221 protein-coding genes, 6 tRNA genes, 1 other RNA gene, 2 pseudogenes and 1 riboswitch are annotated in these 222,285 nt (G+C 70.1%); of the genes and pseudogenes, 86 read left to right on the forward strand and 144 right to left on the reverse strand.

What is annotated here, in order from left to right:
* Positions 1–768: 768 nt before the first annotated feature.
* Together ACIBZJ_RS18035 and ACIBZJ_RS18040 are read left to right on the forward strand one after the other, a co-directional pair.
* The gene (locus ACIBZJ_RS18035; RefSeq protein WP_395930801.1) at positions 769–1,803 is read left to right on the forward strand and encodes a hypothetical protein; all 1,035 of its coding nucleotides are present in this window, start codon (positions 769–771) and stop codon (positions 1,801–1,803) included.
* A 117-nt stretch (positions 1,804–1,920) separates the two neighbouring features.
* A complete protein-coding gene (locus tag ACIBZJ_RS18040; RefSeq protein WP_395930803.1) occupies positions 1,921–2,937 on the forward strand; it encodes a nuclease-related domain-containing protein in 1,017 nt (338 codons plus the stop codon).
* 168 nt (positions 2,938–3,105) lie between these two features.
* Here ACIBZJ_RS18040 and ACIBZJ_RS18045 read toward each other — a convergent pair whose 3' ends face one another.
* A complete protein-coding gene (locus ACIBZJ_RS18045) occupies positions 3,106–3,828 on the reverse strand; it encodes an alpha/beta fold hydrolase (RefSeq protein ID WP_395930805.1) in 723 nt (240 codons plus the stop codon).
* 18 nt (positions 3,829–3,846) lie between these two features.
* On the opposite strand from ACIBZJ_RS18045, the gene ACIBZJ_RS18050 reads away from it, so the two are divergent.
* Complete coding sequence (locus ACIBZJ_RS18050) at positions 3,847–4,479, forward strand: TetR/AcrR family transcriptional regulator (protein ID WP_395930807.1); 633 nt, start codon at positions 3,847–3,849, stop codon at positions 4,477–4,479.
* Here the strand turns inward: ACIBZJ_RS18050 and ACIBZJ_RS18055 are convergent.
* Positions 4,468–5,412: a LysR family transcriptional regulator gene (locus tag ACIBZJ_RS18055; protein WP_395930809.1), complete on the reverse strand. Its 945-nt coding sequence runs from the start codon at positions 5,410–5,412 to the stop codon at positions 4,468–4,470. The two genes, ACIBZJ_RS18050 and ACIBZJ_RS18055, sit on opposite strands and share 12 nt — an antisense overlap.
* A 113-nt stretch (positions 5,413–5,525) precedes the next feature.
* On the opposite strand from ACIBZJ_RS18055, the gene ACIBZJ_RS18060 reads away from it, so the two are divergent.
* From ACIBZJ_RS18060 to ACIBZJ_RS18085, 6 genes are all read left to right on the forward strand, one after another.
* The gene (locus tag ACIBZJ_RS18060; RefSeq protein WP_395930811.1) at positions 5,526–6,518 is read left to right on the forward strand and encodes an alpha/beta hydrolase; all 993 of its coding nucleotides are present in this window, start codon (positions 5,526–5,528) and stop codon (positions 6,516–6,518) included.
* 18 nt (positions 6,519–6,536) lie between these two features.
* Positions 6,537–6,698, forward strand: a complete 162-nt coding sequence (locus ACIBZJ_RS18065) for a hypothetical protein (protein WP_395930813.1) — start codon at positions 6,537–6,539, stop codon at positions 6,696–6,698.
* Positions 6,699–6,759: 61 nt separating this feature from the next.
* Complete coding sequence (locus tag ACIBZJ_RS18070) at positions 6,760–7,092, forward strand: PadR family transcriptional regulator (protein ID WP_395930815.1); 333 nt, start codon at positions 6,760–6,762, stop codon at positions 7,090–7,092.
* Positions 7,089–7,862, forward strand: coding sequence for a hypothetical protein (locus ACIBZJ_RS18075; protein WP_395930817.1), 774 nt, complete (start codon positions 7,089–7,091; stop codon positions 7,860–7,862). The genes ACIBZJ_RS18070 and ACIBZJ_RS18075 overlap by 4 nt, the downstream gene beginning before the upstream one ends.
* Positions 7,863–7,874: 12 nt before the next feature.
* A complete protein-coding gene (locus tag ACIBZJ_RS18080; RefSeq protein ID WP_395930819.1) occupies positions 7,875–8,060 on the forward strand; it encodes a hypothetical protein in 186 nt (61 codons plus the stop codon).
* Positions 8,057–8,569 carry a hypothetical protein gene (locus tag ACIBZJ_RS18085; RefSeq protein ID WP_395930821.1) on the forward strand — a complete coding sequence of 171 codons (513 nt, stop codon included), beginning with the start codon at positions 8,057–8,059 and terminating at the stop codon, positions 8,567–8,569. The genes ACIBZJ_RS18080 and ACIBZJ_RS18085 overlap by 4 nt, the downstream gene beginning before the upstream one ends.
* Here ACIBZJ_RS18085 and ACIBZJ_RS18090 read toward each other — a convergent pair.
* Together ACIBZJ_RS18090 and ACIBZJ_RS18095 are read right to left on the reverse strand one after the other, a co-directional pair.
* Positions 8,560–9,297: a sulfite exporter TauE/SafE family protein gene (locus ACIBZJ_RS18090; RefSeq protein ID WP_395930823.1), complete on the reverse strand. Its 738-nt coding sequence runs from the start codon at positions 9,295–9,297 to the stop codon at positions 8,560–8,562. The genes ACIBZJ_RS18085 and ACIBZJ_RS18090 overlap by 10 nt on opposite strands.
* Positions 9,294–9,914, reverse strand: coding sequence for a helix-turn-helix domain-containing protein (locus ACIBZJ_RS18095; RefSeq protein WP_395930825.1), 621 nt, complete (start codon positions 9,912–9,914; stop codon positions 9,294–9,296). The genes ACIBZJ_RS18090 and ACIBZJ_RS18095 overlap by 4 nt, the downstream gene beginning before the upstream one ends.
* Before the next feature lie 11 nt (positions 9,915–9,925).
* Between ACIBZJ_RS18095 and ACIBZJ_RS18100 the strand changes: the two genes are divergently transcribed.
* The 3 genes from ACIBZJ_RS18100 to ACIBZJ_RS18110 all read left to right on the forward strand — a co-directional run bounded on the left by ACIBZJ_RS18100 (position 9,926) and on the right by ACIBZJ_RS18110 (position 11,641).
* Positions 9,926–10,714: an AzlC family ABC transporter permease gene (locus ACIBZJ_RS18100; RefSeq protein WP_395930827.1), complete on the forward strand. Its 789-nt coding sequence runs from the start codon at positions 9,926–9,928 to the stop codon at positions 10,712–10,714.
* Complete coding sequence (locus ACIBZJ_RS18105) at positions 10,711–11,019, forward strand: AzlD domain-containing protein (protein ID WP_395930829.1); 309 nt, start codon at positions 10,711–10,713, stop codon at positions 11,017–11,019. Before ACIBZJ_RS18100 ends, ACIBZJ_RS18105 begins: the two co-directional genes overlap by 4 nt.
* 439 nt (positions 11,020–11,458) lie before the next feature.
* Entirely contained in the window at positions 11,459–11,641 is a 183-nt protein-coding gene (locus ACIBZJ_RS18110) for a hypothetical protein (RefSeq protein ID WP_395930831.1), read from the forward strand.
* Here the strand turns inward: ACIBZJ_RS18110 and ACIBZJ_RS18115 are convergent.
* Entirely contained in the window at positions 11,631–12,866 is a 1,236-nt protein-coding gene (locus tag ACIBZJ_RS18115; RefSeq protein WP_395930833.1) for a trypsin-like serine protease, read from the reverse strand. The two genes, ACIBZJ_RS18110 and ACIBZJ_RS18115, sit on opposite strands and share 11 nt — an antisense overlap.
* A gap of 203 nt (positions 12,867–13,069) precedes the next feature.
* Positions 13,070–14,347, reverse strand: coding sequence for a hypothetical protein (locus tag ACIBZJ_RS18120; protein WP_395930835.1), 1,278 nt, complete (start codon positions 14,345–14,347; stop codon positions 13,070–13,072).
* A gap of 562 nt (positions 14,348–14,909) precedes the next feature.
* On the opposite strand from ACIBZJ_RS18120, the gene ACIBZJ_RS18125 reads away from it, so the two are divergent.
* Entirely contained in the window at positions 14,910–15,500 is a 591-nt protein-coding gene (locus ACIBZJ_RS18125; RefSeq protein ID WP_395930837.1) for a hypothetical protein, read from the forward strand.
* 586 nt (positions 15,501–16,086) lie between these two features.
* Positions 16,087–16,464, forward strand: coding sequence for a hypothetical protein (locus tag ACIBZJ_RS18130; protein ID WP_395930839.1), 378 nt, complete (start codon positions 16,087–16,089; stop codon positions 16,462–16,464).
* 273 nt (positions 16,465–16,737) lie between these two features.
* Here the strand turns inward: ACIBZJ_RS18130 and ACIBZJ_RS18135 are convergent, their stop codons facing one another.
* The 4 genes from ACIBZJ_RS18135 to ACIBZJ_RS18150 all read right to left on the reverse strand — a co-directional run bounded on the left by ACIBZJ_RS18135 (position 16,738) and on the right by ACIBZJ_RS18150 (position 20,039).
* A complete protein-coding gene (locus ACIBZJ_RS18135; protein ID WP_395930841.1) occupies positions 16,738–16,911 on the reverse strand; it encodes a hypothetical protein in 174 nt (57 codons plus the stop codon).
* Between the two features lie 156 nt (positions 16,912–17,067).
* Positions 17,068–17,607, reverse strand: a complete 540-nt coding sequence (locus ACIBZJ_RS18140; protein ID WP_395930843.1) for a cysteine hydrolase family protein — start codon at positions 17,605–17,607, stop codon at positions 17,068–17,070.
* A gap of 108 nt (positions 17,608–17,715) precedes the next feature.
* Positions 17,716–18,777 carry an aspartate-semialdehyde dehydrogenase gene (locus ACIBZJ_RS18145; RefSeq protein WP_395930845.1) on the reverse strand — a complete coding sequence of 354 codons (1,062 nt, stop codon included), beginning with the start codon at positions 18,775–18,777 and terminating at the stop codon, positions 17,716–17,718.
* A complete protein-coding gene (locus ACIBZJ_RS18150) occupies positions 18,774–20,039 on the reverse strand; it encodes an aspartate kinase (RefSeq protein ID WP_395930847.1) in 1,266 nt (421 codons plus the stop codon). The genes ACIBZJ_RS18145 and ACIBZJ_RS18150 overlap by 4 nt, the downstream gene beginning before the upstream one ends.
* Positions 20,040–20,676: 637 nt before the next feature.
* Here ACIBZJ_RS18150 and ACIBZJ_RS18155 point away from each other — a divergent pair.
* From ACIBZJ_RS18155 to leuA, 5 genes are all read left to right on the forward strand, one after another.
* Positions 20,677–24,378, forward strand: a complete 3,702-nt coding sequence (locus ACIBZJ_RS18155; RefSeq protein ID WP_395930849.1) for a nitrate- and nitrite sensing domain-containing protein — start codon at positions 20,677–20,679, stop codon at positions 24,376–24,378.
* A complete protein-coding gene (locus tag ACIBZJ_RS18160) occupies positions 24,375–24,797 on the forward strand; it encodes a roadblock/LC7 domain-containing protein (RefSeq protein ID WP_395930851.1) in 423 nt (140 codons plus the stop codon). The genes ACIBZJ_RS18155 and ACIBZJ_RS18160 overlap by 4 nt, the downstream gene beginning before the upstream one ends.
* Positions 24,798–24,820: 23 nt before the next feature.
* A complete protein-coding gene (locus ACIBZJ_RS18165; protein WP_395930853.1) occupies positions 24,821–25,180 on the forward strand; it encodes a DUF742 domain-containing protein in 360 nt (119 codons plus the stop codon).
* On the forward strand, positions 25,161–25,781 hold the full coding sequence (locus ACIBZJ_RS18170) for a GTP-binding protein (protein ID WP_395930855.1): 621 nt from the start codon (positions 25,161–25,163) through the stop codon (positions 25,779–25,781). The genes ACIBZJ_RS18165 and ACIBZJ_RS18170 overlap by 20 nt, the downstream gene beginning before the upstream one ends.
* A 185-nt stretch (positions 25,782–25,966) precedes the next feature.
* On the forward strand, positions 25,967–27,682 hold the full coding sequence (gene leuA, locus ACIBZJ_RS18175; RefSeq protein WP_395930857.1) for a 2-isopropylmalate synthase: 1,716 nt from the start codon (positions 25,967–25,969) through the stop codon (positions 27,680–27,682).
* Positions 27,683–27,749: 67 nt separating this feature from the next.
* On the opposite strand, the gene ACIBZJ_RS18180 is transcribed toward leuA, so the two are convergent.
* Entirely contained in the window at positions 27,750–28,385 is a 636-nt protein-coding gene (locus ACIBZJ_RS18180; protein WP_395930859.1) for a class II aldolase/adducin family protein, read from the reverse strand.
* A 13-nt stretch (positions 28,386–28,398) separates the two neighbouring features.
* The gene (locus tag ACIBZJ_RS18185) at positions 28,399–30,381 is read right to left on the reverse strand and encodes an acyl-CoA dehydrogenase (RefSeq protein WP_395930861.1); all 1,983 of its coding nucleotides are present in this window, start codon (positions 30,379–30,381) and stop codon (positions 28,399–28,401) included.
* Between the two features lie 83 nt (positions 30,382–30,464).
* Here ACIBZJ_RS18185 and ACIBZJ_RS18190 point away from each other — a divergent pair, with 83 nt between their 5' ends.
* Genes ACIBZJ_RS18190 through ACIBZJ_RS18210 form a run of 5 tightly spaced genes read left to right on the forward strand, consistent with a single transcriptional unit; the run spans position 30,465 to position 34,333 of the window.
* Positions 30,465–31,010, forward strand: a complete 546-nt coding sequence (locus ACIBZJ_RS18190; RefSeq protein ID WP_395930863.1) for an RNA polymerase sigma factor — start codon at positions 30,465–30,467, stop codon at positions 31,008–31,010.
* Positions 31,007–31,939 carry a zf-HC2 domain-containing protein gene (locus tag ACIBZJ_RS18195; RefSeq protein ID WP_395930865.1) on the forward strand — a complete coding sequence of 311 codons (933 nt, stop codon included), beginning with the start codon at positions 31,007–31,009 and terminating at the stop codon, positions 31,937–31,939. Before ACIBZJ_RS18190 ends, ACIBZJ_RS18195 begins: the two co-directional genes overlap by 4 nt.
* Positions 31,936–32,631, forward strand: a complete 696-nt coding sequence (locus ACIBZJ_RS18200) for a hypothetical protein (protein ID WP_395930867.1) — start codon at positions 31,936–31,938, stop codon at positions 32,629–32,631. Before ACIBZJ_RS18195 ends, ACIBZJ_RS18200 begins: the two co-directional genes overlap by 4 nt.
* Complete coding sequence (locus ACIBZJ_RS18205; RefSeq protein WP_395930869.1) at positions 32,628–33,434, forward strand: ABC transporter permease; 807 nt, start codon at positions 32,628–32,630, stop codon at positions 33,432–33,434. Before ACIBZJ_RS18200 ends, ACIBZJ_RS18205 begins: the two co-directional genes overlap by 4 nt.
* Before the next feature lie 11 nt (positions 33,435–33,445).
* On the forward strand, positions 33,446–34,333 hold the full coding sequence (locus ACIBZJ_RS18210) for an ABC transporter ATP-binding protein (protein ID WP_395930871.1): 888 nt from the start codon (positions 33,446–33,448) through the stop codon (positions 34,331–34,333).
* On the opposite strand, the gene ACIBZJ_RS18215 is transcribed toward ACIBZJ_RS18210, so the two are convergent.
* The 10 genes from ACIBZJ_RS18215 to ACIBZJ_RS18260 form a co-directional block, all read right to left on the reverse strand.
* Positions 34,293–35,456, reverse strand: a complete 1,164-nt coding sequence (locus ACIBZJ_RS18215) for an ABC transporter ATP-binding protein (RefSeq protein ID WP_395930873.1) — start codon at positions 35,454–35,456, stop codon at positions 34,293–34,295. The genes ACIBZJ_RS18210 and ACIBZJ_RS18215 overlap by 41 nt on opposite strands.
* The gene (locus tag ACIBZJ_RS18220; RefSeq protein WP_395930875.1) at positions 35,453–36,454 is read right to left on the reverse strand and encodes an ABC transporter ATP-binding protein; all 1,002 of its coding nucleotides are present in this window, start codon (positions 36,452–36,454) and stop codon (positions 35,453–35,455) included. Before ACIBZJ_RS18220 ends, ACIBZJ_RS18215 begins: the two co-directional genes overlap by 4 nt.
* 4 nt (positions 36,455–36,458) lie before the next feature.
* Entirely contained in the window at positions 36,459–37,373 is a 915-nt protein-coding gene (locus ACIBZJ_RS18225; protein ID WP_395930877.1) for an ABC transporter permease, read from the reverse strand.
* Complete coding sequence (locus ACIBZJ_RS18230; protein ID WP_395930879.1) at positions 37,370–38,374, reverse strand: ABC transporter permease; 1,005 nt, start codon at positions 38,372–38,374, stop codon at positions 37,370–37,372. The genes ACIBZJ_RS18225 and ACIBZJ_RS18230 overlap by 4 nt, the downstream gene beginning before the upstream one ends.
* A gap of 73 nt (positions 38,375–38,447) precedes the next feature.
* A complete protein-coding gene (locus ACIBZJ_RS18235) occupies positions 38,448–40,049 on the reverse strand; it encodes an ABC transporter substrate-binding protein (RefSeq protein WP_395931256.1) in 1,602 nt (533 codons plus the stop codon).
* Positions 40,050–40,406: 357 nt separating this feature from the next.
* Positions 40,407–41,006 (reverse strand): recombination mediator RecR, encoded by a 600-nt coding sequence (gene recR, locus ACIBZJ_RS18240; protein WP_395930881.1) that lies wholly within the window; start codon positions 41,004–41,006, stop codon positions 40,407–40,409.
* Positions 41,007–41,013: 7 nt separating this feature from the next.
* Entirely contained in the window at positions 41,014–41,346 is a 333-nt protein-coding gene (locus ACIBZJ_RS18245; RefSeq protein WP_395930883.1) for a YbaB/EbfC family nucleoid-associated protein, read from the reverse strand.
* A gap of 46 nt (positions 41,347–41,392) precedes the next feature.
* Positions 41,393–44,272, reverse strand: a complete 2,880-nt coding sequence (locus ACIBZJ_RS18250) for a DNA polymerase III subunit gamma and tau (protein WP_395930885.1) — start codon at positions 44,270–44,272, stop codon at positions 41,393–41,395.
* A 77-nt stretch (positions 44,273–44,349) separates the two neighbouring features.
* An RNA gene (gene ffs / locus ACIBZJ_RS18255) (signal recognition particle sRNA small type) lies at positions 44,350–44,446 on the reverse strand.
* Positions 44,447–44,477: 31 nt separating this feature from the next.
* Positions 44,478–45,497 (reverse strand): hypothetical protein, encoded by a 1,020-nt coding sequence (locus tag ACIBZJ_RS18260; protein WP_395930887.1) that lies wholly within the window; start codon positions 45,495–45,497, stop codon positions 44,478–44,480.
* Between the two features lie 359 nt (positions 45,498–45,856).
* Here ACIBZJ_RS18260 and ACIBZJ_RS18265 point away from each other — a divergent pair.
* Positions 45,857–45,944: transfer RNA gene (locus ACIBZJ_RS18265), tRNA-Ser, on the forward strand.
* Positions 45,945–46,037: 93 nt separating this feature from the next.
* On the opposite strand, the pseudogene ACIBZJ_RS18270 reads toward ACIBZJ_RS18265, so the two are convergent.
* The 5 genes and pseudogenes from ACIBZJ_RS18270 to ACIBZJ_RS18290 all read right to left on the reverse strand — a co-directional run.
* Positions 46,038–46,973: pseudogene (locus ACIBZJ_RS18270) on the reverse strand (tyrosine-type recombinase/integrase); the annotation flags it as partial.
* Between the two features lie 127 nt (positions 46,974–47,100).
* A complete protein-coding gene (locus tag ACIBZJ_RS18275; protein WP_395930889.1) occupies positions 47,101–48,174 on the reverse strand; it encodes a macro domain-containing protein in 1,074 nt (357 codons plus the stop codon).
* Between the two features lie 37 nt (positions 48,175–48,211).
* On the reverse strand, positions 48,212–48,844 hold the full coding sequence (locus ACIBZJ_RS18280) for a DUF4433 domain-containing protein (RefSeq protein ID WP_395930891.1): 633 nt from the start codon (positions 48,842–48,844) through the stop codon (positions 48,212–48,214).
* Positions 48,845–49,317: 473 nt separating this feature from the next.
* Complete coding sequence (locus ACIBZJ_RS18285; RefSeq protein WP_395930893.1) at positions 49,318–49,848, reverse strand: DUF6036 family nucleotidyltransferase; 531 nt, start codon at positions 49,846–49,848, stop codon at positions 49,318–49,320.
* Entirely contained in the window at positions 49,845–50,252 is a 408-nt protein-coding gene (locus ACIBZJ_RS18290; RefSeq protein WP_395930895.1) for a hypothetical protein, read from the reverse strand. The genes ACIBZJ_RS18285 and ACIBZJ_RS18290 overlap by 4 nt, the downstream gene beginning before the upstream one ends.
* 843 nt (positions 50,253–51,095) lie before the next feature.
* Here ACIBZJ_RS18290 and ACIBZJ_RS18295 point away from each other — a divergent pair.
* Positions 51,096–51,254, forward strand: coding sequence for a hypothetical protein (locus tag ACIBZJ_RS18295; protein WP_395930897.1), 159 nt, complete (start codon positions 51,096–51,098; stop codon positions 51,252–51,254).
* A gap of 123 nt (positions 51,255–51,377) precedes the next feature.
* Here ACIBZJ_RS18295 and ACIBZJ_RS18300 read toward each other — a convergent pair whose 3' ends face one another.
* The 4 genes from ACIBZJ_RS18300 to ACIBZJ_RS18315 all read right to left on the reverse strand — a co-directional run bounded on the left by ACIBZJ_RS18300 (position 51,378) and on the right by ACIBZJ_RS18315 (position 54,584).
* Positions 51,378–51,833 (reverse strand): Rrf2 family transcriptional regulator, encoded by a 456-nt coding sequence (locus ACIBZJ_RS18300; protein WP_142705636.1) that lies wholly within the window; start codon positions 51,831–51,833, stop codon positions 51,378–51,380.
* Positions 51,834–51,923: 90 nt separating this feature from the next.
* Entirely contained in the window at positions 51,924–52,814 is an 891-nt protein-coding gene (locus ACIBZJ_RS18305; RefSeq protein WP_395930899.1) for an ABC transporter permease, read from the reverse strand.
* Positions 52,804–53,544, reverse strand: a complete 741-nt coding sequence (locus tag ACIBZJ_RS18310) for an ABC transporter ATP-binding protein (protein WP_395930901.1) — start codon at positions 53,542–53,544, stop codon at positions 52,804–52,806. The genes ACIBZJ_RS18305 and ACIBZJ_RS18310 overlap by 11 nt, the downstream gene beginning before the upstream one ends.
* The gene (locus tag ACIBZJ_RS18315) at positions 53,541–54,584 is read right to left on the reverse strand and encodes an ABC transporter substrate-binding protein (RefSeq protein WP_395930903.1); all 1,044 of its coding nucleotides are present in this window, start codon (positions 54,582–54,584) and stop codon (positions 53,541–53,543) included. The genes ACIBZJ_RS18310 and ACIBZJ_RS18315 overlap by 4 nt, the downstream gene beginning before the upstream one ends.
* 160 nt (positions 54,585–54,744) lie before the next feature.
* On the opposite strand from ACIBZJ_RS18315, the gene ACIBZJ_RS18320 reads away from it, so the two are divergent.
* Complete coding sequence (locus ACIBZJ_RS18320; protein ID WP_395930905.1) at positions 54,745–55,818, forward strand: hypothetical protein; 1,074 nt, start codon at positions 54,745–54,747, stop codon at positions 55,816–55,818.
* A gap of 14 nt (positions 55,819–55,832) precedes the next feature.
* Here ACIBZJ_RS18320 and ACIBZJ_RS18325 read toward each other — a convergent pair whose 3' ends face one another.
* The 3 genes from ACIBZJ_RS18325 to ACIBZJ_RS18335 form a co-directional block, all read right to left on the reverse strand.
* Positions 55,833–56,204: a VOC family protein gene (locus ACIBZJ_RS18325; protein WP_395930907.1), complete on the reverse strand. Its 372-nt coding sequence runs from the start codon at positions 56,202–56,204 to the stop codon at positions 55,833–55,835.
* Between the two features lie 68 nt (positions 56,205–56,272).
* Positions 56,273–57,880, reverse strand: coding sequence for an alpha/beta hydrolase (locus tag ACIBZJ_RS18330; protein ID WP_395930909.1), 1,608 nt, complete (start codon positions 57,878–57,880; stop codon positions 56,273–56,275).
* Between the two features lie 180 nt (positions 57,881–58,060).
* Entirely contained in the window at positions 58,061–58,852 is a 792-nt protein-coding gene (locus ACIBZJ_RS18335) for a GntR family transcriptional regulator (RefSeq protein WP_395930911.1), read from the reverse strand.
* 1,104 nt (positions 58,853–59,956) lie between these two features.
* On the opposite strand from ACIBZJ_RS18335, the gene ACIBZJ_RS18340 reads away from it, so the two are divergent.
* Both ACIBZJ_RS18340 and ACIBZJ_RS18345 read left to right on the forward strand, forming a co-directional pair.
* The gene (locus ACIBZJ_RS18340) at positions 59,957–61,171 is read left to right on the forward strand and encodes a chitinase (protein ID WP_395930913.1); all 1,215 of its coding nucleotides are present in this window, start codon (positions 59,957–59,959) and stop codon (positions 61,169–61,171) included.
* Entirely contained in the window at positions 61,168–62,181 is a 1,014-nt protein-coding gene (locus tag ACIBZJ_RS18345) for a carbohydrate kinase family protein (RefSeq protein WP_395930915.1), read from the forward strand. Before ACIBZJ_RS18340 ends, ACIBZJ_RS18345 begins: the two co-directional genes overlap by 4 nt.
* Here the strand turns inward: ACIBZJ_RS18345 and ACIBZJ_RS18350 are convergent.
* On the reverse strand, positions 62,172–62,435 hold the full coding sequence (locus ACIBZJ_RS18350) for a hypothetical protein (RefSeq protein WP_395930917.1): 264 nt from the start codon (positions 62,433–62,435) through the stop codon (positions 62,172–62,174). The genes ACIBZJ_RS18345 and ACIBZJ_RS18350 overlap by 10 nt on opposite strands.
* A gap of 40 nt (positions 62,436–62,475) precedes the next feature.
* Entirely contained in the window at positions 62,476–63,807 is a 1,332-nt protein-coding gene (locus tag ACIBZJ_RS18355; RefSeq protein ID WP_395930919.1) for a hypothetical protein, read from the reverse strand.
* Between the two features lie 121 nt (positions 63,808–63,928).
* Between ACIBZJ_RS18355 and ACIBZJ_RS18360 the strand changes: the two genes are divergently transcribed.
* Positions 63,929–64,807, forward strand: a complete 879-nt coding sequence (locus ACIBZJ_RS18360; protein WP_395930921.1) for a phosphotransferase — start codon at positions 63,929–63,931, stop codon at positions 64,805–64,807.
* Between the two features lie 55 nt (positions 64,808–64,862).
* On the opposite strand, the gene ACIBZJ_RS18365 is transcribed toward ACIBZJ_RS18360, so the two are convergent.
* Positions 64,863–64,964 (reverse strand) — tRNA-Arg (locus ACIBZJ_RS18365).
* Positions 64,965–65,090: 126 nt separating this feature from the next.
* Between ACIBZJ_RS18365 and ACIBZJ_RS18370 the strand changes: the two genes are divergently transcribed.
* Both ACIBZJ_RS18370 and ACIBZJ_RS18375 read left to right on the forward strand, forming a co-directional pair.
* A complete protein-coding gene (locus tag ACIBZJ_RS18370; RefSeq protein ID WP_395930923.1) occupies positions 65,091–65,420 on the forward strand; it encodes a type II toxin-antitoxin system RelE/ParE family toxin in 330 nt (109 codons plus the stop codon).
* Positions 65,420–65,731, forward strand: coding sequence for a helix-turn-helix domain-containing protein (locus ACIBZJ_RS18375; protein WP_395930925.1), 312 nt, complete (start codon positions 65,420–65,422; stop codon positions 65,729–65,731). Before ACIBZJ_RS18370 ends, ACIBZJ_RS18375 begins: the two co-directional genes overlap by 1 nt.
* A gap of 70 nt (positions 65,732–65,801) precedes the next feature.
* On the opposite strand, the gene ACIBZJ_RS18380 is transcribed toward ACIBZJ_RS18375, so the two are convergent.
* From ACIBZJ_RS18380 to ACIBZJ_RS18390, 3 genes are all read right to left on the reverse strand, one after another.
* Positions 65,802–65,891: transfer RNA gene (locus ACIBZJ_RS18380), tRNA-Ser, on the reverse strand.
* A gap of 44 nt (positions 65,892–65,935) precedes the next feature.
* On the reverse strand, positions 65,936–66,367 hold the full coding sequence (locus tag ACIBZJ_RS18385; protein WP_395931258.1) for a nucleoside deaminase: 432 nt from the start codon (positions 66,365–66,367) through the stop codon (positions 65,936–65,938).
* Between the two features lie 17 nt (positions 66,368–66,384).
* The gene (locus tag ACIBZJ_RS18390) at positions 66,385–66,888 is read right to left on the reverse strand and encodes a tRNA adenosine deaminase-associated protein (RefSeq protein WP_395930927.1); all 504 of its coding nucleotides are present in this window, start codon (positions 66,886–66,888) and stop codon (positions 66,385–66,387) included.
* A gap of 433 nt (positions 66,889–67,321) precedes the next feature.
* Between ACIBZJ_RS18390 and gndA the strand changes: the two genes are divergently transcribed.
* The gene (gndA, locus tag ACIBZJ_RS18395) at positions 67,322–68,767 is read left to right on the forward strand and encodes an NADP-dependent phosphogluconate dehydrogenase (RefSeq protein WP_395930929.1); all 1,446 of its coding nucleotides are present in this window, start codon (positions 67,322–67,324) and stop codon (positions 68,765–68,767) included.
* On the opposite strand, the gene ACIBZJ_RS18400 is transcribed toward gndA, so the two are convergent.
* Positions 68,764–69,129 carry a hypothetical protein gene (locus ACIBZJ_RS18400; RefSeq protein WP_395930931.1) on the reverse strand — a complete coding sequence of 122 codons (366 nt, stop codon included), beginning with the start codon at positions 69,127–69,129 and terminating at the stop codon, positions 68,764–68,766. The genes gndA and ACIBZJ_RS18400 overlap by 4 nt on opposite strands.
* Positions 69,130–69,291: 162 nt before the next feature.
* Between ACIBZJ_RS18400 and ACIBZJ_RS18405 the strand changes: the two genes are divergently transcribed.
* On the forward strand, positions 69,292–69,741 hold the full coding sequence (locus tag ACIBZJ_RS18405) for a hypothetical protein (RefSeq protein ID WP_395930933.1): 450 nt from the start codon (positions 69,292–69,294) through the stop codon (positions 69,739–69,741).
* Here the strand turns inward: ACIBZJ_RS18405 and ACIBZJ_RS18410 are convergent.
* Positions 69,652–70,944, reverse strand: coding sequence for a hypothetical protein (locus ACIBZJ_RS18410; RefSeq protein ID WP_395930935.1), 1,293 nt, complete (start codon positions 70,942–70,944; stop codon positions 69,652–69,654). The two genes, ACIBZJ_RS18405 and ACIBZJ_RS18410, sit on opposite strands and share 90 nt — an antisense overlap.
* Positions 70,945–71,108: 164 nt before the next feature.
* On the opposite strand from ACIBZJ_RS18410, the gene ACIBZJ_RS18415 reads away from it, so the two are divergent.
* Positions 71,109–72,059 (forward strand): prephenate dehydrogenase, encoded by a 951-nt coding sequence (locus tag ACIBZJ_RS18415; protein ID WP_395930937.1) that lies wholly within the window; start codon positions 71,109–71,111, stop codon positions 72,057–72,059.
* On the opposite strand, the gene ACIBZJ_RS18420 is transcribed toward ACIBZJ_RS18415, so the two are convergent.
* From ACIBZJ_RS18420 to ACIBZJ_RS18435, 4 genes are all read right to left on the reverse strand, one after another.
* Complete coding sequence (locus ACIBZJ_RS18420) at positions 72,056–73,075, reverse strand: thiamine pyrophosphate-dependent dehydrogenase E1 component subunit alpha (RefSeq protein ID WP_395931260.1); 1,020 nt, start codon at positions 73,073–73,075, stop codon at positions 72,056–72,058. The two genes, ACIBZJ_RS18415 and ACIBZJ_RS18420, sit on opposite strands and share 4 nt — an antisense overlap.
* Positions 73,033–73,980 carry an S-methyl-5-thioribose-1-phosphate isomerase gene (gene mtnA / locus ACIBZJ_RS18425; protein WP_395931262.1) on the reverse strand — a complete coding sequence of 316 codons (948 nt, stop codon included), beginning with the start codon at positions 73,978–73,980 and terminating at the stop codon, positions 73,033–73,035. Before mtnA ends, ACIBZJ_RS18420 begins: the two co-directional genes overlap by 43 nt.
* 215 nt (positions 73,981–74,195) lie before the next feature.
* Positions 74,196–74,489 carry a hypothetical protein gene (locus tag ACIBZJ_RS18430; RefSeq protein ID WP_395930939.1) on the reverse strand — a complete coding sequence of 98 codons (294 nt, stop codon included), beginning with the start codon at positions 74,487–74,489 and terminating at the stop codon, positions 74,196–74,198.
* A 698-nt stretch (positions 74,490–75,187) separates the two neighbouring features.
* Positions 75,188–75,457, reverse strand: a complete 270-nt coding sequence (locus ACIBZJ_RS18435) for a hypothetical protein (protein WP_395931273.1) — start codon at positions 75,455–75,457, stop codon at positions 75,188–75,190.
* On the opposite strand from ACIBZJ_RS18435, the gene ACIBZJ_RS18440 reads away from it, so the two are divergent.
* Both ACIBZJ_RS18440 and ACIBZJ_RS18445 read left to right on the forward strand, forming a co-directional pair.
* Positions 75,338–76,573: a helix-turn-helix domain-containing protein gene (locus ACIBZJ_RS18440; protein WP_395931263.1), complete on the forward strand. Its 1,236-nt coding sequence runs from the start codon at positions 75,338–75,340 to the stop codon at positions 76,571–76,573. The two genes, ACIBZJ_RS18435 and ACIBZJ_RS18440, sit on opposite strands and share 120 nt — an antisense overlap.
* Before the next feature lie 145 nt (positions 76,574–76,718).
* Positions 76,719–77,294 (forward strand): GNAT family N-acetyltransferase, encoded by a 576-nt coding sequence (locus ACIBZJ_RS18445; protein WP_395930941.1) that lies wholly within the window; start codon positions 76,719–76,721, stop codon positions 77,292–77,294.
* Positions 77,295–77,560: 266 nt separating this feature from the next.
* Here ACIBZJ_RS18445 and ACIBZJ_RS18450 read toward each other — a convergent pair whose 3' ends face one another.
* Together ACIBZJ_RS18450 and ACIBZJ_RS18455 are read right to left on the reverse strand one after the other, a co-directional pair.
* Entirely contained in the window at positions 77,561–78,559 is a 999-nt protein-coding gene (locus ACIBZJ_RS18450) for a B12-binding domain-containing protein (protein ID WP_395930943.1), read from the reverse strand.
* A gap of 6 nt (positions 78,560–78,565) precedes the next feature.
* Entirely contained in the window at positions 78,566–79,915 is a 1,350-nt protein-coding gene (locus ACIBZJ_RS18455) for a PP2C family protein-serine/threonine phosphatase (protein ID WP_395930945.1), read from the reverse strand.
* Positions 79,916–80,121: 206 nt separating this feature from the next.
* On the opposite strand from ACIBZJ_RS18455, the gene ACIBZJ_RS18460 reads away from it, so the two are divergent.
* The 4 genes from ACIBZJ_RS18460 (at position 80,122) to ACIBZJ_RS18475 (ending at position 84,968) form a co-directional block, all read left to right on the forward strand.
* Positions 80,122–80,490: an STAS domain-containing protein gene (locus ACIBZJ_RS18460; RefSeq protein WP_395930947.1), complete on the forward strand. Its 369-nt coding sequence runs from the start codon at positions 80,122–80,124 to the stop codon at positions 80,488–80,490.
* Positions 80,491–80,720: 230 nt separating this feature from the next.
* Positions 80,721–81,218, forward strand: coding sequence for an adenylyltransferase/cytidyltransferase family protein (locus tag ACIBZJ_RS18465; protein ID WP_395930949.1), 498 nt, complete (start codon positions 80,721–80,723; stop codon positions 81,216–81,218).
* Between the two features lie 505 nt (positions 81,219–81,723).
* Positions 81,724–83,640 carry a DUF1800 domain-containing protein gene (locus tag ACIBZJ_RS18470; RefSeq protein WP_395930951.1) on the forward strand — a complete coding sequence of 639 codons (1,917 nt, stop codon included), beginning with the start codon at positions 81,724–81,726 and terminating at the stop codon, positions 83,638–83,640.
* Between the two features lie 8 nt (positions 83,641–83,648).
* The gene (locus tag ACIBZJ_RS18475) at positions 83,649–84,968 is read left to right on the forward strand and encodes a DUF1501 domain-containing protein (RefSeq protein ID WP_395930953.1); all 1,320 of its coding nucleotides are present in this window, start codon (positions 83,649–83,651) and stop codon (positions 84,966–84,968) included.
* Between the two features lie 175 nt (positions 84,969–85,143).
* Here the strand turns inward: ACIBZJ_RS18475 and ACIBZJ_RS18480 are convergent, their stop codons facing one another.
* The 4 genes from ACIBZJ_RS18480 to ACIBZJ_RS18495 form a co-directional block, all read right to left on the reverse strand.
* Positions 85,144–88,089 carry a globin domain-containing protein gene (locus tag ACIBZJ_RS18480; RefSeq protein ID WP_395930955.1) on the reverse strand — a complete coding sequence of 982 codons (2,946 nt, stop codon included), beginning with the start codon at positions 88,087–88,089 and terminating at the stop codon, positions 85,144–85,146.
* A complete protein-coding gene (locus ACIBZJ_RS18485) occupies positions 87,990–88,631 on the reverse strand; it encodes a bifunctional DNA primase/polymerase (RefSeq protein ID WP_395930957.1) in 642 nt (213 codons plus the stop codon). Before ACIBZJ_RS18485 ends, ACIBZJ_RS18480 begins: the two co-directional genes overlap by 100 nt.
* Positions 88,628–88,846 carry a hypothetical protein gene (locus tag ACIBZJ_RS18490; protein ID WP_395930959.1) on the reverse strand — a complete coding sequence of 73 codons (219 nt, stop codon included), beginning with the start codon at positions 88,844–88,846 and terminating at the stop codon, positions 88,628–88,630. The genes ACIBZJ_RS18485 and ACIBZJ_RS18490 overlap by 4 nt, the downstream gene beginning before the upstream one ends.
* A 1,855-nt stretch (positions 88,847–90,701) precedes the next feature.
* Entirely contained in the window at positions 90,702–91,352 is a 651-nt protein-coding gene (locus tag ACIBZJ_RS18495) for a hypothetical protein (RefSeq protein WP_395930961.1), read from the reverse strand.
* Between the two features lie 579 nt (positions 91,353–91,931).
* On the opposite strand from ACIBZJ_RS18495, the pseudogene ACIBZJ_RS18500 reads away from it, so the two are divergent.
* The 3 genes and pseudogenes from ACIBZJ_RS18500 to ACIBZJ_RS18510 form a co-directional block, all read left to right on the forward strand.
* A pseudogene (locus ACIBZJ_RS18500) lies at positions 91,932–92,141 on the forward strand (helix-turn-helix domain-containing protein); the annotation flags it as partial.
* Between the two features lie 15 nt (positions 92,142–92,156).
* Positions 92,157–92,795, forward strand: a complete 639-nt coding sequence (locus tag ACIBZJ_RS18505) for a DUF5753 domain-containing protein (RefSeq protein WP_395931265.1) — start codon at positions 92,157–92,159, stop codon at positions 92,793–92,795.
* Positions 92,796–92,849: 54 nt separating this feature from the next.
* Positions 92,850–93,053 carry a DUF397 domain-containing protein gene (locus ACIBZJ_RS18510; protein ID WP_395930963.1) on the forward strand — a complete coding sequence of 68 codons (204 nt, stop codon included), beginning with the start codon at positions 92,850–92,852 and terminating at the stop codon, positions 93,051–93,053.
* 73 nt (positions 93,054–93,126) lie between these two features.
* On the opposite strand, the gene trxA is transcribed toward ACIBZJ_RS18510, so the two are convergent.
* Genes trxA through hrpA form a run of 3 tightly spaced genes read right to left on the reverse strand, consistent with a single transcriptional unit; the run spans position 93,127 to position 98,186 of the window.
* Entirely contained in the window at positions 93,127–93,456 is a 330-nt protein-coding gene (trxA, locus tag ACIBZJ_RS18515; protein WP_395930965.1) for a thioredoxin, read from the reverse strand.
* A 29-nt stretch (positions 93,457–93,485) separates the two neighbouring features.
* A complete protein-coding gene (locus tag ACIBZJ_RS18520; RefSeq protein ID WP_395930967.1) occupies positions 93,486–93,881 on the reverse strand; it encodes a MerR family transcriptional regulator in 396 nt (131 codons plus the stop codon).
* Positions 93,882–93,938: 57 nt separating this feature from the next.
* Positions 93,939–98,186, reverse strand: coding sequence for an ATP-dependent RNA helicase HrpA (gene hrpA / locus ACIBZJ_RS18525; protein WP_395930969.1), 4,248 nt, complete (start codon positions 98,184–98,186; stop codon positions 93,939–93,941).
* Between the two features lie 240 nt (positions 98,187–98,426).
* Between hrpA and ACIBZJ_RS18530 the strand changes: the two genes are divergently transcribed.
* Positions 98,427–99,782 carry a serine hydrolase gene (locus tag ACIBZJ_RS18530; protein WP_395930971.1) on the forward strand — a complete coding sequence of 452 codons (1,356 nt, stop codon included), beginning with the start codon at positions 98,427–98,429 and terminating at the stop codon, positions 99,780–99,782.
* A 126-nt stretch (positions 99,783–99,908) separates the two neighbouring features.
* A complete protein-coding gene (locus tag ACIBZJ_RS18535; RefSeq protein ID WP_395930973.1) occupies positions 99,909–100,841 on the forward strand; it encodes an NADP-dependent oxidoreductase in 933 nt (310 codons plus the stop codon).
* On the opposite strand, the gene ACIBZJ_RS18540 is transcribed toward ACIBZJ_RS18535, so the two are convergent.
* From ACIBZJ_RS18540 to ACIBZJ_RS18550, 3 genes are all read right to left on the reverse strand, one after another.
* A complete protein-coding gene (locus tag ACIBZJ_RS18540; RefSeq protein WP_395930975.1) occupies positions 100,838–101,032 on the reverse strand; it encodes a hypothetical protein in 195 nt (64 codons plus the stop codon). The two genes, ACIBZJ_RS18535 and ACIBZJ_RS18540, sit on opposite strands and share 4 nt — an antisense overlap.
* Positions 101,033–101,104: 72 nt before the next feature.
* Positions 101,105–101,773 carry a G/U mismatch-specific DNA glycosylase gene (gene mug / locus ACIBZJ_RS18545; RefSeq protein WP_395930977.1) on the reverse strand — a complete coding sequence of 223 codons (669 nt, stop codon included), beginning with the start codon at positions 101,771–101,773 and terminating at the stop codon, positions 101,105–101,107.
* Positions 101,770–102,726, reverse strand: a complete 957-nt coding sequence (locus ACIBZJ_RS18550) for an NAD(P)-dependent oxidoreductase (protein ID WP_395930979.1) — start codon at positions 102,724–102,726, stop codon at positions 101,770–101,772. Before ACIBZJ_RS18550 ends, mug begins: the two co-directional genes overlap by 4 nt.
* A 603-nt stretch (positions 102,727–103,329) precedes the next feature.
* Between ACIBZJ_RS18550 and ACIBZJ_RS18555 the strand changes: the two genes are divergently transcribed.
* Positions 103,330–103,761, forward strand: coding sequence for a tyrosine-type recombinase/integrase (locus ACIBZJ_RS18555; RefSeq protein ID WP_395930981.1), 432 nt, complete (start codon positions 103,330–103,332; stop codon positions 103,759–103,761).
* Positions 103,762–103,836: 75 nt separating this feature from the next.
* On the opposite strand, the gene ACIBZJ_RS18560 is transcribed toward ACIBZJ_RS18555, so the two are convergent.
* Positions 103,837–103,927, reverse strand: a tRNA-Ser gene (locus ACIBZJ_RS18560).
* Positions 103,928–105,020: 1,093 nt separating this feature from the next.
* Between ACIBZJ_RS18560 and ACIBZJ_RS18565 the strand changes: the two genes are divergently transcribed.
* Entirely contained in the window at positions 105,021–105,770 is a 750-nt protein-coding gene (locus tag ACIBZJ_RS18565; RefSeq protein WP_395930983.1) for an EcsC family protein, read from the forward strand.
* 4 nt (positions 105,771–105,774) lie between these two features.
* On the opposite strand, the gene ACIBZJ_RS18570 is transcribed toward ACIBZJ_RS18565, so the two are convergent.
* Positions 105,775–107,454: a Na+/H+ antiporter gene (locus tag ACIBZJ_RS18570; protein WP_395930985.1), complete on the reverse strand. Its 1,680-nt coding sequence runs from the start codon at positions 107,452–107,454 to the stop codon at positions 105,775–105,777.
* An 81-nt stretch (positions 107,455–107,535) separates the two neighbouring features.
* Here ACIBZJ_RS18570 and ACIBZJ_RS18575 point away from each other — a divergent pair, with 81 nt between their 5' ends.
* Positions 107,536–107,793 (forward strand): UBP-type zinc finger domain-containing protein, encoded by a 258-nt coding sequence (locus ACIBZJ_RS18575; RefSeq protein ID WP_395931267.1) that lies wholly within the window; start codon positions 107,536–107,538, stop codon positions 107,791–107,793.
* A gap of 212 nt (positions 107,794–108,005) precedes the next feature.
* A complete protein-coding gene (locus ACIBZJ_RS18580; RefSeq protein WP_395930987.1) occupies positions 108,006–109,688 on the forward strand; it encodes an enoyl-CoA hydratase-related protein in 1,683 nt (560 codons plus the stop codon).
* A gap of 15 nt (positions 109,689–109,703) precedes the next feature.
* Here ACIBZJ_RS18580 and ACIBZJ_RS18585 read toward each other — a convergent pair whose 3' ends face one another.
* The 4 genes from ACIBZJ_RS18585 to ACIBZJ_RS18600 are packed head-to-tail and all read right to left on the reverse strand — an operon-like array spanning position 109,704 to position 113,722.
* Positions 109,704–110,057 (reverse strand): hypothetical protein, encoded by a 354-nt coding sequence (locus ACIBZJ_RS18585; RefSeq protein WP_395930989.1) that lies wholly within the window; start codon positions 110,055–110,057, stop codon positions 109,704–109,706.
* Positions 110,058–110,112: 55 nt separating this feature from the next.
* Complete coding sequence (locus tag ACIBZJ_RS18590) at positions 110,113–111,108, reverse strand: ABC transporter ATP-binding protein (protein WP_395930991.1); 996 nt, start codon at positions 111,106–111,108, stop codon at positions 110,113–110,115.
* Positions 111,105–112,700 (reverse strand): ABC transporter permease, encoded by a 1,596-nt coding sequence (locus ACIBZJ_RS18595; RefSeq protein ID WP_395930993.1) that lies wholly within the window; start codon positions 112,698–112,700, stop codon positions 111,105–111,107. The genes ACIBZJ_RS18590 and ACIBZJ_RS18595 overlap by 4 nt, the downstream gene beginning before the upstream one ends.
* Positions 112,676–113,722 carry a thiamine ABC transporter substrate binding subunit gene (locus ACIBZJ_RS18600; protein ID WP_395930995.1) on the reverse strand — a complete coding sequence of 349 codons (1,047 nt, stop codon included), beginning with the start codon at positions 113,720–113,722 and terminating at the stop codon, positions 112,676–112,678. The genes ACIBZJ_RS18595 and ACIBZJ_RS18600 overlap by 25 nt, the downstream gene beginning before the upstream one ends.
* 71 nt (positions 113,723–113,793) lie before the next feature.
* Positions 113,794–113,880: riboswitch (TPP riboswitch) on the reverse strand.
* 74 nt (positions 113,881–113,954) lie between these two features.
* Between ACIBZJ_RS18600 and ACIBZJ_RS18605 the strand changes: the two genes are divergently transcribed.
* The gene (locus ACIBZJ_RS18605; RefSeq protein WP_395930997.1) at positions 113,955–115,655 is read left to right on the forward strand and encodes a GTPase; all 1,701 of its coding nucleotides are present in this window, start codon (positions 113,955–113,957) and stop codon (positions 115,653–115,655) included.
* A complete protein-coding gene (locus tag ACIBZJ_RS18610; RefSeq protein ID WP_395930999.1) occupies positions 115,652–117,391 on the forward strand; it encodes a GTPase in 1,740 nt (579 codons plus the stop codon). The genes ACIBZJ_RS18605 and ACIBZJ_RS18610 overlap by 4 nt, the downstream gene beginning before the upstream one ends.
* Before the next feature lie 50 nt (positions 117,392–117,441).
* Here the strand turns inward: ACIBZJ_RS18610 and ACIBZJ_RS18615 are convergent, their stop codons facing one another.
* The 3 genes from ACIBZJ_RS18615 to ACIBZJ_RS18625 form a co-directional block, all read right to left on the reverse strand.
* On the reverse strand, positions 117,442–120,846 hold the full coding sequence (locus tag ACIBZJ_RS18615) for a hypothetical protein (RefSeq protein WP_395931001.1): 3,405 nt from the start codon (positions 120,844–120,846) through the stop codon (positions 117,442–117,444).
* A gap of 1 nt (position 120,847) precedes the next feature.
* The gene (locus ACIBZJ_RS18620) at positions 120,848–121,312 is read right to left on the reverse strand and encodes a hypothetical protein (protein WP_395931003.1); all 465 of its coding nucleotides are present in this window, start codon (positions 121,310–121,312) and stop codon (positions 120,848–120,850) included.
* Positions 121,313–121,740: 428 nt separating this feature from the next.
* On the reverse strand, positions 121,741–122,967 hold the full coding sequence (locus tag ACIBZJ_RS18625; protein WP_395931005.1) for an MFS transporter: 1,227 nt from the start codon (positions 122,965–122,967) through the stop codon (positions 121,741–121,743).
* A gap of 39 nt (positions 122,968–123,006) precedes the next feature.
* Between ACIBZJ_RS18625 and ACIBZJ_RS18630 the strand changes: the two genes are divergently transcribed.
* Positions 123,007–123,645, forward strand: coding sequence for a CGNR zinc finger domain-containing protein (locus ACIBZJ_RS18630; protein WP_395931007.1), 639 nt, complete (start codon positions 123,007–123,009; stop codon positions 123,643–123,645).
* Positions 123,646–123,661: 16 nt separating this feature from the next.
* Here ACIBZJ_RS18630 and ACIBZJ_RS18635 read toward each other — a convergent pair whose 3' ends face one another.
* Positions 123,662–124,294, reverse strand: coding sequence for a LysE family translocator (locus tag ACIBZJ_RS18635; protein ID WP_395931009.1), 633 nt, complete (start codon positions 124,292–124,294; stop codon positions 123,662–123,664).
* Positions 124,295–124,430: 136 nt separating this feature from the next.
* Here ACIBZJ_RS18635 and ACIBZJ_RS18640 point away from each other — a divergent pair.
* Positions 124,431–124,503 (forward strand) — tRNA-Arg (locus ACIBZJ_RS18640).
* Between the two features lie 97 nt (positions 124,504–124,600).
* Here the strand turns inward: ACIBZJ_RS18640 and ACIBZJ_RS18645 are convergent.
* The 3 genes from ACIBZJ_RS18645 to ACIBZJ_RS18655 form a co-directional block, all read right to left on the reverse strand.
* Entirely contained in the window at positions 124,601–127,396 is a 2,796-nt protein-coding gene (locus ACIBZJ_RS18645) for a S8 family serine peptidase (protein ID WP_395931011.1), read from the reverse strand.
* Positions 127,397–127,499: 103 nt separating this feature from the next.
* Positions 127,500–128,282 (reverse strand): DeoR/GlpR family DNA-binding transcription regulator, encoded by a 783-nt coding sequence (locus ACIBZJ_RS18650; protein WP_395931013.1) that lies wholly within the window; start codon positions 128,280–128,282, stop codon positions 127,500–127,502.
* A gap of 161 nt (positions 128,283–128,443) precedes the next feature.
* Positions 128,444–128,980: a YbhB/YbcL family Raf kinase inhibitor-like protein gene (locus ACIBZJ_RS18655; protein ID WP_395931015.1), complete on the reverse strand. Its 537-nt coding sequence runs from the start codon at positions 128,978–128,980 to the stop codon at positions 128,444–128,446.
* Between the two features lie 153 nt (positions 128,981–129,133).
* Between ACIBZJ_RS18655 and ACIBZJ_RS18660 the strand changes: the two genes are divergently transcribed.
* Together ACIBZJ_RS18660 and ACIBZJ_RS18665 are read left to right on the forward strand one after the other, a co-directional pair.
* Entirely contained in the window at positions 129,134–129,703 is a 570-nt protein-coding gene (locus ACIBZJ_RS18660; RefSeq protein ID WP_395931017.1) for a hypothetical protein, read from the forward strand.
* Between the two features lie 49 nt (positions 129,704–129,752).
* Positions 129,753–131,015: an ATP-binding protein gene (locus ACIBZJ_RS18665; RefSeq protein WP_395931019.1), complete on the forward strand. Its 1,263-nt coding sequence runs from the start codon at positions 129,753–129,755 to the stop codon at positions 131,013–131,015.
* A gap of 60 nt (positions 131,016–131,075) precedes the next feature.
* Here the strand turns inward: ACIBZJ_RS18665 and ACIBZJ_RS18670 are convergent, their stop codons facing one another.
* Together ACIBZJ_RS18670 and ACIBZJ_RS18675 are read right to left on the reverse strand one after the other, a co-directional pair.
* The gene (locus tag ACIBZJ_RS18670) at positions 131,076–131,714 is read right to left on the reverse strand and encodes an RloB family protein (protein ID WP_395931021.1); all 639 of its coding nucleotides are present in this window, start codon (positions 131,712–131,714) and stop codon (positions 131,076–131,078) included.
* The gene (locus ACIBZJ_RS18675; RefSeq protein WP_395931023.1) at positions 131,711–132,949 is read right to left on the reverse strand and encodes an ATP/GTP-binding protein; all 1,239 of its coding nucleotides are present in this window, start codon (positions 132,947–132,949) and stop codon (positions 131,711–131,713) included. The genes ACIBZJ_RS18670 and ACIBZJ_RS18675 overlap by 4 nt, the downstream gene beginning before the upstream one ends.
* A 310-nt stretch (positions 132,950–133,259) precedes the next feature.
* Here ACIBZJ_RS18675 and ACIBZJ_RS18680 point away from each other — a divergent pair, with 310 nt between their 5' ends.
* Both ACIBZJ_RS18680 and ACIBZJ_RS18685 read left to right on the forward strand, forming a co-directional pair.
* Positions 133,260–133,430: a hypothetical protein gene (locus tag ACIBZJ_RS18680; RefSeq protein ID WP_395931025.1), complete on the forward strand. Its 171-nt coding sequence runs from the start codon at positions 133,260–133,262 to the stop codon at positions 133,428–133,430.
* A gap of 206 nt (positions 133,431–133,636) precedes the next feature.
* On the forward strand, positions 133,637–133,885 hold the full coding sequence (locus ACIBZJ_RS18685; RefSeq protein WP_395931027.1) for a hypothetical protein: 249 nt from the start codon (positions 133,637–133,639) through the stop codon (positions 133,883–133,885).
* On the opposite strand, the gene ACIBZJ_RS18690 is transcribed toward ACIBZJ_RS18685, so the two are convergent.
* From ACIBZJ_RS18690 to ACIBZJ_RS18710, 5 genes are all read right to left on the reverse strand, one after another.
* Positions 133,882–134,676: a MerR family transcriptional regulator gene (locus ACIBZJ_RS18690; RefSeq protein ID WP_395931029.1), complete on the reverse strand. Its 795-nt coding sequence runs from the start codon at positions 134,674–134,676 to the stop codon at positions 133,882–133,884. The two genes, ACIBZJ_RS18685 and ACIBZJ_RS18690, sit on opposite strands and share 4 nt — an antisense overlap.
* Positions 134,677–134,772: 96 nt before the next feature.
* The gene (locus tag ACIBZJ_RS18695; RefSeq protein ID WP_395931031.1) at positions 134,773–136,746 is read right to left on the reverse strand and encodes a putative bifunctional diguanylate cyclase/phosphodiesterase; all 1,974 of its coding nucleotides are present in this window, start codon (positions 136,744–136,746) and stop codon (positions 134,773–134,775) included.
* A 38-nt stretch (positions 136,747–136,784) separates the two neighbouring features.
* The gene (locus ACIBZJ_RS18700; RefSeq protein WP_395931033.1) at positions 136,785–137,948 is read right to left on the reverse strand and encodes an acyl-CoA dehydrogenase family protein; all 1,164 of its coding nucleotides are present in this window, start codon (positions 137,946–137,948) and stop codon (positions 136,785–136,787) included.
* A 243-nt stretch (positions 137,949–138,191) separates the two neighbouring features.
* Positions 138,192–139,241, reverse strand: coding sequence for a Gfo/Idh/MocA family oxidoreductase (locus ACIBZJ_RS18705; RefSeq protein ID WP_395931035.1), 1,050 nt, complete (start codon positions 139,239–139,241; stop codon positions 138,192–138,194).
* Entirely contained in the window at positions 139,241–139,873 is a 633-nt protein-coding gene (locus ACIBZJ_RS18710; RefSeq protein WP_395931037.1) for an MBL fold metallo-hydrolase, read from the reverse strand. Before ACIBZJ_RS18710 ends, ACIBZJ_RS18705 begins: the two co-directional genes overlap by 1 nt.
* Before the next feature lie 96 nt (positions 139,874–139,969).
* On the opposite strand from ACIBZJ_RS18710, the gene ACIBZJ_RS18715 reads away from it, so the two are divergent.
* The gene (locus ACIBZJ_RS18715; RefSeq protein ID WP_395931039.1) at positions 139,970–140,518 is read left to right on the forward strand and encodes a CGNR zinc finger domain-containing protein; all 549 of its coding nucleotides are present in this window, start codon (positions 139,970–139,972) and stop codon (positions 140,516–140,518) included.
* Here ACIBZJ_RS18715 and ACIBZJ_RS18720 read toward each other — a convergent pair.
* Positions 140,496–141,116, reverse strand: coding sequence for a hypothetical protein (locus ACIBZJ_RS18720; RefSeq protein WP_395931041.1), 621 nt, complete (start codon positions 141,114–141,116; stop codon positions 140,496–140,498). The genes ACIBZJ_RS18715 and ACIBZJ_RS18720 overlap by 23 nt on opposite strands.
* A 495-nt stretch (positions 141,117–141,611) precedes the next feature.
* On the opposite strand from ACIBZJ_RS18720, the gene ACIBZJ_RS18725 reads away from it, so the two are divergent.
* Together ACIBZJ_RS18725 and ACIBZJ_RS18730 are read left to right on the forward strand one after the other, a co-directional pair.
* A complete protein-coding gene (locus ACIBZJ_RS18725; protein WP_395931043.1) occupies positions 141,612–141,875 on the forward strand; it encodes a hypothetical protein in 264 nt (87 codons plus the stop codon).
* Positions 141,876–141,995: 120 nt separating this feature from the next.
* Positions 141,996–142,466: an NUDIX domain-containing protein gene (locus tag ACIBZJ_RS18730; protein ID WP_395931045.1), complete on the forward strand. Its 471-nt coding sequence runs from the start codon at positions 141,996–141,998 to the stop codon at positions 142,464–142,466.
* A gap of 615 nt (positions 142,467–143,081) precedes the next feature.
* Here the strand turns inward: ACIBZJ_RS18730 and ACIBZJ_RS18735 are convergent.
* Positions 143,082–143,282, reverse strand: coding sequence for a DUF397 domain-containing protein (locus tag ACIBZJ_RS18735; protein ID WP_395931047.1), 201 nt, complete (start codon positions 143,280–143,282; stop codon positions 143,082–143,084).
* 8 nt (positions 143,283–143,290) lie between these two features.
* Positions 143,291–144,217, reverse strand: a complete 927-nt coding sequence (locus ACIBZJ_RS18740; RefSeq protein ID WP_395931049.1) for a helix-turn-helix domain-containing protein — start codon at positions 144,215–144,217, stop codon at positions 143,291–143,293.
* 432 nt (positions 144,218–144,649) lie between these two features.
* Between ACIBZJ_RS18740 and ACIBZJ_RS18745 the strand changes: the two genes are divergently transcribed.
* The 6 genes from ACIBZJ_RS18745 (at position 144,650) to ACIBZJ_RS18770 (ending at position 148,768) form a co-directional block, all read left to right on the forward strand.
* Complete coding sequence (locus ACIBZJ_RS18745; RefSeq protein ID WP_395931051.1) at positions 144,650–145,057, forward strand: hypothetical protein; 408 nt, start codon at positions 144,650–144,652, stop codon at positions 145,055–145,057.
* 204 nt (positions 145,058–145,261) lie between these two features.
* On the forward strand, positions 145,262–146,494 hold the full coding sequence (locus tag ACIBZJ_RS18750; protein WP_395931053.1) for a helix-turn-helix domain-containing protein: 1,233 nt from the start codon (positions 145,262–145,264) through the stop codon (positions 146,492–146,494).
* Positions 146,495–146,613: 119 nt separating this feature from the next.
* Positions 146,614–147,186, forward strand: coding sequence for a hypothetical protein (locus tag ACIBZJ_RS18755; RefSeq protein WP_395931055.1), 573 nt, complete (start codon positions 146,614–146,616; stop codon positions 147,184–147,186).
* A 241-nt stretch (positions 147,187–147,427) separates the two neighbouring features.
* Positions 147,428–147,910: a DUF6879 family protein gene (locus ACIBZJ_RS18760; protein ID WP_395931057.1), complete on the forward strand. Its 483-nt coding sequence runs from the start codon at positions 147,428–147,430 to the stop codon at positions 147,908–147,910.
* A gap of 78 nt (positions 147,911–147,988) precedes the next feature.
* Positions 147,989–148,114: a hypothetical protein gene (locus tag ACIBZJ_RS18765; protein ID WP_395931059.1), complete on the forward strand. Its 126-nt coding sequence runs from the start codon at positions 147,989–147,991 to the stop codon at positions 148,112–148,114.
* A gap of 72 nt (positions 148,115–148,186) precedes the next feature.
* Positions 148,187–148,768 carry a hypothetical protein gene (locus ACIBZJ_RS18770; RefSeq protein ID WP_395931061.1) on the forward strand — a complete coding sequence of 194 codons (582 nt, stop codon included), beginning with the start codon at positions 148,187–148,189 and terminating at the stop codon, positions 148,766–148,768.
* A 238-nt stretch (positions 148,769–149,006) separates the two neighbouring features.
* Here ACIBZJ_RS18770 and ACIBZJ_RS18775 read toward each other — a convergent pair whose 3' ends face one another.
* The 23 genes from ACIBZJ_RS18775 to ACIBZJ_RS18885 form a co-directional block, all read right to left on the reverse strand.
* Complete coding sequence (locus ACIBZJ_RS18775; RefSeq protein ID WP_395931063.1) at positions 149,007–149,297, reverse strand: hypothetical protein; 291 nt, start codon at positions 149,295–149,297, stop codon at positions 149,007–149,009.
* Between the two features lie 9 nt (positions 149,298–149,306).
* Positions 149,307–149,639 (reverse strand): hypothetical protein, encoded by a 333-nt coding sequence (locus tag ACIBZJ_RS18780; protein WP_395931064.1) that lies wholly within the window; start codon positions 149,637–149,639, stop codon positions 149,307–149,309.
* Positions 149,636–149,875: a hypothetical protein gene (locus ACIBZJ_RS18785; RefSeq protein WP_395931066.1), complete on the reverse strand. Its 240-nt coding sequence runs from the start codon at positions 149,873–149,875 to the stop codon at positions 149,636–149,638. Before ACIBZJ_RS18785 ends, ACIBZJ_RS18780 begins: the two co-directional genes overlap by 4 nt.
* Positions 149,876–149,881: 6 nt before the next feature.
* On the reverse strand, positions 149,882–150,658 hold the full coding sequence (locus ACIBZJ_RS18790) for a hypothetical protein (RefSeq protein ID WP_395931068.1): 777 nt from the start codon (positions 150,656–150,658) through the stop codon (positions 149,882–149,884).
* 43 nt (positions 150,659–150,701) lie between these two features.
* Positions 150,702–153,080, reverse strand: a complete 2,379-nt coding sequence (locus tag ACIBZJ_RS18795) for a hypothetical protein (protein ID WP_395931070.1) — start codon at positions 153,078–153,080, stop codon at positions 150,702–150,704.
* A 10-nt stretch (positions 153,081–153,090) separates the two neighbouring features.
* Entirely contained in the window at positions 153,091–153,801 is a 711-nt protein-coding gene (locus tag ACIBZJ_RS18800; protein ID WP_395931072.1) for a hypothetical protein, read from the reverse strand.
* Positions 153,802–153,813: 12 nt separating this feature from the next.
* Positions 153,814–154,287 carry a hypothetical protein gene (locus ACIBZJ_RS18805; RefSeq protein ID WP_395931074.1) on the reverse strand — a complete coding sequence of 158 codons (474 nt, stop codon included), beginning with the start codon at positions 154,285–154,287 and terminating at the stop codon, positions 153,814–153,816.
* 10 nt (positions 154,288–154,297) lie between these two features.
* Positions 154,298–155,698, reverse strand: coding sequence for a hypothetical protein (locus ACIBZJ_RS18810; RefSeq protein WP_395931076.1), 1,401 nt, complete (start codon positions 155,696–155,698; stop codon positions 154,298–154,300).
* Positions 155,699–157,594 carry a hypothetical protein gene (locus tag ACIBZJ_RS18815; protein ID WP_395931078.1) on the reverse strand — a complete coding sequence of 632 codons (1,896 nt, stop codon included), beginning with the start codon at positions 157,592–157,594 and terminating at the stop codon, positions 155,699–155,701.
* A 135-nt stretch (positions 157,595–157,729) separates the two neighbouring features.
* Positions 157,730–158,098, reverse strand: a complete 369-nt coding sequence (locus ACIBZJ_RS18820; protein WP_395931080.1) for a hypothetical protein — start codon at positions 158,096–158,098, stop codon at positions 157,730–157,732.
* Between the two features lie 10 nt (positions 158,099–158,108).
* Entirely contained in the window at positions 158,109–158,609 is a 501-nt protein-coding gene (locus tag ACIBZJ_RS18825) for a hypothetical protein (protein ID WP_395931082.1), read from the reverse strand.
* Positions 158,570–158,983, reverse strand: coding sequence for a hypothetical protein (locus ACIBZJ_RS18830; RefSeq protein ID WP_395931084.1), 414 nt, complete (start codon positions 158,981–158,983; stop codon positions 158,570–158,572). Before ACIBZJ_RS18830 ends, ACIBZJ_RS18825 begins: the two co-directional genes overlap by 40 nt.
* Positions 158,984–158,998: 15 nt before the next feature.
* Positions 158,999–159,742 (reverse strand): hypothetical protein, encoded by a 744-nt coding sequence (locus ACIBZJ_RS18835; RefSeq protein WP_395931086.1) that lies wholly within the window; start codon positions 159,740–159,742, stop codon positions 158,999–159,001.
* Position 159,743: 1 nt separating this feature from the next.
* Positions 159,744–159,950, reverse strand: coding sequence for a hypothetical protein (locus tag ACIBZJ_RS18840; protein ID WP_395931088.1), 207 nt, complete (start codon positions 159,948–159,950; stop codon positions 159,744–159,746).
* A complete protein-coding gene (locus ACIBZJ_RS18845; protein WP_395931090.1) occupies positions 159,950–160,372 on the reverse strand; it encodes a hypothetical protein in 423 nt (140 codons plus the stop codon). Before ACIBZJ_RS18845 ends, ACIBZJ_RS18840 begins: the two co-directional genes overlap by 1 nt.
* Position 160,373: 1 nt before the next feature.
* Complete coding sequence (locus tag ACIBZJ_RS18850; protein WP_395931092.1) at positions 160,374–160,967, reverse strand: phage gp6-like head-tail connector protein; 594 nt, start codon at positions 160,965–160,967, stop codon at positions 160,374–160,376.
* Between the two features lie 69 nt (positions 160,968–161,036).
* Complete coding sequence (locus tag ACIBZJ_RS18855; RefSeq protein ID WP_395931094.1) at positions 161,037–161,384, reverse strand: hypothetical protein; 348 nt, start codon at positions 161,382–161,384, stop codon at positions 161,037–161,039.
* 2 nt (positions 161,385–161,386) lie between these two features.
* Positions 161,387–161,647 carry a hypothetical protein gene (locus ACIBZJ_RS18860; protein WP_395931095.1) on the reverse strand — a complete coding sequence of 87 codons (261 nt, stop codon included), beginning with the start codon at positions 161,645–161,647 and terminating at the stop codon, positions 161,387–161,389.
* 13 nt (positions 161,648–161,660) lie between these two features.
* Entirely contained in the window at positions 161,661–163,043 is a 1,383-nt protein-coding gene (locus tag ACIBZJ_RS18865; protein WP_395931097.1) for a phage major capsid protein, read from the reverse strand.
* A 130-nt stretch (positions 163,044–163,173) separates the two neighbouring features.
* Complete coding sequence (locus ACIBZJ_RS18870) at positions 163,174–163,848, reverse strand: HK97 family phage prohead protease (protein ID WP_395931099.1); 675 nt, start codon at positions 163,846–163,848, stop codon at positions 163,174–163,176.
* 2 nt (positions 163,849–163,850) lie between these two features.
* A complete protein-coding gene (locus ACIBZJ_RS18875) occupies positions 163,851–165,038 on the reverse strand; it encodes a phage portal protein (protein WP_395931101.1) in 1,188 nt (395 codons plus the stop codon).
* Positions 165,035–165,220 (reverse strand): hypothetical protein, encoded by a 186-nt coding sequence (locus tag ACIBZJ_RS18880; protein WP_395931103.1) that lies wholly within the window; start codon positions 165,218–165,220, stop codon positions 165,035–165,037. The genes ACIBZJ_RS18875 and ACIBZJ_RS18880 overlap by 4 nt, the downstream gene beginning before the upstream one ends.
* An 11-nt stretch (positions 165,221–165,231) precedes the next feature.
* A complete protein-coding gene (locus tag ACIBZJ_RS18885) occupies positions 165,232–166,569 on the reverse strand; it encodes a terminase large subunit domain-containing protein (RefSeq protein ID WP_395931105.1) in 1,338 nt (445 codons plus the stop codon).
* Positions 166,570–166,751: 182 nt separating this feature from the next.
* Here ACIBZJ_RS18885 and ACIBZJ_RS18890 point away from each other — a divergent pair, with 182 nt between their 5' ends.
* Positions 166,752–166,937: a hypothetical protein gene (locus ACIBZJ_RS18890; protein ID WP_395931107.1), complete on the forward strand. Its 186-nt coding sequence runs from the start codon at positions 166,752–166,754 to the stop codon at positions 166,935–166,937.
* Between the two features lie 158 nt (positions 166,938–167,095).
* Here ACIBZJ_RS18890 and ACIBZJ_RS18895 read toward each other — a convergent pair whose 3' ends face one another.
* The 20 genes from ACIBZJ_RS18895 to ACIBZJ_RS18990 all read right to left on the reverse strand — a co-directional run bounded on the left by ACIBZJ_RS18895 (position 167,096) and on the right by ACIBZJ_RS18990 (position 178,824).
* Positions 167,096–167,359: an HNH endonuclease gene (locus ACIBZJ_RS18895; protein ID WP_395931109.1), complete on the reverse strand. Its 264-nt coding sequence runs from the start codon at positions 167,357–167,359 to the stop codon at positions 167,096–167,098.
* Between the two features lie 3 nt (positions 167,360–167,362).
* Positions 167,363–167,587 carry a hypothetical protein gene (locus ACIBZJ_RS18900; RefSeq protein WP_395931111.1) on the reverse strand — a complete coding sequence of 75 codons (225 nt, stop codon included), beginning with the start codon at positions 167,585–167,587 and terminating at the stop codon, positions 167,363–167,365.
* An 82-nt stretch (positions 167,588–167,669) separates the two neighbouring features.
* Entirely contained in the window at positions 167,670–168,197 is a 528-nt protein-coding gene (locus tag ACIBZJ_RS18905; protein WP_395931113.1) for a hypothetical protein, read from the reverse strand.
* 970 nt (positions 168,198–169,167) lie between these two features.
* Positions 169,168–169,875, reverse strand: coding sequence for a hypothetical protein (locus tag ACIBZJ_RS18910; RefSeq protein ID WP_395931115.1), 708 nt, complete (start codon positions 169,873–169,875; stop codon positions 169,168–169,170).
* A complete protein-coding gene (locus ACIBZJ_RS18915) occupies positions 169,872–170,324 on the reverse strand; it encodes a DUF6221 family protein (protein WP_395931117.1) in 453 nt (150 codons plus the stop codon). Before ACIBZJ_RS18915 ends, ACIBZJ_RS18910 begins: the two co-directional genes overlap by 4 nt.
* Positions 170,321–170,689, reverse strand: a complete 369-nt coding sequence (locus ACIBZJ_RS18920; protein WP_395931119.1) for a hypothetical protein — start codon at positions 170,687–170,689, stop codon at positions 170,321–170,323. The genes ACIBZJ_RS18915 and ACIBZJ_RS18920 overlap by 4 nt, the downstream gene beginning before the upstream one ends.
* Before the next feature lie 130 nt (positions 170,690–170,819).
* The gene (locus tag ACIBZJ_RS18925) at positions 170,820–171,893 is read right to left on the reverse strand and encodes a hypothetical protein (RefSeq protein ID WP_395931121.1); all 1,074 of its coding nucleotides are present in this window, start codon (positions 171,891–171,893) and stop codon (positions 170,820–170,822) included.
* Positions 171,868–172,104 carry a hypothetical protein gene (locus tag ACIBZJ_RS18930; protein WP_395931123.1) on the reverse strand — a complete coding sequence of 79 codons (237 nt, stop codon included), beginning with the start codon at positions 172,102–172,104 and terminating at the stop codon, positions 171,868–171,870. Before ACIBZJ_RS18930 ends, ACIBZJ_RS18925 begins: the two co-directional genes overlap by 26 nt.
* Entirely contained in the window at positions 172,101–172,358 is a 258-nt protein-coding gene (locus ACIBZJ_RS18935) for a hypothetical protein (protein WP_395931125.1), read from the reverse strand. Before ACIBZJ_RS18935 ends, ACIBZJ_RS18930 begins: the two co-directional genes overlap by 4 nt.
* Before the next feature lies 1 nt (position 172,359).
* Complete coding sequence (locus ACIBZJ_RS18940; protein ID WP_395931127.1) at positions 172,360–173,247, reverse strand: hypothetical protein; 888 nt, start codon at positions 173,245–173,247, stop codon at positions 172,360–172,362.
* A complete protein-coding gene (locus tag ACIBZJ_RS18945; RefSeq protein WP_395931129.1) occupies positions 173,244–174,146 on the reverse strand; it encodes a hypothetical protein in 903 nt (300 codons plus the stop codon). Before ACIBZJ_RS18945 ends, ACIBZJ_RS18940 begins: the two co-directional genes overlap by 4 nt.
* Positions 174,143–175,147 carry a hypothetical protein gene (locus ACIBZJ_RS18950; protein WP_395931131.1) on the reverse strand — a complete coding sequence of 335 codons (1,005 nt, stop codon included), beginning with the start codon at positions 175,145–175,147 and terminating at the stop codon, positions 174,143–174,145. Before ACIBZJ_RS18950 ends, ACIBZJ_RS18945 begins: the two co-directional genes overlap by 4 nt.
* Before the next feature lie 172 nt (positions 175,148–175,319).
* Positions 175,320–175,496 (reverse strand): hypothetical protein, encoded by a 177-nt coding sequence (locus ACIBZJ_RS18955; protein WP_395931133.1) that lies wholly within the window; start codon positions 175,494–175,496, stop codon positions 175,320–175,322.
* Between the two features lie 45 nt (positions 175,497–175,541).
* On the reverse strand, positions 175,542–175,835 hold the full coding sequence (locus tag ACIBZJ_RS18960) for a hypothetical protein (protein ID WP_395931135.1): 294 nt from the start codon (positions 175,833–175,835) through the stop codon (positions 175,542–175,544).
* A gap of 75 nt (positions 175,836–175,910) precedes the next feature.
* Positions 175,911–176,531, reverse strand: coding sequence for a hypothetical protein (locus ACIBZJ_RS18965; protein WP_395931137.1), 621 nt, complete (start codon positions 176,529–176,531; stop codon positions 175,911–175,913).
* Positions 176,528–176,893, reverse strand: a complete 366-nt coding sequence (locus ACIBZJ_RS18970) for a hypothetical protein (protein WP_395931139.1) — start codon at positions 176,891–176,893, stop codon at positions 176,528–176,530. Before ACIBZJ_RS18970 ends, ACIBZJ_RS18965 begins: the two co-directional genes overlap by 4 nt.
* On the reverse strand, positions 176,890–177,432 hold the full coding sequence (locus ACIBZJ_RS18975; RefSeq protein ID WP_395931141.1) for a hypothetical protein: 543 nt from the start codon (positions 177,430–177,432) through the stop codon (positions 176,890–176,892). Before ACIBZJ_RS18975 ends, ACIBZJ_RS18970 begins: the two co-directional genes overlap by 4 nt.
* On the reverse strand, positions 177,432–178,304 hold the full coding sequence (locus tag ACIBZJ_RS18980) for a hypothetical protein (protein ID WP_395931143.1): 873 nt from the start codon (positions 178,302–178,304) through the stop codon (positions 177,432–177,434). Before ACIBZJ_RS18980 ends, ACIBZJ_RS18975 begins: the two co-directional genes overlap by 1 nt.
* Positions 178,305–178,390: 86 nt before the next feature.
* Positions 178,391–178,558: a hypothetical protein gene (locus tag ACIBZJ_RS18985; RefSeq protein ID WP_395931145.1), complete on the reverse strand. Its 168-nt coding sequence runs from the start codon at positions 178,556–178,558 to the stop codon at positions 178,391–178,393.
* A complete protein-coding gene (locus tag ACIBZJ_RS18990; protein WP_395931147.1) occupies positions 178,555–178,824 on the reverse strand; it encodes a hypothetical protein in 270 nt (89 codons plus the stop codon). Before ACIBZJ_RS18990 ends, ACIBZJ_RS18985 begins: the two co-directional genes overlap by 4 nt.
* 304 nt (positions 178,825–179,128) lie before the next feature.
* Between ACIBZJ_RS18990 and ACIBZJ_RS18995 the strand changes: the two genes are divergently transcribed.
* The 3 genes from ACIBZJ_RS18995 (at position 179,129) to ACIBZJ_RS19005 (ending at position 181,201) form a co-directional block, all read left to right on the forward strand.
* The gene (locus ACIBZJ_RS18995; RefSeq protein ID WP_395931149.1) at positions 179,129–179,515 is read left to right on the forward strand and encodes a hypothetical protein; all 387 of its coding nucleotides are present in this window, start codon (positions 179,129–179,131) and stop codon (positions 179,513–179,515) included.
* A 154-nt stretch (positions 179,516–179,669) separates the two neighbouring features.
* Positions 179,670–179,939, forward strand: coding sequence for a hypothetical protein (locus ACIBZJ_RS19000; protein WP_395931151.1), 270 nt, complete (start codon positions 179,670–179,672; stop codon positions 179,937–179,939).
* A complete protein-coding gene (locus ACIBZJ_RS19005; protein ID WP_395931153.1) occupies positions 179,936–181,201 on the forward strand; it encodes a tyrosine-type recombinase/integrase in 1,266 nt (421 codons plus the stop codon). Before ACIBZJ_RS19000 ends, ACIBZJ_RS19005 begins: the two co-directional genes overlap by 4 nt.
* A 92-nt stretch (positions 181,202–181,293) precedes the next feature.
* Here ACIBZJ_RS19005 and ACIBZJ_RS19010 read toward each other — a convergent pair.
* Positions 181,294–181,382: transfer RNA gene (locus tag ACIBZJ_RS19010), tRNA-Ser, on the reverse strand.
* Positions 181,383–181,510: 128 nt separating this feature from the next.
* Between ACIBZJ_RS19010 and ACIBZJ_RS19015 the strand changes: the two genes are divergently transcribed.
* On the forward strand, positions 181,511–182,029 hold the full coding sequence (locus ACIBZJ_RS19015; RefSeq protein WP_395931155.1) for a VOC family protein: 519 nt from the start codon (positions 181,511–181,513) through the stop codon (positions 182,027–182,029).
* Here ACIBZJ_RS19015 and ACIBZJ_RS19020 read toward each other — a convergent pair.
* Both ACIBZJ_RS19020 and ACIBZJ_RS19025 read right to left on the reverse strand, forming a co-directional pair.
* Complete coding sequence (locus ACIBZJ_RS19020; protein WP_395931157.1) at positions 181,961–184,258, reverse strand: putative bifunctional diguanylate cyclase/phosphodiesterase; 2,298 nt, start codon at positions 184,256–184,258, stop codon at positions 181,961–181,963. The two genes, ACIBZJ_RS19015 and ACIBZJ_RS19020, sit on opposite strands and share 69 nt — an antisense overlap.
* Before the next feature lie 5 nt (positions 184,259–184,263).
* The gene (locus tag ACIBZJ_RS19025; RefSeq protein ID WP_395931159.1) at positions 184,264–185,466 is read right to left on the reverse strand and encodes an FIST signal transduction protein; all 1,203 of its coding nucleotides are present in this window, start codon (positions 185,464–185,466) and stop codon (positions 184,264–184,266) included.
* A gap of 162 nt (positions 185,467–185,628) precedes the next feature.
* Between ACIBZJ_RS19025 and ACIBZJ_RS19030 the strand changes: the two genes are divergently transcribed.
* Positions 185,629–186,246 carry a hypothetical protein gene (locus ACIBZJ_RS19030; RefSeq protein ID WP_395931161.1) on the forward strand — a complete coding sequence of 206 codons (618 nt, stop codon included), beginning with the start codon at positions 185,629–185,631 and terminating at the stop codon, positions 186,244–186,246.
* Here the strand turns inward: ACIBZJ_RS19030 and ACIBZJ_RS19035 are convergent.
* The gene (locus tag ACIBZJ_RS19035) at positions 186,243–187,010 is read right to left on the reverse strand and encodes an SGNH/GDSL hydrolase family protein (protein WP_395931163.1); all 768 of its coding nucleotides are present in this window, start codon (positions 187,008–187,010) and stop codon (positions 186,243–186,245) included. The two genes, ACIBZJ_RS19030 and ACIBZJ_RS19035, sit on opposite strands and share 4 nt — an antisense overlap.
* Positions 187,011–187,125: 115 nt before the next feature.
* Positions 187,126–190,008: an FAD-binding and (Fe-S)-binding domain-containing protein gene (locus ACIBZJ_RS19040; protein ID WP_395931269.1), complete on the reverse strand. Its 2,883-nt coding sequence runs from the start codon at positions 190,006–190,008 to the stop codon at positions 187,126–187,128.
* A 124-nt stretch (positions 190,009–190,132) separates the two neighbouring features.
* Between ACIBZJ_RS19040 and ACIBZJ_RS19045 the strand changes: the two genes are divergently transcribed.
* Both ACIBZJ_RS19045 and ACIBZJ_RS19050 read left to right on the forward strand, forming a co-directional pair.
* Positions 190,133–191,800, forward strand: coding sequence for a serine/threonine-protein kinase (locus tag ACIBZJ_RS19045; protein WP_395931165.1), 1,668 nt, complete (start codon positions 190,133–190,135; stop codon positions 191,798–191,800).
* 130 nt (positions 191,801–191,930) lie between these two features.
* Positions 191,931–194,060 carry a protein kinase gene (locus ACIBZJ_RS19050; RefSeq protein ID WP_395931167.1) on the forward strand — a complete coding sequence of 710 codons (2,130 nt, stop codon included), beginning with the start codon at positions 191,931–191,933 and terminating at the stop codon, positions 194,058–194,060.
* Between the two features lie 45 nt (positions 194,061–194,105).
* Here the strand turns inward: ACIBZJ_RS19050 and ACIBZJ_RS19055 are convergent, their stop codons facing one another.
* Positions 194,106–195,104 carry an alpha/beta fold hydrolase gene (locus tag ACIBZJ_RS19055; RefSeq protein ID WP_395931169.1) on the reverse strand — a complete coding sequence of 333 codons (999 nt, stop codon included), beginning with the start codon at positions 195,102–195,104 and terminating at the stop codon, positions 194,106–194,108.
* An 89-nt stretch (positions 195,105–195,193) separates the two neighbouring features.
* The gene (locus ACIBZJ_RS19060; protein ID WP_395931171.1) at positions 195,194–195,379 is read right to left on the reverse strand and encodes a hypothetical protein; all 186 of its coding nucleotides are present in this window, start codon (positions 195,377–195,379) and stop codon (positions 195,194–195,196) included.
* A gap of 197 nt (positions 195,380–195,576) precedes the next feature.
* On the opposite strand from ACIBZJ_RS19060, the gene ACIBZJ_RS19065 reads away from it, so the two are divergent.
* Together ACIBZJ_RS19065 and ACIBZJ_RS19070 are read left to right on the forward strand one after the other, a co-directional pair.
* Positions 195,577–196,596 (forward strand): permease, encoded by a 1,020-nt coding sequence (locus tag ACIBZJ_RS19065; RefSeq protein ID WP_395931173.1) that lies wholly within the window; start codon positions 195,577–195,579, stop codon positions 196,594–196,596.
* Positions 196,596–197,429, forward strand: a complete 834-nt coding sequence (locus ACIBZJ_RS19070; protein ID WP_395931175.1) for a TIGR03943 family putative permease subunit — start codon at positions 196,596–196,598, stop codon at positions 197,427–197,429. Before ACIBZJ_RS19065 ends, ACIBZJ_RS19070 begins: the two co-directional genes overlap by 1 nt.
* 229 nt (positions 197,430–197,658) lie before the next feature.
* Here the strand turns inward: ACIBZJ_RS19070 and ACIBZJ_RS19075 are convergent, their stop codons facing one another.
* Positions 197,659–200,643 (reverse strand): protein kinase, encoded by a 2,985-nt coding sequence (locus ACIBZJ_RS19075; protein ID WP_395931177.1) that lies wholly within the window; start codon positions 200,641–200,643, stop codon positions 197,659–197,661.
* An 89-nt stretch (positions 200,644–200,732) separates the two neighbouring features.
* A complete protein-coding gene (locus tag ACIBZJ_RS19080) occupies positions 200,733–201,209 on the reverse strand; it encodes a PPOX class F420-dependent oxidoreductase (RefSeq protein ID WP_395931179.1) in 477 nt (158 codons plus the stop codon).
* 82 nt (positions 201,210–201,291) lie between these two features.
* Here ACIBZJ_RS19080 and ACIBZJ_RS19085 point away from each other — a divergent pair, with 82 nt between their 5' ends.
* Positions 201,292–202,110 (forward strand): HAD family hydrolase, encoded by an 819-nt coding sequence (locus ACIBZJ_RS19085; RefSeq protein WP_395931181.1) that lies wholly within the window; start codon positions 201,292–201,294, stop codon positions 202,108–202,110.
* 1 nt (position 202,111) lies between these two features.
* On the opposite strand, the gene ACIBZJ_RS19090 is transcribed toward ACIBZJ_RS19085, so the two are convergent.
* Entirely contained in the window at positions 202,112–202,675 is a 564-nt protein-coding gene (locus ACIBZJ_RS19090; protein WP_395931183.1) for a bacterial proteasome activator family protein, read from the reverse strand.
* 73 nt (positions 202,676–202,748) lie between these two features.
* Between ACIBZJ_RS19090 and ACIBZJ_RS19095 the strand changes: the two genes are divergently transcribed.
* Positions 202,749–203,696: a GNAT family N-acetyltransferase gene (locus ACIBZJ_RS19095; protein ID WP_395931185.1), complete on the forward strand. Its 948-nt coding sequence runs from the start codon at positions 202,749–202,751 to the stop codon at positions 203,694–203,696.
* On the opposite strand, the gene ACIBZJ_RS19100 is transcribed toward ACIBZJ_RS19095, so the two are convergent.
* Positions 203,693–204,667, reverse strand: a complete 975-nt coding sequence (locus tag ACIBZJ_RS19100) for an NAD(P)H-quinone oxidoreductase (protein WP_395931187.1) — start codon at positions 204,665–204,667, stop codon at positions 203,693–203,695. The two genes, ACIBZJ_RS19095 and ACIBZJ_RS19100, sit on opposite strands and share 4 nt — an antisense overlap.
* Positions 204,668–205,391: 724 nt before the next feature.
* Here ACIBZJ_RS19100 and ACIBZJ_RS19105 point away from each other — a divergent pair.
* The 3 genes from ACIBZJ_RS19105 to ACIBZJ_RS19115 all read left to right on the forward strand — a co-directional run bounded on the left by ACIBZJ_RS19105 (position 205,392) and on the right by ACIBZJ_RS19115 (position 209,389).
* Positions 205,392–207,020 (forward strand): DEAD/DEAH box helicase, encoded by a 1,629-nt coding sequence (locus ACIBZJ_RS19105; protein WP_395931189.1) that lies wholly within the window; start codon positions 205,392–205,394, stop codon positions 207,018–207,020.
* 99 nt (positions 207,021–207,119) lie between these two features.
* The gene (locus ACIBZJ_RS19110) at positions 207,120–208,454 is read left to right on the forward strand and encodes a hypothetical protein (RefSeq protein WP_395931191.1); all 1,335 of its coding nucleotides are present in this window, start codon (positions 207,120–207,122) and stop codon (positions 208,452–208,454) included.
* Between the two features lie 14 nt (positions 208,455–208,468).
* Positions 208,469–209,389: an AEC family transporter gene (locus tag ACIBZJ_RS19115; protein WP_395931193.1), complete on the forward strand. Its 921-nt coding sequence runs from the start codon at positions 208,469–208,471 to the stop codon at positions 209,387–209,389.
* On the opposite strand, the gene ACIBZJ_RS19120 is transcribed toward ACIBZJ_RS19115, so the two are convergent.
* From ACIBZJ_RS19120 to ACIBZJ_RS19135, 4 genes are read right to left on the reverse strand one after another with little or no spacing between them, the layout of a single operon-like run.
* Positions 209,369–210,184, reverse strand: a complete 816-nt coding sequence (locus tag ACIBZJ_RS19120; protein WP_395931195.1) for an HAD family hydrolase — start codon at positions 210,182–210,184, stop codon at positions 209,369–209,371. The genes ACIBZJ_RS19115 and ACIBZJ_RS19120 overlap by 21 nt on opposite strands.
* A gap of 20 nt (positions 210,185–210,204) precedes the next feature.
* Positions 210,205–211,017 (reverse strand): HAD-IIB family hydrolase, encoded by an 813-nt coding sequence (locus ACIBZJ_RS19125; RefSeq protein WP_395931197.1) that lies wholly within the window; start codon positions 211,015–211,017, stop codon positions 210,205–210,207.
* Positions 211,014–212,285, reverse strand: coding sequence for a serine--tRNA ligase (gene serS, locus ACIBZJ_RS19130; RefSeq protein ID WP_395931199.1), 1,272 nt, complete (start codon positions 212,283–212,285; stop codon positions 211,014–211,016). The genes ACIBZJ_RS19125 and serS overlap by 4 nt, the downstream gene beginning before the upstream one ends.
* A 9-nt stretch (positions 212,286–212,294) precedes the next feature.
* Positions 212,295–213,347 (reverse strand): GNAT family N-acetyltransferase, encoded by a 1,053-nt coding sequence (locus ACIBZJ_RS19135; RefSeq protein WP_395931201.1) that lies wholly within the window; start codon positions 213,345–213,347, stop codon positions 212,295–212,297.
* Between the two features lie 94 nt (positions 213,348–213,441).
* Here ACIBZJ_RS19135 and ACIBZJ_RS19140 point away from each other — a divergent pair, with 94 nt between their 5' ends.
* On the forward strand, positions 213,442–214,914 hold the full coding sequence (locus tag ACIBZJ_RS19140) for a GuaB1 family IMP dehydrogenase-related protein (RefSeq protein ID WP_395931203.1): 1,473 nt from the start codon (positions 213,442–213,444) through the stop codon (positions 214,912–214,914).
* Here ACIBZJ_RS19140 and ACIBZJ_RS19145 read toward each other — a convergent pair.
* Positions 214,878–215,642, reverse strand: a complete 765-nt coding sequence (locus ACIBZJ_RS19145) for an SDR family NAD(P)-dependent oxidoreductase (RefSeq protein WP_395931205.1) — start codon at positions 215,640–215,642, stop codon at positions 214,878–214,880. The two genes, ACIBZJ_RS19140 and ACIBZJ_RS19145, sit on opposite strands and share 37 nt — an antisense overlap.
* An 11-nt stretch (positions 215,643–215,653) precedes the next feature.
* Here ACIBZJ_RS19145 and ACIBZJ_RS19150 point away from each other — a divergent pair, with 11 nt between their 5' ends.
* From ACIBZJ_RS19150 to ACIBZJ_RS19160, 3 genes are all read left to right on the forward strand, one after another.
* On the forward strand, positions 215,654–216,340 hold the full coding sequence (locus tag ACIBZJ_RS19150) for a DNA alkylation repair protein (RefSeq protein ID WP_395931207.1): 687 nt from the start codon (positions 215,654–215,656) through the stop codon (positions 216,338–216,340).
* Between the two features lie 11 nt (positions 216,341–216,351).
* The gene (locus tag ACIBZJ_RS19155; RefSeq protein WP_395931271.1) at positions 216,352–216,687 is read left to right on the forward strand and encodes a metallopeptidase family protein; all 336 of its coding nucleotides are present in this window, start codon (positions 216,352–216,354) and stop codon (positions 216,685–216,687) included.
* 78 nt (positions 216,688–216,765) lie between these two features.
* A complete protein-coding gene (locus ACIBZJ_RS19160; protein WP_395931209.1) occupies positions 216,766–217,503 on the forward strand; it encodes an AIM24 family protein in 738 nt (245 codons plus the stop codon).
* Between the two features lie 47 nt (positions 217,504–217,550).
* Here ACIBZJ_RS19160 and ACIBZJ_RS19165 read toward each other — a convergent pair whose 3' ends face one another.
* The 4 genes from ACIBZJ_RS19165 to ACIBZJ_RS19180 form a co-directional block, all read right to left on the reverse strand.
* On the reverse strand, positions 217,551–218,345 hold the full coding sequence (locus ACIBZJ_RS19165; RefSeq protein WP_395931211.1) for a hypothetical protein: 795 nt from the start codon (positions 218,343–218,345) through the stop codon (positions 217,551–217,553).
* 151 nt (positions 218,346–218,496) lie between these two features.
* Entirely contained in the window at positions 218,497–219,111 is a 615-nt protein-coding gene (locus tag ACIBZJ_RS19170) for a histidine phosphatase family protein (protein ID WP_395931213.1), read from the reverse strand.
* Positions 219,111–220,046 (reverse strand): prephenate dehydratase, encoded by a 936-nt coding sequence (gene pheA, locus ACIBZJ_RS19175; RefSeq protein ID WP_395931215.1) that lies wholly within the window; start codon positions 220,044–220,046, stop codon positions 219,111–219,113. The genes ACIBZJ_RS19170 and pheA overlap by 1 nt, the downstream gene beginning before the upstream one ends.
* Before the next feature lie 27 nt (positions 220,047–220,073).
* Complete coding sequence (locus tag ACIBZJ_RS19180; protein WP_395931216.1) at positions 220,074–220,376, reverse strand: hypothetical protein; 303 nt, start codon at positions 220,374–220,376, stop codon at positions 220,074–220,076.
* Positions 220,377–222,285: the final 1,909 nt, after the last annotated feature.

The following is a 222,285-nucleotide window of genomic DNA, read 5'->3' on the forward strand; positions in this document are numbered from 1 at the left end:
GCGACGCAGCCTCGCGAGGTCGAGGACGGACGAACGAGTGATTCCGCGACGCAGGATCGAAGAGATCTCCTCGACCCGAGCGGCCAACTGAGCCGACTTCGTCTCGGCTTCCTGCTTCCGATCAGCGATGTACCTGGCCTTTGCCTCCCTCTCCGCGACCTTCCGGGCAGCCTCCTTCGCCCGCCGGGCCGCTTCAGCCTCCCGCGCTAACTGACGTCGGAACCGTTCCGGATCGGAAGAACTCCCCCTGCTACGAGTTGCCATCCACATCTCCCCGCCGAGACCGAAAAGACAACACTAAGAAGCCATATACATTCTCTCGGTTATCTCCCCTGGGCGCAGCAAACTTCGAAGGGCGCCATCGATCGAACAAAAGATCTATCTAACCCGGCCGGCAATCCTTCGCGAAGCCGGCGGACCCTCAGAGAGCTACAGCGTCCGCTCCGCAACTTCGCGCAGGTCTACGACCACTCAGCAACCAACGGACCGGCCACCCGAGTGTCCTGTCCGGACAGCCGAGAAGCGGACGACCACTCAACCTGAAGACAGGTCACGGATGCGAGTAGTGGTAATCGTCTGGTGACAGCCCCGCATGGGATGACAGAGGATGACACCTGCCCACGCCGCTCACCCCGAACGATTCGCCCGACGGCCACAACCACCCAAACCACCCACCGTCGCGTGGATCAACCAACCCCTCGAACCCGCTACCGCGACCTCACGGGCACCAACCGTCTCAATTTGACTTGACAACTACCGACCAGCACGGTGGAACAGTTCCGCGCCGCGTTAGCACTGTTAGACGAGGTGCATGCCGACGAACCGTGGAATCCGTGGGTGACGGAGGAGCGTGCGGACGAGTACGCGGCCGCGCTCATAGTCCATGAACAATGGGCGCGCGCCGAGCCAGACTTCCAGCCGATGACCACCGAGGATGTTGAGCTGCGCATGGCGGAGATCGCCGCTGACGTTGCCAGCAAGGTGGCCGCGGTCAAGGCCGAACAGAGTGCGCGCCTGCCCTCGCACGATCCGGAACTCGTCAAAGCTCGACTGGCGCTGCTGGAGGACACCTCGTACCTCGAACACTGCATCCGGCAACGGGACGAGTTGCTCGCAGCAGGCCGAGGCGCTCCTTCCCAGATCGAAGAGCTCGAGCAGAAGATCGCGGTGCTGACCCGTCGGGTTTCTGAACTCCAGAATCGAGTGCCTGATCCGGAGGCAGTCGTTGACGCGGCGGGTCGCCTTCCGCGCGACCGACGGGCCATCATGCTCGACCTGTTTCGGACCGACCGGATTGCGCAGGTCCGCCGGCTTCGCGACAGCCTCGCGCATGAACGTAAGGAGATGGCTGAGCCAACGGATCAGCAGGACCGCGCTTCTCTCCGCTCGCGGAGACACCTGGACGAGCTGACACTCAACGCGCTTCTGGCGGTGAAGCCGATCGCTGCCGCCGAGATGTGCGCTGACTGCCCTCGCCCGATGGCATGGCACCTATGGCAGGTGAGTGGTTCCCTGATGCTGCTCGGCGCCTGGCCGTGTCCAGCGGGGCCGCGTATGGCTGCTCAACGTGCCCGTGTCATGAAGATGCTGGAGGCCTCGCAGATCGCGACCGCGACACCCAAAGCCGCTAAGGAGCAGCCGCTCGCCATTGTGCGTTCTGGCCTCTCGATTGGGGACGTCATCGAGCAACTGACAAAAATCCGGGCCGACCATCCGGACGCCATCGTCCGGCGCGGCAACCGCAATCGTTGGGAGATCTGGCCAGCGCGGGCGTTTGCAGATCCGACACCGCAACCGAGATAGAAACTCGCAGCAGACGTCATTCGGCAGGGAACACGGACGTATCGACGAATGTCCTACTCGGACAGTGGGCCGCCAGTAACCTTCGGTCATTCTGTCTCTACCGGAGGTGACCGAAGCGTGGTCGCGGAGCTGACGGTTCGTCGCTGGACCCGCGGTCAGCACGATCGCCTGTACGTCAATACGGCCGCCGGCGTACAGGTCGGTTGGCGTGACCTGCGCACGGGCCAGGACCATGTCGTGCTGTCCGACCTGCGCGCGGAGTTCGCCGTCGCCGTCGACGCGTGGCAAGGCACCCATCCGCCGCGAGTTCCGAGACCGCGCCCACCGGCAGACGACAGCGTCGGCCGCCCCGATGTGCCACCAGCCTCGGCGAGCAATGCTCCTCTGGAGCGCGAACCGGCGTCTCGTAGGCCGCCCGCCCGACCCCGAACGGCGCCACGCGATCTCGCCGAGCACCAGGCCGGCGCCAACCTCGCCGCCCGCGCCGAACGGTTACAGATCCAGAACCCCGCTTTGCGCCGACTGGCCCGCGTACTCGGCGTCCGCAGCCGCGACCAGCCCTGGCGGCAGGGAGCGCTCGGCGAGATCGCCGTCGGCAAACGCCTCGACCGACTACGCCGACGTGGCGCCCGCGTGTTGCACTCGATCGTTCTCGGCGCCGGTGGCGACGTTGATCACCTGGTGATCTGCCGCCACGGCGTCTTCAGCATCAACACCAAGCATCACCGGCGCGCGATCGTGACCGTCACCTCGAAAGGCATCCGCGTCCAGCGGCGCAACCGCGCGTACCCGGAGGCGGCCCGGAGGGAAGCCCAACGCGTCACGGCCGCCCTGTCCACCGCGCTCGGGCACCCCTCGCCCGCGCATCCCGCGCCCGGGCACTCCGCCCCCGAGCACCCCACTCCCGGGCACCCCGCCCCCGGGCTTCCCGTGCACGTCACGCCGCTGGTCGTGGTGCACGGGCAGGCCCGGCTGAACGGATGGATCCGGCACCGCCCGCTCGGGGTGCAGGTGCTCCCGTCCTGGGTCGTGACGTGGTGGTTCCGCTCACCCGGCCGCACGGTGCTCTCCCCTGAGGACATCGACCGGGTGTACGCGGCGGCCCGTCGACCCGAGGTGTGGCGCCACGTCTGACGCGCCCACCCGCCCCGGATGACGGAGGCGGCGGTCTACGCCGGCCCGCTCCGGCCCGCTCCGGCCCGGCCCAACCCGGCCCGCTCTAGCCCGGCCCGCTCTAGCCCAGCCCGCTCCGGCCCAACCTCCTCGACCCGACCGTATCGATAGGCGCCCGCCCCGACCCGACTACCACGCCCACTGGCCCAGCAGGGCGCTCGCCACCTCGTCGGGGTGGGTCAGCAGGGCCTCGTGGCTGCCCGGCACCAGGACCGGCTCGACGCCCACCCGCGCGGCCAACTCCGCCCCCGGCGCGGCCAGTCCCTGGTCTTCCCGGGCCAGGACGTACGTGATCGGCAGCCCGAGAACGTCGACGCCGTCGACGTCCGGAGCATCCAGCATGTATCCACCCGGCTGCGGCAGGAGTTGATCGAACACCAGACGCTGCAGCGGCTCCGGCGCGTCGGGCAGCAGCATCGCACGGAACTGCTCGAAGTCGACGCTGATCGTGCCCTGCGGCGACGCCTCGATCGTGCCGCGGAGGTAACCGGCCAGCTCCGGCCCCATCGCGTCGGCCATGGACTCGCCCCGGCGCGGGATGAACGCACTGAAGAACGCGAATCCGGCCAACCGTCCGGCGAGCCGGGGCGTGGCCCCGGTGATCGGGATGCCGGCGTAGCTGTGGCCCACCAGCACGACGTTCTTCAGGTCGCGGCGCTCGACCTCGGCCACGACGTGGTCGACCGCGTCCGCCAGCCGCAGACCGGTCGGGTCGTCGCCCATCGTGAGGCCGGGGAGCGTCAGCGCGAACGTGTTGTGCCCGGCGGCCCGGAGACGTTGGCCGACCGGGTGCCAGGCCCATCCGCCGTGCCACGCGCCCGGGACCAGCACATAATTCAGAGCTTCATTCATTCGTCAGAGCATACTCTGATGAGTAAAGATACCTGGATGAGCACCCGCCGGGCCGAATACGCGCAGGCCACCCGCGACGCGATCCTCGACGCGGCGCGCTCGCTGTTCGAGTCCCAGGGCTACTTCGGGACGCGTGTGGAAGACATCGCCCGTGCCGCCCGGGTCGCCCCGGCCACCGTGTACGCGGTGGGCGGGGGCAAGAGCGGGCTGATCCGCGAGATGATCGGGACGGCCACCACGTCGGACGAGAACCGCGAGATCGTCGCCCGGATCGACACGTTCGAGGAGCCGCGGGAACTGATCCGGTTCATGGTGGACCGCACCGCCGCGAAGTTCGAAGACTGGTCGCCGCTGATGCGCCAGGTGGTGGCGGCCGCGCCGCAGGAGCCGACGGTCCGGGATGCGCTCCACACCGCGCAGGCCAGCTTGCGTACCGGCCTGAACCGCGTGGCCCGACGGCTGGCCGAGCTCGGCGCGGTGCAGGACGCCGACGCCGCCGCTGACGTCCTCTGGTTCTTCCTCTGCAACTCGTCGTACTTCACGCTGATCGACGAGCTGAACTGGCCGCTCTCCCGGGCCCGCGATTGGCTCGCCGCCACACTCGAGACCACGCTGATCGGCCGGGTCCCGGGCCCGACGTCAGGCGGGTGACCGCGAGATCCGCCAGAGGGCGACGGTCGTCGCGGCTCGTGCGTACCCGCCGGGGCTCAGCAGCGTGTACCCGAGCTGGGACTCCAGCCAGGAAATGCGCTGGTGCAGCGTCGAATGGTGCAGGCTCAGCCGCCGAGCCGCGTCGCGGATGCTGCGATGGCTCAGCACCACGTCGATCACCCCGGTCACCCAGGGCCGCTCGGCCCTGAGCTCCTCCACCCGCCGCACGTCCGGTACGGCGGCCGCGCTCGTGGCGTCGAACTGGTCGGCGAGCGCGGCGAGGCTCCCCAGCTGCTCGAACTCCACCTGCAGAGGGCCTCCGGTCACCGGATCGACGGCGAGCCGCAGCGCGGTCATCGCGTGTTTCCAGCCGACCGGAAGATCGTCGGCGGAGCAGGTCGTGAGCCCGGCCGCGACGGCGGCCGGGACGGCAGCACCCGGTCGGAGCAGCTGGATCCGCCGCCCGCCGAGCGGCACACCCTCGGCCGACGCGGTCGCGACGACCAGAACGGACGCGCCCAGCCCGAGCTGACGCGCGGCCGCCCTGCGCTCGGCCAGACCGGACTCCGGGTCGCAGACGATCCGGGTCGCCGCCAGGGACGGGTGCGCCTCCTCGGCCACGGCCTCGATGCTCCTGGTGCACCGCTCGACGATCAGCTGATCGAGCGGGCCCGGCTCACCCGCGCGATCGAGCCAGACGCCGGCCCGGCCCGGCCGGTCCGGTACCGGGATCCGCCGCCCCTGCTGGTCGAAGCACACGTTCAGCCCCCGCGCGTGCAGCCCGGCCGGACAGCCGGCCAGCGCGGCCGCCGCCCGCAGCATCGCCGGGGTCGACGCCCGCTGGTCGACCAACGCCTCGAAATGGGAGATCACGCGCAACGCGCTGGCCGCATCGTCGGAGACCACGCTGAGTTTGCTGATCAACTCGCGCATGCCGCACCGCCATATGTCGGGTAGCGACCGTAACACCGCGGCCTTTGGCGGCTGCCCGGTTGCCCCGACAACTACGAGACTCGGCGGTAGTCCGCAACAAAGGAGTTGTCGCCATGACGACGTCACCGCAGACCGACAAGCGCATCGGCCCTCCGACCCCGTACGACCCCGAGCTGGCCGCCTCCCTGGATCAGGTCGTCTCGCTGCTGGAGGCGTTCATGAGCGGTGAAATACCTCCTCACGACGTCCCCGGGATCGTGGTGGCGCCGACCGACGAGGAGCTGAGCCGCGACGGCCGGTTCAGCGTGGAGGAGCGTGCGGTTCCCGGCCCCGACGGCAGTCCCGAGATCTCGCTGCTGATCGTCCGCCCGGTCGGCAGTGAGGCCCCGACGCCGGTCATCTACCACACGCACGGCGGCGGGATGATCGCCGGCGACAACCGGCTCGGCATCGACTCGGTCATGGCCTGGGCCGAGGAGTTCGGCGCCGCTGTGGTCTCGGTGGAGTACCGGCTGGCTCCCGGGACGCCGCACCCCGGGCCGATCGAGGACGTCTACGCCGGACTGCGCTGGACGGCGGAGAACGCGGCCGAGCTCGGCATCGATCCGTCCCGGATCATCGTCGCCGGAGCCAGCGCCGGCGGAGGGCTCACCGCCGCGCTCGCGCTGCTCGCCCGCGATCGCGGTGGCCCGGCGATCGCGGCGCAGGTGCTCATGTGCCCGATGCTGGACGACCGGAACGACACCGTCTCGGCGATCCAGATGACCGGGCTCGGCGTCTGGGACAGCGAGGCCAACGCGGCGGGCTGGGGTGCGCTGCTCGGCGAGGCGCGGGCGACCGCCGACGTGTCCCCGTACGCGGCGCCGGCCAGGGCCACCGACCTCAGCGGCCTGCCGCCGACCTTGATCGACGTCGGATCCGCGGAGACGTTCCGCGACGAAGCCGTCGCCTACGCGGGTGAGATCTGGCGGGCCGGCGGGCAATGCGAGCTGCACGTCTGGACGGGTGGCTTCCACGGGTACGACGGGTTGGTTCCGCACGCGGCGATCTCCGAGGACACCCGGGAGGCGCGCCTTCGCTGGCTGCGGCGAATTCTCGGAGCCTGATCCGGGTAGAGAGAACGCGTGACTCTCGGCGAAGCGATCCAAGCGGTCTGCTGGTTCCTGTTGCTCCTCGGTTCGGTCGGCTGGCTGGCGGTCGGCGTCACTCGCGAGTGGCGCCGACGCCACCACCGCCGCCGCTTCCCGGCCCTACGCGCCTTCCGTGCTTTCAGCCTGCGCCGTTAGCGCCGATCACCGACGCGTGTCGCGGGCTTGCTCGTTCTCGATATAGCCTAATTTGCGGTGTATGAGGAAACTGCCTCGCCTCACCGCCGCCACCCTCGCCGTCCTCGATGTCCTGTCCCGGGCGCGCGCCGACGACCCGGTCTGGGGCCTTCGCATCTGCCGGGAGACCGACCTCGGTCCGGGCACGGTGTACCCGGTGCTCGAACGCCTGGCGACGCTCGGCTGGCTGACGTCCACGTGGGAGCCCCAGGACACCGCCGCCGACCGGCCGCGCCGCCGCTTCTACGAGCTCAACGGGCACGGCCGCACCGAGTTGGCCACCGCACTGGCCGCCCGGGCCGGCCGTCGCCGCTGGAACCCGGCGGCCCGGCACCTCGCCGGCGGCTTGACGTGACCGAGCTGACCCGAGCCCGTCCCCTCCCCCGACGCCTGGCCGCGACCGGTCTCGCGGGAAGCGTCGTCGGCGCCGCGGCCGCTCTCCGCGCCGGGCCGTCGGTCGCGGTCGTGCTGGGGCTCTGCGCCGCCGTCGTGATCTATCTGGACAGCTCGGTCGCCCGCCTGGCCGCGGCCCGCCTGCGGACCGGCGTCCTCATCGGTCTGGGCATCGGGCTGGTCAACGGGGTCGGCGCGGCACTCTCCCTGGGCCCCGCGGCGGGCGCGGCGCTCGGCGCGGAGACCGTCATCGGCACCGGCCTCAGCGTCGGCGCGGCGTGGGGCCTCGCCGGCCTGGTCCTGCGCATCGGTCCGGGCAGCCGCACGATCGGCCTCGCGCTCACGCTCGCCGGGCCCTGCGAGGCACTGACCCGCGAGGGATGCGACGGCGAACTCCACGGTCTGACCGGCCGTCGTGAGCGGTTCGGCTACGCGCTCGGCGTCCTCTGCGGCGCGCTGGTCATTCGGACGCGGCGGATCGGCGCGTCCGTGGGCCGGACTCTCGACTGGTTCCTGGCCGCCGACCTCCGGCTGCTCGGCGTGGCCGCCACCCCCGTGCTCGTCGGCGCGGTCGTCGTCTACCTGCAGGAGAGCAGCTTCCGCGCGGTTTTCGACAGTGCCCAGAACCTCGCGACGGTCGGCGGTGTCGTGCTGTTCGCCGGTGAGTGCCTCCGCGAACTGCGCCACGTCCGGCCGAGGCGACTGGGCCGCAAGACGCCGTCCAAGCACTAGAGGGAGACCGCTGTGTACAGAGCCGCCGCACTCGTCCTGCTGGTCGCCGCCGGGACGCTCACGATCCCGGCTCCGGCGACCGCCGCGCCCGCCGCGCCCGCCGCCAGAGTCACGTCGGCGCCGGCCATCTGCCCGGGCATCCTCTGCGAGCCGTTCTGGAAGACGAAGAAGGCCGTCATCCTGCGGAAGGTGCCGTGACCGCTCCCACGCTTGCGCCGCCGCGGAGTCGTCGCCACTCGCACGACACGGCGGTGATCACCGGTTTCTTCGTCGCCGACGTGTTGATCTCGTTCGACCGCTACTACCTCGGCCGACTGTTCGCGCTCGATTCCCACGCGTTCGCCGCACTCGCGCTCGGTGCTGCCGGTTTCGCCTGCCTCGCGGCCCGCCACCGCTACCCGCTGGCGGTCTACTGGCTGACGCTCGTGCACGCCCTGGCGTTGTCGGTGCTGACGAATCACCTCTACACGTCGGTGGTCAGCGTCTGGCTGGCGCTGCACGCCGTGGCCAGGTACCGCACCGGGCCGGTCGGTTACCTCGCGCTGATCACCGCACTGGCGCCGTCGGCGGTCATGGCCGGCTACCTCTACGCGGTCACGGCCGATCCGAGCGACTACACCGCGCCGATCCTCGTCGCGAGCTACGTCGTCGTGACGTTCGGCTTCTGGCAGGACGGGCACCGCCGCCGCCAGGCCGTTCAACGGTAGGCCTCGAGTCCGAGATAGATCGCCAGACCGACGCCGGCGACTGCGATGACCACTCGCAACGCGTCCGCGGGAGAGTGGCGGACCACCACCGGACCGATGCGTCCCCCGATCAGGAAGCCGATCGCGAGCGGCAGCGCCGCCGACCAGACCACCGGGCCGAACGCGATGAAGCCGACCGCGGCGATGCCGTTCGCGGTCCCGAGCAGGAGGCTCCGGTAGGCACCGGCCCGGGCCAGCGTCCCGGTGCCGATCGCGAACAGCACCGCGAGCATCAGCACCCCGGCGGCCGCACCGAAGTACCCGCCGTAGATCCCGATCGCGAAGATCGCCGCCATCGTCGGCAACCCCGGCCGCTGTTCCAGCGAACGGACCTCACCCGGGCGCCGGAACAGGATCGCCACCGAGGCGCCACCGATCAGAACCGGGACGATCTTCTCGAACGCGTCGGAGGGCGTCCACAGCAGCAGCGCGCCCCCCAGCGCACCCCCGAGCATGCTGACCGCGGCCATCTCCCAGGCCCGCCGCCAGTGCCCCTCGAGCTCCGGCCGCGAACCCCACACCGCCCCGACGCTGTTCATGATCAGCGCGACCGTGTTCGTGACGTTCGCGGTCACCGGCGGCAGACCCACCGCGAGCAGGGCCGGATAGCTCACCAGCGAGGCGAGACCGGCGATCGTGCCGGTCAGACCGGCCGCCAGCCCCGCGACCACGAGCAGCAGAAACGTCATACGTTCTCGGACAGCAGGACCGCCCGCGTCCCCGCCTCCAGCGCCTCGAACACGTGCGGCAGATCGCCCGGGTACTTCACGTAGTCTCCCGGGCCGAGCTCGACCGGCTCATCGGCGAGGCCGACCAGAGCACGGCCGGCACTGAGGATCACGTGCTCCACCGTGCCCGGCAGATGCGGATCCGACGCGCGCGCCCGGCCGGGTTCGGCGGCGATGCGGTAAACGTCCCTGCGCGCGTTCGGCGGGCAGGACGCGAGCAGCGTCGCGACGTACTCGGCGTGCTCGGACGAGATCGTCGGGCCTTCGTTCGACCGGATCACCTGCACCTTGGGCAGTGCAGGCTCGACCAGCCGCGAGAACGGCACGTCCAGCGCGACACTGAGCGCCCAGAGCGTCTCCACGCTGGGATTTCCCGTCCCGGACTCCAGCTGGGAGAGCGTCGACTTCGCGATTCCGGCCTGCTTCGCGACCTCGCTGAGCGAGAGCCGCGCCCTGGCCCGCTCCCGTCGCAGTGACGCCGCGATGACATCCAACGGGGCGCCCCGTCGTGCGTTCTCGGTCACGTTCGCTCCACCGGTCCGATCGTTCGCCTTGACGAACGACGATAGCGCGTTCATCGTAACTAGCTATGCGTTCGTTATACCGAACACTCGGTCCGGAACTGACCCGAAGTATCGCCCTCGTCTGTCTGGCTGATGCCTTGGTGGGCCTTTCCTTCGGCGCGATCGCGGTGAGCGCCGGGTTCCCGCTCTGGCTGCCGATGCTGCTGTCGGTCGTCGTCTTCGCCGGCGCCTCGCAGTTCCTCTTCATCGGGTTGCTCGCCGCCGGCGGCAATCCGTTCGCCGCTGTCGCGGCCGGTCTGCTGGTCAACGCCCGGCATCTCCCGTTCGGCTTCGCGGTCGCCGACGTTTTTTCTTTACGCCGCCCGGCGAACCGCCGTGGGCGGTGGGAAGGGGGCCCGGCCCCGGAAGCGCCGACACCGCGCGATCGGCTGCGGCGTCTGGCCGGCGCACATCTCCTCACCGACGAAGCGACCGCATTCGCACTGGCCCAGCCCGACCCGGCACGGCGCCGGGCGGCGTTCTGGGCCAGCGGCGTGACCTTGTTCGTCGCCTGGAACATCTCGGTGCTGCTCGGCGGGCTGGCCGGCGCGGTGATCAAAGACACCGACGCGCTCGGCCTCGATGCCGCGTTCCCGGCCGTCCTGCTCGCGCTCGTGCTGCCGTCGCTGAAAGACCCGGCCACCCGGTGGGCCGCACTGATCGGCGTGGTCGTCGCCCTCGCCACCACACCCGTCCTGCCCGCGGGCGCGCCGGTCCTGCTCGCGCTGGTGGGCGTCGTCGTCGTGGCCCTCGTCCGGAAGGCCCGCCCGGCGAAGGAGCAACCAGTGCACACCGCCCGGGGTGAAGCCGCATGATGATCCTCGCGAGCGCCGTCCTCGGGCTCGGCACGTTCGGGTTCCGGGTCGCCGGCCCGCTGCTCCGTGACCGCTTCACGCTCTCGCCCCGCGTCGAGGCCCTGATGACGCAACTCGCGGTCGTGCTCCTGGCCGCGCTGGTCGCGACGTCGGCGACCCTGGAAGGCGGGGGCTTCGCCGGGGTCGCCCGCCCGGCCGGCGTCCTGGTCGGCGGGGTCCTGGCCTGGCGCAAGGCCCCGTTCGTCCTCGTCGTCCTGGCCGCCGCCGTGACCGCCGCCGGTCTGCGCCTGCTCGGCGTCCCCTGAGGGCCTGCGCCTTGCCGACAACGGCGGTGCGCGGGCCGCGCCGCGGGCCGGACGAGCCCCGGGGAGATGATCGCAGCGCGGCGAGAGGAGCACCCATGTCTACGAACCGCTGGCGGACGATCGTCCTCGGCGTCGCCATCGCCCTGGTGGCGGCCAACCTCCGACCGGCGCTCGCGAGCGTCGCCCGGTGCTCTCCGACATCCGGACCGACCTCGGTCTCTCCGGGGCGGGAGCGTCGCTGCTGACGTCGCTGCCGGTGGTGTTCCTCGGCCTGATGGCGGCGGCCGCGCCGGCGCTGTAGCGACGCTGGGCGTTCGGCGTCGCGCTGCTGCTGTTCGCGCTGCGCACCCGCACCGCGGCGGCCACCGACCGCCTTTCCGCCCAGGCGCAGACCGTCGGCTACCTCCTCGCGGCCGCCGGACCGCTGCTGGTCGGCGCCGTGCACGACGCCACCCACGCGTGGACCGCTCCGATCGTGCTGTTGCTCGTGCTCGCCGTGCCGCAGATCGTGTTCGGGCTGCTGGCCGGCGCTCGCCGTGTCGTCGGCGCCCCGGGGCCGGACGACAACGGGCGGGCCGCATCCGCGCGGCCCGCCCGTGGTGCGGGAGGAGTTACCGGGTGATCAGCTGGAGCCCGGTGTCTTGCAGCACCTCGTCGATCGGCTGGAAGAACGACACGAAACCAGGCGTGTCGCACTCGCCGTTCGTGCCGCCGGACACCAGGCCCTGCGCCTGGTCACCGGCGAACAGCGCACCCCCGCTGTCGCCGGGCTGGGTGCAGACGTCGGTCTGGGTCAGGCCCCGGACCTGGCCTTCGGGGTAGACGACCGTGGTGTCGTAGGCCTCGACCGTGCCGCACGTCGTGCCGGTGGTCGAGCCGGTCTTGCAGACCGTGGAACCGACCGGAACGAGCGTGTCGCCGGTGATCGGCTGCGCCTGGTTCCCGTTGATGACCGCGGGCTGGGGGTCGAGCGACTCGGGGTCGTCGACGGCGATCGTGCCGTAGTCGTTGCCGGGGAACTCGACCGTGTCGGACCGGCCGATGACCTGCTGGCCGTCGGTCCAGGTCTGCACGGCGTCGGTGCAGTGCCCCGCGGTGATGACGAACGCGTTCTGGCCGTCGGTGGCGTTGAACGCCGAGCTGCAGCGCCCGCTGCCGGCCGCGTTCAGGATCGCTTGGCCGCCGAAGAACTGCTGGGTGGAGAATTCCGTCGTCGTGCGCGTGACCCGCACCGCGTCGCCGTAGCCGGCGAGTTTGCGCAGCCAGGCGTCCGCACGCGGGTCGGCGGAAGCGCGGTCGGAGACCTGCACCGTGACCGAGTTGCTGGCCGGGTCGATGGCCCAGCTGGTGCCGGGGATCGAGCTGGTCCGGTCGAGCTGGGTCTGGACCTGCTGGAGGTCGTTCATGCTCCGGCTGACGATCTTCGGCGTGCCACCGGCGGCCTCGACGGCGTCCGCCGCCTGCTCATCGGTGACGCCGACCATGACCGCGCCGTCCGACTTGCTGATCCACGTGCCGGCGGTCCGGCCGCCGAGTGCGCTCTGGACCGCGGCCGCGGTCCGCGTCTGGCCGTCCAGCCGGGAAAGCCGGGCCTGCGCTTCGGCCTCGGAGACGCCCAGGCGCCGCGCGATCGCTTGGACCGCCTTCTCCCTGATCGCGGGTGCGTACGCCGACGGTCCGGTATCGGCACCCGCCGCCGACGGCTGCGCGCGATCCGACGCGCCCGCTGTCGGTGCCGTCACCAGGAACGCGGTCAACACGGTGGCGACAGCTCCGGCTAAAACGGACGAGATCGTCACCGTCCGTTGTTTCCTGGACAGTCCGCGACGGTGGCGGGGAGTAGGCATCCATGCTCCTCGGTGTTGACGTCCGACCGAGGCTGCGAGTCCATTTCGTTCGTTATCGCAGCATCGGAGGCGATACGACCAACACGGTTCACCGTCGCGATTGGTTCAGCACGGTTTCCCCGCGATTCCCCTGTGTCACTTTCCACACCAACGGGCTGACCTGGAAACTCTCTGATCCGACAATCGACGCAGATCCGACGCGGTCAGCCGGCCTTGGCGATCGCGCTGTCGACGCTGACAGCCAGTGATGCCGGGCTCGCGAGCCCGAACACCGGCATCCCGGAGGCGTTGGCCAGCGGGGCGGGGAGCAGCCGGGTCTGCCGGCTGCGATCGACCGTCACGGTGGCGAGCCGGTCGGCCGATCCGTACAGGGGCAGACCGAGGCGGTCGAGTACCTCGCCCAACGAGGACGGGGTCGAGAAGAGCGGGAGGTCCCGCGCCCAGCGCACCCGGTCGGCCTGCCACGCGCGCACGTAATCGGCGCAGACCCGGGCGGTGAATTCCCGATGGGCGCCGGTGGCAGCCGAGAGAGCGGCGATCATTCGCCGGGCGGTCTCCGGATCCAGCCTCTCGGTTCGGGCCCGGACGTCGTCGACGAAGAACCGGCGCCGCTCGATCGCCTTCGCCCAGAACTTCTCGGTGAGGTGCTCCAGCGGGCTTCCTTGGTCGAGTTGCCAGAACAGGCTTTCCGCAAGGACGTCCCCGAACTCCTCACGACGCGCGCGGCTCGGCGTCGAGAGCGGGTCGTAGGGGCGCTGGAACGCCGTACCGGTCGTGACCACCGCGCGCTCGGCCGCGCAGTCGAGCAGAAAGAACCAGTCCTCGTTGTAGACGTTGGGGAAGAACCCGTTCACCCGCTGCGGGTTCACCATCAGGGCGCCCGCACCGACGAACGTCTCCTGGTGGCCGCCGGTCTCGCGGTTGATGTGGCAGACGACGGAGTTGTCGGGATAGCCGAGGATGTTCATCCCGGCGGCCCAGCGGTGCTTGCCGAGCGCACTCGCGGCCCGGAACACGTCCACCCAGTCCGGCACCACGATGTCGTCGTCCACGAAGAACAACCGCCGGACGCCGAGCGCGCGGGCCACGATCAGACCGACGTTGCGCTTGACGCTGATGTCGCTCGGACGGGTGCTGGCGCCGGCCGCGACGTCGTCCGCCTCGAAGCGGAACATCGAGGTGTAGCGGGCGTAGCCGGTCGGGACGTCGACGACGATCAGGCGGCCGTCGAGCAGGTGGCCGTAGCGGCGCTCGATCTCGGGTACCGAGCATTTGCCGCTGGCCAGCACCAGCAGCATGCAGCCGAGGTTCCCGGCCAGCCGTACGGCCTCGGCCAGGTACGAGGCCGGTCGGCTGGTGGGTACCGCGATCATCTCCAGCCGGGTCTCGGTCGGCACGGAAACCGGCACCGGGCGCAGGAGGCCCCGGTGTGACCCGTGGTGGTGATCGGACGCCCACCGGGTGGGTTGGGTTGCGGTCATCGATCCGATTTCTTGAGGCCGCGCGACCACTCGAAGAGCCGGTTGGCCGGCAGCGTCCAGTCGGGGGCGTCACACTGTTCCCGGCGAACACTGGGACGCGTACCAGGAGAAGGAACTCCTCCGCCTCGCCAAATCTCTCTTCCAGGTAGTCCTCGTTCCGATCCCGGAACCACGCATCGGTGAGCGCCCGGACCGCGCCGAGGGTGCCGCGCCCGTACATCGCGTTGCAGATCGTCACGGTTCGGCGCCGGTTGAGGGGGCTCGGGCCCCGGTAGAACAGCGCGACGTCCTCCCGGAGCTCTTCCTTGCCGTCGACGATCGCGACATCGGGAGCGAAACGTCGGGAACGGTCCTCGTCGTTCGCCTCGAAGTAGGCGCCCTCGCCCCGCTCCTCGGCCGAGACCTGACTAACCGGCAACTTGAGCCGGTCGAGCAACTCGCGGGTGATCGGGTTCCAGTCGACACCGCCCAACAGCACGAGGTGACCGGCGAAGTCATCGGGCGTCAACGCCTGGGGGGCACGGAACCGGACCCGGGTGTTCTCCGGGTTCGTCGCCCGGATGTGCCCGTAGACCTCGACCATCGCGTCCAGATCCGCGAAGCGGTACATCTCGACGAAGTCGGGGCTCGACGGATCGGCGTACTCAGGACGGTCCGCGATCGGCAGTTCGCTAGCCACGATCACGACCGGCCGATCGTCCTCGAACCGCCAGGTGCTGTTGCCGAGCTTCTTCGCGACCGGCTCTTCGACGATCATCCCGGAGGAGTGCTCGGTGGTCGGGCGGGGAGCAATCGCCTGCCGCCGGAGGTCCAGCAACTCCTTCTCCAGTTCCACGACCTGCTCCCGCTCGGCCGCGGTGAGCTCGCCCTCGTCGAGCAGACCGTCGGTCAGCGAGCGTTCGGACGCGAAGACTCTGGCGTAGGCCCGGAGGCGCTGCTGCGGCGGCGTGATCGGATCGCGATCGCGCTCGTAGGACGAGATGAGCGGAGCGCTCAGCGGTTCGTCGCCCCCGAGGAGCTGGGCGAGCCGCTCCTGCGTGAGGCCGCGACTGAGACCCGATCGACGAAGCTCACGAAGCCGCCGGGCGAGGCGCCGCCCGGGCGTGACCGACTCCAGACTGGTGACTGTCATGACTTCAGCCCTCTGAGCTGAAGTGGGTACCGAGACGGCGACACCCGTCAATACTCCCATGTGTTTGGGCTCATCAGGTGGTGTGGGCCAGACCTCATCACTCGACTAAATGCGCAAGACTGCCGTCTCGTAACATCAGTCTCGGCTTCAGGCGTAAGTCCTGTCGTCAGCCGGTCCGATGAAGCCACGACGGGACAGCCATTCCCCGGCGACCGCCCAAGTTGTCGCGATTGGACGGTACAGAACTTCATTGAATAGTGCCTTATCTCACGCCTGACGTTCTAGCGCTGAATATTTTAGCCAGCCGTCAGTCCATTTCGGGCTTATGGCCTCGAGCAGCAGAAACGCCGTATCCTCGGGACATTCGAATTGCTCTTGAAAAATCTTCTCGACATCGACACCCAGGAGGTCCGAACGAAACGGTCCCTGTCGCGAATCGACAGCGGCCTGCTGTCTTCCTAGAAGTCGGTCGATGCCGCTGGGCGGCTCGGCGCCACAAGACGAACACCCCTGGCGATCCGTTGGCGCGAAGTGCCAGGGGCGTTCGCATCCCTGCTGGCGGAGTGACCTCCACCAGCACTTGAGTGCCGTTGGGGGGTAATCCGCTATGTACAAGGTAACTGTTCTCGCAGACGCAGGGCCGAAAGCACGAAGGATTGTCGAGGTTGGCACCGCCGCCACGATCGCGATCGTTCACGACGTCACCGGTTGGCTGCTGATCGCATTCGCGATCTTGATCATCGCCGTCGCCGGTCCGCGTAAGCGATCCCTCGTCTTCGCTGTTCTTTTCGCGGCCGCGATCGTGCTCGTTGTCACAACAAGTTGGTCGAACCGGGCCGCGGATTCGGCACTCCCGTCGACGACGACAGGGAATAGCGCCCACATCGTCCCGTGGCTCGCCTCGGAGGCCGTCGTCACATTCGCCGCATCGGTCGCCGACAATACGTCGCGAGCGCACACCTTCCTGGTGAGGCCGCGGCGATGATGCACGGCTTCTTCCTCGCCATCGCTACTGAATACTCCTCAGCCCGAGTATCACCGTCCTGGCTGGGCGGCTAAGGCGGCGTCGGCCGTCCCGTCGGAGGGGGCAGGACGGCCGGCGCTCGTATCCCGGCGCCGCCACCGCGATCACGTGTGGCCCTCGGCGCCGCCGTCCTGCTCGGACTCGCCGTAGCCGTTCTGTCCCGGACGGTCCGAGAACGGCGTCGGCCGTCCTGCCGGAGGGGTCAGGACGGCCGACGCTTCTCACTGCGGATACTCAGCCGCGGCGACGCACCGCGTAGCGGCTGCGGTCGTGGACGACGTTGCGTCCACGTCCCGGCACCGGCGTGGTGCGGGGCGATTCCGCGACCCGGCGGCCCCGGGCCGCGGCCCGGCGCTCAGCCCGGTTCGTCTCGACGACCGGTTCGGTGAATGAGGCAGATAGGCGCACGAGGGAACCTCCAGCAAGGGAGAGGCCCAGCTCCGAACACAACGATCAGCTGAGCCCTGCGGACGACGACAGGACGTCTGGGCTCGACCCGTTCCGGGGAGCCCCGCCAGAAGGCGTTTTCAGCTGATCACGTGCCGGACGCTAATCCGCCGCGCGTCACAGCGCCAGTGAATTACCCTCCGCGCAGATCCGAGCGCCCATGTTGAGCTCCATCATCTTCAGCGCCGCGTCGGCCAGGTCCGAGTGGATGCAGGCGACCGCGTCCCGGGGCACCACCACCTCGTGATGGCGGATGTGCGCGTCCAGCGCCGAGTACAGCACGCACTGCTCGGTCACCTGCCCGGTCAGGATCAGCCGCGACGCCCCGAGCTGCCCGAGCAGGTATTCCAGCGGCGTCTGGAAGAAGATCGAATGCCGGGCTTTGATGACGAACATCGTCTCGTCGTCCGGACGCAACGGCTCGACCAGATGGGGCGCCTTGCCCTGGACCGCCAGCGAGTAGATCGAGTCCCGGTTCGACGTCCACGAGCCGAAGTTGTCGTTGACGTAAATGACCGGCACGCCCGCGTCGGTCGCCTGTTCGACCAGACGCACGATCGAAGGCACGACCTTCTCGGCCGACGACAACAACTGGTCGGCGTCCGGATGGTCATACGGCGTAATCATGTCGATCACTACCAAAGCGGTCTCAGTCACCGCGCAGAATTATCCCCAAATGCGGCAACTATGCATCCCTGGCGTTAACCGGCGGGAGAACCGCGCGCTGGTGGGCACCGCCCGCGAAGGCGGCGCCCACCAGCGGCGTCAGCTGAGCTCGGCGGCGATCAGTTCGGCGATCTGTGCGGTGTTGAGCGCCGCACCCTTGCGCAGATTGTCGCCGCAGACGAACAGGTCGAGCGTGTTCGGGAAGTCCAGCGCCTGCCGGACGCGCCCGACGAACGTCGGATCGGCCCCGACGGTGTCGGCCGGCGTCGGGAACTCGCCGTTCGCCGGGTCGTCGAGCACGACCACGTTCGGCGCCGACGCCAGCGCCTCGTGCGCCTCCGCGACCGTCACCGAAGACGCGAACGTCGCGTGCACGGCCAGCGAGTGCGTAGTCACGACCGGCACCCGGACACAGGTTGCGGAAACCCGGAGGTCAGGGATGTCGAGGATCTTCCGCGACTCGTTACGGACCTTCAGCTCCTCGCTGCTCCAGCCGTCGGCCTTGGCCGAACCGGCCCACGGAACGACGTTGAGCGCGAGTGGCGCCGGGAACGGCGACGGCTGGTCACCGAGCTTCTCGGCCAACGCCGCGCGGACGTCACCGGCCCGCACGCCGAGGTCGCGACGACCCCCGACGACCCCGAGCTCGTCGTAGAGCCGGTCCACACCGGGCTGCCCGGCGCCGGAGGCGGCCTGGTACGACGCGACGACCAGCTCGGTCAGCTGCCACCTGCGGTGCAGCGCGCCGAGCGCGTCCATCATCGTCAGCGTCGTGCAGTTGGGGTTCGCGATGATGCCCTTCGGCCGCGAGGCGGCCGCCGCACCGTTGACCTCCGGCACGACCAGCGGGACGTCGGGATCCATTCGGAAAGCACCCGAGTTGTCGACCGCGACCGCGCCGCGCGACACGGCGATCGGCGCCCACTGCGCCGACACCTCGTCCGGCACGTCGAACATCGCGACGTCGACGCCGTCGAAGACCGACGGCTCGAGCAGCCGGACCTCTACTTCCTCACCGCGGACGACGAGCCGCTTGCCGGCCGAGCGCTTGGACGCGACCAGCCGGATCTCGCCCCAGACGTCGGCCCGCTCGGACAGGATCGACAGCATCACGGTGCCGACGGCGCCGGTGGCACCGACCACAGCAAGAGTCGGCTTCATCGTCCACTCCCGGCGTAAACAGTGGCTTCCTCGTCGGTGCCGAGCTCGAACGCCTCGTGCACGGCGCGGACGGCGGCGTCCAGATCGGTGTCACGGCACACGGCCGAGATCCGGATCTCCGACGTCGAAATGATCTCGATGTTGACGCCGACCTTGGCCAGCGCCTCACAGAACGAAGCGATGACGCCCGGGTGCGACCGCATGCCCGCACCGACGACCGAGACCTTGCCGATGTGCTCGTCGAAGATGAGCCGGTCGAAGCCGATCGTGGGCTGCGCCTTCTGCAGCGCGGCCATCGCGGCCGGGCCGTCGGACTTCGGCAGCGTGAACGAGATGTCGGTGCGCGCGGTCGCGGCGGCCGAGATGTTCTGCACCACCATGTCGATGTTGATCTCGGCGTCGGCGACCGTGCGCAGGATCGACGCGGCCACACCGGGCTTGTCGGGCACGCCGACGACGGTGATCTTCGCTTCGCTCCGGTCGTGCGCGACGCCGGAGATGATCGCCTGCTCCACGGAAGAGTCCTCCATCGACCCGGCCACGATCGTGCCGGGCTTGTTCGAATACGACGAGCGGACGTGGATCGGGATGTCGTAACGCCTGGCGTACTCGACCGACCGGAGGTGCAGGATCTTCGCGCCGCAGGCGGCGAGCTCCAGCATCTCCTCGTACACGACGGTCTCGAGCTTCTTGGCGTTCTTCACGATCCGCGGGTCGGCGGTGTAGACGCCGTCCACGTCGGTGTAGATCTCACAGACGTCGGCTTTCAGCGCCGCGGCCAGCGCGACCGCCGTGGTGTCGGAACCACCGCGGCCCAGCGTCGTGATGTCTTTGGTGTCCTGGGCAACGCCCTGGAACCCGGCGACGATGGCGATCGCGCCTTCGTCGACCGCGCCCTGGATGCGCCCGGGTGTCACGTCGATGATGCGCGCGGCGCCGTGCCGCGCGGTGGTGAGCACACCGGCCTGCGAGCCGGTGAACGAGCGGGCCTCGTAGCCGAGCGAGTGGATCGCCATCGCGAGCAGCGCCATCGAGATGCGCTCGCCCGCGGTCAGCAGCATGTCGAGCTCACGACCGGGAGGGACCGGTGCCACCTGTCCGGCCAGGTCGAGCAACTCGTCGGTGGTGTCGCCCATGGCCGAGACCACGACGACGACCTCGCTGCCGGCTTTCCGGGTGGCGACGATTCGTTCCGCGACCCGCTTGATCCGCTCGGCGTCGGCGACCGAGGAGCCGCCGTACTTCTGTACGACGAGTCCCACGTCGCTCCTTCCGTACGGCCCGGGCTGGAGCACACCGGGCAAGTTCCGGGCCCCAGGGTACCGGCGCGTCCAGCCGAATTACTGCGCCGGTCAGCCCCCGGGTGGTATCCGATTGACCACTCATGGGAGACTCGTCACGTCGCGCCGCCCTCACGTCGCCTTCCGTTGAGACAATCCGTAATGGCACGGTTTAGGGCTGACCCGGCAACCACATGAGTTTCACCTCCCACGTTCGGAGGATCCCGCAACACCGGGTAGACGAGATTCTCACCCGGTATCAGGTCATTGCGGGACAAGTGGCCCCACTGTGCACCGCCGCGCTTTCCAGGCAGTCTGGATCGTGGTGCAATGCCACAGCGAACACCGCCGGTGGGTGAGATTTACTCACCGGCCGCGGGGGCGCGTTTCGCCAAGCAGCGACACAGACGGAGGAGTCGTGCCCACGTCCCTCAAGGGCTTACGTCCGGCCGCAACCTCAGAGGGGCCGGCCAGGCGGGTCCCGAACGCCGGAACGCCCTCCGAGGACCGGAACGGCTCCGGGCATGAGCAGGTCGGACGGCCACTCACCCGGAGTCAACGCTTCCTCGGAAATGCCCCGATTCGGGTCAAAGTTGTTCTGATCACACTCGTCCCGCTGATGGCGATGTTCCTTTTCGCCGGCGTACTCACGTACATCGTGACGGACGAGGCCCAGTCTGCGCAGCAGGTGCAACAGCTGGCGCGTCTCGGGGCCGAATCCTCGAAGCTGGTGAACGATCTCCAGCTCGAGCGCCAGGCCGCGGCCGAGTACGCCGCGAACCCGGGCAAGGACAAGAACCACCCGCAGCTGCGCCGGTTCATCCAGCGAGGCACCGCGACCGAGGCCACGCTCCGCGAGTTCATCGCCGAGGCCAACCGACTGGACGCCGACACCAAGGCGCCGATCCAGAACGAGTTGCAGAGCGTCACGCGTGGGTCCCAGACGCTGGTCAACGGCCGCACCAACCTGATGGACGGTGCCCGCGACCAGGGCGTCAGCGTCACCGCGGCGGCGAACAAGTACGAGGGTCTGATCACCGACCTCCTGCACATGGGCGACAGCCTGGCTGCGGCCGCCAACGACCGCGACCTGTCCGACCAGCTCTCCGCGGCGGCCTCGTACTCCCACTACAAGGAGTCGGTCGGCGACGAGCAGATCATCGTGCTGGCGGTGCTGGTCAACGGCCAGAAGCGGTTCACCAACGACACGCTCCGCAGCGACTTGCGCGCGGTGTCCGACCAGGACAGCTTCCTCGAGCAGTTCCGCAACACCGCGACGCCCGACCAGCTGGCCCTCCGCAACGAGACCGTCAGCAAGGAACAGCAGTACCGGACGCTGAGCAACCGGGTCGGTAAGACGACGCTCGGCCAGCAGGTCAACGTCACCGACACCGCCTGGATCAGCACCAGCAACCAGGCCGACACGGTGCTGCGCGGCGTCGAAGAGAAGCTGAACGCGGCCGCGGTCCAGTCCGCCGCCGACTTCCGCGACGACGCGATCCGCAAGACGATCATCGTCATCACGGTCGCGCTCGCGGCCCTCGTCGTCGCCCTCCTGGTCTCGCTGGCCGTCGCCCGCTCGATGGTCCGCCCGCTGGTCCGCCTGCGGTCCTCCGCTCTCGAAGTCGCCTACCAGTCGCTGCCCGAGGTCGTCCGCAAGCTCCAGGACGCCGACCAGCAGACGGCGGCCCAGGCCGCGGTGGAAACCAGGGCCCGCACGCTCGACATCCGCTCCGGCGACGAGATCGGCCAGGTCGCCCAGGCGTTCAACGCGGTCCACCTCGAGGCGGTCCGGGTCGCGTCCGAGCAGGCCCAGCTGCGGCAGAGCGTCTCGACGATGTTCGTCAACCTCTCCCGCCGCTCCCAGCTCCTGGTCGACCGGCTGATCCGCCTGATCGACGGCCTGGAGCAGGGCGAGCGCGACCCCGACCGGCTGTCGGAGCTGTTCAAGCTCGACCACCTGGCCACCCGGATGCGGCGGAACGACGAGAACCTCCTGGTCCTCGCCGGTGCCGACGCCGGCCGCCGGTGGACCCGCCCCGCCCCGCTGGTCGACGTCCTCCGGGCCGCCACCGCCGAGGTGGAGCAGTACACCCGGGTCAAGCTCGGCTCGATCGACGACACCGTGGAGATCTCCGCGGCGGCCGTGAACGACCTCGTCCACCTGGTCGCGGAGATCCTGGAGAACGCCACCTCGTTCTCCTCGCCGCGGACGGACGTCGTCGTCGACTCCCGCCGGGTCGGCGACCACGTGATCATCGAGATCGAGGACCAGGGCATCGGCATGAGCCGCGAGCAGCTCGCGGAGTTCAACGAGCGCCTGGCCAAGCCGCCGGTCTTCGACATCGCGGTCTCCCGCATGATGGGCCTGTTCGTGGTCGGCCGGCTGGCCTCCCGGCACGGCGTCAAGGTCATGCTCCGCGACGCCTCCGGTGGCGGTGTGCTGGCGATCGTGACGCTGCCCACGGGCATCCTGCACGGCGACCAGCCGATCGTCAGCGCGCTTCCTCCGGCGTCGGCCGACGGCGAGGAGCACGACGGCGACCGTCCGCTCGAGCGGGTGGCGTCCGAGCGGGTCGACCAGCCCGGCTACCCGGAGTACCCGGACCAGCCCGCGCTTCCGGCCGCGAACGCTCCGTACGCCCCGACCGGCGCGTTCGGCGCCCCGGCACCGGGCCAGCCCGGCGCGCCGGGCCAGCCGGGTCAGTCGCCGTACGGCGGCGCGCCCACCGCACCGATCCCTGGCCTCCCCGGCCCCGGCGCCCCCGGGCAGCAGCCGTGGGGCCGGCCCGAGGCACCGCAGCCGTGGGGTCAGCCCGAGGCACCGCAGCCGTTCGCACCGGCCGCGTCCAACGAGCAGCCCGCGGCCCCCGGCGACCAGTGGCGTCCGCTGAACCCGCTGCCGTTCGGCGGCGTCCGCCAGAACACCGGCGAGTTCGAGTTCCCGCGCGACACGACCGGCGGCCACCAGCAGCCGAGCGCCCGCGACCTGTTCGGTCCGGTGAACCCGGAGCCGCTGCCGCGCCGCGACGAGCGGGAAGACAGCGGGGCGTTCCCGTTCGCCCAGACGACGCCGACGCCGGCCCAGCCGCCGTTCACCGCACCGGGCACCCAGCCGGAGTTCGGAACCGACCAGCCCGACCCGAGTTGGTCGGAGCCGACCCGGCCGGTGCCGATCATCCGCGACCCGGCCGCCGCGGCGGCGACCGGAACGCACAGCATCCTCGGCGACCTGCGGCCCGAGTCCGCGCCGGTCGACGCACGCGAGCCCGACCTGACGTGGAGCACCGGTGGCATCCCCACCAACCTCCCGCGCCAGCAGGACGAGCAGCAGGGGCCCGGCCAGGCGGTTCCGCTCCCGGTCCGCGACCCGTTCTCGAACGCCCGCGAGCAGATACCGCAGCAGAACCGGCCGGAGTCGCCCGCGGCCCAGACGCCGCCTGCTCAGCCCCCGGCCCCGGCCGCCGCCGAGGCACCGCAGCAGGCCGCACCCGGCGGCCGCAGCGGATCGGCCGCGGACGCGATGGCCGCACTGCGCCGGGAAGCCAGTGCGGAGCGCTCGAGCACGACCGGCGCGCAGAAGATCTTCCGCGCCGGCCCGTCGGACCCGCCGAACTCGGACCCGACGATCGAGATGCCGCTCCCGATCTTCGACGCGATCGAGTCGGAGTGGTTCCGCACCCGCACCGCGGCGGCACCGCAGCGCAACGGCAGCAACGGTTCGTGGTCTCCGCCGCGGGTGCCGGAAGCGCCGGGCGCACCGCGCCGCGCCGAGGAAGACGAGACGCCCGACGACGACGCCAGCCGGCTCACCGGTGGCTCGCTCGCGGACGCTCCGGTCTCCCCGGCGGTCGGTGGCGGCGACACAGCCTTCCCGCAGAACGCGACCGCGGCGTGGAGCCGCTCGCGTCCGGTCGGAAGTAACGGAAGTACCTCGGACGAGACGAGCGCCGACGAGGCGCCCGACCTCGGCCAGGGAGAGCCGGTCGGAGTCGGTGCCTCGCGGCAGCCGGCGACGGCCGCATGGGAGTCGCCGGCGGACGCCGGATGGCGCGCCGCGCAGGCGGCAGCCGAATCTGCTCCCAGCAGCACCACCAAGTCGGGCCTACCGAAGCGTGTTCCGATGGCACACTTCGTTCCAGGCCGTGTGGAGACGGCGGCGAAGAAGGCTTCTCGCCCGGCGTCCCACCGGTCTCCCGAGGCGGTGCGGGGCGTTCTGTCCAGCTACCGCAGCGGTCTCGAGCAAGGGCGGAACGCCGGGCGCCCGTCCCGGACCGGTACGACCCTTGCCGGCTCACCTGAAACGCAGGAGGAGATGTGAGCTCGCTGAGCCACGATGCCCAGAACCTCAACTGGCTGGTGGCGAACTTCGCCAACCGAGTCCCCGGCATCGCACACGCCGTGGCGGTGTCTGCCGACGGACTGCTGTTGGCGGTCTCCGACGGACTCCCGCGTGACCGGGCCGACCAGCTCGCCGCGATCGCGTCGGGTCTGGTGAGCCTCACCCAAGGTGCTGCTCTCTGCTTCGAGGGCGGGAACGTCAGTCAGACGGTTGTCGAGATGGACACGGGCTTCCTGCTGGTCATGTCCATCAGCGACGGTTCGTCGCTGGCCGTGCTCGCGTCGCGGGCGTGTGACATCGGCCAGGTCGGGTACGAGATGGCTCTGCTGGTGGAGCGGGTCGGACAGGTGCTCACACCGGCGCTCCGTACCGAGCTCCACTCCAGCCTTCCGCGCTGAGGGACGACAGGAGACGTCGCGCGATGAGTACCGAGTACGTCGATCAAAGCGGGCCGCTGGTGCGCCCGTACGCGATGACGGGTGGTCGAACGAGACCACGCGTCGACATCGCGATGGAAGCACTGGTCACGGCCACCGCCCGCGGTGACCGTGAGGCCGGCGCGGCCCGGCACGAGTGGCAGAAGATCGTCGACCTCTGTCAACAAGTGCAGTCGCTGGCAGAAATCGCGGCGTATCTGGGCACTCCTCTCGGGGTTGCCCGAGTGATCGTCGGCGACATGGCCGAGGCTGGAATGCTGGACGTGCACGAGCCCGGCAGGCTCGACGACCAGCTCGGAACCTACCTGCTGGAAAGGGTGCTCAGTGGACTTCGGAAGCTCTAGCCCCGGCCGCCCGGCGCCGCGGGTGACGGCGAGCCGCGCCACCTCCGCCAAGATCGTCATCGCCGGCGGATTCGGTGTGGGCAAGACCACGCTGGTCGGCTCGGTCTCGGAGATCCGTCCGCTCACCACCGAGGCGGTGATGACTGCCGCCGCGATCGACGTCGACGACGCCTCGAAGATCCCCGGCAAGAACACCACCACGGTGGCGATGGACTTCGGCCGTATCACGCTCGATGAAGACCTGATCCTGTATCTGTTCGGTACCCCCGGACAGACGCGGTTCTGGTTCATGTGGGACGAGCTGGTGCGCGGCGCGATCGGTGCGGTCGTTCTCGTCGACACCCGGCGGCTCGCCGACTGCTTCGCGGCCGTCGACTTCTTCGAGCAGCGCGGGCTGCCCTACGTCGTCGGTCTGAACTGCTTCGACGGCATCCAGCCGTACACGACGCAGGACGTGCGGGACGCGCTGACGATCGGCCAGGAAGTGCCGATCATCAACTGCGACGCCCGTGGCCGCGACTCGACCAAGGCGTTGCTGATCTCGCTGGTCGAATACGTTTTACGCCTGCGTGGCGCGGCTCCGGCCGGCGTCGGCAGCTGATCTACGTTCACGGAAGGCCGCGGCAGGAAGCCGCGGCCTTCCGTGCTGCTATGGTGATTGACGTGCGGATGGTCGGACTCCTCCTTCTCTGCCGCGGCGAGGCCTCTTAACAAGCCGGCTTCCTCGTCGCGGCGCTTGGCGTGCTTGCCGGCTTGCACCCGCCAAGACCCCAGGAGCACCCGGCAATGAGCTTCATCCGCAATCCGCAGCGTCCCAGCGGTATGCCGATCCACCGCTACACGCCGTTCACCCCGATCGACCTGGCCGACCGCACCTGGCCGGCGAAGCAGACCACCGAGGCGCCGCTGTGGTGCGCGGTCGACCTGCGTGACGGCAACCAGGCCCTGATCGATCCGATGAGCCCGGCCCGCAAGCGCAAGATGTTCGACCTGCTGGTCACGATGGGCTACAAGGAGATCGAGGTCGGCTTCCCGGCGGCCAGCCAGACCGACTTCGACTTCGTCCGGCAGATCATCGAGGAAGACCTGATCCCGGACGACGTCACGATCCAGGTGCTGACGCAGGCCCGCGACGAGCTGATCCAGCGCACGTTCGACTCGGTACGCGGCGCCAAGCAGGCCATCGTCCACCTCTACAACTCGACCTCGACCCTGCAGCGGCGGGTCGTGTTCGGCCTGGACCGTGAGGGCATCACCGGCATCGCCACGAACGGCGCCCGGCTGTGCCAGAAGCTGGCCGAGTCGATGGGCGACACGTACATCCGCTTCGAGTACTCCCCCGAGTCCTACACCGGCACCGAGCTGGAGTACGCGGCCGAGATCTGCAACGCGGTCAGCGACATCTGGGAGCCGTCCGACGACCGGCCGGTGATCCTGAACCTGCCGGCCACCGTGGAGATGGCCACGCCGAACGTCTACGCCGACTCGATCGAGTGGATGAACCGGCACCTGGCCCACCGGGAGAACATCATCCTGTCGCTGCACCCGCACAACGACCGCGGCACCGCCGTGGGCGCGGCCGAACTGGGCGTCCTGGCCGGGGCCGACCGGGTCGAGGGCTGCCTGTTCGGCAACGGCGAGCGCACCGGCAACGTCTGCCTGGTGACGCTGGGCATGAACCTGTTCAGCCAGGGCATCGACCCGATGATCAACTTCAGCAACATCGACGAGATCCGCCGCACGGTCGAGTACTGCAACCAGCTGCCGGTCAACGAGCGGCACCCGTACGGCGGTGACCTGGTCTACACGGCCTTCTCCGGATCGCACCAGGACGCGATCAAGAAGGGCTTCGACTGGATGGACCGGGACGCGGCGGCGGCCGGCGTGGCCGTCGACGACTTCCGCTGGGCGGTTCCGTACCTGCCGATCGACCCCAAGGACGTCGGTCGCACCTACGAGGCCGTGATCCGGGTGAACTCGCAGTCCGGCAAGGGCGGCGTCGCCTACGTGATGAAGACCGAGCACCAGTTCGATCTGCCGCGCCGGCTGCAGATCGAGTTCTCGCAGATCGTCCAGAAGATCACCGACAACGAGGGCGGCGAGGTCAGCCCCGAGGCGATGTGGTCGGTGTTCCGCGACGAGTACCTGCCGAACGCCGACAACCCCTGGGGCCGGCTGGTCCTGCGCGGCTACCGCAACGTCAACGACCAGGTGAGTTTCGACGTCGCCCTGGACGGCGAGCAGAAGACGATCACGGCGGGCGGTAACGGTCCGATCAACGCGTTCGTCACCGCGCTGGGCGACTCCGGCATCCCGGTCCGCCTGCTGGACTACACCGAGCACACGATGTCGGCCGACAGTGGCGCCAAGGCCGCGGCCTACATCGAGTGCGCGATCGGCGAAGACCAGGTGCGCTGGGGCGTCGGCGTCGACACGAACATCGTCACGTCGTCGCTGAAGGCCGTCGTCAGCGCCGTGAACCGCGCCTACCGCACGGCCTGAGAAGCGACACGACCAGGGGCCTTTGCCGACGTGTGCAGCCAGACCGGTACACGTCGGCGGAGGCCGCTCAGCGGGCGCTTTGCCCGTACGTCGCCAGCCGGGCGGTCGCGTCGTCCAGTTCGACGCCGTCGAGCAGCCGCGGGATCACCCCGGAAGACAGCACCCGCAACGCGACCTCGCACACCCACTCCAGGTACACCGCCCGCTCGTAGGCCTCCGCGAGCGTCGCACCCACGGCCACCGCGCCGTGGTTGCCCAGCAGGCAGGCGGTGCGTCCGTCCAGCGCGGCGACCGTGCCGGCCGCCAGCGTGACGGTGCCGTACTCCACGTACGGCGCGACCCGGGGCGCACCGCCGAACAACCCGAGGTAGTAGTGCACGGCCGGGATCTGCGGCACCAGGCAAGACAGGGCGGTCGCGGCGACCGAATGCGTGTGCACGATCGCGCCGACGTCGGCCCTGGCCGCGTAGATCGCTAGGTGCAGCGGTAGTTCGCTGGTCGGGTCGAGCGGCGCGTCGATCGGCGTCCCGTCGAGCGCGTGGACCCCGATGTCTTCGGCCCGCATCGACAGGTACGGCACGCCGGTCGGCGTCACCGCCACCTGCCGGCCGGTCCGGGCCGACACGTTTCCCGAGGTTCCGACGACCAGACGGTCGGCGACCATCCGTTTGCACACTTCGGCGATGGCGCCCCGATCCGTCACGGACGGGATCTTCTCACCCGGCCGCGATCGCGTCGTCGTGCGCCTGCTGCTCGTCCTGGCGTGTGGCTTCGGCGCCCTGGGCGATCGGCGCGTCCAGCCAGTCCTCCGGGATGCCGAAACCGTCCACCAGCAGGGCGGCGTCCGGGCGGAGCTCCCGGCAGAGCGCGTTCACCTCGCCGGTGACCCGCTTCGCGCGCCCGGCCGTCATCCGGCCGTGGCCGAGGAACCAGGCCAGGTCCGCCTCGATCGTCGAGAGCGCGTACAGCGTGCAGACCCGGTCGAGCAGCGCGCGCACGTCCGCGTCCTCGCAGCCCTCCACGGCGGCCGTGAACGCCTCCAGGAGGATCCGCTCGACGTGCACCCGGGCCAGCCGGAGAACGTGGTCCTGTGCCCCGTTGAAGACCGCGAACGCGTCCGCGCCGGGCTCGCCCGCGGCGCGCAGCCGCTTGGCCAGCCCCTCCAGGACGTGCTTCTCCCGATCCTCCAGCAGCGCCAGCTGCCATTCGCGGTTCCGCAGGTCGGCCTCACCCAGCCGGCGCAGCCGATCCACGAGGTTGCGCGCCGACGTGCGCTCGGCCACCACCTCCCAGACCTGGTCGGCGTAGAACTTGACCATCCCGAACGCGTCCAGGTCGCCGAGCTGGTCCCGGTAGCCGGTCAGCAGACCTTTCGCGACCAGCTGCAACAGCACCCGGTTGTCGCCCTCGAACGTGGTGAACACGTCGGTGTCGGCCCGCAGCTGGGGTAGGCGGTTCTCGGTCAGGTAGCCCGCGCCTCCGCAAGCCTCCCGGCACGCCTGGATGGTCGCCGACGCGTGCCAGGTCGCGACCGCCTTCAAGCCCGCCGCGCGCGCCTCCAGCTCCCGCTGCGCCCGCTCGCCTTCGTCGTCCGGAAGGCTTTTTTCTACGCCGTGCGGCGGAACACCGTCGGCCGGCTGCAGTTCGTCCAACGTGCGGACCAGGCCCTCCTGCGCGAAGCGCAAGGCGTAGGTCTTGGCCAGCGCGGGCAGCAGAGCGCGCTGGTGGGTCAGGTAGTCGAGCAGCGTGACCTCGCGCTCCTGGCCCGGCGCGGAGAACTGGCGGCGCACCTGGCCGTAGCGGATCGCGATCGACAGCGCGGTCTGGGTCGCGGACCCGGCACCGCCTGCGACGCTGACCCGGCCGCGGACCAGCGTGCCGAGCATCGTGAAGAACCGGCGCCCGGCGTTCTCGATCGGGCTGGAGTAGGTGCCGTCCGCGGCGACGTCGCCGTAGCGGTTCAGCAGGTTCTCGCGCGGGATCCGCACGCCGGAGAACCAGAGCCGCCCGTTGTCGACGCCGGACAGCCCGGCTTTCCCGCCGCAGTCCTCGATCCGGACGCCCGGGCACGGCTGACCGTCGTGGTCGCGGACCGGCACCAGGAACGCGTGGACGCCATGGGTCTCGTCACCGGTGACGAGCTGGGCGAACACCACCGCGAGCCGGGCATCGCGGGCCGCGCCGCCGATGTAGTCCTTGCGCGCGGACTCGTGCGGCGTCTCCACCACGAACTCCTGCGCGTGCGGGTCGTAGGTCGCGGTCGTCCGCAGGTGCTGGACGTCGGACCCGTGGCCGGTCTCGGTCATCGCGAAGCAGCCGGGCAGGTCGAGGCTCATGATCGCGGGCAGGTAGCGCTCGTGGTGCCGCTCGGTGCCCAGCGCCTGGACCGCGCCTCCGAACAGGCCCCACTGCACGCCGGACTTCACCATCAGCGAGAGGTCGCCGTACCCGAGCATCTCGAACGAGACGACCGAGGCCCCGGTGTCTCCGGCGCCGCCGTAGCGGGTGGGGAAACCGAGCCGGGAGTGCCCGACCTTGGCCAGTTGCTGGAGCTGCTCCCGGACGTGCTGCCGGTGCTCGTCCGGCCCGAGGACGCCGGCCAGCCCGAACTCGGGACGGCGCAGGGCCTCCCGGGCCTCGTCCCGGACCCATCCCCAGTGCCCGTCGAACACCCGCCGAAGCTGCGCGAGGTCTGCCATGTCTCCCATGTTACTGGCGAGTACCCCTCAATTCGCTGAACCATTCCGGCATGTGACCGCTACCCACTTCGGGAGCCGCGGAGGTGGAGTTGGGCAGCGACGACGAGTTACTGCGGGCGATCGCCGCCGGAGACGCGGCCGCGCTGTCCCGGCTCTACGAGCGCTACGCCGGTGCACTGTTCGGCTATCTGCACCGGCTCGCCGGTGACCGGATGATCGCCGAGGAGATCCTCCAGGACACGATGCTCGCGGTCTGGCGGTCGGCGGACACGTTCGAGGGGCGCGCCCGGGTGACGACCTGGCTGTTCGGGATCGCCCGGCGCCAGGCCCACAACCGGCTGCGGGGCCGGTTCGCCCCCGAGCCCGCCGACCTCCCCGACCGGCCCGACGAGGGCGCGGGCCCGGACGAACTCGCGATCGCCGCGGCCGGTGGCACACCGGTGGCCGCGGCCATCGACCGGCTGCCCGCCCACCATCGGGACGTGATCGCGCTGGTGTTCGTGGCCGGACTGCCCCTCGCGGACGTCGCCGACGTGCTCGCGATCCCGGTCGGCACGGTGAAGAGCCGGCTGTTCCACGCCCGAGCCGCCGTCGCGGCGGCGCTCACGGCCCAGGAGGTGCCGGAATGAAGGACAGGCTTCCCGCGTACGCCGCCGGTTCGCTGAGCGACGCGGAGCGCCGACGGGTTCGCGCGCACCTCGCGGACTGCCCGCACTGCCGAGCCGACCTGGCCGCCTGGCAGGCGATCGCGGATGCCGCCCCACCGGCCGGGACGGCGCCGGATCCGGCGCGGATGGTGCGCTCGGTCCTCACCCGAAGTGCGATCGAGACACCGGCCGAGGTGAGGCCGACCCGGCGGTTCCGGGGGCTCGCCGCGCTGCTGGTGGCGGAGGCCCGGCTGATCCGGCCGGGCGTGCCCCTCGCGTCGGCGCTGGTCATAGCGCTCGGCGTCGGACTCGCGCTGCTCCGGACCACGACCGGTGACGCCACCGTCGCGGCCCGGGCCGTCGGTGCCGGCCTCGACGCCGGCGGCAGCGCCGGGCTGGTGCTCGCGCTGATCGCCCCGATCGTCGCCGCGGCCGGAATCGCGGGCACGTACCGCTCCCGGAGTGACCCGGCCGCTGAGCTGATCGCCGCCGCTCCGACGTCCACCCGGCTGTTGCTGCTCGTCCGCCTCATGCTCGTGTTCGGGTGCGACCTCGTGCTCGCGGTCGCGGCGTCGGCCGTGCTGGCCGGCACCGGCGCCGCCGAAACCGCCGGAGTGAACGTGCTGGTCGGCGCCTGGCTCGGGCCGATGGTGCTGTTGTCCTCGCTCAGCCTGCTGATCGCCGTCCGGTTCGGACCCGACGTCGCGCTCGGGGCGGCGGTCGGGCTGTGGGCCGTCCGGGTGCTGTCGGGCACCGTGCTGACGCGGGACGGCTGGCCGGCCCGGTTCATCGTGGAGGTCTGGTCGACGAACGTCCCGGTGCTGGCGGCCGGCGTGATCGTCGCCGTCGCGGCCATGGCTCTCGCGGCCGGTGAACCCTACGGCAGCCGGCGCGCTACCCACTTCCCGTGAAACCACTGACCCTCTGGCAGTACGAGGCCCGCCGGGCGGGCTGGGCGGCGCTGCTCGGGCCTCCGATCGCGATCGCGCTGGGCCTCGCGGCCGCGGCCGCCAACCCGCTGCCCGGCGACGCGAGCACGGCCCGCATCCTGCTCGGCACCCTGGAGATGGCCGTCCCGCTCGCGGCCGGCGTCGCCTGCGCGTCGCTGGTCGGCCGGGATCCGGCCGTGGAACTACAGCTCACCTCGCCCACCCGGTACCGGCTCACGCTGCTGCGGCGGATGGCCGTGACGCTCGGCTGGACCGCGGTGTTCGCCGGGCCTGCGGCGATCGTGCTGGTCGCGACCGGCTGGTGGGCACGCTGGCCGGAAAACCACGGTGCATTCGTCGGCCAGCTCACCTGGGTGGCCCCGACGCTCGGCCTGAGCGGCGCGGGCTTCGCCGCGGCGGCCCTGTTCCGCAGTCCGGGTGCGGCCGGAGCACTGGTGACCACGCTCTGGGCGATCCAGCAGTTCTTCGCCGGTCTCGCCCAGGAGAGCCGACCGGGCCGGCTGCTCTACCTGTTCGCGACGACCCGGGGCACGGCACCGGACGACTGGACCGCGAACCGGCTCACGCTGCTCGGCGCCGCGGGCGCGCTCACCGCGCTCGCGGTGGTCGTGCTGGGCCGCTCGGAACGGCTTCTTCGCGAGGAGGACGAATGATCGCCAGCCTGCGTTACGAGTTCCGCATGCAGGTCCGCAAACGGTCGGTGTGGATCGTGCCCGCACTGACCCTCGTGCTGTTCGTGCTGATCGGCGGCAGCCTGCTGCGTGATCTGTTCGACCCGGCCCAGCGTCCGCCCGAGGCGAAGACCGCCGTCGTCGGCCTGGCGGTCCAGATCCACGCGCTGCTGGCGATCGGGTTCGGGTGCCTGCTCGCCGATCGGCTGATCCGCGACGACCGCCTGCGGGTGGCCCCGATCCTGGACGCCACCCCGGCGTCGCCGCGCGCCCGGCTGCTCGGCAAGTACCTGGGTGCGGGCGCCGCGACGGCCGTCCCGGTCTTCGTGGCGTACTTCGGTTTCGCGCTCGCCTACGCCGTGCACAGCAGCGCTCCGGACGCACTGGGCTGGGCCCTCGTCGCCAGCGCGGTGATGATCCTGCCGGGGCTGCTGTTCGTGGCCGCATTCGCGCTGACCGTGCCGCTGGTCGTGCCGGCACCGCTGTTCCGGGTGTTGTTCGTCGCCTACTGGCTCTGGGGCAACCTGGTTCCGCCGGAGACGATGCCCACGCTGACCGGGACGCTCGTCCACCCGCTCGGTGGCTACCCGCTCACCGCGCTGCTCGACTTCCGCGGCATCGACAACGACGGCGCCCTGGCCGGTCCGGTGGCCGACGCGACGCTGAACTTCCTCCGGCCGGTACCGACGACGGCAACCGCGCTGCTCTCGATCGCGCTGCTGCTGGCGCTCGCGGCCGCCGCGCTCGCGGGCGGTTCCGTACTGCGCTCCCGCCGGACTTCCTGAGAGGAACGACCATGCAGATCCAGATCGAAGGCCTGACGAAGACGTTCCGGGGCGGGGTAGCCGCGCTCGACGGCCTCGACCTGACCGTCCCCACCGGCATGTTCGGCCTGCTCGGCGCGAACGGCGCCGGGAAGACCACGCTGATGCGCATCCTCGCGGGCATCGTGCGTCCGACGTCCGGCCGGGTCACCGTCGGCGGCCACGACCTCACCACCGGCGCGGGCCGCCTCGCGGTGCAATCCGAGCTCGGCTACCTCCCGCAGGACCTCGGCGTTTATCCCGACCTCACGGCCAGGCAGTTCCTGGACTACGTGGCGCTGCTCAAGGGGATGGACGACCGCACCACCCGGCGCCGTCGCGTCGGCGAACTGCTCGAGGTGGTCGCGCTGACCCCGCACGCCGACCGCCGGTTGCGCGGCTTCTCCGGCGGCATGCGCCAGCGCGTCGGCATCGCCCAGGCGTTGCTCGCCGACCCCCGGCTGCTGATCGTCGACGAGCCGACGGCGGGCCTCGACCCGGAGGAGCGGATCCGCTTCCGCACGCTGCTCTCGCAGTTCGCTGGTCGGCGCACGGTGTTGCTGAGCACGCACATCGTCGACGACATCGCTCAGACCTGCCGCGAGGTGGCGGTGCTGGCCCGGGGCCGGCTCATCTTCCGCGGCACGGCCGACGAACTGGTGCACCGGGCCGACGGCCAGGTCTGGTCGGTCGTCACCGACGGACCACCGCCGGGCGAGGGGACGGTGGTCTCCGCGCTGCCGCACGAGAACGGCATGCGCTACCGGGTCGTGGCGCCGACCGTCCCGGCCCCGCAGGCCCGGCCGCTGGAGCCGGGCCTGGAGGACGGGTACCTGACCGTCAATGCCCCGGAGGGAGCGTTCCCGCGATCTCCGCGGTGACGGTCTGAACGGACGCGGCGCCGAGGGCCTCGGATGCTTCCACCAGCTCCGGACGCACCTCGTGGGGCTGGATCTTGCCGTCCCGGATGTCCTCGGCGAAGTGGCACGCGACCCGGTGCCCCGGGGCCAGGTCCCGCATCAGCGGACGCTCGGTGTCGCAGCGGGTCTCCTGCCGCCACGGGCACCGGGTGTGGAACCGGCAGCCGGCCGGCGGGTTCGCCGGCGACGGGAGGTCACCGGAGAGCAGGATCCGCTGGCGGTCGTCCTCGACCAGCGGGTCCGGCACCGGCACGGCCGAGAGCAGCGTCCGGGTGTACGGGTGCTGCGGCTGCTCGTAGAGGTCCTCGCTGGAGGCCTCCTCGACCAGCCCGCCCAGGTACATCACCCCGACCCGGTCGGCGCTGTGCCGGACCACCGCGAGGTCGTGCGCGATCAGCAGGTACGTGAGCCCGTACTGCTCCTGCAAGTCCTCGAGCAGGTTGAGTACCTGCGCCTGAACCGAGACGTCGAGTGCGGAGACCGGCTCGTCGGCGACGATCAGGTCGGGCCTGAGGACGAGTGCCCTGGCGATGCCGATGCGCTGGCGCTGACCGCCGGAGAACTCGTGCGGGTACCGGCGGAGCGCGGTGCCCGGGAGGCCCACGGCGTCCAGGATCTCGGTCAGCGTACGGTGGCCGTCCTTGTCCCACAGTCCGTGCGCCTTGAGGCCCTCGGACAGCGTCGACTCGACGTTCTGGCGCGGGTCCAGGCTGGACAGCGGGTCCTGGAACACCATCTGCATCCGGCGTCGAGCCGTCCGCAGCGCTTCGCCCTTCAGCTCACGCAGGTCGGTGCCCTCGAACAGGGCCTGGCCTCCGGTCGGCTCGACCAGCCGGAGCAGGCCCCGGCCGAACGTCGTCTTTCCGCAGCCGGACTCGCCGACCAGACCGTAGGTCTCGCCGCGCAGGATCGTCAGCGAAACTCCGTCGACGGCGTGCACCTGGCCGATCGTGCGGTCGAAGAGCACGCCCCGGCGGATCGGGAAGTGCACCTCCAGATCCGTCACCTCGACCAGCGGCTCTCCGAACCCTTCCGGTTTCTCGACCGGCTTCGCCGGCACTCCGTCCGGTGTCGGGTCAGTCATCGAGCTACCTCCTCGACGGCGGCCGAGGACTCGACCGGGTTGAAGCAACGCAGCAGCCGCCGATCCTCGGTGTCGGGCTCGAGCTGCGGCGACTCCGACGTGCACCGGTCGATCCGGTTGTCGCACCGTGGGGCGAACGCACAGCCGGACGCCCACGGAATCGCGTCCGCGACCGACCCGCGGATCGGCGTCAGCGCCTGGCCGCGCGGCGCGTCCAGGCGGGGCACCGAGCCGAGCAGCCCGGACGTGTACGGGTGCCGCGGCTGGGCGAACAACCGGTAGCGGTCGGTCTTCTCGACCACTTTCCCGGCGTACAGCACGTTGACCGTGTCACACAGTCCGGCGACCACTCCGAGGTCGTGCGTGATGAGCACCAGCGCGCTGCCCACCTCGTCCACCAGGCGTTCCAGCAGGGCCAGGATCTGGGCCTGCACCGTCACGTCCAGAGCCGTGGTGGGCTCGTCGGCGATGAGCAGACGCGGTCGGCAGGCGAGGGCGATCGCGATCAACGCACGCTGACGCATGCCGCCGGAGAGGTGGTGCGGGTAGTCCTTCAGCCGCCGCTCCGGGTCGGGGATGCCGACCGCGGTGAGCAACTCGGTCGCCTCCGCACGGGCCTCGCCGCGGTGCATCCCGCGGTGGCGCTCGAGAACCTCGGTGACCTGCTTGCCGATCGGGATGACCGGGTTCAGCGAGCTCAGCGGGTCCTGGAAGACCATGCCGATGTCCTTACCGCGGCGGTCGCGCATCTGCTTGGCCGGCAGCTTCAGCAGGTCGACGTCCTCGAACGTCGCCGTACCCCCCACTTCGACGCCGCGCTTGGGCAGCAGGCCCATGATCGCCAGCGACGTCACCGACTTGCCGCAGCCGGACTCGCCGACCAGCCCGACGGTCTGGCCGGGCTCGACGCTGAAACTGACCCCGTCGACGGCGCGCACCGGCTTCTCACCGCGGCGGCCGAACGTGACGGTCAAATCCTTGACCTCGAGAAGTGCCATCGAGTTACCGCCGGTTCTTGGGATCGAGAGCCTCACGGAGCGACTCACCGAACAGGGTGAAGCCCAGCGCCACCACGATGATGCAGAGCGCGGGCCAGACCGCCAACGACGGCTGGATGTCGAAGTACGTCTGGGCGTCGCCCAGCATCGCGCCCCACTCGGCGCGGTTGGGGTCGGCATCGCCGAGGCCCAGGAACGAGAGCGCGGCCGCGTCGATGATCGAGGTGGCCAGCGTCAGCGTGGCCTGCACGATCACCGCGGACAGCGAGTTCGGCAGCATGTGCCGCAGCACGATCGAGCGTTCCTTGACGCCGAGCGCGCGGGCGGCGAGCACGTGGTCGGCATGTCGCTGGGCCAGCATCGCGCCGCGCAACAACCGGGCGAAAATCGGTACCGAGACGACCGAGACCGCGGCGATGACCGTCCACTGGCTCGCGCTCTTGAAGACCGCGGCGATCGAGATCGCCAGCAGCAGGCTCGGCACCGACAGCAGGATGTCGACGAAACGCATCAGCAGCGTGTCGATCCAACCGCCGACCGCACCGGCGACGCCGCCGATGATCATGCCGACGATCAGCCCGGCGGTCGTCGCCAGCACGCCGACCAGCAGCGACTGACGGGAGCCGACGATCAGCCGGCTGAGCACGTCACGGCCGTTCTGGTCGGCACCCAGCGGGAATCCGTCGCGTGCCGGGAGCGGCGAGTTCTGCCGCACCTCGTCGATCAGGTACCGGAAGTACGGGTCTTTCGGCGCGAGCAGCGGCGCGAAGATCGCGACCAGGACGAACAGCAGCACGATGATCGCGCCGAGGATCGCGACCGGGTTGCGGGAGAGCCGCTGGATCGCGCTTCGCGTGAGGCTCTGGCCTCGGGCGACGTCGTCGATCCGGTCGCGCTTGCGAGTCAGGAGACTGGTCACCGGACACGCACCCGGGGGTCGATGAGGGCGTAGGAGAGGTCGACCAGGAGGTTGACCAGGACGTAGGTGAGGGCGGCGACCAGGATCAGGGCCTGCAGCCTCGGGTAGTCCCGTTTCTCGATGCCCTCGGCGAGCAGCGATCCGATCCCGCCCCAGACGAACACCTTCTCGGTGAGGACGGCGCCCGCCAGCAGCAGACCGGCCTGCAGGCCGATCGTCGTCGACACCGGCAGCAGCGCGTTGCGCAGCACGTGCCGGGAGCGGATGGTGCGGGCCCGGAGACCCTTGGCCTCGGCCGTCCGGACGTAGTCCTCGTTGAGGACGTCGAGCACCGACGCACGCGTGATCCGGACGATGACCGCGAGCGGAATCGTGCCGAGCGCGATCGCCGGCAGGATCAGGTGCTTGATCGCGTCCCAGACGACGTCCCACTCACGGGTCAAGATGCCGTCGAGGATCAGGAAGCCGGTGACCTTGGTCTGGTCCATGCCCGCGGTGATCCGCCCGGAGGGCGGCAACCAGCCGAGGTCGACCGCGAACCACTGCTTGAGCACGTAGCCGAGGAAGAACACCGGCACGGCCACGCCGATCAGCGTCGCGATGACCGTGCTGTTGTCGAAGAAGCCCCCGCGGCGCTTGGCCGACAGGTACCCGAGCGGAATCCCCAGCGCGATCGCGAACAGCAGCGCGGCCGCCGACAGCTCGATCGTGGCCGGCAGCGCGTTCGCGAGCTCGCTCGTCACCGGACGCGAACTGGCCAGCGAGGACCCGAAGTCACCGGTGAAGATGCGGCCGACGAACTTGCCGTACTGCACCCAGATCGGTTGATCGAGGCCGAGCGTTTTGTTGAGCGACGCGATTCGCTCGGGGGTGGCCTTATCGCCGAGCAGTGCTGTCGCCGGCCCGCCCGGCAGCGACCGCAGCCAGACATAGAGCAGGAACGACAGCACGAACAGCGTCGGGATCACGCCGATCAACCGGCGCACGACGTACCGAAGCATTGAAGTCCTTAGACGGAAGCGTCCCCCGAGTCGGGCTGTTGGTCAGCCCGCCCGACCCGGGGGACGGTGGAACTCAGCTCTTCGAAACCGTGGCGAACCGCTCGTCGGTCAGCGGGCTGGCGATCAGCCCGTCGATGTTTCCGGCGGTCGCGATGGCCGGCGGCGAGTGCGAGATCGGGACGGCCGGCAGGTACTTGCCCACCAGGTCCTTGTTCACCTGCTCGTAGTCGGCCTTGCGCTTGCCGGCGTCCGGCTCGGCGTCCGCAGCGGCGATCTGGGCGAACGCCGCCTTGTCGGTGAAGCCGAACTCCGGCTTCTCCCGCCCGAAGAACGTGCCGACGAAGTTGTAGGCGTCGTTGTAGTCACCGGTCCAGCCGAGCAGGTGCAGGTCCTGCTTGCCCGCCTGCTGGATGTCGTCCTTGTAACCACCGTTCCACGGACGGGCGACCGGCGTGATCTTGATGCCCACCGCGGTGAGGTCGGCGGCGATCGAGGTGAAGATCGCCTTGGGGTCCGGCATGTACGGCCGGGTGACCTCGGTCGGGTAGTAGAACTTCAGCGTCAGGTTCGACGCACCGGCGGCGGCGAGCAGCGACTTGGCCTTGGCCGGGTCGTAGTTGTACTGCGTGACGTCGTCGCTGTAGCCGGACAGCGTCGACGGCATGAACTCCTTGGCCACCTCGGCGCCCTCGGGGAACTTCGTCTTGACGAGCTGGTCCCGGTTGATCGCGTAGGCGATCGCCTGGCGGACGCGGAGGTCCTTGAGCTTCGGGTTCTTCTCGTTCATGCCGAGGTACAGGATGTTGAAGGCGGGGCGGACCTCGACCTTCATGCCCTTGCTCTCCAGGCCTTTCCAGTCCTGGGCGGCCGGGTAGTCGATGATGTCGACGGAGCCGGCTTCGAGCTCCTGCTTACGCGCGGTCTCGGTCTCGATCGTGCGGATGACCAGCTTCGCGGTCTTGGCCTTCTCGCCCCAGTAGTCCTCGTTGCGGACGAGCGTCGTGGTCCCGCTGGCCGGGTCGTACTTCTCGAACTTGTACGGGCCGGTGCCGGTGGGGTGCTCGGTCGCGTAGGAGGCGTATGTGAAGCTGTCACCGGACTGCGTGACCTTGTCGGCGTCGTACTTCTTCAGCGCATCCGGGCTGGAGATCGAGAACGCGGTCAGGGTGAGCGCTGCGGGCAGCGCGCCCCGGAACTTGTTCAGCGAGATGACCGCGGTCTTGTCGTCCTTGGCCGCACAGCTCTTGTAGATCGGGTCGCCGGCCGAGTCGGTCTCGTTCTTCGCGAAACCGCTGAAAGTGTCGGCGTAGTAGATCATCTGGCTCTGGGCGGCGGCGCCCTTCATGTTGAACCAGCGGTCGAAGTTGAAGCAGACGGCCGCGGCGTTGAACGCGGTCCCGTCCTGGAACTTCACGCCCTCACGAAGAGTGAACGTGATTTCCTTGCCGTCCGGGCTGACGTCCCACTTCGTGGCCAGAGCCGGCTCCAGGTCGGCCGTTCCGGCCTTGTTCTGGATCAGCGTGTCGTAGATCTGGCGGGCGGGCCGGAAGCTCTCACCGTCGTCGTTGAAGATCGGGTCGAAGTTCTTCGGCTTGCCGGTGCCGGCGATCGTCAGGGTGGCGTCGCTCTTGCCGTCACCGTTGTCGCCGCGTTCGCTCTTCGCACAGGCCGCCATCGAGACGGCCAAACCTACGCTCACGGCGGCGGCCAGCGCGCGTCGGACTCGGTACACGTAGCCCCCAGGCTGTTCCATGGACAGGGGTTTCCCATCCGTTGACGTGCGGGGACGCTACCGCCGAAACAGGTCAGGATGGCCCGTTGTGCTGCCCTCGTAATGTCACGTGTTGGCAACGCTGGCGGGTATCAGCCGCGCGACGCCAGCAAATCCGCAGGTCGCAATTGCCGGGGGAACAGGCGTTCGACGGTAAAGGCTCCCGGCCGGTCGCTTTGGTCACGGCCCGGTAGCCGTCACCGTCCAGTTCGGAGAGCGTGACGGTGGGCCCACGAGCACGAAACCCGGGACGACGGCCGATCAGATGTCGAGGGTCCGGCGGCCGCTGAACGCTCGGCCCAGGGTCACCTCGTCGGCGTACTCCAGGTCGCCACCCACCGGGAGGCCGCTGGCCAGGCGGGTCACCCGGAGCCCCATCGGCTTCACGAGGAGCGCCAGGTAGGTCGCGGTGGCCTCGCCCTCGGTGTTCGGGTCGGTCGCGAGGATCAGTTCCTTGATCAGGCCGCTCTGCAGCCGGGTCATCAGCTCCCGGATACGCAGCTGATCGGGCCCGACGCCCTCCAGCGGATTGATCGCCCCGCCGAGCACGTGGTACTTGCCCCGGAACTCGCGCGTGCGCTCGACCGCGACGACGTCCTTCGGCTCCTCGACCACGCAGATCACGTCGTCGCCGCGCCGGGCGTCACGGCACACCCGGCACTCGTCGGACTCGGCGATGTTGAAGCAGATCCGGCAGAACCGGACCTCGACCTTCACCCGCCCGAGCACGTCGGCCAGCCGTTTCACGTCCGCCGGGTCGGAGTTGAGGATGTGGAACGCGATCCGCTGGGCGCTCTTCGGGCCGACGCCGGGAAGCCGGCCCAACTCGTCGATGAGGTCCTGAACGGCCCCTTCGTACACGGAACCCCTACATCCCCAGGCCGGGCAGGCCGGGCAACCCGCCGGCCAACGGCCCCATCGTGTCGGCGGCGGCCTTCTGCGCTTCCGCGTTGGCGGTGCGGACCGCAGCGACCACCAGGTCGGCGAGCGTCTCGGTGTCGTCCGGATCGGCGGCGGCCGGCTGGATCACCAGGCCGACGAGCTCACCGGTGCCGGAGACGGTCGCGGTGACCAGCCCGCCGCCGGCCGCGCCGGTGAACTCGGCTTCGGCCAGCTGCGCCTGAGCGTCCATGATGTGCTGCTGCATCTGCTGTGCCTGGGCGAGGATCGCCTGCATGTCGAACTGACCACCGGGCTGCATGGCTCCAGCCTACTGTCCGGGTGCGGCAACGGCCGGGCGCGGCTCGTCAGTCGATCTGCGAGGCGCCCAGGTGCTGCTGGAGCAGCGCGATCGCGTCCGCCTCGGAGTCGGTGGGTTTCGCGGTGCCGGCCTCGTCCTCGTCGGCCAGCGGCTCGTCACCCGGGTCGAACCCGTCGTACATCGGGTCGGCCGGTTCCGGCGGCAACGGAACGTCGTCGTCGTACGGCACGCTCGGCGCCGCATAGGCCGGCCCGGCCGACGCCGGGCCGCCCGGCGAAGCTCCGCCTCCGTTCGGGCCTCCGTTGTGGCCTCCGTTCGGGCCGGCTCCGTTCGGGCCGAGTCCGTTCGGGCCGAGTCCGTTCGGGCCGAGTCCGTTCGGGCCGAGTCCGTTCGGGCCGAGTCCGTTCGGGCCGAGTCCGTTCGGGCCTGCTGACGTGAAGCCGCCGGGCGCTTGACCGGGGAGTGCCGGGCCGCCGGGCGCGTAGCCGGGCAGCGCGGAGCCGCCGGGCGCTTGACCGGGCGCTCGGCCGGGCGCTTGGCCGGGCAGCGCGGAGCCGGGTGCGAGGCTGCCCGGCGCGGAGCCGGGCGACCCCGGGGCGTAGGACGCCGGAGCGTACGACCCCGGGGCGTACGACGCCGGGGCAGACGGCACGGGGCCACCGGCGGCGGGGCTCACCGGCGGTGCGGACGGTTGCGCCGGGGGTTGGCCACCCAGCGGAGCGATCGTCGGCCAGTCGCCGGAGCCACTCCGAGTACCGCTGTCGGGGACGCCGCCGTTGGGGGCGCCGCCGTGGGAGGCGTTGCTGTGGGGGCTGCTGCCGGGCGCGGATCCCGGCATCGGCGGGAGCGGGGCCGCAGCCGCCGGCGGGGCCGGGCCCCGGCGTCCGCCTCCCGCCCGTCCGCCGCCGGCCGCCCCGTCGGCCTCGGCGCGGATCTTCCAGCGGACGCCGAGCACGGACTGGAGCACTTCCTGGATCACCGAGGCGACCTTCTCGTCCGAGAGGCGCCGTACCTCGCCCTGGTGCTTCACCGCCAGCACGAGCTCGTTGTTGTTCACCTCGCGCGGGGTCGCGTTCTGCACCAGCGCCCAGACCATGCGGCTGCGCTGCTTCGTCTGCTCCACGATCTGCGGCCACACCTGCCGTACCGCGGCCGCGTCCATCCCACCCGCGGCCGCGGGTGCAGCCGGAGGTGCGGCCGCCGCCGGAGGGGCCTGCGGTGCCGACGCGACGGGCGCGGGCCGCGACACCGGAGCCGGGGTCTGGGCGGGGACCACGGGCGGCTCACCGGCGTCGTGCACCGGGCGCGACGGCGCCGGGCCGGCGGCCGGGCGTGGTGGCGTCACCGGAGCGGGCGTGGGCCGCGGCGGCTCCACGCCGACCCCGCTCCCACCCGCCGACGCGTAGTCCTGCGACCCGCCCGAGGCGTGTACCTGCTGCGGTGCTGAGCCGGCGGGTGCCTGGGCCTCGGCGGGTGCCTGGGCCTCGGCGGGCGACGCCTCCGTCGGCGCCCCGGCATGCGCCGAACCAGCCTGCGCGGGCACCGAGCCGGCCTGCGCCGGCACTGAGCCTGCCTGCGCGGATGCCGAGCCTGCCTGCACGGATGCCGAGCCGGCCTGCGCCGAACCGGCCCGCGCGGGGGCGGCGGCCTGCGCCGGGGCGGCGGCCTGCGCGGGGGCGGGCGGTGATGCCGGTGTCGGCGTCGGGCCGCCGGGCGTAGGCATGGGGATTGAAGGCGCAGACGACTGACCGCCGTCACCGGCGATCGCCAGACGGCGCTCCAGCCGTTCCAGGCGCTGCAGGAGCGCGGCCTGGCTCTCGTCGGCCGCCGGGAGCAGCATCCGCGCGCAGACGAGCTCGAGCAGCAACCGTGGCGACGTGGTGCCGCGCATCTCGACCAGGCCGTTGTGCACGACATCAGCCATCCGCGACGCGGTCGCGATGCCGAGCTGGTTGGCGACCAGTGTCATCCGCTCGAGTTCGTCGGCGGGCGCGTCGACCAGACCCTTCGGACCGGCGTCGGGCACGGTGGCCAGCACGACCAGGTCTCGCAGGCGTTCCAGCAGGTCGGACGCGAAACGGCGCGGGTCGTGCCCGGCCTCGACCACCCGATCGACCACCCCGTACAGCGCGGCGCCGTCGGCGGCGGCGAGCGCGCCGGTGGCCTCGTCGAGCAGCCCGGTGTCGGTGACGCCGAGCAGCGTGACCGCGTTCTGGTAGGTCACGCCCTCTTCGCCGGCCCCAGCGAGCAGCTGGTCGAGGATGCTGAGCGAGTCGCGGGCGGAGCCCCCACCGGCCCGGACGACGAGCGGCAGGACGCTCTTCTCGATCGTCACGCTCTCGTCGGTGCAGATCCGGTCGAGCAGGCCGACCATCGTGCTCGGCGCAATCAGCCGGAACGGATAGTGATGGGTACGCGACCGGATGGTCTGCAAAACCTTGTCGGGCTCGGTCGTCGCGAACACGAACTTGACGAAGTCGGGCGGCTCTTCGACCAGCTTGAGCAGCGCGTTGAAGCCCTGCGACGAGACCATGTGCGCCTCGTCGATGACGTACACCTTGAAGCGGCTGTTGACCGGCGCGAAGAACGCGCGTTCGCGCAGGTCTCGAGCGTCGTCGACGCCACCGTGGCTGGCCGCGTCGATCTCGACGACGTCGAGCGAGCCGGGACCGTCGGGAGCCAGCGCCACACACGAGTCGCAGACGCCGCACGGCTCGGGCGTCGGGCCGTTCACGCAGTTGAGCGACCGGGCGAGGATGCGGGCGCTGGACGTCTTACCGCAGCCCCGCGGCCCGGAGAACAGGTAAGCGTGGTTCAGCTTGCCGTTCTTCAGCGCCTGGATCAGCGGCGTCGTGACGTGTTCCTGACCGATGACCTCGGCAAAAGTGCGAGGCCGGTACTTCCGGTAGAGAGCGCGGTTGGCCACGCCGGCAAGCCTCCCACGCACGTCCGACAACTGACACCCGCCGGACGGGGCAGTGGGGCCTGATCGCTGAAAAACAACGTAAGGACCCCCCGTGCACCCGCCAGAGCCCGCTTATCCTTGCTGCCTTCCGGCCCTGGGGAGGTTCACAGGTTACGCGCCGCACGAGGGGCTGATCATGAGTCTAACCACAGCGGGTCAGCGGCCTCTAACCGAGGACGGTCTTGAAGACCGACGCGTACGCGTACGTGTCCTGGTCGACGCCGCTGCAGTTGGCGACCGGCTGCTTGGCGACGTCGGGCCCGCACTGCGTGTCGCGCCCCGCCGCCCAATAACTGAGCATGCCGACGCGGTTCTTCGTGACGAATTGCGTGACGGTCTTCGCGTTGTCCAGCGAGAACGTCTCGCCCTTGGTGTCGTTGACGCCGATCATCGGCGTGATGCCGATCATGCTCCAGGCCTCGGCCGACTCGATGCCCTGAATCGTCTGGACCTGCTGGTGCAGACCGTTCGCGGCCGCGGTCGTGGCCGCTCCCATGTCGTTCGCCGCGACGTCGCCGCCGAAGTTCATCGTCATCAGGTTGATCCGGTCGATCGTCACGCCGGCGTCGACCGCCGCGACCCACGGCGCGGTGTTGACCGCCCCGTCGGCCTTGTCGGCCGCGGTCGGCGTGGCCGCCCGGAGCGTGAACGAGACCTTGAGGTCGCTGTACTTCTTCTGCAGCGCGGCGATCGCCTCGGCCCGGACGGTGTTCGCGTCCGCGTCGGCCTCCCGCTCGTCACCCTCGACGTCGAAATCCAGGTAGCGGACGCCGAGGTCGAGCAGTTTCTGCAGCTGGGCCTGCGTGGTCGCCGCGTCGCCGCAGGTCTGGGCCACGTCGCCGCCCGCCGCGCCGCCAGTGGAGGCGATCACGTCGATGCCCTTGTCGAGCGCGGCCTTGACCTCGGCCTGGTAGGTGTTGATCGCGGTCGTGCCGTCCCACGCCAGCGAGCACGTGTCGCCCTGGGTGACCGCGAACGCGAGATGCACGGCGTTGGCACCGGTCTTGTCGGCGAGCTGGAGAAGCGTCGGCCGCTTCGCGAGCGTCATGTAGACGTACGGCGCGTATTCGGTCGTGGAGGCGGTGTTCGCGGTGCCCGAATCGCCTTTGTCGGTGTCGTTCCCGCGCAGCAGGGTGAAGGCCGCAGCTCCGACCGCGATGACGACGACGACCGCGACCGCTGCCATGGCGGCCAAACGACCCGGCCCTGCCTGGCGCCTTCTCCGACCCCTTGCCACTTGGTCCTCCTGCTACGGGGCTGTCCGCCCCAACGGCGTCATCGTGTCATCGTTCGCGGCGGGCGGAGACCGGGGGGTCCGCGTCCGGTAACCGATCGTGGCGGGCGAAGGCAAGAGCGGGCTGTGCCACCCGCGGCCGGCCCGTCGGCAAAGCCCGGCGCGGCCGTCGGCAAAGCCTGGCGCGGCCGTCGGCAAAGCCCGCCGTGGGCCGGCGTGGGCCGTCGGCAAAGCCCGGCGTGGCCCGGCGTGGGCCTGGCGGCGAAGCCCGGCGTACGGGGCACCTGTCTGCGTCCGGTAGCCTGTCCGGCGGAGGATTCGCCTAGAGGCCTAGGGCGCACGCTTGGAAAGCGTGTTGGGGGCAACCCCTCACGAGTTCGAATCTCGTATCCTCCGCCAGCCTGGCTGACCAGGCAAAACGACGGCCCGGACCCACGGATGGGTACCGGGCCTTCGTCGGTCCCTACAGGGCCTGTGGTCTCAGTCGTGGTCTCAGTTGGCCTTCTCCTCCTCCTCGTCGGCCTGCCAGATCAGGCCACCGACCTGCTTCGCGATGTCATGCCGGACCTTGGCCGTGAGGTGCTGGTAGCGCGCGGCCATCGCCGAGTTCGATCACCCCATGAGGCCCATGACGGTCCGGTCGGGAACCCCGAGCAGGAGCAGCACTGTGGCCGCGGTGTGCCGGGCGTCGTGCAGCCGGGCGTCGTGCAGCCGGCCGTCCCGGATACCGGCGTCTTTCAGCAGGTCCTTCCAGTCGTGGTAGTCGGTGTTCGTGCTGAGCACTCCCCCGGTCGGCGTGGCGAATAGCCAGCCCTCCTCCTGCCAGAGCTGAGCGGCCTTGACCCGTTCGGCCTCCTGAGCCTCTTTGTGCTTGCGGAGCAGCGCCACCAACTCGGTGGGTAGTCCGATAGGCCGCTTCCCGGCACGAGACTTCGTGTCGGCCGTCTCGGACCGGAGGTTCTTGCGCTGCTTGCAGTAGCCGGCCTCACGACCGCAGGTGCCGCCGCACCCGTGCTCGTACTTCGGCCGCTGGCGTCCGCGGCGTACTCGAAGCGTGCCCGCGTCGAGATCGGCGTCCGACCACTTCAACCCGAGTACTTCCCCTTGCCGCATTCCGAGTGCAAGCGCCATGGCCCACCGGGCGCTATTCCGCGGGCGTTTTCCGGCCTCGGCCAGCAGCCGGCGCACCTCTTCCACGGTGTACGGCTCGATCTCCTCTTCTTCGACCCGAGGCGGCTTGACCATTCCCTTAGCCGCCGGATTCCCCCGCGGCAGGTACCCGCGCCGATCGGCGACCCCCAGCGCGGTTCGGACGGTTCGGTGCGCCTGATGCGCCGTACCCGCGCTACTGCCGTTGGCCACCATTCGCGAGTAAAGCGAGTCGAGGTGTTCGGACGTCAGTCGATCAAGTCGGTGCGCGCCGATCCCAATCGGCGGTCAAAGGTCGAGAGATTCCGGGCGGCCTTGCCAGACGCACTCATAACAAGCATCGGCAACGCCGCAGACGCATTTTGATAATTGCTTTAGTATGACTAGCCCTATCCGACCTTCCCCCTTAGCTAGAGCAGGGCAGAAGGCCGGCCGAAGTTAGCTTGTCGTACGCGGTTTTCGCCTGATGTTGCTTAAACAACGCAGCTTTGCGTGGCGACCATTCATTGATGGCCTGAACCACATCGGGTAGTGAATCACCGCTCTCAGTAAGTCGACATGCAGCGAAATGCACCGTGCTGAGCAGTTCTACACCATAGGGAAATTCAAACCCGGTCAGCGTATCGAGAAGGGTTCGCAGCGTGGCCTGGTACTCGTCATCACGGGCGAGGAGCTCCTCGGCCTCCTGCACCGCTCCAGCGTCCAGGGTCAGCGCGGCCTCACTTCCCGAGGTGCCGTCGCCGTATCCACTAATGAAGTGACCCTCAACGCTGGAGATATAGTGATTGAGCGCATCGGAATACGGACCGTAGCGGCCTTTCGTGAAGCGAAGCCTTAGCGGCCACCCTGACTCCTGCAAGAAGTAGGCGACCTTATGCGCCTCGATTAGTGCAAGTTTGGGCTCAACTGAAAGTCCCGCTTCGAGGCTTCGTTCGATGTAGCGACTGTAGGCCACGAGCACCGCTGCACCGAACCGAGACAGGCGAGGCTTTTGGGTGCGAACCGGCATTTCTTCTGCGGACGGGGCGCCTGATGGAACAAAGACGAGAATCTCAACCTCGCGCAGGTCGCCAAGTATCTCATCAATTAGAGGGCGCACATCGGACCAGTTAAGTCCGCCATTCCCGCAGCCTAGCGGCGGCAGAGCGAGCGACTTCAAGTCGAGTTCCCCGATAACACGACGAAGATCGACCAGTCCAGCCTCGATATCCTTCAGCCGCGACTTACTCCGCCAATCGGACTTGGTCGGAAAGTTAATTACGTAGCGAGGCGGCTCCAGTTGTTCTAGGGGAAACACGAACATTTCGCCTAGACGCACCTCGTGCTTCCTGCATGCACTAGCGTACGCTCGGAAGTTCGCCGGAAATGCACGCTTAAATTGAAGCGCGATCCCCTTGCCCATTACACCGACCGTATTGACCGTGTTGACTAGGGCGTCAACCCGCGCAGTTAGCAGGTTACCCTCGGTATCCTTCAGCATCGCGTCCGAGACCACCTTTCTCTGTGCAGGTACGGCGCTAATAATACCAGTCCGGAATTGCCTTGACTATAGGTGTGGATGAACCTAGAAAAGTTCTTATCTGATTGGCCAGATTCTCGTTCCGCGTAACGATCCCCTGAATGCAGCTAAATGGCACAGTTCCATGGACGAGTAATTCCGCGGCCCTACGACGCATCCTGTCGCCATCGTCCTGAACGTTCTTCCAGATGCGCGTTTTCATCAGGGGCCAGTCGACGGCCGCCTCAAGCTCGTCAATGTTATTGAAGTGGGATGTCAGAGAAGCCGCACAGTTGCCGTCGCTGCCGACCCACTGGAGCCCGGCTTCTTCCACCGCCCGAATCGTGGTCACCAGGTATATCAGCGGGTCGAGACCTTCTGTGTAGCCGGCCACCGATCCGCGTGATATCACATACATCATGGGGGATCGTTGCGCAAAGTAGAACGGAACGTAATCCGCAACAACACCGCCCGGGGTGACCGTGATCGGAATGTCGCGCCTAGATGCTTTGATGCCCTGATCGGCGCACTGCACTACCGCGCGCCCATCGGCGATCACTTGGTTATCCGCTTGCAAGCCGAATTCGACCACGCCGCGCAGATTCTTGACATGCGTGAAGTGCATGATCCGCCGGTCGAGTCCCGTACCCACGGCGGCAGTCTTCCAGGTTGACAGCGCCGACGGAGGCCAGACGCGCCCCGAACCCCTACCCCAGTCTCCACCCCGACAGCCACGGACGACGCCAGCCTCTGCCCCATGGGGGATGGGCACCGCGTCCAAAGGACGTTGGCCCGGAGGGTGATGCCCCCTGTCCGTTGGCGAAGCCCTGGTCTCAGTTGTGGTCTCGTTCATCGGCGTACGGCACCGTTCAGCGCCGTACGCCGCACGGCCGGACCGCAGGTCACGGACTATGACGAACGTCGGTGAACGGGTGGGCTCCGAGTTGGAAAGCGTGTTGGGGGCAACCCCTCACGAGTTCGAATCTCGTATCCTCCGCCAGCCTGGCTGACCAGGCAAAACGATGGCCCGGACCCACGGATGGGTGCCGGGCCTTCGTCGTTTCCGGAGGTGTCTCCGTCTCAGTTTTGGTCTCGCTCGCCGCGAGGCCGCAGCGCAACTCGCTGTCAGCCGTTCAGCGATTCGACGATTTCCTCGAGCAGGAACTGCACCTTCGGCTCCACCGGCCGCCCTGGATACGCTCGCTCGACCAAGTCGAGTCCTTCATCGACTGTGGTGAAGCCGACGGCACGATAGAGAAGAGCAATATCGTCCGCATCCGCCTCGACCCGGGACGAAAAGAGCTTCATCGCCAGCAGATACTCGGCTGACGCGACATCGACCAACAGACTGGGCGACTCGTAGAACCGGACCGCGTTGGGATCCGGACCATGGAGGTATCCCTTCACGGCATCGTTCAGCCAGCCCGGGTCCAAACCTTCGCGGTCCGCGACAGCCGCCGCTGCACTCCGCACTTCACTTGTCGGTGCGAAGGCGGCGTCCAGGTCCCGCGTGGCGCGACGCCCGTCAAAACACAGCGCAATAGCCGCACCTCCGACGAGGAACAGCTCAGCGCGGGTGCCTCGCGCATCGAGTTCCGCCGAGAGCTCGTCGAACAGCCGACGGATATCCTCGGCTGAAAGCGGGCCCGTACTCACACGCGGCTCAGCGCATCGGCCGTAATGAAGACGCCTCTCGTCCGGAACGATGGCGGCGACTGCTGCAACGCCGTTGCGTGCATGCCCCGCAGCGGAGTCACGAACCACCACTTATTCGTGTACCGGCCCGGCTTGCGCGCCCACTGCGGCGTCGGCCAGCCGTCCCGACGCGCGAGATGCTCCGCGAGAGCGGCCAGCCCGGCGTCCACCTCGGCCGACCCCGTCGGCGCGGGCTCCGGATCGAACCGATGGCTCGCTTGTAGCGAGCCGACCCGGCTCGCCTCACCGTTGTAGTCGTCCAGGAGCTGGATCAGGCAATATCGCCACACCGACAGCAGTGGGTCGTCCTCCGAGAGCATCTGCCGAGCCAGAAGGGCTGCGCCGGCCGCAGTGAACCCGGTCATACGCTCGCCTCCCCGCAAGCCACGCCGCCGCCAGATCGGCGGTCGAACTCTCGCTACTCAAAGACTAGCGAGCCCGAGAGGTATCCCGCCTAGCTAGCAAGCAAGCGAGCCGTGGTTCAAACGGTTCTGCGGCTCATCTCTCGCCCAGCACCGCTGGTCTCAGTTGCGGTCTCATTCGCTGCGGTTCAGCGTCGGCCGCCAACTTGCCGCGGCCGACCTCGGCCCTACTCACGGACGCCGGTGATCTCCGGCGAATCGGGTACGCGGAGTTGGAAAGCGTGTTGGGGGCAACCCCTCACGAGTTCGAATCTCGTATCCTCCGCCAGCCTGGCTGACCAGGCGAACCCACGGCCCGGACCCACGGATGGGTACCGGGCCTTCGTCGTCGACACAAGGCCTGTCGTCTCGTTTTGCCACCCCGCGGCTTCGTCAGAGCCCCCTCCGACGCGGGAGGGCTTCCCCTCGCGACGGACGAACGAGGGCGAAATCCCAGCCAGCCGCTCGGCAAATCCTCCGCCAGCCAGCCAAATGAGCGCCCGAACCTCACGGATGGGTGCCGGTCCGGCCGGTCCCACCGGCCCGTGCGGCGTCAGACCGACAGGATCTGCGTCGGTGACGGCCTGGCCACCCGCATCCCATCGAACAGCCGTCGCTGCTCGCCGACATCCCCACGGACGGGTGACGGGCCCGCTTCGAGCACTCCGCGGCACCCGCGCACGCCCGGCCGGTATACCGGCCGGGCGTCCGCTACCGGCCTGCACCCGGACTGAACCGGGGAACGCACTCTTCCGGTCGTTAAGTGTGATGCAGACGACGACCGGACGGACCCCATCGGAGGACCTCATGTACGGCAGCGCGACCAACACCCTCTACGACGTCGACCGTTACCTGGAGCTGGCCGCCCGCATCGAGTGGGACGAGCAGGGCTCGCTGGAGCGTCCGCGCCCGGTGGACGCCGCCGCCGCCTTCGCGGCCACCGCCGCCGAGCCCATCCACAGCTGAGCCCCGAACACAACGGCTCAGCCCCGAACACAACGGCTCAGCCCCGAACCGACCGACGAGCCCGCATCCGACAGCGCGGAGCCCACCGCACGACGGCTGAGCTCGCCCCCGACGACACGGCGGCTACTTCGAAGCCCAAGCCCCCGGCGCTGCCACCATCTCACTGACGTGAGCCGGGAAATTCCCCGACAACACATCTGCGAGCGTCACCTCGTCCAGCACGTTCCGAACCGCGGCGCGCACCGCCACCCACACGGTCTGCAGGTTCTGCGCCGCCCCCGTATAGATCGCGGCCTCCGGCCGCTCACCCCGTACCCCGGCCAGCGGACCGTCGACGACCCGGAGCACCTCGCCGATCGCGATCGAATCCGCCGGACGCGCGAGCCGGTACCCGCCCTCCGCGCCCCGCTGGCTGCGCACCAGCCCACCGCGGCGGAGGTCGGACAGAATTGCCTCGAGAAACTTGCGTGGAAGCCCCTGCTCGTCAGCGAGCGCCTGGGCCGTGGACGTCGTGGGATCGTTCGCGGCGAGCGCCAACAGTGCTCTTACCGCGTACTCCGCCCGAGCCGATATCTGCACCACTCCATCATGCCGCTCATTCGCTCGTCGGTCACACTCACCCCCGACCGAATGCATCGGAATTGACGGGAAGCGTCCGGTATACCGAGGTCAGGATCGGTCGGCGGTGAGGCCCCAGCGGCGGCGCAGCGCGTTGTTGGCCCACCCGAACACGGCGTCGGCGAGGATACCGATCGTCAGGATGACGATCATGACCCCGAGCATCTGAGCGTATTCCGAGAGCTCACGGGTGTAGGTCAGCAGCGCGCCCAGCGACCCGGACTCGCCGATCACGACGATCAGCTCGCCGGCCATCAGGCTCCGCCAGGAGAACGCCCAGCCCTGTTTCAGACCGGCCAGGATCGCTGGGAACGACGCCGGCCCGATCACGGTCCGGTAGAGGCTGAACCCGCTCGCGCCCATGTTCCGCCCGGCCCGCACGAGCAACGGCGGTACGAAGTCGACGCCGGCCAGCACGCCGTTCGCCACCGACGGCGCCGCGCCCAGCACGATCACGAAGAAGATCGCCGCCTCGCCGCCCTGGAACAGCACGATCGCCAGCGGGAACCACGCGATCGAGGGCATCGTCTGCAGACCGGTGATCAGCGAACCCACCGCGGCACGCAGCACCGAGAACCGCGCCACCGCGAACCCGATCACCAGCCCGATCGCGACCGCGACCGCGAACCCGATGATCGCCCGCTGCATGGTCGTGGCCACCGCGGTCCAGAACGAGCCGGTGACCAGCATGTCCCAGAGCTGCGGGAACACCTCGGTGGGCGGCGGCAGGATGGCGCGCGATCGCCATCCGGACTCCACCACGAGCTGCCAGGCCGCGACCGCGATGACGATCGCCAGCAGCTTCGGCCAGGCGCTGCGCCAGATCCGGCGCCCGAGACCGCGCTTCTCCGGCTCGACCTCGAGCGCGTCCAGGCCGGCCAGCTCGGCCATTTCCTGGGCCGACGAGAAGTCCGGTTTTCCGGGAATGATGTCAGCTGACATGGCGCCGCACTTCTTCCTTCAACCGCTCGGTGATACGGCCGGCCAACGTGGCCACGGAGGGGTCCTCCAACCGCCGCGGGCGCGGCAGATCGACCCGGAACTCCTCGAGCACCCGGCCCGGCCGGCTGGCCAGCAGGATGATCCGGTCGCCGAGGCGCACGGCCTCCCGGACGTTGTGGGTGACGAACAGGACGCTCAGCCGCCGCTCCAGCCAGACGCGCTCGAGCTCGTCGTGCAGCGCGTCCCTGGTCATCGCATCCAGCGCGGCGAACGGCTCGTCCATCAGCAGCACCGAGGAGTCCTGAGCCAGCGTCCGGGCCAGGGCCACCCGCTGGCGCATTCCGCCCGACAGCTCGTGCGGCCTTTTATCGGCCACGTCCCGGAGTCGTACGGTCTGCAGTAACTCCAGCGCCTGTTCGCGGCGTGCGGCCCGCCCGACTCCCCGGAGCCTCAGCGGCACCTCGACGTTCTGCCCGACCTTCAGCCACGGGAACAGCGCCGGCTCCTGGAACATGAACGCGGCCCGCCCGCCGTCCACGTCGATCTCGCCCGCCGTCGGCGCGTCCAGACCCGCCACCAGGTTCAGCAGCGTGCTCTTTCCGCACCCGGAAGCACCCACCAGGCAGACGAACTCCCCCGGCTCCACGGAGAGATCGACTCTGTCGAGCGCCAGCGTCCCGCCGGGGTAGCGCTTGGACACCCCGCCGAGCCGAACGGCGGTCGCGGTCATGGCTGAGTCACCGAGGTCTCCCCCTTCTCCTTGAGCACCTCGTTGAGAAGCTTCAAGTCGTAGAGGCCCTTCAGATCGACCTTGTCGAGCAGCCCGACCTCTTCGGCGTGCTGGGCGCCGGCGGTGAGGGAGGACGCGATCGGGTCGTTGAGGAACTCCAGCGTCGGCCAGGCCTTCTTGATCAGGTCGAGCTTGAGCGGCTTACCGGTGAGCTTGCCGATCTGGTCGGAGACCGCCTGCTGGGAACCCGCCGCATCGCTCTTGATCGCGTCGTTCGCGGCGACGTGGCCCTGCAGCAGCGCCTTCACGGTCTTCGGGTACTTCTCGAGGAACTCGGTGCGCACGATCAGGTTCGTGATCACGAATCGCTTGTTCGGCCACAGGTCGCGCTCGTCGATCAGCACCTCGCCTCCGGCGGCGAGCAGACGACTCACCCAGGGCTCGGGCACCCAGGCGCCGTCGAGCTGACCGGCCGTGAACTTCTCCAGGATCTGCGCGTTCTCCTGGGGCTGGATCTTGACGTCGCCGCCACCCTCCTTGGTCGCGGTGAGGCCCTTTTCCTTGAGCCAGTACCGCAACGCGACGTCCTGGGTGTTGCCCAACTGCGGCGTCCCGATCCTCTTGCCCTTGAGCGTCGCTTCCGTAATGCCCTTTTTGACGACGAACGCGACGCCGCCGGAGGCCGCGCCGGCGATGACCCGGACGATCTTGCCCTTGCTCTTGACGAACGCGTTGACGGTCGGGTTCGGACCGACGTAGGTGGCGTCGAGCGCCTCGGCGAAGATCTGCTCGACGGCGGCCGGGCCGGCGTTGAACTGCTGGGTGGTCAGCTTCGTCTGGCTGCCGAGCGACTTGGTGAACAAGCCCTCCTTGACGCCGACCAGCGCGGTCGCGTGCGTCAGGTTCGGGAAGAAGCCCAGCCGCAGTTCCTTCGCGATCCCGTCGGTACCGCTGTCCGAGTCGTCGCCCCCACACGCCGCGAGCGCGCCCAGCAGGCCGAGCGAGGCAGAGCCTGCAAAAAGTTGGCGGCGCGTGATCACGGCGTCTCCTTTACTAGGGATCCTGTGGCGTAGGTAAGGCCTAGCTGCTCGCTAGAGATTGCAGGTCCGATCGGTAAAGAGTCAAGGTGAGCTAGGCGACGTGTGGCCGTTCGGTTGACTGTGCCCACACGGCACGCGAGGCTCGTGGGAAAGTAGTGGCGTGGCCCGGTCGACACTGCTCGTTACATCGCGGCAGTCATCGACGTTGCTGGTACAACAATTCCTCGCCAATTACCTGGGGTCCTGGCTCCGAGCTGCGACCAAAGGCCGGGTCACCGCGTCCCCGGTAGTGATCGGCGAACCGGCGGGCTCTCTGGCGTCAGCATTGGAAAGCGGAGCCCGCGACGCGCCGGAAGCCCGGCTGATCCACTTCGACGAGAGCCCGGCCGCGTTACGGCCGTTGGCCGGAACCGACGCCCGGCGCGGAACCGTCGCCGAGGCCCTCCCGGAACTTCTGACCGAGGCCGAACAGGCCGCACTGTTGATCGTGCTCGACGTCACGGCCGGCAGTCTGTCGCTCGAGACCCTCACCGAATTACTGAGCGGTCCGCGCGCCGGCCGGTGGCCGAGCACCGACGTCATCGCGTTCGTCCGCGCCGATGCGATCAAGCGGATAGCGGTGAACCTGATCGGCGGCCGGCGATCGGAGACCGCGCTCACGAAGCTCGACCGCGCGGTCGGCGAGGAGTGGCGCACCGAGTTCCACTCCGGTGGCGCCGGAGCGGTGGTCCGCGGTTACCTCCGCCGCCTCGAGGCGGCCCTCCCGGGCCGGGCCTGGCCGGCCGCGATCCGGGTGAACCCGAACGACGAGCCGGTGTTCTGGCTGATCCTGATCACTCGGCAACCCCACGGTGCCTGGGCTTTTGCGGACGCCGTGGCAAGAGCGCGCCGGGGCTGGCGCCGCACGTTACGTCAGTCGGGCACCCCGGATCCGGGTGACCAGCTCGCGGTCGAGGGGATGCAGAGCGCGCAGAACCTGGCCGTCGGAGCCGAGCGGCACGAGGAGCGCGCGGTCGTCGAGAGCCTGAAGCAGAACCTGCTGGCCACCCGGCGACGGGTCGGCGAGTTCCGGATCTCCGATCGACCCCGGGAAGTGCTCGACGGGTTGTTCGGTACCGCCGACACCGCTCAGATCAGGGCCGCGGTCCGGGAGCTGCACGCGGCCGGCAAGACGCTCTCGACCGGTGTCGGCGGCGACATCCGCGACCACGTGCTGAGGCTGCCCCGCCGCTGACGGCGGTCCGCGTCTCAGTCGTGGTTTTCGCCGACCACGTAGATGTAGCCGTCCGGGTCGGTGACCGTGAGGTACGTGGCCCACGACTCGACCACCGGCTCGGTCACCTCGACGCCCCGGCCCTTGAGGTCGTGGAACGTCGCCTGGGCGTCCTCGGTGGTCAGTGTGCAGGGTGCCGCCGCGCTCGGCGGGAAGACGTACCCGTCCTTGGGCGCGAGCAGCGCGACCCGGGTGCGGGCCCGAGGCGGCGCGACGTCGATCCAGCGCGTGCCGTCGGACGTCAACGCGTCCGTACGGAGGTCCCAGCCGAGCGTGTCGACGTAGAACTCCAGCGACCGTTGCTGGTCGCGGACGTAGAGGATCACGCAGTTGACATGAGAGATCATGGCCGGACCTCCTGGGCACGGGCGACTGCATTGTCACCCGTGCCCAGAATGCCCGAAAAAGCGAATTTCTACTCTACTGGACGAGGCGCCACGTACTCGTGAATCGTGCCGCGCCCGGCCTTGAGCGCCTGCTTCGCCGTCGTTCCGGCGTCGGCGGCCGGAGCCAGCGGCACCGGATCCGGCACCTTGGCGCACGTCGCGTCAACCGTGCCGGGCCGGTCCGGTCGGGCACCGGTCGACAGGTAGTCGGCCAGGTACTTGTCGAGACAGGCGTTGCCACCCAGCGTGATGCCGTGGTTGCCACCGCCGACCTCGACCACGAGCCGCGAGTTCTTGATCTTCCGCCGCACGACCTCGGCACCCGGGTACGGCGTGGCCGCGTCGAGCGTCGCCTGGAAGATCAGCACCGACTGCACCTTCGAGTTCGAGACGTCGATCGGCTGCAGGCTCTTCGTCGGCCAGAACGCGCAGGCGGCGTTGTACCAGGCGTTGTTCCAGGCCATGAACGGCGCCTTCTTGTACACCCGCCAGGTGTCGTCGACCCAGGTGGACCAGTTCTTCGGCCAGTGCGCGTCCCGGCACTGCACCGCGGAGTAGATCGTGAAGCCGTTCTCGCCGCTCGCGTCGATCGCGGCGAACGCCTGGAAGACGTCGACGAGCGCCTGCTCGTCCTTCTGGTTCACATAGGCGGCGAGAGCATCGGCCAGGTACGGCCAGTAGCCGTTGTAGTAGCCGCCGGGGATGTAGGTGTCCTCGAACTCCGAGGGACCGACCACCCCGCCGGCCGGCTTGGCCTTCAGCGCCGCGCGGGTCGCGTACCACTTGCCGAGCACGACTTTCTGCGTCGTGCCGAGGTGATACGTCCCGTCGTACTTCGCCACCCAGGCCGCGAACGCCTTCTGCCTGGCGTCGAACGCGTAGTCCTGCGCGATGTTGTCCTCGTACCAGATCCCGGTCGGGTCGACGACGCTGTCGAGCACCATCCGGCGCACGTTCTGCGGGAACAGTTTCGCGTAGACCGCACCGAGGTAGGTGCCGTACGAGTAGCCGAAGTAGTTGATGGTCTTGACGCTCAGCGCTTGCCGGATCGAGTCCATGTCCTTGACGGCGCTGATCGTGTCCATGTATTTCAGCGTGCTGCCGTACTTCGCTCCGCAGGCCTTGGCGAAACTCTTGACGCGCTGGAGATTCGCGTCCATGTCGGCCTTGGTCTTCGGCACCGAGTCCGGCCGGGGCGGGTTGAACAGGCCTTCGGCGCAGTTCAGCGCCGGTTCACTGTCTCCGACCCCCCGCGGGTCGAAACCGATGACGTCGTACTGGGCCGCGACCGCGGCCGGAAGGTTCGTGGCGACGAACCCGGCCAGCGTCAGCCCGGATCCACCCGGACCGCCCGGGTTCACCAGCAGCACGCCCTGCGACTTGGCTGCGGTATGCGGAACGCGGGACACCGCAAGGGTGATCTTCTGCCCGCCGGGATTGCTGTAGTCGAGCGGAACCTGGACTTTGCCGCACTGGAGAGTGGGGTAATTCTCCGTGCCGCAGGCGGTCCAGGCGATCGGCGCGGGTGCGGCCGCGGGTGTGGCTCGTGGCGCCGCTACGGCCGGTGACACCAGCGCCGGCGAGATCAGCCCGGCTAAGGCGATCCCGGCGGCGGCCAGTGCTGCGCGTCTTCCCATCTGTGCCTCCGTCGTCAGCGAGGGGTAACTGCTGAGAACTGCACCGATCCTGGCGGACGCATGGGTGGCTCACAGCCAGAAAGCGATAAACGCCTTCGTGCGAGGTTGCGGCACGGCGTGTCGCCGCGGCCATCCGGTGGGTGATTCAACGACATCGGGGGACGTCAGGGAACCCGGCGGTCAGTCGTCGCCGTCCGGATCTTCTCCGGCACCGAACACGTCCCAGTCGTAGTGCAGTCGCCAGAGGTGGGCCGGCATCACGTGGAGCGCGACCTCGACCGCGCGGTCCTCGGCGTCCCAGGCCACGTGCTTGATGTGGATGACGGCCTGACCGTCCTCGAGGTCGAGCGCCCGCGCCTCTTCGTCGGACGCGATCCGCACCGTGACGTCCTCGGCGAAGCGGACCGGCCCGTGCCCGTGGTCGGCGAGGTCGGAGTAGATGGCGCCGCTCCCGACGTCCGAATCGAGTAGTTCGGTGTCGTCGGCGACGTCCCACGGGAGGTAGGAATCGGCGAGGCGGGTCGGCTCCTCGTCGGCGAACAGCCGACGACGGCGGACGACGACCGAATCGCCCTGGCCGATGCCGAGGGCAGCGGCGACGTCCGGCGGCGCGGCGACCTCACCGACCTCGGTGCACTCGGCGCGGGGGGTCAGCCCGAGCGCACGGCCCTCGAGTTCGCTGGCGTGGGAGCCGCCGGGGACGACCGCGTAGCGGTAGCGGGCGTCGCGGGTGATGCGCGGGGTCGTGCGGACGTAGGTGCCGGCGCCGCGGCGGACGCGGACGAGACCCTCGATGCGGAGCAGGCTGATCGCCTTGTTGATCGTGACGCGCGAGACGCCGAGCTCGCCGGCAAGTTCTGGCTCGCTCGGAAGAGGGTCGTCGCGGTGGTAGTAACCGGTCTCGACGCGTTCGCGGAGGAGGTCGGCGATTTGGCGGTATTGCGACTTGGGGATCGAGAGCGGTTCGGCCACTCCCACCCCCCTGTCGCTTACCTGCCGTTTTCTACACTAAACAGGCATTCGGTACGGTTAGCAAGACGTCGTACGTCTTCGGGACGCGAGGTGCGTGGCGGTCGTACGCTTTTAAAGTTGTAGACGAAAACTTCTTGGAGTCGGTTAACCGTGCGACCACCTAGGCGTGCCGACGGACCGGAGCCCACCGGCACCGGCCGCGCCCCGGCCGCGGGTGCCGCACGGGTGCACAGAGCCACCCCGGCCGCGGGTGCCGCACCGGTCCCGGGGGCAGCGCCCACGCACGGAGGGCGACCGGTCTCGGGAGCCGCGCCCGTTTCTGGAGCCGCGCCCGTCTCGGGGGCCGCACCCGCCTACGGGGGACGGCCGATCTCCGGAGCAGCACCCGTGTACGGAGCAGCACCCGTCTCGGGAGGCCCGCCCGCGTACGGGGAGCGGCCGGTCTCGGGAGCCGCGCCCGCGTACGGAGCCGCACCCGTCTCGGGGGCCGCGCCCGTCTCGGGGGCCGCGCCCGCTTATGGAGGACGGCCGGTCCCCGGAGCAGCAACCGTCTCGGGAGGCGCGCCTGTACATGGGGGCCGGCCGGTCTCCGGAGCGGCCCCGGTCTATGGAGCAGCACCCGTTTCCGGAACCGCACCCGTCTACGGCGAGCGACCGACTTCCGGAGCAGCGCCCGCGCACAGCGCGCGATCGGTCTCCGGAGCAGCACCCGTGTACGGAGCCGCACCCGTCTCCGGGGCCGCCCCCGTGTTCCGAGCCGAACCCGTCTCCGGGGCCGCGCCCGTGTACGGAGCCGCATCCGTCTCGGGCGGCGCGCCCGTGCACGGGCGGCGGCCGGTCTCCGGGGCGGCGCCTGCCTACGGAGCCGCCCCGGTCTCCGGAGCTCCGCCCGAGTACGGAGCCACACCCGTCTCCGGGGCCGCCCCTGTGTACGGGGCTCGACCCGTATCGGGGGCGGCCACCGTCTACGGCGCCGCACCCGTGTCCGGCGCGGCCACCGTCTATGGCGCAGCACCCATGTCCGGCGCAGCGCCCGTGTCCGGCGCGGCACCCGTCTCCGGGGCGGCGCCGGTTTCGGGGGCTCCGGGCTCCGCCGCAGGGGGCGTGCCGACGCCGCTGGGCTGGAACGCCGACGGGCCGCAGGGCCGCCGCGACACCTCCGGCCAGCACCAAGGCCCCCCACCGGGCTTCGCAACCCAGCGCGCCGGCCGCCACCGCCGCTCCAGCACCCCACTCCGCGTGGCCGCGGTGGCAGCCGTCCTCGTCGTGCTGGCCGCCGGCTCCGCGTTCGCCTATCACGCGCTGACCCCGGCCCCTCAAACCCACCCCCAAGCCGCGCCCCCACCAAAGCCTTCGCCCAAACCGAAGCCCCCGGTCATCCCCCAAACCGGCTTCGCCCCCTACGTCGACATGGGCTACTACCCCTTGTTCGACCTGGCGAAATCCGTCAAAACCACCGGCGTCAACCAGTACATCCTCGGCTTCATCATCGCTGGCACCGGCTGCACCCCCACCTGGAGCGGCGACACCCCGATCAACGACCCGGACACCCTCGACCGAGTCGAGAAGTTCCGCGCGGCCGGCGGCGAGATCCGCATCTCGTTCGGCGGCGCGGCCGGCACCGAACTGGCGTCCGCCTGCGACAACGTCACCGATCTGACCCGCGCCTACCAACTCGCGATCGACACCTACGGCGCCACGATGATCGACTTCGACATCGAAGGCGCCGAACTCGCGGACCGCGACGCGGACGTCCTCCGCGGCCAAGCGATCGCCCTCCTCGAGAAGAACGCCGAGGCCGCCGGAAAGAAGCTGAACGTCTCGCTCACGCTCCCGGTCAACCCGAGCGGCTTCACCGCCAGCCCGGGCTGGATGCTCACCGCGGCCGCGGACGCCCACGCGACGATCCACGTTGTCAACATCATGGCGATGGACTACGGACGCTGGGCCGCCCCGGACCCCGAGGGCAACATGGGCAACTACGCGATCCAGGCGATGACGAACGCCAAGGCGAAGATCCAGAGCGCGTTCGGGCTGACCAGCGAAGAAGCCTGGCGTCGCATCGCGGTGACGCCGCTGATCGGCATCAACTCCCCCACCACCGAGGTGTTCTCGATCGCCGACGCCGTCAAGGTTGCCGCGTTCGCCAAGGAGAAGCACATCGCGTTCGTCTCGATGTGGGCGATCACCCGCGACCAGCCGTGCCCGCCCGGCGTCGAGGCCGACGCCGACACCGATGCCTGCGCGGGCAACGCCACCAGCCCCTTCGTGTTCACGAAGGCCTTCACGAGCGCTTCCGCGACGTCCGCAGGCGATTGAACGGCTTCGCGTTCGACGTCATCGGCGTCGGGGCGCTGAATCTGGACCACCGGATCAGTGGACTGACCACCGCAACCCTCGCGGCCCTCCTCGGCCGGCCGATCGAGTGGGGGACCGAAACCCCGGTCGACGCGGCCACCGTCGAAACGGTCCTGCGCCGTTTTCCGGCGCGTGCCACCCCCGGCGGCTCGGCCTACAACGCGATCGCCACCGTCGCTGCCGAGGCGCCCGGCCTGCGGCTCGGCTACGTCGGCGTCGGCGGTCGCACCTTCGATCATTTCGACGGTGTCGACCACCGCCACGTCCTTCGTGCGGACGCCGCTCTCAGCGGCACCTGCATCGCGTACACCGAGTCCGGCGAACGGACCCTGCTGACGCACGCCGGTGCGAACACCCTGATGGCTGAGCATCTCCGGCAGTCGTTCGAGCCGATCGTGAGCTACCTGGCCTCGGCCCGGTTCGTGCACGTCACCTCGTTCCTCGACCCGCGGACGCCGCCGAGGCTGGCCGAGCTGCTCCGGGCCGTCCGGGCTCGCGGCACCGGCACGCGGATCTCGTTCGACCCCGGCCACACCTGGGCGACGACCGGCCCGCCCGTTCTCGGGACGATCCGCGCCGCCGCCGACTATCTCTTCGTCAACGAGGTGGAGTTCCGCGCTCTGGGTGCTCGACGGCACGACGGTGCAACGATCGTGCTCAAGCGTCCGGACGGCATCCGGATGTACGGTCCCGACGGTTTCCGGCACATGGCGCAGACGCCCCTGCCGGAAGACGCGATCCGGGACGCCACGGGCGCCGGCGACGCGTTCGCCGGCGGATTCCTCGCGGCCCTGTCGTCCGCACCGGAAGAAACCCCGGCCACGGGCTCGGCTCAAGACTCAGCCGCGGTCCGAGGCTTGGCCGCGGCGCGGAGGAGGTTGCTGGCGGCCGGGCCGGATACCGCTCCCGAGCGACCACCGGGTTCTCGGATCGTTCGGCCGCGGGGTCCGCGTCCAGGCGGTCACCAGTAGTGGTCGCCACTGAACTCGGTAACCCGATTCATGTCCACCGCCCCGGGGTCCATCGTCACCACGTCACCCGGCAACGTCCGGTCGGTGTTCGCGTCGTTGAGCACCGCGCCGGCGTCGAACCCCGAGACCGACGGAGCCGGCTCCCGCGGGCTCCCTCCGTCGTCCGGCCCTCCGAGCGCCGCCACCACCACCAAACCGCAGGCCAGCACGCCACCCGAAACCCCGACCGCCGCCGCCAAGCCCAGTGCTTTCATCGCCCGCCCCCGTTACACCAATCCGGGCGAAACCTAGCATCTAAGACTTAACGGCAACACTGGATCGCTGCCACGCACCACGGACGTTGTCGATGTCCGGGGTGAAGCCGTTCCACTTCCAGTCCTTGAGCTCCTCCAGCTCGGAGGCGGCCGGCGTGTCGATCGCCTTCCGCTCACAGATCTCGAAGTCGAGCACCCGAACGACGGCCGGCTCCCCGTCGGCCGACAGCCGCTCGGCGATGACCCGGGCCGCCGCCAGACGGTGGTTGCCGTCGAGGACGACGCGGCGCCGCACCCCATCGGCGCAGATCAGCTCGTACGTCAGCACGCATACCGTCACCGGGAGGGAGCTCTCCAGCACGTCGACGTGGCTCTGGATCGCCGCCGTGCGGAATCCCGCCGGCAGAATCGAATGGAACAACGGACGCGGAAACAGATTGACGCGGGCACTTGCGTCGAACGAGCCGGTCAGCGCCACATCGCGGTTACCCAACGGCTGGTGCAGGACGTTGACCGCCTCGAGGTGCCCGTTCTCCTCCACGACGTACCAGGGCGAGAGCCACGTGTCGGAATCGGCGATGTCGCGGAGTACCGCGCCGCAGACCACGGCGTCCGGCTCGCGTTCGAGCACGCTCCAGTCCGCGACCACGGTCAGCTCGCGCCGGTACAACCGGCGGAGGTGCATCAGCCGCTCGGCGGGCGAATACCTGCCGTTCCCGCCGGGCTTCTGCCAGATCTCGGTGAGCGGCCGGGGTCCGGCCGTGGTCCTCTGCAGGGCGCCGTTCTCCCGTACGGCGGCACCGAGATTCCGCACGAAACAGATGTGGTCGAGCATCTGCTCCAACTCGGCCCGGGCCGGGTGCTTGCCGGGATAACGCTCGACGAGTTTCTCGACGTCGTCGAGGACGTCGCCGGCGCCGACGTACAGCCCGTCCCAGATCGACCGGGGCAGGCCCTGCGCGCGCGTGAACGTACCGAACGTCAGATCGCTGTAGGCGTCGGTGATGCTGGCCAGGAGCCGCTGTTGTTCGCGCCAGTCCGCGCGGGGGTAGTGCTGCAGCGCGGCACGGGCGTCGGCGGCGATCCGCAGCGCTTGCGCGTCGTGGCCGGCGTAGCTTCGCGCGCTGCTCATCGATAACGCTCCGATCGACGTGATCAGCTCGGCATTCGCCGAGACGAGCGAGCGGTTCTCGCTGCTCCTTCCCACGAACCAGGCCAGGCCGAAGAAGATCAGGCCGGTGACGATCTGGGACACCTGAGCGACCCAGTCGTTCCAGTGCCACTCGTCGGGCTCGCGCACGATCCCGAGCCAGGCCAGTAGGAGGGGCGGCCCGACCGAGATGATTGCCGCGGCCACAGTGAGCCAAACCATCCTGATCCGCCGCCCGAACCGTCTCGGCAGTTCGGCCCTGATCTCGGCCATCACGTCCCCTTCGCCCCTCGCCTCCTTCCAACGTGTCAGACCAATCCAAGGCGGTGGCACTGTTGACGGGATGCAGTTGTCCGCCGCGTTGGCCGCCCAGGTGGATCGAGTGCGGCGACTCGACCCCGACCAGCTGGCGACGATCGAGCACGCAGCATCCCTTGTGCCGGGAATCGTCGCCGAGCTGGACCTCGCCGGGTTCGTGAGCCCGCTGGTCGAGGACGACAAACCCCGCTTCCTCCTGCGCTTCAGTTCGCCGGCCGACAGCGTCCTCAAGATCTACGGAGATGCTCCGCGCGGCGAGGGTCCACTGCTCACCGAGTGGCGTCGGAGCGGAATTCCGACGCCCCGGCTGATCCACGGCGAGCTGGGCGGCTGCAGTTGGCTTCTGCTGGAGTACGTCCGGATGGCACCGGTCACCCCCGACCTCCGGCTCACCGATCAGCTGGCGTCGTGGGGCGCCGTGATGCACCGCCGCTCGCCTGCCGTCGCCGCCACTCTGAGGCCCCTGGCGGCGACGATGCTCCCGCGCTGGCAGCTGGCTGCCCATCGGCTCCGCAGTCTCGGTCACCGGGTGCCCGCGCACTGGGCTGAACTGGCCGAGCAGGCCTACACCGCGGGCGACGCCGTCCCGCTGCACGGAGACCTGGCCGCGGCCAACCTGGGCCTGACGAGCGACGGCGTCGTCCTCTTCGACGCCTCGGCCCTGGCCGGTCCCCGCGAATTCGACGCCGCCCGCTGGTGCGCCCGGCTGGCCCGACACGGCCCGGATCCCGAGCGGGCCCTCCGGCGAATGGCGGCTCTGGAGCCAGAATTCGACCTCGGAATCGGCGTTGACCTGCTGGCCGTCGAATCCGTCCTCGAGGCGGGCTCACTGGCCACCGCAGCCGACCCGCGCCCGGACGTGATGGCCCAGCTCCTCACCCTGGCAAACCGAATCCTGCCCTGAGTCCGACGAAGGGCCGGTTCCCGACGGAACCGGCCCTCGCGTTTGTGCAGCTAACTGGCGGTGGCGGTGGGATTTGAACCCACGGAGGAATTGCCCCCTCACACGCTTTCGAGAACTGCACCCGCCCGTCCGACCGCGTCCGCTGGCGTCCGCCACCAGGCACGACGCCGCGCCACGAACACCCTCGGACGACGCCGGACGTGCACGAACGAGACGACAACTGAGACGACCAGCGCCAATGTATAGCTCACGCGCTATATCGCGTGTACGCTATGTTCATGGCATGTGGGACGTTGAACTCTCCGACGAGGTCACCGATTGGTATCTCGGGCTACCGACCCGTGACCAGGCTTTCGCTGACCGTGCCTTCGACCGGCTTGCCGAACTCGGGCCGTCCATAGGTATGCCGCACAGCAAACTGCTCGGAGACGGGTTACGTGAGCTTCGGTTCACCTGCGAGAACGTTGCGCGACGGGTGACCTACTACATCGACGTAGAGCGGAAGGTCATCACGTTGACCACCTTCCGCAAGCAGCGGAACAGCGAACGACGCGAAGTTCAGCGAGCCCACAGAGCGATGGACGACGATCGAGCCGGGAAAGGAATGCGCTAATGCCGTCACTGGAGGAAGTTCGACGCCAGAAGCCCATCGAGAATCCCGAAACGTACCGGCAGGCCTACGCCGAGGCCGACCTCGCCTCACGCCTCGCCGAGATCGTCTACCGCCTCCGGACCAATGCGGGTCTCACCCAGACCGAACTCGCCCGGCGCATGGGCACCACTCAATCCGCCATCGCACGCGTCGAGGCCGGCGGATCGACACCCACTCTCGATCTTCTCGACCGCGTCGGACGGGCGATCGATGCTCAGATCACTCTCACCGTCAACGGCGAAACTCTGCACTTCGGCGCGTCCGCCGCATAGCAAAACTGAGACTGACACGACACCGGGCCGGTTCCTCAAGGGAACCGGCCCAAGTGTTTGACCAGGTCAATGGCGGTGGCGGTGGGATTTGAACCCACGGAGGAGTTGCCCCCTCACACGCTTTCGAGGCGTGCTCCTTCGGCCGCTCGGACACGCCACCGCCGGAGACGATACCGGATCCCGCCCACGCGTCCGAATCGGCTACTACCGGTGGGCGGCGAAGAAGCGGTCGAGCAGATCGGCGCACTCCTGCTCACGTACTCCGCCCACCACCTCGGGCCGATGGTTCAACCGCCGGTCGCGGACGACATCCCACTGCGACCCCGCCGCACCGGCCTTCGGATCCCAGGCCCCGAACACCACCCGTTCCACCCGCGCCAGTACCAGCGCTCCCGCGCACATCGTGCAGGGCTCCAGCGTCACGACGAGCGTGCAGCCGGCCAGCCGCCAGGTACCCAGTACGGCGGCCGCCCGGCGCAGGGCCAGCACCTCGGCGTGGGCCGTCGGATCACCCGACGCCTCCCGCTCGTTGCAGGCCCTTGAGAGCTCCGCTCCCGACCCGTCGAGCACGACCGCACCCACCGGCACGTCCCCGGTGGAGAACGCCCCCTCGGCGACCGAGAGGGCGTCCCCCATGGCGACGAGATCCAGGCTCACTCGCCCCGCAATTCGGTCAGCGCGTCGGCGGCCCCGACCTTTCGCGAGATCTCCAGCATGACGTCCGACGGGAGCATGCCCTCGTGCGCACACAGCGCGAGCAGGTCCCGGGCGGACACCCCGACGTCGGCCAGCAGATCGGTGTCTCCGACCGGCTGGCCCATCAACTCGGGTTCCTCGGAGTCGTCGGAATCTCCGTCCGGAACCTCGGCTTCCTCCAGGTCGGCCAGCAGCGCGGCACCGACCCGCGACTCATCCGAAAACGACACGTCCGATCCGAAGACCCGCATCTCGTCACCGCCGTCCAGACGCAGTACGACCAGGAACTCGTCGTCGGCCTCGACGAACAGCAGCGCGAGCTCGGCGTCCGGATCAACTTCTCGGAGCAGGTCCGCGGCGGCGTCGGCATCCTCGATCTCGTCGAGATCGAGTTCAGCAGCGACCCACCCTCGGCGCGGACGAACCAGAGCAGCAGCGAAGTACGACACGACCCTCCCCACCACGGGCAGCAAAACGTCCGCCCACAGCATCGGGCGCAGCGCCCGCGCGCGCCAGACCCGTTCCCCGGCCCGATGACGAGTCAGATGAGGATTCTCACGCCATCCGTCGGCGATTCGTGATGAAGTCCCGTTGACGTTCGTGGCGGGCGCGCCTCGGGGCGACCCGGTTACGCAGGGCTCGCGCCTCCGCGAGTTCGGCAAGTAGCTGGATACGTCGACGTCGCCGCTCGGGGTCGAGTCGCTCCACGTCCTGGCCGCTCATAGTCTCGACCATGCCCAAAAATCTGGCGTTCATGCAAGGACCTCGGGCACATGATCCCGGTACGTCCGCCACGACTTAAGAACCCAACACCGCTGAACGCGAGGTAGGACTGTTACGTAGTCCACACCGAGCCCACCCCAACAGCCGCCGGCAACATCACGAGGTGACCAGATGACTTCGACAGCAACGGCCGATATCGGCGTAACCGGCCTGGCCGTCATGGGCCGGAACCTCGCCCGCAACCTGGCCCGGCACGGACACACGGTCGCGGTCCACAACCGGTCGCCGGAGAAGACGCACTCCCTGGTCACCGACCACGGGTACGAGGGCACGTTCGTCGCGAGCGAATCGATGGCGGACTTCGTGCAGTCGCTCAAGCGTCCGCGCGCGGTGATCGTCATGGTGAAGGCCGGCCCGGCGACCGACGCGGTGATCGACGAGCTGATCCCGCTGCTCGAAGAGGGCGACATCGTCGTCGACTGCGGCAACGCGCACTTCGCCGACACCCGTCGCCGCGAGGAGGCGCTCAAGCAGCACGGCCTGCACTTCTCCGGCACCGGCGTCTCCGGCGGCGAAGAGGGCGCACTCAAAGGCCCGAGCATCATGCCCGGCGGCTCGAAGCACTCCTACGACAAGCTCGGCCCGATCTTCGAGTCGATCGCCGCGAACGTCGACGGCGTTCCCTGTTGCTTCCACGTCGGGCCGGACGGCGCCGGGCACTTCGTCAAGATGGTGCACAACGGCATCGAGTACGCCGACATGCAGCTGATCGCCGAGGCGTACGACCTGCTGCGCTCGGGCCTGGACGCCACCCCGGCCCAGATCGCCGACATCTTCCGCGAGTGGAACCGCGGCAGCCTCGAGTCGTTCCTGATCGAGATCACCGCGGACGTCCTCTCCCACGTCGACGGGCGCACCGGGCGGCCGTTCGTCGACATCGTGCTCGACCAGGCCGAGCAGAAGGGCACCGGTCGCTGGACCGTGCAGACCGCTCTCGACCTCGGCGTCCCGATCACCGGGATCGCCGAAGCGACGTTCGCCCGGTCGCTGTCGGGCCACGCCGAGCAGCGCGAAGCGGCCCGCGAGGTGTTCCCGACCACCAACGAGCTGGCCTGGGCCGCGGACGACCGCGAGGGCTTCATCGAGGACGTCCGGAAAGCGCTGTACGCGTCGAAGGTCGTCGCGTACGCGCAGGGCTACGACATGATCAAGGCCGGCAGCGACGAGTACGGCTGGGACATCGACCGCGGCGCGACCGCGACGATCTGGCGCGGCGGCTGCATCATCCGGGCCCGCTTCCTCGACCGGATCCGCGAGGCCTACGACGAGAACCCCGAGCTCCCGACGCTGCTGGCCTCGCCGTACTTCGTGAAGGCGGTCTCGGACGGCGTCGACAGCTGGCGTCGCGTGGTCGGTGACTCGGCCCGCGCCGGCGTCCCGACTCCGGCGTTCTCGTCGTCGCTGGCCTACTTCGACGGCCTGCGCCGCCGCCGGCTGCCGGCCGCCCTCATCCAGGGTCTGCGCGACAACTTCGGCGCACACACCTATCTGCGCACCGACACCGAAGGCGCCTTCCACACCCTCTGGGGCAGCGACAAAACCGAGCTCAAGGCCTAGCCGAAGAGCTGGTTCACGTTGAAGGTCTCCCACGACAGCACGAGCATCGTGACGGAGAGGGCGGCTCCGGTGACGGCGGCGACGCCGACGCCCATGCCCCGGTCGCCCCGGGTCAGCAGCACCGCGCCGGCCGCACCGGCCAGCAGGATCGCCACCAGGAACAGGCTCACCAACGACGTCGTGCTCCACGACACCAATCCGACGAGCACGTAGAACACCAGCGAAACGCAGACTCCGACCAGCACGCCCCACCACCGCACCGCGCCGTTCTCCCGGAACCGGGGGCGGCGCGGTGCTGGCGTGTGCACTGGTGGCGGCACATATCCCGCCGGAGGATGGTTCGGCGCCGGGTCCCAGGTCATGGCCCCGAGCCTACGACGCTCTGGTCAACGGTCGACTACGTCGTGCATTCTGGAGCGATGGGCGAGGTGTTACCGCTGCCACACCGGGGCGATGTGTTTCTCGACCCGCGTGGAGAAGGACGGTCGCTGCGCATCAGCGGCCATCGGGGCGCAGGAACGGTCGTGCTGAGCATCTGGCGGCAGGGCGAGTGCCGAGCGACGTTCCGGCTGGCCGGAACCGAGGTCGCCGATTTCGTGCGCGCGTTGCTGGAGGCCGCGCCGCCGTCGGCACCGGGCACCGGGTTGCCCGCCGTCGTCGGCGAGGCTCTCGCCCCGCCGGTCGTCCAGGTGCAGCTGTCGGGCAGCGTCGTGGTCGAGCTCAATACGGTTAATGCCGACGCTATGCAGCAAACCACCGTGGGCGGTATCGCCACCGCACCCGTCGAAGCCCGGTCGGCGCCCGCCGACGAGTCGCCGACCACGCCGGTGAAACCCGAGCCGGTCCAGTTCCGGTCGGCCGAGACCTTGCCGGTCGCTACCGAGTCAGCCGACGCCGCGGAGACCTCGGACGTCCCATCGACCGGCAGCCACGACCCGTCCGTTGGGCGGCCCGGCCCCGAACCGGTCGTCTGATCCGGCTGTCGACGGCTCGGCCCCGAGCCGCAGCGCCGCCCGCAGCAGAGACCGCTGCCGCTCCACCGCCCGGTGCGTGTCCCGGCACAACTCCCGGTAGGCCGCGACCGTGTCCGCGGGTACGCCCAGCGCCGCTCGCACGGCGGTGAGCAACGGCGACGCGTCGGTCTCGTAGGCGGCCAGCAGCACCTCGGTCGCCGCTTCGACGTCCTCGGCCGCCTGGGCCGCGCGCCAGGCCGCGCGGTCGAGCAGCATCGCCTTCGCGGCCGCCTCCTGCACCGCACCGACCGTGCGCAGTGCGGTTTCGATGCCCGCCCGGTCGCCCGGGGAGCGCCGGAGGGCGAACGGCACCGGACAGCGACGCCCGCGCACCAGGGCGCCGCCCTCCGCGGCGTCGATCATCGCCAGGAACAACGCGAACGGATCACCGGCCCGGATCCGCAGCCCGGCCAGCCGATCGGCGGCCCGGAGCGTCGTGATGCTCAGCACGGGGTCCTCGTCCGCGACCGGGACCGGATCGAGCAGCACCTTCGTCCCCGGCCCGGCCGCCGCGGCCAGCCCGGACGCGGTCTGCCAGTCGGGCGTGGCCCGCCGCACCGGAAACGGGTCACCCACCGAGTAGTCGATGGCCAGTTGCGTCTCCGGGGGGAGCTGACGCCGTAGCCCGGCGAGCACCTCCGCGAGCCGGCCGAGCCGCCGCTGCGACTCGGCCGCCCCCGGATACGGCGCGCCGGTGTGCAGCCGGACCACGAACCGGCGGGCGCCCAGGTCAGCGGCGAGCGCAGCCGCCCGGCGCAGCGTCAGCAGCGCACGCTGGGCCAGGTCGGCGTCGGGGTGGCAGAGCGGCAGCGGACGCCCCGGCCGGGCGGCGACGTCGGGCAGCACCGCACCGATGCGCACGTCGGCATCGGACGCGTGGGCGGCCAGCTCAGCGGCGTCGTCGACGCGGTCGGCGGGAAGCTCCAGACCGACCTCGGGCGTGAGCGCGGTGAGACGGTGCAGGACGGACGTGTCGGCGACGGCGTCGTGGCCGGTGAACGGATGGTCGGCGGATCGGAGGAGTTCGGACGGGATCTCCATCCGCATGCTGCAGAGGGTGGCGACGGCGTCGGCGTCGACGCCCCAGAGCAGACGGCGGCCGGTGGTGGGATCCGGCGGGTCGGGACGTTCGGGTTCGGCGGCCGTGGCCGTAGTTCGATTCATACCCATTCCTCCCGGCTTATCCGGCCATGACCCTCGCTGATAACGACGGCTCACTGCAAGTCGACGTGGCGTAAAGATGAGCGCGTGTTGCATCGGCCATCCGTCACCCGGGATCCCGGTGAGCCGCCGCGACTGGTTTGCTGTCAGGTGTGCGGATATCCCGGGTGGCGGTTCTCGGCCTCGGCCTGATCGGTGGCTCGCTCCTGCTGCGGCTGGCGAACCTGCAGGTCAGCGCTATCGGGTACGACGCCGATCCGGCGACCAGGGCCGCGGTCGCGGAACGGCTCGGCGCCGGCGCGATGGCGGCGGAACTGGCGTCCGCGATCGAAGGAGCCGACCTGGTGGTGCTCGCGGTGCCGCTGCCGGCCGTGCCGGTGGTGCTGAGCGCGCTGGCCGACGTCGGTTACCGAGGTTTGCTGACCGACGTCACGTCGGTGAAGGACCCGGTTCGCGCGCTGGTGTCGACCGAACTCGCGGGAGCCCGCTGGGTGGGCGGGCATCCGATGGCGGGCACGGAATCGTCAGGATACGGGGCCGCGGACGCCGACCTGCTGGACGGATGCGCGTGGGCGCTCTGCCTGGACGACGAAACCGCGCTCGACGACTGGCTGGCGGTCGCCCGCTGGGTGCTCGAGGTCGGCGGCCGGGTGACGCCGCTGACGTCCGAGGAGCACGACACCGCGGTCGCCCGCATCAGCCACCTGCCGCACGTCGTCGCGGCCGCGTTGACGATCGGGGCCGCCGACGAACCTGTCGGGGCCGCCGCGCTGGGGCTGGCCGCCGGGTCGTTCCGGGACGCCACCCGGGTCGCCGCGACCAGGGTGGCCCTCACCGCCGCGATGTGCGGCGGCAACGCGCTGGCGGTCACGGCCGAGTTGGACGCGCTGATCCACCGCCTGACCGAAGCCCGGCAACGGCTCACCGCGCCCGACCCGATGAGCGCCCTGGCCGACTGGCTGGAGGACGCCCGGGCAATCCGTGCCCACTGGCCACCGCCCGGGGCAAAAGCGGGCCTCGGCCTCGACCGCGACACCCTCCTGGCCCTGGGCCGGGCAGGCGGCTACCTCACCGCGATCCACGAAACCTCCGCCGAGGCGGTACGACCCCCGACCTAGCCGGCGTACACCGGGAACGGGCCGGTCGGCTCCAGCGTGAGGCATGCGGCCCTGATCGCGGCGGCGTGCGCCGCGGCGTCCGAATCGGCGTGGGCGTAGAACGAATCGTCGGCGAGCTGTTCGCGATCGAGGTGGCGGCGTAGCCGCAGGATCGGGTCGAGTGCGCGCCAGTGCGCGAGTTCGTCCTCGTCGCGATAGCGACGCGGGTCATCGGAGGTGGTGTGCGGACCCATCCGATACGTGAACGACTCGATCAACGTCGGGCCCTCCCCCGCGCGCGCCCGCTCGACCGCCCAGCGGGTGACCGCGAGCACCGCGAGCACGTCGTTGCCGTCCACCCGGACGCCGGGGAACCCGAAGCCGTCGGCCCGCCGGTACAACGGCGCGGGCGACTGCCGCTCGACCGGCACCGAGATCGCGTACTGGTTGTTCTGCAGGCAGAACACGACCGGCGCATCGGTGACCCCGGCCCAGTTCATCGCCTCCATCGTGTCGCCCTGGCTGGTCGAGCCGTCGCCGAAGTAGACGCCGACGACCTCCTCGGCCCCGTCGCGCTGGACGCCCATCGCGTAGCCGACCGCGTGCAGCAACTGCGCGGCCAGCACGATCGTGTACGTGTTCAGCCGACGCTCGAACGGGTTCCACCCGCCGTGCGAGGTGCCCCGGAAGAGCGCGAGCAACTCGGCCGGCTCGACGCCGCGGGCCAGCGCGACCCCGTGCTCGCGGTACGAGGGGAACAGCATGTCGTCCGGCGCGAACGCCCGCGCGGACGCGACCTGCGCGGCTTCCTGACCGAGACTCGGGGCCCAGAGGCCCAGCTCGCCCTGGCGCTGCAGCGCGGTGGCCTCGGCGTCGACGGCCCTGGTCACGAGCATCTCGCGGTACATGCCCCGGAGTTCGTCCGGGGTGACACCGAGCGGGTAGCGGTCGTCGTCCCGGCGCTCGCCGTCGGGAGTGAGCAGTTGAACGGTCGTCACAAGGAGCTCCGTAGGGGTCCGAGCGGTACGTCGTCCCAGGTCTGGCCGGCGGCGAACCGTACCACCCTCCGGTCCGTCACTACAGCGGTGACCAGGTCGAACGGAGTGACGTCGAAGGCCGGGTTGGCGGCGGGCAGTGCACGGGCGACCTCGGCGCTCCCCCGGTCCTCGATCTCCACCGCCGCGCCGTGCGGCGTCGCCCGGTCCACGGTGGACTCCGGCGCCACCACCACGAACGGGACGCCGGCCCGCGCGGCCCCGAGCGCGTGGGCGTAACTACCGATCTTGTTGACGACGTCCCCGTTGGCGCAGATCCGATCCGCGCCGATGATCACCGCGTCGACCTCGCCGCGGGCGATCAGGAACGGGCCCGCGCCGTCCACCGAGACCCGGAACGGAACGCCTGCGCGGGCGAGTTCCCAGGTCGTGAGCCGCGCGCCCTGCAACAGCGGACGAGTCTCGCTCGCGACGACACCGGCGAGCCGCCCGGCCCGGTGCAGCGCGAACACCACGCCGAGCGCGGTACCACCGGTCACGGTCGCGAGACCGCCGGTATTGCAGTGCGTCAGCAACCGCGGTGACCGGCCGCAGAGTTCGCCGATCAGGTCGACGCCGTAGGCCGCCATCGAGTCGCTGCTGGCGATCTCTTCGTCGCGGATCGCGAGGGCCTCGGCGAGGGTCGCCTCGGGGCCGTTCACCAGCACGGCGGCGACACGATCAACGGCCCGGGCCAGGTTCACCGCGGTCGGGCGGGCCTCCCGCAGTGCGGTCACGGCCGCGGACAGATCGGAGAGAGTGAACGCGGCCAGCGCGACACCGAGACCCCCGGCGACGCCGATCGCCGGTGCGCCGCGGACGGCCAGCCTCTGGATCGCGTCGACGACCTCCTCGACGGTCTCCAACCGGAGCAGACGTTCGACGTCCGGCAGCGCGGTCTGGTCGATGAGTTCGACGGCGGGTTTCCCAGCGCCCTGGTACCAGTCGACGGTGCGCTGGCCCGGGGAGAGGACGTTGCCGGCCGGCGGCGTGGACTCAAGCGGTTCGGTGCTGCTCACGCACCGAGCCTGCCATGTCCACGCCGACCGGCCGGTTCCGCCGGTCGCCAGGACCATCCGGGGGCGCGTGTGGACGATCCGGGCGACGTTCAGGGGTCGGGTAGTCAGACCCGTTCTTCGGTTCCGACTAGTGCGCGTTCGAGCACCGACCGGGTGGCGCAGGGCCAGAGCACGCGGCCGCTCGGGGTTTCCGGGCAGCCGGTGCAGTAGAAACGCCCGCCGGGTTCGGCGGGGATCTGGACGCCGTCGTGCAGCGCCAGTACGGCCTCCACCGCCCTCAGGAGGTCGTAGAGGTCGAGCGGGGCATGAGCGAGCAGGGCGACGTCGTCGGCGGTCCGGATCCGCTCGCGGATGTCGCGGAGCGTCACCCAGACGTTCGTGGGGTGCCCTCGGCTCACCGGGCGCACCGCAACTGCGGTGCGCAGCGTAGATGAGAGCGCCCAGGCAACCACTGCGGCGAGCTGTCCGCCGGCCGCGACCCGTCGTGTGCGGCGGGCGACGCGACGTTCCGTCCACAGGAGAGGAACCCCCGGTTTCGGAGCGATCTCAAGTACCGACCGCGCCTTTCCGCGCCCGCCTCAGCCATCAGGCTCACCCCTCCGCTCGTCCGTTGCGATCCGAGACTGGGCTGTCGACGAGGAGTACACAACTCATCACTGACTGACGTTGATACCCGGACGTATGAGTTGAGTGCTTCGGGATCCGTCAACTCTCAGGTGTGATCACCATCGCCCGCACCATTCACATCGCCCACACCGGTCAGGCCCGTACCAGCGGTCCACTCCTGATCCGCCCAAGGTTCAGCGAAGATCAGCCGACAAGCGGAGTCAGACCCGTGGCAAGGCGCCGGAAAACGCTTCTACCTGCACTCACACGCCGGAGTATGAGGGTGCTAGCCCTACCATTGTGGCCTTGCGCACACTTTGGGCGCGGCTATCATCAGCCTCATCCGGGTGTATGACAAGTGTCCACTGCGCAGGGCAGGAGCACGTCGATGGCCCGTGAGTCGTCTGAGCACTCCCACGCTCCCCGGGTGTGCGCCCATTGTGGGGGGCGACTTCGTCGCGACAACACCAACACACTGTGTGACCCGTGCTCACGCAGCGCACACACGGTCGAGCTGCTCGCTCCGGTGTTGCCCCTCGATTTCTGGGCCGAGCCCGAAATGCGGTCGGCACTCGCCGATCACGACCTCGGAAGGGTCTCGCAGCTCTACCGGGCGCGCACGCCGATCCGGCGGCAGCACATGGTCGCCGAACTCGTCGGGTTCTCGCAGGCGCACATCTCCCGGATCGAGCGGGGTCTCTGCGAAATCCGGCTCGATACCGTGCTGCGATTCGTCCAGGGCCTGCGTATACCTCCCCACCTGGTAGACCCCATCGGCGCCCCATACCTCGACGGATCAACGGCGCCCGAATTGGCAACTACCGTCCCTACTCATGCAGGGCATGAAGTAGGAGACAACATGCGACGTAGAAGTGTGCTGAAAGGACTGACGGGCGCGGCTGCACTGGTGGGGTTCTCGCTCGCCGGCGACGACGACGAAGAAGCCCTCGCGAGCGACGATTTCGGCCGCGTCGGCGAGGCGCATGCCGCCCAGTTGGAAGACGCTCCGAAACACCTTTACAACCTCGACTACCGCTACGGTGGCGACACTCTCTGCGATCAGGCCGCCGCTCAGCTCCGCCGCGCCAACAAGCTGCTCAACCGGGGGCAGTACAGCGAGCAGGTCGGCCGACGACTCCAGGTGGCGACCGGTGAGCTCGGGATCTGCGCCGGCTGGCTCGCGTTCGACGCGGGCAGGCAAGACCAGGCGCGCTACTGCTACACCGAGGCGCTCGCCGCGGCCCGGATGGCGAACGACCCGAATCTCGAGGTCCACGCGCTCGCGAACATGAGCATGCAGGCGGTCGCGCTCGACCGGCCGCGGGAGGGCCTGCACATGGCCCAGGCCGCTCAGCGGGTCGCCGAGCAGATCATGACACCGACGATGGATTCGTTGCTCGCGATGCGCGAGGCCCGGGCGTGGGCGAAGCTCAACGACGGCCCGGCCGCCCGCCGGGCGATGGTCCGCGCCCGTGACGCGTTCGAGCGCCGTAGCGCCGACGAAGAGAAGCCGGTCTGGATCGCGTTTTTCGACGAGGTCGAACTGGCCGGCAACGAGGGTATGTGCGAGCTCGACACCGGCCGCGCGAACAAGGCCGCGTCGTTCCTCGAACTCGCTCGGGGCAAGCAGCGCGAGGGCATGGTCCGTAACAAATCGCTCTATACCGTGCGGCTGGCCTTCGCTACTCTCGCTCGCAGGGACGTGACGCGCGCTATCGAGATCGGTGAGGAGGCGCTGGGCATGGTCGTGAACGAGGTCACCAGCACCCGCACCCTCAACGAGTTGCGAGCCTTCCGGCGTCAGCTGGCTCAGGTGAGCACGTCGACCGCTGCCCGTAGCTTCATGGCGAGATTCGATTCAACGGTCGTCGCGTGAGTTCGGCCGCCGGATCCGGCGGCCGAACTAGCTTCACCCCCTTGAACACCACGGAGGGCGATTTCCGCCTGACGATCAGTGGCATACCCCTGATGTCCGCAAGTCCGGACGGGGGTTCGTCGTCCGGCCAGCAGGAAGGCCGACGATGACCTCTACCGCGCCCACACGGCTCATCACCCGCGCTTACGACACCGCGGGTGCGCGCGCTATCCAGGACCAACTGTTCGCCTTGTACGCCGAGATCTACGACGATCACCTCTCCGATCCCTTCTACTCGGTGGAACGGTTCGCCGACCGATTCGCCGGCCACTCGAACCGGACCGGTTTCCGATTGGTGACCGGAAGCATCGGAGGCCAGCTGATCGGCTACGCCTACGGCGGGCCGCTCGCGGCGGCCACCCGGTGGTGGGAAGGGATGCGCGAAGACGTTCCGGCGGACGCGCTCACCGAGGACGGCAGCCGGACGTTCGCGCTGAACGAGATCATGGTGCTGGAGAGCTGGCGGCGTCGCGGGATCGCCCACTCGCTGCACGACACGTTGCTCGCCGGGCGTCCGGAGCGGCGGGCCACGCTTCTCGTCGACCCCGACAACGATCCGGCGCGGACCGCATATCTCTCCTGGGGCTGGCGCACGCTCGGCCATCTGCAGCCGTTTCCCGACGCACCAGTCTACGAGGCGCTCGTCATCGACCTGCCGTTACGGGAAGCCGCGGCCAGCTGAAAATCCCGCAATCAAGGACGCAATTCCCGAAACCCGTCACCGCACGCGAACGTGGTCGTTGACCAGAGCGTGCTGACCCCGCGCTCCTTCTGCTCCCGGACGCCGCTACAGGCCGACGAGCCGGCGTCGCGCCCTGCGCCCGCGGAGCACGAGATGGCGGTCTCACCGTCCGGCCGGCGGGAGCGCCACCGGGCACACACCCTGCGCTGCAGCCGTCCCCACCCCGGCGACCGGTCCGCCGCCGGAACCAGCGCGGCCAAGGTCCGTTAAGCGGTTTCGCGCAGCAGACGGGCGGCCACCGGCAGCTGCTCACCCGCGGTCTCGGACAGCACCCGCCAGAGTTGGGGCACGGCCTCCCGGTGACATCCGCGGGCGCTGAGCAGCGTCGTCAGCCACTCCCGGCACTCCCGCAGAATCGTCAGGTCGTCCGTCAGCAGCGCTGCCGCGAGCGCGTGCAGCGCGTGGTCGACCGCGTACTCCGCCTCGGCGTCCAGACCGGCCAGGCAGCCCGCGCCGATGTCTCCCATCGCCGCCAGCCAGCTCCGCAGCACCTGCACCGCGAGTTCGCGGCTGCGCAGGAGCAGTTCAGCCTGTTCGTCGGCACCGGCGTGGGCCAGTGCCGGCACCGGCTCGACCACCGGACGCAGCCGCGCGAGCACGTCCGCCGCCTGCCGGGGCGACGCCGCCCACCCGCTCGCACCGAGCGCGAGCGCCCGGGACGCGTCGGCGCCGAACGCCCGCCCGCCCGCCAGCGTCGGAATCCCGGCCTCGGCCGCCGCCTCGACGATCCGCCGGGCCGCTGGGAGCGCGGCCGGCATCGAGCAGCTCACCGCGACCACGTCCGGGTCGAGGCGGTGCAGGTAGCCGGCCAGCTGGTGCGCGGGCGTCGACGCCCCGAGGTACGTCGTCCGCCACCCGAGGTGCCGCAGCGACTCGGCGACGATACGCGCGGCCAGCGCGTGCCACTCCCGCTCGGCGCACGCGACGACCGCGTACCCGAGCGGCGTGGCCGGCTCCGTGATCCACGCCCCGACCGTGGCGACGGCCGCCTCGCTGACCGCCGTCGCCGCGTGCTCCTGCGCCACGCTGTACTCGCCGCTCTGCCAGCGCTCGCCCACCACCTGCTGCGACGGCGTCACGAGTTCCAGCATCAGGTCGACCGGGTCGACCCCGTCGTTCAGCAGGTCGCTGACGAGCTCGACCGCCAGCCGCCGGTCGGCGGCGTCCAGCGCTTTGACGAACTCCTCGCGAGCCTCGTCGGTCACCACCGGCTAGGCCCGGACCCCACCGAACGCCAATACGGCGACGTCGTCGGTCGGGCTCGCCCCGCCTCCGCTGTACTCGGCGACCGCGATGTCGACGGCCTCGGCCAGCGCGTGCGGACCGCTCCCGGCGTACCCGGCCGCGAGCTGCGAGAGGCGTCCGAGACCGAACCGCCCGTCCGAGCCGATCGCGTCCGGCACCCCGTCGGTGAACAGCAGCATCATGTCGCCGGGGGCCAGCGCGACCTCGACCTCGGTATAGGTCGCGGTTGGTAGCGCGCCGCAGAGCAGGCCCTTGACCTGTACCTCTTCGACGACGCCCGACTTGCGGACGAGAAGCGGCCGCGGGTGCCCGGCGGACGAGATCGTCACCGACGCGCTGCCGTCGGGGGACGTGCGCACGCGGGCACAGATCGCGGTCAGGAACCGCGTCGTGGGCTCGCTACGGCTACCCCCGGAGAACAGCGCCGCGTTCAGCACCCGCAGCAGTACCGACGGCTGCCGGTCGAAGAACGACGCACCGCGAACGGTGTGCCGCGACTGCCCGGTCAGGATCGCCGCCTCGGCACCCTTGCCCGCGACGTCACCCAGCAGCACCGAGTAGTCGCCGGGCTGGCCGAACACGTCGAAGAAGTCGCCACCGATGTCGGTGGTGTGCATCGCCGCCCGCATCCGGGCGCCGATCGCGAGGCCGGGGGTCTCGGGAATCTCGGGCGCCCGCAGGCTGGCGGCCAGCACCTCGGCGACCCGCGCTTGCTCGGCGTAGACCCGGGCGGTGTCGATCGCGATCGCGATGCGACCGGCCAGTTCGAGGGCGAAGCCGACGTCTTCCGGTTCGAAGCCGCGACCGGCCCGGCGGGCCAGCGTCAGCGTGCCGAACGTCGTGCCGCGCGCGGTCAGCGGAACCACCAGCAGGTCAGCCGGGCGCAGCCCGAGCAGACCCTCTCGCAGTGGGCCGGACGGCACGGTGCCGGCCACCGCGTCGGGTACGTGACCGCCGGCCAGGACGTGCATCAGTTCGAAGCGGCCGGTCGCGAGCGCGCGTCCGTGGCCGGACACCTCGCCGAAAACCGGACGCTCACCCTCGACCGTGACGAAGCGGTCGGGATCGTCGGCCCGCACAGCGGTATACCGTACGCCGGTACGGGTCGGGAGAAGAATCTGCGCCCAGTCGGCGATAGCCGGAACCGTCACGTGGAGTGCACGACGAAGCGTCCGGTCGGGGTTGAGCGACCCGGCGAGCTGCTTGCTGGCCGAAGCGAGATGAGAGGCACGTTCCCGGGCCGTGGCCAGCAGCGTCGAGTCATCAAGAAGGCCCAGAGGGGACTGAGCAACGTACCGCACTGGCTGCTCGAACATGAGCTGAACTCTTTTCAGTGGGTAGGCCCTCACTGTACTCACCAGTACCGCACGTGGTCAGAGCCGTGCGTCCACAGAACTGGCGGGCCGACTCGGGAGCGACGCAGAATTCGGAGTAGTTGTCGGTTGAGCGACGTCCGCAGGATTGGACGCCACTACCGGTGGAAGACTTTGTTGGTAGAAGTCAGTCAGGATCGGAGGCCGGGGTGGGCGAGGACGGCATCTGGCGCTTGGACGTCTCGCTCGACGACGGCACGGCCTGGCTGCGGCCAGAGGGCGACCTCGACATGGAGACCTCTCCGTCGCTGATCCGGACGGCCCAGCGCGAGTTCACCGGCGGCGCCGGCCGCGTGGTGATCGACCTGTCCCGCGTGACGTTCGTCGATTCCTCCGGAATCGGTGCTCTGGTGGCCCTCTGGCGGACGATCGGCGGGAAGCGCGGTGCGTTCGCGATCGCCGACCCGTCCAGGGCCGCACAGTCAGTCCTCGCGACCACCGGTATCGACTCGCTGCTCGACCGGGCCGAAGCCATGCCGGACGATGACCGGTCGCCCGCTCCGGAACCCCAGGTCTGACGCCTCCCACGATTCCGGCAACTCTGCCGCGAACGCTTCCGGATGACGTTCCGCGGCTACCTGTGCCAGCACTTCGTCCATATAACGGACGCTACGAACGATTAGTGTCGAGACGATTACGGAACGCCACTCGACAATGTTTCCGATCACAGCCCGGCCGGGAGCACACCCGGGCAGGCGCCGACGGACCAGAATGAGCATCGACAGCCACCGCGGAAGGACGTGACCGGATGCCCGACTCGACGCGGGCGGGGCTCCAGCTGAGTTGGTACGCGAACCCGTCCGGCTCCGGCCGCACGGTTGTCGTCACCGGCGCGTTCGACGTGCTGCATGTCGGTCACCTGCGGTTCCTCCAGGCCGCGGCGGAGACCGGCGACGTTCTGGTGGTCGGCGTCGAGGACGATCAGCGGGTTTCGGCCTGGAAGGGCCCTGGCCGTCCGATGAACACCGGCGTCGAGCGGGCCGAGATGCTCGCCGCGCTGCGTCCGGTCGACGGCGTGTTCCTGGTGCACGGCGATCCGGACGTCAAGGAGCCCGAGCCCTACACCGACCTGCTCCGGCCGCTCGACCCGGCCGTCCTCGCGTTCACCGAGGGTGACCCGTTCGCCGAGGAGAAGCGCGCGTCGGCGCACCAGCTCGGCGCGAAGGCGATCGAGATTCCGCTGGTCCCCGGGCGCTCCACGAGCGCGCTGGTCAACGGCCGGCGCGCGACCCCCACCGGAGCGTGAGCGCAGACTCCGCGACCGACGCCGCACGGTCAGCCGCGCCACTGCGTCGAGCTCGCTCGTCCGGGTCGAGGTCCGGCGCCACCGAGCCGCGTTCTACGACGTAGCGCGACCGGCGAATCGGCGCACCTTCCTCGGCCTGGTCGGATCCACCGCCGGCAGATCCCCGTTCGCGGGCTCGACGGCGGTGGCGCGCCGGGGGCACACAGCGAGCCGGTCCGCAGCACCTGCCGATGCCGGCCCACCGCCGCGTGAGCCGTCGCCTTCCACACCCAGGACCGCTCAGGTCTCAATCCGGTCTGTGGGAGGGCACTCACGCCGGGCGTGGCCGATGCCAAATTCGCAACAAAACAACCACTAGCACTCAGCAGCCACTTTAAAACCAGCCGACGCAGGCTTAAGAGCAACCCAAGAACGTTGGCACCAGCTCCTGGCGTTACTAACTTCCCGCGTGAATCTCCGGATTTTTTCCGGCAGTTACCGCCACGCGCCAAAGGAGCCTCGCCGCATGCCACAGCGGCCCGATCGCTCTACGTCCGAAGAGGGCAGTAGACCCGAACCCTCCGACCGAACCCCAGCCGCCGGTCAGAAGCCCGCGCCCCACTGGGGGCGGCGCGGCCTTCTGACCGGCGTCCTCGCCACGACCGGTCTCGCCGTCGCCGCCTGCAGCAGCGACGCCGACGACAAGCCGGAGCGGGCCACCTCGAAGAAGTCCGACGCCCTCGGCGGGGGCGCTCCGGCGCAGGTCGACGCCGACGTCCCGGCCTCCGACCCGATCGGCGAGGTCACCGGCCCGACCGGCGGGAGCGACAAGCAGAAGTCATTCGACACGTCGACCGGCGGCAACTCCACCCGACCGGCCGGACGCCAGGCCCGCGCCGCCCGCACCTACAGCGAGCGCGACGAGTCCTACATGGGCGCGAAAGCCGGACGCCGGCTGCGCAGCCGGCCCACCGTGCCGGCGAAGCTGTTCCCGGGTCCGGCCGCCGCCGCGGCCGGAACGAACGTCAAGGCGCCGCTGGTCTTCGCCGCCGACCCGGTGCTGCACCTCCTACGCCGCACGACGTTCGGTGCGACGCCGGAACTGATCGCCGACGTGCGCAAGTCTGGCATCGACGCCTGGCTGAGCAAGCAGCTCCAGCCCTCGTCGGTCGGCGAATCGGCCGACGTGAACACCGCCCAGGGGATCTTCCCCACCCACGGCAAGTCGATCAAACAGCTCCGGGCCGACAAGGACCGGCTCGGTGATCAGCGGCCGCAAGCCGACCAGGAGAACGTCCGTCTGACGATCGCGCGTCAGATCTGGTCGGAGCGGCAGCTGTTCGAGGTGATGGTCGACTTCTGGAACGACCTGTTCCACGTCGCGAACCCGTTCGACGGGTCGGAACTGGTGCGGGCGTCGTTCGACACCGACGTGATCCGCAAGCACGCGCTCGGCACGTACGAGGACATGTTCCTCGCCGGGAACCGGCACCCGGCGCTGCTCCGGTACCTCAACCAGGACCAGTCCAGGAAGGACCGGGTCAACGAGAACCTGGGCCGGGAGAACCTGGAGCTGTACTCGGTCGGCGTCGACGGCGGCTACACCGAGGTCGACGTCCGGCAGGCCGCTCTGCTGCAGACCGGCCGCCTGATCAAGGACGACGAGTTCTTCTACGACGACGGCGCGCACTACCTGGGGCCGATCACGGTGATGGGGTTCAGCCACCCCAACTCGAAGAACACCAGCGGACTGGACGCCTCCGACGAGTACCTGAGCTACCTCGCGCTGCACCCGGCGACCGCCGAGCACGTCGCCCGCCAGCTCTGCCTGCACTTCGTCTCGGACACGCCGCCCGCGACGCTGGTCGCCCGGCTGAAGAAGTCCTACTTGGACAACCGGTCGTCGATCGTTCCGGTGCTGCGGACGCTGTTCTCCTCGTCGGAGTTCTGGGGTTCGGTCGGCCTGAAGGTGCGGCGGCCGCTGGAGTACGTGGTCGCGACGTACCGGGTGCTGAGTGTCCGCCCCGGTGCCGACCTGCGCGACGGGCTGGCCGCCGTGCACAACCGGATGCGTGAGCTCGGCCAGTACCCGATGGGCCAGCCGTCGCCGAACGGATACCCGCGCGTGTTCACCGCCTGGGCGTCCGCCGGAACGATGATCGAGGAGTGGAATGAGGCACGTGCACTGGTCTCAGGCGGGCGGAAAGGCTTCACGTTCGTCCAGCCCTCGAAGCTCGTGGGCGGGCCACCGTCGACCGCCGGGGAGTTCGTGGACGCGCTGAGCGTCCGGCTGGTGGGACAGAAGCTTCCGGCGAAGGACCGCGCCGCGGTGCTGTCGGTCAGCGGTCTGACCGCGACCGCGACGGTCGACGCGACGTTCAACGGCGCGGTCACCGACGTGGCGCGCGCGATTCTCGCCTCCCCCTACCACTCGTTCAAGTGAGGCCCGGCATGAAGTTTGGCGATGCTGTTCTCCGCGCCGAGGCCGCGGCCGTCCAGAGCGAGAACGCGGCTGTCCGCGACGAGTGGAGGAGTCTGAACGAGGCCGAGGAGGCCGCCGAGGACGGCCGCGGAGTCACCCGCCGGACCGTTCTGCTCGGCGCCGGCTTAGGCGCCACGACTCTGCTGACCAGCCAGTTCCTCAACGTCCGGGCCTCGTTCGGCGCGAGCGGAACCGGAACGCTGATCCACGTCTTCCTGTTCGGCGGACTCGACGGCCTGAGCCTGGTGGCTCCTGCGAACGACCCGGTACTGGCGGCGGCCCGTCCCGGTCTGGTCCTGCCGACCGGCGGGTCGATCGCGCTGGCGCGCGGTTTCGCACTGAACCGGGCCTTCGAACCCCTCAAGAAATATTTGGACGCCGGGGAGCTGGGCTTCGTGCCCGGGGTGTCCGACCCGCGCCTGTCCCGTAGCCACTTCCAATGTCAGGACGCCTGCGAGCTCGGCGGCCTGCCGAGCGAAACGCAGGGGCGTGGCTGGATGGACGTGCTGACCTCGCGGCTCGGTCCCGGCACCGCGTTCCGGTCGGTGGGCGTGGGCAGTACGTTGCGCCGCTCGCTGGTCGGGACGCAGGGCGCGCTGGCACTGCGCAACCTGCCTGCGCTGGCGATCAACGGCGATGCGGCGTTCGCGCCGCGGACCGCGGAGGCGATCAAGACGATGTTCACGGGCTTGGACCACCCGGCGGCGGAGTCGGTGGAAGCGGCCGTGGGGGCGCTGGCTCTGGCCAGCAGGATCAGTTCGGTGGCGTACACCCCGGCGAACGGGGCGGTGTATCCGGCCGGCCTCGGGGACGGGTTCAAGACGCTGGCGCAGCTGATCAAGGGCGGGGCGAACGTCCGGACCGCGGCGGTGTCGATGGGTGGGTTCGACACCCACAGCAACCAGGGCACGAACGGCGGGCACCTGTTCACGCTGTTCGGGCAGATGGCGTCGGCACTGCGAGCGTTCTTCGACGATCTCGGCGACGCCCGGAAGAACGTCACGGTGGTGCTGTCGTCGGAGTTCGGACGGCGGGTCGCGCAGAACGGCAGTGGAACCGACCACGGGCACGGGAACGTCGTGACCGTCCTGTCGGGTCAGAAGCTGTCGAGTTCGCTGCTCGGGACGTGGCCGGGGCTCGGGACGCTCGACAACGGTGACGTCCCGGAGTTCAACAACATGTTCGACGTGTTCGGCACCGTGGCCCAGTCGCGGTTCGGACTGTCGGCCACGGACGTGGCGGCGATGTTCCCGAAGCGCACGTTCAAGCCGATCACGATGTTCGCGTGAGCCGGGCCGATATCCCCGCCCACTGGGACCGGGCGGGGGTGCGGAGGAGCCCTCCCGCGAGGTGCGTCGCGGGTCGGCCCTGCCGGAGGAAGCTCACCGCACGGGGCCGTCGCGGTGCGGGCTCCCTTCGGGAAGAGGGGGCGTCCCGGTGCGTCATTCCGGGACGCCCCCTCCTCTATTCCTGGGCGGGGGCGTCGCCCAGGTCTAACGGGTCCGGCGGCGGTTCGGCCGCCCGGACCGGTCGGTGGGTTTCACGGGGCCACCCGGTGCCGACACCCTTGAACGCGACCGGGGTGCGGTGGCTTTCGGGTGCCCGCGACGTCGGAGACGCGGGTGCCGGAGACGCGGGTGCCGGAGGTGCGGGTGCTGGATTCACGGGTGCTGGAGGTGCGGGTACTGGATTCACGGGTGCTGGAGGTGCGGGCGACTCCCCGACGGCCGCGGTTCCGGTGTGCGTTGTCTCCGAATCACCGGCGGACTGTCCGTCCTCCGCGGACCGCCGGAGGTCCAGGTTCTGCGGACCGGACGGCACCACTTCCGGCGGCGAGTCGTACATCGACGGGTCCAGGTCGGGCGGTTGCCACTTCGGAGGCGTCGGATCCGGCGGTGGCAGTGGCTCCGGCGCCGAGTTCCGGAACCGCGAGCCCCAGGCCCAGGGGTTGCGGCCCCGGCGCCGCTTCTCGGGAGCAGGCTCCGGCTCCTCGTGCCGGCCAGAGCGCCCCGGAGCGTCGAGCTCACCCGCCGCCGGCAACAACGACTGCCCAGCCGTCGGTCGAGCCGACTGCCCTGCTGACTGCCCGGCCGTCGGTCGAGCCGACTGCCCGGCCGACTGCCCAGTCGGCGGTCGAGCCGACTGCCCAGCTGGCGGCCCAGCCGACTGCCCGGCCGGAGGCCGAACCGACTGCCCGGCCGGAGGCCCAGCCGGCGGTCGAGCCGACTGCCCAGCTGGCGGCCGAGCTGGCGACACCGGCCGCAATCCGGTGGGCGGGTGACCTGACGGCTCGGCCGGACCACCGGGACGAGCGGGCGACACCGGCCGCGCCATCGGCTGGCCGTCCCCCGACCTCCCGGAAGCCTCGATCTCGTCCACCCGGGCGAGCCGCTCCAGCAACTCGCCGCGATTGAACGGAACCGTCGAAGCCGCCGCCGGATCCGCCTCGACCGGCAGAAGCTCTTCCGCCTCTGGTGGCACGTGTGCCGACCCCGAAGCCCTGGGCAGCCCGGCCGACCGCTCCACCAGCGGCGGAGCCGACTCGGCCGACCCGCTCACGGAAGCCGTGTCGCCGGCCGTCCCACCAGCAGGCGGGTCCGCTCCGGGCGAAGTGGCCGGTGCTTCCTCGGCGGGCGCACCGTCCGGTGACGGCCACTGCACCCGCGCCCACGGAGTCTGCGCCGGTTCCTCGGCCGAGTGCCGCTCGGCCGGGTGCCGCTCGGCCGAACGTCCGCGCAAATCGTCGGCGGCTCCGTCTGCCGTGCGATCCCCGTCCGTTTCGGCGGGCGGCACCGCAGCCCGGCGCGTGTCATCCCCCGAAAACGCGTCCGCTAGAGACCGTTCCGTCTCCGGGCGCGCTCCCCGCGGGACCGTCTCCGGGCGCGTTCCCCGCGAGGCCGTCGCCTCCGGGTGCGCTTCTCGCGAGGGCGTCGCTTCCGGGCGCGCGTCCCGCGAGGGCGTCGCTTCCGGGCGCGCGTCCCGCGAGGGCGTCGCTTCCGGGCGCGCTTCCTGTGGGTCCGCCGTCTCCGGGCGAGCTGTCGTCGAAGGTCCCCGCGGCGGCCGGGCCTGCGACGGCGCCGTTTGCGCGGACTCGTCCGGCAAGGCCCACTGACCCGCACCCGCCGCGATCGGGCGAACGCCGCCCGAAGCCCCGTGGCCCGCCGCCGCTTGCCGACGGCCCTTGGCCTCCTGCTCGGGAGCTACCTGCGGGTCCACCCCGGCCGACGACGGCCAGAATCCTGCCGTCCGAGCCGGGACACTCCCCGTGTCGCTCAACTCCCCACCGCCAGCCGGCGACGCGGCTGTCGGCGGCCCCGACGGCCCGGGCTGGCCCCACGACGCGGCCTGACCCGACGGCCCGGGCTGGGCCGACGGCCCGGCCTGACCCGACCACGCGGCCTGACCCGACGGCCCGACCCGACCCGACGGCCCGGCCTGACCCGACCACGCGGCCTGACCCGACGGCCCGACCCGACCCGACGGCCCGGCCTGACCCAACCACGCGGCCTGACCCGACGAGCCGGACTGACCCGATGGCCCGGGCCGGACCGACGACGCCGGCTGACCCCATGACGCGGACTGACTCGACGGCCCGGCCTGACCCCACGGCGCGGACTGACCCGACGGCCCGAGCTGACCCGACGGCCCGGGCTGGACCGACGACGCAGGCTGGACCGACGACGCAGGCTGGACCGAGGGGCCGTCCGGCGGCGCGGGGCTCGGTCGAGCAGCGTCCGGCCGACCGGCATCCGGCGGCACGGCCGTCGGCGGGACGGACAGCAGGTCCGGGTCGAGCGGCTCCACGTACGAGCGCCAGTACGCCGGCGACGCCTCCGGGTCCCGCGATCGCACCGGCGCGTACAAAGGCACCGCCTCGACCGCTCCCGCGAGCATCTCGGCCGCGAGCCATTCGTAAACCTCGAGCCACGCCGACCCCAGCGGCCCGGCATCCGCGTTCGGGAACAACTCCCGGACCGCCCGGACCAATGCCTGCCCGACGTACGGATAATGCTCCGCAGGCACCCCGTGCAGCGCCGCGTGCTCCGCGCCGAGCCGACGCAGGTCCGCCTCGAGCACCGCGAGCGCATCGAGCACCTCGACCGCCCGCAACAATTCCTCGACGATCCGCTCGCCGTGCAGGCGAACCGACGCCGCCATCAGCTCTTTCGTCCGCGGCGCGAACGACGGCAGATGCCGGTACACCGCCGCAGCCAGATCCACCGGCCGCGCCGCGATCGCCGCCCGGGACTCCCGGAGCAACGCCATCGTGGCGCCGTCCGGGCGTCGGGTCTCGTCGGGCAGCCGCGGGATCATCCCGGCAGCCCGGTTATGACTGGCCGGGCTCGAAAGGTCAGCGCGACGCGAAGCGCAGCGGAGACCACGGCCGCCGGGGGCAGCCTCCACCCACATTCCTGCGGGGACCGCAGCCAACGCACCTGGCCGGTCCGAACAGTCGACGGCGGCAGCGTGACCCACGAGTCCTCCCCGTGGAGCAGGACGCCTGCCCCGGCCGCCGCGAGCCACAGTTCCTGACTCGGACGGAGCTGCTGGCAGAACAACTGGGCCTGCCCGACCTTCGAGCTCGAGATCGGCGCGAGGTACCCGTCGGCGCGCAGCCGCTCGTCCATGGTGTTGATGACGTCCTCGGTCCCGTCCACGACGCCCGGTCCGGTGCTGGTCGGCATCAGCAGCGCGTACGGGTGACCCGTCCACCAGCGATCGACCTCGATCGGGCTCGTGACGACGCACTGCGCGACGGTCGCGATGCACCGGTCGCCCGCGCCGGTGCCCGGGTCCACCGCGTGCGGGCTGGACGTCCGGCAACGCGGCCGACCGCAGCGGTACCGCTGTAGCTGCGGCGACCACCAGGCACCCGGTGCCACCGGCCATCCCGCCCGTAAGTACTCGTGCGCCGCGGCCGCCAGGACCGCGCGCTCCAGCCGGGCGCTCATCGGGTCACCCCCGGACGACCCTCGGCGCGGACGCCGGCCACCGGGCTCGCGACCGGAACGGACGTCCAGGCCACCGCCCAAGCCGGCGCGTCGATGTGTGCGGCTCCGATATCGCGTCCGCGCCGTTGGGCGGCTGCCGGTAGCACGGCCGACGCGACCTGGACCAGGCCGAGTGCTCTGCGGCCGCAGTCGTCGGTGAGAATGTTCCGTGCCATGGCAGTTACCCCTGTCCTTCCAACCTGCTTCGCAATTCGCTGGGCCGGAGCGGAAGACGACGACGCTCCCGATCACTTTCGGCTTCGGCGAATAAACCGATCATGGCACTGGGTCGCCAATTCGCCTCGTAGCACGAACTCATTTCGCCGTTAACAGATCCTTAGTTACCAGTGTGACTCGAGTGGCACGAATAAACGGTTTCGCACGCACGTTGGTGAACCCCTTAACAGAATCTGAGGTAATCGAGTACTGGCGTCACACCCTCCACACCAGAGCCATCAGATCCGCAGCTAGACGCAGGTCAGCGCCGTGCTCAACAGGTCGCTCGGAACTGGCTCACCGGCAGGGAAAAGACCCGGAGTGTACCGGAAAGTCGGATTTGGGAAGGCGGCCCTGATCGTTGCCATTCCGTGACCCGGCGATCTGCGAACCGGCCTGCTAGTTGCCTAATTGTCGAGCTCGGGAAATAGCGGCAACCGATCGGGAAATAAGCCCGCCGGATCAGGAATTCGGCCATTTGCGCCGGGAGCAATTCCCGGGACTCCGGGACAATTGTCCCGAACAATTATCGCGCCATCCGAATATTGCGCGAAGAAATTTGACGCACGCTATCAGCAAGCCGCGCACAGCAAGTGTCAGCTACCTGACACCCCGGCCCGCCTGACACCCCGGCCCGCCTGACACCCCGGCCCGCCTGACACCCCGGCCCGCCCACCGCCGGGCGGCCCGACCACCTGCCGACCCGAGACCCTGCGATCGAGGTCCGGCCCCACCTACCGGGCAGCACGGCCGCGGGTCACACGAAGGATCGCGAGTACCTGCTGCAGCCGCACGGACAAGCGACCCCGGCGCCGATCGACCATCCCGACGCCCGCCCTCCGCACGACAACCCCGCCCCAGCCCCGGCCCGTGGCCCGCGGCCCCCGGCCACAGCCACGATCCGGGCCACAGCCACAGCCACAGCCACTATCCGGGCTACGGCGACGGCGACGGCCCCGCCACGATCCGGGCCACGGCCACATCCCCGCCCCACGCCTGGTCACGGCCACATCTCCGGCCCCGGTCACGGTCACGGTCCCGACCCCGGTAACGGTCACATCCCCGGTCACGGCCACGTTCCTGGCCCCGGCCGCGGTCCCCAGCCACGCCCCGGTCACATCCCCGGTCACGGTCCCCGGCCACAGTCACGTCCCCCGCCCCGGTCACGGCCACGTCCCCCGGCCACAGTCACGTCCCCGGCCCGGCCGCGACCCCGGTCACGTTCCGGCCACGCCGAGAACGTGACCGACGTCCTGGCCCACGCCCTGGCCCACGCCCTGGCCCACGCCCTGGCCCACGCCCTGGCCCACGCCCTGGCAACCCACCCGCCCAAGGCCGCGGCCGCGAAGAAGTCGCCGCGGCGGCTCCATCTGTCCCGAACGCCCCCAACGCGCCAAGCCGCTACCGCGGACTCAGCCCCCGGACGCCGGGGCACTTCGACGCCGGCCGCAGCTCACCGTCGGGCACAAACATCGACGCGACCACCCCGTCGATCCCGCGCGCAGAAGCCAGGTCGCCGGGAAGCGGGACCTCCCCGCGGCGAATCCCCACCCCAGACCCCGCCCGAACCCCTACTCCAGGCCAGGCCTCACTCCCGCCCCGGGCTCCCGCAGCGCCCGACCGCGCCACCGCGCCACCGCGCCACCGCGCCAGAGCGCCAGAGCGCCAGAGCGCCAGAGCGCCAGAGCGCCAGAGCGCCAGAGCGCCAGAGCGCCAGAGCGCCAGAGCTACCGGACCAGGGGCACCGCTACCGCGCCAGACGCGCCGGCAACCCGACGGGGGCAAAGGCCCAAGCAAGGGCTCCAAGCAAGTACCTCAGAACCCCTCGAAGCGCCCCTCGTGACGCTCGAACCGTGCCCACAACGCCGGCACCGCCCGCGCCTCGCCTTCTCCCGCCACCGGGGACCGCACCACTTCCACCGCGATCACCTGCGGATACTGCCCACTCGTCTCGAACACGCGAACATCCCGCGCCCAGCACGCGTCCGCTAAGAAAGAGCGCGCGGCTGCGACATCCCCCGCCGACACCCCCACCGGGCACCAGAGGTAGACCCGCTCGCCGTACGCCTTACGGCAGGTGGCCAGCACCGCCGGAAGCCGCCCGCTCCGCGACAGGAGCCCCGCCCCCGCGCACCCCACCCGCAAACGATGCGGCGTGACGATCGTCCACAAGACCGCGGACGCCCACCGCCGCAGCGGCGGGACCAGCGCGACGAAGGCTAAGAGGCCGGTGACGAGGCTCAGGCCGATCAGACCGCCGGCCGCGTGGACCGACCCCCACCAGAACAGCGGCGCGCCGCCGACCGCGGCGGCCTCGTACCGCCAGCGCCACAACACCGTCGTCGGCAGCGGACGCGCGGCGGCCGGACGAACCGGCCCGTCAGATCCGACACCACGACGAAGGACGGGAGTGGGCGGACGTAACTCTTCCCCACCCCGACGCCAGTTCTGCGGCCCCGTGTTCATCTGGCACCCTCCATGCCGTGGCAGAGTCCGACCACGAAAGTCAGGACCTGGCGGGTTCCACTGGACTACGAAGGGCCCGCACTCACGAACCGCTTCGAGCGAAACTTACGCAGCCAATAAGCTCGCGATACGAAAGAAGCCCGTCCCCCCGGCGGCGCCTCGGTCACTGTATCGGTGGCTGGTTGGCTACCCTGGCTTAACGGTCAGTGAGATCGTGGCATGCTCGGGACGGTGGGGGCAAGTGCCATTCAGAGTCGTGGACTCGACAGAAATCGCACTTACGCCAGCTATTTCGAACCCCACCGGCCACTTGAACACCACGAGCGAGAAACCTCCAGAAAGGCCCCTCTTACCTGGGGTGACGGGATTCCCATCCCGGATTGTGAATCGCGTTTCGCGACACAAACGAGGCTTGCGATACCACTGTGACTCGTGTGTTCCGGCGACTGGTAACGTCCCGGCCTGGCCATGGCAAGTGCCATTTCAATCCGTGCCTCGGGTACGTGATCGGTCCGTGTCTCCGGCACGCGACCGGTCCACACCTCCGGCACGCGACATGGCACGAAAGAGCATTTAGCCATGGCGGGAGAACGCACCCCCACGCTGCGCCGACGAGAACTCGCCGCGCGGCTGCGGGCTCTGCGGCGTACGTCCGGACTGACGATCGAGGAGGTCGCCAGGGAGCTCGCGTGCTCCCCGACGAAAATCAGTCGCATCGAGACCGGTCGACGCGGCGCGGTACTCCGCGATGTCCGCGAACTCTGCCGCTTGTACGGCGTCTCCCCGCTCGAGCAGGAACAGCTCATGACCCTCGCCCGCGAGAGCAAGGAACGCGCCTGGTGGCAGGGCTACGACATCGACGCGTCTTATCGGACCATCATCGGCCTGGAGTCGGCCGCCACCGCAATCTCCGACTTCCAGCCGGCCGTGGTCCCCGGCCTGCTCCAGACGTCCGATTACGCACGGGCGCTCCTCCGCGGCGCCGGTGAGAGGAGAACCGAACAGGAGATCGAAGAGAAGGTGAGCCTCCGGCTGCACCGTCAAGAGATCCTCGATCGTCCGAACCCGCCGTACGTGTCGTTCATCATCGACGAGGCCGCGATCCGTCGCCTCATCGGTGGCCGCGAAGTCATGGCGCATCAACTGGACGCGCTCCTGGCCGCCGCCGAACGATCCCAGATCAGCCTGCAGGTACTCGATTTCGAGGCCGGGGCGCACCCGGCACTACCGGGGAGCTTCGGCATCGCGGAAATCGAGGAGAGCCCGGCGTCGAGCATCGTGTTCGTCGAAGGACACCAGGGAGACTTCTACCTCGAAGGACCCGCTGACCTAAAGCGCTACCAGCGCATATTCGACCAGCTCAGATCGATCGCCCTGTCGCCGAAAAGCTCGTTGGAATTCATCGCTGCGGTTCGTGACGAGATCCGTTCACCAAAGCGCTGATCGACCGCACACGAAGCGGCACCACGACCCGAAACCACTACCGAGCGGACAACCATGTACAGCACTGAATTCCCAGCGGCATCGTGGCGGAAGTCCCGGCGCAGCTCCACCATCAACTGCGTCGAGGTCGCGGAGACGCCGGTGGTCATCGGCGTCCGCGATTCGAAGAACCCGGGCGGCGACGTACTGCGCTACCCGGTCGCGCAGTGGTCCGCGTTCCTCAGCGGCATCAAGCTGGGCGAGTTCGACCGACCGTAGGACCGCACCACTAGTCGGAGCCGCCGACCGACCGCCGGCGGCTCCGCACCCCGTCAACCAGCGTCCAGCGTCCCTACAGGCCCAGCTGCGCGACGAGCCGCGCTTTCGGCAGTGCGCCGACCACCGTCCGCACCGGCTCGCCGCCCTCGAACAGCATCAGCGTCGGCGCCCCGAGCACCCCGTAGTCACGCACCGCGTTCGGATTGACGTCGATGTCCAGCGAAACGACCCGGACCCGCTCGCCCCACTCCGCGGCCAGCGACTCCAGCACCGGCCGGATCCGGCGGCACGGCCCGCACCAATCGGCCCAGAAATCCACCACCACCGGCACGTCCGAAAGCAGGACCTCCTCGGTCCACGTCTCGTCGGTCACGGCAGCGATCGACCCGGCAACAACAGACATTTTTCCTCCTCGGTGAACGAAGGAGGAGGTCAACGCAGTGGCGTGAACATGCAGAGCGGCTCGGGGGCAGCCCCCGACAGCGACCCGCCCCGCATCGCCGCCGACAGCTGCGACCGGACCGCAGCCAGCCCGGCCATGCAGTCGTCGATCTCGGCGATCTTCCGCCGGTAGACCGCGACCGACGCCGAGCACGAGTCCCCGGTCGCGTATCCGGCCCGCAGGCACTCGACGAACGGCCGGGTCTCCTCGAGCGCGAACCCGACTCCGACCAGCGTCCGGATCTCCTCCACGACCCGCACGTCCGCTTCGGAGTACTCGCGGTAGCCGTTGGCGGTCCGGTCGGCCGAAAGCAGCCCGAGCGACTCGTAGTGACGAAGCGCGCGGGTGGTGGTCCCGACCCGCGAAGCCAGCTCACCGATCCGCATTCCGACCTCCTCCAGCACCGAACGCTAGACATTCACGCCGACGTCAACGCAACCCCGTTACGCGACGACCCCGCCGCCCGCCGCGTCCATCGCCTTGTAGATCCGCTGCTCGGAGATCGCGTACGCGGTGCCCAGCGACTGCGCGAACAGGCTGACCCGCAGTTCCTCGATCATCCAGCGGATCTCGCGCACCGCGTCGTCCGTCCGCCGTTCCGGCGGCAGCCGCCGGAGCCAGTCCTGATACACCTCGTTCACGGCCGCGATCCGGTCCTGCCAGCCCCGGTCACGCGCCGGATCCCGGCGCAGGTTCTCCACCCGCCGGGCGATCGCCTGCACGTACCGCAGCACGTTGACCATCCGCCGGCGCCCGGTCGCGGCCACGAAACCCGGATAGACCAGGGCTCCGAGCTGGGCCTGGATGTCGGTACGCGCCGCGGCCGGCGTCGACGGCAGCAACGCCTCCACCGCGTGCGACGCCGCCAGCACCTTCTCGACGGTCTTCAGCACGTCCAGCGTCGTCTCGACCAGCGAACCCCGGACCGCGTCCCGCAGTGCGTCGAAGCCGTCCGCGTCCCGGACCGGCCCGCCGGCCGCCGCGATCAACTCGTCCGCCGCGGCCGCCACGCAGTCCGCGAGCAGCGCGGGCACGCTCCCGTGGGGATTCCGTCCGAGCGCCAGCTTCGCGCTGTTCGACAGCGACGACACCACGGCCTTGTTCGGCGACGGCACGGTCAGCAGTACCAGCCGCCTGGTTCCCGTCCGCATCGCCCGCTGCTGGTCGGCCGGCGTCCCGAGCAGCCGGATCGCGACGCTGTCACCGTCGTCGACGAGCGCCGGGTACGCCTTGACCAGGTATCCGCCCCGCCGCCGTTCGACCACCTCCGGCAGCGCTCCGAACGTCCAGGCCTTCAGGCCGGTCTGCTCCAGGCTCCCCAGGTCCGTCTCGGACTCCAGGCCCCCGTCGGTTCCGTTCGAAGATATCGACGCCTGCCCGCGGGCACCGTCGGCGCCCATCGAGCCCGGCCCGGCACCGCGAGGCGCAGCAGCCCCGGAACCGTCGCGCGCCACTCCCGACCCGGGCGCGACGGCCCCACGAACTCCAGCGACGTCCGATCCGGACCCGTTCGTTCCGGCGGCGTCGGGACCGTCGCCACGGCGGCCGCGGCCTCCACGCCCGCGTCGACCGCGACGCGGTTCCTCGGGAGCCGTCAACGCGGCCGCGATCGCGTCGCGGACCTGCGGTTTCAGGTCCCGTTGCAGTACGACGAGATCCTTGCCCTCGCCGACCCGGCGGCCGCGCTCGTCCTCGACCCGGAACGTGATCGACAGATGGTCCGGGATCCGGTCGTCCTGCCAGGCGTCGACCGGCAGCGAGATCCCGGTCAACCGTCGCAACTCGGCCGCCAGCGCCACCGGCAACGGCCCGTCCTCCGGCGACATCCCGGCCAGCGCCGCCCGAGCGACGTCCGGCGCCGGCACGAAGTTGCGGCGGATCTCCTTCGGCAACGACCGGATCATCGCGGTCACCAGATCGTGCCGCAGCCCGGGCACCTGCCACCCGAACGGATCGGGCTCGATCTGGTTGAGCACCGCCAGCGGAAGGTGGACGGTCACCCCGTCGGCCGAGGTCCCCGGTTCGAACTGGTAGGTCAGCTTCAGCCGCACCCCGTCGGCGTCCCAGTAGTCCGGATACGCCGTCGCGATGTCGAGCTCACCAGCCGCCCGGCTGACCAGCATCGACGCCGAAAAATCGAGGAGATCCGGCGTTTCCCGTGAAACGTTCTTCCACCAGCTGTCGAAATGCCGGGCCGACACGACGTCCGCGCCGATCCGTTCGTCGTAGAAGTCGAACAGCGTCTGGTCGTCGACGACGAGGTCACGGCGGCGAGCCCGGTTCTCCAGCTCCGCCGCCGATTTCAGCAGCTCCCGGTTACGACCGAAGAACTTGTGGTGGGTGCGCCACTCCCCGTCGACCAGCGCATGCTCGATGAACAGGTCCCGCGAGAGCTCCGGATCGATCTTCCCGTACGTGACCGTCCGCCCGGCGATGAGCGGGATCCCGTAGAGCGTCACTTTCTCGGTCGCCAGCACCGCGCCCCGCTCGGCGTCCCAGTGCGGCTCGCTGTACGTCCGCACGGCCAGGTGCCCGGCCAGCGGCTCGACCCACTCGGGCTCGATCCGTGCGGTGATCCGCCCCCACAGACGGGACGTCTCGACCAACTCGGCCGCGACCACCCACCGCGGCGGACGCTTCGCCAGCGTCGAGCCGGGGAAGATCGCGAACTTCGCGCCGCGGGCACCGAAGTATTCGGTCAGCGGACGCCGCCCACGCGTCGGGGGCTCCTTCGCGTTGGCTCGCTCGTCCCGCATGCCGATGTGCGAGAGCAGCCCGGCGAGCAGCGAACTCGCTATCTTCTGCCCGTCGGCACCCGGGTCGGCGGCGCGATCGACGGCGACGTCCAGCCCGCGGACGATCTGGCGGAGCTGCCCGTGCAGGTCCTGCCACTCGCGTACCCGCAGGTAGTGCAGGAACTCGGCTTTGCAGAGCCGCCGGAATCCACTCCCGGACAGTTCGCGCTGCTGCTCCCGGAGGTAGTTCCAGAGCATCAGATAGGACGCGAAGTCCGAGTGCTGGTCGGCGAACCGTTTGTGTTTTTCGTCCGCGGCCTGCTGGTGTTCGGCCGGACGCTCGCGCGGGTCCTGGATCGACAGCGCGGCCGCGATGACCAGCACCTCCGGCACGACGCCGTTCTTGTCGGCCTCGAGCACCATCCGGGCCAGCCGCGGATCGATCGGGATCTGGGCCAGCTTTTTCCCGATGCTTGTCAGCTGTACTGCGGTATTGCCGCGCCGGGCGTAATCATTCTGGAGAGCACCCAACTCCGACAGGAGTGAGACGCCGTCGGTGATGGACCGCTTGTCGGGCGGGTCCACGAACGGGAACGCGGCGATCTCGCCGAGCCCGAGCGCGGCCATCTGCAGGATGACCGAGGCGAGGTTCGTCCGCAGGATCTCCGGGTCGGTGAACTCCGGACGGGACTCGAAGTCGGCTTCCGTGTAGAGGCGGACGCAGATGCCGTCGGAGAGCCGGCCGCAACGACCTTTGCGCTGGTTGGCCGAGGCCTGGGAGACCGGCTCGATCGGCAGGCGCTGCACCTTGGTGCGGAGGCTGTAGCGGGAGATCCGGGCCGTGCCCGGGTCGATCACGTACTTGATGCCGGGGACGGTCAGCGACGTCTCGGCGACGTTCGTGGCCAGCACGATCCGACGGCCGCTGTGCGGCTGGAAGACCCGGTGCTGCTCGGCCGCAGCCAGCCGGGCGTAGAGCGGCGCGATCTCGGTGTTGCGGAGGTTCTCCTTGGTCAGCGCGTCCGCGGTGTCGCGGATCTCGCGCTCGCCGGAAAGGAAGACCAGGATGTCGCCAGGGCCCTCGGCCGAGAGCTCGCCGACCGCGTCGATGATCGCGCTCGTGACGTCGCGGTCCTTGTCGGCGTTCGGGTCGTCCGGATCGATGACCGGCCGGTACCGGACCTCGACCGGATACGTCCGGCCCGACACCTCGACGATCGGCGCGTCCCCGAAGTGCGACGCGAACCGCTCCGGGTCGATCGTGGCCGACGTGATGATCAGCTTCAGATCCGGACGCCGCGGCAGCAACTGCTTGAGGTAGCCGAGCAGGAAGTCGATGTTGAGGCTTCGCTCGTGCGCCTCGTCGATGATGATCGTGTCGTATCGGCGCAGGTCGCGGTCGCGCTGGATCTCCGCGAGCAGGATGCCGTCGGTCATCAGCTTGACCAGCGTCCCGTCGCTGACGTGGTCGGTGAAGCGGACCGTGTAACCGACCGCGTCGCCGAGGTCGGTGTCGAGCTCCTCGGCGATGCGCTCGGCGACCGTGCGCGCGGCCAGCCGGCGGGGCTGGGTGTGGCCGATCAGGCCCTTGATCCCCCGGCCCAGTTCGAGACAGATCTTCGGCAGCTGGGTGGTCTTCCCCGAGCCGGTCTCGCCGGCGACGATGACGACCTGGTGGTCGCGGATCGCGGCCAGGATGTCGTCTTTGCGCTGGCTGATCGGCAGCTCGGGCGGGTAGAGCAGCCGTGGGACGCTTTTCTGCCGGTCCGCGACCTTTTTTTCGGCTTTCTCGACGTCGAGGGCCAGCGTGCGCAACGCCTCGGGGCGGTCGGCCGCTCGATCGAGTTGCCGACGGAGCCGGTGCTCGTCGCGGAGCATCAGCGCGGGCAGCCGGGTTCGCAGGTCGGCAGGTGCGATCGGGGTCGCGAGGGCCACCGGGGCCGATTCGTTCGTCATTGCGCCTTCCAGCGTAAGCGCGCCGGTGCGGTATCGCCGACTGCGTTTCTCTTAAGAGGCTCGACGGGGCTTCACAGCGTGCTCTTGGGCGGGATGTGAAGACTGGAATGCGGTGACCCTGATGTGACGTTGCTGTTGTCGCGTTCCCGACGTGAGGGCGGATCTCAGGGTGACCCCCGATGCCGGAGCGTGCGAGGCGAGCGATCGTGGAGTGACGCGACGGAGAGGAGGGCAGTTTCAGTGCAGACCGTGCAGCCGCTGCTGCCCCCGAGGCCGGCGATGTTGCCCTCGACGCCGGTGGGCCGCCAGCTCGAGTGGCTCTGCCGGGCCTCCTCCAGTGACGCGGTGGCCGAGGCCGAGCTCCGCGCGCACACCACGCTCACCTCTCTGACGCTGCCGCGCGATCTGCGCGTCGAGTCGTTCCGGGCCCGCCCGCGGCGGGCCGAGCGCGCGGGCGCGGCCGTGCTGCGCGACGGCTCGGGCCGGCGCCACCACCTCAAACTCATCACCGACGCCGCAGGGCGGATCGAGTCGCTCTGGCTGACGACGATCCCGAATTCGTGGGGTGAGCTGGGCGAACGCATTCGCTCGCTGGCGCCCGACTCGTCGTTCCTGGCGGCCGAGATCCTCGCGGACGGCACCGTCTCCCCGGTGTACGGAGTGGAGTCGACCGCACGCCGGCCGATCGGGTCGGCGGTCGCGCTCTACGTGCTCGGCGCGCTCGCGCACGGCGTCGACGCCGGGCGGTTGCGCTGGGACGAGCAACTCGCGGTCCGCGACGACTGGAAGACCGACCTGAGTTCGTCGATCGGGCGGCGGCCCGACGGCACGATGCTCTCGCTGCGCCGGTACGCCGACGACGCGATCTTCACCGGCGACGCGTCCGCGATCGACCACCTCATCGGACGTCTCGGACGCGGTGCCGTGGAGGCACAGCAGGTCCGGTTCGGTCACACACAGGTCGGTGCGAACCTGCCGTTCCTGACCGTCCGCGAGGCCACCCAGCTCAAGGTGCACCCGCGGATCGGCGCCGAGTACCTCGCCACCGACGACCCGCGCGAGCGGCTCGGTTACCTGCGTGACGTGGTGTCCCGGCTGCCCCGGCCGACGTTCCGAGACCGGATCGACGAGCCCCGGCTCGCCGACTCGGTGGAGTGGTTCGCGTCGCCGTCCGACGTCTGCAACGCGCTCGCGGGGTTGGCCATGCAGGCCGGCCTGGCAGGCGGCGGCTCCGACGGGCCGGCGGGTTTTCACGGGCCGGCGGGGCAGGCGGGTTTTGGCGAGCCGGCGGGTTTTGGCGAGCCGGCGGGGCAGGCGGGCCGGAACGGGCCGGCGGCGCAGCCGGAGGTGGGTGCGGTGCTGGGCCAGCGGGGCACGGCCGCGCTCGGTCTGGACGTCGGCCGTTGGCCGGTCGGCTGGAGCAAGGACGGCGCCGAGCCGGGCGTGGTCACCGAGAACTTCCTGGCCCGGACCTCGTCCGGCCGCACGGTCGCGGTGTCGCTGATGGCGAGCGACCCGAAGCAGCCGCTCGACATCGAGGCGACCCGAGCGGAACTGCTCGCGTGCGCGGTGGCGGCGTTCAGCCTGAGCGTGTAACCGTCAGCCCGCCGCTCAGCCCGGCCGCGAGGCCGGGACGCGGTGAGCGTCGTTATCACCGCTAACGCGGCATGAACCTCGCCACGGACGGTGTTGCCCCCACAACCACGGCAAGAGGAGACGGCAATGCCCAAGGCAGTGCGGTTCGACGCGTACGGCGGCCCCGAGGTTCTCTACCTGGCTGAGGTCGAGCGTCCGGAGCCCGGCCCTGGCCAGGTACTCGTCCGGGTCGAAGCGGCCGGCATCAACCCCGGTGAAGGCAAGATCCGGGCCGGATTGCTGCACGACCGCTACCCCGCGACCTTCCCGTCCGGCCAGGGCAGCGACCTCGCCGGCGTGGTCGAAGCGACCGGCCCGAACAGCGGCTTCAGCCCCGGCGACGAGGTGCTCGGGTTCACCGACAAGCGCGCGAGCCACGCCGAATACGTCGTCACCGAAGAGTCCGAGCTCACCCGGAAGCCCGCCGGCGTTCCCTGGGAGGTCGCGGGCGCGCTCTACGTCGCCGGAGCGACCGCTTTCGCGACCGTCCGCGCGGTCGACCCGAAGAACACCGACACGCTCGTCGTCGCCGGTGCGGCCGGTGGCGTCGGATCGATCGCCGTCCAGCTCGCGAAGCTCACCGGCGCCACCGTCATCGGCCTGGCCGGCGAGGCCAACCACGACTGGCTGAAAGGCCTCGGCGTCATCCCGGTGACCTACGGCGACGGCGTCGCCGACCGCATCCGCCAGGTCGCCCCACAACCGACCGCGTTCATCGACACCGTCGGCGGCGAGTACGTCGAACTCGCGCTCGAGCTGGGCGTCGAGCCGCAGCGGATCGACACGATCGCGAACTTCGCCGCGAAGGAGAAGTACGGCGTCAAGGACGACGGCAACGCGGCCGCCGGGACGATCGAGGTCGTCGCCGGACTCGCTGAGCTGGTCAGCGAGGGCAAACTTCAGGTTCCGATCGCGCGGGCCTATCCGCTGGCCGCGGTTCAGGACGCCTTCCGCGAGGTGGAGCAGAACCACACCCGCGGCAAGATCGTGCTGACTCCTCAGGCCACCGGGCCTTCCTAGGCCATCAGCCGATCGATCAGCCGTGCGGGCTCGTACACCCGCCGTCCCTGCTTGTCACGCGCTCCGGTGCGCCGGTACGGCGTCTCACCGGAGGCGGTCTGAATCGGTAGCAGCTCGGGGGCCTCGTCCACCGGCAGGTCTACGACCCGCTCGCGGACGGGGCCTCCCTTGAGCAGCACGGAAATCGGCATCGGGAAACCCTCCACGGACCAAGGGAACCAGTTGAACGTACAGGCCGATGAACGGGCGTAACGGAAGCGGGGTCATGAATTGTGCGCGACGTCTCGGAGCTGGCCGAATGCCGCAGCCAGCGCAGGCAGGTCGTAGTGGGCGTTCAGGCCGCTCGGATTGGGCAGGACCCATACCTGGGTGGGCTCGAACAACGGATCCGTGATCTGCCGACCGATCGCCGCGTCCTTGCGCCGGAACGCCGCCCGGTACGCGGTCACTCCGACCACCGCCAGCCACGCGGGACGCCAGGTTTCCACCGTCTGCACCAGGCGTGAGCCCCCGGCCAGTAACTCCTCCGCCGACAGCTCGTCGGCCCGGGCCGTCGCCCGGTTGACCAGGTTCGTGACCCCGAACCCGAACGACAGCATCGCGTCCGACTCGGAGGGGTCGAGCTGCCGCGGCGTGAATCCGGCCCGGTGCAGCGCCGGCCAGAACCGGTTACCCGGCCGTGCGAAGTGGTGGCCGCTCCACCCCGACCACAGGCTCGGGTTGATCCCACAGAACAACACCCGCAGGCCGGGCCCGACCACGTCCGGGATCGCCTGCCCGTAGGCCGCCTGCAGGTCGAGCTTCGTCGGCCGACGCGGCCGGTTCGTCGTCGGCCCACCCCCAGAACCACGGTCCGGACGCGTGCCCGCAGCGGTTTTCGGGGTCGGCCGCCGATCGGCGCGGTCACTACGCCCCCGCGGTCGCGCGGTCACTCGGCGCGGTCGGCGGGCTCGCCGGGTTCGGCCCGGTCCACGGGGTCCGCAGAATCCGCGGGGTCCGCAGGATCCGCGGGGTCGGCCGGGTCCGCGGGGTCGGCGCGGTAGCCGAGGTAGGCCGCAGCCATGTCGAGGTCGCCCCGCCCAGCGGCCAGTCCGGCGGCGAAGCCGTCGGCGATGGCCGGTCCGATGCGCAGCTCGAGTCCGGCCTCGGAGGCCGCGGCCACGATCAGGCCGGTGTCCTTGGCCGCGCCCTCCAGCGTGAACGAGGGCTCGTAGTTGCCGGACACCATCGCGCCGCCCTTGACGTGGATGTACGGGGCATCCAGCGCACCACCCTCGATCGCGCGGAAGAACAGCGACGGGTCGAGCCCGAGGCTCCCCGCCAGCGCCAGCGACTCGGCAACCCCGGTCACCACCGTGCCGACCCAGAGATTCGCGACCAGCTTCAAGCGGGAACCGTTCCCGGCCGGCCCCACCCACAGCGTCTTCGCCCCGATCGCGTCGAACACCGGCTCGCACCGCGCCTGCACGTCGTCCGGACCGGACGCGAGCACCGTCAGCGTCCCGTCCTCGGCCGGCTTACGGGTGCCGAGCACCGGAGCGTCCACATAAACCAGGCCCAGCGAGTCGGCCACCTCCGCCAGCCGAGCGGCCCCGGAGACGCCCACCGTCGCGGTCTGGATCCACAGCGTCCCGCGCTTCGGCGCCGCCGCCTCGATCGCCGAGGCCACCGAGTCCGCGTCGAACAACATCGTGACGACGACGTCGGCACCCGCGGCCGCGTCCGCCGCCGAGTCACTCACCACCGCACCGGCGTCCGCCAGCGGCGAAGCCTTCGAACGCGTGCGATTCCACACGCGCAGGGCCAATCCAGCGGCGGCGATGTTCCTGGCCATGCCCGCACCCATGATCCCGGTGCCGAGCAACGCGACTGTGGTGTCTCCCATGCCGCCAACGCTAGCCCGGCCCGCCGCCGCCGACAGCTCAGCCCGGTGCGCCGCAGCCCCACGCCGGTCCGTCGGCGCCGCCACGGAAAGCCGACGTGCCCGTCGGCTGCAAGACCCGCGCCCTCGCGCGCGGCCGTCGTCCAATCGGTCACATCTGAGGCGACGACCAAACTTCGCCGCCACCCCGCGGCGTACTCGAACACCGGCTCACGCCGGAAGGAGACCGGACCGGAGGCACAGGCCGCCCGCTGGTCCGTCGTGCTCGCTCCGGGGATTCGGCAGGGTGAGGCACTCGGACTCCGCCGGTCGTACGTCGATCTCGAAGCCGGCGCCATCCGTGCCTGGTTTCCGATCCAGAACACCGAACAGCAGCACGGGTGACGCATGCGGCAGCAAACACCACCGCGCGACCTGTCCGCGGAACCGCCGCCAGCACCGGCAAGAGTTGAACTGCCCGGAAGGCTGCCGACGCAAGGCGCACCTATGCCCCCGGCGGACGTGCAATCCGAAATCGTGTGAAGGCCACGCTCACCGATGCCCGCAACGGCGCGGAGGTGGGCCACGGTTCCGGCGGAGGAAAGGCAAGTCCAAGCTCACGATTCAATGCCCACCACCGCTCTTGAGGGTTCTCAAAGCGCCTCACGCCGCCAAGCCAAAGAGCGACTCGCCGCCGGCCAGAGTTGGGAAGACCACGATCTCGTCTTCTGCCAGCGGAACGGGCGCCCGATTCACCGGACCGAGGACTGGAAGGAGTGGAAGCATCTCCTACGGCTCGCCAAGGTGCGCGACGTCCGCGTTCACGACGGACGCCACACCGCAGCGACCCTGCTCATCGAACAAGGCGTACGCATCCGCACCGTTCAGAAATCCTCGGTCACTCCCGAACCACGGTCACCGAGCGATACACGCACGTCGCCTCACCGATGGCTCGGGACGCAGCAAAACTCATGGGCGAAGCACTATGGGAGTAACTCTGAGTCACGGCCGCACGGTGCCCGCAACAAGCGCCACGCACCGTGCGCGGGCCGCAATTGAGACTAGAACTGAGACTAGGTGCCGCTAGACGAAAAACCGCCCGTATACGCCAGAGCGCATACGGGCTGGTCAACGCGGAGGCTGGGAGATTTGAACTCCCGATGGGGGGTAAACCCCAAACCGCATTAGCAGTGCGGCGCCATAGACCGGACTAGGCGAAGCCTCCTTGGGGCCTTCGCAGGCCACCGACGTCAGAGAATACAGGGACCGGTCGGTGCGGAGCAAAGCAGCCGGGCGGCGCTGGTTCTCAGGCGGAGCTCAGCTGGCGTTCGACCTGGTTACGTACGCTCGGAGGCGCTATGGACGACACCCCGCGCCGCCCTGAGCCCGCCGCCCCCGAGCCCACCCGCGTTTTGCCTGCGGGCGAGACTCCGCCGCCGGCTCCTACCAAGGTGCTGCCCGTCGAGGGGGCTGGTGGTCGTATGCCGCCGGCTCCTACCCGGGTATTGCCGACTACTGCTGGTGGGGCACCTGCTCCGACTGAGGCACTGCCTGCTTCGGGGCCTTCTGCGCCTACGGAGGTGTTGCCTGCGGGCGACATGTCCGTGTCGCACCAGCCGGATCGGACGCCGCCTGCGCCGCCGAGTGGGCCGGATTTCGGGGTCGGGGCTCCGACGGTGGTTTCGGGCTCGAGCGGGTCCGTCTGGCCCGCTGCGCCGGAGCCGTCGGATCCGGAGGCGACCCGGACGCTCGCGGCCGCTGACTTGCCTCCGCTGGCACCCAGCGCGCCCGGGTCTCCGCCTGGTGACGGTCTGAGTGCGCCCTCGCCGCAGAAATCGAGCGCGCCACACGATCAGGCGCCGTCCGCGCCGTCCGCGCCGTCCGCGCCGTCCGCGCCGTCCGCGCCGTCCGCGCCGTCCGCGCCGTCCGCGCCGTCCGCGCCTGCAGCGCCGCCCACGCCGCCCGCGCCGCCCAGGCCTGCAGCGCCGCCTGCACCGTCGATGCCCTCAGCACCATCGATGCCCTCAGCGCCATCGGCACCATCAGCGCCGCCTCCGCCCAGCGAATCCCCCTCCGCGGCTGCGCCGAGCGCGCCGGCTCCGAGCGCACCCGCTCCCACCGCACCCTCAGACGCGGCTACGCCGCACGCACCCGCTCCGGCCGCGCCAGCCGCACCCCCACCAGCCGCACCCCCGCCGGCAACACCCCCACCGGCCGCGCCCGCGCCGGCCGCACCCCCGTCAGCTCCGTCAGCTCCGGCTCAGTGGGGCGCCCTGGCCGACGACGGGTTCGACGCCGATACCGCGGCCCTCCACGCCGTGCCCGCCGCCGGCCTCGACCCCCACTCCGCCGAGGTCTCGGCCGGCACCAACGAGCGACCTGACGCCCTGCCTCCTGGCCTGCTGGCGCGGATGAAGGCAGACCCCGGCCACGCCCCCGAGTTCCTCACGCTCGCGGCCGTCGAGCGGTTCGGGCCCGAGGCCGCCCTCTGGATGGCCCGGACCCGGGCCGCGCACCCGTACGTCGCCGACCGCGTGTGGGTTCCGGTCATCCGCACCCGCTTCGTCCGGCTCTCCCGGTACTCGGGGGCGGCGGCGGGCGTCACCGGAGCGATCGGCGCGGTCCTGGACGTGGGTGTCCTGGCCTGGAACCAGGCCCGGATGGTGCTGCACATCGCCGCGGCGCTCGGCTTCGATCCGACGCACCCCGACCGCGCGGCGGAGCTCCTCGTGATCCGCGGCCTGCAGACGAAACTGGACACCGCCCGCACGGCGATCGAGGTCGCCCGCCGGGAGCAGGCGCCGTCGGCGCTGGGCAAGCACCTTCCCGAGAAGGTCCGGAACTTCGGCCGCGGCGCCGGTCTCGCCTACGGCGAGCTGGCCTGGCAGCTGGCCCGGCTCGCCGGGCTGGCCGCCGCGAAGAAGATGGCGATGAAGTTCGTCCCGTTCGCGGGGGTCCCGCTGGGTGCGATGGCCAACTCCGGCGCGACGAAGAAACTCGCTACCGACGCGGTCGCCTACTACACCAGGGCCCGTCCGCCGATGGCTCTCCCTCCTGCTCCCGAGTAACCGTTCACGATTTCGAATCCGCCCCCGAAGAAGACTCCGCTCCCGCAGACCCCGCAGACCCCGAAGACACCGGTCGCACCGTCGGCTCCGGATCGTCGCCGTGACGACCGAGCATCGTCTCCTCGAGATCCAGCTCCCGCACCATGTCCCGCATCACCTCGTCGTCCAGCTCCCCGCTGGCCCGCAGCTGCGCGAACGTGTCCCGCTGCGCCTGCAGCATCTCCTGCCGCAACCGCCGGAACGCCGCCCCCGGCGTCTCCTTCCCGCCGTGTGACAACCCTCCGCCGAGCCGCTCCCACGCACTGTTCGCCCGGTAGTCCGAGTAGTGCCGCAGTAACCCCACGACCTCCGACGGCGGCGGGTGCGGCGCCGAGGAGACCAGGTCCTCCAACCGCGAGGCCGCGGCCCGCGCCGCCTGGTGCTGCGCGTTCGCCTCGGCCAGCCGGTCGCTCATGTCGTCCTGGCCTCCGACGCCCAGCCGACGAATGAGACCGGGCAGCGTCAGCCCCTGCAGCACCAGCGTCCCGAACACGACGACGAACGTCAGCCACAGGATCAGGCCGCGTTCCGGGAAGTCTGCGACCAGCGCGAACGCGGCCGCGAGCGACACCACGCCCCGCATCCCGGCCCAGGACGACACGAACGGCGTCGGCCAGTACCGCGACGGCGTCCGCTCCCGCACGGCCGGCGACACCGCCCGGATCAGGTACGACGTGGCGAACACCCAGACGAACCGCCCGAGGATCGTCACCACCAGCACCGCGACCGACCACCAGGCCACCTGGCCGGCGTCGCGGCCTTCCAGCTCCGCGATCACCGCGGGCAACTGCAGACCGATCAGCGCGAACACGATCGACTCCAGCACGAAGTCGATCACGTCCCAGTTCGACTCCGCCTGCAGCCGGGCCTGGGGCGACGTCTCGGTCGCCGTGTTGCCGAGGTACAGCCCGGTGATGACGACCGCCAGCACGCCCGACGCGTCCACGCTCTCGGCCGCGATGTACACCACGAACGGCACCACCAGGTTCAGCGCGTTCTCGAGCACCGGCGTGTGGATGTGCCGTCGCAACCACCCCAGCAGATATCCGAGCACCCCGCCGATGACCACACCGCCGCCGGCGGCCAGCAGGAAGATCCCGCCGCCTTCCAGCAGCGTGATCCCTCCGGCCGCCGCGGCCACGGCGGCCCGGTACGCGGTCAGCGCGGTCGCGTCGTTGACGAGGCTCTCGCCCTGCAGTACCTGCAGGTACCGCCGCTGCATGCCGAGTTCGCGCCCCACGGCCGTCGCCGCCACCGCGTCCGGCGGCGCGACGATGGCTCCAAGCGCGAATGCGGCCGCGAGCGGCATCCCGGGTATCAACGCCCAGGCGACGACCGCCACCAGCACGGTGCTGAACAGCGTGTAGCCGACGGACATCAACAGGATCGGCCGCTTGTTCAGCCGGAAGCCCCGCGCCGACGACCGCCACGCCGCCGAGTACAGCAACGGCGGCAGGAACAAGACCAGCACGAGCTCGGGATTCAGCGTGTAGTTCGGCACGCCGGGGATGTACGAAACCCCCAGCCCCACCAGTACGAGCAGAATCGGCGGGGGGATCCGAACACGGCGCGCTAGACCCGCGACGGTCGCCGCGCCGATGATCAGACCGAACGCGGCCACCAGGTCCATCGTCTCGAAATGCACGTCAACATCGTGCCAGCGCCGGGACGCCCGGGCATCGATTCAGATCACCGGCGACAATGGGTCTGCGAACGAGGAGGCAAGTTGGCAACCTGCGAACACATCGATAACGCCAAAGACACCCAGCCCCGCTCAACGGGCTGCGAAGAATGCCTAAAGATTGGCGGATACTGGGTCCATCTGCGGACTTGTCTGGAATGCGGCAAGGTCGGCTGCTGTGACTCGTCCCCCAACAAGCACGCGTCGGCCCACTTCCACGAAGACAAGCACCCGGTCGTGCGCTCGGCCGAGCCGGGCGAGAGCTGGAAGTGGTGCTTCGTCGACGAGGTCCTAGCTCCGTAGGCACGACGAGGCCCTAGCTCCGAGGCACGACGAGGTTCTCGCCCCGTAGGTACCAGGCGTCGCCGCAGCTCAGCGGCGGCGCCCCCCACGGGACCGGACAACACGGCACACTAACCCGCATGCGTAGTCTTCTGCTTACTTTCCGTAGAAGAAGCAACACCCGCCCCAGGCATCGTCCGGACCCTCCGAAGTCCTTACGGATCCTGTTACTGGTGTCGTCCTTCAACGGACTCTCGCAACGGTTCTGGTGCGAACTGCGCGAGCGGGGTCATTCCGTCGCGGTCGAGTTCGCCCGCGACGAGGAGTCGATCACTGATGCGGCCCGACGCGCCGACCCCCAGCTGATCCTCTGCCCGTTCCTGAAGGAACGCGTCCCCGCCGAGGTCTGGCAGAAGTGGCCGACCGTGATCATCCACCCGGGCCCGGCCGGCGACCGCGGACCGTCGAGCCTGGACTGGGCGATCGCCGACGGTGCCACCGAGTGGGGCGTGACCGCCCTGCAGGCGGTCGAGGAGATGGACGCCGGCCCGGTCTGGACCACCCGCACGTTCCCGCTCCCCCAGGACCCGCCGACCAAGTCGAGCCTGTACAACGGCCCGGTCACCGACGCCGCGATGAGCTGCCTCGAGGAAGTGCTCACCCAGGTCGCGGACCCGGCGTTCCGCCCCACCCCGCCGGAAAATCTCGCGAAGACCTGCGTCCGTCCGACGATGCGCCAGACCGACCGCGCCTTCCGCTGGAACGAACCCGCCGAAGACATCGTCCGGAAGATCCGCGCCGCCGATGGTGCGCCGGGTGTCCGGACCGAGGTGGCCGGCGTCCGCGTCTCGGCGTTCGACGCGCACGCCGGTCCGCGTCAGTCGGACCCGCCGGGCACGGTCGTCGCCTGCCGCGACGGCGCGGTCCTGGTCGCGGCCGGTTCCGGCAGCGTGTGGCTGGGCCACCTGAAGCTATTGGCGGACGCTACGCCGCTGAGCGGATCGAGCCTCAAGCTGCCCGCCGCCCAGGTACTCGCCGACCATCTCCCGCCCGGCCTCACCTCGACGACGCCCGCGACCCCGGCCGCGCGCGGGGTGCGTTACCTGCGCCGCGCCGACGTCGGGTACGTGATCCTGGACTGCTACAACGGGGCGCTCTCGACCGAGGGCTGCAATCAGGCCCTGCACGCGCTGCGCCACGCCGCCCGGCAGGACACGAAAGCGATCGTCGTCCGGGGCGGCGACGGACCGTTCTGCAACGGCATCCACCTGAACGCGATCGAGGCGGCGAAGAGCCCGGCCGCCGAGGCGTGGGCGAACATCACCGCGATCAACGACGTCTGCCGTGAGCTGATCACCACCCGGGGCCAGGTCACGATCGCGGCGTTCAGCGGCAGCGCCGGCGCCGGCGGCGTGATGCTGCCGCTCGGCGCCGACCTGGTCGTCGCACGCGACGGTGTCGTGCTCAACCCGTACTACGAGATGGGGCTCACCGGCTCCGAGCTGCACACGTACACGCTGCCGCGCCGGGTCGGGCCGGAGGCGGCGAGACGGCTGCTCGGCGACGCGCTGCCGGTGGGCGTGACCGAGGCGAAGCGGCTCGGGATGATCGACGAGATCGGACCGCGGGACCCGGCCCGGTTCAGCGGGTGGCTGCACGAGGTGGCGCTGCGCTACCGGGATCGCGAGCTGCGCGAGCGGACGCTGCGCCGCAAGGCCGAGACGCTCGATCGCGACCTGTCGGTCAAGCCCCTGGACGCCTACGAGGCCTGCGAGCTCGGCGAGATGGCCCAGGACATGTTCGACGATCGGCAGGGCTTCGCCGCCGCGCGGCGGGCGTTCGTCCGCAAGGAGGCGCCGGACCGCACACCGGCCAAACTGGCGCTCCACCGAGCGCCGGGTTTCGTACGAGGTTAGGGACCTGCTCCTACGTCACGCCGGTCGCTGGACGGCGGCCAGCGTGGCCTCCCAATCGATGGCGACCGCCTGCGGGTCGCTCGGCAGCACCCGGACGCAGATCTGGGCGCCCGGGTAGGTCAGCGGCACCGCGGCCGGCGGCACCGGGTTACCGATCCGTACCTCGTACGCCTCCGTGCCGGGTACGGCCACGGTCAGCACGAACTCGTACAGGCTGACGCCGTAGGGGCTACGCATGCCCAGCGGCCCGCTCGCCCCGATCGTCGCTTCGGCCGGCGTCCCGGTCTCCAGCAGCTCCGCCGTGCTCGGCCCGCTCGCGTGATCAGAGGGCAGATCGTCGTCGGAGTGCTGTTCAGCGAAAGGTCCCATGGATCGGAACCTACAAACGTTTCCGGACCATGTCGCCGGAAGTGACGTCCACCCGTCAGTCCCAAGTTCCGCCCGGCAACACAACGGCCTCCGCCGGGTCGAGACCCACCGAGACCGTCTGCCCGGCCGACGGTGCCGAGGCGGGCGGCCAGTGCGCCTCCAGCGGCGGCGCCCCCGCGACCGTGAGCAGCACTTCTACTCTTTCTCCGGCAAATGTGGCCACATCGACCGTCGCCTCGATGTCCCCGCCCGGCCGGACGCCCGCCGGCCGGATCAGCACCGCACGCTCCCCGTCCGGAGCGTCCACCGCGACCGGTCCCCACGGGGTCGCGGCGTAGCCGTCAGTGATCACCGCCCGGGGGGCGACGTTCGTGAACCCGAGGAACCGGGCGACGAATTCCGACGCCGGTCGCTCCCACACCTCGCGCGGCGTCCCGACCTGCGCGATGCGCCCGTCCGCCATCACCACGACCCGGTCCGCGAGCGCGAACGCCTCCCGCTGGTCGTGGGTCACCGCGAGCACGGTCGTCCCGAGCCGGACGAACAACCGGCGCAGCTCGACGACCAGCCGCTCGCGCAGCGCCCGGTCGAGCTGGCCGAGCGGCTCGTCGAGCATCAGCAGGCGAGGGGACGGCGCCAGCGCGCGGGCCAGCGCGACCCGCTGCTGCTCACCGCCGGAGAGCGTGTCCACCCGCCGCGACCCCGCGTCGGGGAGGCCGACGAGCTCCAGCAGAGAGCCGACGTCGGCGGAACCATTGCCGAAGCGGATGTTCCCGGCCACGTCCCGGTGCGGGAACAGCGCGCCGTCCTGGAACATCAGCCCGAGCCCGCGTCGGTGCGGCGGCACCCCGGTGACGTCCACGCCGTCGAGGACGACCCGGCCCGAGGACGGCGCCTGCAGACCGGCCACCACGCGGAGCAGAGTGCTCTTCCCGCTGCCGCTGGGGCCGAGGACGGCGACCACCTCCGAATCGGCGACCGCCAGGTCGACGTCCGCCAAAGCGTCGGCCGTACCGAAACGGACCGACACGCCCGCGACCGACAGGCTCACAGCTCTCCTCCCGCGTTCGCCGGCCTCAGCCGGTCAAGAACGACCAGCGTGACCGAGCACAGCACCATCAGGATCGTGGCCAGGGCCATGGCCTGGCCGCTGTTGACCTCGCCGGGGCGGCCCAACAGGGTCGCGATCGCGACCGGGATCGTCGGGCTGTCCGCGCGGGCGATGAAGACGGTCGCTCCGAACTCGCCGAGCGAGATCGCGAACGCGAAGCCGGTCGCGGCGGCCAGCGCGCGCCAGACCAGCGGCAGGTCGACGCGCCACCAGACCCGCAGCGGCGAGGCCCCGAGAACGGCGGCCGCCTCCCGCAGACGGTCGTCGATCGCCCGCAACACCGGCAACACGGCCCGGACGACGAACGGCACCGCCACCAGCGCCTGCGCACAGGGCACGAGCAGCGCCGAGTCGCGCAGGTCGAGCGGTGGTTCGTCCAGGGCGATCAGGAAGCCGAAGCCGACCGTCACGGCCGACGTCCCCAACGGAAGCATGAGCAGCAAGCCGAACGCGCCGCCGAGCCGGCCCGGGCGGGTCAGTACGACGGCGGCGCAGACGCCGATCACGACGGCGAGCGCGGTCGCGACGAGCGCGTACTGCAGCGACGTCCAGACGGTCTGCCAGGCGGGGACCGGCAGGGCGCTGGAGGCGTCCGACCGGGCCAACGCCCTCCAGTAGGTGAGCGCGTAGCCGTGGGACGTGGCGAACGAGCGCTCGACCAGCACGGCGAGCGGTGCCAGCAGCAGCCCGACGAGCACGACCAGGTTCAGAACGACGAAGGCCCACTCGAACCGCCCCCGCGGACGCCGGGGCCGCGGTTCGGCCAGGCGGGCGGCCCGGGCCCGGCCGGTGAGCAGGCCGTCGAGCGCGAGCAGCACGGCGACGACGGCGAACTGCACGAGCGAGAGCACGGCGGCGCCGGAGAGGTCGAGCTGGTAGACCGTGCGGCGGTAGATCTCGACCTCGAGCGTCGCGTACCCGGGGCCGCCGAGGATCTGCACGATGCCGAACGAGGTGAACGTGAACAGGAACACGACGGTCGAGGCGGCCGCGATCGCGGGCCGGAGAGCCGGCCACGTCACCCGGGCGAAGGCACCCCATCGAGAGGCCCCGAGCACCCGGGCCGCTTCCTCCTGACGCCGGTCGAGTTGCCCCCAGACGCTGCCGACGATCCGCACGACGACCGCGTAGTTGAAGAACACGTGCGCGGCGAGAATCGCCCAGACCGTGCGATCCAGTTCGATCCCCAGCAGGCCGTCCGGTCCGATCAGCGCCAGGAACGCTGCCCCGACCACCACGGTCGGCAGCACGAACGGCACCGTGACCAGCGCTTTGATCAGCGCACGGCCGGGCAGGTCGAACCGGGCCAGCACGGCCGCACCCGGCAGTGCCACCAGCACGGTGAGCACGGTGGACGCGACGGCCTGCCAGATCGTGAACCAGAGCACGTGCCGGACTCCCGGATCGCCGAGCAGGCCCAGCCCGCGGCCTTCTCCGAGCCCGAGCCCGACCAGCGAGGCGACCGGGTACGCGAAGAAGACCGCGAGGAAGGCCAGCGGGACGACCGCTAGCGCAAGACGGCGTTTGTCCACGCGTCGATCCAGGCATCCCGGTTCTTCGTGATGTCAGCGGCCGGCAGCGTCAGCGGCTTCTCCGGCGTGGCCGCGTACTTCGTGAACTCGGCCGGTAGCGGAGTTCCGGTCACCGACGGGTACACGAACATCTGCAGCGGCATGTCCTTCTGGAACTCGGCCGAGAGCAGGAAATCCAGCAGCTTCTTGCCCCCGGACGGGTTCTTCGCGCCGTCCAGCAGACCGGCGTACTCGATCTGCCGGAAGCAGGTGTTGGTCGCGACGCCGGACGGAGCGTGGGCCGGCTTCTTCTCCGCGTACACGACCTCGGCCGGCGGGCTGGAGGCGTACGACACGACCAGCGGCCGGTTGCCCTTGCCCTGCGACCCGACCGTGAATCGCTGCTGGTAGGCCTCTTCCCAGCCGTCGACGACCAGTGCGCCGTTGGCCTTCAGCCTGGTCCAGTAGTCCTTCCAGCCGGTGTCGCCGTAGGTGGCGACGCTCCCGAGCAGGAACGCCAGGCCCGGCGACGAGGTGGCCGGGTTCTCGACGACGAGCTGGTCCTTGTACACGGGCTTCAGCAGGTCGGCGTAGCTCGCCGGGGGCTGGAGGCCCTTCTTGGCGTAGTACGCCTTGTCGTAGTTGACGCAGACGTCGCCGTAGTCGACCGGGGCGACCTTGCCGTCGGTGTCGGCCTTCAGGGCCGCGGGCACGTTCTGGAGATTCCGCGGCTCGTACGCGGTGAAGATCCCGGCGTCCACCGCCCTCGACAGGAACGTGTTGTCGACCCCGAACAGCACGTCACCCTGCGGGTTGCCTTTGCTGAGCACGGCCTTGTTGACCAGCGCACCGGCGTCGCCGCTGCGCAGGATCTTGACCGTGAGGCCGCTCTTCTTCTGGAAGTCGGCGAGGACCTCCTTGCTGACCACGAACGACTCGTGGGTCACCAGCGTGACCGTGGTCGGGTCGGCCTTGGTGTCGTTCGAGCAGGCGGCGACCGCCAGCACCAGGACTGCCGTCGCCAGTAAACGTGGGGCACGCATCCGGTTTCCTCCGGACTCGGGCACCGGGATGAGCCGTGGGGGCATTGAAGCCGCCGGCGGGACGCCGGTTCTCCCTCCGCTGGCATTACCCAGAGCAGGTTCGACGGGTCGGCGACGCGTCGGTCGCCCTCTCAGCCCGGCTTCGCCCGAGCTCCCCGACGGACGGCTGACCGTCCGCGTTCTCGATACTAACGGTGGTTGAGGTGGTCCCAGAACGGTCACTACCTCGGGCATGGACGGTCCGCGGGTTGCCGATGCGCTGGAGGCACTCCGGGCGTCCGTCGCCGGGATCCGGTTCGGTCTGTCGGTGGCCGACGTGGACGCGGCCCGCCGTTCGCAGGCCGAGCTCGTCGGCCAGGTGGACGACTACCTTCTGCCGCGCCTTCGTCAGCTGGACGCTCCGATGCTGGTCGCCGTGGGTGGCTCGACCGGCGCGGGCAAGTCGACGCTGGTGAACACGCTGGTCGGGGCAGAGGTGAGCAAGGCCGGCTGGCTGCGGCCGACGACCCGATCGCCGGTGCTGGTGTGCAATCCCGCGGACGTCGGCTGGTTCGACACCCCGCGGATCCTGCCGGGATTGTCGAGAACGACCGGTTCGGCCGGCGAGGGCTCCCTGCAGCTCGTGCCGCATCCGGCGGTTCCGCCCGGGCTCGCGCTGCTCGATCCGCCCGACATCGACTCGGTGGTGGCGGAGAACCGCGACCTGGCCGCGCAACTGCTGGCCGCCGCCGACCTGTGGATCTTCGTCACGACCGCGGCCCGGTACGCGGACGCGGTGCCGTGGGATCTGTTGCACACCGCGGCTCAGCGCAGCACCGCGCTGGCGGTCGTGCTCAACCGCGTGCCGCCGGAGGGCGTCGACGAGATCGGTGGCCACCTGGCGACGATGCTCGCCGACGAGCACCTCGGTGACGCGGCCCTGTTCCCGATCCCGGAGGTCGAGCTCTCCTCGGAGCGCATACCGGCGGCGGCGATCGCTCCGCTGCGGTCCTGGCTCGACGCGCTGGCGGCGGACGCCGAGGCTCGGGACGCGGTGATCCGCTCGACGCTGACCGGCGCGCTGAACAGCGTCCACAAGCGCGTTTCGGATCTGGCGGGGCAGCTCGACGACCAGGTCGCAACGGCGGCTGAGCTGCGGGAACAGGCAACCGAGCGGTACCGGACCGCGCTGCGGACGGTGGACGAGGGTGTCCGCAGCGGGACCGTGCTGCGCGGCGAGGTGCTCGCGCGGTGGCAGGAGTTCGTCGGAACCGGACAGTTCACCCGGAACCTCGAGGCCCGGATCGGTGCTCTCCGCGATCGGCTGACCGCGTTCTTCACCGGCCGCACGCCGACCGCCGACGCGGTGGGGCACGCGGTCGAGAGCAACTTGCACGCGCTGATCCGGGCGGCCGCGGACGAGGCGGCGGAACAGACCGCGTCGTTGTGGCGGGGTCATCCGGCCGGGCGCGCCCTGGTGGTCCGGGATCGTTCTTCGGACGATTTCGGCGATCGGCTGGAGGCCGAGATCCGCGACTGGCAGGGGCGCGTGCTCGAACTCGTCCGGGAGGAAGGCGGGCACCGCCGCAGCGTCGCCCGGCTGACGTCGTTCGGCGTGAACGGCGCCGGACTGGTGCTGATGCTCGCGGTGTTCGCGCAGACCGGCGGGCTGTCCGGGCTGGAGGTCGTGGTGGCCGGCGGCACGTCGGCGGTGAGCCAGAAAGTGCTCGAGGCGATCTTCGGTGACACCGCGGTCCGGACGCTGGCCGCGCGGGCGCGCGACGACCTGATCGACAGCGTCGAAGTGCTGCTGGAGTCGGAGCGCGACCGGTTCGTCGCGGCGGTGGACGCGGTGGCCCCGGCCGCGGAGCAGGCGGCGACGGTCCGGGACGCGCTGGCTTCGTTCGAGGCCGCGCTGCGGACCTACCTGCGGCAGCCGGGGCTGGTTTCATGACGTTGCTGGCCCGCTCGACCGACGAGCCCGCGCTGGCGCGGCGGCTCGAGGCGCTCGACCGGATCGTGTCGCTGGGAGCCGATCGGCTCGACCCGGTGCTGCTGGATTCGGCGCGGGACCTCTCCGGGAAGGCCGCGCAGCGGCTGCGGCTGGGCGCGGAGCACACGGTCGTGGCGCTGGCCGGCACGACCGGGAGCGGGAAGTCGTCGCTGTTCAACGCGCTGGTCGGCGTCGAGCTCGCGGCCACCGGGCTGCGGCGGCCGATGACGTCGTCGGCCCAGGCTGCGGTGTGGAATCCGGACGGCGCCGGGCCGCTGCTCGACTGGCTCGACGTGCGCCGCCGCCATCATCTGGGTGACGAAGGGGCGGACGCGCTGTCCGGTCTGGTGCTGCTCGACCTGCCGGACGTCGATTCGGTGCGGGTCAACCACCGGCTGGAGGTCGATCGGCTGGTCGAGCTCGTCGACCTGATCGTCTGGGTGGTGGATCCGCAGAAGTATGCGGACGCCTCGCTGCACGATCGATACCTCAAACCGTTGCGGACGCATGCCGAGCTGACGGTCGTCGCGTTCAACCAGATCGATCGGGTGCCGGCGGGCTCGGTTCGGGCCGAGACGGTCGGAGACCTGCGGCGGCTGCTGGAGGACGAGGGGCTGGGGCGCGTGCCGGTGGTGCCGGTGTCTGCCCGGACCGGCGAAGGGGTGCCGGAGTTGCGGGCGAAGTTCGCGGCGGCGGTGGCCGAGCACGAAGCGTCGGTGCGTCGCCTGAGCGCGGACCTGCGCGCGTTGGCCGACCGCCTGGCGCCCGCCTGCGGTACGGGACCGCCCGGCGGCCGGTCGTCGGGCGGTCGGTCGTCAGGCGGCGGGGCGTCCGGCGGCGGGCTCTCGGGCGGCCGATCGGGGGTGCCGGAGGTGGAGCGGGCCGATCGGGCCGCGGTCGTGGCGGCGCTGACCGAGGCGTCGGGAGCGGACGCGGTAGCGGCGGCGGTCGCCCGCACTCATCGGAGCCGGACCAGGGCGGCGACCGGATGGCCGGTGACCCGGTGGGTCGCGAAGGTGCGCCCGAGCGCGGCGACGAGGCTCGGGCTGCCCGGAGCGCGGTTGGGCGCAGGCGCCGACCAACCGAGCGAACTCGTCCGTACCGCCCTGCCGGGTCCCTCGGCCGTGCAACGAGCCCGAGTCGACACCGCACTCCGCAACCTCGTCGACCGCTCGACATCCGGGCTGCCGGATCCGTGGCCGGCGATCGTGAGCCGGGCCGCGACCGGCCGGCGCAGCGAGCTCCCTGACCTGCTCGACCGGGCCGTGGCCGGCACCGACCTCGGCCTTTCCCGGCGTCCGCACTGGTGGGCGGTCGCCCGTCTCCTGCAGAACGTGCTGGCGTTGGTGGCGCTGGCAGGGGCGCTGTGGTTGCTCGGACTGTTCGTCCTGGAATGGTTCCGGTTGCCGGAGCCACCACTGCCCGATGTGGACGCGGGGTCGTGGCGCATTCCGGTGCCCACCGGAATGCTGCTGGGCGGCGTCGCGGTGGGGTGGATCCTGGGGTTCGTGGGTGCGCGCTTGGGGGCGCTCGGAGCGCGCCGCAGGGCGACGGCCGCGAGGCGCCGGATCCGGAGCCGGGTGGAACAGGTGGCGACGGAGGTCGTGCTCGAACCGGTGAGCACCGAGCTCACCGCGAGGGCCGAGCTCTGCGAAGCGATTGCCCGACTCCGAGGCAAAAAACGCCCCGCGTCGTGACCGGATCACGCGGACCGACGTTCGACCGACTCCTCGCCGACGCCGTACCGCTAGAGCGGAACAGAATCCGTCGGTGTCACGAGATCGACCAGCGCCGGCTCGTACAGGTCAGCCGTACGCAGTATCTCCGGATCACCCTGCCCGATTCGACGTCCGAGCTTCACGGTATCGAGCAGTTCGAGGCCGATCCGCCTCTTCTCCTCCTGCCCTACCAGCTTCGCCTGGACCAGCCATTGACATCCCTCCCGCACGAGCATCACGAAGGTGTGCGGTGAGTTGATTCCGTTCTTCCGGAATACTTCCTGCAGCTCACGGTAGGCCTCGATCGCCTCGTCGAACCGCCTCTGGTCAGAGGGAGTCATCCTCGACCTCCTCAGACACACGGCGCCGCGCGTTGTCGCGACATATGGGTCGGATTCGCCTCCGGGGCAACCTCTCGCCGACTCGAGATAGCTGGCCGCGAGCTCGATGTCTCCCCCGTCCTCCTCGACTTCGTACCGACTGCATTGCAGCCAGTAGTGGAAATCGTTGTGAAGAAGGGGATGCACGGACTGGTAGATCTCCCGGACGAGTGGCGTGGGCAAACCGAGCCGTTTGATCTCTGCATGATTTATCAGCTTGATCATGATTCGGCGATAAGTGTGGTTCGAATCCGAGATGTTGTTCGCCAACGACGCGTAATACCAAAGCATCCGCTTGATCAGCTCGGCGAGTCCGGGCGGAGACTTCTTGAGCAGTTCGACGACCCGACCGGCGATTGCCCGGTGCCGACTACGGAGCTGCTGGTCGCCGATCTCCACGAGCATTCGCTGCTTCACCAGCCGCTTCACGACCGAGTAATCCTTGGGATTCGCCCGATTCGAAGAGAGGATCCCGAGTAGCTCCGAGTAACTGATGGCAGTGGTTTTGTAGACGATTTCTTCGAACAGGCAAACGATCGAGTAGATCATCGAAGAGTGGTCATCGAGTTGGACGTACTCGCTCCGAATCTTCTCCTCGAAGCGCATGCCGGACACCACTTCGACCATTCCCGCCAGAAGATCGCGATCGGATAGCTTTCTGAACTCCGCTACGCGTTCTGGTGGAAGGTGCCGCCGCAGCTTTCCCAGTAGCCTGTTGCGCTCCAGAGCGCCGAGGAGGCTTTCTATGTCGTGGTCGGACAGCGGCTCGTCCTGATTGATTCGGGTCGCCCCGCTCACCGCGTCCACGACATCGGCCCGCACGCTACGGACCGTTCCGACGACAATGGTCCGGCCAGACCGATTCAGCTGGCGGAGAATCACTGGCGCACGTGCGCCGAACATTTCGACGTCGTCTATCATGACGGCGTCGAGATCCATCTCCTCGGCGAGCCTGATGATCTCTTTGCTCTTTTGGCTGGCGTCGCGGTCCACCCAGCCGACGGACTTTCCTTGAGTGTTCATTTCGGCGGCCAAGCGCATCAGCGTCGTGCTTTTCCCGGATCCAGCCCGACCGGCCACGATAACGACCGGCGCTTTGCCGGGCGCTTCGACGTGCTGTTGAATTCGCACGACCGACGACAGGCGGACTGCTACGTCGTCCCGAACGTCACCCCAGGTCGGCTCGTAGCCCCGAAGAAGATCACTCGTTCCGGCCTCTGCCTGGTCTATCAAATGCTTGACCAACTGAAGACCTGTACCTTGGATCAGCCGGGTACGCCGCCGCGCGATGTTCTTCAAGCCTTGAGAGACGCTTTCCTGGTTGGACTTCAGGAATGATTTCGAAAATTCCGAGATATTTTCCTGAAGGTGCTGTACCGGGAATCCGTTCAGCCGCCAAACCTCGGCCTCTCGACCGCCGGCCGCCACCAGATACTGCGGGTAGTCGAGCGTACTTCCGGTGTTGGGATCGTTCACCAATCTCAAGCAGGTCCACAATGTCTCACTAGCCAGATCGGTCGCTACGATGAGAATCGGGCGCAGCAGCACATCCGTACTCAGCTGATTGAACCACGACGTTCGTGCGTCGTTCGCCAGTTCACTGGGAGGCACGAAGTCGACCGATCCGGCAGAGCCCGGAAAACCGTTCATCGCGATGACTTCGAGGCGATCGGCTTCGGGCGTGCGGAATGAATCACGCGCGTCGGTCACCGAAACCGTGTCTTCCAGACCGACTTCCTGCCGGAGAGCATTGAAAAAGATGTTCGTACCAGTGAAGTCGTAAATTCTCGCCCACGGTCCCTTGAGCATCAGGTGGGCGATGTGATTTCTCGAGTCCGCTGCCTCGGTCAGCGGTTCGAGAAGATCTGCTCGACGACTGGTGAAGTGCCTCTTCGCACGGATCATCACTTCGTGCAGCGGTGGCGGTGAACCCGACTCCGGCACGTCCATGGAGCTGAGGAGATGAGCGCGGTACTCGTCCGGCTCCATCAGTGGAAGGCCATTTTCCGAGACCGAGTACTGCGCGAGACCGGACGCGACTATCAGCACCATCCGTCCGGTCGACAAATCACGGCGGAAGTCGTCGTGGTACTCCGCGCCGCTCGCGGTGGACGAGGTGCCGACAGCGCGGCCCTGCGTCCGCCCGTTGACCTCCGGGCTGCGTGATTCGATTGGCCGTATCACCGCGGCGCGAAGGACGGTGCCGACATCGCTGGGCGAGCGGCATACGGTTACTTCGGGGTCCGAAGGGTCCTCCAGTCCAATGTTCACGGTGCAAACGGAGGGCCTTGATCGATCCGAAAGCGACAGCCAGCGGTTAGACGGCGCCTGGGCCGATTTTCCGGCAAGAGCGAGCGTCGGACGCGGCAGGTTCGGCGTCCAGAGCGGAGCTTCTCCGGTGGCGACAATTACCAGCGCGCAGTCTCGTGCCCACTCGTGAACATCTTGTCCGACTGCGGCGTCGACCTGTTCCGCGGAGGCGGTCACCAGCGACGGATCGGCGTCTTTCGCAAGCATCCGGAAGCAGCTATTGACGGCGATCAGCCCGATATCGAGGCCACCGATTCGCATTTTGGAGCTGCCGTCTCCGGCCAACAATCCGCTGCGCCATCCCGAATCCGATCGATACGGCGCGGCCCAGGACTCAAATCTTTCGAAAGAATCACCAACTGCTTGGACCAGTTCGACCGAGTCGCCGGACCACAGGCCCGGCTCGGCTTGATGCCACAGTTCGGTCAGGGCCTTTACCGGGAATCGCCCTGCAGGCAGGGGTAGACGATCACTACTCCCCGGCAGCAGATAGACCGGAGGTAGCTCTTGAGAGCCGCCGTAGTCGATGCAAGCTTCGAGCACATGATCCACGACCTCGCCGGCACGGTCGTATCCGGCCGGCCTGGCGTCGTCGGAAACGCCCCCAAGAATCAGCACCGCATCGGGAACTCGACGTTGAACGTGCGATCGGAGAGTGTTTTTGAAATCCGTCAGCTCAGCGATCGACGGGCCTACGTGCCGCATTCCACTGAGTACCAAAAGTGTGATCGGCTCGCCCGACACGTTACCGCTCCTCCAGTAGGATCGAGCTGACTGAACTTCTAGGTAACTGCAGAGTGGCGGACTTCTTCTTGAGACACGCCCCGGCGTCGAGCTTTATGGTGATGAAAGGCGAATTGACCGTCGCTTCTTCGATCCGGCCTCGCAGAACCGATTTCGGTGATCCGCAAGCCGCTTGAACTGCGGCTGCGCCCTGGGGGTTGAGGCTGAGCGATCCGGACGTGGAATCACCGGACGAACCGAGCAGCGCCGCGAGCGAAACCGTCACTACAGTGCCGAGCACGGCAAGAACCGCGGCCGAGTTCGCCACACGCTGCCGTCCGTCGACCTGTTTGGCTTCTGATTCGGCTAGCTCCAGGACACGAGTGATCAAATCGCTCGCCGACGTCGCGCTGTTGACGACGGGCCGCTCGACCGGCACAGCGACTGCACGGACATAACCGATGGCGGCCAAGAACCAAATGAGCATCGTGGTACAGCCGGCTACCCGGGTAGCCACCGGCTGGTCGGCGAGTGCCGTGAGGGTGAAGGTCGCAACTAGTGCACCGGCGAATGCGCTGACCGCGGATTGTGCTGCCTGTGCTCTCGCGCGTGCGTTCGACGCCAACCTGACGCGGTCGGGATAGTACGCATCAATGACCGCCGGCAGAACCGAGTCGACGAGGCTTTTCTTTTCTGGTGCCGCGGCCGTAGTCAGCGTCGCCCCCGCGCGTCCGTCCGTGTTGGATCGTTCACACTAAACATGGTCCGAGGGCGCGGCCAGCCCTCAGGCCTGCGGTTATCCGAAAGTCGAGCCCTACCCGTCCGAACAGACAACGCGAGGATCTTGTCAGTCGGCGTTTCGAAGTCCCCCGATGCGAACCGTTCTGACGATCGGCCGAGACAACAACCGCAGCCCTAGCGGAAGGGCACCGATGTGCTCTCCGGCACCGGGGCTAACGACTTCGGCGCCGCCTCCAGCGCCTTCCTCTCCGCACCCTCGTCCGCCGCCGCGAAGTACGGCTCCATCAACAACACCGCCGTGGCCGCGAACGTCAGCACGACGCCGACCAGCGCCGTGCTCCGCACCCCCAGAACCGGCAACAGCAACCCGCCGATCAGCGCGCCCGACGTGATCCCGACGTTGAACCCCGTCGACATCGACGCCGACGCCAGCTCGGTACTGCGCGGCGCGACCTGCATCACCCGGACGCCCAGCACCGACGCCATTCCGGAGAACGCCAGGCCCCCGAGCGCCACCGACCCGATGGCCAGCCACTGGGCGTCCCCGGAAACGTAGTGAAGCGCGAGCCCGATACCCTGCAGCGCTACCATCGTCGTCAGCGTCGCCCGAATCGCTCGGTCGATGAAGAGACTGACCAGAGCGACCCCCACGACCCCGGCGATGCCGCGCACGAACAGCACCGGTCCGATCGCCTCGGTCGAGAAGCCGTTGACGTCGGTCAGGAACGCGCTGATGTACGTGAACGCGGTGAACGCGCCAGTGACGCCCAGCACCGTCGTCAGGATGATGACCCAGAAGCGGCCGGAATCCGGTTCGGTACCGCGTGACGCGGCTTCCGTACCCTTCGGCGCGGTCGGCAGCAACGAGGCCACGCCCACCGTCAGCAGGACCCCGAAAACGCTCACCGCGAGGAACGCCACCCGCCAGCCCGCCTGCTGACCGAGCCAGGTACCGATCGGAACGCCGAGCACGGCCGCCAGCGAGCTACCGCCGGCCAGTGCCGACGCCGCCCGGCCTCGCACGTGCTCCGGGAACAGCGCGAACGCGGTCGGCGTGACGATCGACCAGAACAGCGCCTGGCCGAGCGCGGTCGCGAGCCGGGCCGACAGCAGCACCCAGTAGTTGCCCGCCAGCGCCGACACCAGCGCGGTGACGACCAGCAGCCCGACCAGCGCGGTGAGCAGCCACTTGCGGTTCCACCGCCGGGTGAGCGCAGTGAGCGGCACCGAGGCCACCACGACCACCAGCCCGTAACCGGTGACCAGCATGCCGACCGCCGACCGGGAGACGCCCAGGTCATCGGATATCAGCGGCAGCAGTCCGATCGGCAGGGTCTCGGTGGTGACGTACATGAACGTCGACATCGAAAGGACGAGAAGTGCGGCGATCGCCTTCGTCATGATGCCGGTCTAGCAGGTTTTGGTGGTAGCGTAAATAGAATGGCGGTTATCGACCTTCGAATCGTGGGTGGCCACGTCGCGCTCGACCTGGTCAACACGGTAGAGCCCCGGACACCCGAAGGCACCGAGTTCCGCGAACACCTCAACAGTCCCACCGATCTCATGAGTTGGGCCGTGCGCCTCGGAATACTGACGGACACCGAGTCGGAACAGGTCCGCGCGGCCTGGGACGCGTCGCCGACGGCCGGCGAGCAGGCGCTCCGCGCCTCCCTCGAGATCCGCGAAGCCACGTACGACGTCTTACTGACCGTGCTCGGTACTGCGCCGAACCCCCGTCCGGACGCTGCGCGAGCGCTGGACCATCTCGGGCTGCGGTGGGCGGCGGCCACGGCGCGCTCGGCCCTGACCTTCGGCGGCGAGGCGTTGACACTGTTCGTGGGCACCGCTCCGGCGACCCTCGTCCCCGACCGGCTGGCGATCACGACGGTCGAGTTCCTGCGTACGGGCGACACCAATCACGTCCGGGCCTGCCCGCTCGACGAGGGCGGCTGTGGCTGGTTCTTCCTCGACCGCAGTCGCAACGGGTCACGACGCTGGTGCGCGATGGGCGACTGCGGCGTCCAGGCCAAATCCCGTCGCCTCACGGCCCGTCGGCGCGAGGCACGAGCTGCCACCTAGACGTCCGACGAAGGTATTAGTCTTTGGTGCCGGTGAGCGCGAGGGTCGCACCGAGTCCGATCATCATCACGCCGCCGGTCGCGCCCAGGCGGGCGAGCCGCTCCGCGGACCGGGCGAACCAGCGGCGCGCGGTGGAGGCGGCGAGGGCGTAGAGCGTGTCGTTGACGAGCCCGATCGTGATCACGGTCAGACCGAGCAGCATGAGCTGGAGCGGCAGGTGGCCGGCCGAGTGATCGGCGAACTGCGGCAGCACCGCGCCGAAGAACACGATCGACTTCGGGTTCGTGATCCCGACGACGAACCCCTGCCGGATCAGGCGCCCGGCCGGCTGCGGCTCGGCCGACGCGACCTCGGTGACCGCATGCCGGTGCCGGATCGCCTGGACGCCCAGGTAGACGAGGTACGCGGCGCCCGCGAACTTGAGGATCCGGAACAGCACGATCGACTCGGCGACGATCGCGCCCACACCGAGCGACACCGCGGCGACCTGCGGCAGCATCCCGAGAGTGTTTCCGAGCACACTCATCAGGCCGCCCCGACGGCCCAGCGACAGCGACCGTCCGATGACGAACAGCGTGCTCGGCCCAGGGATCGCGACGATGATCACCGTGGTGAGAGCGAATGCGGCCAGGTGGGACAAGGGGAGCATCCCGACACGGTAAGCCGCGCCGGAGCACCGCCTCTAGAGCGATCCACGCCACTCCCGGCCGACGCACCCCCGTGCCCCGCTGGGGGCCCGAGCAACCACCCCGCTACCTACGCTATGCTTCTGACCCGAACGACCTGCGCTCGTAGCTCAACGGATAGAGCACTTGACTACGGATCAAGAGGTTGGGGGTTCGAGTCCCTCCGAGCGCGCGTCTGGTTGAGACAGGTCAGAGGCCCCGCAGCCCTACTCCGGCGCGGGGCCTTTGCTCTGCCCGGGATAGCGGCGGCGCGCAGACCCCTCGGCCGCCTACCGCACTCCGCTGACCACGGTCGTCGCCTCGCCGGTGCCGCCGTCCGACCACTGGATCTGGCCCAGCCACCGCCCCCGCGTCGCCGGCCCCGGGCCGCTGATCCGCAGCGGCCGGCCCGCACTGACGGCCCGCTCCGCCGTCGGCTCGGCGTCCGTGACGAGGTCCGACACCACGTACGAATCCAACCGCACCGCCACCGGTGCGGTCCCCGGTGCCGCCACCAGCCGCACGTACACCTCGTACGTCCCCGCACCCGGTGTCGACAAATCGACCCCCTCGTCCGCGGCCGGTCCACCGCTGGTCCCGACCCGCTCGCCGCGCCGGTAGACGTACAGATCCGCGTCGGTGCCGATCGGATAGTCCGCCGGATTCAGCGCGAACCGCGCCAGCGCGGTGTCCTTCGGCACGGTCACGGTGAAACGGGCGGTCGAATCCGAGACCGTGGGCGCCGCGGCGGAGAACCGTGACGGCGCGCCGGTGACCCGCAGCCTCGCGAACCGCCCCACCGCCGGCACCGGGCCGACGACCCGCGCCGAGAGCCGACCGCTGAACCCCGGCACGACCGTCACCTCGCGCCCGAGCCCCACCGCGGACGGCGCCGCCACCACCACCGGAGTGACCGCGACCGGCATCCGCACCGTGTGCCCTCCGCCGGTCCAGGTGATCGCCCCCGAGGCCAGTTGGTCGTACGGCGCCGACACGCGGTGCAGGGCGACCGTGAACGACGCCCGCTCCCCGGGCCGCAGCGTGAGCGTCCGCGGCTGCACCGACATCTCGACCCCCGCCGGTTCGTCGACCCGGGCGGTATAGGTCGCGGTGGTGTCCCCCACGTTCGTCACAGTCCGTTTCACCAGGCGGACGCCGGCCAGCGAACCGATCGTGATCGACGCGGTGTTCTGGGCGCTGTACGGGGCGGTGGCGGCCGCCGCCGAGTCGAAGACCAGGCCGGGATCGAGCGCGGCCGACACCGACAGCGCACCCGCGCCGTACTCGGCCGGCCCGGCGATCTCGCCGCCCTGGGTGGTGATCGCGGTGCCGTCCGGGCCCCGCGTGAGAGCGGTCGTGACGAGCGCCGACTTCACTGCGGCCGGAGACCAGCGCGGATACTTCGCGCGGAGCAGCGCGGCCGCGCCGGCCACCTGGGGCGTCGCGACCGACGTCCCCGACCGCACGCCGAACGACGCTTCGCCGTCCGCGGCCAGCACGTCGACGCCCGGCGCCAGCAGGTCCGGCGCGAGCGCGTCACCGTCCGGTCCGCGGGCGGAGAATTCCGCGACCTCGGGCCGGGTCGCGCCGGTGGCGCGCATCCGCGCCGCCTCGAGCCGCGCCGTGGGGTGCCGGGCCGACGTCAGGTACTGCTGGAGACGCCGGTAGGCGCGGAAGTCGACGTGCACGGTCGGCACCGAGTGGGCGTCGGCCGCGATGTCGTCGGCGCCCGGATTCGCCAGCACCATGCCGACGCCACCGGCCCGCGACACCTCGACGCTCTTGTCGAGCCGGGCGTTGCCACCGCGCAGGCAGACGACGATGCGCCCCCGCGTCTCGGCCGGGTCGATCGTCCCGGCGTGGCACTGCTGAGCGGCGAGGGGCGCGGTCGCCGGGGCCGCGAGAACCAGCGGGCGCGACGGAACGGCGTCCCCCAGCCCGGCGCCGGTCAGGCGAGTCCCGTTCCCCAGCCGCACGACCGCGACCGGGTGCCGGTCGTAGGTGCCGGCGCCGACCGTCGTCACCCAGGGGCGTCCGTGCGCGGTGCGGGCGGACGGGCCGTCGTTCCCGGCCGAGGCGGCCACGAACACGCCGGCCTGCGCGGCGCGGTACAGCGAGGTGGCCAGCGGGTCCTCCCCGACCGCCCCGGCGACGGCCCGGTCGACCGAGACGTTCAGCACGTCGACGCCGTCCGCCACGGCCTGGTCGACCGCGGCCACGGTGTCCGACGTCGCGCAGGTGGCTTCGCCCTTCACCTGCCAGCAGGCCTTGTAGGCCGCGACCCGGGCCGCCGGGGCCACCCCGGACACGGCGCCCAGCGTCGCCGGAACGTCAGCGGCTCCGACGGCTACCGCGGCCGCGTGCGTCCCGTGGCCATCGGTATCCAGCGGAGAACGGACGTCGGAGGCGTCCGGGGTCTTCGAGCCGAGGCCGCGCACGTACCACCGAGCCCCCGCCACCGCCCCGCGGCAGCGGAAGTCCGGGACGATCCGCCCGGCGTCCGCAACCTCCGAAGCCGCGCATCGACCGCGGTAGCGCGCCGCCGCCGGCCGCTCCCCCGCGAAACTGGGGCTCGACGGCGCGATCCCGGTGTCGACGAACCCGACCACGGTTCCGGCCCCGGCCGACGACGGCCCGCCCACCGACTCCCACGCCCCACCGACGCCCGGCAAACCGAGGAACTCCCCGGTTCCGGCCGGCGGAACGCCGTCCAGCGTGTGCACGGAGTCCCGCACCACCGACCGGACACCCGGCAACCGCCGCGCGGCCGCCACCTGGTCGGGCGTGAGCTCGGCCGCGAACCCGTTCAGCGTCCACCGGTACGAGTAGACCGGCGCGACGCCCGGCAACCGCGAGAGCACCTCGGTCCGCCGCCGGTCGAGGTACTCCCCGTACCGGCGCACGGCTACCGAAGTCAGCGCGAGCCGCTCACCGCGCCGGGGACGCGTGGCCGGCAGGTCGCCGCCCGAGTACGCGGCGATCGGCGCGTCGCTCAGCGCGACGATGTGCAGGACGGCGGGCCCGTCCGGCGGAGCGTCCGCACGGGCGGGAGCAGCAACGGCCGCGGCACAGCAACCACAGACCACTCCGACGAGGGTCGCGGTCCACGCGGATCGGTGCTGGTCCGTAGACGCCGCCTCTCATCGGGTTACACGAGAAGTGTACCCAAATCGGGCGTAATGGCTGAAGTCAGGCGTGCTGGTCAACCGGAAGCGGCGGCGCGACATGCACCCGGAGCCCGCGCGCGACCAATGCGTCCAGCACGTCCTTGGTCACGTCCGAGTCGGTGATCACCGCGGTGATCGAGCTCAGATCCGTGACCCGGTACGTCGAGACCCGGCCGAGCTTCGTCGAGTCGGCCAGCACGTACCGCTCGAAGCTGCGCGCGATCATCTGCCGCCGGACCGTGGCCTCACCCTCGTGGCACCCGGTGAGCCCGGCCTGCGGGTGCACCCCGCCGGCACAGACCAGCGCCACGTCTGCGAACCCCTCGGCGAACACCCGTTCGGCCGCCGGGCCGGACACCGCGAGTTCTTCCTCACGCACGTGCCCCGGCACCAGCTGCACCTTCACCCCGGCGTGATCGGCCAGGTGCGAGGCGACGTGCCCGGACGTCGTCAGGATCGAACCGGCCCAGTCGCCGGGTAACGCCTTCGCGGCCTCCAGCAGCGTGGTGCCCATGTCGAAGACGACGGTCTGCTGCGGCCGCAGCAATCTGACCGCGTACCGGGCGATCGCCTGTTTCGCCGCCACCTGCGAGCCGACCCGCCGGTCCCAGCCCTCCGAGCGTTTCGGCGCCCGGGTGGCGCCACCGTAGACCCGGGTGAGCTCGCCACGGCGTTCCAGCTCGTTCAGGTCACGCCGGATGGTTTCCAGCGATACACCGAGCTGAGTGGCCAGATCGTCCGCCCGGACCATGCCCCGCGTGCCCAGTGCGGTCACGATCTGCTGGCGGCGCTGTTCAGGGACCATCGCTCCTCGTCGGGGGAAGACGTCGGGAAACAGAATGGACGCTGCCGACTTCACTATTACACAGCGGCGGCTAACAGTCCTCTCTGGACGATCCTATGACCACCCGGCGCGCACTCGCATCGGGGGGCCGGGCATTACTCGCCCGGCCCCCGTACTGCGAATCAGTGCTGGTAGGTCGGTACCAGCAACGCCCGCGCCAGCGTGTGGAACGCGAGGTTGAAAGACACCACGGCCGGCGTCGCGTCCGAGTTCACGTCGAGGGCGTCGACGTCGACCGCGTGCACCACGAAGTAGTAGCGGTGCACCTGGTCGCCGGGCGGAGGGGCAGCACCGCCGTAGTTCTTCGTCCCGTAGTCGTTGCGGACGTGGAACGCGTCACCGGGCAGGCTGTCGTCACCCGCACCGGCACCGGTCGGCAACGACGTGGTCGACCCCGGCAGGTTCACCGCGAGCCAGTGCCAGAAGCCGGACGGCGTGGGTGCGTCCGGGTCGTAACACGTCACCACGAAGCTCTTCGTCCCGGCCGGAAATCCCGACCACGAGAGCTGCGGGGAAACGTCCTGACCCCCGGCGTCCCCGGCCACCTGGGCCAGGTCGAGCTGCGTACCGGCGGTCACATCGGTGCTCGTCACCGTGAACGACGGCACCGCGGGCAGCAACTCGTACGGGTCGGGCGCCTGCGGACGGTCAAGCGGCATGATCTCCTCCTCGTCGGTCGACTCGTGGGTCGATCCGGGAAAACCCTTCCACGCACCTCCCGCCATGGCGCGGGCCGGGCACCATGGAGTTTTCCCCGACCCGTTCGGGGGTAGTGCGACCTCGCTATTCACCGAGTCTCGGAGGGGATTCCCGTGCTGACCGACGTTGCCCGCCGCGTGGCGGACCCGGCGGAGAAGCTGCTCACCCAGTCGTTCCGGTTCGCCGGATGGGTGGTCGGGCGCGCCGCAGGCCCCGTGTTCAAGCTGGCCGGCGCCGCCGGCAAACCGGTCGTCCAGACGCTGGGACGGCTGAGCCCCGGCGCGGCCGAGGCACTGTTCTCGCTGCTTCCGGGCCGTCGTCCGGCCCCCGAGCCGGTCAAGCCTCCGGTCACGCCGCCGGTGCGGCCCCCGCACACCGCGACGGTGCCGACCGTCGGTGGGGCACCCACACCGGCCGCCGCCCACGCCGAGGCCGCGAGCCTGCTGGCCGAGGTGGCGCCGGGTACCGCCGCCACGGCCTCGGACGACCTGCCGGTGAAGAACTGGGACGGGCTGACGATCGCCGCGATCCGCCAGCGCACCCGCAGCCTCGACGACCGGGCCATCCTGACGCTGCTCGCCTACGAGCGCGCGCATGCCGCCCGGCCGGCCGTCGTCCTCAACCTGGAGAACCGGCTCGCGAAGCTCCACCGGCCCAACGGCGCAACTCCCCAAACTACGTAAATACCCTATAATGGGCGCTTAGCGGTCATCGGGCGTCGGGGGGCGATGGATGGCGGGCCGGATCGACCGGGACGCGCTGATCGCGCCGTACGACGTCATCGGGCACCCCCCGGCGCCGGACCTGACGGCCTTGGCCGAGCTCGCCGCTGACCTCTCCGGGACGCCGACCGCCATCGTCAACCTGATGGGCGAGTCGATCCAGCACTCGGTCGCGACCTACGGCCGCTTCGAGCCCGGTGCGTGCGGCCGCCAGGACTCGATGTGCAACGCGATCCTGGACGAGCCCGGCCAGGTCATCGTCAACGACACGCTCGAGGACCCGCGCTTCGCCGACAGCCCGTACGTGACCGGTGAGAACGCCGCGTTCCGCTTCTACGCGGCCACCCACCTGCGCAATCCGCAGGGCCAGGTGCTCGGCACCCTCTGCGTGTTCGACGACGATCCCCGCAGCCTCGACGATCGGCGTATCCGCGGTCTGGGGCTGCTCGCCCGCCAGGTGGACGACGCCCTGGAACTGCGCCGGCGGACGTCGGAGCTGGTGGACGCCGTGGCCGAACTGGCCGAGGTGCGCGCCGAGCTGACCCGCTCCAACGAGGCCCTGCACGCGTTCGCCGGCCAGGTGAGCCACGACCTGCGGAACCCGCTCACGGCGGTCAACGGCTTCCTCGAGGAACTGCAGTACAACGTTCCGCACGACACCCCGTCCTCGGAGTACGTGGCCCGTGCGTTGTCGTCCACGCACCGGATGAGCGACCTGATCACCGACCTGCTCGGCTTCGCCAAGCTCGGCGGAGAGCTCCGCCGGGAACCGGTCGCGCTCCGCAACCTGGTGGAGGAGGTCCGGCACGACCTCGCGCCCGCGTTGAGCGCCGTCAACGCCCGTCTGGACGTCGGGCCGCTGCCCACCGTCCGGGTGGACGCCACGCAGATCCGGGCCGTACTGCAGAACCTGATCTCGAACGCGGCGAAGTACCGGCACCCCGAACGCCCGCCGCTGATCGCCCTCCACAGCTGCCGTCAGGAACACGCCTGGCGGATCGAGGTGGTGGACAATGGCATCGGCGTCCCGCGCGACCGGCGCGAGGAGGCGTTCAGCCCGCTGACCCGGGTGCACGACCCGCACGACTCCAGCGCCGAGGGTGCCGGCATCGGGCTGGCCACCGCCCGCCGGATCATCAACGCCCACGGTGGCCAGATCGGCCTGGAGGCCAGCCCGTCCGGTGGCACGGTCGCCTGGTTCACGCTCCCCGACCCGTCCGAAGGCAGTTCCCTCGGCGGTCCGCCCACGCCGCGCTCGGCGCGCGTCTTCTAGTCACGCCGCCCGGCCGACCACCGCCGGCACGCCCGCTGAGGCCGCGTCCCCGACTGAAGATCAGACGGTATTTGCGGTGACCGCGTCGATGAGCTGGTGCATGCCTGACGAAGGGTTGTCATCAGGCAGCGTGCGGCCATTTTCTGCGTGCCGCTGTTCCAGGGCCTTGGCCCGCTGGCCGGCAACATGTTTATTAGGCATGTACGCCTTGCTACCCACGCCCTTGTCCGGCTGTCCGTCACACGTCCGCCTCAGGCGCCGGGCGGAATCGGTGTCAAGAAAAGACGAATGATCTCTGAAATGCAAGATCAGCCATAGCTCGAAGCAGGGATTGGAGATGGCTAGCCTCACACCGGCCCGACGTGCTGCCTGCACAGCCTCTCGCAGATTGGGATGGTGGATCGGCCACTCCACATCGAACACACACCAGAATTCGTCGACCTCACCCTCTTCTTTCGCGTTCTTGATCTGCGCATCGATCGCGAGATCAACGAGAGCCAGGGGTGTCGACCTATTGGACGACTGTATCCTCAGGTCCACAGCCGCAGCCTTCTGAACCTCTGGATCACGCTTGAGGTCCTCCAGGTATTCCGGCTCGGTCCGCTTGCCTTCGCAGAAAATAACGAACGTCTTGCGCGGTTTGCGAAACCCCGACCTCCGCTTCAATGATTGAGGCAGGTTCCGCATTCGTCTGTTCATGGTTCATCCTGCGGAATCAGGCCGAGTAGCGACCGGATCGCGTGCTGGTCAAGTTCGGGGACAGCGCCGAACCGTCCTTGCAAGTAGGCCTTTTCCAGGTTAAGGGATCGGCGAACCTTGTCCCCTCCGAAGTCGGCCAGGGCGGTGAGAGACGTCGCGCCGTCATCGCCCTTCTCCGTGAGCCAGACCTCGTCTCGATTCAGGTGGTTGAGCAAACTGGTGTCATGGCTGGTAAATATTAGCTGCGCCCCTCGGGGATTGGTCTTCGGATCCCGAAAGAGTTCGAGCAGCTTGGCGGAGAGACGAGGATGGAGGCTGGCATCGATTTCGTCGAACAGAAGAGTACGTCCATTTCTCAACGCCCCCAGCACCGGACCGATCAGTCGGAACCAGGTTCGCGTGCCCTCTGATTCGTCGAAAGCGCTGAAGACAACCTTCTGATCGGCAACCCGATGAACCAATCGAATTTTGCGGCGCGGCGACGAATCCACTGTCTCGTCGCTCGGCTCCTCGACCACTTCGACGTTTTCGATACCGAGATCGGCGAATCGTAGCAGGGCGAGCGCGGAGCGGGGCCCCCAAAATTCGTCGGAGCCGCCGCCTTCGAAGAGTTCCAATTGATCGGGATCAGGCCCGTCCAGAAATAGCCGTTCGGTTTCCTGGGCGCGGTACGGAGCAGGTGCGTAGTACCCGGAGTATCGAGGCCTTCTCGGGCGTGCTCCCAACACGAGAATGTTGGCGACTTTCCGGCCGAAGAGACTGACCTCGGGTTCGTTGAACCGAATCGCGGCCGACAGCGCTAGTGTCGTCGGAGTAAGAAGCTCCCTGACCCCCGAAAGCGTAGAGGCGAGGCCTCGGCGAAACTGAACCTCAAGGCCTTCTCGCTCGAAAAGCAGGCGCCTCCGTCGCTCGGGGTAGCTGTAGAGCGCTTCGAAAGACACCTCGTTGTCGCTGAGTTCGAGTTGGTAGGCGTAGCGAACCCCGCCGACTATCATTTCTACTTCAAAGCTCGTCGATCGTCCTGCCGCGTTGCGGAACTTGAATGGCTCGCGTGGAACGACTTCGTCCCACGCCCTGAGGGATTTGTTAATCGCCGTTGAGAGCCACGCCAGGGCATCCACCACGTTGGACTTTCCCGATGCGTTGGGCCCGTAAATTCCGGCGACGGTCAGCACGCTCTCGTTCAGGAGGCCGAAGGATCTAGCGGCCGGCCGATCTTCGTCCACCGCAATCATGGACAGTTCGACGGTCTGATCTATCGAACGATGGTTCGAAACGGCGAACCTTAGTAGCACTGCTCGCCTCCCTGCATCAGCCGTGCACTCTGATGCCACTCTACGTCAAATCTGTACGAGATTTGCTCTGCAGTTGCTGATTGCCGCCCCTCACACGTCATCTTGGCCATCCTGTGAGGTGCAGGGTCGTCCGCCCGAGCGGCCAATGCGCTCAACGTGTCGGTGACGGCGGCGCCCGACCCGAGCGAAGCGGAACCCGAACCCAGCCACTAGCCGTTCCAGGATCAGCGAGCCCGGGTAGGTTCGGCCAATGACGCGTGTCCGGATCAGCACCGCAGCACACGAGGTGGAAGTCGAGTCACCCGACGCCGACCCGGACGAGTTGGCCAGCCTGGCCCTCTGGCTGCACGAACGCACCAGGGACCCGAAGATCACCCGGGCCTTCGGCGTCACGCATGCGGATACCTCGATCCAGTACTGAGGCTCCAACCCCTCCGGATGGGGGCCATGCGCCGAGGTATGAGACCGGCAGCTCCGGTAAGCGACGCTTCTGGTGGCGCGATCCTGTCGCTACCCGGTAGGCAGGATCGCGCCCTCTTCCCCAGTGGCCGGCTCCGTCACTCCCACCACGGAGTGACGGTGCCGGTGAGGGCTCAAGAGCGGCGGGCCGTGGTCGATGACCGGGGCATGAGCTCACGATTCACGATCAGCGGATTAGGCCTGAACGCGTCCGACAGCACGGCCACACGAGTCGGCTGGCAGATCGCGCAACGCGTCGAGTACATCGTCAACCAGGTGGCCCGCCAGAAGGCCGGCGCACCGGCCGACGAGATCGCCCAGGAACTGCACGGCCGCTTACGCCGAATGGGCGTGGTGCCGAACGTCCGGGAACTCAACGAATACGCCGACCGGATCTCGAACCTGCCCGCGGGTTAGTCGCCCGGGCGGCCTTCCTTGGCCAGCGCGCTCACCGCGTCACCCAACACCTGGTTGACCGCGTTCTCCATCGCGATGGCCAGCATCGCGTCGACGCTCTTACGCGCCAGCGGCCGCAACCTCTGCACGAGGTCCGCGGCCGCGGCCGGATCGTCGATCTCGGGCGGCGCGTCGTGCTCCTCGTGCGCCTCGCCGGGCGAGAGGCTCGGCGTGATCGTGGCCTTGACCAGCGCGACGTAACGCTCGGCGACCCGCTCGATGTCGTGCATGCAGTCTTCGGCGAGCTTCATCACGACCGGCAGCGGATACCCGGCCTGAACCAGCTGCACGGCGATGTCGAGGAGCTGGGGGCTCGCGACCCGGAACCGCGGGCCGTCCGGCCGCAGCATCCCGGCCGAGATGGCCCGGTCCAGCGACCCTCGTTCCTCCTGCCGGCCGAACATGCGCTGCAGGTCACCGGCTGAGATGACGGTCTGCGGCTCCTCGCTCCACGGGCCGGTGAGCGCCGCTTCCAGCCCCAGCACGTCGGCCAGGTCGCGCCCGCGCTCCCACGCCGAGATCAGCTCGCCGATGTGCGCGAGCGAGTACCCCCGGTCGAGCAACCGCGCGATCAGCCGGAGCCGTGCCAGGTGCGCTTCGCTGTACCAGCCGATCCGGCCCCGGCGCACCGGCGGCGGAAGAATGCGCCGCTCCTGGTAGAGCCGGATGTTGCGAACCGGTATCCCGGACTCGCGCGCCAGATCGTTGATCCGGTACTCGCCGGCCCCTTCGGTCTCTGGACGGCCCGCCATGCCAGGGACTCCCCTTTCGTCCGGCGCCGCTAGCGAGTATCCCACCCTCAAATGGTGTAACGATCCCGAGGTCCGCAACGTGGTCGAACGGGCGGTTCAGGCCACCGCGGCCGACGTCCCCGCGGCTGACGACTCGGCGGCCGACGTCCCCGTGGCCCGGCTCGGCGAGCCCGACGGCGGACGCCGATCGGCGAGCCAGCTCGTCAGTGGTCCGGGGCGGCCGAGGCCGTACCCCTGGCCGTAGTCGACGCCGATCTCGCGCAGGATGGCCAGCGTCTCGTCGTCCTCGACGAACTCGGCGACCGTGCGCAGACCCATCTCGTGGCCGATCTGGTTCACCGCGGCGACCATCGTGCGGTCGATCGAATCGTGCGTGATCGTCTTGACGAAGTTCCCGTCGATCTTGAGGAAGTCCACCGGCAGGTTCTTCAGGTACGCGAACGACGACAGGCCGCTGCCGAAGTCGTCCAACGCGAACCGGCAACCGGTGGACCGCAGCTCGGTGATGAACCGGCGTGCCACCCCGAGGTTCGTGATCGCGACCGTCTCGGTGATTTCGAAGCAGACCAGGCTCGGCGAGAGCTTGTGCTGGTCGAGCTGCGCGTGGACGAACGTCCGGAACTCCTCGTCGCCGATCGAAGGGCCGGCCAGGTTGATCGTGTACAGGTCGTCGTTCGTCGGCTCGCCCGGCTTGTAGTGCGCGGCCAGCATCGAGATCGCCTTCGCCACCACCTGCCGGTCGAGGGCGGGCAGCAGGTCGTACCGCTCGGCGGCCGGGAAGAACAGCCCCGGCGAGATCAGCGAACCGTCGGCCTCACGCAGCCGGACCAGGATCTCGCCGATCCGCCCGGTCTGCGCCTCGGGCCGCACGGTGGGCACGATCGGCTGGTAGACCAGCTCGAGCCGGTCCTCGTGCAGGGCGTCCAGCAGGGCACCGGCCCAGATCGAGTCGCTCTGCCTGCGGTTCAGCTCGACGTCGCCCTGCTGGTGGACGTGGACCCGCCCGCGGCCGGCCTCCTTCGCGGCGTACAGCGCCGCGTCCGCTAGCTGCATGACCTCTTCGACGTACCGGACCTGCCCGAACAGCGGCAGCACGCCGATGCTCGCGCTGGCCGCGAACGTACGCCCGTCGGCCTTGTACCGGTGGGCGGCCAGCGCCGCGCATGCCGCTTCGGCCAGCGCGACCGCCTCTTCGACCGTCGGACGCTCGACCAGCAGGCCGAACTCGTCGCCGCCGAGCCGGGCCAGCGTGTCGTCCGGATCGAGTACGCCCTTGAGGACGTCGCGGACCTCGACCAGCAGCCGGTCGCCGGCCGGATGGCCGCAGGTGTCGTTGACGATCTTGAAGCGGTCGAGGTCGAGCACGCAGACGACGGTCGCGCCGGTCTCCTCGACCCGGGTCAGCACCTCGTCGATCCGGGTCTCGAACTCGCGGCGGTTGAGCGCGCCGGTCAGCGGATCGTGGTCGACCTCGAACTCGAGCTGGTCGGCCAGTTCTTGGGTGGCCGCCTGCGCTCGGTCGGTCAGCCGCCAGTTGCCGACCGCCGCGATCGCCGCGGCACCCACGTACGCGGCGTGGATCAACGCGAACTTCACCGGCTCGGCCGCCTGGTGCGAGTGCGCGCCGTAGACGTTGGCCGGCGTCAGCACGCCCACGATCGCGTGTTCCACCCCGACGAAACCGATGGCCAGCAGAAACGTCAGCCAGTCCTGGTACAGCATGATGACGAAAAGCATCACGAAGAAGTGGAAGTGCGCCTCGATGTAGCCGCCCGAGAACGAGACGACGACGGCCGACGACACCACCGTGCCGAGCGTCGCGGTCACCGCACGCAGCCGCCGCGGCAGCCCGTCCGACGCCGCGATCGCGGTGAGCAGGACGAGCGGCGCCACCGAGTACATGCACTGAGCGGCCGGGATGTGCCGGATCAGCCCGTAAATCGGCAACCCGACGACGTGGGCCGCCAGCAGCAGCACGATCGTCTGGTGCCGCGAGGCCCAGGTGAGGTCTCCCGGCGGTCGCCCACGCGGGAGCCGCTGCCAGAAGCTGCGGACCAACCTACTCAGCACATATCCGACATCGGCGCACGAGAGGTGCTTTTAAGTAGTCATCGGAAGGCCGATTGCCCGGTGAGCGCCTGGCCGAGCACGAGCGTGTGCATCTCCACGGTTCCCTCGTACGTCAGTACGGACTCCAGATTCGCGGCGTGCCGCATGATCGGGTACTCGCCCGAGATCCCGTTGGCGCCGAGGATCGTCCGGGCCGTCCGGCAGATCTCCAGCGCCTCCCGCACGTTGTTCAGCTTGCCGACGCTCACCTGCTCCGGGCGCAGCCGGCCGGCGTCCTTGCGGCGGCCCAGGTGCAGCGCGAGGAGTTCACCCTTGGCCAGCTCGACCGCCATGTCGGCGAGCTTCTGCTGGGTGAGCTGGAATCCGGCGATCGGCCGGCCGAACTGCTCCCGCGTGGTCGCGTACGCGAGCGCGGTCTCGAACGCCGAGCGTCCGGCGCCCATCGCGCCCCAGACGATGCCGTAACGAGCCTCGTTCAGGCACGAGAGCGGCCCCTTGAGGCCCTGCACCTCGAGCGTTGCCGTGTGCGGCAGCCGGACCCCGTCCAGCACCAACTCGCTGGTCACCGATGCTCGCAGCGAGAGCTTCCGGGTGATCTCGGGCGCGCTGAACCCGGGTGTATCGGTCGGGACGACAAATCCGCGGACCCCGTCGTCGGTACCGGCCCAGACCACGGCGACGTCGGCCACCGAGCCGTTCGTGATCCACATCTTGCGGCCGTCCAGCACCCAGTCGTCGCCGTCCCGGCGGGCGCGGGTGCGCATCCCGGCCGGGTCCGAGCCGTGGTCGGGCTCGGTGAGCCCGAAGCACCCGATCGCGTCGCCGGCCGCCATCGACGGCAGCCAGCGCTCCTTCTGCTCCTCGGTGCCGAACTTCCAGATCGCGAACATCGCCAGCGAACCCTGCACCGAGACCAGCGACCGCAGCCCGGAGTCGGCCGCTTCCAGCTCCCGGCAGGCCAGCCCGTACTCGACCGCGCTCATCCCCGCGCAGCCGTAGCCGGTCAGGTGCATGCCGAGGACGCCCAGCTCACCGAACTCCTCGGCGAGCTCGCGGACCGGGACGTGGCCGCTCTCGAACCACTCCGCGATGTGCGGCGCGACGACTGCCTCGCAGCGCGTCCGGACCGCGTCCCGGATCGTCTTCTCGTCGTCGGTGAGGAGGTCGTCGATGCCGATCGGGTCCGAGGGGTCGAACGTCATGTGCCGGCTCCCAGTTGTGTATGAACCTGTGGTCGCGCGGTGCGCGAGATGACTTCTGCGGCGTCTGCGAAGCCTGGTGTCCACAGCCCCTTCTGGACGCCCAGCCGCGCCGCGAACACGCCATTCCATCCTGTCATCCACAGCTGTGCACAGCCCTTGTCCACAGCTGTGCACAGCCTCATCCACAGCCTGTGGATTATGTGGATAACCGGTCGTGACCAACCCCGGGCGCGCGCTGCCCGCTCAGATGTCCACGATGCTGCGGCTGGCTGCGCTTTCTCGGGCAGCGTCCAGAACCGTGAGGGTGCTGACCGCGTCCCGCGGATCGACCGGCATCGGGGCTCCGGTCGTGAGCGCGGCCACGACGCCCTCGTAAAAGCGTGCGTACTCGCCGCTCAGCGTGCGGTACGGCCGTACCGCGTCGCCGGCGCCGAGCGTGCCCCACTCGGCGGCTGGACGGTCGCCGAAGCCCGGCGAACCTGGTTTCCGGCCGGCCCTCAGCGCAGCCTCCTGGGGATCCGTTCCCCAGGTCACGTAGGCCGCGGAGTCCCCGAGCAGGCGAAACCGAGGTCCGAGCTGGCCGGCCAGCGTCGAGGCCCAGAGGTGGGAGTGGACGCCGGAATGGTGGGTCAGCGCCAGGAACACGTCGTCGTCCACCGCGGCGCCCGGGCGCCTGGCGTCGATCTCGGCGTAGACCGACCGGACCGGCCCGAACAGCACCAGCGCCTGGTCGACGAGATGGGTGCCGAGGTCGAGGAGGATGCCACCGGCGTTGTCCGGCTGCTCCTTCCACGCGCCCTCGGCCACGGTCGGACGCCAGCGGTCGAACCGGCTCTCCAGCCGCACCGGGCGGCCCAGCGACCCGTCGGACAGCAACCGGCTCAGCGTCCGGAAGTCGCCGTCCCAGCGGCGGTTCTGGTAGACGGTGAGCGGCACTCCGGTGGCCTCGGCCCGGTTGACCAGTGCCCTGGCCTCACCGGCGTCGGCCGCGATCGGCTTGTCGACCACGACCGGCAGCCGGGCGTCGATCGCCTCGGTTGCCAGCGACACGTGGGTGGCGTTCGGTGTGGTGATCACGACCAGGTCGAACGCGTCCCGGTCGGCCCAGACATCGGCCGGTTTCGCCAGCACCAGAGCGTCCGGATGATCGCGTTGGACCTGAGCCCGGCGCGTCGGGTTTCCGGTCACGACGGCGGCCAGCCGGAGGCCTTCGACCGCGGCGATCAGCGGCGCGTGGAAGTAGGCACCACCGGTGCCGTACCCCACCAGGGCCACCCTCAGCGGACCGGCCATCAATACTCCCGCGGTTCGCCGTCGTCGATGATCTCGACGGCTGTGCGCTCGGGCGCGAGCGCGGACATGTTCTGGTAGTACATCCCGGGCGCGGCGGCCGCCTTCTCGTGGATCGGGATCGCGATCCTCGGCGCCACCGCACGGATGTAGTCGATCGCCTCCCAGAGCTTCAGCCAGGGCGCGGCCGTCGGAGCGCCGAGGATCTCGATCGGGCGGTCGGGGACGGTGAGCGAGTCACCCGGGTGGTAGAACCGGCCGCCGAGCAGGTAACCCACGTTCGGGATGATCGGGATGTCCGGGTGGATCACCGCGTGGTTCTCGCCGATCGCCTCGACGCTCAGACCGTTTATCGAGAACGTGGCGCCGGGCGCGACGCCTTCCGCACGCAGGCCTTTCTCGGCCAGGATGCCGGCGGAGGCCTGGTCGGTGTGCACGGCCGCGTCCGGGTTCGCGTCGAGCAGAGCGGGCAGCCGCTCCAGGTCGAGGTGGTCGAAGTGCTGGTGCGTGACCAGCACCGCCGTGAGGTCGCGCAGGTCCTCCCACCCCGGCGCGAACGCGCCGGGGTCGATCAGCACGCGGGCGTCCGCGTCCTCGACGAGCAGGCAGGCGTGGCCGAACTTGTGAAAGCGCATGGCTCATCCCTATCCCATGCGGCCGGGGTCCGCTGTTGCGGTCGCTCCGACGGACGGCAGCCGTGGCCGACCGTCCGGCGGAACTACGCTGGGTGCATGCCGATCGACGTCAACGCTCGCCACGGGCTGGACGATGCGCCGAGCGGCCTGGTGATCGTCCAGGAGCTGCTGAACACGACCGCGCCGAAGCCCTGGGAGGACACGGTCGACCTGCTCGGCCGGGCCGAGGACGCGGCGGAGTGGCTCGGGCGCGAGGTGTCCGAGGCGGAGCTGGCCGAGCTCCGAGAATTCCGTGACTCGCTGCGTCAGTTGCTCCACGGCGATGCGCACCCGCCGTTGCGCGGCTCGGTTCGGATCACGGTGGACGAGGCGGGACAGGCGTCGGCGTCGGCGCTCTCGGGTGCCGGACCGGCAGAGGAGTTGCGTGGTCGCGTGCTCAACCAGATCCTGGTGGCGCAGGCGCGCGGTGATTGGACGCGGCTGAAGCTGTGCGCATTCGAAGCATGCGACCTGGCATTCTTCGATCTGTCGCGCAACCGCTCCGGGCGGTGGTGCTCGGCGAGATGCGCGAATCGCATCAACCTGCCGAAGTCTCGCGAGCGCCGCAGGGTGACCGGCGTGGTCAGTGGTCCGGAAGCTTGTTGAAGTCCTGCTCGGGTGCGCTTTCGTCAGTGATATTCACATGGTAGGTCAAGGCTTTCAGCTCGCCGGTTGGGCCCGTTGGCCTCTTCTCGCCTACGTGAACCATCTTCAGCTGTCGTTGATTGGCATCTGTTCGCGACTTACCAATGGCTACGAAGAAGTTTTTGTGGCTCCCCGCTAGACGTGACTTGACCTCGTCGTACTCCCCTTGCGTCAGCAGGATGGATTTCACTCCTGCCCCGGAGTTGATGGCTGAGCCCGGCTTTTTGGCCCAGGCGGTGAACTTCTGTATCGCAATCTGCACATCGGCGGAAAGGAAATCTTCGCTCCCCTTGCCGCCCATATTCATCTTTTCCAACTCCTCAGCGGTGGGAGCCTTGGATGACTTAGATTTGCTGTAGTCGAGGGGTGAAGGCGGCTTCTTATCTGAAAAATCAAACTTCTTGAACTTGACCTTCTTTTCCCCTTTCGGCCCTTCTGTACCCTTCTCTTCTTTCTCCGGTTTCTTCGGGGGCTTCTTCTTCCCGGTGAAAAATGACTCGTCGTCGTCGGTCTTCTTCTTCAAGACATAACTCGCCGGCTCACCTTCGAGGGGGTTCATGTGGCCGTCCTTTCGGGATCACCGGTCCGGTGAGCCGGACGTTCGCACGCCGCTGTCACACGAGCGTCACCGGCGGGCGTCGACGAGGGGCGTCGACGGGGACGTCGACGGGCTGCGCGCGCCGGCCGTTGCGCGGAACGTCTAGGCTCCCCGAACCATGGGCGCTCTCAAACCGTGGCACGTGTTCTCCCTGCTCTGCTGCCTCCTGGTGGTGTCGGGAGGAGTAGCAGCCGTGATCGCCGCGGTGAAGCTGTCGAGCCGTAAGCGCTGACACGGAGGGCGCGGGATTCGGCGACCTGGCATAGCACTGCAACGGCAGTTGACGGGGCTGCGCTGGTTCGTCGTTGAGTCCATTCTGCTCGGATGGTGGTGGATGTGGCGGTCGCGGACCGCCGTTGCAGTACTCGTACGGCAACGACAGTGGGCCGCGGCCCGATGCCCCCGTCCAGCGGAAATGGTTATCGATGGAAAATTGCTGGTGCTCTCGCGTGGGCGATGTTCCATCGATCTCGGCGTTCCCAACGTCCGCCGGCCGAACCACTCCTGCTGCTCGCTGCCGACGAGCTCCAGTTGCGCGCCGCCGAGCCGCTTCCGGCCGATCACGTCGCGCTGCTTGCCCACGACGCCCCTGCACTAAAGGGCCACTTCGCCACCCGCCACCGCTACGTCGACGACCAGCACCGCACCGCGCTGTTCAACTCGATCGGCGAAGCCCGCGCCAGCATCACCGCGGCCGACGACGCGCCGCCGGTGAACTGATCGACCGAATGACTGAATTCCTCCGTTCCGAACCCTGCTGACCAGCCACCCACCGCACATCAGGTCGCGCCTGGCGCGGTCCGCCCCCACCGCCACAGCAGACGTCGATAGTCTCCGGCGGTGCCCCACAGACCAATCGTGGACGTCCACATCCTGCTCGTCCGCGACGGTCAAGTGCTGCTCACCCAGCGCGCTGGTGGCTACGCCGCCGGCCAGTGGCATATGCCCTCCGGGAAGCTCGAGGCCGGCGAGTCCATCAAACACGCTGCCGTCCGCGAAGCCCGCGAGGAAGTCGGCGTCGATCTCGACCCGACCGCGCTGCGGTGCGTCCACGCGCTGCACGTCCTGCCACCCGGCGAAGACCCACGGGTCGGATTCTTCTTCGAAGCTACTGACTGGACCGGCGACCCGGTGAACCAGGAGCCGGAGAAGTGCTCGGCGATCGGCTGGTTCGCCCTCGACAACCTGCCGGACGGGATGGTGCCCTACCCGGCGGCCGGACTCGCCGCGTACCGCCAAGGGACGTCGTTCGCCGTAGACGGCTGGGAGTCGGCCGTGCCAACGCTCCACGCGGTCGGCACTCTCGCCTGACGACCGCCGCCTCGACAGCGTGTCCGTTCACGGCGTGGACGGACCTACCCTTCCCCAGGTGCGCCCGATCTCCGGCCCGCCGGCACGTCACGAGAGGACACCGCGCGTGCCTCAGGCCGCCGACGCCGGCCCCCATGCTAAGCCCCCACCGGAGAACGCGCTGCCGCCCTAGAGCGATGACTAGGGCCCCGCATCGACCCGGCCGGCCGCGTGCCCGTCCCAACGGTCAACGGGGGTCGGTCACCGCACCCGCCAGACAGAGTCAACCTGACCGCAGCCTGACCGCAGCCTGCCCGAATCAAGCCGATCGCAGCAGGTCAGCGCAGCAACCGGGCTGCTAGAGCGGAGGGCGTGGGATTCGAACCCACGGTACCGGTTCCCCGGTACAGCAGTTTTCAAGTTGCCCGCCGTCAGCTTGCGGCTGTTGGCGAGTAACTGCGGGTGATTGCCGTAGATGGCCGATCGCGAGGTCAGAGGCCGAACAATGATTGCCGTGAGTTGCATGTAAACACTGTTCATTGCCCTACCTGGCCGAGCCTGCGTGACCAATCGGTGACCAGCACCCGGCCGTGCGGGCGTGGTTGGTCAGCCGCCACTGACCAACCGCCGCGCCGGCTACCTCAGGGAGTTCGTCCGCAGTCCGCCGACGAAGTCGGCCCAGGCCTGCGCTGAGAACGTGAGCTCGGGACCTCCGCCCTGCTGCTTGGTATCGCGCACGTGGATCACTGACGTCCGGGCGACCTCGACGCAGTTGCCGCTCCCCCCGCTGTACGAGCTCTTGCGCCACTCGGGCTGGGCCCGTCTGCTCAACGGCATTGGATCTCCTATTCGTCGTCCCGCAGGGTTTCTGCGGCCTGACCGATCATGTCGAGCGACTCTGTGCACCCGAGAGCGCACCCCAGGAGCCGCTCTGTGACCGTCCGATAGCGGCCTACCCCCTCGACGTCCTCGACATAGACGGCCTGGGTCGGTGTCTCGGAATACGCGACGGGCCCAGCATCGTCGCCGGCGAACTCCATCAGCACAAAGGCACCGGTCTCGACGCCCACGTGCAGGCCAACCCGGTACGGAATCACCAGGACGTCGACGTTCGGCCACTGCGCGACCCCGACGAGATACTCCAGCTGCGTTCGCATGATGAATCGATCGGCGGGACCGCGGCGCAGCACGTTTTCGTCGATGATCGCGGTCAGCCGCAGCGGCTCGTTCGGGCACTTGAGCAGTGCCTGGCGCTTGAGTCTGACCATGATGCGGCTGGCGAGATCCTGGTGGCTGATGTCGCCCTCGGTGGCCCGGATGACGGCCTCGGCGTACGCCGGCGTCTGCAACAAGCCGGGGACGATCGCGATCTCGTAGTCGACGAGGTGCACGGCGTCCGCCTCGAGGCCGACGTAGAAGTCGAAGCGGAGCTTTTCCATCCACGGCTGAGTTACGCCGAGAACACCCGGCCGCCCGGCGCGCTCGGCTAGCGCGACCAGTTCCTCGACTGTCGGGTCGTCCAGTCCAAGGCCGCACGCGACGAGGAGGCCTCGAACGTCATGGGGGCGAAGGTGCTTCTTGCGACCATTTAGCCATCTATTGATTGTCGAGGGATCTAGCCCCACTTTCCGGGCTATTTCTTCCGGGGAGAGAGGACTTCGTCTCACGATCTTACGAAGCCGGTCGAGCAGCATCCGCCGAGCGAGCGTCGGATTCGGCGCGTTCTGCTTCGCCCCACCTTGGGGCGCATCGGCCGATTCGGGATCCGTCACGAATGCAAGTCTGCCACTGCAATTTGCATTCGAATACTGCCCTTGCACGAATGCAGTTTGCAACCTTGAAATTCCACTGTGTACGGAGCACTCTCATGTCGTGCCTCGTTACCCGACGCATCAGCAGGGTGACAGTGGCAACCTCGCCAACCTCGGGGCTGCACGATCAGGCGGGGCCCGGTGGCGGGAGTGCACAATCGGAAACCTTGACCCGGCGGATGGTTGCTGCACTCTCGCCCGGTGGGCGAACCTGGACTGCCGCACCGGTGGACCGGACGGCCGTCCGGTGTGGACCGTTCGGACGTGCCGAACCGCACTCAGCTGCGCCTACGCTGCGCCGCCATGACGACGTCGTATCCCCCGCAGTCCGGCCAGAGCCAGTGGAATCCTCAACCGCCCTCCGCTCCGCGTCGCAGGGGCGCCTGGCCGCTGGTGGTCGGTGGCCTCGTCGCCCTGGTCGTCATCGGGGTCGCGCTCGTCGGAACCGTGCTGGTGATGTCCGGCAACGACGGCCCGAGTGCACCGCCAGCCGCTCAATCGCAGACGACGCCGGCAGCGGCCGACAACCCGCCAGCGGCGGCCGAGGAACTCGTGACGTGCGGGCAGTTCGTGTCGTCGGCGACCACAGGCACGCCCCTCGACGGGCTGCAACCGATCGCGTGGACCACCCGGATCCTTGAGGATCATCTCGCGGCCGACGGGAAGCCTGTGCCCGCCAGGGTCGAGGCGACGTCAGAATTCTTCAAGGACGTCATCGCCCGCTGCTACGGCGATTCCGCCCTGCCTGCGGAGGACGCGGCGAATGCGGTCTACCTCTACGACCGCGGCCAGTACGCGTAGCTGAATCTGCTGGCTTCGCCGGTGGGACTAAACGGCCGCCGGCATCACGCCGGCGGCCGCTGCGAGTAGCTCCAGCGACGCCGGTCGCCTGGGCCTCGATCACCGTACCCCGTTCACGCCCCGCAGGAAGTCCCCACAACGCGTAGCGTCAGTCATGCGAGTAGTACCCAGCACCACCACGCCGTGTGACAGACGGAGCACCTCATGCCTAGGGACCCCCATGCCTCCGGCCAGTCCGAGTCTGATTCGATCGGAGCGCGGATCCGCGCCCGCCGACTCACTCGGAAGAACTGGTCAATCCGCTACATCGCTGACCGCGCTGGCCTCGACAACTCATATCTAAGCCGGGTCGAACGCGGCGAGCGGGCGATCAATAACCGCTTCGTCCTGAACAGATTGGCCGCTGCCCTGGAGTGCTCCGTGGCCGACCTCACCGGCCAGCCCTACGTACCCGCCGATCAGGAGCTCGAGACCGCCCACCGGTGGGTTCACAGCACACGCCATTCGCTGCTCAGTCTCGATCTCGCCGAACCGGCAGAAGCAGGGCCCACCCGCCATATCGACCAGGTGGCGGCCGAAGCCGACCTGATCGCTGCCCTGCGCCGCAGCTGCGACTACGCCGGAATCACCAGCCGGCTCCCCGCACTGCTCGATGAGCTGTACGCGCACGCGACCCGCGGCGGGGAAACCGAACGCGCACTGTCACTTCTCATCGGGGTCGGGAACGCGGCCGCGTACACCCTGTCGAGGCTGGGATATCCAGGTGACGGCTACGTCGCTGCGCGCATCGGGCATGAAGCTGGTCAGCACCTCGGCGACCCAGTGTCGCGCGGGGTCGCCGACTTCGCGTTGGCACACGCGGTGGGCGGCGGAGGTGGCGCCTACCGCCGGATGCTGACGATCGCTGATCGGGCAACCGGCCGGCTGTCCGCTGTGAAGGACACTCCCGATTCCCTCGAGACGCGAGGCATGCTGACGCTGACAGCGGCGACCGGACACCTCGGGGTCGGCGATGTGACGCGTGCGCGGGACGCGTTGGCCGAGGCAAAGCAGATCGCGGGGGTCACCGGCGAGAGAGGCGGGTGGTCGCATTTCGGGCCGACCAACGCTTCCTTCTGGGAGGTCGCGCTCGAGGTTGACATGGGCAACCCAGGCCGCGCGGTCGAGATCGCGCGCACCGTTCAGCCGTCCGCCGTCGACTCGCCCAGCCGCCAGGTTGCCTTCCACCTCGACGTCGCCCGGGCGTTGACGTCGCTCCGCGGACGGCACCACGAAGCGACTCGCCAGCTGCTGACGGCCGAGCGGCTCGCCCCTCAGCGGACACGCTCGGCACCCCACGCTAGGGAGACGGCGCGCGAGCTCGCCGAAACTGCGAAGAAAGCGGCCGTCGGGCCGGACCTCCGCGGGTTCTGCGAGCGCGCCGGAGTCGCTGTCTAGAGCACGCACGACATCCCGCGAAATTTGGTGCTGCCAGTTGGCAGCACCAACCCTCCAGATCAGCCTTACGTTCCGTGTTACCGCGCTGGCGGCGAGTAAAACGGACGGAAGGCGCTCGCATGATGGATCGACGTGCGACCGAACCGCGGGGCGACGCGCTGCCCGCGGGCACGCAGCCGCCCGATTACGACCCCGGTAGCCGCCAGCGCGGGCAATCTCCTGCGGATGAGGACGGGGGTCCGGCACCCGCGGGATTGGGTGATGGGGACGTGGAGCACCGCAGCCGACTTCGCGTCCCCATCGTCACCGACCACTCCGGTGACGACCGAGGACCCGCAGCCGTGTACTTGCGGGCTAGCGCCGATCCAACTCAGATCGACAAACCGATCCAGGGCGTGGAAGAGGCGCACCGCCGCGCCTCGCGCTTCGCCTCGCGCTACGGCTACCCGATCATCGGACGGTTCCAAGACGTCACCGATCTGCCGCTCCCGTCCGTCGATTCCGCCTTCGGGCAGCTGCTCGAACAGATCGACGCGGGTGTGATTCGCGTCGTGCTCATTCCGTCGGCCATTTGGCTCGCGCCGATTCCGGAGGCCCAGCAGCGGATGGCGGCGATGATCGCCGACCACGGGGCGACGCTGGTGCTCGTCGACGCATCGACGGCGCTGGGCATCACACCTTCAGGCAGATGATCGGGTCGTGCTCTGGCATCGGCCGCTCATCCCCGAGGACGTAGCGACCGCTTACGGGCTGCTCGATCTGCGCATCCCGTACGTCATGCATCACGGCCACGACGACGAGACCCGGTGCAGCTCCGGCCTGCACTGGGGCGCCGTACCGCTGTGGCCGTGCTCCCGCGTCCAGTGGGCCAGGGACGTAACTCGCCGCCGAGGTACGCGGCGAGATCGACCACTCTGCAGAGGAGCCTCACCCGTGAGTACCGATGATCTCGCCGGCGTCTTCGCGCTCGCCCAGCGAGAGATCGTGGGTGTGAAGGCCATCTCCCGTGCGTGCCCCACCCGCGATGCTGCGGCGTTCCGGCACTGGCGGGTGACGCGACGTCTTCCACCCGGCTGGGGCGACGAGTGGACGACGCTCGTGGCCCGGACGGTCCAGCCCCCGGGCGGTGTACCGATCCGTCGGCTGTGCCTCCTGCCCCACGGCCACACCGACTACATCGACTTCCTGCTCTGCGCCCTCGAGCCGGTCGCGGCCGCGGGTGAAGATGTGCGGATCGGCTGGCTGGAGGACTATGGCGAGCAGCCCGGCCGACGATGGATCATCGATCGGCGATCGACCTGGAAGTACACGGCCCAGGGGCTGGTGGAGACACCGGCCGACGACCTGGACGCCCGGTGGATCACCCGCGTCGAGGCGACGCCGACCCTCAAGGACCACGTGCGCAGCTTCACATGATCGTCGCCCCGCGGATGACCGCGTCAAACCTGTCCGGTCCGGCGCCCGGCCGGTCCGGGGTACCGAAGGAGGCACAACATGGCCGCGGAGACGTGCCCGAGTTGCGGGCAGCGGGTGACCGTGGGCAGCGACGGCAAGTTCAATCCGCATCAGAAGGGCGGCACCGGCACGGCGACGTGCCCCAAATCCAACAAGCAGGCGTGACCTGATCGTCGCGCCCGGTGCGGAGGGCCAAGGCTGCACCGGGCGCGACCCGACGAGAGGTACCGTGCCCCAGTGAGTTTCGCTGCCTACTACGCCGATCCCGAGCCCCACGAGCACTTCACGGTGGTCCGCCTCTTCGAGGAGGCCTTCACCGCGGCGCTGCCCACCGGCGGTATCGCCGCCTTCCGATCGACCTTCGGCGATCCCAACGCCGGCTCGTCGGACGCCGGCTGGTACCTCGACCTCGCCAGCGGTGCCACCATCGAGCTGAACTGCAACGGCGGCGCGGGCAACGGCGGCGGCGGGCCCCTCGGTCAGACCGCGGAGTCGATCGTCTACGGGCCAGCGGCCGCCCCCGCCGCGGTACCAGATGTTCCGACCGACGGATCCGGCCGCGTCCGGCTGGCCGACGTCGAGGCCTGGATCGCAGCCGTCGTCACCCACGCGGCCCCGGTCGACCAGGACGGCCAATCGTGGCTCCGTGACGTCGAGCGCTACAGCCTCCGGCCCGACCGCGGCGCGTCGCCGCACAAATACGGGGTGACCGCCCGCACCCACGCGGGCGGCGGCACGTTCATCTACTTCCGCTACGCCACGCCCCGAGGGCAGCAGCCCCGCGGCGAGCAATACACCGGTGTCCCGGACGCTGTCTGACCATCGTGCCTGTGGACAGCCGGAGCAGCATCAGTCTCGACTCGGGCATCCTGGTGTAGTCGAGCGGGACGAGGATCCCGGGCAGGCGCCGGCCGCGGCCGCGGCCGCGAGCAGGCGGGGCGCCGAGCTCTGGAGCGCACCCCCGCGCGACCCTGAAACGACGGAAGTGGCCCCGTCCTCCAGGAGGAGGACGGGGCTACTTCGACCGAGATGCAGTTCACCTAACCCGGCGGCGAACCTACCGCAGCGGCGCTCGCCGAGCGACGTCGCCAGGGCGCGCCTGGTGCCGGGTGCGATAACCCGCGATAAACGCGGCGGCCGCGGGGACGAGCGGCACGACCGCGGTTTCGATCGGATCGGGTAGCCAGGCCAGCAGCGTGAGGTCGGCGTCGAGGAACTGCAGGATGGTGAGACCGACGACGCCGGCGACGTATGAGCCGATCGTGGCCCAGGTGACCTTAGGTTCGGGCGCGCGGTGCTTGGCGACCGGGCGCTGTGCGGGCGGTGGTTGTGCTGGGTACTCGTACACGCAGATCTCCTACTCGACGGGCGTGGGCGATGGGCTGATGACGACGATCGGTGACTCGATCCCGCGCTCGATCCGCCAGAGGTGCAGGCCCAGCCAGGGGACCACGCCGAGGACCAGGGCGAGCATCACGGTGCTGAGGTACAGCGCCAGCTCGACCCGCAGGGGTGGCCGGTAACGCAGCTCCACCACCTCGGGCCGGGGATCGATCGCCGGCATCTGCCTGGTCTGGGCGATCGGCGGCCGCACCGGTGCGCGGCCGCGGGCGTGCCGGAACGGCTCCGGCTCAGCCGGCGGCCGGTACGCGACCTGACCGCGGCCGCGGCGGTGACTCGGCGCTGTCACCGGCCGCTCTGCAGATAGGCCAGGATCAGCGGCACGAGCACGGAGAAGACGACCGCGAGCCCGGCCTGCCAGCGACGGGACTCCGCCACCGCCAGTCGCGCTTCGAGTTCGGCGACGTCCTTCTGTACCGCGGTGAAGCGGATGTCGACTTCGCTGCGAGAGACGAGCTGCCGCACCTCCATCGACAGCGCGTCGATGCGCCGGCCGACCTCGCCGAGGGTGATGTCGTCAGCCATCTCCACTCAGCCGCCCCGCACGGTCCGCGGGTCACCGGTGCCGCCGAGCAGTTGCTCGAGGCGCAGCAGCGCGTTCTCGATTCCGGTGAACCGCTTGTTGAGCAGCTGGAACGCCCGGTCGTGTTCGAGGGTCTTCCCGACGCTCCAGCCGATGAGGCTGTCGAGCGTGACCTCCTCCTTCACACCGTCGCCGTTGCGGTCCACCTGGAACTTCGTGCTGCCGTCCATGTCTTCGTCCTCTCCTTCGGGCCCGTCAGGTCCCCAGCCGGCGAACAGGCGATCGCCGAGCGTCTCGTCCAGGGCGTGCGCGCGGCCCACGCCGACGTGACACCAGGAGGTGTGGCCCTGGCCGGTGTAGATCTCCCACTCCCAGCCGGTCGACGCCGCGGCGTACATCGCGCGTACGCCGTCGATCGCCGCGCCGGTGATCAGGTCGGGGTCGCCGATCAGCTCGGCGACGTCGGGCAGCTCGTCCGCTGCGCAGCGGCGCCGGACGTCCTCGAGCCACTCGCCGTGATAGCCCCAGGTGCCGCGGCCGATGTCGATTGCGCACGCCGCCCGCAGGTCCGCCGGCGGCTTGTTGACGTTGCCCTGCAGCGAGTAGTCGCTCTGGTGGCTGGTGCCGAGCAGCCGGGACACCGATAGGTGGTATCCGCCGTGGTGGTCGTCGTCGCCACCAATCCCGACCAGGACGGCGCCGAGCCGCTCGAGGTGGTCGTCGAACGAGAGCAGCGCAGGCGCAGCGTGCTCGTTGTACTTGCGGAACTGGGTCATCGCGGCCACGACGCAGGCCTCCGATCCGGTCGGAAATGTGGAACCACCGCGCTCAGTGGCGGGTACGGCGGCGCTGCAGCTGCGCGATCGCGCGGGATGTTGAGAGGGCGTCGGTGTCCAGCTCGAGCTCGACGGTTCCGTCGGAGAGCCGGAAGTCGGTCGCGACGATCCGGAAGTTGGTGACGCCGTCGCGGCCGTCGGAGTTGAGTGCGTTGGGCAGCGGGTCGACGCCGCGGACCTGGATCAGCCCGCCGGCGCGGATCTTCTGTGGGGGGTCCTGGTGTCCGGTCTCGAAGTTGGGGACCGGGCGGGCGATGGTGAGCCGGCCGTTCTGGCTGGGCATCGCGTGCTCGCCTAGGTACGCGTCGCCGGTGCTGATGGCCGCGGCCGCCGAGCCGATCTCACTGCCGAGGTCGATGCGGTCCGAGCGCGTCAGACCGGCGCGGGTCAGAACCGGGACACTGTTCGTGCGAGTGGTGGTTTGCTGCCGGCCGACCTTGTTGGTCCAGGTGACGGCGACCTTGTTGTAGAGATCGGCGGCCGAGCCCGGCGACGACCACCCGTCCTCGATACCGGCCGAGTACTTGATGTTCGTCGGCCAGGGGCGCCACTCGATACGCCACTTCCCGGACCTGGCGATGGTCTCCCAGGCTGCCCAGTAGAACGCGCCCTCGAGCGCCATCAGGTCGTTGAACGTGTCGACGACCGTGGTCGAGTCGTAGGCCAGCTGGGTGATGTGCTGGCTGGTCTCCTCGATGAAGGCGTCGAGCGGGTCGTACTGGCTGGTGTGCGACCCGATGAGGTCCTGCACGATCTGGCTGGAGGTGACCCACGGATCGGAGTGGTCGCTGACCGGGTGGCCTTCTTCGTCGACCAGCGCAGAGCGTACGACGATGTCGTACCAGAACGTCCAGATCTCGTCGGAGGTCGGAGAGCTGGGGTTGGTGCGGTCCATGCGCAGGTGGAGCATGGTCTGCCCGAAGGCAAAATCCACGCCGACTTCTCCGAAGAACGACGTCGGAGACGTGCTGATCGTGGTCGAGTCGATCAGTGTTGCCGCGGGATAGACGTACATGCGTGATTCCCAGCCCGGCGATGTGTCGCTGGCGTACGCGGTCGCGCGAACGGATCCGAGCGCGAGGCCGGCGTTGTAGATGCGCAGGGACCGGGCGCTGACGTACTGCGGCGCGGCGGCGGCGACGCCGCCGGGAAACGCGACTTTGACGCCGTCGTTGTCGTTGGCGTCGGTGAAGGTGCTGACGGTCGTGTTGGCTTTGCTGCCGCCGAATTTCACGTAGTGATCGATCGAGGTGTCGATCGGCACGTACGGGAAGTGCTCGTCCTGCGCGTGCGCGGACGGGCCGATCGCGGTGACGTCCCAGACCTGGCCGTCCTCGCCGGAGCTCTTCCCCGGATCCTCGATCCGGCCTTCCCAGAGCGTCGAGCCGTCCGTGGTGTCGTACACGTACATCCGGCCGAAGATCTGGATCTCGGGGCAGATCTCGTCGACGGGCCGGTGCAGCGAGAGGGTCGCGGAGGAGAACCCGCCAGGCGCCCGGGTCCGGAACGTCAGATCGCGGACTTCCTCGACGAGCAGCACGTCGGCGAGGTGGCTGGTCAGCCGGACCGAGATCGGCAGCAGTAGCGACCCGTCGAGGCCGACCGCGACCCGGTTGGACGGAGGCAGCCGGGTGTCCGGTGCGCGGAGGATGATCGCGCCCGGCGGCAGCGGCCGGCGGCGCTGAGCCCGGATGTAGAGCGGTGGCGGTGCCGCGATCGGATCGGGAAGAAACAGCCCGAAACTGCCGAACTCCGTGAAGTCGGCCGCGCCGGCGTCGCGGTGCGATTGGAGGGTGGCGTACGTCGTCGACGTCGTCATCCACGCCGGGGTGCTCGCCGTCCGCAGCGTGGTCCACCCGACGCTGGCGTAGCCGTCGAGGGAGTAGTCGAAGACCACCTGTCCGGCGGCCTCGCGCACCCGCAGCCAAATCGGCGCGAGCGGGTTGAAGGCGGCGGTGACGGCCCCACCGTCCGCGAACCCGACCTGCAGTGCCGCGGTGAGCAGGCCCATCGCGGCGTCGGCCCGGAACAGGATCCGCGTTCCGGCCGTGACCGTGTCGGACTCGATGAGGAGATCCGCGTACGCCGTGGTGGCTCCGGCCGCCGAGGGCAGGGTGACGACCTGGGTCACGGCGGTCGAGCCGGGGATGCCGAAGGTCTTGGCGCTCCGGTAGCCGTTGAAGCCGGTGTCGCACTGAACCCGGGCGCGGCCGCCGACCTCGCTCGTGACACCGAAGGTGTTCGGCCACCGCGTGGTGTCGAGGATGTTGTCCTCGAAGTCGTCGACGAGCGACTGGTAGAGCAGCCCAGGTGCGACCGGCCCGCGGGAGATGATCGGGCGGGTAGGAAACGAGCGACCTACTCGTGCCACGGCGCCCCCTTCACCAGCTGGAGGCCCGCATCACGGCGGAGCTGTTGCCGCCGACGATCGGGCGGGTGGTCGGTCCGGGGGTGCCGGCACCGGGGGCCACGCCACCGGTGTTGATGTTGTCGAGCGTCGCGTTGGTGTTGCTGCCGCCGACGCGGTTGGTGCTGAACTCCCAGTTGAGGTCGGTCTGGGTTGTGAGCCAAGCGCCGAGCGATCGAGCGACCTGCCGCATGATCGACCACGTCGCGCCGTCGGCCGACTTCATCCAGTAGATGTTGCTGGCGTCGTAGTACCAGCCCAGCCAGGCGTGATTCACCGCCGAATAGGTCTCGCTGACCGGGGTGCTCACGTCGGTGAAGGTGTTGTCGGTCGAGTAGAGGACCGCGGTGATCGTGGGTGTCGTGGGCGCGAGGTCCCAGTCGTAGGCGATCCGGATCGACGCGTCGGTGCTCGACGCATCGGCGATCGCCAAGAAGGTCTCTTGGTTGGTCGCCGCCGTGCCCTCCGGCGCGGGGACCGGCTTGCTGTAGAGCCCGCCGCCGGCCCACGAGTAGTTTCCCGACCGGGCAGCGTTGGCGAACGACGTCGCGCACACGACCGTCAGCGCGTTGCTCGCCACCGTCACGGCGCCGACCGACTGCGTGAACGGGGTATTGGCCTGGACGAGCGCGAGCGACCCCTGATTCGTCGGGAAGTCGGTGACCAGCGTCGTCAGGTCGGCCATCGGTAGATCCGCTCAGCAGCGGCCGAAGAGCAGAACGGGCCGGGCGTTGACGTTCTGCACGGCGGTCAGCCGTACGACGAAACCCTCCTGCAGGTCACAGTCCGGTTCGTCCTGCAGCGGCTCGTCGTAGGCGAGAGTGCCGCCGTTAGGTGTCAGGCGGAATTCCTCGATCGGGGTCAGCGCGGTGGGCTCCGTCGTCCAGTTCCGCGCCGCAGTCACGCCGACTGTCGTGCTGCGTCCGGTGTGCAGCACCGGGGTGACGACCGTGTTGTTCGTCCCGGTCGGCGGCTGGGTGGCGAACGTCGACCGGCATAACTCGATCAGGACGGGCGTGTTCGCAGCGTTGACGCCGTCGAACGAGATCCGCAGCCGCTTGAGGTAGATCGCGAACGCCGCGCCTGCCCGTACGCCGAGGACGGTCTTGGCCACTCCAGCGGCCAGCGCGATGTCGGCGCCGGCGGGGAGAGTCCAGATGCCACCGCTCACGTAGTGCTCCTCATGTGGTCGGGGGCCGCATGCCACCGAGGTACCGCGGCCAGTAGATGGGGACGGCTCTGACGCTGTTGTTCAGCAGGTGACCGGCGGCGCTCTTGGTGCCGGCGTCGTCCAGGACGCGGACGAGGTTGTAGGCGTCGTTGGGGCTGACCATCGGGGTTCCGCCGACGATCGGAATCAGGGCCGTCGGGTAGACCTCGCCGGCCGCGCCGAGGCCGTAGGCCTTGGGCCGGGCGGAGGAGTCGAGCATTAGCGACGTCGGGCCGGCCGTGCCGGGCCAGAGGATCTTGCACAGCCGGTCGTCGGCGGGCATCCCGACGACCGCGTCCGTTTCGAGATTGCTCGCGCCGTCGGTGATGCACTGCTGGACGCGGATCTCGTAGCCACGTGCCGGGAGGTCGACGCCGCTGGGTCCGTCGGTGCCCGGGTCGTAGCCGAACGGGATCTGGATGGTGCCCAGGTCGACCCACCGCCAGACCGTGTCGGCGGGCAGTACGACGCCGACGGTGTCGGGGATGTACTCGGTGACGCCGTCGGGTGAGAACGCCAACCGGACGCGCACTTCGCCCGTCGCGTTGGTCTTCCGGAATCGGCCGTAGAGCCGGGACTTGCCGCGCACGTCGACACCGGGGACCGAGCCGAAGACGCCGGACAGGCGCGTCACGAAGTCGCTCGTCAGCGAGGTCGAGCGGGTGTAGTTGTTGCCGGTGCCCGAGGCGGTCGGGTCGTTCCCCGGCAGCGTCGTATTCGCGGCGCGATCCATTGCCTCGGCCTGCAGGATCCACGGTGCGTTGGCCGGGTTCCCGCGGCGGCGGACGGAGATCACCATCTCGCGGCGGCCAGGGGCGATGACGTCGTCTGCGTCGAACTCCAGGTACAGCGGAGTCTCGACGTCGCCGAGCACACCGTTGACCTCGAAGTAGCAGCCGGTCGCCGGGTCACCGGAGATCGTCACCGGCGCGAGGGTCTGTTTGAGGCCGAGCGCGAACGGCTCCGCCTCGATCGGGATCGTGGCCTGCTTAAGGGTGGTCAGGATCTCCTCGAGCGGCCCGAGCTCGGACTTGATGGTCCGGTAGAACACCGGGTGCGTCTGGCCGGCTGGCCAGTGCCGCAGCAGGTTCGTCGGCCGGTCCAGCTCCCACGCCAGTCGCTGCACGGCGACGGCGACCGCGTCCTCATCCTCGGTCTGCAGCAGCAGCGCGAGCTTGAGTATTTGGTTGCCGTAGGCGGCGGCCGGGATGTGGTCGCCGTGGGACATCAGATTCGTCACGCGCGCTCGACGCAGCGGAGGCGGCCCGAGCGTTGTGCCCGACAGCAGCACACTCCACGGCGCCAGGGACAGGTCGAGCAGGATCGTCGGATCCTCGGTGATGGAGTCGACGAACTGGTAGAGGTCGGGCACTCAGTACTCCCGAGCCAGTCGGTTGGCTTCTCGCCCCTGCTGCGACCCGACCAGCCGGCCGTCGAGGTACACGTCGCGGCCGCCGCTGCGGGCCACCTCGAGGCGCAGCAGCCGCATCTCGGTGAGCAGCGGGCCCAGGTCCAGCGCCGCGGCGCTGCCCGGCCGGGAACCGACACCCGCAGCACCGGGATTGCTCGCACCCGGCCAGGTAACCCGGCCGCCGAGCCAGTCCTCGACCACCGTGGTGGCGATCGCCCGCGACCGGGCCCGAGGGGCGTCCTTGCCGATGTAGGCCTCGACACCACGCTCGCCGTACATGACGGTGGGGCTGTTCACGAAGTGGCTGCCGATGGTGCCGCCGGCGGCCATCTTGTAGTCGATGCCGCCGCGGGCGTAGCCCTTGAACAGGCCACCCACCGGCGCCGTCCCGACGGTTCCGGCCTTGTCACCGAGCGCCTCGTACACGGTCACGACGTGCGCGGTATATGTGCCGTCGTACTGCTCCAATGCCGCGTGGGCGTCCTGCGCCGCCTTCTCGATCGCGGCGATCTCCTCTTTCGAGAGGTGCGCCGCCTCCATCGCCCGCTTCATCGCGGGCGTCAATTTGCCGTCGAACCCGGCGTCGGCGGCCTTCGCCGACGAGTCCTGCATACCGACGACGGCCTGGCTGAGCTGCAGCGACGCGTCCTTGGCTTGCTGGCTGTCCGCGCCGTACTTCGAGGTCGCGTCGGCCAGCGCCTTCTGCGCCGTGGTGAGCTGCTGCTGGGACTGCATCAAGGCGAAAACGGGGTCCGTCTGCGCCTTGAGCGCGTTCGCCTGTTCCTGCATCAGGCTGGTCGTCTGCTGAGTCGCGGTACCGAGCTGGCTCTGCGCGACCTTGGCATTGTCGATCGACTGCTTGTACGCGTCGTACGACGCGGCGACCTCGGGGCCGAGGATGCCGTGCTCGGCCAACCAACCAAAGGCGCCAGTCAGGCCGGTGATGGTCTGGAGGATGCCGCCCAGCGATCCGTTCAAGGCCCCGAAGATCAGCTGCAGCGCGGTCGCCGCGGCGGCGCCCTGGCTGCTCATCTGGGAGAAGGAGTTGCCCAGCATGCTGAGGGTGCCGGCGAGGCCGGTGCCGAGCGCGTCCAGGACGGGCTTGAACGTGACGCTGAGCTCGGATGCCCCTCGGATCAGGTCCTGGAATCCGGACCCGAGCTTCGTCGCGAGCGCGGTCAGGTTGCCGTCGCCGGCGAGGTTCGCGAAGAACTGGCGGACGTCGTTGACCGAGCTGTTCCAGGTCGCGCGGAAGACCTGGGCGCTGGCGATCAGCTGCGGGCCGAAGACCGATGTTGCCTGGGTGAGCTGGGTTTTGATCTGCGTGCCCAGGTCGCCCCAGATACGCAGCAGCTCGGGGTTGTCCTTGACCTGCAATGCGATGGCGGCGCCGATTCCGGCCGCGGCGACACCGGCGATCAGCGCCCCGGTGATCGCCGCGCTGAGCAGAGGCGCGGCCGCGACAGCCGACGCGACGATCGCGCCGCCGACGTAGGCACCGCCTGGACCTAAGTTTTTCAGCCCGTCGTTGATCGCCGATCCGAGCTTCTGCCCGGCGTCCTTGCCGGCCTCGAGCGCCTTGGCGGGGATCGACTTGAAGAAGGACCCGAGCCCGGACGCCGCCGACCCGGCCCCGTTCTTTGCCGACGAGAGACCGGACGAGAGCGCCGAGCCGATCTTCGATCCGGCGTCCTTCGCGGCCGACACCAGCTTGGTGAACAGGTTCCCGCCGGTCGACTTCTTGTCGAGCTTGTCGGCGGCCTTCCCGACGTCGTCGATCGCGCTGCCGAGCTTCTGGACGTCCGATGTGCCGCTGGCCTTGGCGAACACATCGAAGACGAGCTGCTCAGTCGCCACCGGCACCTCCCTTGATCAGTTCCGCCAGGTCCGCCCGGTAGGCGTCCAGCTCGGGAATGGTGAGGTCACGCAGGTCGCGGGGCCGCAGCCCGTAGATCCGGCTCATGCGCGGCGCGAGCGCGGTCAGGAAGTCGGTCAGTCGGACGCCGGCGAGGTCGGCGGCGAATCGGACAAAGGGAGGGCCGTCGCCTTCTCCTGCTCCGGGTCCTCGTCGCCCACGTACTCGACGTCGAGCTTCAGCGTGTGGATGTTGAACTCCGAGAACGGTGTCCGCAGACCGCTCTGCTCCCGGGCGATCCACACCAGCGCCCGGCTGGCCTCCATCGAACCGTTGCCGGTGTAGGCGGCGAGGATGTTCTGCATCAGGACGCCGGTCGCCCGCTCGTAGCGCTCGAGCACCACAGCACGCGCGTTCGCGAGCTTGTCGAAGTCGAGGAACACCCACTCCTCGCCGCCGTACTCCGCACGATCCTCGACGGTCATCCGGAACCGCTTGCCGCTCAACCCGTGCTCCCTAGCTGGTGATCTTCTTCGCGATGTCGTCCAGGACGCGCTTGAGCTCGGCGCGCACCGCGCCGCGCTGCTGCTCGGCGGGCTGGTCAAAGAACCTGGGCTTGACCGACTGCGCGACCCACACCTCGCGGTTGGCGTACACCGGGTGCCGCAGCACGCCGTTGTTCAGCGCCGTGACCTTGCGGTCGCGCGGATTGCCCTTCGCGGTCGCCTGGATCGTGAGGCCGGCTGCCTGGTTCTTCGTCTTGAAGCGGAGCGCGGCACGCAGCACCGGGGCGTATCCGCTGGGCATGAACTCGCCGACGCCGGCCTTGACCGCTCTCGGGATCTGCCGGGCGCCGCGGTTGACGCCCTTGCGCAGCTCGGCGTTGAGCTCCTTCTCGCCGAGCCCCTTGAGCCGCTTCCCGAGGACGTGGGCGCGGTTCGCGCCGGTGACCGAGAAGTTGACGGCGGTCGCCATCGTCAGGCGACGGCGCGCGAGGTCGGGCCGCTCGTCGGCCACTCCAGCTCTTTCACGGCCGCCTGCCCGACCGCCCCACCCAGGCTGTACTGGGTGACCTGGGTGAGCCCGGTCCACTTCGGGTTCGATGTCGAGACGGCGTCGGAGTCGGCCCGGGCCTCGAAGGTGACCGCCGCGTCAGCCTTGTAGAGCGGGAAGAGCACGGCGTCGACCTCGCCGGTGCCGAACGAGTCGAGGAACGTGATCTTGATCGTCCCCTTCTCCAGGCCCTTCGCGTGCTCCATCGCGCCGCCGGAGCCGGAGGTCGTCACGTCGAGGTCCTCGCGTTCGAGCGGCACCTCGACCTTCTGGACGTAGGCGGTCAGGTTTGTGCCGTTGAGCACGAAGTACGGGTCGATCAGCACCTTGTAGGGCATCGGCGGTTCTCCTGTTCAGACGACGGCGAGGAACCCGGCGACTTCGCCGGTGCCGGTCAAGGCCGAGACGTTCATGCGGAAAAACTGCTCGCCCGGCAGCGGCCCGGCGAGCGGCGTCATGAACGTCGCGCCGGCGGCGGTGATCGGGCCGATCGTGCCGCGCACCGTGGGCGAGGTCATGCCGGCGTTGTCGTCGGATTGGACCTGCACGGTGATCGACGCCGGCGGGGTGAAGACGTGCAGGATCGCGAAGAGCCGCTGCCCAGTGATCGGCGCGCCGAGGGTGACGACGGAGCCGAGCTGCCCGGTCGCGGCCACCGCGCTTTTCGGTTTGGCCAGCTGGCCGCGGAGCAGCCCGTAGCCGCCTTTTCCCGCCAGGGCGGCCTCGAAGGCGCCGAGCTCGCCGAGCTTGCCGGCCGGTGAGCCGTAGCCCATCTGCGCCGCTTTGAACGCCCAGGCCGGTTGGGTCGCGGTCTCCGCCATCGACACGGTCCAGAGCCGCTCGCCGTCCTGCTGGTGAGCGAGCCACAGCTCTTCGTCGACGCCGCCGGTGGTCGCTGATCCCCAGTTGCCGGCGAGGGTGGCGGTGACGTCTTCCAGGCCCTTGGCCCACTCGTGCGCGCCGCCGGACCCGAACACGGTCGCCTGAACCGCCGCTCGCTCACCGGCGGCGCTGAACTCGGACGACACCGGCTTGTACGCGAACGCGTCGCCGTAGATCGTGACGTCGGTGAGCGCGACGCCTCCGGGCCCGGGCACGTCAGCTCTCCGGGCCGGTCTCGGTCGTCGACGGCGATCCAGCGGCGTCCTGGGCGGCCTGCGACATCGGTTCGATGCAGCCCGCCGCGACCGCCGCACCGACGTTGATCGGGCTGTCCTCGGCGATCGTGACGATGCCGCCGGTCGCGACGTCGAGGTAGGGGTTGGGCCCGACGACCCGGTACCGGTGCTTGCGCGGGGTGGCCATCAGAACGCTCCTCTGGTGTGGACGGGTACGCGCAGGACCGCGCCGATGTGGTCGTCGCCGGCGGCTTCCCACTGGCCCCCGTAATCGCGCAGGTAAGCGACGTGGGCCTGGGTGTGGGGCAGTCCGAGGTCGGAGTCGAACAGTGCCCGCGGGATCGACTTGTCGCCGTCGATGTCGATCAGCTCGTCCAGGTCGATCTGGCCGGGAGCGACGAGGGCCTTGCTCGTCATCACGATCAGATCGATCGGCCACTCCATGTGCGAGCGGCCCGAGGTCGACCGGTAGTCCACGCCGTCACCGACCATGACCACCGCGGCGGGCAGCGTCACGACGGAGTCGAGGTACGGGTACACCGTCAGCGTCGGGATCGCTGCCTCGAGCACCGTGCGGATACCGGCCCGGACCTGCGCGAGCGTTGCCACGTCAGGCGAACCCGTCCGGACGCACGAACTTCTGCAGCAGCACGGTGACGTCGACGTCGCCGGGCCGGACCCGCATCACACCGAACTCGCCCAGGCCAGCGAACCCGGTCGGTGACTCGCGCCGTTTGAACAGCGCCGCGGCGCGCAGCAGCGCCGCCTCGTGGACCTGCGTCGGGACCGCCGACCAGCCCCACCGGGCGGTCACGCGGATCCGCGACTGCCACACCCACATCGATGCCGGGTACGGGGATTCGGCCAGCAGCCACCAGGCGTGCGGCACCAGGCCGTCGCCGGCGGCGTTCAGCGGCTGCAACTCGTACGCGTTCGCCGCGATGGCGCTGTAGCTGACGCCGTCGGCCGCGCCCTCGACGATGAGCCCGGTCGTGTCGCCGACGTCGTCGATCAACACCTGTCGGCTGCAGCCCTCGTACACCCGCGGCGTAGCGACCGAGTCGAGCCAGAACCGGCGGCCGCAGTGCAGGTCGATCTCGCGGCTGGCGGTGTCGATCTTGCTCTGCAGCTCGTCGGCGTCGAGGGTCTCGCGAGTGTCGTTCAGCCGGGCGCGGAGCTCATCGACGGTGCAGTAGCTCTCCATCGCTCACCTCCTCGTCGTGCGGGCCCGGTGGCCGGGCGGCCGGGAGGACAGTCCGGCCACCGGGGTCCGTCACCTGCGGCGCGTCCGTCGGGTCGTCGCGCGCGGCGGCACGGCGGTGTCGTCGACGGCGGCCGGTTCCGCGTCGACGGCCGCCGGTTCCGTCTCGCTGGCCGGAGGCTCCTCGTCGCCGGTCGGCGGTTCCCCGTCGCCGGCCGGAGGCTCCTCGTGCTGCAGCGGCTCAGGCACCAGCCGCTGCAGCTCGGCGTCGACCTGCGCGACCCGGTCGTCCAGGCCGCGTGCGACATAACCGCGACGCTCCTCGAGTAGCGCCGCGATGTGGGTCTCCTCGGCCGTCGGCACCTCGAGGTAGCCCACGGCGCCGCTGCGGACGCTGCGCACTGGCAGCTGGTCGGGCACGCTCAGCCCCGCGTCTCGCGCGGCGCGGACTCACGGGTCGTCCGCGCGGCGCGCGGAGCGCCGTGAACGCCTGACCCGGCGCGGGCCCGGTCCGCGGCCGCGCGCCGGTTGGCGGCCAGCTGTTCCACCGACTGCGGGGTGCCGTCGGGGTGGACGTAGCCTTCCTCGCCCGGCCGGGGCCAGGACTCGTCGGCGCGCTGCTCTTCCGCCAGGTCCTGCGACGGAGTGTCGGGCTGTGCGGTGTCGTCGTCGTTGTCAGCCATGCGTTCCTCCGGATCAGAAGACAGGGGTGACGAGGCCGGTGCCGGAGATGACACCGATCGACTTGGGGTACCGGGACGCGTGCAGCGCGGCGTAGTTGTAAAACCGCAGCAGCACCGAGAGCTGGTCGGCCTTGGTCTCGCGGAAGGCCTCCGACCGGGGGGTGCCCTCGTAGAGGATCGAGTCGATCGACCGGAAGATCAGGATCCGGTCCTCCGTGCCGCCGCCGAGGGTGACCGGGATGTTCGGGTCGACGTAGACGGGCAGGCCCTGCAGGTAGCCGACCAGGCCCTCGGACGCGACGCCGTTCTGGACGGCCAGTGCGTTCATCGGCATGCCCGCCGCGGGGACGACCAGCGGTCGGCCCTGGCTGTCGGTTGCGGCCAGGAACGTCGCCCAGCGCCGCGGGTGCATGACGATCGTGTCCGCGGGCAGCAGCCGGGCGGTGTGGATCTGCTGGATCGCGTCGGCGACCTTCGGGTACAGCTCGGCCAGCGTGGGCGTCGCGTCGGTGTAGGTGACCGCGACGGCGCTGGCGACGTTGAGCAGACCGACCTTGTTGGTCGCGTTGTTGTTGATGACGAAGACGTCCAGCTTCGTCGCGTAGTCCGCGGCGAGGTCGGCCAGCAGGACGTCGTCCATGTTGACCGGCGACTGGTCGAGCAGCTGCTGGGCGATGACCTGCTGCCCGGCGATCGTGGCGACCGCGGCCGACACGGAGTTGGTGGTCGCGTCGGTGTTCTGCACCGCGGTGTTCTGCGAGGTCTGCTCGGCCGTGGCCGTACCGGTCGCGATGCGCGGCAGGCTGATCGTGTCAGTACCAGGCGGCAGCGGCAGCTGACGCAGCCGATCGGCGGTGATGCGGCCGGCCCGGGCGAGGGTGATGTACTCCTGGATCATCCACAGCGGCGGCACGAACTCGCCGCCGGCGCCGTCGGTGGTGGTGAGCGCCCGGGCGTGCAGGTCGGCGTTGACGGCCTGGTCGTTGCGGCGGAGCCGGTCGGCGGCCTGGTGGTCGCCGAGCATCTGCGCGCGCATGATGTCGCGGAAGTAGGACCGCTGGCCGCCCTTGGCGTACTGGTCCGGGTCGGTCACCTGGGCGCCGCCAGCGTTGCGCTCGCGCTGCTCACCGGTCTGGCCGGCGGCCGCGGCCGCGGCCGCAGCGCGGGTCGCACGCTCCTCGGTCTGCTCGATCTCGGCGATACGCGCTTCGGTGGCGGTGATGTCCTGGTCGACGCCGCGGATCGCGTCGAGCGCGCCGTCGATCGTCTTCTTCTCGTCGTCGGTCAGCTTGCGCTGCTCGGTCTCGGCCGCGGCCACGACGCGCTCGGCGTCGGTCTTAAGCGCGGCCCGCTTCACCGTCAGCTCGGCGAGCAGACGGCGCAGGTACTCCAGCATCAGCTGGGCTCCCTTCGATGGGATGAACGGGGGTCGCGCTCGCGGTCGTCGGGGTGGTGGCCCAGGTGGTGGCACGCCGAAGCGCGCTCCGGCGTGGGCTCCGGCGCGTCAGAGGTGCGAGCGGTAGGGGCTAGCCGAGCAGCGCGAGGCGCGCCCGGCTGAGCGCCGGGTCGTGCCCGGCGGGTTCGTGGGTCGCCGGAGCGAACCGGCGCTGCAGGCGCTCGAGCAGATCGCGGGCGGCCTCGTCGGAGAGGCGGCCTGGGTCGAACGACCGCGCGGACTCGACCGACGTCGACGGGTTCGCGCCGAAGTTGACCACGCTCACGTCGCCGCGGTGCAGGTCGACTTCCTCGACCGCGAGCTCCTCGTAATCCGGCGACCAGCGCTGCCGGGTGATGCGGAACGCGAAGGACATCTCGTCGACGGCGAGGTCCTCGATCGCGGCGAGCATGTCGCCGACGTCGCGGCGCTTGCCGTTGACGTCGGCCTCCATGTGCAGGCCGGTCGTGTCCTCGGACAGCCGCAGCGTCCCGGCCTTGGTGTAGGCCATCGACAGGCCGCCGTGGTTGAGCAGCAGCTGCACACCGGGGTTCTCCTGCAGCGTCTTGGCGAATGCACCAGCGCGGACGGTCTCGGTGTAGGGGCCGAGCCAGTCCCACATCTCGTACGGCGCTTCGGTCACCGACGCGTACCCGGTCAGCGTGCTGACGCCGCCGGCCTTGGCTCGGACCTCCAGCTGCACCGGGTAGGCCCGGGTGGAACGGGCCTCCGGCTTCGCGGCGCCGCGGTCGCTCTTGGCCGCCATGCTCACCCCTCGTCCTTCTCCGGCGCGCCGGTGCCCGGCGGCGTGGTTGCCTTCGGTTCGTTCGGTTGGTCGCCCCACGGCACGGGCGGCTGGTCCTCAATCGCGCGGACCTCGTTCACGGTCAGCCAGCGGTTGGCCAACGCGAGGGCGTGCGCCCGGTAGCGGTCGAGGGTGCTGGTGCGCAGCAGCGCGGCCCGCTCGAAGCGGACGTACTCGCCGGCGGGAAGCAGCGCGCTGAGCCACCGCTCGGCGCGGGCGAGCCACGGGTCGAGGGTGTAGGCGAGCAGGTCCAGGACGCGCTGCTCGCGGTTCTGGTACGTCAGCGTCCCGCCGGTCTCGTAGCCGAGGACCTCCGGCATGCCGGGCCCGTAGATGCGGGCGCACTCGGCGCTGGTGTAGCCCTGCGTCTGCAGGAACTGCGACTCCTCGGCCGAGACCTGGATCGCCTGGTACTTCCAGCCGCGGCCGAACACGACCGGTTCCCGGCGACCGCGCAGGGCCTGCAGGAACCGCAGCTTCGCCTCAAGCGCCTGGCCGCGGTTGAGCTGAGCCTCGTCGTTGGTCAACAGCGCGGACGGGTGCGCGCCGTCGGTGAACCACTGCGCGCCGTACCGGGCGGCCGACAGGCCCTGGCCGATCGTGAGGGCGTGCTGCTCGATCGGCGAGAGACCCATGACCTGCCCGGACATCGGGTACGCCCGGCGGTGCCAGATGTTCGCGGCCGGCCGCTCTTTGCCGTGCACGCGCCAGGTGACCTTGCCGTCCTGCGGGTCACGCCAGCCGATCGCGTCGCCCGGCGCGAGCAGCAGGATCTGCGTCGGGAGGCCGCTCGGCCCGCCGCGGGCGAGAACGTCGCCGGTGACGTTCCCGGCCAGCAGCAGCGCGAAGAACATCTGCTGCAGCCAGTCACTCGCGCCGTAGCCCTCACCCGACGGGTCCTCGAGGAACGGCGTCAGCGGCAGCTGCTTCGCGTGGTCGCCCTCGCCGCGGTAGTGCTGCAGCGGCAGCGTCGACCCGAGGCTGGAGATCAGCACCACCGACGCCCAGATCGCGACCTTCTGCAGGCCGGCCTGCGGTGTCCGCGGTAGTGCGTTGGCGAACGAGCTGAGCATGCTCGGCGGGTTGACCAGCGGCGGATCGGGCAGCCATTGGCGCTGCAGCGCGGGCGAGCTCCGGAAGAACACGCTCACCGCGACAACCGCCAGTCGACGGCCAGCAGGAAGACGCCGGCGACGGCGAGCCCGGCGACCGGGGTGAGCATCCACGCCGCCCCGGACAGCAGCAGCGCGCCGGCCACGCCCGGCAGAAGCCGCAGGCCTCTGCCGGTGGCGTCGGCCAGGCCGGGCAGCAGCCGCATCATCCGAACGCGCACGAAGGCTCCCATCACCAGATGTTGTTCAGCGGGTCGTAGGGCTCTTCGTGGCCGAACTTCGTCCAGCCCCACGATGCGAGCGTCACCGCGACCAGCGGGCTGATGTCGGCGGACATCGACGCCCGGGCCCACGCCCACGCGTCGCCGAGCGGCCGCTTCTGCCCGGCGGCCACCGCGGCGTTGAGCTGCGCCTGGTCGATGTGCCGCAGGTCGCCGGTCTCGACGCACGCCTCGTAGAAGTCGCCGGCGGCCTGAGCCGCCTCCCGGGCGCTCGGTGTCACCAGCTCGAGGCCGCGGGCGGTCAGATCCGGGATGAGCGATCCGGCGGGCCCGGCCGGGTCGACGATCAGCGCGACCGGCTGGCGAGCCTCGGCGAGGTCGGCGATGCAGTTCTTCATCCAGCCGGTGCCGGGCCGGTGGTCGACCAACTCGACGTGCAGCTGGCCCTGGTCGTTGAGGCCGGCGATCGCGATCGATCCGTACGACCGCTCCGGCGTCATGTCCGCGGCGATCGCCACCTGGCCGACGATCCGGCTGTCCTCGTCGGCCAGCGACTGCCAGACCTCGGCCTCGATCACCGACTCGGCCTCGGCCTCGGTGTCGGCGATGTTGAGGAACGCCCGGCGGAACTCCGGGCGCTTCATGCTGAGGTACGCGGCGCGGACGACCGCCTCGGTGGTCGCGCCGAGCACACCCAGGGCCGGCATGCACGAGTGCCACGTCGCCGGGTCACCCGGGTCAGCCTCGGGATCGGCAGACCACTCGAAGTAGGCGATGCCGTCGGTGACGCCGCCCTCGACCGCGGCCCGTCCGATCTCGACCTTGTCGAGCAGGTACAGCGACTTCGCCGTGCCGGCGGTCGAGGTAACCCAGAACTGCGGGTCGAGGCGGGTGTTCATCGCGGGCTTCATCGCCTGCTCGGCCCGGCCGTCGATCAGCGCGAAGGCCTCGTCCTGGACGCCGAGGTCGAGGGTCGGGCCGTGCCCGGCCTTCTCGGTACCGGCGACGATGCCGTGGACGCTGCCGTTGTTCCAGAGGATCGCCTCACGACCGTTGACCAGGCGCTTGCGGTACAGCCGCGCGTAGGGCGACTTGTCGAGCAGGTAGAGGTGCTCGTCCTCCCACTTGATCCGCGCGTCCTTACCGGTCTGCGCGCCGTAGAGGATGGTCTGGCGGTCGCCGGTGATCGTGGGGAACGCGAGGGCCCGGTGCACCTCGACCGGCAGGATCAGCGTCGTCTTGCCCGACTGGCGCGGGACCGTGACGACGATCTCGCGGTAGACCAGCCGCCCGGTCCACGGGTTGATCTCGTACGCGACGTCGGAGACGTACCGCTGCCACGGCAGCATCGGTTTGCCCAGGCGCGCCGCGACCTCGGCGACCTTCGGCCCGTACGTCGGACGCTCAGGCCTGCGCGGCGTCCCCCACCGGGGCAGGCACGTTAGCTCCGGAACTCCCGTGTACGGGGGTGGACAGCCCCGCGAGAGCGTCGTCGTCAGCGCGCCTCACCCCCTCAGCGAGCTTGTCGAGCGTGGCGCGCAGCTCCTTGAGCACGGCGGCGGTGCTGTTCTCCGGGCCGTCGTCGAGCGAGCGGGCCGCGGCGACCGCCGCGGCGGTCAGCGTGCGGTTGAACGGGCCGGCGATCGCGCCGAGCGCCTCGAGGTCCTCGCGGAACGCGGCCTCGACCGGGCCCGGCTGGTCCCCTCCCCTTGCCTGATCACGCAGCGTTACCGAGCTACGCCGCGTGACTGCCCACCCTGCGCTATGTCCGCTTTGGCGGGGGCGTTGGCCGGGGAGAGAAACGGGGAGGCAAGTGCAGGGGGTCCCCCATATGTCCGGTTTAAAAAACTCTGTCCGTTTCCGCTGGTCATCGCGTCACTCGCGCCCGTACCAGTCACGCGATGTCTTCACTGTGCGTAACTGCATGCGGTTGCCTCGCTTCGAGTTACACGTGGAGTGAGCGGCCCGCAGGTTGCTCGGTGCCATGGGGGCACCCCCCTTACTCAGCGGCACGATGTGGTCGACGCTGTTCGCCCCCGGTAATCCGCACAGCGCGCAGATGCCACCGCTCGCGGCCAGCACCAGGTCGCGCAGCCTGCGCCACGGCCTGCCCTTCCGGCCTGCAGTACGGGCACTCACCGTCTACCTGCTCGGCGTAGCGGACGGCGCCGGCGGCGGGAGGTGTGGATCGTGCGGCCGCATCGGGTGCAGCAGCGTCTCCCAGATCAGCAGGAGCGTCAGCAGCAGCACGATCACCGCGGCGAAGTTGAGGACGGCCATGATGTCCTCGGCGACACGCCGCTCGATGGTGTCCGACGGTGCGTCCCGGTTCCGCCGCCAGTTGTACGGATCGTCGAGGTTGAGCACGGTCGGCCTCCCGCCCGCAGCGAGGAACTGTCGGACCTGCGTAGTAACGCGGGACCATCGGGGCCGCAGCGAGGGCCGACGGTCAGGCGGCCGGAGCCCATCGGACGTGGCCGTCGTCAGTGAACGTGAACCGCAGCCCTGATCGGGCCTCGATCGCCCGCTTGACCGCGACGTCGAGCTGCGGATCGGCGAGGTGCGTCACGTAGAACTTCGCGTGGTGCGCGACCCGGTCGCCGAGCAGGACGAAATCGGGCGCCGGCTCGTCGCCGCCACGTGGCCCGTATCCGTCCCGCTCAGCAACGGCGCGCTGGTCCGGCGTGAGGTCGCTCCAGGCGATCCATGAGTCGTCGGCCGCGCTGCTCCACCGCGTGCCGACCACAGCCAGCTGGGGTCCGTCCTGGACGGGCAGGTCGACGTACAGCTTGTGAGGCCAGCCGTACTTCCGGTCAGCCCACTCGGTCCGTAGCCACTCCGGCTCGGCCGCCAGGTCCTCGGGGTGCACACTGCCGCACCAGGAGCAGCGCCGGAAGTGCTCACCATGGGATCGGTCCAGCCAGAACCACCGCTGTACCACCCGCTGCTGACCGATCTCGGGGTGAACAACGGCCACGATCGACCTCCCGCGTGATGGTGCCGGCCGGGCGGACTGCTCGGGGCTCACCCGGCCGGGTACTACTCGGTGAGACGGTGAACACGACGAAGCCCCGGCTCCGCTTCCCGCTTTCGCGCGATGGATGCCGAGGCTTCGTCCGCCCGGGGTGATCAGTCCCGCACTTCCCGGAGGGCTGGTTACCGGGCTGCCCTGGACTTCCCACGCTACTCCCGGCCGTGAAGGACTCCGTGCACTTGAGCCGCTCGGGATGTGAAGTGGTGAGAGGCGGGTTAGGTCCACGTCGCCGGACCCACGAGACCCCTGTTCCGAACGCCCGCAGCCGACGACTTCCCGCGGCGCCGCGGGGGCTCCCCGCCAGCGGCCAAAGTATTACCCCGGACAGGAATCGTCACACTGATCACAGGATGCTTGGCTGCTGGTCACGCCGTCAAGCGACGCGCCTTCTTCTCTTCGGATCGCGTAGCTCTCGGCGGCAGATTCCCAGGAGTATCGGACGGGGCGGCCGGTGATCGTTCGGGGCCACTGGTCGAGGCTCGCCCAGTAGTAGACAGTGCCGATCGGTACGTGGAGGACGGCGGCGATGTCCCGGGCGCTGAGCCATGCGCCCATCCGGATCATGAGCGCACCGTACGCGCGTACGACGCGAGTTCCCAGGCGGTCGATACGCCGACGCGCCGTGGCCTACGAGCCACAGCTAAACCGTACGCCTGTACGGCGAAGGTGGCCGATGCTCGCCCTTGCATGCCGGGCGCTCCCAGGTCGCGCCGCATTCCGCAGGCGGGTCGCCGACCGGCTCCCGGCAGGTAATGGTGCGGTGACCGCCGCCCCCGGTGATGCATTCGCAGGGCTTCCAGCCCACGAGCATCCGGCCGGGCACCAGCAGGTGACCCACCGGGCAGCGCTCGGGCCGATCCTCGATTGACTCCGCCACAGAGTCGAACATAGGTGCGAACACGGTCGAGCGGGGTCAGCTGACCGCTTCCCGGCGGGCTTTCGTGAGCGCGCGGCCGAGCTTGGCCCAGTCGATCGGGGACCACTTCGCGCTGCAGGTGTCACACGCGACCTGGCCGGGGAGGGTGGTGTCGTTCGTGACGATCGCCGCGGTGAGCGCGCCCGGGCAGTCGGCGCCGGTCTCGGCGCACCAGCCGATCCGGACCCGCGCCGTGTGCACCGGGTCGAGGCGGGCGAGGGCGCCATCTCGCAGCGCACGGATTTCGTGGGCGAACTGCGTGATGGGCGACTGGGCGGCGATCCACTCGAGTTGGCGCTCCAGCCAGGGCGCGGCCTCCTCCGGCCGCTCCGGGTGGCCGGGTCCGTCCAGGCCGCGGGCCTCCGCGACGTCGCCGGTCCATCGGCGCAGCACCACGGCGATCGCCTGCCGCTGGGCGCTGACGCCGGCGTCGAAGGGCAGCGGCGCGCTCGTCGACGAGCTGCCCACGACGCCGGCGGCGCGGCCGTGGCCGGTCGCGGCGAGCGACTCGGCGAGCTCGGCGTCCAGCTCGGGCAGCCCGCGGATCCGCGATCGGATCAGGCCGCTGTCGTCGACGACGTCGGCGCCGACCAGCATGCTGCGTAGCGACCGCTCGCAGCCGAAGCACACCAGCGACGGCGGCCGCGTGCCCCGGGTGCGTTCCGGTGCGCGCCGGTGGATCAGCACGCACGCCCCGGTGGTCACTCGGGCCGCCAGGCCGCGTCGTAAGCCGGGTGAGTGGTGAACGGCTGCGCCATGAGCCGCAGCGTCTCGCATGGCCAGTCGCCGCCCTGATAGCGACAGTACGAGCAGTCGCGGTGTCCGGTCTCGTCGTGCAGGTCCACCAGCCGCCGCTTCAGGGCGACATCCAGCAGGACGCTGGCCGGGTCGTGCAGGGCGATGTGCCGGGCCTGCTCGACGCGGCAGCTGCCCTCGTCGTAGATCAGGACGTCGCGCCGGTTGTCGCCATCGGCGTAGAGGACGTAGCCGCTCTCGTCGTTGTCCCAAGGGTCGCGTTCACCGTCGGCGACGTCGGCGGCGGCGACCCAAACGCCTCCCCCGCCGCGGTTACCGGATGCCTCGACGGCTGCTCGCGCGGTCTGCTCGATCTCGTCGTAGCGAGCGAGCAAGAATGCATGAATCCCGGTGGTCACGGGCCTATCTTCCGCTTCGCCTGCCAGGAGCCGCCGGGGCAGGAGTACTGGTGGGCGGTTCGCCGGTCGAAGTCGGCGAGCTCGGGCGGGATTGGGCGGCTGCGGCCGAGGACCCGCACCCAGGGATTGCCGGTTCCGTCGGCGGCCGCGACCAGGACGCACAGGCCGTCCTCGGTGACGTCGATATCCAGCGGCATGATCCGGGTACCGGCGGAGGCCTCGGTCGGCGCCCAGAGAATCGTGCCGTGGCACCACCGGCACCGCCCGGACTGCGGCGGCCGCCGCGGACGCGGCACTGCCGGCCGGGCCTCCCGCGATGGAGGCTCGACCGGCAGCCCGAACAGCTCCGGCTGGTGCTCGGTCACCGCCGGCGGATCCTCCGCACGATCCGGGCCCGGCAGCGGCGCAGCGCGCGGCAGAGCGACGCCCACCGCCAATCGGTCCGGTCGTCGTCCCCCGGATCGTCCCACGCCGGCGTCGGGCCGCTGCGCCACCTCACGACGACTGGCCGGCTGTCCGTACCGCCGCGGTGATCGCGGTCGCGCGGAGCGGGCCGAGGAGGTCGAGGACGACGGCGTCGGCCCACACGACAAGGGCCGCCGGGCCACCTGCTTCGTCCATCTGCTCGCGCATCTGGTTGGCCTCGTCGATCAGGTGCTCGGGCACGATGCACTCGGTGGTGACGTAGCCGTGGTCGTCCTCGTTCTCGACCTCGAACGCGTCGCGGTAGTCGTCGAGCAGCTCGGCGGCATAGTCGAGGCTCCGGGTGGCCGTGATGGTGGCGGGGATCAGCGCGGGGTCGAGGCCGGCCGGGATGACCGGCGGCGGCGGCTCCTGCGGGGCGCCGTACATGGTGCGCGGGTTGTCGTCCTCACCCGCCAGGCTCCGCAGCACGTCGTTGTACAGCCGGATCTCGCCAGCGGCCGCGCGCAGCGCGCACTGGGCCCGGCGCTGGTAGCGGTAGGAGACCTCGGTCCACCTCGCCGAGATAGCGCTGGTGGCCGAGCCGGGGTTGCCTTCGTAGGCCAGCCGGGCGATCCGTCGGCCGTTGCCCGCGCAGGTATCGCCCCAGTCGCCGACGAGCAGGACCCGCTGGGCCTCCATCGCGGCGAGCGCAAGCTCAAGACCCGCGAGCTGGGAGACGTCATCCTGGAGGCGCAGCAGGAGGCCGCGCCATCCGTCGTGGACAAGCAGGCTGTCCGGCCCGGTGCCCATCTCGCGCTCGAACAGCGCGTCGATCGCGTCGACGACACGCAGCCGCTGGGACACGTACGTCTCGGGGCGTCCGGCAGTATGGGTGTCGATGCTCTCGGCGCCGGTGTCGATGTCGATGGCGATCGCGTTCAACGCCTCGATACCGCCAGGGAGGTCGCCGAGCTGGATCGCGGCGACGTACGCCGGGTACGGGCCGGACAGGCGGTGCCGCTGCTCCAGGTCGGCGGCGCTGATCGCGCCGAACAACGCGGTGACGTACGTGCCGGACGCGTAGCCGCCGCCCTGGCCCAGGTGGTGCAGGGCCTGGCGGGCGATGTGCGGGGTGATCTCAGCGGACGTGGATATGGCGGGCACGGGGGCTCCTCGGTGGACGCTGGGTCTGGACGCGGAACCACGCGGTCCCGCGGCGGTAGCGGGTCTTGATCGCGGTGACCAGCAGCTCGCGGTCGGGCGCCAGGTCGAGCACGAACGCGGTGTCGACGCCACGCCGGAACGCCAGCGAGTCCGGGTGCACCCGAGCGACGTCGTTGATCGCGCGGGCAAAGAAGCGGCCGGTGCGGTTCACGGGGCCAGCTCGATCGGCGCCGGGGTCAGGGTGCCGGCGACGATGGCGGCTAACTGGTCCTCCGGACGCGGGCCGAACTCCTGCCAGCTGCCGACACGGATCTCGCGGCGGCCCGGATAGTCGCGGGCGATCCGCTCCTGCAGGGAGTCGATGTCGTCCATGCTGCTGACGGGCAGGGCACGGGTGATGCCGCAGTTGTCGGCTCTGAGCCGGCCGCCGACGACGTGGGTGTAGGAGATGAAGAGCCGGTACACGTCAGTCCTCTCCGGGGATTGCAGGCGCCGGGTCAGTCGCCGCGGGCACGCCCTCGGCGGGCTGCTCGCCGCATGCCTGTTCGACCTCGCGGCGCAGCTCGTCGATCCGCGCTGAACCCGGTGCGCGGCGCCAGAACCCGCGCGTGAGGGCACGGCTGGGCACCCGGCCCTCCAGCTCGGCCTCGTCGCTCAGCCATTGCCGGACCTGTTCGTCAGTCGGCCGCTGGTCGGAACGGTGCAGCGCGTCGGAGAGCTGCTCCCACAGTCCGGCGCGGCTGGCCTGTGCCCGGTCGCGCCCGGCGTGCGCGGCCGCGGCGGCTGCCTCCGCGGCCGCGCGACGTCGTGCCTGGTCAGTGGCCTCTTCCTGAGCGTTCAGGATGGCGGCCTCGGCGTCCCAGGCCGCGGCGAGCTCGGGCCACCACGCGTCCATGACGGCCGGGTCCGGGCCGGGTTCGGCCAGCGGCGCCGCGGCGTCGATCACCTCGCCTGCGCGCTGCGCGGTGGAGAGCAGCGCGGCGGTCGCGGTGACCATCAGCCCATCGATCGCGAGCGGCCCGACGGCTACGGTGAGGCGGTCCTCGCCGTAGTAGGCCAGCAGCGCGGACGCGTGCTGATAGGAGACGAACGCGGCCACCGCGATCACCGGGACCAGCCCGCCGCGGCGGGCGAGGGTCCACCGCCAGCCGTGGCGCCACGTGTTGCGGGCCAGGATCTCGATACCGACGACGACCGCGACCGGCCAGAACACGGCGAGCGCGACAGCGAGCCACTCCGGGCCCCAACCGTCCGGCGCGCCGGACGCCGGCATGTACGTGTGCCGAACGTTCAGGCAGACGCTGAACGCCCCGCCCAGCACGAGCCCGATGTACGCCCAGATCCGGCCGCTCACTGCCCGCCTCCGGCAGACGACGCCGGGCCGGACTTCTCCGAGCGGCCTCGGGCGATCTCGGCCGCGCGCAGGTAGGCCTGGCGGTCCTTGGCCCGCCCGGGTTGGCCGGCGAGATAGTCCACGCCGTCCTCGAGCCGCGACACCGAGCCGCGGAAGATGGTGACGAGCCGTTCGGCCCTCTCCTCGACCGTCGGTTCGTTGGGCTCGAATCTGATCCGGATGCCGACCGTCGTGTCCGTGCACGCCGGGCAGCGCCCCGTGCCGTCGCAGGTCACGCAGGAGACGCCGAACAGGTGCGCGGCGCCGGCGCAGCCCGGGCACAGGCTGGCGCCGCCGCAGGTGTCGCAGGGCGCCAGGATCAGCGTCAGCGCCTCTCGGACCTCAGCGGACCAGCGACGCCACGTGACGTGCTGCAGCAGCTGCTGGCGGGGGTCGGCGACGCGGTCGACGATCTCCAGCGGGAACTGCAGGGTGCGTTCGCCGATCGGATCGCGGTCTAGCTGGTCGTCGGTACCGTCGCCGGCGAACACCGCGAAGTGCACCTGGACCGTGCGGCCCGCCGGGCGCAGGGGGACGCGCTCGTGCTGTGGCGCCAGGGCGAGCGCGGCCAAGGCGTGAGGGTCCGCTACGGCGGCCGCGCCGGGCGCCGAGCTCGACGCCTCGTCTGCGGTCGCGGGCGCTGCCGCGACCTGGCGCGCGGCGTCCAGCGCCTCGGCCACACGGTGCCGGAACTGCTCGGTCGAGCTGAGGGCGAAGCGGCCGCAGCCTCGGCATTCGAGGTACCCGCCCATCGCCAACGTGTAGGGGCTGGTCGGCTCATGGGCGTTGAACGCGTTCACGGCGGCGTCGGTCTGGAGCGAATCCCAGGCCGCTGCGACGCGGTGTGACGTGGGGGTCATGCGGGTCTCCTGTCGGGTGTGGAGTGGACGAGGCGCAGATGGCCGCGGCCGCCTGCGGCGGTGCGTCGGCCCGGGCCGGGATCCGGCATCTGGGGCAGCGGAACCGTCGGAGTCGCGTCGGCGGGGGCGTCGACGGCGGCCGCGGCGTCCGTCGACCCGGGATGGTCGGCCGGGTCGGACGGCACTAAGCGCCCCGGGACTCGGGCAACGCCTCGCCACGGATGCACCCCAAGGCCGAGAGCGGGATCGACTTTGGCTGTCCACAGGTCGACGCCGTCGCGCGTGGGAGGGGTGACCGCAGTGCTCGGCCGAGAGTGGGTTGGTCGTAGTGGTGGTTGGTCTATGGGTTGGTGGGTGGGCGCTAGCGCCACCTGATCGAGGCGCTGGCGCCGTGTGATCGGGTCATCAGGGGGCGCTAGCGCCGTGTGATCGAGTGCGACCGCGGCCGGAACAGGTGGCGCTGGCGCCGTGTGATCGGGTTGTTCACAGGGCGCTGGCGCCGTCAGTTCGACGCGGACGGCCGGTTGTCCACAGGGCGCCGGCGGCGTTTCGTCGTCCGGGAGCTCGCTGGCGGGCAGGAGCTCGAATCGTTCGAGTAGGTCCTCGGGGTAGCTGAGCCGGTAGTCGCTGGCGCGCTGGCCGCGGCCGTAGCTGCTGCCGGATTCGAGCTGGTTGTAGAGGCCGTACGCGACGAGCCGGCGCAGGCAGCGGCCGACGACGTCCTCGCTCAGCCCGGTGACCTTGGCCAGCAGCTTGGTGCCGGGCCGGACGCGGGTTCCGTCGGGGTCTGCGTAGGTGGCGCCGACGAGGCCGACGAGCATGACGTTCTGCGGCGACGGTGCGGACTTCCGGCGTTTCGGGTCGCGCTCGACCGGGAGGATGATGCGCCGCAGTAGCCGTTCCCATTCGAAGCGGTCGGCGTTGATCAGGCGGGGCGCGGCCGCCTGGTCTTGGGGGTCCTGGCCTGGGACGTCCTCGTCGCCCCGGGCGGTGTTGCTCACGTGCTCTCCCGGATGGATCGGTGGTTCGGGGGTTACAGCCGGAAGTGGGTGGCCGGCCGGTGCCCAGGGGTGGAGGCACCGGCCGGCCGTGCGGGCCGCGGGTCGGTCAAGGGACGCCGCGGCCCCGGCCTCCCCGCGGGCAGCAGCGCGGGGAGGGAGGCTCCGAGGTCGGCTACGTCGCCGGTGTCTCGATCGTCACTTCGAGGGCGCGGCCGCCGTCGTTGTGCCAGCTCGCGGTCAACCGGAACCGCGGGTAGGCGTCGTCGGGGACGTCCTGCAGCGCGGCCCGCAGCTCGCGGGCGCTCATGCCGTGCAGCTCGCGGGGCGCGCGGATCACGGTCCTGGTCATGGTGCCTCCCGGCGGTGTTTGGTCAGGTCTGGACGGTGCGGCGGGTCAATCGACCGGGGCCCCGAGCAGCGGCACGTCGTAGCGCGTCAGCACCGGCGATCGCGCCGCACCCGGCCCCGGGTCGCGCCGCGCGTCGACGTGGTGGCCGTCGGCAAGGTGGATCGGCGCGTGGCCACCGGTGCGCTGCAGCCGCAGCTGCTCGCTCTGGCCGTCGACCGTCTCGCGGTGACGAGCCGTCCGGCTGCCGCGCCACGGCACGAGCAGCAGGCCGAGCACGCCGAGTCCGACGACGCTGATCAGCAGCGCGACGGCCGCCGTCCACATCACCCAATCCGGCATAGGGGGTCCTCTCGATGGATGGGGTCCGGAAGAGACGGCCGACCCCGGAAGGGGGATCGGGGCCGGCCGCCCGGTCTAGGGAGCCGCCTCCGCGGCCGCGGGTTCGGACTGGGCGATCGCGCGCTCCAGCCGGGCGATCACCAGTTCGGTCTCGTCCGCGGTGAGCGACGTCGACGACAGGACCGACCGGCCGATGGCCTCGGCCATGTAGCCGCGATACGCGTCCTCGTCGTCCAGGTCGACGCCGACCACGGGCAGCAACGCGAACATCCGGTTCCGGCGCCGCTGCAATCGCTCGACCGCCACGGATTGCGCGTCGACCAGAGCGACCGCCCGGGTCTTGAAGTCCTGCTGCAGCACGGCCGCGACCGCGTCCGGCAACTGGCCGTCGGTGGTCGCGGCAGCCGCCTCGGCGCCGAGCGCCGTCAGGTCCTCAAGCGCCGCCGCGGCCGCGAGCCGCTCCCGGAAACCGGTGACCCACGCGAGCACGCCTGGGCCCGCGTACTCGGTCGCCAGGGTCAGCCTGGTTTCGTAGGAGTCGGCGGTCGCTTCGAGCTCGTCGGCGTTCCGGTGGAGCCAGCCCAGCGCTTCGGCGCGATGCGCCGAGAGGGAGGTGTCGGCGGCAGCGAGCGCCGCGGCCTGATCGCGCATCCGGGTGGCGGTGCGGCGCAGCAGCGCCGTACCGGCGGCGTTCACCGGGCCACCGTCCGGACCGTGGCGAGGACGCCGGGCCGTGGCGCGCGGCCGGCCAGCCGGCACGGCGAGCACCGCGGGTCGCCAAGAACGTACTCGTCTCCGTAGCGGGCTCCCCCGCACTCCGGGCAGCGCGGCACCGGGCCGTCGACCGGGATCACGATCCGCGGATGACGGCGCGTCTGGTGGCCGCGCGCAGACGCCTCCGCGGCCGACTTGGTGGCAAAGCCGCTAGCGCCGACCCGCGGACAGGTCGTGCAGGACCAGCCGAAGCAGAACCGCTCACCGTCGAGGAAGACGTCGAAGCCCGCCTCGGGGTCCAGCAGCGTCGGGACCTCCGCGACCCGAGTGATCGCAATCGTCACGTCGCCTCACCACCGTCGGCGATGTAACCGGCGCTCGTCCACGCCTCGACCGCGATCTCGCCGACCCGGCCGTGAGCGGTCAGCTTCCGGAACTCCTGGGTACGCGATCCGTCTCCGTACTCGACCGATGGGCCGATGCTCGAGACGGGCTCTCCGAGGCCGAGCGGCCCGGCCCACCGTGCGAGGTCGTCCGGTCCGCCATCCACGTAGACCGTGACGCCGTCTTCCCACTTCTCGGTGCCGTCCGCTCCGACCACCTCGTGGGGCCAGTAGCGGAGGCCGCGGTTCGGGAGGTGGAGGCCGTCCCGGACCATCGCCAGCAGCACCGTCGGCAGAACCTGCGTGACCATCGGGCCGAACGAGAACACCGGTCCGAAGGGCGTATACCCGTCCGCGTCCCGATCGTTGGCGAGCAACTCCTCGAGGGCAGCCAGCCGCGCGGCGAGCTGCTTCTTGGTCAGGCGGGAGTAGCGAGCGACACGGGCGCGGTTGCGGTCGAACGAGCTGATGTAGCTCAGCTCGTCGTCGACATCGGTCATCACTGGTCACCGCCGGCCGCAGCCGCCGCGGGGAAGTCGAACTGCACGACGTAGGTGACCGGGCCGAACTGCTTCCGGGTGTTGATCGAGCCGTGGTCCTCGACGACGTCGGCCTCGATCGCGGCCGCCGCGACGTAGACAATGTTCCGCGCGGACTCGGGGTCGCGGTCGCGCACGTGGTGCACCAAGTACGGCCTCGGGGGCGTCAGCGCGCCGGGGTGGGTCGCGAGAAAGTCGATCGCGTCGCGCAGGCCGCTGAGGACCTCGGCCCGGCGGGCGAGCGCCGCCAGCTCGGCGACGGCCGGGAACAGGTCGCCGGCGACGGAGCTGGTCGCGTCGACGCCGCGGTCATCCAGGACGGTGATACGGCTGATGCGGTCGCCTGCGCGGAGCTGGCCGAGGAGCACGTCGACGTGCCGACGCGCGTCGCGCTGGCCAAGCCCGCGGTCGGTAGCGCGCCGTACGCCGTCGCGGCGCCAGGACACGGTGTACGTCGGCGTTGCGGTGGCGGGCTCGGCCTGCAGCTCAAGGCCTAGCAATGACAGGCCGCGGTCGGTGATCCACCAATCGCCGGTCGCCTCGTCGAGGGCGATCAGGTCGTGACGGCGCAGCACCGCGACTTGCTCGGGCGAGGGGAGCTGGTGGAGGCTGTGGACGTGCACGATGCGTAGGTCGCAGAGCGCCATGCCGGCGCTGGTCACCCACATCGACGGGTAGCCGCCGAGCGTCTCGACGCCGACCCAGCCGTCGGCCACCAGGTCGTCGATGCCGTCCGGGACGCCGACGATCAGGGCCCGGTTGTCGTAGAGGTCTTTCACCCGGTCAGCGACGGAGACGGTGGTCTCGGCCGGCGCCGGTACAGTGCTGGTCAACGGAGACTTCCTTTCAGGACAAAGGGGTCTTCGGGGTGGTGGGGCCGCGTAGGGAAGTGCGTGGCTCCGCCGCCCACTTCTTTGGGTCAGCGGGTCTGCGGTCGCCGCGAGTCGGCAGCGTGCTGGTCGAGTGCTGCTCCGAGCTCGGCGATGGTGCTCGTCATGCCGTGCGGAACGGTCAGGCCGACCTGAGCGTGGAGACGCGCGACGTCTCGGGCACGGATGTAAGCGGTCGCGACCTCGTAGTGGGTCATGACGCTGCCGCGCCGGGAACGACGTACCGGATGAGGTCTGCGCGCTTGCAGTACTTGTGGCGGCCGATCTGCTCGAGCGGCACGGGGAACTCGTCGCGCTTGGCCAGGCCGTAGCTCTTGTAGTAGCCCCAGCCCAGGGCCTCACCGGCCGTCGACAGCGGTACGAGCATTGGCAACCTCTGCAGCCGCTCCTCGTCCCACGGCTCGTCGGTCTCGTCAGCGGCGGTTTCGTCAGTCGCCGGGGCGTCGACGCTAGCGCTGGACATGCCACCTCAACTTTCTTTTCGGAGCGCTTTAAAAGTCTTCATGTGAAACTTCGTGCGCACAACGGATCGGCTCCCGGTGGCGACGGTGGTAGTTCCCGCAGCTCCGTGAGGACTTGTTTCTCGGTACGAGCCAGAGGGTTTCATAGTGAGAAACTCTCGTCAATTGCCGTTAGTTGCCGTCGGTTGCGATCAGGGCTTTTAGCTGCGTAGATATGCGCTAGATCGGCGCGCGTCGGGGCCTGGCAACAGCCACACTGTGACGCGGGCCAGTGACGCAGAGGTGCATCCGGAACGGGCGGTGAGGATGGCAGAGCAGGCTTCGCCGACCGCGCTCAGCCGACTCATCACTGAAGTGATGGACCACGAACGACTTTCTGCAGCCGACATAGCCCGTCGCTCCGAGGGAGAGTTCAACGCCGGCCAGCTCTCCAAGTGGCGGAACCGCACGTTCTCCGAGGCGCTGCGGCCGGCGACGATCGTCGCGCTGGCCCACGCGCTGCGGCGGCCACCGTATGAGGTCTGGGAGGCCATGGGCGCCTCGCTTGGGATTGAACCTCGGTCCTCGTCAGGCGGTTCCCGGCTGTCTCGAGCTCTCCGAGATGAGAGCTACGACTTGCTGACCCCCTCGCAGGAACATCTGGTGGTCAGCATGGCGAGCGAGATGGTCCCCAAAAGGACTAGCTCCGACTAGCCGGAACGGCGGATCGGCCTCAGTCGTCGGTTGGCGATGAGCGGCAAACGACGGCCATCAATAGCGTTCACCAGCGCCCAGACGGCGCTCAGTGATAGCGATAAGGACGTACGCCGGGTCATGACGCAAGCTAGAGCGGAGGGGCAGCTTCGTCATGCCCAGTGCCTTAATCCAGGCAATCCAGACAGCACTCGCCCACGAGGATCCCGTCGAGCGACTGCGGCTGAGCCTCATCGCCGCTGCGACGTTCCGGGCGCGACTCGGTCTGGACGCTCTCGGCGGCGCCGTCCTGACGGCCCGCGGGATCGACGCGATCGCTGAGACACTCGACATAACGCCTGCCGAGGTCGCCGCACGCCTCGTCTCGCTGGACGACGAAGACCGCGACCGTGTCGAGTCGCTGATCGAGGAGCCCGAAAAATGAAATCCGGGTCGGTCTACAAGCGGTGCCCTCACGGCAACACCGGAGGCGGACCGAGCCGACCGCCGGCATGCAAGCAGCGGCACGGCAGCTGGTACTACGTCTACGACCTCGGCGCGCACCCTGGCACCGGTGAACGGGTCCAGGGCAAGAAGGGCGGGTTCGCCACCGCGGCCGAAGCCCGGGAGGCCTGCACGGCGGCGATCCAGGCCGCGCGCACCGGGATGACGATTGCCCGCGACAAACGCACCGTCGCCGCATACCTGGCGACCTGGTTGGACAGCCGCCGCGGCCCGCGCTTGTCGACGATGACGAACTACCGCGGCTACGTGAAGAACCACATCAATCCGACGATCGGCGCGGTCAAGCTCCAGGAGCTGGCCCCCGACCACATCGACGAGATGATGAACGCGATTGTCGCCGGCGATACGCACACACGGCCCTCTCAGCCCGCCGGCGTCGCGACCGCGAACCGCGTGTTCGCGTGCCTCCGTAAGGCCCTCAACGACGCGATGAAGCGGCGACCGCCGCTGCTGCACGTCAATCCGTGCGCGAGCGTCGAGCTCGAGGAGGAGCTCCGTGACGAGGTCCAGGTCTGGGAGGCCGACCAGATCGCGATGTTCCTTCGCTACATCAGCAGCGACGCCGCGCTCCCGTCTGACCGACGTTTGGCGGTGCTCTATCGGCTGGTGCTGCTGCGCGGCCTGTGCCGCGGCGAGGCAATCGGGCTGTCCTGGCCGCACGTGAACCTCAAGGACGGCGTCATCCTCGTCCGGCAGGCAGTGACCCAGGTCGGCGGCGAGGTATCCGTCGGCCCGCTCAAGACGCGGTCGCGGCGCCGGGAAATCGCCCTCGACGCGATCTCGGTAGCGCTGCTGCGGACCCACCGGAAGGCCCAGCAGGCGGAGCGCCTGGCGGCCACCGAGTACGACAACACCCACGGTCTGGTCTTCGCTCGCGCGGACGGTCATCCGGAGACACCGGAACGCGTCAGCCGCCGCTTCAAGGCGGTAGCTGGCTTCGCGGGCCTGCCCGTCATCCGTCTGCACGACGGGCGGCACTCCGCCGCCACGCTCGCGCTGGACTCAGGCGACGAGATGCGCGACATTCAGGAGCTGCTCGGGCACTCCACCGGCGTGCTGACCATGAACACGTACACGCATGTCCGCAGAACGCGGAAGACGACCAGTGCAGCGGCCGCCGCGAAGCTCGTCGACGGGAACGCGACCGTGACCGAGATCCGGCCTCAGACCGGACCGGCGTGACCAATCGGTGACCAGGACCGAGTTTCGGCCCTGGCCACCGCCGCCTGAGGTGCTCAGAAAATGACTGTTCTGGCTGCTCAGCGTAGCTACAGCGGAGGGCGTGGGATTCGAACCCACGATACCGGTTCCCCGGTATAGCAGTTTTCAAGACTGCCGCCATCGGCCACTAGGCGAGCCCTCCTCGGCCGCCGCGGGCGGCCGTGCGCAAGTTTGTCATGCGCCCGACCCGTCGGCACAGCCGATCGGTTTGATTGAACGCTAAACAAAACGCGGCTATCGTAGGAGATCACCGATCCTCCGGAGGTCCCGATGCCGGTCCAGCGCCTGAACCACGCCGTGTTGTACGTCCGCGACGTCGCCCGCAGCGTGGCGTTCTACCGCGAGGCGCTGGGCTTCCGGGTCATCGACGGCGGCGACGCGTTCCCCGGAGCGGCGTTCCTGCGCGCGGGCGGCTCGAGCAACGACCACGACCTGGGCCTGTTCCAGCTCGGCGACCAGGCCGGCCCGTCCGGCGCCGGCCGCAGCACGGTCGGGCTCTACCACCTGGCCTGGGAGGTCGACACGCTCGCTGAGCTGCAACGCATCGAGGCGAAGCTGCTCGAGCTCGATTCCCTCGTCGGAGCCAGCGACCACTCCACCACCAAGGCGCTCTACGCGAAGGACCCCGACGGCCTCGAGTTCGAGGTCTCGTGGCTGGTCCCCGCCGAGCTGCTCACCGACGAGATCCGGTCCAAGCGCAACGAGATCCACCGGCTCGACCTAGCGGCCGAAGTGGCCCGCTTCGGCGCCGACACCAAGGGCGGCGTCGGGGTGTCCGTTCCGGCGTAGCCAGGCCATCACGTCGTCCTCCGCGAGCGGGCGGGCCAGGAAGAACCCCTGCCCGAACCCGCACCCCATCCGGCGCAGCTCGGCGAGTTGCTGCGGACGCTCGATTCCCTCGGCCACGGTGTAGAGGCCGAGCGCGGTCCCGAGCCCGACGATCGACCGCGCGAACGCCAGCCCCTCCGGCGACAGGTCGATGTCCGCCAGGAACGACCGGTCGACCTTCACCGCGTGCACCGGTAGCTGCCGCAGGTACCGCAGCGACGAGAACCCGGTGCCGAAGTCGTCGACGGCGATCGTCACGCCGAGGTCCCGCAGCGTGAACAGGGCATCCAGTGCGTCGTCGTGCTCCCGCACGATCTCGTTCTCGGTCACCTCGACGGTCAACCGCGACGGGTCCATCCCGGCCGCCCGCACCAGCGCCGCGATCTCCGCCGCGGCTCCGGGCAGCCGCAGGTGCGAGGCCGCCAGGTTGACGCTGATCCCGAGCGTCGCCGCCGGGGTCGAGTCCCACCGGCGGACGGCCGCGGCGGCCGCCGACACCACCCATCGCCCGATCGACGCGATCAGCCCGGTCTCCTCGGCCAGCGGAATGAACTGCGACGGCACCAGCACGCCCCGGGTCGGGTGGTTCCAGCGCACCAGCGCCTCGAGGCTCGTCGGCCGCATCGTCCCGAGCTCGACGATCGGCTGGTAGACGAGGAACAACTCGTCCTGCTCGACCGCCCGCCGCAGGTCGGCCTCGAGGTCCAGGCGGTCCATCAGCAGCGCGTGCATCTCCGGCTGGAACACCTCGACCCGCCCCCGGCCGCCCTGCTTGGCCCGGTACATCGCGACGTCCGCGTCCCGCAGCACCTCGTCCGGGGTGCCGGTGCCGGACGCCACCGTCGCCCCGATGCTCGCCCCGACCGAGCACTCCCGCCCCATGATCACGAACGGCGGGGCCATCGCCGCCAGCATCCGCTCGCCGACGTCGGTCACCTCCGAGACGTCCTCGACCACCCGGTCGACGAGGACGACGAACTCGTCGCCGCCGTACCGCGCCACCGTGCTCCCGTGCCCGGCGGCCTCGCGCAGCCGGTCCGCGGTCTCGATCAGCAACTGGTCGCCGGCGTCGTGACCCAGGCTGTCGTTGACCAGCTTGAACCGGTCCAGGTCGACGAAGAGCAGCCCGCACGGCCCGCGGCGCAGCGCGTGGCCGAGACGCTCCTTCAGCAGCGTCCGGTTCGGCAAGCCGGTCAGCGCGTCGTGGTACGCCTGGTGCAACGCCTGGACGCCCCTGGCGTCGGTCAGCGCCATGCTCACGTGGTCGGCGAACCCCTGCAACATCTCGGCGTCCATCTCGTCGAAGACGCGGCCGACCTCGGTGGAGCCCACGATCAGGCAGCCGACCCGCTCGCCGTCCTCGCTCACCGGAGCGGCCATCACCGCCTCGATCGGGTCGACGACGGCCTGCGGCTGGGCGGTCTTCCGGAGTGCGGCCTTGTCGGCCATCACCAGGTCGCCGCTGTCGAGCGCGCGCCGGAGCCCAGGCGTGATCGGGAGCCGCCAGGCCGCCGCGGCGAACCATTCCGGCATCCCGCTCCGCGACGCGAGCAACATCTGGCCGGCGTCCTCGGGATCGATCAGCCGCAGCGAGAGCATGTCGCCCTCGAACAACCCGTTCGCGCTGGCGGTGATCACGTCGAGGATCTCCTGCAGCGGCACCCGGGTGAGAAGCGCCCGCTGCACCCGCCCGAACGCCTCCAGCAACCGCTGGCGCCGCTGGAGCGTGCGCACCAGGCCCTCGTACTCCAGGCGCAGCGTCCGCTCGCTGGCCAGCGTCTGGATCTGACGGAGCTGCAGGCCCAGCACGCGGCCCATCCCGCGCAGCAGGCTGAGTTCCTCCGCGCCGAACGCGCGATCGCCCCGGGCGACGAGCAGGTGCCCGGCCGTGCCCGCGCCGAGCGCGACGACGGTGCTGAAGCACGGCCCGACGCCCGGGACGTCGATCGTCGGAGCGCGGTCGATCGCCGCGGTCACCAGCAACTCGTCCGGCGCGGCGCCGCGAGGGAAGCCGACCTGGGCCTGCAGTTCGTCGCCCAGCACGACGGCGCCGACCTCGGCCTCCATCAACTCGGCGGCCCACTCCGCGGCGGCACCCGCCGCCGTGCCGACGTCCGGCCGCGAGGAGACCACGGCGAGGTACTCCGGGAGCTGTTGCGCTGCCCAGTTGGAACCCTCGGCCGGATCCATCGCGCTCAGCTCAGCGCCAGCACGACGAGCGCCTGGTTGTGGTAGCCGGTGGTGCCTCGGGTCCGGGCGATCTCGCCGTGGCAGTAGAACCCGGCGAACGACGCGCCCGCGGCCCGCGACGTCATACGTGTGACGTCGGTCAGGCCGCGCGGAGCCAGAACCCCGCGCCGGCCGACGCAGTCGAACGCGAGCAGCCCGGCGACCGGCCGGTCGCCGACGCCGGCGATCGCCGCGTCGAACGCCTCGTCGGTGGCGGTCAGCAGCGCGTCGGCGTCACCGCGCAGCAGCCAGGCGACGCTGTCCGCAGGCACGTCGGCGGCGGACGAGAACGACCGGTTCTCGTAGTTCGGGTACGCGACGACCCGGACCTCGTCACCACCCGGACGCCGGAGCGCGAGTGGGTGCAGCAGCGAGAAGCTCTGGAACGCGTGTTCGTCGGTCCAGCACTCGTCCGGAGCGTCGAGGAGCGTCAGGTACGTGTCCAGCGCCGGCTGGTGATCGAGTTCGAGCACCTCGTTCCGGTCGGTCGACGTGACCTCCACCGCGTCGCCGGTCCGTTCCCAGCCGTGCCGGAGGCCGATCCCGAACGGGTTGTCGCTGGCGATCGAGGCGGCGACCACGCCGTTGCGCAACACCCGGTCGTCGCAGATCAGTGGTGCGTTCGCGAACGCACTGATCGACGGGCTGGCCCCGCACCCACCGACCAGCGGCACGGACGCGCCGACCGCCGCGTAGGCACCCCGGATGAGGTCCTGCTGGTGCCCGGCCTGCCCGTCGGTGAGCACCAGCGCGAACCGATGGTCGCCACCCGGCAACGATTCGAACGGCGCCACCGCCCGCGCACCGGCGTCGCGCAGCACTGACGCCCGTACTCCGGTGTCCCGCCGCTCGGCCGCGTCCGGATCGATGACCTCGGTACCGCTGACCTTCACCGCGAGCCCGGGTCCGCCCAGCGCGACCACCACGACCGCACCGTCACCGGCCCAGCCGTCGGCGATCTCCCCGGCGGTCGGGCACCCGATCAGCGAGACCTCACCACCGACCGAGCGGACGCCGGCCGCGACCGCCTCCGGATCGTGCGTGCCGGCGAAAAACGCGATCAGCAGCCGGGGATCGTCACCGGCAAGAGCGACGCGAGCCGCCTCCGCTCCGGCGAGCCGTGAATCGACGTCGGCCGAGCACCCCACGTTCACCCAGGTATCCGCCACGCGGCCTCCCGTCCGACCGGCCCACTCCCGGTCCTATCGGCACCCGCGCGGGGAGATGAAGGGCGTGTCGCGGCGAAGGTGAGAGGATTCAGGGAAGGCCGGTTGTCGTCGTCCCCGGCGAGCTCCCGACCGGCTGGTACCTCAACGTCAGTGGAGGCGGGGATGGACGTGCTGGAAAAGGCGCGGGCTCGCCGTACGGCCGCCAGGGCTGCGGCTGAGCGAGCTGCCTTGGACTGGCAGGATGCCGTCGTCGAAAGCATTGATCAACTGGTCGACCAACTGCAGATCGCCGGCGTCAACCGGCTCGCGTCGTTCGAGGCCGCAGTACGGCCGGCTCTCGACGGCGAGGCGTGGGAAGAGCGTGAGGATCTGGTCGCCGCTTCGTTCGCGTCCGATGCGGGGGTAGTGCACTTCACCCCGTCGGACGACGAGCGGTGGGCCATCGCCGTGGAACTCTGGGACGACCTCCGGTCGGCCCTCTCCCGGATCCACGGCACCGACGTGCCGGCCGGCCTGGTCGTCGATCTGGACGCCCGGGTAGCGGTCGGTTACGAGCCGCTGTACTGCCCCGACGTGGGCATCGAAGCCGACCTGATCCTGCATCTGGTCCGGGCCGATTCCGACGAACCGTTCGCGTCGCTGCTGCTCGAGCTGCCTGATCCCGATGCCGCGATGGACCGGGTGAACGACCTGCTCGATCGGTACGGCCTGGAACCCCCGACCAAGCCCGAGCACGAGCCCGGCGAATGCGACCTCGGCCTCGGAGAGGACGAAGACTAGAAACCGGCCAGGTCCGGCCGCTTCGCGGTGATCGTGTCTCCCGAGGAGCGGCCGGTCAGGCGGCGTCCTACCCAGGGCGCCAGGTGGACGCGGGCCCACTGCAGATCGGCGCGCCTCGCCGCGAGCCACTTCTCCGGTGAGGCGGCCGGCAGCGCGGCCACCCACTCCGGATCACAGTCGAGCCCGAGCACGCTGAGCACGTTGTGCGCGACCCGGCGGTGCCCGCTCTCGTTGAGGTGCAACCGGTCGATGCTCCACATCCGGCGGTCGCGGAACCCGTCGTCGGCCCAGAGGTCGACCAGGTGAGCGTCGTACTTCTCCGCCGTCTCCCGGATCAGGTCGAGGAAGAAGTCGATCCGCGGCACCAGGTACCGCCGGGCCGCCGGATAGTTCGTCGTGATGTCCGCGGGTGTGAAGAGCACCACGGTCGCCCCGCTCGCGGCCAGCCGCTTCACTGCCCCCTCGTACGCCTCGGCCAGCCGCACCGGATCGAACCGCCGCCGCAGCGCGTCGTTGCCCCCGGCGACGAACGTCACCAGATCGGGCCGCATCGCCGCGGCCAGCGGCACCTGCGCGTCGACGACCGCAGGCAGCAACCGCCCGCGTACGGCCAGGTTGGCGTAACGGAACGCGTCGGCCTCCGCGGCCAGACATCCCGCGACCAGATCGGCCCAGCCGCGGTACGTGCCGTCGCCGTACGGGTCGTCCATTCCTTCGGTGAAGCTGTCACCGATCGCCACGTAGCTCGCCCAACGCCCGCGCACGATGCTGCACCTCCGGCGAAAGTTGGTAACGGCATCGACTATGCCACCGCAGCGGAGTAGGTGTCAGGCGGGTTATTCGTCCGCGAACGGCGCCCGAATTGGACAATCGGGAAGTTCAGGCGCGCAAACGCCCGGCCAATACCTCGGCCAAGTGGTGAGCGTCACGATCCGTGCTCTGCCGGATCTGGGTGCGGCAGCTGAACCCGTCGGCCAGCACGAGGGTCTCGGCGCTCGCCGCCCGCACCGCCGGCAGCAGTACCCGTTCTCCCGCCGCCTGCGCCATGTCGTAGTGGCCGGCCTCGAACCCGAAGTTGCCCGCGACCCCGCAGCAACCGGAGTCGAGCACGGTCAGGTCGACCCCCGCCGCGGCGGCCAGGTTCCGGTCGGGCCGGTCACCGAGCACCGCGTGCTGGTGACAGTGGATCTGCGTGATCGCCGGCCGGTCGGTCTGCGGCGGCTGCCAGTCGGGCGCGTCCCGCTCCAGCACACCGGCCAGCGTGATCGAGAGTTCCGCGAGCTTCTTCGCCCGCGGATCGTCCGGCAGCAGCGCGGGCAGGTCGTGCTTGAAGTTGGCCAGGCAACTCGGCTCCAGGCCGACGATCGGGATGTTCGCGTCGAGATGCGGTTCGAGCGCGTCCAGCGTCCGCCGTGCGACCGCGCGGGCGACGTCCAGCTGGCCGGTGGAGATCCACGTCAGACCGCAACAGAGTTCGCCCTTGGGTATACGGACGACGAACCCGGCGTCGGCGAGTACCTCGACGGCGGCCTCACCGATCTGCGGGTCGAAGAACTGCGTGAACGTGTCCGGCCAGAGCAGCACCTCGCGGCGGCCCGGGTAGGCCTTGCCGTCACCGGCGCGCTCGGTCCGGTGATGGGCTTTCCGAAGCCTCTGCCGGAGAGTGCTCCCGGCGAACCGGGGCACCGCGCGCTCCTGCGCGATCCCGGCGACCTTCTTCAAGAGCCGGGCCGCGGGCTCGAACGCCGTCACCGCGTTGGCCACCCGGGGCGCGAACGCCGCCCCGCGCAGCGCCACCGGCAACCAGCCCATCGCGTAGTGCACCGCGGGACGCAGCCGGCCCTTGTAGCGCTGGTACAGGAACTCCGACTTGTACGTGGCCATGTCGACGTTCACCGGGCAGTCGGTGAGACAGCCCTTGCACGAGAAACAGCCGTCCAACGCCTCGGCGACCTCGTCCGACTGCCAGCCGTCGGTGATCACTTCACCGCGCAACATCTCCAGAAGCAGCCGGGAACGGCCGCGCGTCGAGTGTTTCTCCTCGCCGGTCGCCTGGTAGCTCGGGCACATGACGCCGCCGGGCGTGTGGTCGTTCCGGCACTTTCCGACGCCGACGCAGCGCCGCACCGCGCGATCGAACTCACCGCCGTCTTCGGCGTACGCGAATCCGTTCACCGGCAGCAGCTGGGGCGTGTACGCGATGCGGATCATGTCGTTCACGGCCGGCGGGTCGACGATCACCCCCGGGTTGAGCGCTCCGGCCGGGTCGAAGGCCCGCTTGAACGCACCCAGCAGCGCCACCGCCTCGGGGCTGTACACGTCGGCCAGCAGCGCCGACCGCGCGATGCCGTCGCCGTGCTCACCCGACGGTGATCCCCCGTGCTTCACGATCAGCTGCGCCGCCTCGTGCAGGAACAACCCGTAACGGTCGCGCCCGGCCACCGAGACCAGGTCGAAGTCGAGCCGGACGTGCACACAGCCCTCACCGAAGTGCCCGTACGTGACGCCCTGGTACCCGAAGCGGTCGGTGAGGTCGCCCAACTCGCGCAGGTAGTCGGCCAGGCGCTCGGGCGGTACCGCGGAGTCCTCCCAGCCCGGCCACGCCTCGGAGCCGTCGGCCAGCCGGGTCGCCAGGCCGGCGCCCTCTTCGCGGACGCGCCAGAACGACCGCATCTCGGCCGCGTCGGTCACGATCCGGGGAGCACCCGGAACGGCCGCGGCCAGGCGGGAAGCGGCCGCCGCCGCCTCGGCCGGCGTCGACCCGCCGACCTCGACGAGCAGCCAGGCCTTGCCTGCAGGCAGCTCCGCCGGCTTGCGTCCGCGCGCCCGCAGCGCGTCGACCAGTGCCAGGTCGATGCCCTCGATGGTCAGCGGCCGGTGCGGGACGATCTGCGGCGCGGCCGCGGCCGCGGCGATCGAATCCGCGTACCCGAGGACGACCAGCGCCCGCGAGCGAGGTGCCTGGTTGAGGTGCAGGGTGGCGCCGAGCACGACCGCACAGGTGCCCTCGGTGCCGACCAGCGCGCGAGCCAGGTGACGGCCGTTCTCCGGCAGCAGACGGTGCAGCGGGTAGCCGGAGATCTGGCGGCTGAAGCGACCGAACGTGGTGCGGATCAAGGCCAGGTTCGGGTCCACGATCGCGCCGAGGTCGGCGTAGAGGCGTCCTTCGCGGGTGGGGTCGGCCGCCTTGCGTCGCCACTCGTCGGCGCTGGTCGCGCCGATCCGCAGACGCGTACCGTCGGCCAGGACGACGTCCAGCGCGTCGGTGTTGTCCGACGTGGTTCCCCAGGCGACGGAGTGCGAGCCGCAGGCGTCGTTACCGAGCATTCCGCCGATCGTGCAGCGGCTGTGCGTCGACGGGTCGGGGCCGAAGTCCAGGCCGTCCGGTGCGATCCGCCTGCGCAGGACGTCGAGCACGAGACCCGGCTCGACGACCGCCGTCCGCCCGGCGACGTCCACGTCGAGGATCCGGTTGAGGTACCGGGACGTGTCGAGCACAATCCCCGGGCCGATCGCGTTGCCCGCGATCGTGGTGCCGCCGCCCCGCATCGTGACCGCGACCCCGTCCTCGCGGCAGATCGCGAGCGCGGCCGTCACGTCCTCGACCGAACGCGGCAACACGACCCCGGTGGGAACCCGGCGATGGTTGGACGCGTCGGCGGAATAGAGCGCGCGGGCACCCGCGTCGAACGCGATGTCGCCGGCGAGTTCGGTGCGCAACCGCCGCTCGAGCCGACCCGGATCAACACCGTCGGAAATCATCGTCACTAGTTCATGGTGCCTAATACCGGACGCCCGCCGCGCACCCAGGGTCGTGCGGCTACGGTGACTACTGGTGTCTGAAGTGACAGAACCTACGCAAGCGCCGGGCCGACACCCGGTGCGGATGATCGCTGGGCGCTACCAGATCGAAGACGTGGTCGGCACCGGTGCGATGGGCACGGTCTGGCGCGGATACGACACCCGGTTACGGCGTCCGGTGGCCGTGAAAGAGGTGCACTTACCCGAGGCCGCCACCGACGACCAGCGCACGCTGCTGACCCGCCGGGCGATGGCCGAGGCCAGGCACGCGGCCCGGGTGTCGCACCCGAACATCGTCGCGGTGCACGACGTCGTCGCCGATCGCGGTATGCCGTGCCTGGTCATGCGGCTGGTCGAGGGTCGCTCGCTGAGTCAGATCGTGCGCGAAGAGGGCCCGATGAGCCCCGCGCGCGTCGCGCAGATCGGCATCGCGCTGACCGACGCGCTCGCCGCCGCCCACCGCAACGGCGTCGTCCACCGGGACGTCAAGCCCTCGAACGTGCTGGTCACCGACGACGGCGAGGTCCTGCTCACCGACTTCTCGATCGCCACCGACTCGTTCCGGGGCACGATGTCGGCCGGCAGTGGCGCGCTCGGTTCGCCCGGCTACATCGCCCCCGAGCGGCTCAACGGCCTGCAGACCGGCCCGGAGGCCGACCTGTTCGGCCTCGGCGCCACGCTGTTCTGCGCGGTCGAGGGTCACGGTCCGTTCGACCGCCCCGACCCGCTCGCCGCGCTGCTCGCGACCGCGACGCATCCGCATCCCGCGCCCGAGCGCGCCGGTCCGCTGGCCCCGCTCCTCGACTCGCTGCTGGTCAAGGACCCCGCCGGCCGCCCCGACCTGGTGTCGGTCCGCGCCATGCTCGTCGCGGCGTCGCGCGCACCGAAGTCCGTGGTGACCGACGCTCCGGCCGACGACGCTCCGACCACACCACTGCCACCGGCCCTCGATTCGGACGCTACGCAGCGCGTCGCCGTCGGGCCGGACGCCGCGGGGCCGGACGCGTGGGCCGCGTTCGCGCCGGAAGGCGACGGCCGGGGCGACAACGGCCAGGATGGCGACGGCCGGGAAAGCGGCGAGCCGTCGCGGGCCGAAGTGGCGTCGCACGTCGCACCGGGCAGCGTGCGCAGGCGGCGCACGCTGATCGGCGGCCTGGTCGTACTGCTCCTCGCCGTCGTCGTCGTCGCGGCGATCGCACTCCGCGGGGGAACGTCTCCCGGAGACGGGTCCACCAAGGTGACGACCTCACTCGGCGCACCGGAGTCGGCCGAGGCTTCGGCCGCCGATGCCTCGTCCTCCGCCGGCACCAGCGCCACACCGAGCGCAACCGCCAGTCCCAGCGGCACGTCCTCGCCCTCCGCGTCGGCCTCACCGTCGGCCGCCGCGAGCTCCCCCGCCGGCACCCCGGTGACCGAGCCCGTCGGCCAGGTCACCGCCGCCGACCTCGACGTCACGCCGAAGACCTACTTCGGTTCTTGCGCGAACGAGGTCACGTTCACGGTGAACCTTTCGGTGACGGTGAGCGACGCACCGACCGACGTCCGCTACCGCGTTTCGCTCGCGCCCGGAGACACCGAGGTCGCGGGAGGTGGAGGCACGGTCACCGACGCCGACAAGACGTTTCAGAGCACCGACTCCGTGGGCTTGCTGTTCGCCCAGGGAAGCGGCAAGTACGCGGTGCAGGCCGTGGTGGAGTCACCCACCCGGTTCTCCCCCGTTCCGGTACAAATCAACGTCGTCTGCATCGGCTGACTCGCGCGCTCCCCCGGGCCCGGACGCCCTGAACTAGGGTCTCGTTGCAGGCTTGTCCGGTATCCGATCGGACCATCGGTGCAGGTGCACGGTGCGGCTACCGTCGGTCGGGGCGACAGATGGCGGAGGAATGGCTGAGCAGAGGGCAGTCGATGGCCGGTACCGCCTGGACGCAGTAGTCGGCTCCGGCGGCATGGGCACGGTGTGGCGCGCCTATGACCTGCGGCTCAATCGCACCGTCGCGGTCAAAGAGGTCCGTTTCCCCTCGACGATCAACGCCGACGAACGGGCGACGCTGACCAAGCGCGCGTTACTCGAAGCCCAGAGCGCCGGGCGGCTCGATCACCCCAACATCGTGCCGGTGCACGACGTCATCCTCCACGACGACCAGCCGTTCATCATCATGCGGTTCGTCGACGGGCGTTCGCTCGACCGGGTGGTCGCCGGTGACGGGCCGCTCTCCCCGCGGGACGCCGCCCGGATCGGCGTCGAACTCCTCGACGCGCTGGCCGCCGCCCACGCGGCGAACGTCATCCACCGGGACGTGAAGCCGCACAACGTCCTGATCCAGCGGGACGGCATCGCCCAGTTGACCGACTTCTCGATCGCGTCGGTGTTCGGCACCGAGACGCTGACGAAGACCGGCGCGCTGCTCGGCTCGCCCGGGTACATCGCGCCCGAGCGACTCATGAACGGCGAGACGACGCCCGCCGGCGACCTGTTCGCGCTGGGTGCCACGCTGTTCTTCGCGGTGGAGGGCGTCAGCCCGTTCACCGCCAAGGAGACGATCGTCGGGCTGTTCGCGAGCGCGACTCGTCCGCATCCCCGGCCGGAGCGGGCCGGTCCGCGTCTGACCGCCGTGATCGACGGGTTGCTGGAGAAGAAGCCGGAGGACCGGCTCGAGCACACCCGGGCGCGGGCGCTGCTGAAGAGCATCGCCGACAACGAGTCCGACGAGGCGGCGACGCGGTCGGGCGAGTTCGTTCCGCCGCCGCCAGGGCGGGTCGACACCGACGAGCGGGTACGCCGGAGCGCGCACGTTCCGGGTACGGCGCAGGGCGACGAGCCCAGCAACCTGAGCACGGCGGTGTTCGCGGTGTTGCGGGCACCGCAGCAGTTACAGCCGTTGTACTGGCAGCCGGGCTCCGGCGCCGAGCCCCCCAGCGAGCCGCTTCCCCGGACCGGGGACGTAGCCCCGAACTCCGGCGACTTCCGCCCCCCGATCTCCGGAGCCCCGGTCTCGGGCTCCCCGGTCTCGGGCTCCCCGGTCTCGGGCTCCCCGGTCTCGGGCGGCGCCGTCTACGGGCGGCCGGTCTCCGGCGGTCCGGTCTCGGGCGGCGCCGTTTACGGCCGCCCGGTCTCCGGCGGTCCGGTCTCCGGCGGCTCGGTCTCCGGCGGTCCGGTTTCGAGCCGTCCGGTCTCCGGGGGTGCCGTCTACGGGCGGCCCATCTCCGGGGCACCGGTCTCCGGGGCGCGCTACGACACCTACGGCAACGGCGGCGCGCCGGTCTCCGGCGCCCGCGAACTCGCCTGGGGACCGGGCCACGTCGGCGGCGGCCCCCCGCCGTCCGACCCGCCGAGCTTCACACCCCAGACGTCACCCCCGGCCGGAAACCGCTGGAAGCGCGTCCTGGCCGTACTGGCCATCCTCGTCCTGGCCGTAGGAGCGGGCGCGATCGCGAACATGGTCGCCACCGCCGACCGCACCGAACGCGCGACCCGGACGGGCAGCACCGTCGAAGACCCCGGCGGCGAGACCGACGGCCCGTCACCGCTCCCCACCCCGAGCACCCCGCTCCCGTCCACCAGCGACGCCCAGCCGAGCCCGAGTCAAACCGGCCCGAGCCCGAGCCCGAGCACCACCAGCCCGAGCCCGTCGGCAGACACCGCCCCGCCGCCGGCGGCCACCGTGGTCAGCGCGACCCTGGTCGCGACCACCCCGGTCCAGCCGAAAGACTGCACCACCCCACTGACGATCAGCGTCCGGTTCACCATCACGGTCTCCGGCCCGACCCGCGTCGTCTACCAGGTGACGTCGAGCTCGGGCGAGAGCGAGACCGGAGTCAACACCACCACCGCCGCCGGCTCCCAGTCGTTCTCCCGGAACATGCCGATCACGATCGCCAAACCGGCGAGCGGCACTCTCACGATCAGCGGGCTGATCACCACGCCGGGCACGTTCCGCCCTGCCTCCGTCGACGTCCAGGTCGTCTGCCCCTCGCCGCCACCCAACAACGACCCGACGACGCCGACGACGTAGCCGTCAGCCCCAACCGGTCAGCCCCAGCCGGTCGGACGCGGCCGGTCAGACCACCGCGGTCTGCACCATCGCGCGAATCTCCCGCTCGAGCACCTGCGGCGCCTCGACCGGCGTCATGTGCCCGACGCCCTCGACCTCCACCAACCGCGCCTGCGGCAGGTCCGACGCCAGCCGCTGCCCCATCGCAGGCGGCGTCAGGATGTCGAGTTCCCCGGTCACCACGGTGGTCGGCAGGTCCAGGTGCGGCACCGCCAGCCGCAGGTCGAGCGTCCCGAGCGTGGCCCCGAACCCTCCGCGCACGGTCGGCGGCGTGTCCAGGATGACGTGCGCGCAGAACGCGACGTGCTCGGGCGCCGCGCCCGGAGCCAGCCCGATGTACCGGATCATCGGCATCGTCGCTCCGATCGGACGCCCGAGCGGCAGCGGAGCCGACAGGATCGCCCGGTTCAGCGGCGCGGTCAGCCGGCGCAGCAGGTCCGGACCGGGCTGCAGACGCGAATCGGCGACCAGGCTGGTCACGCCGGTGTTGGCGAGCACCGTCGCCGACACCTTCTCGTGCAGCAGGCGGGGGTGGCGGGCCGCCAGCGCGACGATGCTCATCGCGCCCATGCTGTGCCCGAACGCCACCGCCTTCCGGCCGTCGGGCACGGTCGCGCGCAGCACCGCCGCCAGGTCGTCAGCGAGTTCGTCGGTAGTGAACTGGCCCTTCGCCGGAATCGCGCTACCGCCGTGCCCGCGTAAGTCGTAGGCGACCACGTGCAGGTCGGTCGAGAGCGCCCAGATCTGGTTGGTGAAGAAGCCGATCCCGCACGTCCAGCCGTGCACCAGCACCACGATCGGGGCGTCGTCCGGACCGTACTCCGCGACGTGGATCTCGGTGCCGTCCGCCGACCGCACCATCCGCTCGGACTTCGGCGGCACCGGTGCCATGCCGTCCAGGCGCGGATCGGTGAGCGCATGGGCCCTGGCCGACCGCCGAGCGAGGACCACCACCGCGGTCGCCGCCACTGCACCCACCACGATCGCCGTGCGCTTCGCTCCCATGCCCGGCGACTTTACTTGCCAGTAACGTGTCGGCGCTCACAAAACAGAAACGTGCCCCACCGCCCGAAGCCGATGGGGCACGGACGAGTTCAGGCCGCCAGCGGCGACGTCTTCGCCACCCAGCTGTAGACCGAGAAGAGCTCGATCGGCGTCGCCGCCGCACCGCTCGAGGGTTCGACGTAGAGGTACTCGTCCGACACCCGGTAGGTCACGTCGTCGAACGATGTATCTGACCCGTCGGAGTAGTAAACGGTGAGATGTGAAGGGGCCATCATCAAACACCTCGCTCCCAGTACGGCGATGAACTCTCGGAGTAGCGCTCCGGTGCGGTATCAATGCCGTTTACGGACGATTTTCAAACACGAATCTTCATCAGGTTTAACGCATCGGCCGGTGGATCGGTTCAGTCTCCACACCGGTCCCGGAAAACCCGGGAAATCTGACTCTTTTCCGGGTGGGTTAGCGTCGACGCATGTCGTCGCGTTCCGCGGTCCGGCCGAAGGCCGCCGATCCCGAGTCGCACACCGGCGTCATCGCGTTGCTCGTCACCGCGATCATCGCGGTGCTGATCGGCCGCCAGGTCCTCTCGTTCCTCATCGGAGGCCGCGGCTCGATCGCGACCTGGACCACGGTGTTCTGCGCGATCGTCGTTCAAGCGCTGCCGTTCCTGCTCCTCGGTGTAGTGCTCTCCGGAGCGATCACCGCGTTCGTGCCCGCCCGGGTGTTCTCCGCGATCCTGCCGAAGCGGGCCGCGCTCGCCGTGCCGGTCGCGGGCGCCGCCGGAGCGCTGTTGCCGGGTTGCGAATGCGCCTCGGTGCCGGTCGCCGGTCGGCTGGTGGAGCGCGGAGTCGTGCCCGCGGCCGCGCTCGCGTTCCTCCTGTCGGCCCCCTCGATCAACCCGATCGTGCTGATCGCCACCGCGGTCGCGTTCCCCGGCCAGCCGATGATGGTGGTCGGCCGGTTCGTCGCCTCGCTCGCCACCGCGGTCGTCGTCGGCTGGATCTGGGCCCGCTTCGGGCGGCCGGAGTGGCTGGGCCGGCTCGCGACCCGGCGCCTGCCCACGGCGTCCGCCGAGGGAACACCGCGGTTCGAAGCCTTCCGGCTCGCGGTCGCGCACGACTTTTTCGAGGCCGGTGGATTCCTGGTGATCGGAGCGGCGGCCGCGGCCACGATGAACGTCGTCGTCCCGCCGAGCTGGATCACCGCGGTCGCCGGCGTCCCGGTCCTCTCGATCGTGGTTCTCGCCGTGCTGGCCGTCGTCCTCTCGATCTGTTCGGAGGCGGACGCCTTCGTGGCGGCGAGCCTGACCGGCTTCCCGGTGCCGGCGCAGCTGGCGTTCATGGTCGTCGGACCGGTGGTCGACCTGAAGCTCATCGCGCTGCAGACGGGAACGTTCGGCCGAGCGTTCGCGGCCCGGTTCGCCCCGCTGACGTTCGTCGTCGCGGTCGCCGCGTCGGTCGTCACCGGTCTGCTGCTGATCGGAGTGGCCTGATGCGGCGCGAAGTCCAGGCGATCGTCTTCGTGCTGCTCGGAGCGGTGCTGCTCAAGCTCGTGATCTCCGGCGAGTACCTGAACTACGTGCGCGGTGTCCTGACGATCCCGCTGGTGGCGACCGGCGTGTTGCTGATGGCGTTCGGCGCGCTCGGCTTCGTCCGCGACTGGCGCGGCCGCGAGGCGGCCGAACGGACCCGTGAGCGGTGGGTCGAGGCCCGTGTCCGGACCCACGGCCCCGGCGCCGACCTTCATTCCGACGACACTCAGCCGGACGTGGAGCACCCGGACACGCAGCACCCGGACGTGGAGCACCCGGCCGAAGGGCACTCGCACGGGAGCGAGGGACACGGCGTCGGCTGGCTCTGGATCCTGCCGGTCTTCGTGCTCGTGCTGGTGCCGCCACCGGCGCTGGGATCGTTCTCGGCCGAGCGCGGAGCGGTGACCGTCCCCAAGCCGCCCCGGTCGGTCACCTACCCGGCCCTCACCGGTTCCGACCCGGCCCTGCTCGCGGTGAACGACTACGCGCGCCGCGCGGTCTGGGACGACGGGAAGACGCTCACCGGTCACACGATCGAGCTGAGCGGCTTCGTCACCCCGCGCAGCGGCGGGGCCTGGTACCTGACCCGGATGAAGGTCAGCTGCTGCGCCGCCGACGCCCGTCCCTTCCAGGTCCAGATCGTCGACTCGCCGATCCGGGTGACCCGCGACGCCTGGGTCAAGGTGACCGGGACCTGGGTCAAGAGCAGTTCCGACGACCCGTGGAAGGCCGTCCCCCTGCTGAAGGCCGTCACCGTGAACGGCATCCCCACCCCGTCCCAGCCCTACGAGTAATTTGGGCACGTGGGACCACATGATCACCCTTGGTGACACCTTCGGTCCGACCCCGCCGCGACTGACCGCTCCCCGCTCCGCTGCCCAGCGCCGTCCCGTTCCGGCCGCGGTCGCAGGCGACCCGACGTGCCAGGTGAATCGGAAACGCTGGTCGTTGGAGAGCTACCGGCGATATCACCCGGACGATCGTTCACCGATCGCTGGGGTCCCTGACAGGTCGCCCACGACCTCAGAAGTTCGACATCACGTCGCCGAGGACCGACTCGATGTTGCGCGGGTCGTTCGACTCGTAATACCGGCCTCCGGTGGTCGAGGCGATCCGGGTGAGAACCGTCTTACCGGCCTGGGTGAGCTCACTCCCGAACGCGACCGGGTACACGTGCACCAGCGGCTTCTGCTTCAGTGACGCCAGCAGCGCGTTCGGCGTGATGCTGCCCGGATCCTGGTTGTCGCCGTCGGTGAGCAGCACCACCGCGTTGATGCCGTCGGCGTCCGCGGCCGTCCGGACCGTGTCGACGGCGTCCTTGGCGGTGTCGTACAGGCCGGTGTCGTTCTTGGCCCGCAGGCTGTCGAGGCCGTGATCGAGCGCCCCCTCGTTCTTCGTGCTCAGCGGCACGATCTGCCGGTGATCCACCGACCCGGAGAGGTGGGTCGAGAACTCCCAGAGCCCGACGCGGTCGTTCGACCCGAAGTACGACAGCGACTCCTTGGCGGCCCGCGTCGCCAACTCGAGGCGGGTGGAGTTCGTCCCGGGCACCCGCTCGTTCATCGAGCCGGACGTGTCGAGCACGATCAGCACGTTCGCCGGCCGGTTCAGGTTGCGCCAGGCGCCGAGCAGCGCCTGCACCGCGGACGGCTCCGGCGGCGGGAACGTGACCGGGGCGGCAGCGGAGATCAGGCCGCCGGACTTGGCCACCACCTCCGGGTCGAGCTTGTCGTCGGCGCCGCGGAATCCGGCCGCACGGAACGCGGCCTGCTGCTTGTCGGCGAGCAGGAACGCGAGGAACTTGTCGGCCGCGGCGCGCTTGGCCATCGTCACCCAGGGTGCGTCGATCACGCTGTCGACGGTGACGTACGGGTGGTCGGAGACCAGCGTCCCGTCGCTGGGGTGCAGCGCGACCAGCTTCTGTTTCGGCGGCGGCAGGTGGCTGCCTCCGGTGAGTGGCTCGCCCTGGTTGTACGCCCAGACCGTCTGCTCCTCGACCGCCAGCGCGGAGACCGTCGTCGCGGCCTGATCCTCCTGCTGCTGGCGCAGCGTGTCGAGGAACGTCAGCGTCGTGTCGCCGTAGCGGTCGGTCGACCGCTCGAGCGTCCGGAGGAACAGCTTGACGCTGTCCCGGTCGAGGTCCTGTTGGACGTTCCCGGTGCGGCCGGGCGCGGCCAGGTACGCGGCGAGCGTCGCGTGCAGTCCGGATGTGGAGACCAGCGGGTTGGTTCGCGCGAAGACGAACGGGGTCTTCGAGTTGCTGACGGCTTTCCAAGCGGCGTCGTTGCCGGCGTAGCGGGCGATGTCGTGCCAGCTCGGTTGCTTGGCGGGCCAGCCGAGGGCCTTCGCGGTGGCTTCGGGGGCGGCGATGACCAGCGGGGAGCGGGCCAGGCTCGGCGCCTTGGGTGGCGTCCCGATCGCACCGACGCGCTGGCCGACGAGGCCGACCCAGACGCTGGAGGCGGGCGACCAGACGTCCGGCCGGTCGCCGTAGTCGTCGCTGGGCCAGCCCTTGGCGAGCGCGTCGACGGCCTCGCCCGACTTCACCGTCACGATCCGGACCTTGATGCACTCGCCGTCGACGTCACCGGGGTCGGCGTTGTAGCGGTCGGCGAGCGCGCTGACGATGCCGGACTTCTCCGGCGACGCGGCGACGACGAGCGGAAGTTCGCCGCTGCAGCCGGACACGGCGCTGATCAGCGCGCGGGAGCCGAGGATGCCGCCGGCCAGGACGACGAAGACGACGACACCGGCGACCGGAAGCAGCCACCGGCGCCGCTTGCGGTCGCGGTCGGGCGGGGGACCCGGATGGCCGGTGACCGGGCGGCCGGTCGGAGGAGGCGGGAGCGGGAGCTGGCCGCTGCTGCGAAGGCCGGGGATGGGTACCGGGCTGCCGGGCGCGGTCGGCGGTCCGGACGCCGGCCGCACGGCCGAGCTCGGCGGCCCGGAGGCCGGCCGTACCGGCCCGGGCCGGCTCTGGGCGGGGTAACCCCAGGTCGGAGAGGTCGACGCCCCCGACGTAGGCGGAGCAGGCGGACCTCCGGCCCGCCACCCACTCCCAGAAACCGGCGGCCCGGACACCGGCGGCCCGGACACCGGGGCACTCCAGGACGGTGGGGACGAGATCGGGGTGATCGTCGTCGGCGGCGCGGAGAACTGCGTCGTAGCAGCGGCGTCACTGAGCACGCGGGCCAGCTCCGCGGCCGTCGGCCGGTGCGGCGGATCCGGATCGAGACAGCGGTCCACGGTCGCCGACAGGCTGTGCGGAAGCGCCGGTAAGTCGTACGCGAGCGACCGGTACCGCCCGGACTGGATCGCGGTGATCAGCGCACCGAGCGTCTCCTGCTCGAACGGCCGCCGTCCGGACAGGCTCTCGTAGAGCATCACGCCGAACGACCACACGTCGGCGGCCGGCCCGGCCGACTGCCCTTCGAGACACTCCGGCGCCGTGTACGCCAGCGTCCCGACGATGTCCCCGGGCTTGGTCAGCCCCGTCGATTCCGTCGACTTGGCGATCCCGAAGTCGGCGAGCTTCGCCTCGCCGTCGCCGCTGATCAGCACGTTCGCCGGTTTGATGTCGCGGTGCGTCACCCCGACCGCGTGCGCGGCCGCCAACGCCCGCGCCACCCCGGCCAGTGCTGAAGCCACCCGCTCCGGCGTCGGATGCCGCCGCGAAAGCTCGTCCTTCCAGCTCCCGCCGGTGAGCAGCTCCATCACCAGGAACGGCGTCCCCGGTGCGGCGTCGATCGTGTCGCGCTCGCTCACCCGGCCGACGTCGTGGACCGCGACGATGTTCGCGTGGTTGAGACGGGCGGTGGTGCGGGCCTCGCGCTGGAAACGCTCGGGCGTCGTCAGCGTGTCGCCGGCCTGAACCAGGATCTTGACCGCTACCGGCCGGTCGAGGTGGACGTCGTGCGCCGCGTAGACCCCACCGGTCGCCCCACGTCCCAGCAGCTCACCTAGGACATATCGGTCTCCGAGGCGAGGTCCGGTGCCCGCAGGTGTCACCCGACCTCCCCTCGCCCTCTGCAGGCCAGGATAGGACCAGGGTGGTAGCGAGCCGTCGTCGCGTCAGTTCGGGTTGTGTCGGATCCCGGTCAGACCCGGCCGAACTGGTCGGCCAGGCGCGGCGGGAAACCGCCGGTCGCGATCGGGCCCCAGCGCTCGATCGAGATCCGGATCAGTGACTTGCCCTGTTTCTCCATCGCCGACCGGTAGCCGGGCCAGTCGGGGTGCTCACCGGCGATCACCCGGTAGTACTCGACCAGCGGCTCCAGCGCCTCGGGCAGGTCGAGCACCTCGGCGATCCCGTCCACCTGGACGTAAGGCCCGTCCCAGTCGGACGAGAGCACGCAGACGCTGGCCCGGGTGTCGCGGCGGGCGTTGGAGGCCTTCGCCCGGTCGGGGTAGGTCGAGACCACGATCCGGCCCGAGTCGTCGACACCACAGGTCACCGGGGAGAGCTGGGGCCGCCCGTCCTTGCGGGTGGTCGCCAGCAGCCCGTGATGACGGGGACGCAGAAACGTCAGCAGTTCGGCCCGGTCCACGACGTCCGCGGTCGCGTAGTTCGCCACGCACGCAGCGTAACCAATATTCACGTCCGGCAAACCCGACATCCGGCGGGTGGGTTGCGCCGCCGCGTGTAAGGCTGGATAAGTGTTCGTCCCCAGGCTGGTCGCCACCGATCTCGACGGAACCCTGCTCCGATCGGATCTGACCGTCTCGGCGCGGACGCTCACCACGTTCGAACGCCTCGAGCGCTCCGGAATCACGCTGGTCTTCGTCACCGGCCGGCCCTGGCGCTGGATGGACCCGGTCCTCGCGCAGACCGGCCGCCGTGGTCAGGTCGTCTGCGCCAACGGCGCGGTGGTGCTCGACGGTGCTTCCGGCCAGGTCCTGCAGAACTGGACCATTCCCGCGGAGACCCTTCGCGCGGTCACCGCCGCGGTCCGAGAGACCTTTCCGGACGCGATTTTCGCGGTCGAGCGCGGCCGCCGGATGCTGCACGAGCCCGAGTACCCGGTCCGGCACGATCTCGGCCGTCGGGACGAGAACGAGGTCTCCTACGACGAGCTGATCGCCGAGCCGGTCGAGAAGCTGCTGATCCGGGCCCCGAGCGTGGAGGCGGCCGAGTTGTGGACGCGCTGCACCCGGGTGTTCGACGGCCGGGTCACGCCGACCCACTCGGGTTTCCGGGGGCTGATCGAGGTCTCGGCGTCCGGGGTCACGAAGGCGACCGGCCTCGAATGGGTCGCGCAGCGCTGCGGCGTCGACCCGGCCGCCATCGTCGCGTTCGGCGACATGCCCAACGACATCCCGATGCTCACCTGGGCCGGCCGGAGCGTCGTCGTCGCCGGAGCCCATCCGGAGGCGGCGGCCGTCGCGCACACGGTCACGACCGGCAACGACGCCGACGGGGTGGCGACCTACCTCGACGCCCTGCTGGACGAGGTAGAAGCCGCCACCCCGCGCTGACCTACAGGTACTGGCCGGTGCCGTGGGGGGTCGGACCGGATTCGCCGGCCACGATGCCACCGAGCCCCGGCGGCAGCGCCGGGCGTCCGCGCATCTGCTCGAGCTGCATGCGGGCCGCCATCTGCTGCGCCACCAGCGCGGCCTGGATGCCGTGGAACAGCCCTTCCAACCAGCCGACCAGCTGTGCCTGGGCGATGCGCAGCTCCGGCTCGGTCGGCGTCACGTCGTCGGTGAACGGGAGCGACAGCCGTTCGAGCTCGTCGCGGAGCTCGGGCGCCAGGCCGTCTTCGAGCTCGGCGATCGACCGTGCGTGGATCTCCTTGAGCCGCGCCCGGCTGGCCTCGTCGAGGGGTGCCGCCCGCACCTCCTCCAGCAGCTGCTTGATCATGCTGCCGATCCGCATGACCTTTCCGGGCTGCTCGATCAGGCGCGCCGGATCGTTGTCGTTGTCATCTTTGCCGATCTCGATCGGCATCGCGCCGACCGGCGAGCCGTCCGGACCCATGACCATGACGGTCTGACCGGGCGAGTCGGGGCGCTCATCGGGGGACTGAGGTTCGGTCATCTGGCCATCCTCTCGCAATCAGTTGTGCTTGCGGATGCCGGTGGCGGAGGGTGCAGGTATGCCCTCTCGATCAATGAGTACTCCGGCCACGGCCGAGTTGACGGTCCGGCCGGCCACGACCGCCGACGCCGCCGCGGTCCGCGACCTGATCAACGTGGTGGATCTCGTCGATACCGGAGAGGCCGGCTACGCCGTCGACGAAGTCGAGAGTGACCTCCGCCGCAGCGATGACCTGGCCCGGGACTCCTGGCTCGCGTTCTCCGGCGACCGGCTGGTCGCCTACGCGGTCCTCTGGCCCGCCTCCGCGAGCGGTCGCCTGGACGTCGATCACTACGTACTTCCGGACGAGGTGGCAGCCGGTTCGTTATTGCTCGACCTGCTCACCGCCAGGGCCGCCGAGATCGCCGCGACCACGCCGGGCGTCCCGGCCGCTGACCTGCACCTGGCGCTGACGCCGGAGTCCGTCCTGGCCGTGCACGCGCTGCCGGTGCGGGGCTGGCGCAACGTCCGGCGCCACCACGTGCTCACCCGGCCGGTGTCGACGGGCGCGGACGCGCTGCCGGTACTGCCGGCCGACGTCCGGGTCCGGGTCGCGACCGCGCCGAGTGACCAGGAGATCGCGTACCGGCTCGTCCAGGAGACGTTCGCCGGGCACTTCGGCTTCGAGCCCACGTCCTACGACGACTGGCGCAAGCGGATGGACGCCGACCACCGCGACTGGACGCTGACCTGGATCGCGTCCCGGGGTGCGGTCGACGTCGGGGTGCTGGTCGGGCACAACGACCGGGAGGCGACCGGCTGGGTGCAGAACCTCGGCACGGTCGCCGCGGCGCGCGGCAGCGGCATCGCCACCGCGCTGCTGCGGACGTCGTTCGTCGAGTTCGCCGCTCGCGGGCGCAGCACCGTCGGCCTCGGCGTCGACACCGGGAACGCGCACAACGCGCTGCACTTCTACACCGGCCTCGGGTTCCAGCTGCAGTTCGCGGCCGACACCTGGCGGCTGGTGGTGCCGGCTCCCTAGTTGACCAGCAGGACCTTGCCGGTGGCGTCGCCGGACTCGAGGACGCGGTGGGCCTCGGCGGCGTCCGGGAGCGCGATCGCGCGGTCGATGACCGGGCGGATCTTGCCGAACTCCAGCAGCGGCCAGACGTGCGTCTTCACGTCCGCGACGATCTCGGCCTTCTCCTCGGCCGGCCGGGCGCGGAGCGAGGTCGCGGTGATCGACGCGCGCTTGGACAGCAGCGCGCCCAGGTTCACCTCGCCCTGCATGCCGCCCTGCATGCCGATGACGATCAGCCGCCCGTTCGTGGCCAGCGTCGCGACGTTGCGCTCGAGGTACTTCGCGCCCATGTTGTCGAGGATCACATCGGCGCCCTTGCCGCCGGTGGCGCTCTTCACGACGTCCACGAAGTCTTCGGAGTGGTAGTCGATCGCACGCTCGGCGCCGAGCGCCAGACAGCGGGGGTGTTTCGCGGGGCTCGCGGTGCAGAACACCCGGGCGCCGTAGGCGGCGGCCAGCTGGATCGCGGCCGTGCCGATGCCACCCGCACCACCGTGCACGAGAAATGTGTCGCCTGGGGCGAGCCGGCCGATCGCGAACACGTTCGACCAGACCGTGCAGTACACCTCGGGGAGCCCGGCGGCCTCGGCCAGCGAAACCCCCTCGGGAACCGGCAGCAACTGCCCGGCCGATACGGCCACCTTCTCGGCGTAACCGCCACCGGCCAGCAGCGCGCACACCTCGTCGCCGACGTTCCAGCCCTCGACGCCGGGGCCGAGCGCGGCGATCCGGCCCGAGCACTCCAGGCCCGGATACTCCGGCGCGCCCGGGGGCGGTGGGTAGAAACCCTGGCGTTGCATGAGGTCAGCGCGGTTGACCGCGGAGGCGACGATGTCGATCAGGACCTCGCCGGGGCCGGGTTCCGGGTCGGGAACCTCGGTCCAGCGCAGTACGTCGGGTCCGCCCGGTTCAGTGATCTTGATCGCGTGCATGCGTCAACCCTAGAGAAGGTCCGGGGCCCCGCGCTGCTGCGCGGGGCCCCGGGTCGTGACTGTTGAAGGGGTTGAACGTTACCTACGGGTAATGCGGCTCACTGCCGATCAGGACTGACGGGTCACCCTCCGAAAAAGGTTCCAGCCGGCCATCCGGACGATTGCTACCGGTTGGCCGCGGTGGAGCATCTGGTTGTGCGTGTTGGCCAGCGCCTGTACCTCGCGCCGGTTCGTTCGCGTAACGCCTGGCCGTGCGCACTCTGGGCAGTGCAGCCGGTACATCGCGGTTCCTCTCAGGCGACGGCCCGCCTCGGCGAGCTGGCTGTTTCCCGATGCTGTGCCGGGACCACCTGTTCCCATGTCTAGAGACGGTAGGCATCCCCCGCCACCGAGACCAGCCGACCCGCTGTGAGAAAGATGTGGCCTGTTGGCTCCGGTGAGGGACCGTACGGCTGATCGGCGCCGTCTCCCGAGCACTCGGCAGGACCAGGTATTCTTGTAATCATCGAGTCCTCGCGGAGACCCCACAGCAGCTCAGGGGAATTCGTGAGCTCGTAAGACTGTTCCTTCGAGGCGACGCGAACCCGTGTCCGGTGGTGAGTGGGTTCGGCGTACCGATCCGTGTATCGGAGATCCCCCGTTACCCCGACCGGGGTGGATGGCCATAGCTGCTGTCGTCCGCCCGGAAAGCTGTTCTGTGCCAACGCTGTCTGCTGTAAGTGAAATGCCCGACTTTGCATCTGAGGATGCGATTCTCGAAAGTCTCGAACCGGAGGCCACACCGGCACCGGTTCCGTTCTCCGACCTCGGCCTGCCGAACGCCATCGTGACGGTGCTCAGCCGGCAGGGGTTGACCAACGCGTTCCCGATCCAGTCGGCGACGATCCCCGAGGTGCTGGCGGGTCGTGACGTCCTCGGACGTGGCGCCACCGGCTCCGGCAAGACGCTGGCCTTCGGGCTGCCGCTGGTCGCCAAGCTGGCCGGTGCCCGGGTCCGTCCCGGTCACCCGCTCGGCCTGGTGCTGGTGCCGACCCGTGAGCTGGCTCTGCAGGTCACCGACGCGCTCGCGCCGATGGCCCGCGCCGTCGGTGTGCGGATCCGGCCGATCGTCGGCGGGGCCGCGATGTCCCGCCAGCTCGAAGACCTCCGCCGTGGCGTCCACGTGATCGTGGCCACCCCCGGTCGCCTGGAAGACCACATCCGGCGCGGCAGTGCGGTGCTCGACGAGGTCGAGATCACCGCGATCGACGAGGCCGACCAGATGGCCGACATGGGCTTCCTGCCGGTCGTCCGCGGCCTGCTCGACCAGGTCCGGCCCGACGGTCAGCGTCTGCTGTTCTCGGCGACGCTCGACAACGACGTCGACACGATCGTCCGCGAGTACCTGAACAACCCGGTGACGCACTCGCTGGCGCCGTCCACGGCGTCGGTCGACACGATGGAGCACCACATGCTCCACGTGACCCACGCCGACAAGGTGCGGGTCGTCGCCGACCTGGTGCGGTCCACCGGCCGCACGATCGTGTTCGTGAAGACCCAGCTCGGGGCCGACCGGCTCGCCGAGCAGCTTTCCGAGCGTGGTCTCCCGTCCGAGCCGCTGCACGGTGGCCGGACGCAGGGTCAGCGCAACCGGGTGCTGGCGAACTTCAAGAGCGGACGCTCGCCGGTGCTGGTCGCTACCGACGTCGCCGCTCGTGGGGTGCACGTCGACGGGGTCGGGCTGGTGGTGCACTACGAGCCGCCGACGGACCCGAAGTCGTACCTGCACCGCGCGGGTCGTACGGCTCGTGCCGGTGCCTCCGGTGTCGTCGCGACGCTGGTCGCGCCGTACAGCCGGAAGACCGCGCACCGGCTGGCGAAGCTCGCGGGCATCAACCCGACCCGGTCGACGATCGCGCCGGAGATGCCGCTGCCGAGCGTCCTGACCGACGCTCTGCCGCCGGCTCCGCCGCCGCCGACCGAGGAGGAGCTCGCCGCTGCGGAATCCCGCCGTCGGCGCAACCGCGAGCTCGACGGTGAGCGTGGCGATCGCGGTCGCAGCGGCGGTTACCGTCGCGGCGCGTCCGGCGACCGTCGCGAGGGCGGCTACCGCGGCGGGCCGAACCGTTCCGACCGGCCCCGCTGGTCCGAGCGCACCGACCGGCCCGAGGGCAACCGTTCCGAGGGTGGCAACCGCTACCCGCGTGGCGAGCGTCCCGACCGCGGCGAGCGCACTGGTAGCGCAGACCGTGGGTTCCGGACCGACCGGCCGTCCGGCGAGCGGGGCGAGCGGTCCGACCGTGATCCCCGGCGCCCGCGCTGGACGCCGGAGCAGCGCTCCTCCCGCCACAGCGGTAACCGCGCCGATCGCTGACGCGTAGTTCGCCTGGTCAAGGCATAACCGGCCGGATGCTCACCCGAGCATCCGGCCGGTCGCGTGCGGAGGCGTTTCGCACTCCGGCAACAATGCGGCATGGCTTCTGCGCGGCAACTGGTACGTACCGAACGGTTGCTCGACCGGATCGTCGCCGGATCGCTCGCGGTCGGAGCGGTCGGCGGACTGGTCTCCGCCTACCAGTTCCTCAGCGAGATCGTGCAGCTCCACCACGCGCTCCGCACCGGCAACGACACGGTCGAGAACCTCGACCCGGGTACTGCGCTGCCGACGGTGTACGTCCTCGGCGGGTTCGCGCTCGGCTTCGCCGTGGTGTTCTCGGCCGTCGCGGTGCTGATCCTGCGGGCCTCGCCGCTCGGGGCTCCGCTGGTGCGGGCTGCCCTCCCCGCCGTGCTTCCGGCCACGCTGCTGGCGTTCCTCGCCGCGTACATCCGCTACCAGGAGTACGTCGACGCGATGCCGCCCGCGACGCGTGACCCGGCCTACCGGAGTGCGATCTTCGGGCAGATCATCGGCGGCGGGATCGGGGCGGCCGGGATCGTCGCGACGCTCCTGGTGCTGATCGGCGTCGGGGTCGTGCGGTGGTTCCGGCCGCAGGCGGAATCGGCCGGAGCGCTTCCCTCGCGCCCGGCGCCCGGGCCGCAGAGTGCCCCGGCCGGGCCACAGGATGCTCCGCTCGGGCCGCAGGGTGCTCCGCTCGGGCAGCGGGGGGCTCCGCTCGGGCAGCGGGGGGCTCCGCTCGGGCCGCCGGCGGCGGCGCTGAACGCGGGAAAGATCCTCGCGCTGGCCGGGACCGTGATGGCCCTGCTGGTGCCGGTGGCCTGGGTGCGGCCGGTCGGGGGCCAGGGGCACCTGCCGAGCGAGTGGTCGATCCTCGCGCTGCTGACCGGCGTGCTGTCGGTGGCGGCGCTGGTGGCCACCGGGCTCGCGGCGTTGGCCCGGCCCGGCCGCCTGACGTTCCGGTACGCGGGGCTGGGCGCGCTCGTCGTGGTGGCGTCCGTCGAGTGGGCGGTGACGCTCTGGGAGTCGTTCTACGCCGACGTGGCCTTCGGTAGCGAACGGGTCAGCGGCGTCGCGGTGCCGTGGACCGCCGCGATCGCGTGCGGTCTCGTCGGCAGCGCGTTGCTGACCGCGGCGGCGGTAGCCCTGACGATGCCGCCGTCCCCGGCCGACGTGGCCGCGGCGGATGCTGACGGCGGCCCGAGCGTCGGGCGGCTGTCGGAGTCGGCCGAGGCCCGCGCCGCCCGCCGGGTCGGCGAATCGTCCGCCGAGCCCGCCTGGCAGGCCTTCCCGGAGGAGGCCACGAAGCCGGCCGACCCGACCGACCCGGCTGAGCCGACCGACCCGACCGAGCCGGCTGAGGCTCGGCCGAAGGCGCCGCGCAACCGGAACAAGCCCCGACGCAAGTCCTGAACCCTTCTCACCGCGTGCTCACCCAGGTCCTGGAATCGCTCCCGGTCTTCCTGCTGATCGTCGTGGGCTACCTCCTGGCCACGTTCACTCCCTGGGCCCGCGCCGCCGGCACGCCCCTCACCGCGTTCGTCTTCAACGTCTCGCTCCCGGCGCTCCTCTTCTCCCTCACCAGCAGTCCCTCGCCGGCCTCCCCGTCCTGGAAGATCGTCGGCGCCTACTTCGGCGGCTGTTTCCTCGTCTTCGCCATCGGGCGCGTCGCCACCCACCGGATGCGGGACCGCGTCGGCCGGTCCCTCGTCGCGGTCGGCGGGGTCTTCTCCAACAACGTCCTGCTCGGCATCCCGCTGGCCCAGGCGTTCCTGGGCCCGGCCGCGCTCCCCGCCGTCGCGATGGTGCTGATCTTCAACGCCGCGGTCCTCTGGACGCTGGCCACCGCCTCGGTCGAGCACGCCCGCGGCGGCACGCTCACCGCGCTCGGGCTGCTCAAGACCGCCGCCACGGTCAGCGCCACCCCACTCATCATCGCGATCGTGGCCGGAACGCTGCTGAGGCTGCTGCACGTCGGCCTCCCGGACGCGCTCATGGACCCGATCGACCTGCTGGCCCGGTCGGCGACACCGCTCGCGCTCGTCGTACTCGGCATCGGCCTGCAGCGCTACGGCCTGCGCGAGGGCTGGAAGATCAGCGTGCTGATCACCGCGATCAAACTCGTGCTGCACCCGCTGGCGGTCTGGCTGCTCGCGATCGCCTTCGGCCTGTCGACGATCGACACGCTGGCCGTCGTGCTGCTGGCCTCGGTCGCGACCGGCGCCAACGTCTACCTGATGGCGGAGAAGTTCGAGGCGCTCCGCGGCCCGATCGCCTCGGCGATCGTCGTCTCGACCACCGTCTCGGTGATCACGACCCCGCTGTGGTTAGCCCTCGTCCGCCAGTAGCGCTTCGAGGTACACCGCGACGCCGTCGTCGTCGTTCGAGCGCGCCACCTCCTCGGCGACCGCCTTCAACGACGGATGCGCGTTCGCCACCGCGACCCCTCGTCCGGCCCACGACAGCATCGGGACGTCGTTCGGCATGTCCCCGAACGCCAGGACGTCGGCCGCCGGCACGCCCAGGACGTCGCAGACGACCGCGAGCCCGGCCGCCTTCGTGACCCCGGTCGGACAGATCTCGACGAATCCCTGCCCGGCGTACGTGACCTCGCCGACCGACGGCGGCACCACCGACCGGGCCACCGCGAAGAATTCCTCGACGTCCATCGCCGGCGCCCGGACGAACAGCTTCAGCAACTCGCCGGCGAACATCGACGCCCGATCGGCCGGCTCCCACGGGTCCGGGTACGGCCACGCGAACGCCGGGTCCCCGTGCAGCGGCGCCGCGTCGGCCTCACCGGCCTCCACGGTCACCAGCACCGGGCCGACCTGCGCTTCGATCAGCTCCACCGCCTGCGCGGCGACCGGGCCCGCGATCCGCGTCGCCCTCAGCACCCCGCCGGTCTCCAGGTCGAGCACGAATCCGCCCTGCGCACACACCAGGTACCGGGAAACGTCCACGGCCGCGGCCGACAGCGTCCGCAGGCGCGGCCCGCGACCGGTCACACCGACCACCTCGACGCCGGCGTCGCGCACCCGGCGCAGGACGTCGTGGGTATAGGCCGAGACCGTCCCGTCCGACCGGATCAGCGTCCCGTCGAGGTCGGTCGCGACGAGCCGCGGCAGCACATCAGGTCCCATCGGCCCCGAACGCGCAGACGTTACGGGAACCACCGGCCCAGCACCGTGGCACACCCGTCGAGCTCGACCGGATCGGTCACTTCGTCGGCGAAGGACTGGACGACCTCCAGCGCCTGGCCCATCGCCACCGCCCAGCCGACCCACTTGAACAGCTCGATGTCGTTCGTCCCGTCGCCGATCGCGAGCACGTCGGCGGCGTCGATGCCGAGATCGGCGCAGACCATCGCGGTGCCGGTCGCCTTCGAGATCCCCGGCGCCTGGACGTCGAGCCACGCGCTGTACCCGAGGTCCCAGCTGTATTCGGCCGGGTCGAGCACCTCGCTCGCCACCGCGGCCATCCGGTCGACGTCCCACCCGGGCGCCACGCACACCAGCCGCACCACCGGCGAGGACACCAGCGTCGCCAGGTCGACGACCTCCTGCTTCCCGACCGTGAACTCGCGGTGGAAGCCGTCGGTGGTCAAGAACCCGTGCGGGTCGCGCTCAGCCGCGAACACCGCCTCGGGAATGCGCGCGGCCAGCGCCGCCGCGGCCGGCGCCACGTCGACGCTGACCTGGTGGGTCACCATCGCCGTCTCGGCGTCGTAGACCACCGCTCCATTCGTACACACGAGCTCGACGCCGTGGATGCCCAGCGCCACCGCCGTGTCCACGGCGTCCGGTACCGCCCGGCCGGTCGCGACGACGACCGGTACCCCGGCGTCGATCACCCGGCCGACCGCCGCGGCCACCGCGAGGCTCGGCCGGGTGCCCGCCCGCCCGTACGGCACCACGGTGCCGTCCAGGTCGAGCGCGACGAGCTTGGGACGCCAATCGGGATCGAGTCGTCTCACGGTGCGAGCACGTCCCGGCTCAGGCTCTGCCTGCCTCCGAGATAGGGCCGCAGCGCCGCCGGCACCGTCACCGAGCCGTCCGGCTGCTGGTGGTTCTCCAGGATCGCGACGATCCACCGGGTCGTGGCCAGCGTGCCGTTCAGCGTCGCCACCGGCTCCGGACGCCCCGAAGCACCGCGGTGGCGGATGTTCAGCCGGCGCGCCTGGAAGTCGGTGCAGTTCGACGTCGACGTGACCTCGCGGTACCGGCCCTGCGTCGGTACCCAGGCCTCGCAGTCGAACTTCCGTGCGGCCGACGACCCCAGGTCACCGGCGGCGACGTCGATCACGCGGTAGGGGATCTCCACCTTGGCCAACATCTCCTCCTCCCACGCGAGCAGACGCTGGTGCTCCTCGTGCGCCTGATCCAGAGTCGTGTAGGAGAACATCTCCACCTTGTCGAACTGGTGGACACGAATGATCCCGCGGGTGTCCTTGCCGTACGAGCCGGCCTCCCGGCGGTAGCACGTCGACCAGCCCGCGTAGCGCTTCGCGCCGTTCGACAGGTCGAGGATCTCGTCCGAGTGGAAACCGGCCAGCGGAACCTCGCTCGTCCCGACCAGGTACAGGTCGTCGGCCTCGAGCCGGTAGATCTCGTCCGCGTGCGCGCCGAGGAAGCCGGTGCCGGCCATGATCTCGGGCTTGACCAGCGTGGGCGTGATCACCGGCGTGAAGCCGTACTCGACCGCCTGGGCGACCGCCATGTTGAGCAGCGCGAGCTCGAGCAGCGCGCCGACGCCGGTGAGGAAGAAGAACCGCGAGCCGCTGACCTTGCTGCCGCGCTCCATGTCGATCGCGCCGAGCTTCTCGCCGAGCTCGAGGTGGTCACGCGGATCGGTCAGAGCCGGAATCGTCCCCACTTCGCGCAGGACCACGTAGTCGTCCTCGCCCCCGGCCGGTGCGCCCTCTTCGACCACGTTCGGGATCGCCAGGTGAGCGTCCCGCAGTGCTGCGTCGGCGGCCGCCTGCACGGCCTCCGCCTCCTTCACCGTCGCCGCGAGCTCACGGGCCGCGGCCACCAGCGCCGGACGCTCCTCCTTGGACGCGGCCTTGACCTTGTTCGAAACCGCCTTCTGCTCGCCGCGCAGGGCGTCCGCCTTGGCCACCGCGGCCCGCCGCCGCTCGTCGGCCGCGAGCAGCTCGTCCACCCGGGACTCCGACTCCCCGCGAGCACTCTGGCTGGCGCGAACAGCGTCGGGATTGTCCCTGAGGAAGCGAAGATCGATCACCCCGCAAGCCTACAGACGACCCTCCGCAGCGCTCTTCTCCATTACCGCGACCGTCACCGTCAGCATGCCCTCGTCCCAGGCGCGGTGGGTCGGCAGACCCAGGCCGGCCAACAGGCGCAGCATCGGCAGGTTGTCGGGACGGACCACCGCGTGCACCTGCGCGCACTCGGCGTCGGCGGCCGCGGCGAGTAGCCGCCTGGCCAGTGCCGAGCCCAGCCCGCGGGCTTGCCAGGCGTCCTCGACCAGCAGCCCGAGCTCCGCGGGCGTCGGCTCCGTCGCGGCGCACCACATCAGGTTCCCGAGCACGACGACCTTCCCGTCCGGCGCCACCCCGACCAGCGCCACGCCCAGCCGCGGGTTGATCAGCCGCGCGAGCTGCCGCCCGCTCGGCCGCGCCATCCCGGAGTTGTACCGCCGGTACCGCGAGGAGTCCGAGCACCGGTCGTGCATCTCGGCGATCGCGCCCAGGTCCGCGACCGTGGGCCGCCGCCAGTGCACCGCCGCCGCGGACCCCTCGGCTGCCTCGGGGGCCGACCGCCGAGCGTCCCCGCCGTCGCCGGCCGCGACGAGCAGGGCCGCCAGGTCGGCGAGGGCGTGCGCCCGCGCGGTCTCCGACGGCGTCAGCCGGGCATCCATGCGTACGATCCGCAGCGAACCACCGCGAGGATCGCGAAGTCGCAGCTCATCGGACGGATCAGCGGCCGGGGTCCACTGCACGGCGCTGCCGTCCAGCAGGTCCGACAACGCCAGCGGCAGGCACTCCGGATCACGCACCAGCCGCGCCGCCAGTTGCAGCGCCCGAGTCGGCGGATCAGCCAGGCCGTGCACGTCCGCCGGACGCACCACCGCCCGCCGGCCGCCTCCGGCACCCACCGCCGCGACGAGTTCCTCCGCGGTCAGCGAGGCCGGGGCGTCCGCGACGAAGTCGTCCACCGCACCCGCCACCACCGGGTGCACCTGGACCGACAGGATGTTGACCGAGAGGTCGGCCAGGCTGCTCGCGAGTGCGGCCAAGCGACCGGGCTCGTCGTCGACGACCGTGCGGATCTGCCAGAGCGTCATGGATCCCATCGTCTACCGGCCGGATTTCGGGATCGTTCCAGAAGGGTGACCCCGACCCGGAGGCCCGGTGTGGTGGATCACATGACCCACCAAAATGACCCGCGTACCATGGAATAACGTGCAGTTCCTCCAGGCCTCCGGCGGCCCGATCTCGCCGACAGCTGACCTGACCTACAACGACGTCTTCATGGTGCCCGCGCGCTCCGACGTCAGGTCCCGCCTCGATGTCGACCTCTCCACCGTCGACGGCGTCGGCACGACGATTCCCCTCGTCGTGGCGAACATGACCGCGATCGCGGGACGCCGGATGGCGGAGACCACGGCTCGCCGCGGCGGGCTCACGGTCATCCCTCAAGACATCCCGCTCGACGTCGTCGCGGGCGTCGTCGAGTGGGTCAAGCAGCGGCACACGATCTACGAAACCCCGGTGACGCTCAGCCCGCACCACACCGTCGGCGACGCGCTGGCGCTGATCCACAAGCGCGCGCACGAGGCCGCGGTCGTGGTCGAGGGCAATCGGCCGGTGGGTGTGGTGACGCCTGCGGACTGCGAGAGCGTCGACCGATTCACGCAGGTCGAGGCCGTGATGAGCACCGAACTGCTGACGATCACCGAAGGCACCCCGATGGACAAGGCCTACGGGACGCTGCACGACTCGCGCCGCAAGCTGGCCCCGGTCGTCGACGCCGGCGGCCTCCTGGTCGGCGTCGTCACCCGCACCGGCGCGCTGCGCAGCACGCTCTACACGCCGGCCCTGGACGCCCACGGCAGGCTCCGCGTCGGAACCGCGATCGGCATCAACGGCGACGTCGCGGGCAAGGCCGAGGCACTACTTCACGCCGGGACCGACGTCCTGGTCGTGGACACCGCACACGGGCACCAGGAGAAGATGCTCGCGGCCGTCCGTGCCGTTCGCGGCGTCGACCCGTCGGTACCGGTCGTGGCCGGAAACGTGGTCACCGCGGCCGGCACGAAAGACCTCATCGACGCGGGCGCCGACATCGTCAAGGTCGGCGTCGGCCCCGGCGCCATGTGTACGACCCGGATGATGACCGGCGTCGGCCGCCCGCAGTTCAGTGCCGTCCTCGAGTGCGCCGCCGAAGCACGCAGGCACGGTAAGCACGTCTGGGCCGACGGCGGCGTCCGCCATCCCCGCGACATCGCGCTCGCGCTGGCCGCCGGCGCGGCCAACGTCATGGTCGGCTCCTGGCTGGCCGGCACCTACGAGAGCGCCGCCGACCTCCAGCAGGACGGCGACGGCCGGCTCTACAAGGTGTCGTTCGGCATGGCGTCGAGTCGCGCGGTGCGGCACCGCACCCGCACCGAGTCCGCGTTCGACCGGGCCCGCAAGGCTCTGTTCGAAGAGGGCATCAGCTCGGGGAAGATGTACATCGACCAGGAGCGGCCGGGCGTCGAGGACGTCATCGACCAGATCGTCGCCGGCCTGCGCTCGGCCTGCACCTACGCGGGCGCGAACTCGCTCGAGGAGCTGCACGAGAAGGCGGTCGTCGGCATCCAGTCCACGGCCGGTTACGACGAGGGGCGCCCGCTCCGCACCAGCTGGTGATCCGTCAGCGCCCGGAGGTACTCCCGGGCGCCCGGATCGTAGGCCGCGGGATCAGCGGTGGCTTCGCGCTGCCCGTCGAAGAACTTGCCGCTGACCCCGTCCGACCGAATCAGCCGGGCGGTCGCCGCCACCCCGTCCTCCAGCGAGGTCAACGGCGAGATCCCGGCCTCCGCGACCATTCCGGTCGGCATGTACGTGCCGGGATGGATCGCGTTGGCGGTCACCCCCGAGGCCGCCAGGTCGAACGTCCACATGATCTGGGCGAGCTTGCTCTGCGCGTACGCGCGCGATCCGCTGTACGAGCGTTCCAACATCGGATCCGCCGGATCCAGCGGCGCCTGCCCGAGCGAGGCCACGTTCACGACCCGCGACGGACGCACCGCCGACGTCAGCACGACCCCGGCCAGGTAGTTCACCGCGAAGCGCAGCTCGATCCCGTCGGCCGAGACCTGCCGGCCCTGCCCGCGCGGACCGCTGCCGACCCCGGCGTTGTTCACGAGCACGTCCAGCGACGGGAAGCGGCGGCGTACCTCGTCGCCGAGTTCCTCGACCGCCCGGAGGCTGCCGAGGTCCGCCGCGACGACGTCGGCACCGGGAACGGCCGCCGAAGCTTTCTCGAGCGTGCGCCCGTGCACGATCACACGGGCCCCCTCGGACGCCAGGCGCCGCGCGAGGGTGAGCCCGTGTCCGTTCGTCGCTCCGGTGATCAGCACAGTCAGATCGGCCATACTTCGACCCTATGCCGGTCGATGTACTCGCTGCCGCCGTCCGTAGCGCGCTGGCCGCTGCCGCCGATCCCGCGAAAGCGCCCGCGATGCAGGCCTACATGAAGTCGACGATGCCCTACCTCGGCGTCCCGAAGCCGGAACGCGCCCGCGCGCTGAAGACCGTCTTCGCCGACCATCCGCTCCCCGGCCGGGCGACGTGGGAGAACGCGGTTCGCGCGCTCTGGCACGACGCCACCTACCGCGAGGAGCGCTACGCCGCGATCGACCTGTCCGGCCACCGCGCGTACCGGGGTCATCAGGACGTCGACACCCTGGGCCTGTACCGCGAGCTGATCGTCGACGGCGCCTGGTGGGATTACGTCGACGAGATCGCGAACCGGCGGGTCGGGCCGATCCTCCACGCCGACCGGGAGGGCGTCACGCCGATCATCCGCGCCTGGAGCACCGATCCCGACCCCTGGCTGCGCCGGACCGCGATCCTCGCCCAGCTCGGCTTCAAGACCGATACCGACCTCGGCCTGCTCACCGACGTCATCGAGCCGAACCTGGCCGAGAAAGGCTTCTTCCTGCGCAAGGCCATCGGCTGGGCGCTACGCCAGTACGCCTGGTCCGACCCGGACTGGGTGCGGGCCTATGTCGCCGCTCACGAGGGACGCCTTTCGCCCTTGTCGCGCCGCGAGGCGCTGAAGAATCTGTAGACATGGTCGTGATGAGCCGGGAGCGCTTCGAGGAACTCGTCGGTGACGCTCTGGACTCGGTTCCGGAGGAGCTCCTGCGTCGGATGAGCAACGTGGTCGTGCTGGTCGAGGACGATCCGCCCGAGCCGGGGCTGCTCGGGCTGTACGAGGGACACGCGCTGACCAGTCGGGGCTGGGACTACGCGGGTGTGCTCCCGGACCGGATCACCATTTTCCGTAACCCCACGCTCGCTATGTGTTCCACCGAAGAAGAAGTCGTCGACGAGGTGGCAATCACGGTCGTCCACGAAATTGCTCATCATTTCGGCATACCGGATGCGCGCCTCCACGAACTGGGGTGGGGCTGAGCATTTGCTGTGCGGTCAGCACTTCCGCTGTGGCCCTCAGGACCTACCCTGTAGCCACTGTTACGCGGAGGGAAAACGATGCGCTCAGAACTGTTCGCCGCCTCGAACATGGAGCAGGAGTCGGCGCAGCCGGGCCTGCGTTTGCAGAATTCCAAGCTTCTCAAGGTCGAGCTGCGCGGCGAGGTCTTCGCGCGCGTAGGCTCGATGGTCGCTTACCAGGGAAACGTCCAGTTCCAAGCCCAGGGTTCGGGCGGTCTGGGCAAGTTCCTGAAGCAGAAGCTCACCGGCGAGGGCGTCCCGCTGATGAAGGCGGTCGGCAACGGTGACGTGTTCCTCGCCGACAACGCGGCAGACATCTACCTGATCGACCTCGAGGGCCCGCACGACGGCCTGACGATCAACGGCGCGAACGTGCTCGCGTTCGAGCCGACGCTGCAGTGGGACATCAAGATGGTCCAGGGCGCCGGCATGTTCTCGGCCCAGGGCGCGTTCAACACCGTCTTCTCGGGCCAGGGCCGCATCGCGGTGACCTGCAAGGGCACGCCGGTCGTCCTGAAGGTCGACCAGCCGACCTACGCCGACCCGCAGGCCGCGGTGTGCTGGTCGGCCTCGCTTCAGACCGGTTACCACCGCGCCGACCAGCTCGGCCTCGGCACGCTGATCGGCCGCACCACCGGTGAGGCGTTCACGATGAGCTTCGCCGGCCAGGGCTTCGTCGTCGTGCAGCCGTCCGAGATGCCGGCCGGTCTGGGTGCGGGTGGCGGCGGTGGCGGCCAGCAGCAGCAGGGCGGCGTCCTCGGCGGCCTGTTCCAGTAGTCGGCACGACGGCGGGCCACCCCGGGAGAGGGGGTGGCCCGCCGTCGTCAGTTCGACGTGCCGCCGCCGGGCTCGCAGCGGCGCCAGGCGACCTGGTCGGCGGCCGCGACCGCGTCGCGGCCGTCGTCGTCGAGCAGGCAGCACGTCAGGCAGGGCTGCTGATAGGCCGGCAGGGTGTACGCATAGCAGCACGTCCGCCGCAACAGCAGCGGACGCCACCCACGGCCGTCGTCCATCTCCGCCAGTTCGACCAGCGCGCCGGCGTCGTGCGGCAGGATCGACAGCAACCGCTGCACCGCACCGGCCCGATCGGGCAGCAGCGCGGGATCCGCGGTCGCCGCCGGGTACCCCATCGACTGGGCGACGGTCCCCCACAGCGGACGCGCGCCCCCGCCCCGGACGAGCTGGAACGCCTCGACCGCGGGCGCGAGGTGCCCCTCGACCAGTGTCCGGCGCAGCGCTTCGAGCAGCTCCGCCTCGGTCTCGACGACCGCGACGCCGGGCTGACCCGCCATCGGGTCGTCGGGAAGAACCGTGAAGTGCACGGACAGGAACTCCGCCACCGGCTCGCCGCTCGGATCGATCGAGACGGCGACCCGCGACGACGACACGTCGAGCACCCGGAGCTCCGACACCCAGCAGCCGATCGCCACCTCGATCAGCGCCCAGGTGTAGGCCTTGAACGCGAGCGCGGAGGCGACCGGGAACCGGCCCGCACCGTGTTGCTCTCCGTAACGCGTGATCCAGTCGCGCAGCGACCGCTGGTCGGCGAGGAGATCCGCGGCGGGCCGGCGCGCCGTCGACGGCGGCAGCGTCATCGCGTGCCCCCGGCCCCGGCGCACCCTCTGGACCTTGTCATGAGGTTAGGTTAGCCTAACCGCACCGGAGAGGGAATGACTGGGGTACGAGGGGAGCCGTGCCTAGTTTGTCACCTCTGGTTACGCCCGGCCGGGCGACTCAGCCCCGCCCGGCCGGGCGTGTTCGAAACCCCAGCTAGAGGTCGGGCTGCAGGCCGGCCCAGCTTCGGCATACCCACCTGTCTCCGTCTTCATCGAGCACGATTCGCCCGGTGTTCGGCAAGTGATGTGACAGCGCCCACGTAGGGTCGACCTGCGCGAGCCGAGTGACCGAGAGCCGTGCGCACGCACCGTGCGTGACGACGACCGCCGTTCCTTCGTCCAGGCCGAGTACGACGTCGTCGAGCGCGGCCAGCCACCGGTCGAGCACCTCGGTCCCGGACTCCCCGCCGCCGGCGCACCGGTTCCCGAGCTCACCGCGGACGACCCACGACGCGTACAGGTCGTCGAACGCCTCGTGCGCCTCGGCGTCCCGCCGGTCGTGCAACTCGCCCAGGTAGGCCTCCTTGAACCCGTCGTGCTCCCGCACCGACAAGCCTTTGGCGGACGCCACGGGAGCCGCGGTTTGCGCGGCCCTAGTCATCGTCGAGCACCAGACCGCACGGACGTCTTCGGTAGCCAGCGCCTCGGCCAGTTCCTCGGCTTGCTGGCGGCCCCGATCGGTCAGCTGGGGGCCGGGAACCGTGCAGTGCAGACTCCCGTCGACGTTGGCCTCGCTCTGCCCGTGCCGGACGACGATGAGGCGCCTCACTAGGCGCCGCCGGAACGAACCCGCTCGAGCCAGGCCGCGGCGTCGGCGAAATCGTCGTCGGACGGTTCGGCCCGGCCGTCGCCCTCGTGGTCGGCGTCCGCCCGGGGGTACGAACCGAGGAACCGCACGTCGGCACAGACGCGCCGCAGGCCCATCACCGCTTCACCGACGCGGGTGTCGTCGATGTGCCCGTCGCAGTCGAGGAAGAAGCAGTACCGCCCGATCCGCTCCTTCATCGGACGCGACTCGATCCGGGTCAGGTTGATGCCCCGCACCGCGAACTCGGTGAGGACCTCGAGCAGAGCACCGGTCCGGTCGTGGGCGATGAACGCGACCAGCGACGTCACGTCCGCCCCGGTGCGCACCGGCGGCGGGGCCGGCCGGGTCACCAGGACGAACCGCGTCACCGCCGCGGCGTTGTCAGCGACGTCGACGGCGAGTTCGGCCAGCTCGTTGCGCTGACCGGCGACCGGGGCGCACACGGCCGCGTCCCAGTCTCCCCGCACCACGCCCACCGCGGCGTCGGCCGTCGACGGGGAGGCGATCAGCTCGGCGTTCGGGAGATTGGCGCGGAGCCAGCCCTGGCACTGAGCCAGGCCGTGCGGGTGCGAGGCGACGGTCTTGATCGAGCCGAGGTCGGCACCCGCTACCGCGTAGAGGTTGAACGTCACCGGGAGCAGGACCTCGCGGTTGATCATCAGACGTTCGCCGCCGGCCAGCCCGTCGAGCGTGGGAGGCACCGCGCCTTCGACCGAGTTCTCGAGCGGCACCAGCGCGGCGTCCGCGGTACCGGCACGGACGGCGCTCAGCGCCTCGGGAACGGTGACCATCGGCAGCAATTCGGCGTCGGCTGCCTCCGGGACCGTCCGGAGCGCCTGTTCGGCGAACGTGCCGACGGGTCCGAGATAGGCGTACCGAGAAAGCACAGCAGACATGACCGGAGCCTATCTGCCGTCACGACCTCAGACGCGATGGAAGAACGTCAGCGAACCGAGTACGGACCCACCCACGCGGAGCGGAGTCGCGACCGCGTCCAGCGTCCAGGTGGTGCCGCCCGCCCGGATGCGCATCAGCCCCCGCGCCAGTGAGCCGGTGGAGAGGGCGAACAGCGGGGGTATGCGCTCGACCTCGTCGGGGCGCAGCCGCAGCCGCGAGGCGCTGAAGTCGACCAGCTCGATGACGTCTTCGAGCAGACCTCGTCCGACCAGTGCGCCACGGAGGGACGGTAAGCCCAGCGCGGTGTGGCAGCTCGAGGAGGCCGCCACGACAACCCCGTCGCGGTCTAGCAGGAGGCAGGGCTCTTCCGCTTCCCCCACGGCCTGGAGCCAGGTTTCAAGCGGACGGACGGTATCTACGAGCCGTAACGTCGGTATGGCGTCCGAAGCCACCTCGGAGGGGGTCACGGACATGTCGATGTGGGCCATGTGGGCCGCAGCCCTCCTCCCGACAGACCGCCAAGCTCTGGGCGGAAATTACCCGGCCACCGAAGTTCTAAAGCTCGCCGCACGCAGCGACGGTGCGGATTCGATGCCCGGCCAACTCCGTGTTTCGACTACCAGAGTAGACGTCATTACAGGATGAGGGCAGGGGAGTGACAAAGAGTTGCGTCACTTCGGATGGGCGTCCCGCTTGATGGGACGTTGTCGCCACATCGGACACACTGGTGATCAACCGACTCCCCCGTTCGGGATTCCGTCCCACCAAAATCGAACTGGATCGATTGCGGAATCCGTGCGACGGACGCCCCTGCGCGCATGATTTCTTGAAGTCACTTCTGAACGAGGTTCAAAAACCGGACGTCACGGCACGTGCGCCCGATCGGGCCCTACCCCGATCGGCGGATAGCCAAGGTTTCCGCACCGTGTTCTGAACCACACGTCGGACGAAGTCGTCGTGCCACTGAGCTATCGCTGCCCGATCCCCTGCGACCGCCCATAGCGGGACGGGGTCTGCCGGCGGCGGACCGTTTGAGTTCCGGTGACCGTTTGAAATCCGGGCGCGGCTTCTGCGCCAGTCCCCAGGCGAAACCGACACTGGGCTGAGGCGCTGGATGATCGGGCGCTAGCGAGCGAGGCATCGATGCGCGAGGGCTGACCCGCTTGTGGCGGGCGAGCTACCCGCTGGGTGCGGTCAATGTGGCCGCGACGTCAGTTGGCGGTCCAGCTCTCGAACTGCCGGCTGGATCTCGGGAATTGACGCCGCTAGACACCGGGCGAACGAGCGCGTCGCCCACGAGGGGGTTGGTCGAGCGGCCGCGCGCACGTGGGCCCGGGCCCGACGCATGTGGTCGTGGGGCCGCGCACGTGGCTGCGGTCGCCATGACAGTTGATCGCAGGTCTCTTGCTTGCCGTTGGTCGACGACGGCTGGATGCTGCCCGTGGCGACGCCAGGGGTCAGTTCTCATGCGTCGGCGACGGCCATCGGCCATGAGGGTCCGACAACATCCCGGCTATCCAGCAGTGAACGGTATGGGGGAGTCCTTACCGTCGCGTACGGCGCGGCGGCAAGCGATCGACCGGGGGCACCCGGGAGACGGGTGGCAGCCACGGATTTCCCTCAACCGCGTCACCCCACTGGGCAGCGATCGAGCTCTATCTGGGGGTCGGGAGACATTGCTGGCTGGTCGGGAGCCCACAGCCGCCATGCCACGCTTTCAATCGCCCGCCGGTGTAGATCCGGGCGCCTCTGCGGGAGGCCCGGGTGCGGCTGGCGGCGAGTGCGGGTGATCTGGCTGGGGCCGGATTTGCGGTCGGCTCCGGCGCAGCTTTCCCGTGAGCACCGTCGGCTTTCGGGGCCCCCGCCGGGGGCGGATGCCCTGCGGCTGCGCCGCGCGCAGGGGTGACCCGTGCCGGTCGATCTTCCGGATTTCCGGCGCTAAACCGCCGCCGGTAGGACAGGAAAGTCGTCGGTGGCGCGAATGGATCGAGTGCGGACGGTTCCGGCTATGCCGCGCCGGGCCCGACTGGGGTCGGACGATCTTCGGGTAGCGGGCGCTGGAACGCCGCTGGTCGGACCGGCGGGCACGGATGCCTCAGGCATTGACGCCTTCGGCCCCGGCGCGGCCAACGGTGACTCGCACGGGCCGATCTTCCGGGTGATCGTCAGGTTTTCGGTGCTACAACGCTGCTGGTAGGACCGAAAGTCGTCGGCCCGGCAGTGGTGTCGCGTGCGGGC

This window comes from Cryptosporangium sp. NPDC051539 (genome assembly GCF_044454545.1).
Taxonomy (GTDB): Bacteria; Actinomycetota; Actinomycetes; order Mycobacteriales; family Cryptosporangiaceae; genus Cryptosporangium.

What these genes read in the sequence shown, in the direction of transcription:
- ACIBZJ_RS18600 (WP_395930995.1), bottom strand. Translation starts at nt 113,722, where the DNA reads ATGCGTGCCCCACGTTTACTGGCGACGGCAGTCCTGGTGCTGGCGGTC.
- ACIBZJ_RS18295 (WP_395930897.1), top strand. Translation starts at nt 51,096, where the DNA reads ATGTACGGCAGCGCGACCAACACCCTCTACGACGTCGACCGTTACCTG.
- ACIBZJ_RS18975 (WP_395931141.1), bottom strand. Translation starts at nt 177,432, where the DNA reads ATGACCGATGTCGACGACGAGCTGAGCTACATCAGCTCGTTCGACCGC.
- ACIBZJ_RS18210 (WP_395930871.1), top strand. Translation starts at nt 33,446, where the DNA reads ATGCAGATCCAGATCGAAGGCCTGACGAAGACGTTCCGGGGCGGGGTA.
- ACIBZJ_RS18060 (WP_395930811.1), top strand. Translation starts at nt 5,526, where the DNA reads ATGACGACGTCACCGCAGACCGACAAGCGCATCGGCCCTCCGACCCCG.
- ACIBZJ_RS18655 (WP_395931015.1), bottom strand. Translation starts at nt 128,980, where the DNA reads ATGCCGCTTGACCGTCCGCAGGCGCCCGACCCGTACGAGTTGCTGCCC.
- ACIBZJ_RS18290 (WP_395930895.1), bottom strand. Translation starts at nt 50,252, where the DNA reads ATGACCGGGTTCACTGCGGCCGGCGCAGCCCTTCTGGCTCGGCAGATG.
- ACIBZJ_RS19000 (WP_395931151.1), top strand. Translation starts at nt 179,670, where the DNA reads ATGCCCAGTGCCTTAATCCAGGCAATCCAGACAGCACTCGCCCACGAG.
- ACIBZJ_RS18510 (WP_395930963.1), top strand. Translation starts at nt 92,850, where the DNA reads ATGTACAGCACTGAATTCCCAGCGGCATCGTGGCGGAAGTCCCGGCGC.
- ACIBZJ_RS19120 (WP_395931195.1), bottom strand. Translation starts at nt 210,184, where the DNA reads ATGGGACCTGATGTGCTGCCGCGGCTCGTCGCGACCGACCTCGACGGG.
- ACIBZJ_RS19090 (WP_395931183.1), bottom strand. Translation starts at nt 202,675, where the DNA reads ATGACCGAACCTCAGTCCCCCGATGAGCGCCCCGACTCGCCCGGTCAG.
- ACIBZJ_RS18765 (WP_395931059.1), top strand. Translation starts at nt 147,989, where the DNA reads ATGGCCGCGGAGACGTGCCCGAGTTGCGGGCAGCGGGTGACCGTGGGC.
- ACIBZJ_RS19040 (WP_395931269.1), bottom strand. Translation starts at nt 190,008, where the DNA reads ATGATTTCCGACGGTGTTGATCCGGGTCGGCTCGAGCGGCGGTTGCGC.
- ACIBZJ_RS18960 (WP_395931135.1), bottom strand. Translation starts at nt 175,835, where the DNA reads ATGCCGGATTGGGTGATGTGGACGGCGGCCGTCGCGCTGCTGATCAGC.
- ACIBZJ_RS18465 (WP_395930949.1), top strand. Translation starts at nt 80,721, where the DNA reads ATGCCCGACTCGACGCGGGCGGGGCTCCAGCTGAGTTGGTACGCGAAC.
- ACIBZJ_RS18610 (WP_395930999.1), top strand. Translation starts at nt 115,652, where the DNA reads ATGACGTTGCTGGCCCGCTCGACCGACGAGCCCGCGCTGGCGCGGCGG.
- ACIBZJ_RS19100 (WP_395931187.1), bottom strand. Translation starts at nt 204,667, where the DNA reads ATGCACGCGATCAAGATCACTGAACCGGGCGGACCCGACGTACTGCGC.
- pheA (WP_395931215.1), bottom strand. Translation starts at nt 220,046, where the DNA reads ATGTCTGCTGTGCTTTCTCGGTACGCCTATCTCGGACCCGTCGGCACG.
- ACIBZJ_RS19105 (WP_395931189.1), top strand. Translation starts at nt 205,392, where the DNA reads ATGCCCGACTTTGCATCTGAGGATGCGATTCTCGAAAGTCTCGAACCG.
- ACIBZJ_RS19070 (WP_395931175.1), top strand. Translation starts at nt 196,596, where the DNA reads ATGCGGCGCGAAGTCCAGGCGATCGTCTTCGTGCTGCTCGGAGCGGTG.
- ACIBZJ_RS18735 (WP_395931047.1), bottom strand. Translation starts at nt 143,282, where the DNA reads ATGCCGTTGAGCAGACGGGCCCAGCCCGAGTGGCGCAAGAGCTCGTAC.
- ACIBZJ_RS18230 (WP_395930879.1), bottom strand. Translation starts at nt 38,374, where the DNA reads ATGCTTCGGTACGTCGTGCGCCGGTTGATCGGCGTGATCCCGACGCTG.
- ACIBZJ_RS19055 (WP_395931169.1), bottom strand. Translation starts at nt 195,104, where the DNA reads ATGGGAGCGAAGCGCACGGCGATCGTGGTGGGTGCAGTGGCGGCGACC.
- ACIBZJ_RS18650 (WP_395931013.1), bottom strand. Translation starts at nt 128,282, where the DNA reads ATGGTCCCTGAACAGCGCCGCCAGCAGATCGTGACCGCACTGGGCACG.
- ACIBZJ_RS18995 (WP_395931149.1), top strand. Translation starts at nt 179,129, where the DNA reads ATGGCAGAGCAGGCTTCGCCGACCGCGCTCAGCCGACTCATCACTGAA.
- ACIBZJ_RS18885 (WP_395931105.1), bottom strand. Translation starts at nt 166,569, where the DNA reads ATGCTGCCGTGGCAGCGGTACGTCTCCGACGTCGCGTACGAGATCAAC.
- ACIBZJ_RS18540 (WP_395930975.1), bottom strand. Translation starts at nt 101,032, where the DNA reads ATGCCGATTTCCGTGCTGCTCAAGGGAGGCCCCGTCCGCGAGCGGGTC.
- ACIBZJ_RS18375 (WP_395930925.1), top strand. Translation starts at nt 65,420, where the DNA reads ATGCCGTCACTGGAGGAAGTTCGACGCCAGAAGCCCATCGAGAATCCC.
- ACIBZJ_RS18785 (WP_395931066.1), bottom strand. Translation starts at nt 149,875, where the DNA reads ATGGCTGACGACATCACCCTCGGCGAGGTCGGCCGGCGCATCGACGCG.
- ACIBZJ_RS19135 (WP_395931201.1), bottom strand. Translation starts at nt 213,347, where the DNA reads ATGACGCTCTGGCAGATCCGCACGGTCGTCGACGACGAGCCCGGTCGC.
- ACIBZJ_RS19140 (WP_395931203.1), top strand. Translation starts at nt 213,442, where the DNA reads ATGACCCGCGTACCATGGAATAACGTGCAGTTCCTCCAGGCCTCCGGC.
- ACIBZJ_RS18480 (WP_395930955.1), bottom strand. Translation starts at nt 88,089, where the DNA reads ATGTGGGTGGAGGCTGCCCCCGGCGGCCGTGGTCTCCGCTGCGCTTCG.
- ACIBZJ_RS18550 (WP_395930979.1), bottom strand. Translation starts at nt 102,726, where the DNA reads ATGGGAGACACCACAGTCGCGTTGCTCGGCACCGGGATCATGGGTGCG.
- ACIBZJ_RS18630 (WP_395931007.1), top strand. Translation starts at nt 123,007, where the DNA reads ATGGCGGTTATCGACCTTCGAATCGTGGGTGGCCACGTCGCGCTCGAC.
- ACIBZJ_RS19020 (WP_395931157.1), bottom strand. Translation starts at nt 184,258, where the DNA reads ATGGATCCGGCCGAGGGTTCCAACTGGGCAGCGCAACAGCTCCCGGAG.
- ACIBZJ_RS18985 (WP_395931145.1), bottom strand. Translation starts at nt 178,558, where the DNA reads ATGACCCACTACGAGGTCGCGACCGCTTACATCCGTGCCCGAGACGTC.
- ACIBZJ_RS18485 (WP_395930957.1), bottom strand. Translation starts at nt 88,631, where the DNA reads ATGAGCGCCCGGCTGGAGCGCGCGGTCCTGGCGGCCGCGGCGCACGAG.
- ACIBZJ_RS18100 (WP_395930827.1), top strand. Translation starts at nt 9,926, where the DNA reads ATGCGTTCGTTATACCGAACACTCGGTCCGGAACTGACCCGAAGTATC.
- ACIBZJ_RS18400 (WP_395930931.1), bottom strand. Translation starts at nt 69,129, where the DNA reads ATGACCTGGGACCCGGCGCCGAACCATCCTCCGGCGGGATATGTGCCG.
- ACIBZJ_RS18050 (WP_395930807.1), top strand. Translation starts at nt 3,847, where the DNA reads ATGAGTAAAGATACCTGGATGAGCACCCGCCGGGCCGAATACGCGCAG.
- ACIBZJ_RS18860 (WP_395931095.1), bottom strand. Translation starts at nt 161,647, where the DNA reads ATGGCTGACAACGACGACGACACCGCACAGCCCGACACTCCGTCGCAG.
- ACIBZJ_RS18705 (WP_395931035.1), bottom strand. Translation starts at nt 139,241, where the DNA reads ATGGCCGGTCCGCTGAGGGTGGCCCTGGTGGGGTACGGCACCGGTGGT.
- ACIBZJ_RS18105 (WP_395930829.1), top strand. Translation starts at nt 10,711, where the DNA reads ATGATGATCCTCGCGAGCGCCGTCCTCGGGCTCGGCACGTTCGGGTTC.
- ACIBZJ_RS19065 (WP_395931173.1), top strand. Translation starts at nt 195,577, where the DNA reads ATGTCGTCGCGTTCCGCGGTCCGGCCGAAGGCCGCCGATCCCGAGTCG.
- ACIBZJ_RS18495 (WP_395930961.1), bottom strand. Translation starts at nt 91,352, where the DNA reads ATGAACACGGGGCCGCAGAACTGGCGTCGGGGTGGGGAAGAGTTACGT.
- ACIBZJ_RS18090 (WP_395930823.1), bottom strand. Translation starts at nt 9,297, where the DNA reads ATGACGTTTCTGCTGCTCGTGGTCGCGGGGCTGGCGGCCGGTCTGACC.
- ACIBZJ_RS18235 (WP_395931256.1), bottom strand. Translation starts at nt 40,049, where the DNA reads ATGGCGGCCTGTGCGAAGAGCGAACGCGGCGACAACGGTGACGGCAAG.
- ACIBZJ_RS18665 (WP_395931019.1), top strand. Translation starts at nt 129,753, where the DNA reads ATGGCGGGCCGGATCGACCGGGACGCGCTGATCGCGCCGTACGACGTC.
- ACIBZJ_RS18505 (WP_395931265.1), top strand. Translation starts at nt 92,157, where the DNA reads ATGACCCTCGCCCGCGAGAGCAAGGAACGCGCCTGGTGGCAGGGCTAC.
- ACIBZJ_RS18070 (WP_395930815.1), top strand. Translation starts at nt 6,760, where the DNA reads ATGAGGAAACTGCCTCGCCTCACCGCCGCCACCCTCGCCGTCCTCGAT.
- ACIBZJ_RS18700 (WP_395931033.1), bottom strand. Translation starts at nt 137,948, where the DNA reads ATGACGTTCGACCCCTCGGACCCGATCGGCATCGACGACCTCCTCACC.
- ACIBZJ_RS18555 (WP_395930981.1), top strand. Translation starts at nt 103,330, where the DNA reads ATGCCCACCACCGCTCTTGAGGGTTCTCAAAGCGCCTCACGCCGCCAA.
- ACIBZJ_RS18750 (WP_395931053.1), top strand. Translation starts at nt 145,262, where the DNA reads ATGCCTAGGGACCCCCATGCCTCCGGCCAGTCCGAGTCTGATTCGATC.
- ACIBZJ_RS19060 (WP_395931171.1), bottom strand. Translation starts at nt 195,379, where the DNA reads ATGATGGCCCCTTCACATCTCACCGTTTACTACTCCGACGGGTCAGAT.
- ACIBZJ_RS18690 (WP_395931029.1), bottom strand. Translation starts at nt 134,676, where the DNA reads ATGGCGGGCCGTCCAGAGACCGAAGGGGCCGGCGAGTACCGGATCAAC.
- ACIBZJ_RS18535 (WP_395930973.1), top strand. Translation starts at nt 99,909, where the DNA reads ATGCCCAAGGCAGTGCGGTTCGACGCGTACGGCGGCCCCGAGGTTCTC.
- ACIBZJ_RS19030 (WP_395931161.1), top strand. Translation starts at nt 185,629, where the DNA reads ATGGACGTGCTGGAAAAGGCGCGGGCTCGCCGTACGGCCGCCAGGGCT.
- ACIBZJ_RS19095 (WP_395931185.1), top strand. Translation starts at nt 202,749, where the DNA reads ATGAGTACTCCGGCCACGGCCGAGTTGACGGTCCGGCCGGCCACGACC.
- ACIBZJ_RS18155 (WP_395930849.1), top strand. Translation starts at nt 20,677, where the DNA reads ATGGCGATGTTCCTTTTCGCCGGCGTACTCACGTACATCGTGACGGAC.
- ACIBZJ_RS19150 (WP_395931207.1), top strand. Translation starts at nt 215,654, where the DNA reads ATGCCGGTCGATGTACTCGCTGCCGCCGTCCGTAGCGCGCTGGCCGCT.
- ACIBZJ_RS19155 (WP_395931271.1), top strand. Translation starts at nt 216,352, where the DNA reads ATGAGCCGGGAGCGCTTCGAGGAACTCGTCGGTGACGCTCTGGACTCG.
- ACIBZJ_RS18310 (WP_395930901.1), bottom strand. Translation starts at nt 53,544, where the DNA reads ATGACCGCGACCGCCGTTCGGCTCGGCGGGGTGTCCAAGCGCTACCCC.
- ACIBZJ_RS18045 (WP_395930805.1), bottom strand. Translation starts at nt 3,828, where the DNA reads ATGAATGAAGCTCTGAATTATGTGCTGGTCCCGGGCGCGTGGCACGGC.
- ACIBZJ_RS18455 (WP_395930945.1), bottom strand. Translation starts at nt 79,915, where the DNA reads ATGTTCGAGCAGCCAGTGCGGTACGTTGCTCAGTCCCCTCTGGGCCTT.
- ACIBZJ_RS18830 (WP_395931084.1), bottom strand. Translation starts at nt 158,983, where the DNA reads ATGCCCTACAAGGTGCTGATCGACCCGTACTTCGTGCTCAACGGCACA.
- ACIBZJ_RS18445 (WP_395930941.1), top strand. Translation starts at nt 76,719, where the DNA reads ATGACCTCTACCGCGCCCACACGGCTCATCACCCGCGCTTACGACACC.
- ACIBZJ_RS18755 (WP_395931055.1), top strand. Translation starts at nt 146,614, where the DNA reads ATGATGGATCGACGTGCGACCGAACCGCGGGGCGACGCGCTGCCCGCG.
- ACIBZJ_RS18115 (WP_395930833.1), bottom strand. Translation starts at nt 12,866, where the DNA reads ATGCCTACTCCCCGCCACCGTCGCGGACTGTCCAGGAAACAACGGACG.
- ACIBZJ_RS18990 (WP_395931147.1), bottom strand. Translation starts at nt 178,824, where the DNA reads ATGTCCAGCGCTAGCGTCGACGCCCCGGCGACTGACGAAACCGCCGCT.
- ACIBZJ_RS18725 (WP_395931043.1), top strand. Translation starts at nt 141,612, where the DNA reads ATGTTCCATCGATCTCGGCGTTCCCAACGTCCGCCGGCCGAACCACTC.
- ACIBZJ_RS19110 (WP_395931191.1), top strand. Translation starts at nt 207,120, where the DNA reads ATGGCTTCTGCGCGGCAACTGGTACGTACCGAACGGTTGCTCGACCGG.
- ACIBZJ_RS18120 (WP_395930835.1), bottom strand. Translation starts at nt 14,347, where the DNA reads ATGACCGCAACCCAACCCACCCGGTGGGCGTCCGATCACCACCACGGG.
- ACIBZJ_RS18605 (WP_395930997.1), top strand. Translation starts at nt 113,955, where the DNA reads ATGGACGGTCCGCGGGTTGCCGATGCGCTGGAGGCACTCCGGGCGTCC.
- ACIBZJ_RS18865 (WP_395931097.1), bottom strand. Translation starts at nt 163,043, where the DNA reads ATGCTGGAGTACCTGCGCCGTCTGCTCGCCGAGCTGACGGTGAAGCGG.
- ACIBZJ_RS19160 (WP_395931209.1), top strand. Translation starts at nt 216,766, where the DNA reads ATGCGCTCAGAACTGTTCGCCGCCTCGAACATGGAGCAGGAGTCGGCG.
- ACIBZJ_RS19145 (WP_395931205.1), bottom strand. Translation starts at nt 215,642, where the DNA reads ATGGCCGATCTGACTGTGCTGATCACCGGAGCGACGAACGGACACGGG.
- ACIBZJ_RS18490 (WP_395930959.1), bottom strand. Translation starts at nt 88,846, where the DNA reads ATGGCACGGAACATTCTCACCGACGACTGCGGCCGCAGAGCACTCGGC.
- ACIBZJ_RS18330 (WP_395930909.1), bottom strand. Translation starts at nt 57,880, where the DNA reads ATGGGAAGACGCGCAGCACTGGCCGCCGCCGGGATCGCCTTAGCCGGG.
- ACIBZJ_RS18670 (WP_395931021.1), bottom strand. Translation starts at nt 131,714, where the DNA reads ATGAACAGACGAATGCGGAACCTGCCTCAATCATTGAAGCGGAGGTCG.
- ACIBZJ_RS19045 (WP_395931165.1), top strand. Translation starts at nt 190,133, where the DNA reads ATGATCGCTGGGCGCTACCAGATCGAAGACGTGGTCGGCACCGGTGCG.
- ACIBZJ_RS18130 (WP_395930839.1), top strand. Translation starts at nt 16,087, where the DNA reads ATGTACAAGGTAACTGTTCTCGCAGACGCAGGGCCGAAAGCACGAAGG.
- ACIBZJ_RS18275 (WP_395930889.1), bottom strand. Translation starts at nt 48,174, where the DNA reads ATGCTGAAGGATACCGAGGGTAACCTGCTAACTGCGCGGGTTGACGCC.
- ACIBZJ_RS18360 (WP_395930921.1), top strand. Translation starts at nt 63,929, where the DNA reads ATGCAGTTGTCCGCCGCGTTGGCCGCCCAGGTGGATCGAGTGCGGCGA.
- ACIBZJ_RS19050 (WP_395931167.1), top strand. Translation starts at nt 191,931, where the DNA reads ATGGCTGAGCAGAGGGCAGTCGATGGCCGGTACCGCCTGGACGCAGTA.
- ACIBZJ_RS18325 (WP_395930907.1), bottom strand. Translation starts at nt 56,204, where the DNA reads ATGATCTCTCATGTCAACTGCGTGATCCTCTACGTCCGCGACCAGCAA.
- leuA (WP_395930857.1), top strand. Translation starts at nt 25,967, where the DNA reads ATGAGCTTCATCCGCAATCCGCAGCGTCCCAGCGGTATGCCGATCCAC.
- ACIBZJ_RS18715 (WP_395931039.1), top strand. Translation starts at nt 139,970, where the DNA reads ATGCCGATCGACGTCAACGCTCGCCACGGGCTGGACGATGCGCCGAGC.
- ACIBZJ_RS18585 (WP_395930989.1), bottom strand. Translation starts at nt 110,057, where the DNA reads ATGGGACCTTTCGCTGAACAGCACTCCGACGACGATCTGCCCTCTGAT.
- ACIBZJ_RS18055 (WP_395930809.1), bottom strand. Translation starts at nt 5,412, where the DNA reads ATGCGCGAGTTGATCAGCAAACTCAGCGTGGTCTCCGACGATGCGGCC.
- ACIBZJ_RS18220 (WP_395930875.1), bottom strand. Translation starts at nt 36,454, where the DNA reads ATGGCACTTCTCGAGGTCAAGGATTTGACCGTCACGTTCGGCCGCCGC.
- ACIBZJ_RS18800 (WP_395931072.1), bottom strand. Translation starts at nt 153,801, where the DNA reads ATGGCCGACCTGACGACGCTGGTCACCGACTTCCCGACGAATCAGGGG.
- ACIBZJ_RS18165 (WP_395930853.1), top strand. Translation starts at nt 24,821, where the DNA reads ATGAGTACCGAGTACGTCGATCAAAGCGGGCCGCTGGTGCGCCCGTAC.
- ACIBZJ_RS18870 (WP_395931099.1), bottom strand. Translation starts at nt 163,848, where the DNA reads ATGGCGGCCAAGAGCGACCGCGGCGCCGCGAAGCCGGAGGCCCGTTCC.
- ACIBZJ_RS18680 (WP_395931025.1), top strand. Translation starts at nt 133,260, where the DNA reads ATGACGCGTGTCCGGATCAGCACCGCAGCACACGAGGTGGAAGTCGAG.
- ACIBZJ_RS18350 (WP_395930917.1), bottom strand. Translation starts at nt 62,435, where the DNA reads ATGAAAGCACTGGGCTTGGCGGCGGCGGTCGGGGTTTCGGGTGGCGTG.
- ACIBZJ_RS18710 (WP_395931037.1), bottom strand. Translation starts at nt 139,873, where the DNA reads ATGCGCTTTCACAAGTTCGGCCACGCCTGCCTGCTCGTCGAGGACGCG.
- ACIBZJ_RS18475 (WP_395930953.1), top strand. Translation starts at nt 83,649, where the DNA reads ATGAAGTTTGGCGATGCTGTTCTCCGCGCCGAGGCCGCGGCCGTCCAG.
- ACIBZJ_RS18260 (WP_395930887.1), bottom strand. Translation starts at nt 45,497, where the DNA reads ATGGCAGCGGTCGCGGTCGTCGTCGTCATCGCGGTCGGAGCTGCGGCC.
- ACIBZJ_RS18215 (WP_395930873.1), bottom strand. Translation starts at nt 35,456, where the DNA reads ATGACTGACCCGACACCGGACGGAGTGCCGGCGAAGCCGGTCGAGAAA.
- ACIBZJ_RS18720 (WP_395931041.1), bottom strand. Translation starts at nt 141,116, where the DNA reads ATGAACCCCCTCGAAGGTGAGCCGGCGAGTTATGTCTTGAAGAAGAAG.
- ACIBZJ_RS18145 (WP_395930845.1), bottom strand. Translation starts at nt 18,777, where the DNA reads ATGAAGCCGACTCTTGCTGTGGTCGGTGCCACCGGCGCCGTCGGCACC.
- ACIBZJ_RS18470 (WP_395930951.1), top strand. Translation starts at nt 81,724, where the DNA reads ATGCCACAGCGGCCCGATCGCTCTACGTCCGAAGAGGGCAGTAGACCC.
- ACIBZJ_RS18440 (WP_395931263.1), top strand. Translation starts at nt 75,338, where the DNA reads ATGGTCGCCGAACTCGTCGGGTTCTCGCAGGCGCACATCTCCCGGATC.
- ACIBZJ_RS18840 (WP_395931088.1), bottom strand. Translation starts at nt 159,950, where the DNA reads ATGGCCACCCCGCGCAAGCACCGGTACCGGGTCGTCGGGCCCAACCCC.
- hrpA (WP_395930969.1), bottom strand. Translation starts at nt 98,186, where the DNA reads ATGACGAACGAATCGGCCCCGGTGGCCCTCGCGACCCCGATCGCACCT.
- ACIBZJ_RS18850 (WP_395931092.1), bottom strand. Translation starts at nt 160,967, where the DNA reads ATGGAGAGCTACTGCACCGTCGATGAGCTCCGCGCCCGGCTGAACGAC.
- ACIBZJ_RS19015 (WP_395931155.1), top strand. Translation starts at nt 181,511, where the DNA reads ATGCCGGTCCAGCGCCTGAACCACGCCGTGTTGTACGTCCGCGACGTC.
- ACIBZJ_RS18195 (WP_395930865.1), top strand. Translation starts at nt 31,007, where the DNA reads ATGAAGGACAGGCTTCCCGCGTACGCCGCCGGTTCGCTGAGCGACGCG.
- ACIBZJ_RS19005 (WP_395931153.1), top strand. Translation starts at nt 179,936, where the DNA reads ATGAAATCCGGGTCGGTCTACAAGCGGTGCCCTCACGGCAACACCGGA.
- gndA (WP_395930929.1), top strand. Translation starts at nt 67,322, where the DNA reads ATGACTTCGACAGCAACGGCCGATATCGGCGTAACCGGCCTGGCCGTC.
- ACIBZJ_RS18625 (WP_395931005.1), bottom strand. Translation starts at nt 122,967, where the DNA reads ATGACGAAGGCGATCGCCGCACTTCTCGTCCTTTCGATGTCGACGTTC.
- ACIBZJ_RS18245 (WP_395930883.1), bottom strand. Translation starts at nt 41,346, where the DNA reads ATGCAGCCCGGTGGTCAGTTCGACATGCAGGCGATCCTCGCCCAGGCA.
- ACIBZJ_RS18305 (WP_395930899.1), bottom strand. Translation starts at nt 52,814, where the DNA reads ATGTCAGCTGACATCATTCCCGGAAAACCGGACTTCTCGTCGGCCCAG.
- ACIBZJ_RS18185 (WP_395930861.1), bottom strand. Translation starts at nt 30,381, where the DNA reads ATGGCAGACCTCGCGCAGCTTCGGCGGGTGTTCGACGGGCACTGGGGA.
- ACIBZJ_RS18205 (WP_395930869.1), top strand. Translation starts at nt 32,628, where the DNA reads ATGATCGCCAGCCTGCGTTACGAGTTCCGCATGCAGGTCCGCAAACGG.
- ACIBZJ_RS18945 (WP_395931129.1), bottom strand. Translation starts at nt 174,146, where the DNA reads ATGACCCCCACGTCACACCGCGTCGCAGCGGCCTGGGATTCGCTCCAG.
- ACIBZJ_RS18410 (WP_395930935.1), bottom strand. Translation starts at nt 70,944, where the DNA reads ATGAATCGAACTACGGCCACGGCCGCCGAACCCGAACGTCCCGACCCG.
- ACIBZJ_RS18095 (WP_395930825.1), bottom strand. Translation starts at nt 9,914, where the DNA reads ATGAACGCGCTATCGTCGTTCGTCAAGGCGAACGATCGGACCGGTGGA.
- ACIBZJ_RS18675 (WP_395931023.1), bottom strand. Translation starts at nt 132,949, where the DNA reads ATGATTGCGGTGGACGAAGATCGGCCGGCCGCTAGATCCTTCGGCCTC.
- ACIBZJ_RS18685 (WP_395931027.1), top strand. Translation starts at nt 133,637, where the DNA reads ATGAGCTCACGATTCACGATCAGCGGATTAGGCCTGAACGCGTCCGAC.
- ACIBZJ_RS18635 (WP_395931009.1), bottom strand. Translation starts at nt 124,294, where the DNA reads ATGCTCCCCTTGTCCCACCTGGCCGCATTCGCTCTCACCACGGTGATC.
- trxA (WP_395930965.1), bottom strand. Translation starts at nt 93,456, where the DNA reads ATGTCTGTTGTTGCCGGGTCGATCGCTGCCGTGACCGACGAGACGTGG.
- ACIBZJ_RS18520 (WP_395930967.1), bottom strand. Translation starts at nt 93,881, where the DNA reads ATGCGGATCGGTGAGCTGGCTTCGCGGGTCGGGACCACCACCCGCGCG.
- ACIBZJ_RS18355 (WP_395930919.1), bottom strand. Translation starts at nt 63,807, where the DNA reads ATGGTTTGGCTCACTGTGGCCGCGGCAATCATCTCGGTCGGGCCGCCC.
- ACIBZJ_RS18955 (WP_395931133.1), bottom strand. Translation starts at nt 175,496, where the DNA reads ATGACCAGGACCGTGATCCGCGCGCCCCGCGAGCTGCACGGCATGAGC.
- ACIBZJ_RS18370 (WP_395930923.1), top strand. Translation starts at nt 65,091, where the DNA reads ATGTGGGACGTTGAACTCTCCGACGAGGTCACCGATTGGTATCTCGGG.
- ACIBZJ_RS18620 (WP_395931003.1), bottom strand. Translation starts at nt 121,312, where the DNA reads ATGCTCATTTGGTTCTTGGCCGCCATCGGTTATGTCCGTGCAGTCGCT.
- ACIBZJ_RS18385 (WP_395931258.1), bottom strand. Translation starts at nt 66,367, where the DNA reads ATGGGGGACGCCCTCTCGGTCGCCGAGGGGGCGTTCTCCACCGGGGAC.